197 protein-coding genes, 1 pseudogene, 2 riboswitches and 2 other annotated features (1 of these 202 running past the window's edge) are annotated in these 209,392 nt (G+C 50.3%); of the genes and pseudogenes, 162 read left to right on the plus strand and 36 right to left on the minus strand.

Features of this window, described 5'->3' with window-relative positions; translation table 11 throughout:
• Positions 1-297, plus strand: partial view of a VOC family protein gene (locus JOE45_RS22285; protein WP_210022301.1) — the 3' portion only. It extends 93 nt beyond the left edge of the window; the window shows 297 of its 390 coding nt (coding positions 94-390); its start codon lies beyond the left edge, outside the window; its stop codon occupies positions 295-297.
• A gap of 79 nt (positions 298-376) precedes the next feature.
• Positions 377-1,396, plus strand: a complete 1,020-nt coding sequence (locus JOE45_RS22290) for an NADH:flavin oxidoreductase/NADH oxidase (RefSeq protein WP_210022300.1) — start codon at positions 377-379, stop codon at positions 1,394-1,396.
• 112 nt (positions 1,397-1,508) lie between these two features.
• Here JOE45_RS22290 and JOE45_RS22295 read toward each other — a convergent pair whose 3' ends face one another.
• Positions 1,509-2,015 carry a metal-dependent hydrolase gene (locus tag JOE45_RS22295; RefSeq protein WP_210022299.1) on the minus strand — a complete coding sequence of 169 codons (507 nt, stop codon included), beginning with the start codon at positions 2,013-2,015 and terminating at the stop codon, positions 1,509-1,511.
• 235 nt (positions 2,016-2,250) lie between these two features.
• Here JOE45_RS22295 and JOE45_RS22300 point away from each other — a divergent pair, with 235 nt between their 5' ends.
• From JOE45_RS22300 to JOE45_RS22310, 3 genes are all read left to right on the plus strand, one after another.
• Positions 2,251-2,715 (plus strand): NUDIX hydrolase, encoded by a 465-nt coding sequence (locus tag JOE45_RS22300; protein ID WP_210022298.1) that lies wholly within the window; start codon positions 2,251-2,253, stop codon positions 2,713-2,715.
• A gap of 141 nt (positions 2,716-2,856) precedes the next feature.
• Positions 2,857-3,315: a chemotaxis protein CheX gene (locus JOE45_RS22305; protein WP_210022297.1), complete on the plus strand. Its 459-nt coding sequence runs from the start codon at positions 2,857-2,859 to the stop codon at positions 3,313-3,315.
• Between the two features lie 134 nt (positions 3,316-3,449).
• Positions 3,450-4,226: an SDR family NAD(P)-dependent oxidoreductase gene (locus JOE45_RS22310; protein ID WP_210022296.1), complete on the plus strand. Its 777-nt coding sequence runs from the start codon at positions 3,450-3,452 to the stop codon at positions 4,224-4,226.
• 50 nt (positions 4,227-4,276) lie between these two features.
• On the opposite strand, the gene JOE45_RS22315 is transcribed toward JOE45_RS22310, so the two are convergent.
• Complete coding sequence (locus JOE45_RS22315; protein WP_210022295.1) at positions 4,277-4,534, minus strand: YusU family protein; 258 nt, start codon at positions 4,532-4,534, stop codon at positions 4,277-4,279.
• A gap of 188 nt (positions 4,535-4,722) precedes the next feature.
• On the opposite strand from JOE45_RS22315, the gene JOE45_RS22320 reads away from it, so the two are divergent.
• Positions 4,723-5,514: an alpha/beta hydrolase family protein gene (locus tag JOE45_RS22320; protein ID WP_461479655.1), complete on the plus strand. Its 792-nt coding sequence runs from the start codon at positions 4,723-4,725 to the stop codon at positions 5,512-5,514.
• 80 nt (positions 5,515-5,594) lie between these two features.
• Here JOE45_RS22320 and JOE45_RS22325 read toward each other — a convergent pair whose 3' ends face one another.
• A complete protein-coding gene (locus tag JOE45_RS22325; protein ID WP_210022293.1) occupies positions 5,595-6,257 on the minus strand; it encodes an MOSC domain-containing protein in 663 nt (220 codons plus the stop codon).
• Between the two features lie 147 nt (positions 6,258-6,404).
• Here JOE45_RS22325 and JOE45_RS22330 point away from each other — a divergent pair, with 147 nt between their 5' ends.
• Both JOE45_RS22330 and JOE45_RS22335 read left to right on the plus strand, forming a co-directional pair.
• The gene (locus tag JOE45_RS22330) at positions 6,405-7,802 is read left to right on the plus strand and encodes a DEAD/DEAH box helicase (RefSeq protein WP_210022292.1); all 1,398 of its coding nucleotides are present in this window, start codon (positions 6,405-6,407) and stop codon (positions 7,800-7,802) included.
• Between the two features lie 27 nt (positions 7,803-7,829).
• Positions 7,830-8,369, plus strand: a complete 540-nt coding sequence (locus tag JOE45_RS22335) for a hypothetical protein (protein ID WP_210022291.1) — start codon at positions 7,830-7,832, stop codon at positions 8,367-8,369.
• A 53-nt stretch (positions 8,370-8,422) separates the two neighbouring features.
• Here JOE45_RS22335 and JOE45_RS22340 read toward each other — a convergent pair whose 3' ends face one another.
• Both JOE45_RS22340 and JOE45_RS22345 read right to left on the minus strand, forming a co-directional pair.
• Positions 8,423-9,925 (minus strand): MDR family MFS transporter, encoded by a 1,503-nt coding sequence (locus JOE45_RS22340; RefSeq protein ID WP_348632573.1) that lies wholly within the window; start codon positions 9,923-9,925, stop codon positions 8,423-8,425.
• A 195-nt stretch (positions 9,926-10,120) separates the two neighbouring features.
• Complete coding sequence (locus JOE45_RS22345; protein ID WP_245247117.1) at positions 10,121-11,734, minus strand: FAD-dependent oxidoreductase; 1,614 nt, start codon at positions 11,732-11,734, stop codon at positions 10,121-10,123.
• Positions 11,735-12,059: 325 nt separating this feature from the next.
• Between JOE45_RS22345 and JOE45_RS22350 the strand changes: the two genes are divergently transcribed.
• Positions 12,060-13,331: an S-layer homology domain-containing protein gene (locus tag JOE45_RS22350; protein ID WP_210022289.1), complete on the plus strand. Its 1,272-nt coding sequence runs from the start codon at positions 12,060-12,062 to the stop codon at positions 13,329-13,331.
• Positions 13,332-13,513: 182 nt separating this feature from the next.
• Positions 13,514-14,767, plus strand: coding sequence for a threonine ammonia-lyase IlvA (gene ilvA, locus JOE45_RS22355; RefSeq protein WP_210022288.1), 1,254 nt, complete (start codon positions 13,514-13,516; stop codon positions 14,765-14,767).
• Between the two features lie 84 nt (positions 14,768-14,851).
• Here ilvA and JOE45_RS22360 read toward each other — a convergent pair whose 3' ends face one another.
• Complete coding sequence (locus JOE45_RS22360; protein ID WP_210022287.1) at positions 14,852-16,159, minus strand: aminotransferase class I/II-fold pyridoxal phosphate-dependent enzyme; 1,308 nt, start codon at positions 16,157-16,159, stop codon at positions 14,852-14,854.
• A 207-nt stretch (positions 16,160-16,366) separates the two neighbouring features.
• Here JOE45_RS22360 and JOE45_RS22365 point away from each other — a divergent pair, with 207 nt between their 5' ends.
• Together JOE45_RS22365 and kduI are read left to right on the plus strand one after the other, a co-directional pair.
• Positions 16,367-17,143: a DeoR/GlpR family DNA-binding transcription regulator gene (locus JOE45_RS22365; protein ID WP_210022286.1), complete on the plus strand. Its 777-nt coding sequence runs from the start codon at positions 16,367-16,369 to the stop codon at positions 17,141-17,143.
• A gap of 119 nt (positions 17,144-17,262) precedes the next feature.
• On the plus strand, positions 17,263-18,096 hold the full coding sequence (gene kduI / locus JOE45_RS22370; protein ID WP_210023513.1) for a 5-dehydro-4-deoxy-D-glucuronate isomerase: 834 nt from the start codon (positions 17,263-17,265) through the stop codon (positions 18,094-18,096).
• Positions 18,097-18,179: 83 nt separating this feature from the next.
• Here kduI and glsA read toward each other — a convergent pair whose 3' ends face one another.
• Positions 18,180-19,130 (minus strand): glutaminase A, encoded by a 951-nt coding sequence (gene glsA, locus JOE45_RS22375; RefSeq protein WP_210022285.1) that lies wholly within the window; start codon positions 19,128-19,130, stop codon positions 18,180-18,182.
• Between the two features lie 244 nt (positions 19,131-19,374).
• On the opposite strand from glsA, the gene JOE45_RS22380 reads away from it, so the two are divergent.
• The 4 genes from JOE45_RS22380 to JOE45_RS22395 all read left to right on the plus strand — a co-directional run bounded on the left by JOE45_RS22380 (position 19,375) and on the right by JOE45_RS22395 (position 22,625).
• Positions 19,375-19,899 carry a cache domain-containing protein gene (locus tag JOE45_RS22380; RefSeq protein ID WP_210023512.1) on the plus strand — a complete coding sequence of 175 codons (525 nt, stop codon included), beginning with the start codon at positions 19,375-19,377 and terminating at the stop codon, positions 19,897-19,899.
• Between the two features lie 16 nt (positions 19,900-19,915).
• Complete coding sequence (locus JOE45_RS22385; RefSeq protein ID WP_210024696.1) at positions 19,916-20,140, plus strand: hypothetical protein; 225 nt, start codon at positions 19,916-19,918, stop codon at positions 20,138-20,140.
• A gap of 11 nt (positions 20,141-20,151) precedes the next feature.
• A complete protein-coding gene (locus JOE45_RS22390) occupies positions 20,152-20,715 on the plus strand; it encodes a methyl-accepting chemotaxis protein (protein WP_245247119.1) in 564 nt (187 codons plus the stop codon).
• A gap of 461 nt (positions 20,716-21,176) precedes the next feature.
• Entirely contained in the window at positions 21,177-22,625 is a 1,449-nt protein-coding gene (locus JOE45_RS22395) for a DEAD/DEAH box helicase (protein ID WP_210022283.1), read from the plus strand.
• Between the two features lie 242 nt (positions 22,626-22,867).
• On the opposite strand, the gene JOE45_RS22400 is transcribed toward JOE45_RS22395, so the two are convergent.
• Positions 22,868-23,854 carry an RCC1 domain-containing protein gene (locus tag JOE45_RS22400; RefSeq protein ID WP_210022282.1) on the minus strand — a complete coding sequence of 329 codons (987 nt, stop codon included), beginning with the start codon at positions 23,852-23,854 and terminating at the stop codon, positions 22,868-22,870.
• A gap of 350 nt (positions 23,855-24,204) precedes the next feature.
• Between JOE45_RS22400 and JOE45_RS22405 the strand changes: the two genes are divergently transcribed.
• Entirely contained in the window at positions 24,205-26,253 is a 2,049-nt protein-coding gene (locus JOE45_RS22405) for a catalase (RefSeq protein ID WP_210022281.1), read from the plus strand.
• Between the two features lie 37 nt (positions 26,254-26,290).
• Here JOE45_RS22405 and JOE45_RS22410 read toward each other — a convergent pair whose 3' ends face one another.
• Positions 26,291-26,827 carry a GNAT family N-acetyltransferase gene (locus JOE45_RS22410; RefSeq protein ID WP_210022280.1) on the minus strand — a complete coding sequence of 179 codons (537 nt, stop codon included), beginning with the start codon at positions 26,825-26,827 and terminating at the stop codon, positions 26,291-26,293.
• Between the two features lie 187 nt (positions 26,828-27,014).
• A riboswitch (purine riboswitch) is annotated at positions 27,015-27,118 on the plus strand.
• Between the two features lie 167 nt (positions 27,119-27,285).
• On the opposite strand from JOE45_RS22410, the gene JOE45_RS22415 reads away from it, so the two are divergent.
• Positions 27,286-27,894, plus strand: coding sequence for a xanthine phosphoribosyltransferase (locus tag JOE45_RS22415; RefSeq protein WP_210022279.1), 609 nt, complete (start codon positions 27,286-27,288; stop codon positions 27,892-27,894).
• A gap of 1 nt (position 27,895) precedes the next feature.
• Entirely contained in the window at positions 27,896-29,185 is a 1,290-nt protein-coding gene (locus JOE45_RS22420) for a nucleobase:cation symporter-2 family protein (RefSeq protein WP_210022278.1), read from the plus strand.
• Positions 29,186-29,345: 160 nt separating this feature from the next.
• Here the strand turns inward: JOE45_RS22420 and JOE45_RS23740 are convergent, their stop codons facing one another.
• The 3 genes from JOE45_RS23740 to JOE45_RS22435 all read right to left on the minus strand — a co-directional run bounded on the left by JOE45_RS23740 (position 29,346) and on the right by JOE45_RS22435 (position 33,315).
• A complete protein-coding gene (locus JOE45_RS23740; protein ID WP_245247120.1) occupies positions 29,346-29,684 on the minus strand; it encodes a hypothetical protein in 339 nt (112 codons plus the stop codon).
• A gap of 314 nt (positions 29,685-29,998) precedes the next feature.
• Positions 29,999-32,035, minus strand: coding sequence for a PKD domain-containing protein (locus tag JOE45_RS22430; RefSeq protein ID WP_210022276.1), 2,037 nt, complete (start codon positions 32,033-32,035; stop codon positions 29,999-30,001).
• A gap of 182 nt (positions 32,036-32,217) precedes the next feature.
• Positions 32,218-33,315 (minus strand): PRK06851 family protein, encoded by a 1,098-nt coding sequence (locus JOE45_RS22435; protein ID WP_210022275.1) that lies wholly within the window; start codon positions 33,313-33,315, stop codon positions 32,218-32,220.
• A gap of 223 nt (positions 33,316-33,538) precedes the next feature.
• Between JOE45_RS22435 and JOE45_RS22440 the strand changes: the two genes are divergently transcribed.
• From JOE45_RS22440 to JOE45_RS22455, 4 genes are all read left to right on the plus strand, one after another.
• Positions 33,539-34,114 (plus strand): uracil-DNA glycosylase, encoded by a 576-nt coding sequence (locus JOE45_RS22440; protein ID WP_210022274.1) that lies wholly within the window; start codon positions 33,539-33,541, stop codon positions 34,112-34,114.
• Between the two features lie 46 nt (positions 34,115-34,160).
• The gene (locus tag JOE45_RS22445) at positions 34,161-34,751 is read left to right on the plus strand and encodes a DNA-3-methyladenine glycosylase (RefSeq protein ID WP_210022273.1); all 591 of its coding nucleotides are present in this window, start codon (positions 34,161-34,163) and stop codon (positions 34,749-34,751) included.
• Positions 34,752-34,857: 106 nt separating this feature from the next.
• The gene (locus tag JOE45_RS22450) at positions 34,858-35,151 is read left to right on the plus strand and encodes a Dabb family protein (RefSeq protein WP_210022272.1); all 294 of its coding nucleotides are present in this window, start codon (positions 34,858-34,860) and stop codon (positions 35,149-35,151) included.
• Positions 35,152-35,371: 220 nt separating this feature from the next.
• Positions 35,372-36,181, plus strand: coding sequence for a DUF2797 domain-containing protein (locus JOE45_RS22455; RefSeq protein WP_210022271.1), 810 nt, complete (start codon positions 35,372-35,374; stop codon positions 36,179-36,181).
• Between the two features lie 175 nt (positions 36,182-36,356).
• On the opposite strand, the gene JOE45_RS22460 is transcribed toward JOE45_RS22455, so the two are convergent.
• Positions 36,357-37,613, minus strand: a complete 1,257-nt coding sequence (locus JOE45_RS22460; RefSeq protein ID WP_210022270.1) for an MFS transporter — start codon at positions 37,611-37,613, stop codon at positions 36,357-36,359.
• Between the two features lie 36 nt (positions 37,614-37,649).
• On the minus strand, positions 37,650-38,441 hold the full coding sequence (asd, locus tag JOE45_RS22465) for an archaetidylserine decarboxylase (RefSeq protein ID WP_210022269.1): 792 nt from the start codon (positions 38,439-38,441) through the stop codon (positions 37,650-37,652).
• Positions 38,442-38,736: 295 nt separating this feature from the next.
• Positions 38,737-38,842, plus strand: a riboswitch (TPP riboswitch).
• A gap of 108 nt (positions 38,843-38,950) precedes the next feature.
• On the opposite strand from asd, the gene JOE45_RS22470 reads away from it, so the two are divergent.
• From JOE45_RS22470 to tenA, 4 genes are read left to right on the plus strand one after another with little or no spacing between them, the layout of a single operon-like run.
• Positions 38,951-39,544: an ECF transporter S component gene (locus tag JOE45_RS22470; protein WP_210022268.1), complete on the plus strand. Its 594-nt coding sequence runs from the start codon at positions 38,951-38,953 to the stop codon at positions 39,542-39,544.
• Positions 39,541-41,058 (plus strand): ABC transporter ATP-binding protein, encoded by a 1,518-nt coding sequence (locus JOE45_RS22475; protein ID WP_245247121.1) that lies wholly within the window; start codon positions 39,541-39,543, stop codon positions 41,056-41,058. The genes JOE45_RS22470 and JOE45_RS22475 overlap by 4 nt, the downstream gene beginning before the upstream one ends.
• Entirely contained in the window at positions 41,058-41,864 is an 807-nt protein-coding gene (locus tag JOE45_RS22480) for an energy-coupling factor transporter transmembrane component T family protein (RefSeq protein WP_210022267.1), read from the plus strand. The genes JOE45_RS22475 and JOE45_RS22480 overlap by 1 nt, the downstream gene beginning before the upstream one ends.
• Before the next feature lie 48 nt (positions 41,865-41,912).
• On the plus strand, positions 41,913-42,575 hold the full coding sequence (gene tenA / locus JOE45_RS22485) for a thiaminase II (RefSeq protein ID WP_210022266.1): 663 nt from the start codon (positions 41,913-41,915) through the stop codon (positions 42,573-42,575).
• A gap of 90 nt (positions 42,576-42,665) precedes the next feature.
• Here the strand turns inward: tenA and JOE45_RS22490 are convergent, their stop codons facing one another.
• Together JOE45_RS22490 and JOE45_RS22495 are read right to left on the minus strand one after the other, a co-directional pair.
• Positions 42,666-43,466, minus strand: a complete 801-nt coding sequence (locus tag JOE45_RS22490; RefSeq protein WP_210022265.1) for an SDR family oxidoreductase — start codon at positions 43,464-43,466, stop codon at positions 42,666-42,668.
• Between the two features lie 259 nt (positions 43,467-43,725).
• A complete protein-coding gene (locus JOE45_RS22495) occupies positions 43,726-44,580 on the minus strand; it encodes an EcsC family protein (protein WP_245247122.1) in 855 nt (284 codons plus the stop codon).
• Positions 44,581-44,665: 85 nt separating this feature from the next.
• Between JOE45_RS22495 and JOE45_RS22500 the strand changes: the two genes are divergently transcribed.
• From JOE45_RS22500 to JOE45_RS22515, 4 genes are all read left to right on the plus strand, one after another.
• Complete coding sequence (locus tag JOE45_RS22500; protein WP_210022264.1) at positions 44,666-45,235, plus strand: DNA-3-methyladenine glycosylase I; 570 nt, start codon at positions 44,666-44,668, stop codon at positions 45,233-45,235.
• Positions 45,236-45,369: 134 nt separating this feature from the next.
• Positions 45,370-46,554, plus strand: coding sequence for a glycosyltransferase family 4 protein (locus JOE45_RS22505; RefSeq protein WP_210022263.1), 1,185 nt, complete (start codon positions 45,370-45,372; stop codon positions 46,552-46,554).
• A gap of 194 nt (positions 46,555-46,748) precedes the next feature.
• Positions 46,749-51,044, plus strand: a complete 4,296-nt coding sequence (locus JOE45_RS22510; protein ID WP_210022262.1) for a WIAG-tail domain — start codon at positions 46,749-46,751, stop codon at positions 51,042-51,044.
• A gap of 273 nt (positions 51,045-51,317) precedes the next feature.
• On the plus strand, positions 51,318-52,169 hold the full coding sequence (locus tag JOE45_RS22515; RefSeq protein ID WP_210022261.1) for a sugar nucleotide-binding protein: 852 nt from the start codon (positions 51,318-51,320) through the stop codon (positions 52,167-52,169).
• 160 nt (positions 52,170-52,329) lie between these two features.
• On the opposite strand, the gene JOE45_RS22520 is transcribed toward JOE45_RS22515, so the two are convergent.
• The gene (locus JOE45_RS22520; RefSeq protein WP_210022260.1) at positions 52,330-53,448 is read right to left on the minus strand and encodes a YheC/YheD family endospore coat-associated protein; all 1,119 of its coding nucleotides are present in this window, start codon (positions 53,446-53,448) and stop codon (positions 52,330-52,332) included.
• Positions 53,449-53,702: 254 nt separating this feature from the next.
• On the opposite strand from JOE45_RS22520, the gene galU reads away from it, so the two are divergent.
• From galU to JOE45_RS22550, 6 genes are all read left to right on the plus strand, one after another.
• Positions 53,703-54,602, plus strand: coding sequence for a UTP--glucose-1-phosphate uridylyltransferase GalU (galU, locus tag JOE45_RS22525; RefSeq protein ID WP_210022259.1), 900 nt, complete (start codon positions 53,703-53,705; stop codon positions 54,600-54,602).
• Positions 54,592-55,692: a UDP-galactopyranose mutase gene (glf, locus tag JOE45_RS22530; RefSeq protein WP_210022258.1), complete on the plus strand. Its 1,101-nt coding sequence runs from the start codon at positions 54,592-54,594 to the stop codon at positions 55,690-55,692. The genes galU and glf overlap by 11 nt, the downstream gene beginning before the upstream one ends.
• Before the next feature lie 23 nt (positions 55,693-55,715).
• Positions 55,716-56,537, plus strand: coding sequence for a hypothetical protein (locus JOE45_RS22535; protein ID WP_210022257.1), 822 nt, complete (start codon positions 55,716-55,718; stop codon positions 56,535-56,537).
• 13 nt (positions 56,538-56,550) lie between these two features.
• The gene (locus JOE45_RS23745) at positions 56,551-58,629 is read left to right on the plus strand and encodes a glycosyltransferase family 4 protein (RefSeq protein WP_245247123.1); all 2,079 of its coding nucleotides are present in this window, start codon (positions 56,551-56,553) and stop codon (positions 58,627-58,629) included.
• Between the two features lie 38 nt (positions 58,630-58,667).
• Positions 58,668-59,624 carry a DUF707 domain-containing protein gene (locus JOE45_RS22545; RefSeq protein WP_210022256.1) on the plus strand — a complete coding sequence of 319 codons (957 nt, stop codon included), beginning with the start codon at positions 58,668-58,670 and terminating at the stop codon, positions 59,622-59,624.
• 159 nt (positions 59,625-59,783) lie between these two features.
• Positions 59,784-60,884 (plus strand): hypothetical protein, encoded by a 1,101-nt coding sequence (locus tag JOE45_RS22550; protein WP_210022255.1) that lies wholly within the window; start codon positions 59,784-59,786, stop codon positions 60,882-60,884.
• A 49-nt stretch (positions 60,885-60,933) separates the two neighbouring features.
• On the opposite strand, the gene JOE45_RS22555 is transcribed toward JOE45_RS22550, so the two are convergent.
• The 4 genes from JOE45_RS22555 to JOE45_RS22570 all read right to left on the minus strand — a co-directional run bounded on the left by JOE45_RS22555 (position 60,934) and on the right by JOE45_RS22570 (position 63,016).
• Positions 60,934-61,257, minus strand: a complete 324-nt coding sequence (locus tag JOE45_RS22555; RefSeq protein ID WP_210022254.1) for a hypothetical protein — start codon at positions 61,255-61,257, stop codon at positions 60,934-60,936.
• The gene (locus JOE45_RS22560) at positions 61,254-61,604 is read right to left on the minus strand and encodes an alpha-helical endospore appendage domain-containing protein (RefSeq protein ID WP_210022253.1); all 351 of its coding nucleotides are present in this window, start codon (positions 61,602-61,604) and stop codon (positions 61,254-61,256) included. The genes JOE45_RS22555 and JOE45_RS22560 overlap by 4 nt, the downstream gene beginning before the upstream one ends.
• 31 nt (positions 61,605-61,635) lie before the next feature.
• On the minus strand, positions 61,636-61,926 hold the full coding sequence (locus JOE45_RS22565; RefSeq protein ID WP_210022252.1) for a nucleoside-diphosphate sugar epimerase: 291 nt from the start codon (positions 61,924-61,926) through the stop codon (positions 61,636-61,638).
• 85 nt (positions 61,927-62,011) lie between these two features.
• The gene (locus tag JOE45_RS22570) at positions 62,012-63,016 is read right to left on the minus strand and encodes a ketoacyl-ACP synthase III (protein ID WP_210022251.1); all 1,005 of its coding nucleotides are present in this window, start codon (positions 63,014-63,016) and stop codon (positions 62,012-62,014) included.
• A gap of 253 nt (positions 63,017-63,269) precedes the next feature.
• Between JOE45_RS22570 and JOE45_RS22575 the strand changes: the two genes are divergently transcribed.
• The 9 genes from JOE45_RS22575 (at position 63,270) to JOE45_RS22615 (ending at position 71,370) form a co-directional block, all read left to right on the plus strand.
• Positions 63,270-64,103 (plus strand): sensor histidine kinase, encoded by an 834-nt coding sequence (locus tag JOE45_RS22575; RefSeq protein ID WP_210022250.1) that lies wholly within the window; start codon positions 63,270-63,272, stop codon positions 64,101-64,103.
• Positions 64,100-64,771 (plus strand): response regulator, encoded by a 672-nt coding sequence (locus JOE45_RS22580; protein WP_210022249.1) that lies wholly within the window; start codon positions 64,100-64,102, stop codon positions 64,769-64,771. Before JOE45_RS22575 ends, JOE45_RS22580 begins: the two co-directional genes overlap by 4 nt.
• Before the next feature lie 85 nt (positions 64,772-64,856).
• Complete coding sequence (locus tag JOE45_RS22585) at positions 64,857-65,525, plus strand: YcnI family copper-binding membrane protein (RefSeq protein WP_210023507.1); 669 nt, start codon at positions 64,857-64,859, stop codon at positions 65,523-65,525.
• Between the two features lie 177 nt (positions 65,526-65,702).
• Positions 65,703-66,467, plus strand: coding sequence for a peptidoglycan-binding protein (locus JOE45_RS22590; protein WP_210022248.1), 765 nt, complete (start codon positions 65,703-65,705; stop codon positions 66,465-66,467).
• Between the two features lie 210 nt (positions 66,468-66,677).
• Entirely contained in the window at positions 66,678-67,142 is a 465-nt protein-coding gene (mscL, locus tag JOE45_RS22595; protein WP_210023506.1) for a large conductance mechanosensitive channel protein MscL, read from the plus strand.
• 144 nt (positions 67,143-67,286) lie between these two features.
• Entirely contained in the window at positions 67,287-67,871 is a 585-nt protein-coding gene (locus JOE45_RS22600) for a class I SAM-dependent methyltransferase (protein WP_210022247.1), read from the plus strand.
• Positions 67,868-68,494 (plus strand): DedA family protein, encoded by a 627-nt coding sequence (locus JOE45_RS22605; RefSeq protein ID WP_210022246.1) that lies wholly within the window; start codon positions 67,868-67,870, stop codon positions 68,492-68,494. Before JOE45_RS22600 ends, JOE45_RS22605 begins: the two co-directional genes overlap by 4 nt.
• 291 nt (positions 68,495-68,785) lie before the next feature.
• On the plus strand, positions 68,786-69,010 hold the full coding sequence (locus JOE45_RS22610; protein ID WP_010493958.1) for a helix-turn-helix domain-containing protein: 225 nt from the start codon (positions 68,786-68,788) through the stop codon (positions 69,008-69,010).
• Between the two features lie 251 nt (positions 69,011-69,261).
• Entirely contained in the window at positions 69,262-71,370 is a 2,109-nt protein-coding gene (locus JOE45_RS22615; protein ID WP_210022245.1) for a sensor domain-containing protein, read from the plus strand.
• Positions 71,371-71,537: 167 nt separating this feature from the next.
• Here JOE45_RS22615 and JOE45_RS22620 read toward each other — a convergent pair whose 3' ends face one another.
• A complete protein-coding gene (locus JOE45_RS22620; RefSeq protein ID WP_210022244.1) occupies positions 71,538-72,437 on the minus strand; it encodes a LysR family transcriptional regulator in 900 nt (299 codons plus the stop codon).
• A gap of 220 nt (positions 72,438-72,657) precedes the next feature.
• Here JOE45_RS22620 and JOE45_RS22625 point away from each other — a divergent pair, with 220 nt between their 5' ends.
• The 9 genes from JOE45_RS22625 to JOE45_RS22665 all read left to right on the plus strand — a co-directional run bounded on the left by JOE45_RS22625 (position 72,658) and on the right by JOE45_RS22665 (position 82,518).
• The gene (locus JOE45_RS22625; protein ID WP_210022243.1) at positions 72,658-73,692 is read left to right on the plus strand and encodes a YeiH family protein; all 1,035 of its coding nucleotides are present in this window, start codon (positions 72,658-72,660) and stop codon (positions 73,690-73,692) included.
• Positions 73,693-73,806: 114 nt separating this feature from the next.
• A complete protein-coding gene (locus tag JOE45_RS22630) occupies positions 73,807-74,562 on the plus strand; it encodes a divergent polysaccharide deacetylase family protein (protein WP_210022242.1) in 756 nt (251 codons plus the stop codon).
• A 137-nt stretch (positions 74,563-74,699) separates the two neighbouring features.
• The gene (locus JOE45_RS22635) at positions 74,700-76,586 is read left to right on the plus strand and encodes a PAS domain S-box protein (protein WP_210022241.1); all 1,887 of its coding nucleotides are present in this window, start codon (positions 74,700-74,702) and stop codon (positions 76,584-76,586) included.
• A 158-nt stretch (positions 76,587-76,744) separates the two neighbouring features.
• Complete coding sequence (locus JOE45_RS22640) at positions 76,745-77,086, plus strand: hypothetical protein (RefSeq protein ID WP_210022240.1); 342 nt, start codon at positions 76,745-76,747, stop codon at positions 77,084-77,086.
• Between the two features lie 64 nt (positions 77,087-77,150).
• Positions 77,151-77,648, plus strand: coding sequence for a cation:proton antiporter regulatory subunit (locus tag JOE45_RS22645; RefSeq protein ID WP_210022239.1), 498 nt, complete (start codon positions 77,151-77,153; stop codon positions 77,646-77,648).
• A 2-nt stretch (positions 77,649-77,650) separates the two neighbouring features.
• The gene (locus JOE45_RS22650) at positions 77,651-78,886 is read left to right on the plus strand and encodes a cation:proton antiporter (RefSeq protein ID WP_210022238.1); all 1,236 of its coding nucleotides are present in this window, start codon (positions 77,651-77,653) and stop codon (positions 78,884-78,886) included.
• A complete protein-coding gene (locus JOE45_RS22655) occupies positions 78,883-79,755 on the plus strand; it encodes a YitT family protein (RefSeq protein ID WP_210022237.1) in 873 nt (290 codons plus the stop codon). Before JOE45_RS22650 ends, JOE45_RS22655 begins: the two co-directional genes overlap by 4 nt.
• A 415-nt stretch (positions 79,756-80,170) precedes the next feature.
• Complete coding sequence (locus tag JOE45_RS22660; protein WP_210022236.1) at positions 80,171-81,346, plus strand: DNA sulfur modification protein DndB; 1,176 nt, start codon at positions 80,171-80,173, stop codon at positions 81,344-81,346.
• Positions 81,346-82,518, plus strand: a complete 1,173-nt coding sequence (locus JOE45_RS22665) for a DNA sulfur modification protein DndB (RefSeq protein ID WP_210022235.1) — start codon at positions 81,346-81,348, stop codon at positions 82,516-82,518. Before JOE45_RS22660 ends, JOE45_RS22665 begins: the two co-directional genes overlap by 1 nt.
• 75 nt (positions 82,519-82,593) lie before the next feature.
• On the opposite strand, the gene JOE45_RS22670 is transcribed toward JOE45_RS22665, so the two are convergent.
• Complete coding sequence (locus JOE45_RS22670) at positions 82,594-83,805, minus strand: ROK family protein (protein WP_210022234.1); 1,212 nt, start codon at positions 83,803-83,805, stop codon at positions 82,594-82,596.
• 173 nt (positions 83,806-83,978) lie between these two features.
• Here JOE45_RS22670 and JOE45_RS22675 point away from each other — a divergent pair, with 173 nt between their 5' ends.
• The 4 genes from JOE45_RS22675 to JOE45_RS22690 all read left to right on the plus strand — a co-directional run bounded on the left by JOE45_RS22675 (position 83,979) and on the right by JOE45_RS22690 (position 87,626).
• On the plus strand, positions 83,979-84,716 hold the full coding sequence (locus tag JOE45_RS22675) for a class I SAM-dependent methyltransferase (protein WP_210022233.1): 738 nt from the start codon (positions 83,979-83,981) through the stop codon (positions 84,714-84,716).
• Positions 84,717-85,724 (plus strand): MBL fold metallo-hydrolase, encoded by a 1,008-nt coding sequence (locus tag JOE45_RS22680; RefSeq protein WP_210022232.1) that lies wholly within the window; start codon positions 84,717-84,719, stop codon positions 85,722-85,724.
• Positions 85,725-85,986: 262 nt separating this feature from the next.
• The gene (locus JOE45_RS22685; RefSeq protein WP_210022231.1) at positions 85,987-87,066 is read left to right on the plus strand and encodes a Ger(x)C family spore germination C-terminal domain-containing protein; all 1,080 of its coding nucleotides are present in this window, start codon (positions 85,987-85,989) and stop codon (positions 87,064-87,066) included.
• 2 nt (positions 87,067-87,068) lie between these two features.
• Positions 87,069-87,626 carry a hypothetical protein gene (locus JOE45_RS22690; RefSeq protein WP_210022230.1) on the plus strand — a complete coding sequence of 186 codons (558 nt, stop codon included), beginning with the start codon at positions 87,069-87,071 and terminating at the stop codon, positions 87,624-87,626.
• A gap of 73 nt (positions 87,627-87,699) precedes the next feature.
• On the opposite strand, the gene JOE45_RS22695 is transcribed toward JOE45_RS22690, so the two are convergent.
• The gene (locus JOE45_RS22695; RefSeq protein ID WP_210022229.1) at positions 87,700-88,218 is read right to left on the minus strand and encodes a phosphatidylglycerophosphatase A family protein; all 519 of its coding nucleotides are present in this window, start codon (positions 88,216-88,218) and stop codon (positions 87,700-87,702) included.
• A gap of 270 nt (positions 88,219-88,488) precedes the next feature.
• Here JOE45_RS22695 and JOE45_RS22700 point away from each other — a divergent pair, with 270 nt between their 5' ends.
• The 3 genes from JOE45_RS22700 to JOE45_RS22710 all read left to right on the plus strand — a co-directional run bounded on the left by JOE45_RS22700 (position 88,489) and on the right by JOE45_RS22710 (position 91,075).
• On the plus strand, positions 88,489-89,523 hold the full coding sequence (locus JOE45_RS22700; protein ID WP_210022228.1) for a GerMN domain-containing protein: 1,035 nt from the start codon (positions 88,489-88,491) through the stop codon (positions 89,521-89,523).
• A gap of 165 nt (positions 89,524-89,688) precedes the next feature.
• Positions 89,689-90,450, plus strand: a complete 762-nt coding sequence (gene rph / locus JOE45_RS22705; protein ID WP_210023505.1) for a ribonuclease PH — start codon at positions 89,689-89,691, stop codon at positions 90,448-90,450.
• Positions 90,431-91,075, plus strand: coding sequence for an XTP/dITP diphosphatase (locus JOE45_RS22710; RefSeq protein WP_210023504.1), 645 nt, complete (start codon positions 90,431-90,433; stop codon positions 91,073-91,075). The genes rph and JOE45_RS22710 overlap by 20 nt, the downstream gene beginning before the upstream one ends.
• A 77-nt stretch (positions 91,076-91,152) precedes the next feature.
• Here the strand turns inward: JOE45_RS22710 and asnB are convergent, their stop codons facing one another.
• Complete coding sequence (gene asnB / locus JOE45_RS22715) at positions 91,153-92,997, minus strand: asparagine synthase (glutamine-hydrolyzing) (RefSeq protein ID WP_210022227.1); 1,845 nt, start codon at positions 92,995-92,997, stop codon at positions 91,153-91,155.
• Between the two features lie 310 nt (positions 92,998-93,307).
• Between asnB and JOE45_RS22720 the strand changes: the two genes are divergently transcribed.
• The 6 genes from JOE45_RS22720 to ispG all read left to right on the plus strand — a co-directional run bounded on the left by JOE45_RS22720 (position 93,308) and on the right by ispG (position 99,741).
• A complete protein-coding gene (locus JOE45_RS22720) occupies positions 93,308-93,649 on the plus strand; it encodes a hypothetical protein (protein ID WP_210022226.1) in 342 nt (113 codons plus the stop codon).
• Positions 93,650-93,829: 180 nt separating this feature from the next.
• A complete protein-coding gene (locus tag JOE45_RS22725; protein WP_210022225.1) occupies positions 93,830-94,738 on the plus strand; it encodes a hypothetical protein in 909 nt (302 codons plus the stop codon).
• Positions 94,739-94,891: 153 nt separating this feature from the next.
• Complete coding sequence (gene tig / locus JOE45_RS22730) at positions 94,892-96,181, plus strand: trigger factor (RefSeq protein ID WP_210022224.1); 1,290 nt, start codon at positions 94,892-94,894, stop codon at positions 96,179-96,181.
• 446 nt (positions 96,182-96,627) lie between these two features.
• Positions 96,628-97,218 carry an ATP-dependent Clp endopeptidase proteolytic subunit ClpP gene (gene clpP / locus JOE45_RS22735; protein WP_210022223.1) on the plus strand — a complete coding sequence of 197 codons (591 nt, stop codon included), beginning with the start codon at positions 96,628-96,630 and terminating at the stop codon, positions 97,216-97,218.
• 15 nt (positions 97,219-97,233) lie between these two features.
• Positions 97,234-98,499, plus strand: a complete 1,266-nt coding sequence (clpX, locus tag JOE45_RS22740) for an ATP-dependent protease ATP-binding subunit ClpX (RefSeq protein ID WP_210022222.1) — start codon at positions 97,234-97,236, stop codon at positions 98,497-98,499.
• 129 nt (positions 98,500-98,628) lie between these two features.
• A complete protein-coding gene (gene ispG / locus JOE45_RS22745) occupies positions 98,629-99,741 on the plus strand; it encodes a flavodoxin-dependent (E)-4-hydroxy-3-methylbut-2-enyl-diphosphate synthase (RefSeq protein WP_210022221.1) in 1,113 nt (370 codons plus the stop codon).
• Between the two features lie 162 nt (positions 99,742-99,903).
• Here the strand turns inward: ispG and JOE45_RS22750 are convergent, their stop codons facing one another.
• Complete coding sequence (locus JOE45_RS22750) at positions 99,904-100,638, minus strand: N-acetylmuramoyl-L-alanine amidase family protein (RefSeq protein WP_245247125.1); 735 nt, start codon at positions 100,636-100,638, stop codon at positions 99,904-99,906.
• Between the two features lie 193 nt (positions 100,639-100,831).
• Between JOE45_RS22750 and lonB the strand changes: the two genes are divergently transcribed.
• The 11 genes from lonB to hemB all read left to right on the plus strand — a co-directional run bounded on the left by lonB (position 100,832) and on the right by hemB (position 114,281).
• Positions 100,832-102,535 (plus strand): ATP-dependent protease LonB, encoded by a 1,704-nt coding sequence (gene lonB, locus JOE45_RS22755; protein WP_210022220.1) that lies wholly within the window; start codon positions 100,832-100,834, stop codon positions 102,533-102,535.
• A 109-nt stretch (positions 102,536-102,644) separates the two neighbouring features.
• Positions 102,645-104,975 (plus strand): endopeptidase La, encoded by a 2,331-nt coding sequence (lon, locus tag JOE45_RS22760; protein WP_210022219.1) that lies wholly within the window; start codon positions 102,645-102,647, stop codon positions 104,973-104,975.
• Positions 104,976-105,050: 75 nt separating this feature from the next.
• Entirely contained in the window at positions 105,051-105,692 is a 642-nt protein-coding gene (gene yihA, locus JOE45_RS22765) for a ribosome biogenesis GTP-binding protein YihA/YsxC (RefSeq protein WP_210022218.1), read from the plus strand.
• 264 nt (positions 105,693-105,956) lie between these two features.
• Positions 105,957-106,544, plus strand: coding sequence for a non-ribosomal peptide synthetase module (locus JOE45_RS22770; RefSeq protein WP_210022217.1), 588 nt, complete (start codon positions 105,957-105,959; stop codon positions 106,542-106,544).
• Positions 106,545-106,947: 403 nt separating this feature from the next.
• Positions 106,948-107,349: an adenosylmethionine decarboxylase gene (speD, locus tag JOE45_RS22775; RefSeq protein WP_210022216.1), complete on the plus strand. Its 402-nt coding sequence runs from the start codon at positions 106,948-106,950 to the stop codon at positions 107,347-107,349.
• Between the two features lie 320 nt (positions 107,350-107,669).
• Complete coding sequence (gene hemA / locus JOE45_RS22780; RefSeq protein WP_210023502.1) at positions 107,670-109,070, plus strand: glutamyl-tRNA reductase; 1,401 nt, start codon at positions 107,670-107,672, stop codon at positions 109,068-109,070.
• A gap of 15 nt (positions 109,071-109,085) precedes the next feature.
• On the plus strand, positions 109,086-109,910 hold the full coding sequence (gene ccsA, locus JOE45_RS22785) for a cytochrome c biogenesis protein CcsA (protein WP_210022215.1): 825 nt from the start codon (positions 109,086-109,088) through the stop codon (positions 109,908-109,910).
• Between the two features lie 14 nt (positions 109,911-109,924).
• On the plus strand, positions 109,925-110,644 hold the full coding sequence (locus JOE45_RS22790) for a precorrin-2 dehydrogenase/sirohydrochlorin ferrochelatase family protein (protein WP_210022214.1): 720 nt from the start codon (positions 109,925-109,927) through the stop codon (positions 110,642-110,644).
• Positions 110,645-110,756: 112 nt separating this feature from the next.
• On the plus strand, positions 110,757-111,701 hold the full coding sequence (gene hemC / locus JOE45_RS22795) for a hydroxymethylbilane synthase (RefSeq protein ID WP_210023501.1): 945 nt from the start codon (positions 110,757-110,759) through the stop codon (positions 111,699-111,701).
• Positions 111,702-111,714: 13 nt separating this feature from the next.
• Positions 111,715-113,256, plus strand: a complete 1,542-nt coding sequence (cobA, locus tag JOE45_RS22800) for a uroporphyrinogen-III C-methyltransferase (protein ID WP_210022213.1) — start codon at positions 111,715-111,717, stop codon at positions 113,254-113,256.
• A 29-nt stretch (positions 113,257-113,285) separates the two neighbouring features.
• Entirely contained in the window at positions 113,286-114,281 is a 996-nt protein-coding gene (gene hemB / locus JOE45_RS22805) for a porphobilinogen synthase (protein WP_210022212.1), read from the plus strand.
• Positions 114,282-114,290: 9 nt separating this feature from the next.
• Here hemB and JOE45_RS23750 read toward each other — a convergent pair whose 3' ends face one another.
• Complete coding sequence (locus tag JOE45_RS23750; RefSeq protein ID WP_348632574.1) at positions 114,291-114,587, minus strand: BCCT family transporter; 297 nt, start codon at positions 114,585-114,587, stop codon at positions 114,291-114,293.
• 222 nt (positions 114,588-114,809) lie between these two features.
• On the opposite strand from JOE45_RS23750, the gene hemE reads away from it, so the two are divergent.
• The 4 genes from hemE (at position 114,810) to hemL (ending at position 119,937) form a co-directional block, all read left to right on the plus strand.
• A complete protein-coding gene (hemE, locus tag JOE45_RS22815) occupies positions 114,810-115,883 on the plus strand; it encodes a uroporphyrinogen decarboxylase (RefSeq protein WP_210022211.1) in 1,074 nt (357 codons plus the stop codon).
• 1 nt (position 115,884) lies between these two features.
• A complete protein-coding gene (gene hemH / locus JOE45_RS22820) occupies positions 115,885-116,829 on the plus strand; it encodes a ferrochelatase (RefSeq protein WP_210022210.1) in 945 nt (314 codons plus the stop codon).
• A gap of 4 nt (positions 116,830-116,833) precedes the next feature.
• Positions 116,834-118,252: a protoporphyrinogen oxidase gene (hemG, locus tag JOE45_RS22825; RefSeq protein WP_210022209.1), complete on the plus strand. Its 1,419-nt coding sequence runs from the start codon at positions 116,834-116,836 to the stop codon at positions 118,250-118,252.
• 383 nt (positions 118,253-118,635) lie between these two features.
• The gene (gene hemL, locus JOE45_RS22830) at positions 118,636-119,937 is read left to right on the plus strand and encodes a glutamate-1-semialdehyde 2,1-aminomutase (protein ID WP_210022208.1); all 1,302 of its coding nucleotides are present in this window, start codon (positions 118,636-118,638) and stop codon (positions 119,935-119,937) included.
• A gap of 147 nt (positions 119,938-120,084) precedes the next feature.
• Here the strand turns inward: hemL and JOE45_RS22835 are convergent, their stop codons facing one another.
• Positions 120,085-121,584: a phosphodiester glycosidase family protein gene (locus tag JOE45_RS22835; protein WP_245247127.1), complete on the minus strand. Its 1,500-nt coding sequence runs from the start codon at positions 121,582-121,584 to the stop codon at positions 120,085-120,087.
• Positions 121,585-121,779: 195 nt separating this feature from the next.
• Here JOE45_RS22835 and JOE45_RS22840 point away from each other — a divergent pair, with 195 nt between their 5' ends.
• From JOE45_RS22840 to JOE45_RS22870, 7 genes are all read left to right on the plus strand, one after another.
• Positions 121,780-121,941, plus strand: coding sequence for a hypothetical protein (locus tag JOE45_RS22840; RefSeq protein ID WP_210022206.1), 162 nt, complete (start codon positions 121,780-121,782; stop codon positions 121,939-121,941).
• Position 121,942: 1 nt separating this feature from the next.
• Positions 121,943-122,821, plus strand: coding sequence for an RluA family pseudouridine synthase (locus JOE45_RS22845; RefSeq protein ID WP_210022205.1), 879 nt, complete (start codon positions 121,943-121,945; stop codon positions 122,819-122,821).
• Between the two features lie 102 nt (positions 122,822-122,923).
• Complete coding sequence (locus tag JOE45_RS22850; RefSeq protein WP_210022204.1) at positions 122,924-123,982, plus strand: LysM peptidoglycan-binding domain-containing protein; 1,059 nt, start codon at positions 122,924-122,926, stop codon at positions 123,980-123,982.
• Positions 123,983-124,145: 163 nt separating this feature from the next.
• Positions 124,146-124,401: a binding site (T-box leader), on the plus strand.
• 105 nt (positions 124,402-124,506) lie between these two features.
• Entirely contained in the window at positions 124,507-127,179 is a 2,673-nt protein-coding gene (locus JOE45_RS22855; protein ID WP_210022203.1) for a valine--tRNA ligase, read from the plus strand.
• 8 nt (positions 127,180-127,187) lie between these two features.
• On the plus strand, positions 127,188-128,567 hold the full coding sequence (locus JOE45_RS22860) for a bifunctional folylpolyglutamate synthase/dihydrofolate synthase (protein WP_210022202.1): 1,380 nt from the start codon (positions 127,188-127,190) through the stop codon (positions 128,565-128,567).
• 8 nt (positions 128,568-128,575) lie between these two features.
• Positions 128,576-129,955, plus strand: coding sequence for a UDP-N-acetylmuramate--L-alanine ligase (gene murC, locus JOE45_RS22865; RefSeq protein WP_210022201.1), 1,380 nt, complete (start codon positions 128,576-128,578; stop codon positions 129,953-129,955).
• 146 nt (positions 129,956-130,101) lie between these two features.
• Positions 130,102-131,385 (plus strand): hypothetical protein, encoded by a 1,284-nt coding sequence (locus JOE45_RS22870; protein ID WP_210022200.1) that lies wholly within the window; start codon positions 130,102-130,104, stop codon positions 131,383-131,385.
• 96 nt (positions 131,386-131,481) lie between these two features.
• Here the strand turns inward: JOE45_RS22870 and JOE45_RS22875 are convergent, their stop codons facing one another.
• Positions 131,482-132,759, minus strand: coding sequence for an N-acetylmuramoyl-L-alanine amidase (locus JOE45_RS22875; RefSeq protein WP_210022199.1), 1,278 nt, complete (start codon positions 132,757-132,759; stop codon positions 131,482-131,484).
• A 181-nt stretch (positions 132,760-132,940) separates the two neighbouring features.
• Here JOE45_RS22875 and JOE45_RS22880 point away from each other — a divergent pair, with 181 nt between their 5' ends.
• From JOE45_RS22880 to JOE45_RS22975, 20 genes are all read left to right on the plus strand, one after another.
• The gene (locus JOE45_RS22880; protein ID WP_210022198.1) at positions 132,941-133,183 is read left to right on the plus strand and encodes a DUF4321 domain-containing protein; all 243 of its coding nucleotides are present in this window, start codon (positions 132,941-132,943) and stop codon (positions 133,181-133,183) included.
• A 139-nt stretch (positions 133,184-133,322) separates the two neighbouring features.
• A complete protein-coding gene (locus tag JOE45_RS22885; RefSeq protein WP_210022197.1) occupies positions 133,323-133,934 on the plus strand; it encodes a Maf family protein in 612 nt (203 codons plus the stop codon).
• A gap of 39 nt (positions 133,935-133,973) precedes the next feature.
• On the plus strand, positions 133,974-134,681 hold the full coding sequence (gene radC, locus JOE45_RS22890; RefSeq protein WP_210023500.1) for a RadC family protein: 708 nt from the start codon (positions 133,974-133,976) through the stop codon (positions 134,679-134,681).
• A 282-nt stretch (positions 134,682-134,963) separates the two neighbouring features.
• A complete protein-coding gene (locus tag JOE45_RS22895) occupies positions 134,964-135,998 on the plus strand; it encodes a rod shape-determining protein (protein ID WP_210022196.1) in 1,035 nt (344 codons plus the stop codon).
• A gap of 42 nt (positions 135,999-136,040) precedes the next feature.
• Positions 136,041-136,898 (plus strand): rod shape-determining protein MreC, encoded by an 858-nt coding sequence (gene mreC / locus JOE45_RS22900; protein WP_348632609.1) that lies wholly within the window; start codon positions 136,041-136,043, stop codon positions 136,896-136,898.
• Positions 136,895-137,419 carry a rod shape-determining protein MreD gene (mreD, locus tag JOE45_RS22905; protein ID WP_210022194.1) on the plus strand — a complete coding sequence of 175 codons (525 nt, stop codon included), beginning with the start codon at positions 136,895-136,897 and terminating at the stop codon, positions 137,417-137,419. The genes mreC and mreD overlap by 4 nt, the downstream gene beginning before the upstream one ends.
• 70 nt (positions 137,420-137,489) lie before the next feature.
• Positions 137,490-138,155: a septum site-determining protein MinC gene (minC, locus tag JOE45_RS22910; protein ID WP_210022193.1), complete on the plus strand. Its 666-nt coding sequence runs from the start codon at positions 137,490-137,492 to the stop codon at positions 138,153-138,155.
• A gap of 19 nt (positions 138,156-138,174) precedes the next feature.
• The gene (gene minD, locus JOE45_RS22915) at positions 138,175-138,972 is read left to right on the plus strand and encodes a septum site-determining protein MinD (protein ID WP_210022192.1); all 798 of its coding nucleotides are present in this window, start codon (positions 138,175-138,177) and stop codon (positions 138,970-138,972) included.
• Between the two features lie 6 nt (positions 138,973-138,978).
• Positions 138,979-140,130, plus strand: a complete 1,152-nt coding sequence (locus JOE45_RS22920) for an FtsW/RodA/SpoVE family cell cycle protein (RefSeq protein ID WP_210022191.1) — start codon at positions 138,979-138,981, stop codon at positions 140,128-140,130.
• A 232-nt stretch (positions 140,131-140,362) separates the two neighbouring features.
• Entirely contained in the window at positions 140,363-141,256 is an 894-nt protein-coding gene (locus JOE45_RS22925) for a M23 family metallopeptidase (protein WP_210022190.1), read from the plus strand.
• Positions 141,249-142,154, plus strand: a complete 906-nt coding sequence (locus JOE45_RS22930; RefSeq protein WP_461479644.1) for a M50 family metallopeptidase — start codon at positions 141,249-141,251, stop codon at positions 142,152-142,154. Before JOE45_RS22925 ends, JOE45_RS22930 begins: the two co-directional genes overlap by 8 nt.
• Before the next feature lie 36 nt (positions 142,155-142,190).
• Complete coding sequence (locus JOE45_RS22935) at positions 142,191-143,429, plus strand: Rne/Rng family ribonuclease (RefSeq protein ID WP_210022189.1); 1,239 nt, start codon at positions 142,191-142,193, stop codon at positions 143,427-143,429.
• 51 nt (positions 143,430-143,480) lie between these two features.
• Positions 143,481-143,568 (plus strand) — a sequence feature (ribosomal protein L21 leader region).
• A gap of 11 nt (positions 143,569-143,579) precedes the next feature.
• Positions 143,580-143,891 carry a 50S ribosomal protein L21 gene (gene rplU / locus JOE45_RS22940; protein WP_210022188.1) on the plus strand — a complete coding sequence of 104 codons (312 nt, stop codon included), beginning with the start codon at positions 143,580-143,582 and terminating at the stop codon, positions 143,889-143,891.
• A 6-nt stretch (positions 143,892-143,897) separates the two neighbouring features.
• Positions 143,898-144,236 (plus strand): ribosomal-processing cysteine protease Prp, encoded by a 339-nt coding sequence (locus tag JOE45_RS22945; protein ID WP_210022187.1) that lies wholly within the window; start codon positions 143,898-143,900, stop codon positions 144,234-144,236.
• 14 nt (positions 144,237-144,250) lie between these two features.
• On the plus strand, positions 144,251-144,562 hold the full coding sequence (gene rpmA, locus JOE45_RS22950; protein WP_210022186.1) for a 50S ribosomal protein L27: 312 nt from the start codon (positions 144,251-144,253) through the stop codon (positions 144,560-144,562).
• Between the two features lie 203 nt (positions 144,563-144,765).
• Positions 144,766-145,407 (plus strand): Spo0B domain-containing protein, encoded by a 642-nt coding sequence (locus JOE45_RS22955; RefSeq protein WP_210022185.1) that lies wholly within the window; start codon positions 144,766-144,768, stop codon positions 145,405-145,407.
• The gene (gene obgE / locus JOE45_RS22960; protein WP_210022184.1) at positions 145,397-146,698 is read left to right on the plus strand and encodes a GTPase ObgE; all 1,302 of its coding nucleotides are present in this window, start codon (positions 145,397-145,399) and stop codon (positions 146,696-146,698) included. The genes JOE45_RS22955 and obgE overlap by 11 nt, the downstream gene beginning before the upstream one ends.
• 323 nt (positions 146,699-147,021) lie before the next feature.
• Positions 147,022-148,254: an MFS transporter gene (locus JOE45_RS22965; protein WP_210022183.1), complete on the plus strand. Its 1,233-nt coding sequence runs from the start codon at positions 147,022-147,024 to the stop codon at positions 148,252-148,254.
• 44 nt (positions 148,255-148,298) lie between these two features.
• The gene (nasC, locus tag JOE45_RS22970) at positions 148,299-150,428 is read left to right on the plus strand and encodes an assimilatory nitrate reductase catalytic subunit NasC (protein WP_210022182.1); all 2,130 of its coding nucleotides are present in this window, start codon (positions 148,299-148,301) and stop codon (positions 150,426-150,428) included.
• Positions 150,429-150,496: 68 nt separating this feature from the next.
• Positions 150,497-151,552 (plus strand): anthranilate phosphoribosyltransferase, encoded by a 1,056-nt coding sequence (locus tag JOE45_RS22975; RefSeq protein WP_210022181.1) that lies wholly within the window; start codon positions 150,497-150,499, stop codon positions 151,550-151,552.
• Positions 151,553-151,620: 68 nt separating this feature from the next.
• Here the strand turns inward: JOE45_RS22975 and JOE45_RS22980 are convergent, their stop codons facing one another.
• The 3 genes from JOE45_RS22980 to JOE45_RS22990 are packed head-to-tail and all read right to left on the minus strand — an operon-like array spanning position 151,621 to position 153,307.
• Positions 151,621-152,406, minus strand: a complete 786-nt coding sequence (locus tag JOE45_RS22980; protein ID WP_210022180.1) for an ABC transporter ATP-binding protein — start codon at positions 152,404-152,406, stop codon at positions 151,621-151,623.
• Between the two features lie 47 nt (positions 152,407-152,453).
• Positions 152,454-152,765, minus strand: a complete 312-nt coding sequence (locus tag JOE45_RS22985) for an MTH1187 family thiamine-binding protein (protein WP_210022179.1) — start codon at positions 152,763-152,765, stop codon at positions 152,454-152,456.
• Between the two features lie 38 nt (positions 152,766-152,803).
• Positions 152,804-153,307, minus strand: coding sequence for an NUDIX domain-containing protein (locus tag JOE45_RS22990; protein WP_210022178.1), 504 nt, complete (start codon positions 153,305-153,307; stop codon positions 152,804-152,806).
• Positions 153,308-153,451: 144 nt separating this feature from the next.
• On the opposite strand from JOE45_RS22990, the gene JOE45_RS22995 reads away from it, so the two are divergent.
• The 6 genes from JOE45_RS22995 to JOE45_RS23020 all read left to right on the plus strand — a co-directional run bounded on the left by JOE45_RS22995 (position 153,452) and on the right by JOE45_RS23020 (position 160,266).
• Positions 153,452-153,925: an ACT domain-containing protein gene (locus JOE45_RS22995; protein ID WP_210022177.1), complete on the plus strand. Its 474-nt coding sequence runs from the start codon at positions 153,452-153,454 to the stop codon at positions 153,923-153,925.
• A gap of 16 nt (positions 153,926-153,941) precedes the next feature.
• Positions 153,942-155,228, plus strand: a complete 1,287-nt coding sequence (locus JOE45_RS23000; RefSeq protein ID WP_210022176.1) for a homoserine dehydrogenase — start codon at positions 153,942-153,944, stop codon at positions 155,226-155,228.
• Positions 155,229-155,351: 123 nt separating this feature from the next.
• Positions 155,352-156,332: a homoserine kinase gene (gene thrB / locus JOE45_RS23005; protein ID WP_210022175.1), complete on the plus strand. Its 981-nt coding sequence runs from the start codon at positions 155,352-155,354 to the stop codon at positions 156,330-156,332.
• Positions 156,329-157,213: a prephenate dehydratase gene (gene pheA, locus JOE45_RS23010; RefSeq protein WP_210022174.1), complete on the plus strand. Its 885-nt coding sequence runs from the start codon at positions 156,329-156,331 to the stop codon at positions 157,211-157,213. Before thrB ends, pheA begins: the two co-directional genes overlap by 4 nt.
• Before the next feature lie 6 nt (positions 157,214-157,219).
• Complete coding sequence (gene ilvE / locus JOE45_RS23015; protein ID WP_210022173.1) at positions 157,220-158,098, plus strand: branched-chain-amino-acid transaminase; 879 nt, start codon at positions 157,220-157,222, stop codon at positions 158,096-158,098.
• A 206-nt stretch (positions 158,099-158,304) separates the two neighbouring features.
• Complete coding sequence (locus tag JOE45_RS23020) at positions 158,305-160,266, plus strand: LysM peptidoglycan-binding domain-containing protein (protein ID WP_210022172.1); 1,962 nt, start codon at positions 158,305-158,307, stop codon at positions 160,264-160,266.
• Between the two features lie 121 nt (positions 160,267-160,387).
• Here JOE45_RS23020 and lepB read toward each other — a convergent pair whose 3' ends face one another.
• Complete coding sequence (lepB, locus tag JOE45_RS23025; RefSeq protein ID WP_210022171.1) at positions 160,388-160,936, minus strand: signal peptidase I; 549 nt, start codon at positions 160,934-160,936, stop codon at positions 160,388-160,390.
• 82 nt (positions 160,937-161,018) lie between these two features.
• Between lepB and JOE45_RS23030 the strand changes: the two genes are divergently transcribed.
• The 10 genes from JOE45_RS23030 (at position 161,019) to yajC (ending at position 170,474) form a co-directional block, all read left to right on the plus strand.
• Positions 161,019-161,774 carry a BofC C-terminal domain-containing protein gene (locus tag JOE45_RS23030; RefSeq protein ID WP_245247129.1) on the plus strand — a complete coding sequence of 252 codons (756 nt, stop codon included), beginning with the start codon at positions 161,019-161,021 and terminating at the stop codon, positions 161,772-161,774.
• Between the two features lie 121 nt (positions 161,775-161,895).
• Entirely contained in the window at positions 161,896-162,567 is a 672-nt protein-coding gene (locus JOE45_RS23035) for an LptM family lipoprotein (RefSeq protein WP_210022170.1), read from the plus strand.
• 138 nt (positions 162,568-162,705) lie between these two features.
• On the plus strand, positions 162,706-163,371 hold the full coding sequence (locus JOE45_RS23040) for an HNH endonuclease (protein WP_210022169.1): 666 nt from the start codon (positions 162,706-162,708) through the stop codon (positions 163,369-163,371).
• Between the two features lie 109 nt (positions 163,372-163,480).
• A complete protein-coding gene (gene ruvC, locus JOE45_RS23045; RefSeq protein WP_210022168.1) occupies positions 163,481-163,984 on the plus strand; it encodes a crossover junction endodeoxyribonuclease RuvC in 504 nt (167 codons plus the stop codon).
• Positions 163,981-164,619: a Holliday junction branch migration protein RuvA gene (gene ruvA, locus JOE45_RS23050; RefSeq protein WP_210022167.1), complete on the plus strand. Its 639-nt coding sequence runs from the start codon at positions 163,981-163,983 to the stop codon at positions 164,617-164,619. The genes ruvC and ruvA overlap by 4 nt, the downstream gene beginning before the upstream one ends.
• Before the next feature lie 63 nt (positions 164,620-164,682).
• Positions 164,683-165,687, plus strand: coding sequence for a Holliday junction branch migration DNA helicase RuvB (ruvB, locus tag JOE45_RS23055; RefSeq protein WP_210022166.1), 1,005 nt, complete (start codon positions 164,683-164,685; stop codon positions 165,685-165,687).
• A gap of 48 nt (positions 165,688-165,735) precedes the next feature.
• Complete coding sequence (locus JOE45_RS23060) at positions 165,736-167,889, plus strand: SpoIID/LytB domain-containing protein (RefSeq protein ID WP_245247130.1); 2,154 nt, start codon at positions 165,736-165,738, stop codon at positions 167,887-167,889.
• 10 nt (positions 167,890-167,899) lie between these two features.
• Entirely contained in the window at positions 167,900-168,949 is a 1,050-nt protein-coding gene (gene queA, locus JOE45_RS23065) for a tRNA preQ1(34) S-adenosylmethionine ribosyltransferase-isomerase QueA (RefSeq protein ID WP_210022165.1), read from the plus strand.
• Positions 168,950-168,975: 26 nt separating this feature from the next.
• Positions 168,976-170,115 (plus strand): tRNA guanosine(34) transglycosylase Tgt, encoded by a 1,140-nt coding sequence (gene tgt / locus JOE45_RS23070; protein WP_210023496.1) that lies wholly within the window; start codon positions 168,976-168,978, stop codon positions 170,113-170,115.
• Between the two features lie 41 nt (positions 170,116-170,156).
• The gene (yajC, locus tag JOE45_RS23075) at positions 170,157-170,474 is read left to right on the plus strand and encodes a preprotein translocase subunit YajC (protein ID WP_210022164.1); all 318 of its coding nucleotides are present in this window, start codon (positions 170,157-170,159) and stop codon (positions 170,472-170,474) included.
• A 90-nt stretch (positions 170,475-170,564) separates the two neighbouring features.
• Here yajC and JOE45_RS23080 read toward each other — a convergent pair whose 3' ends face one another.
• On the minus strand, positions 170,565-170,924 hold the full coding sequence (locus JOE45_RS23080; RefSeq protein WP_210022163.1) for a TIGR04086 family membrane protein: 360 nt from the start codon (positions 170,922-170,924) through the stop codon (positions 170,565-170,567).
• Between the two features lie 244 nt (positions 170,925-171,168).
• On the opposite strand from JOE45_RS23080, the gene JOE45_RS23085 reads away from it, so the two are divergent.
• Positions 171,169-171,843 carry a DUF421 domain-containing protein gene (locus JOE45_RS23085; protein ID WP_210022162.1) on the plus strand — a complete coding sequence of 225 codons (675 nt, stop codon included), beginning with the start codon at positions 171,169-171,171 and terminating at the stop codon, positions 171,841-171,843.
• A 15-nt stretch (positions 171,844-171,858) separates the two neighbouring features.
• Here the strand turns inward: JOE45_RS23085 and spoVB are convergent, their stop codons facing one another.
• Positions 171,859-173,424 carry a stage V sporulation protein B gene (spoVB, locus tag JOE45_RS23090; protein ID WP_210022161.1) on the minus strand — a complete coding sequence of 522 codons (1,566 nt, stop codon included), beginning with the start codon at positions 173,422-173,424 and terminating at the stop codon, positions 171,859-171,861.
• A gap of 182 nt (positions 173,425-173,606) precedes the next feature.
• Between spoVB and JOE45_RS24050 the strand changes: the two genes are divergently transcribed.
• The 20 genes from JOE45_RS24050 to JOE45_RS23190 all read left to right on the plus strand — a co-directional run bounded on the left by JOE45_RS24050 (position 173,607) and on the right by JOE45_RS23190 (position 195,585).
• A complete protein-coding gene (locus JOE45_RS24050; RefSeq protein WP_348632575.1) occupies positions 173,607-174,125 on the plus strand; it encodes a post-transcriptional regulator in 519 nt (172 codons plus the stop codon).
• Positions 174,126-174,235: 110 nt separating this feature from the next.
• Positions 174,236-175,468 (plus strand): protein translocase subunit SecD, encoded by a 1,233-nt coding sequence (gene secD, locus JOE45_RS23100; protein ID WP_210022160.1) that lies wholly within the window; start codon positions 174,236-174,238, stop codon positions 175,466-175,468.
• On the plus strand, positions 175,458-176,369 hold the full coding sequence (gene secF / locus JOE45_RS23105) for a protein translocase subunit SecF (RefSeq protein WP_210022159.1): 912 nt from the start codon (positions 175,458-175,460) through the stop codon (positions 176,367-176,369). Before secD ends, secF begins: the two co-directional genes overlap by 11 nt.
• A 74-nt stretch (positions 176,370-176,443) precedes the next feature.
• On the plus strand, positions 176,444-177,388 hold the full coding sequence (locus JOE45_RS23110; RefSeq protein ID WP_210022158.1) for a cation diffusion facilitator family transporter: 945 nt from the start codon (positions 176,444-176,446) through the stop codon (positions 177,386-177,388).
• Positions 177,389-177,405: 17 nt separating this feature from the next.
• On the plus strand, positions 177,406-179,850 hold the full coding sequence (recJ, locus tag JOE45_RS23115; protein WP_210022157.1) for a single-stranded-DNA-specific exonuclease RecJ: 2,445 nt from the start codon (positions 177,406-177,408) through the stop codon (positions 179,848-179,850).
• Entirely contained in the window at positions 179,847-180,359 is a 513-nt protein-coding gene (locus JOE45_RS23120; RefSeq protein ID WP_210022156.1) for an adenine phosphoribosyltransferase, read from the plus strand. The genes recJ and JOE45_RS23120 overlap by 4 nt, the downstream gene beginning before the upstream one ends.
• Before the next feature lie 288 nt (positions 180,360-180,647).
• On the plus strand, positions 180,648-180,812 hold the full coding sequence (locus tag JOE45_RS23125; protein ID WP_210022155.1) for a hypothetical protein: 165 nt from the start codon (positions 180,648-180,650) through the stop codon (positions 180,810-180,812).
• 109 nt (positions 180,813-180,921) lie between these two features.
• On the plus strand, positions 180,922-183,114 hold the full coding sequence (locus JOE45_RS23130) for a RelA/SpoT family protein (protein WP_210022154.1): 2,193 nt from the start codon (positions 180,922-180,924) through the stop codon (positions 183,112-183,114).
• Between the two features lie 40 nt (positions 183,115-183,154).
• On the plus strand, positions 183,155-183,601 hold the full coding sequence (gene dtd, locus JOE45_RS23135; RefSeq protein WP_210022153.1) for a D-aminoacyl-tRNA deacylase: 447 nt from the start codon (positions 183,155-183,157) through the stop codon (positions 183,599-183,601).
• 119 nt (positions 183,602-183,720) lie between these two features.
• Positions 183,721-183,903, plus strand: a complete 183-nt coding sequence (locus JOE45_RS23140) for a hypothetical protein (protein ID WP_210022152.1) — start codon at positions 183,721-183,723, stop codon at positions 183,901-183,903.
• A 300-nt stretch (positions 183,904-184,203) separates the two neighbouring features.
• A complete protein-coding gene (locus JOE45_RS23145) occupies positions 184,204-186,162 on the plus strand; it encodes an FAD-dependent oxidoreductase (protein WP_210022151.1) in 1,959 nt (652 codons plus the stop codon).
• 148 nt (positions 186,163-186,310) lie between these two features.
• Positions 186,311-186,466, plus strand: coding sequence for a hypothetical protein (locus JOE45_RS23150; protein ID WP_210022150.1), 156 nt, complete (start codon positions 186,311-186,313; stop codon positions 186,464-186,466).
• Between the two features lie 188 nt (positions 186,467-186,654).
• Positions 186,655-187,917: a histidine--tRNA ligase gene (hisS, locus tag JOE45_RS23155; RefSeq protein WP_210022149.1), complete on the plus strand. Its 1,263-nt coding sequence runs from the start codon at positions 186,655-186,657 to the stop codon at positions 187,915-187,917.
• Between the two features lie 40 nt (positions 187,918-187,957).
• The gene (aspS, locus tag JOE45_RS23160) at positions 187,958-189,742 is read left to right on the plus strand and encodes an aspartate--tRNA ligase (RefSeq protein ID WP_210022148.1); all 1,785 of its coding nucleotides are present in this window, start codon (positions 187,958-187,960) and stop codon (positions 189,740-189,742) included.
• Positions 189,743-189,774: 32 nt separating this feature from the next.
• A complete protein-coding gene (locus JOE45_RS23165; protein ID WP_210022147.1) occupies positions 189,775-190,527 on the plus strand; it encodes a tRNA threonylcarbamoyladenosine dehydratase in 753 nt (250 codons plus the stop codon).
• 163 nt (positions 190,528-190,690) lie between these two features.
• The gene (locus tag JOE45_RS23170; protein ID WP_210022146.1) at positions 190,691-191,479 is read left to right on the plus strand and encodes a hypothetical protein; all 789 of its coding nucleotides are present in this window, start codon (positions 190,691-190,693) and stop codon (positions 191,477-191,479) included.
• A gap of 4 nt (positions 191,480-191,483) precedes the next feature.
• Positions 191,484-191,945, plus strand: a complete 462-nt coding sequence (locus JOE45_RS23175) for a hypothetical protein (RefSeq protein ID WP_210022145.1) — start codon at positions 191,484-191,486, stop codon at positions 191,943-191,945.
• Between the two features lie 145 nt (positions 191,946-192,090).
• Positions 192,091-193,416, plus strand: a complete 1,326-nt coding sequence (locus JOE45_RS23180; protein ID WP_210022144.1) for a replication-associated recombination protein A — start codon at positions 192,091-192,093, stop codon at positions 193,414-193,416.
• 77 nt (positions 193,417-193,493) lie between these two features.
• Positions 193,494-194,000, plus strand: a complete 507-nt coding sequence (locus JOE45_RS23185; protein ID WP_348632576.1) for a PCYCGC motif-containing (lipo)protein — start codon at positions 193,494-193,496, stop codon at positions 193,998-194,000.
• A 250-nt stretch (positions 194,001-194,250) separates the two neighbouring features.
• On the plus strand, positions 194,251-195,585 hold the full coding sequence (locus JOE45_RS23190) for a hemolysin family protein (RefSeq protein ID WP_245247132.1): 1,335 nt from the start codon (positions 194,251-194,253) through the stop codon (positions 195,583-195,585).
• A gap of 89 nt (positions 195,586-195,674) precedes the next feature.
• Here JOE45_RS23190 and mnmA read toward each other — a convergent pair whose 3' ends face one another.
• Complete coding sequence (gene mnmA / locus JOE45_RS23195) at positions 195,675-196,763, minus strand: tRNA 2-thiouridine(34) synthase MnmA (RefSeq protein ID WP_280874520.1); 1,089 nt, start codon at positions 196,761-196,763, stop codon at positions 195,675-195,677.
• A gap of 289 nt (positions 196,764-197,052) precedes the next feature.
• Here mnmA and cymR point away from each other — a divergent pair, with 289 nt between their 5' ends.
• The 15 genes and pseudogenes from cymR to JOE45_RS23755 form a co-directional block, all read left to right on the plus strand.
• Complete coding sequence (gene cymR, locus JOE45_RS23200; RefSeq protein ID WP_210022142.1) at positions 197,053-197,475, plus strand: cysteine metabolism transcriptional regulator CymR; 423 nt, start codon at positions 197,053-197,055, stop codon at positions 197,473-197,475.
• Positions 197,476-197,544: 69 nt separating this feature from the next.
• The gene (locus tag JOE45_RS23205) at positions 197,545-198,696 is read left to right on the plus strand and encodes a cysteine desulfurase family protein (RefSeq protein WP_210022141.1); all 1,152 of its coding nucleotides are present in this window, start codon (positions 197,545-197,547) and stop codon (positions 198,694-198,696) included.
• Between the two features lie 34 nt (positions 198,697-198,730).
• On the plus strand, positions 198,731-199,252 hold the full coding sequence (locus JOE45_RS23210; RefSeq protein WP_210022140.1) for a PRC-barrel domain-containing protein: 522 nt from the start codon (positions 198,731-198,733) through the stop codon (positions 199,250-199,252).
• A 10-nt stretch (positions 199,253-199,262) separates the two neighbouring features.
• Positions 199,263-199,460 carry a hypothetical protein gene (locus JOE45_RS23215; protein WP_133229000.1) on the plus strand — a complete coding sequence of 66 codons (198 nt, stop codon included), beginning with the start codon at positions 199,263-199,265 and terminating at the stop codon, positions 199,458-199,460.
• Positions 199,461-199,712: 252 nt separating this feature from the next.
• Positions 199,713-200,783, plus strand: a complete 1,071-nt coding sequence (locus tag JOE45_RS23220) for an AI-2E family transporter (protein ID WP_210022139.1) — start codon at positions 199,713-199,715, stop codon at positions 200,781-200,783.
• Positions 200,784-200,961: 178 nt separating this feature from the next.
• A complete protein-coding gene (locus JOE45_RS23225) occupies positions 200,962-202,242 on the plus strand; it encodes an ArsB/NhaD family transporter (protein WP_210022138.1) in 1,281 nt (426 codons plus the stop codon).
• Positions 202,243-202,270: 28 nt separating this feature from the next.
• Positions 202,271-202,555, plus strand: coding sequence for a hypothetical protein (locus JOE45_RS23230; protein WP_210022137.1), 285 nt, complete (start codon positions 202,271-202,273; stop codon positions 202,553-202,555).
• Positions 202,556-202,967: 412 nt separating this feature from the next.
• Positions 202,968-205,589 carry an alanine--tRNA ligase gene (gene alaS, locus JOE45_RS23235; RefSeq protein ID WP_210022136.1) on the plus strand — a complete coding sequence of 874 codons (2,622 nt, stop codon included), beginning with the start codon at positions 202,968-202,970 and terminating at the stop codon, positions 205,587-205,589.
• Positions 205,590-205,675: 86 nt separating this feature from the next.
• Positions 205,676-205,939: an IreB family regulatory phosphoprotein gene (locus JOE45_RS23240; protein WP_076231688.1), complete on the plus strand. Its 264-nt coding sequence runs from the start codon at positions 205,676-205,678 to the stop codon at positions 205,937-205,939.
• 27 nt (positions 205,940-205,966) lie between these two features.
• Complete coding sequence (ruvX, locus tag JOE45_RS23245) at positions 205,967-206,389, plus strand: Holliday junction resolvase RuvX (RefSeq protein WP_210022135.1); 423 nt, start codon at positions 205,967-205,969, stop codon at positions 206,387-206,389.
• A 6-nt stretch (positions 206,390-206,395) separates the two neighbouring features.
• Positions 206,396-206,719, plus strand: coding sequence for a DUF1292 domain-containing protein (locus JOE45_RS23250; protein WP_210022134.1), 324 nt, complete (start codon positions 206,396-206,398; stop codon positions 206,717-206,719).
• Positions 206,720-206,749: 30 nt separating this feature from the next.
• The gene (locus JOE45_RS23255; protein WP_245247446.1) at positions 206,750-207,049 is read left to right on the plus strand and encodes a DUF1292 domain-containing protein; all 300 of its coding nucleotides are present in this window, start codon (positions 206,750-206,752) and stop codon (positions 207,047-207,049) included.
• A 115-nt stretch (positions 207,050-207,164) separates the two neighbouring features.
• A complete protein-coding gene (gene mltG, locus JOE45_RS23260) occupies positions 207,165-208,223 on the plus strand; it encodes an endolytic transglycosylase MltG (RefSeq protein WP_210022132.1) in 1,059 nt (352 codons plus the stop codon).
• A gap of 28 nt (positions 208,224-208,251) precedes the next feature.
• Positions 208,252-209,193, plus strand: a complete 942-nt coding sequence (locus tag JOE45_RS23265) for a peptidase U32 family protein (RefSeq protein WP_210022131.1) — start codon at positions 208,252-208,254, stop codon at positions 209,191-209,193.
• Between the two features lie 33 nt (positions 209,194-209,226).
• Positions 209,227-209,392 (plus strand): annotated as a pseudogene (locus JOE45_RS23755) (collagenase-like protease); the annotation flags it as partial.

Below are 209,392 nucleotides of genomic sequence, written 5' to 3' on the forward strand. Positions count from 1 at the left end.
CGGACCTTTGCCGATTCGCCGAATGCGAGCGAGCAAATGAAGGACAAAGTGATGCATCTGGTCTTGCGAGCGGCAGACCATGTTTTCTTTATGGCCGATTCAGAACCGATTCAGCGCGGGAACGGGCTGGATTTGACTTTGGAATACCGGGCAGAGGCCGAAGCGCGGAGCGCGTTTGAAGGGCTAGCGGAAGGCGGTAATGTTATCATGCCGTTCGAGCGGATGTTCTGGGGAACCATGTTCGGTCGTGTAGAGGATCGGTTTGGCGTACGCTGGCAAATCTCGACCGAATCGTAAGCTGTCATAAAAGGGCAACATAGGATCCAAATAGGATCATATTTTCATATCATTCAAATGTGCAAAGGAGCAATGAGGTATGGCAAAGTTATTAACCCCTTTTAGCTTAAAGAGCTTGGAATTAAAAAACAGGATCGTCATGCCGCCGATGTGTCAATACTCCGTTACAGCAAAAGACGGTGAACCGAATGATTGGCACTTTGTTCATTACGTCTCCAGAGCGGTTGGAGGTGCAGGCCTCATCATTATGGAAATGACGGATGTAGAACCGGATGGCCGTATCACGGATTACGACCTCGGATTATGGTCTGACGACCACATCCCTGCTTACAGACGAATTATTACCGAGGTGCATAAATATGATGCCAAAATCGGGATTCAAATCGCTCACGCGGGCCGCAAAGCGGAGGATGCGGACGTCCCGGTCGGTCCTTCCGACATTCCGGTCAGCTCCGATTTCAAGAAGCCGAGAGCTCTCACAACGGCAGAAGTGAAGGAAATGGTCATTAAATTTCGGGAAGCCGCCAGACGGGCCGTCGAAGCGGGGGTCGATACGATCGAAATCCATGGCGCCCACGGTTATTTAATCCATCAGTTCCACTCTCCGGCTATTAACAACCGGAATGATGAATATGGCAGCGATCTGGCGAGATTTGGTGTGGAAGTGATTCAGGCCATAAAGAGCGTGGTTCCCGAGAACATGCCGCTCATCATGAGAATATCGGCGGTGGAATACATCGATGGGGGCTATGACCTGGACCACAGCATCGAAATCGGCAAAAGGTATAAAGAAGCGGGTGTGGATATTTTCCATGTCACGAGCGGCGGGGAAGGGCCAGTAGGCGAAAGAAAGCCGGGAAATTATCCGGGGTATCAAGTTCCGATGGCGCGCGCCTTCAAGCATGCGCTGGACGTTCCCGTTATTGCGGTTGGTCTTATGGATGATCCGAAGCTCGCGGAAGCGACTGTCGCTAATGACGATGCAGATTTGATTGCGGTGGCTCGCGGCATGCTGCGCGATCCATATTGGGCGATTCACGCGGCTCAAGCCGTATCCGGCCAACCCGTTCTTCCGAAGCAGTACGAAGCAGCATATTAAAGAGTCAGTGGAATAATGAAAAAGGCCGCAGCCAGTGCTGAGGCCTTTATTCGTTCAGTGGGCAGACGTTTAGGCTCCCTATCGGAGCCCATGGCATGGCGCTTGCCCGGTACTATAACATTCGGGGAATGCTGAGGGTAGAAATCGGAAGCCATAAGCTCACGCCCAGCAGCATCCAACGGATTGCCGTTTCTTTTGTCGAGCCCGTATCTACAGCCATAAATTTGGGCAGCAGACGGACCTTCGCCTTCAGCGGCCAAAATAATTGTACACCCTGCTCATTGAACAAGTCGATGAGCGGATGCGACAAATAGGCGGCGATGAATACTGCATGATATAATGGAGATAAAGGTAGGGAGAGCAGCATCAAAGCCAGAATAAAAACGATGGAATGCGTCATTGTCCGGTGACGAACGTGGAGAAGACGCAGCAGCGCAGATACAGGGAACAGCAGCTTAGCCATCGTCGATCCCTGCTTGTCCACGTCCGCCAGTGGACCGGCCATGCAGCCGATCAGCACCGCGCCGGCGGCTTCCCAAGACCAAAAAGACACACCTTGAGACACAAGCACTAGCTCAGCGGCTACAAGTCCCGCTGCGCTATGTGTTTTTTGAAGCATACAAATCCTCCCGTTCAGGTATGACATGAAGTGAATTTTGGGAACCAAATAGAGTTCGAACGAATGGGAGAAATATGGACGGTTCGGGCTGAAACGATTTTGGGCAGGCCGTTGATGCAAACTCATCATACACTGAAGGATAGGTAAAGTATCATACGGAATGCATATGAAAGTAGATGTTAGGCTGAGTTGTATCGGGTAAAAGCAACGACTATCGGTGTGGAGGCAGCAGTTTATGAACAAACGATGGTTTCAGGTGAACAGTGCGGTTTATTTGTTATTCATACGTGATGGAAACATTCTGATGCTGCGGCGGGCGAATACGGGGTATGCGGACGGAAAGTTCAGTTTGGTCGCGGGAAAGCTGGACGGGAACGAGGAGGTTAAGCACGCGGCGGTACGGGAAGCGGAGGAAGAGAGCGGTTTACAGCTCACTGCGGGGGATGTGGAGGTAGCCTCCGTTATGCACCGACTATCAGATACGGGGGAGTGGATCGACTTCTTTCTTACAGTGAATCACTGGGAAGGGGAACCTGTCAACAAGGAGCCGGATAAATGTTCCGAGATGGCCTGGTTTCCACTAGATAAACTGCCGGACGATACAATCCCTCACGTGCGTAAAGCGATTCGTAATGTGCTTGACGACATCTTTTATGACAGCTATGGATGGACGAAAGAGGGTACCGGAGACGAAACGTAAGCCTTAGGATCTACCATTTGTGAAATTTCACACAAAAATAGATATAGTCCTATACTTATAATGCAAGATTAGGTATAATGAAGTAACGAAAAAGTCCTACGTTTCAAAGGAAATTGTCGAAAAAAGGAGACCATTTATCTTATGAAGGCAGAGCTCATCAATCCGTTCTTGGAATCGGCTAGAATCGTTATTGAGCAAGTCGCCAATATCCGGCCGTCCACCGGTCAGCTCGGCATCAAAGACGTGAAATTCGTTGAGAATTATATCTGGATTCAAATTGGTATGACCGGACAAATGGAGGGAGACATCGTCTTCGGGCTTCAAGAAGATGTGGCGTTGAAAGTCGTTTCCGCGATGATGGGGGGATATCTCATTACCGAAATGGATGATATGAGCAAGAGTGCCATATCAGAGCTCGGGAACATGATCAGCGGCAATGCCAGCACGATGCTGTTCAATCAAGGGGTCCGTGTAGATATTACGCCACCAAAGCTGGTGCAATCCGCGAATGCGGCAGGCTTTGATGCGAAGAGAGCGCTCACCATTCCACTCATCATGGATGGGATCGGTGAATTGGACATCCAAGTGCTGATTGCTTAATCATTGCAGTTGAAATCATAGCTAAATTACGTGTAAGCTGATAGCGAAGGCTTGATTCCGGTCCTTAGGGCATGCGAATGGCTTTCGCTTTTTTCTTTTATTCTGAGTGAATAGCAGTAAGGGGGAAGCAGTCGATGGATTTTGAAGGTAAAATCGTGGTCATTACCGGCGCTTCCAGTGGAATCGGGGCCATGATGGCGCAGACGCTGGCCGAACGGGGAGCCGTTCCGATTCTGATGGCGCGTTCGGAGAAAAAGCTGAAGGAAGAGGCCGTTAAAGTAAAAGGTCCGTACGGTGTTTATGTGCTTGATGTGACTTCCGGGAAGCAGGTTGCCGAGACGATGGAGCGGGTACTGACTGAACACGGACGTATCGACATCCTGATCAATAATGCCGGATACGGCGTATTCGAGGCGTTCACCAATGCCGATTTGTCCGAAATCGAGAGCATGATGGACGTCAATTACATGGGTACTGTCCGCTGTACGAAGGCTGTGCTTCCGCACATGCTGAAGCAAGGCAGCGGCCATATCGTGAACATTGCCTCGATGGCGGGCAAAATCGGATCAGCCAAATCAAGCGGGTATTCCGCTTCGAAGCACGCGGTGCTGGGCTTCACGAACTGTCTGCGGCAGGAGCTTGTCGGCACTGGCGTACATTTGACCGCGATCAACCCGGGACCGATCGATACACCGTTCTTTGACCGGGCCGACCCTAGCGGACATTACGTGAATAACATCAAATGGTTCATGCTGAAGCCGGAGCAGGTGGTCATGAAAGTGCTCGCAGCGATCGAACGCCGAACGCCGGAAGTGAATATGCCGTTCATGGCTGCTTTCGGAGTGAAGCTGTACCAGCTGTTCCCGCGGTTGTTCGACCAGATCGCATTTAAGCTTTTGAATAAAAAATAAGCGGGTGCCATGCGATGCAAAGCTGCCCGCACAGGCGGATCTGATATGTATTATTCTAGTTTTTGATTCTCGGCTTTCAGCTTAAGATTGAGGTCGCGCACTTCCTCGAACAGCTTGCGGATATCGGCTTTCCCATCCGGGTGCGACTGGTTCCAATGGCTGGCCAGTGCGGGCATGGTTTTGTGAATGTGGTTGTAAATCGCCCATACTTTTATTTTTTCTATCATTTCTGGAGACGTATCGCCGGTAAGAAGCTCGGAGAACTTCTCGACGAGACCGTCGAATTCGTCTGTAAAACGGGAATTCATTGAAATTCCACCTTTCCGGTCATACTACATCATAGTTTAGCTTGAAGAAACCTTAGTGTCAAAAATGGAGTGAGAAGGGCATGCAAACGGAAACGCAGAGGAGCACCGAGAACAAAGAGGATAAGCTTGCGGCGAAGGAAACGGCAGCTCCACCGGACAGACCGCCCGTTAGCAGACCGGCGGACGGCATGCTGGTGGAGCGTGAGCCGCTGCGAAGCCAGGCCAAAGGGATCAAGCTGTATCTCTTAACCTATATGAGTCAGGGCTTGAAGGTCAAGGGCTACTTGGCCGTTCCGGAGGATGCGGTTCCGGGACCGGGATTGCTTTACTGCCGAGGGGGAATCCGGAAGGTCGGGATGGTGCGTAAACGTCGTATTTTCTCTATGGCCAGGCGAGGGTATGTGGTGTTCGCCCCCTTTTATCGCGGGAATGAAGGCGGCGAAGGCCGGGAGGACTTTGGCGGAGAGGACCGGTTCGACGTACGCCATGCCGTGAAGCTCATGCAGTCGCTTCCTGAAATGGTGCCTGGTCCTGTGCCGTTAATCGGTTTTTCCAGAGGAGCGATCATGGCGATGCAGGCGGCCAAGGAGTGTCCCGAGGTCGTCGGTCCCGTTGTCGTCTGGGGCGGCGTGAGCGACTTGTTCGATACGTACGAGGAGCGTGTGGATCTTAGGCGGATGCTGAAACGCGTGGTGGGACATCCGCGGAAGCAGGCGGATGCGTATGAGCAGCGATCCCCGGTGTATTGGGTCGAGCAGGTGAAGGTGCCTGTGATGATTGTTCACGGTATGAACGATATGCAGGTCAGTGTATCGCATGCGCGTAAACTCGCGGAGGCGTTGGAGCGGGAAGGTAAAGACTATGCAATGGAGCTGTATGAAGGCTTGGAGCATCGTTTTCCGAAGGAGGACGACGAGCGCGCGCTTGATGCCGTGTTCGCTTGGATTACACGGAAGCAGGAAGAAATGAAACATTCCTGAGCATAAGGCGTTAAGAAGACAGACACCTGCACAGGTTCGATGGTATGCGCAGGTGTTTTTTCATTAAGGTGGCTTGCGGCTTACTCCCGCGTATCGTCGTCTTTTTCATCGAGCCGTTTATGAAAAGTAGCCTTCCAGCTGGAAGACAGCTCTTCCACTTGGAGTAGCTCCTCCATAGCGGTCCGATTCGTTTTCTCCTGGTGCATGATGCGGTTGGCGTATGCTAACGTGAATAGCTTCGGAAGCCGATCGAGTGGAACAAGGCCGTCTTCTTTATTCACCAAGCCTTCCTCCAGCACCCGGAAATAATATCCGGTGTATCCGGTATTCTGAACCAGCAGAGGCAAGTCGGTCCGACCTAGTTTAACCGATAGTTTAAAGCAAGGCTGACGCGGTTGGCTGACTTGAACGACCGCCTGACCTAGCCGGAACGTATCCCCGATACAGACCTGCTCCTCGGTCAAGCCGCTTATCGTCAAATTTTCACCGAAGGCTGCCAGCGGCAGGGATGTTCCGATCACGGATTCCCAGTAAGAATAATGCTCATGCGGATACACGCAGACGGCTTTGTCTGCTCCGCCATGATGTATAAGGTCCGCTTGACCGTCTCCCTCGAAGTTCAATCGACTCAAGAAAATAGGGCTGGCGGCAGGAGATTTATAGATCCCCGTCAGGAGCTCTTTCTTTTGATAGGAAACGGTCTTCGGCTGTCCTACATTAATGGAAACGATGTCGATGCTCATCGGAGCCCACCTTCCTTATTTTAGGGTATTATATCGCGCTTGCTTTGCGTGGAGCAATTCATTTTTCGTCAGGATGGTGTAAAAGAGCAATCGGCGGTACAATTTGGTATACTAAATAAACGAAAGTCATGTGGAAGGGATGATGGAATGAATACGGGTTTTTCTTCTTTACATATAGCCCCAGCGTACGTCAAACGGCTTCAGGAGCTGGAGATTACCGAGCCTTCGCCGATTCAAGCGGAGGCGATACCGGTCGCGCTGGAAGGAAGGGATATCGTTGCCCAGTCGCAAACCGGAACAGGAAAGACGCTCGCTTATGCGCTGCCGCTGCTGCACAAGGTAGACGAAGGGCTAAGGGAGGTGCAGGCGCTTGTGCTGGTGCCAACCCGTGAGCTTGGCATGCAGATTGTCGGTACACTGGAGGAGCTGACAAAGGGCAGTGATATTCGAGTACAACAGCTGATCGGGGGAGCCTCCATCGATCGCCAAATCGACAAGCTCAAGCTGAAACCGCAGATTGTGGTCGGAACGCCTGGGCGCGTGTATGAGCTCGTCAGGCTGAGAAAATTGAAGCTTCACGGCATTCGCACGGTTGTTGTCGATGAGGTAGATCAGGTGTTTGAGCTCGGTTCGATGCAGGAAGTCGAAGCATTGTTCAAAGGCATGCTTCGCGACCGGCAGCTGCTGTTCTTCTCTGCAACGTTCCCGGCGCCGCTTCAGAATGTAATCGACCACTGGATGCGCGATCCTGCATATGTGCGCGTGAATCCTACGCAGCGTACGTCAGAAACGCTCGATCACTTGTATTTCGTCTGTGAGGAGCGGGAGAAGATTGACACGCTGCGCAGGCTTGTCCGGTTGTATAACCCCAAGGCCGCGATAGTGTTCATTAACGATACGGACAACATCGGGGAAGCGGTGGCCAAGCTGCAGTACGTCGGCTTGTCCGTGGAAGGTCTGTACGGCGAAGCCTCCAAACAGGACAGGGCTAATGTCATGCAGGCGTTTCGGGCGGGAAAATTCCAGCTGCTGCTGGCAACCGATGTAGCGGCGCGCGGACTGGATTTGCCGCAGGTGACGCATGTCATCAATCTGGACCCGCCGATCGATGCCGACCATTATGTGCATCGCGTGGGCCGCACGGGTCGTATGGGGCGGAAAGGATTGGCCTTGTCGATCATCACGCCGCGGGAGCAGTTCATCATGAACAAATTCTCCAAGACGCTCGGCATTGATATCGAGCGGAGATCGATGTTTAAGGGCAAAGTGGTCGGTCCAGACCAGGAGAGGGAGCCGCGCCGCGAGGGCAAAAAGCTCGTGGAGCGAAGAGTGCCAAGCAGGGACGCTGTGCCATCGGATCGCCAGGATTCGCAAGCTGCCGCACCGAGTCAAAGCAAGCCTGCGCGGGTCAGCAGCAGCGCCAAGGGCGTGCCGGCCCAGCAGAAGGCGCCAGATAAGCGGAAGCCGGAGAGGGAGCGCGATCGCAAGAACAAAGGTGCGCCGAAGTGGCTGAAGGAGAAGCAGCAGGGGAATCCGAAGCCATAAAAGAACGACCAGGGTGGTGATATTCGAGTGATCGTGTTCATCCAACGGTTCGTGGTTTTGGCTGCCGTTCTTACCTGTCTCGCCGCCGGTGTGTTATGGTTTGTTCGCCCGGCTGAGCCGCTTGACCTGTCTTACGGACAGCTGGACCTGCGGGGTAAGCTGACGGATATGCTGATGAGTCGAAGAATGGAGACGGTTCTGACCGAGCGAGAAGTGAACGATCTGCTGAAGCAAGCGCTCACCCACAGGCCAGAGGTACGACCTGGCGTCACGTTGACGGGTGCGGCGTTTGTGCTGCAGGGAGAGCGGTTGTCAGCCGATGTGAACCTGCTCGTGCAGCAGCGCCTTGAGGTGGGAGCTAAGCTTTGGTTTGAGCTGAGCTGGAAGGAGCCTTATTTGACGGCGCTGCATACCGGCACCGAAATTCGTGGCAGGTCCGTTCCTCTTGAATGGCTTCGATTGGAACCGCTGAGGATAGAGCTAAACGAATATTTACCGACGCGCATAAGCATCCGTGAGATGGCTTTCGAGGGTTCGACGGTTAGGCTAAGCTTGAAGATGCGATAGGATAAAGAGGAGCCCGGGTCACGTTCGTTTGTGACGCTGGGCTCCTCTTTAGGTTAAGCGTTCTGAGGCTCGTTCCCATCACGGAGCGTATCCCTCTTGCTGCGGTTGCGCAGAGGGATACAGAAGGGCAGGCCGATCAGAACGATGATCGTTGCAAGGATATATACGTCATTCACGCTAAGCGTGAATGCCTGCTGCGCCACAAACACCTTGTCGGCAGGATGGTCCGCTGCTCCGGAGCTGGTGAGCTCGTCGGTATGCACCGCGACGCGGGACGCGAGAAGCGAGGTGAACAGCCCGATGGAGAAGGAGCCAAGGCCTTGGCGGATCCAGTTGCTCGCCGAGGATGCATGACCTGACAGCTCCCGTGCAATGACCTGCATTCCCGCATTGGACGCAGGCATGGTGGACAGCGCAATCCCGATATTGCGGATGGTCATCCAAAAGATGATGTAGCCTTGTGGTATATCCAGACGCAGTTGCGCCATAGCGAATGTTCCGATGCCGATCAGCACAATGCCGCTGACGATGAGCCACATCGGGCCGATACGGGCGTAGAGCTTGCCGGTAATCGGCATGAAGATCGCCATAGCGAGCGAAGAGGGTAGCAGAATCAAGCCAGTGTCCATCGCGGAGACGTGTTGGATATTTTGCAGAAAAACGGGTGTCAAATAGGTTCCCGAATAAAGACTGATCGTAATAATGGAGCTCAGGATCAAGGTGTAGGTATAACGGCTGTTCTTGAACACACTTAGATTGAGCAGCGGTTCAGGGGTACTGAGCTCCCGCCGGATGAACAAGACGAGCGTGACTGCGCCGAAGCCAAGCAGGGATAACGTTTGCCATGAGCTCCATCCAAAGCGATGCGCTTCACTGAAAGCGATGAGAAAGGAAGAGCTGCAGAGAACCACCGTTACAAAGCCGAACAAATCGAATGATTTGGGCGTATGGAGCCGATAGTAAGGAATCATCTTCATGGCAACGAGTACTGCAAGAACTCCGAACGGGAGGTTCATGAGGAACAGCCATTCCCAACCAAAGCTTTCGATCAGCCAACCGGCAAGCGTTGGACCGATCGCCGGGGCCAGCATCGCGGACAAGCTCCACATGCTCAGGGCAAACGCTTGACGCTCCTTCGGAATGATCTGATACACGATCGTCATGGTAGCAGGCATCACCATCCCGCTGAACACGCCCTGCAGAATACGAAAGGCGATCAGCGATTCGATGTTCCAGGCTGCTGCACAAAATCCAGACATCACGGTAAAGCCGATCAAAGCGGTGACATATAAATATTTTGTGCTGAAACGGTCCCCAAGATAGCCTGTAATCGGGGCGATAATCCCGGTGGACAGCATAAAACCGGTCAGTGTCCACTGTACGGTAGATAAATCCGTTTGAAAATCCCTCATGAGGATGGGAATGGCTACATTGATCGTGCTCACCCCTAGAATGGCCAGGAACGAACCGAAAAAAATTCCGAACATGACGGGCCAGAAAGGAAAGACGTCAGCTTCCTTTGACTTATTCGCTTCGTTTATTTCAGGTATGGACACTTCAGTTTTCCCCTTCCTCAAATAACGCAGTGTGATTTGAGTATCTATATTACTTTAGTTATAAATAATTAAATTTTGAATTAAATTATTGTACCTCGTTTCACACTTCATGTCAAAATATTACAAAAGCATAGGAAACGGCATGAAACAAAAAACGGACCCCCGCAAGGTCCGTTATTTTGCGTAATCCTAATGCTATTGTCGCTTCTTCACATATTGTGCGTAGACAATCTCTCCTGTATCCAATTTGGCAATTTCCTCTGCCGTCCAACCGGCGATCTTGTTATTGCCGGTCACACCGGTCAGTTGAATCGCGTATTTGCTTGCAAGATAGTCCTGAAGCGCAGGCATGTCCGCCTCTCTCAATTCGCGCAGCTTCTTTTTGCCTTGAATTTGCCCTAAGATAACCCCGATCGATTCCGCGGCGAGGCCGGTGTTCGGCTGAATACGCGCGCTGCCGAAGGCGATGGCGGAGGCTCCGACATTCTTGCCGGCCATGATCACGTTATCGTAATTCTTGAGCAGGAAGCTGCGCAGCGGCATCCCGTATTTATCGGGACGGCCCATCTCGATGCCCCACTTGTTCGCGCTAGTGCCCTGCAGGTCAAGCGGATAGCCGCCGATGCTGACATTATCCCAGAACATTTTGGCCCCCAGCATGTCCGAAGGCTTGAGCACATAATCGGTTTCGTAATGGTTATACTCGCGTATGTACAGGTAATTCGGGAAGCCGTTCAGCTCTGCATTCTCCCAACCGACGATGCTGCTGCGGAAATGATCCAGGATCAGCGGGATTTCCTTCTTCCCAAGCTCCATCGCTTCGGCGACCGATTGATCATCGGACGGGTCGACGGTATAAATCAGGAACGCATTGATAATGACTTCGCCGTCCCTCTGATGGACAGCATTAAGGCCGCGCAGGAAGACGCGATCGTTCGTGGATTGGTATCTGTTGGTTATCCCCGTCAGTCCGATCGCATAGCTGTGATCCACTTGGCCATAACCGTACTTCTTGTTTCGTTCCTGTATAGTCAAGCTTTTAAAATGCTGCTGGAATTTCGTCCAATCGACGTTTTTAAACTTCATCATCATGCCGGAACTCATATATTCGATTTCGTTTTGTCCGTAGAATTTTTCCAGTCCAGCCAGACGGTTAACCTCAAGCTTGCTCGCCATCGCGGCGTAATCGGTATTTTCTACCCAATAAGAGGATTCGATCCGTTTCTTTTGTCCGTCCTTCGTTGTATATTGAAGCGCCCCCACGGTATGAGCCCCGAATTGCCCCGGCAGCTGCTCGACACTGTCGATGCGGATGCCCTGCTCTACAGGAATGCCTTGAATAAGCTTATCGAAATATTGCTCGAATTCACCTAGCTTGCGGATTTTGCCATTCCGAAAACCGTCGAACAGCTCCTTGGCCCGCCCCTGAACCAGCAGGCGGCGCGCGTCATCGCGGGTCTCGTCCAAAAACAGCATTTCACCCTGCAGCACCTGGCCGCCGAACGCTTCGCGAGTGTCGAGCACCTTCACCTTGAGACCCTCGTCCACTGCGGCGCGGGCCAGGTAGAGGCCCTCAAGCTCACTGCCTATGATGACAATGTCCGTCTGTTCACTTGGAATGGTCGGCTCTTTAGATTCCGGGTTAGGTTTCAGCTCGGGCGTTACAGCCCCATTAGTTGCGGCTACATTCGGTGAGCCCGTCTCTTTGCCGTTCCAGTCGACCAGAGAAGTATACACCGCAGCCATAGCGACGAGAGCCAGAACCGTCAGCAGGACGGTCAGGTTTCTTTTTTTAGGTTTCCTCCTCAAAAGCATTCTCTCCTTTGTACAGATAGAGCTTTTATATGAAAGCGCCATCGATTCTGCAGTTAAGTCTATCATTTTTGGTAAAGTTGAGCAAAAGCACCCCCACAAACATTTTGGGAACGGCGAAATGATTAGTGAAGCAAAGAACTCTTCGCGAAGGTTCTGAAATCATTCCTCATCTAGAATATAACGACTTGCGTGCACGCGCTTTACGAAGCGGCGTCCGGACAAGCGATTCTAACGTTACGGTATATCCGTCCGCCAGTCTCTTGTCCGGACGGTGTGGTTACTGCCTGTCAAAAAAATCAAATTTCAAAGGAGAATGACGATGAACACAACATTTAAAAAGACGATGATTTCCGCAGTGACTTTGGCTATGGTACTGGGCGGTTCTACTGCGGCGTTCGCCGACGGTAAAGGTAAAGGACGCGATAAGGACAAGGACGACGATCATGATTGGAAGAATCGTTTTGAGTCCCGTTTTGACTATAAGAAACATGATAACAACGATGACGATGACGACGATGACAAATACGAAGATATCAAAATTAAATTAAGCTTCGATGATTTGAGAGGACAAGATGTCGAGTGGGCGGCGCGTTATATAGCAAGCTTGGCATCAAAGCGCGTATTTGAAGGTTATGAGGACGGTACGTTCCAGCCTCGCAAAACGATTTCCCGCATCGAAGCGATTACAGCGGCCGTTCGTTTGATGGGTCTCCGGGCTGAAGCTGAATCCGATGCGGCGATGCAGGCGAACCTGAACTTTAAAGACGCTAACAAAGTTAAGGAAGACTATCCTTGGGCGACAGGCTATGTCTCCGTAGCGCTGCAAAACGATCTGTTCTTGGAAACAGACGATAAGGTGCAACCGGGGAAAGAAGCAGATCGTCTATGGGCAACAATGCTGCTTGTCAAAGCTCTGAAGCTACAAGATGAAGCCAAAGCGAAAATGAACGCACAGCTGCCTTTCAAGGATGCAAAACATATTCCTGCAGGAGCCGTGGGTTACGTAGCGGTTGCACTGGAAAGAAATCTCATTGACGGCTATGAGGATAACACATTCCGTCCGAATAAGCCGGTAACCCGCGCTGAGCTCGCAGCTTTGCTTGACCGTACCGGAACGCAATTGCCGGACCGTACTTCCGTGAAAGGGACGGTAACCGCAGAGGTTTACAACAACTTGCTTCCGATCAAGCTGGAAAACAATACGACGATGAACGTTGAACTGGACGCAAACGCCTTTATTTTCCGTAATGGCGCCAGAGTGGCAGCGACTGAAATTCGCACAGGAGATGAAGTGCTGGTCCGTACCTATAACGGCAAAGCGATTTATGTTGAGGTTCTGAATCAGACGAACAATCCTGAGCAGCGCGTGGACTTCACCGTCACTGGCACGCTGAACAGCTACACGTTTAATTCCAAAGGACAGCTCGCAAACATTTCCATCAACCAGTCGGTAAACGGCGGAGTCCAGACTGCGGTATATGGCGTATCTTCCGAGCTGTACATTTCCGGTGATCTCAGCTTGCTGACCGCAGGCCGCTCGCTTGAACTGAGAGGCAAAGACCAAATCGTACACACCATCATTATTCGATAGATAACAGACTAGATCAGAAAAAGGTTAGAGTTGCAGCGTAAGAGCAGCCCTTCATCCAGCGCCCGGCGTTAGGATGAAGGGCCCTTCTTTGTTTATCGGCATGATAACAAGGGTGGACACGATTTTCTTTCCGTGTATAATTAGTAGAAAATATGGTGAGAAACGTTGGAGGAAGCGCCAAAATGACTGCACAACGCATCAAGCTCGAGGACATTATCGTTGCCAGCCACGTGCTGAAGGATGTTGTCCATCATACCCCGTTACAAAAAAATTTCATTTTGTCCGAGAAATACGGCTGTAATGTTTACTTGAAACGGGAGGATCTTCAGGTCGTCCGTTCGTTCAAAATACGCGGTGCCTATAACCTGATCCGCAGTCTCCCCGAAGAGAAGCTGCAAAGAGGTGTGGTATGCGCCAGCGCCGGCAATCATGCTCAGGGCGTGGCGTATTCCTGCAAGGCGCTGGCAATACCGGGCAAAATTTTCATGCCGGCAACGACGCCTCGGCAAAAAATTTCGCAAGTGAAGTTGTTCGGAGGCTCGTTCGTGGAGGTGCTGTTGATTGGCGATACGTTTGACGACTCGCTTAAAGAAGCTTTAGCTTACTGTGAGCAGGAAGACATGTCGTTCATTCATCCTTTCGATAACCCTAAGGTGGTTGCGGGACAGGGCACTGTTGGCTTAGAGCTGATGAACGACATGCGGGAGCAGGCCGACTACGTCTTTGCCGGCATTGGCGGCGGCGGCCTGATTGCAGGTATAGGCACATACATCAAAAGCATCAGCTCCACGACCCGGGTCATCGGGGTTGAAGCAACCGGTGCGCCCTCCATGCGGCAGTCAATCGATGCAGGAGAGATCGTGACGCTAGGAGAGATCGACAAGTTCGTTGATGGAACGGCCGTCAAGCGGGTCGGCGAGATCAACTTCGACATCGCCCGTGAAGTCGTTGACGCTATTGTCGTGGTGCCGGAAGGCAAAGTATGCACGACGATTCTCGAGCTGTATAATGAGAATGCGATTGTTGCAGAGCCCGCAGGGGCTCTTCCGGTTGCAGCGCTGGAGTTCTACCGTGAGGAGATAGCGGGCAAGAACGTTGTGTGCGTCATCAGCGGCGGCAACAACGACATCGACCGGATGCAGGAAATTAAGGAGCGCTCGCTCATCTATGAGGGTCTGAAACATTACTTCATCGTCAACTTTCCTCAGCGGGCAGGTGCGCTGCGGGAGTTCCTCGAGCATGTGCTGGGACCGAACGACGATATTACCCGGTTCGAATACACAAAGAAAACGAGCAAGGAGAACGGGCCGGCCTTGGTCGGCATTGAGCTGAAGCATAAGGAGGATTTCGGTCCTCTGACCGACCGGATGCACCAAAGGGGCCTCCGATTCAGTGAAATCAACAAAGATCCAAATTTGTTCAATTTGCTTATTTAAATTCCAGTCGTCTCATTAAAAAAGCCAAGTCTGCAGGCTCCTTAGGGAGCCGTAGACTTGGCTTTTTCGTATATTGATGCGGATTTATTTAGCAGCGATCTTCTCGATATCCAATACGCCCTGGTAGATCGTTTCGAACAGCTCTTCGATGTTCGCTTCCTCGATGCAGGAGAACGCGACACGCAGGTCGGTTTGGCCGAGTGCAATCGTACCGATCCCGTATTGCTCCAAGAGATGAACGCGAAGCGTTTCGGCATCGACGTTCTTCAGCTTCAGGCACATGAAATAGCCGGAATTGAACGGGTAGTACTCCCAGGCGCCGTCGAACTTGCCGTTGTCGAGCAGAGCTTTGGTGCGGTTGGCACGGCCCTTCATGATCTCGAATTTCTCCTGCTTCTGCGCATGGAAATCCGGAGATTGCAGCGCGTGAAGCACGAACGTTTGGGACGGATGCGGACCACTGGAGATCGTCGCGCGGATGATACCCATGGTTTTCTGCTCAAGCGCGGCCAGCATGGCGTCACTTTGACCGGCATAGGTGATAAAGCCGACACGGAATCCCCATACGTACTCTTCCTTGGTGGCTCCGTCGATTTTGACCGACAGGACGCGCGGATGCAGATCCGCCAAGTCCCCAGCCAGTGATTCCTGCAAGGAATCCTCGAAGAATAAACCGAAGTAGGCGTCGTCCGTCACGGCAACCACGTTAATGCCGGCTTCAGCCGCATCCTTGATGGCCGATACGATCGCGCGTCCTTCTTCCAGACCCGGCGTGTAGCCTGTCGGATTGTTCGGGAAGTTGAGCAGTACAATCGCCTTGCCCTTATTCTTCTGCGCCAACAGAGCTTCGCGGAGCGCGTCCGCGTTAAATTTGCGCTCGCTGTTGTACAGCGGATAGTAGACGAGCTCGGCTCCGCGGCGAATGCCGAAGGTCAGCTCATAGTTTTCCCAGTTTTTGTCGGGAATAATTACGGCATCTCCGGGTCCGGCGAACAAGTCGGCGACAATGCTCAGCCCGTGCGTCAGCGCATTGGTTGCGATCGGATTGCCCAGACCCTTGCCTTGCAGGGACGGGTTTTCTTCCAGCATCTTGCTGCGCCAAGCGGCACGCAGCTCCGGTTTGCCGGCAGGCGGTGCATATTCGTAAATGTCCTTGGGGTTATATGCGGACAACGTGTCTTGAATGACCTTCAGATGCATCGGTTGGCCGTTCTCAAGTGCCGTACCGATGGTAGCGTTAAATTTCTTGGCTTTCGTCTTCGCTTCTGCAGATTGGCTGAGAATGCCGACTTTAGGGAAATAGATTTGCTTGCCAAGATCGGAAAGCATGTCGTATACGTGCTGGTTTTCCTTCGCGATCGTTTCATTCAATTGTTGGGCAAGTGGGTTCATTCTGATTCTTCCTTCCATGTTCTTCTGTATGCATGCATTAGCTCATATTATATCACTTTAGCGCGGGAGCGTCACGGTGCTTTTTTTACAAATTACGTGCGGCGTAGGAAACCATTCGAGCTTTTTTTCAAGTAAAGACATCTTGGTTTTGTCCGGAAGGCTGTGTTACGATGGGTTAGACTATATTTGCACGAGCGGAGGCACCTCATGTCAGCCATCAAACGATACGAAAGCATTATGGAGCTGATGATAGAAAAAGGAGAAGTAACCGTTGCTGAACTTGCCGCACGGCTTGGGGTAACGGGCAAAACGATCCGTCAGGATTTGGAGAAGCTGGAGATCAAGGGGCTGCTGCTGAGAACCCACGGCGGCGCGATCCTGGAAAACGTTGGGTATTCTGGCTTGTTCCCGGACAAGATGCCCAACGGCAAGCAAGCGAGTGAAAAACACGAGGCCGCTATGTGCGCATTGTCCTTCATCGAGCAGGATGATATTATCGCCCTGGACAGCGGCAGTACGACGCTGCAAATCGCCCGTCTGCTGGACAATGCGCCGCTGACGGTCATTACGAATGACCTTTACATTATCAGCGAGCTGATCAAGAAGGATCAGATCCGGCTCGTCGTTCCCGGCGGATTCCGCAGTCGAAACCTGCTGGTGAGCGAGGATGCGGGAGGGTTTCTGGATAAGCTGAACGTGCAGAAGGCGTTCTTGTCGACCACCGGGATTCATCCGGAGTATGGCTATACGATTTTCACGCATATGCACTTGGAGCAAAAGCAGGCGTTGATCCGCTCAGCCAAGCAGGTGTTTTGCGTTGCCGACAACAGCAAGTTCGATAAATGCGCGCTGATCACGTTCGCCAAGCTTTCGGAGATTCCGGTCATCATCACAGATACTGCTTTGCCGGAAGAGACAGTACAAAAGTATAAGTCAGCAGGCGTTCGCATTGAACGGGAGTTCTCCGTGGGTGCGGAGGGGTAATATTTTTTTATTTATTTATTTAGGTTCATTTCGGTTTATAAATAATTTAATATGTACCAAAATGAACGATCGTATTATAATAGCAAGTGAATACGTTATCGGGAGGAACTCATATCATGATGGAAAACCGCTATGCCGCCAATCCAACAGACACGAAATCATACGATACGGAACGCTTGCGCAAAGATTTTTTGATGGAGGGTTTATTTGTTCCAGAGCACCTGAACATGGTATATAGTCATGTAGATCGCTTTATTACGGGTGGCGTTATCCCGGTAAAAGAGCCGGTGAAGCTGGAAGCCGACAAGCACGATATCGGTGCGGATTATTTTCTGGAGCGCCGCGAGATCGGAATCATCAATATCGGTGCAAAGGGAAGCGTAACCGTGGATGGAACCGATTACGAGCTGGACAACAAAGATTGCTTATATGTCGGTCTCGGAAACAAGGAAGTATGGTTTAAAAGCGCGGACGCATCGAATCCGGCGCGATTTTATTTGAGCTCTACGCCTGCACACAAAAATTACCCGACCCAAAAAGCGGCGATCAGCCAGGCGGAACCGGCACAGCTGGGATCTCTCCCCAACTCCAATGAGCGCACGATCTATAAATACATTCATCTGAACGGCGTGCAAAGCTGTCAGCTCGTGATGGGCATGACGCTGCTGAAGCCGGGCAACATGTGGAATACGATGCCCAGCCATACGCATAACCGCCGTTCGGAAACGTATCTCTACTTCGACATGCCGGAGGATGGCGTTGTGTTCCATATGATGGGGGAACCAAGCGAAACCCGCCATCTTGTCGTTCGCAACGAGCAAGCGATCATCAGCCCGAGCTGGTCGATTCACAGCGGCGTTGGCACAAGCCATTATACATTCATCTGGGCGATGGCCGGAGAGAATCAAGAGTTCACGGATATGGACATGATCGAGATGCAGGACCTGAGATAAAGATAGGATGATGCAATAAAAAACACAAGCGCCAACCGTTTCTAGTGCGGATGGGGCTTGTGTTTTTTGTATTCTTACGGCGGCTAAAAAATACTCCAATCGAACTGCTCCGACAGTGTTTGCAGCAGATGAACCCCTGCAGTGCTGTTGCCTTTGTCGTTGAGCGCCGGACCAATCACGCCAATGCCATAACGGCCGGGAACCAGCGCCATAATGCCGCCGGAGACGCCGCTCTTGGCCGGAAGGCCGACACGAATAGCAAATTCCCCGGAAGCGTTGTACATGCCGCAGGAAAACATGAAAGTTTTGGCGATTTGCACGTAACGCCTAGGGATCAGTTGGCGTCCGGTCAGCGGGTCCGTGCCGTTCATCGCCAGTACTAGGCCCATTCGGGCCACGTGACGGCAGGTCAGCTCGATCGAGCAGTGCTTAAAGTACACGTCGAGGATCTCCTCCACGTCATCGGCTTCGGAAAGGACTTCATTATCCTTCAGGAAATAGGCTAGCGACCGGTTGCGGTGGGCGGTAGAAGACTCTGAACGATACACGGCTTCGTTGTAGGTGAGCGTTGCGTCACCCGCGAGCTCCCGGAAAAATGCGAGTATGCGTTCCGTTTTTTCCGCCGGTGTGGCTCCGTGGATCAAAGAGGAGATGGCAATGGCCCCAGCATTGATCAAGGGATTGAACGGTTTGCCGGGCTCTACCAGCTCCAGCTTGAGCATAGAGTTGAAGTCGTCGCCCGTCGGCTCCATCCCGACCTTGCTGAACACACCTTCCTCGCCCCGATCTATTAACGCGAGGAGCAGTGTAAATACTTTGGAAATACTCTGCATGGTGAAGCGTAAGCCGCAGTCGCCCGCGGTTACCTCCCGTCCGCCGCTATCGATTATCGTAATACCGAGTGCATCGGCAGGGGCGAGAGCCAATTCGGGAATATAGGAAGCCGGTTGGCCTTGAGACGTTTCGCTCCGGCTTGATTCTAACCATTCGGGCAGCCTGAGGGTAAGCCGGTTCAATTCGGATTCGTTGGTCAAAACAGATAACCTCCTTTCTTATTAGAATAGCTTTTTTGTTCATGAAAGAAAAGCTGCCATGGGAGAAACATCCCCAACGGGTTATGGATGATGTGTGCTGCGGTATGCGGGCAAAATGCCTTCATCATCTCCAGCGTCTGAGTATCCAGCTCCCGGTCCCGCTGTTCGAGTCCGTCCATCACTTGCCGGAGTCGAGGCTCTTTCAGATTCTGCCCAAGTTTGTACCTGCCTCTAAGCTGATAGTATTGATTCGACGACCCATTCCGTCCACAACAGTATCGATCATGTAGCCACACGGTTGGTATCCATTGCCGAAGCAAGCGCAGCAAAACCGGATTTGGTTACTGCTTTACAAAGCGAAAGCAGGGAACGAGTGGCGGAAATCGTCTTGCCGCTATATGGAGAAATCAAAGCAATGAACGCCATAAATGTCTTTGAGATTGGCGATGATCAAGGTACCGTTCTGTTTCGCGGTCATAACCCGGATAAGTTCGGAGATGATAAAAGTGGAACGAAAGCCATACAGGTGGCAAGTGAAGGACGCTCGATCGGTGGTTTGGAATTCGGATCAAGCGGTATATCGGTTCGGGCTTTTGTTCCCATCATGTCTAACGATAAAGTGATCGGCACTCTGCAAGTCGGTGCGGATGACTCGTTTCTCGATGAAATGAACCGCACTCTAGGCATCAGGGATACTGATTGTGATTACCGTGTTGGTTTCTGCGGCTGCCGCTTTGGTGCTGACCCGTTCCGTAACTCGACCAGTTGACCGCTTGGTTACGTTCATGGGACGAATATCAAATGCGGATCTAAGTGAGGAATACTACGATGGTAAAATCGGTACCGACGAAATCGGAAGACTTTTGAGCGGGGCCGTAGAAATGTCCCGGCAGCTCCGGACGTTAATCCAGCAAATTCAATTGACGGCAGAACTGGTTACTGCTTTCTCCGGTAAATTGTCCTCAATATCCAGACGGTATCCGATACCGCGAAGACCATACACGAACTGAACGAAAGGTCGATGCAAATCGATGAAATTGTTCATTTGATTACTGACATATCTGAACAGGTGAATCTGCTCTCGCTGAACGCTTCCATCGAGGCCGCGCGAGCCGGAGAATATGGAAGAGGTTTTGCCGTCGTTGCGAATGAAATAAAAAAGCTGGCTGGACAATCCAAAGCTTCCGCAACGAATATTTCTGACATGATGAAGGACATGCAGGAAGCAACCGTGCGTGCAGTATCGGAAATGGATAAGAGCGTATCAGAAGCGATTGATGGAATTGACACAATAAACAGAGCCGGAGAGGCGTTCGGGGAAATCTCTTTGGCTGTGGAACAAGTTTCTTTGCAAATTACGGAAATCTCTGCGGTTACTGAGCAGATTTCTGCTGCAACGGAGGAAGTTTCCGCATCCATGTTCGAAATGGTTCATGTGGCTAAAAGTACGGTAGAACATACCGGGAATGTGCTATCCCTTTCGCAGGAACAGTTGGCCACAGCGGAGGAAATGACGGCAACCTCAGATACGCGTAACCGGATGTCGACTGAGTTGAAAAAAATGGTTAGTCAATTCAAATTATAGGCCGGTTTGATCGTTTGCCTAATTATACACGGTTCCTTGCGAGCGTTTTGGTTAAAGTAACCATGTGTGTATTCTCTCTTAGAAAGTTTACTTATTAGGTCTACGAATAGACTGATAACCCGCATCGATTGATACGGGTTATTTTTATTGCAGAGTTAGAGGAAACTTGCCGTTAAAGATAGCGCGGAGAATCATATCACACAAGTAACGGCTAAATTTAACGCTTGCACAATTGTAGATCTTGCCACAGGCGCTTACTATTAGGGCTAATGATCGACTATCCTTGCCTCATATCGTACTGGCTAAGCGGTTCGTAATATCGTATCATGAAGAGTCGCCTTCCTGCATGGAATGGGTTGGAATGTCCATAATATAGGATACATTTATCACGCAAGGTTCAAGAGGTTCAATATTATTTTTCCTTATAATGCAAATTATTATTTAAACAAAGGAGTTTATTTATGAATGAGCAAGGCTTTAAGGACTATAAATTAAGTGAGGATATTATCCGTGCCTTAGATAGCTTGGGGTACCAAAAGCCCACGGAAGTTCAAAGCAGGGTGATCCCCTTTGCGCTTGAGAAGAAGGATATGACCGTTAAATCCCATACGGGAAGCGGTAAAACCGCGGCTTACGGCATTCCGATCTGTGAAATGGTGGAATGGGAAGAGAATCGGCCGCAGGCTTTGATTTTAACGCCAACGCGCGAGCTTGCTGATCAGGTCAAGCAGGACATCATGAATATTGGCAGATATAAACGAATCAAGGCAACTGCTATTTATGGGAAGCAGCCTTTTGCCAGGCAAAAGGTGCAGCTGACGCACAAAAATCACGTTGTCGTAGGTACGCCGGGACGGGTAATGGATCATATCGAGAAACAAACCATTGACTTGGAGCAAGTAAGGTTTCTTGTGATTGATGAAGCCGATGAGATGCTGAGCATGGGATTTATCGAGCAGGTGGAGAAGATTATCCGCGAGCTTCCCAAGGATCGAATGACCATGCTGTTCTCTGCGACGCTGCCCAAGGATGTTGAGAATTTATGCCACCGGTATATGAATCATCCATTGGATATTGAGATGAAGACAGAGGGTAAAACGACAAGCCAAATTGAACACTCGCTTTATATGGTGAAGGACGAGAACAAGCTTAATCTGCTCCGGGACGTCACCATGGTCGAGAATCCGGACAGCTGTATTATATTTTGCCGAACGCAGGTCAGGGTAGATGTTGTGTTTAAAGAATTAGACAAGCGGGGATACCCCTGTGACAGAATCCATGGGGGAATGGAGCAGGACAATCGCTTTCAGGTTATGAATGCGTTCAAACAAGGGGAATTCCGCTATCTAATTGCGACGGATGTAGCCGCGAGAGGGATTGATATAGACAGCATCAGTCATGTGATCAACTATGACCTTCCATTAGAGAATGCAAGCTATGTGCATCGGACCGGCCGAACGGGAAGGGCTGGCCATTCGGGGAAAGCGATCTCCTTCGCGACGCCAAATGAAGAGAAGTTCCTTTTCAACATTGAAAAATATATTGGGTTTGAGATCCCCAGGAAATCTAGTCCTTCAAAAGAAGCAGTGACACATGCTAAAGCTGCTTTTGAAGCGAAGATGAGGAATCAGCCAGCCGTCAAAAAGGACAGGAGCTCCCGATTGGATCAAGAAATCCTGAAACTGTATTTTAATGGTGGGAAGAAAAAGAAGATCAGAGCTGTAGACTTTGTCGGCACCATTGCCAAAATTGAAGGCGTATCGGCGGATGACATAGGGATTATCACTATAGAGGATAATGCTTCCTATGTGGATATTCTCAACGGCAAAGGCCGCCTGGTACTCCATAAGATGAAGGATACAACGATCAAAGGAAAGCTTCTGAAGGTTCAAGAGGCGAACAAGAAATAGGATGTTACAACCATAGGATGATCCTGGTCGGAGACTCACCGGGGTCTTTTTTTTGCGTAACGGGGTGGGGAAGCGCAACGGAATAAGTCATAGAAATGTATCGGCAGAACCTTACCATAAGTTAAAGGCAAATATCTAGAGCCTCCTGTTGTTTAGCGGGAGGCTCTAGATATAATTATTACATTGTGACACAAATCAACAATCTATTAGTCAACACATTTGGAGGCCTTTTTAGTCGAACCCTAGTTTTTTCCCATAGATGGTATGAAAACCATGTTCCGTATGTCGTCTTCCGTATATGTATTGCTGAAAAAGTCGAGGTATGCCTTTTCGGCGGATATCAAACGGTTGACCGTCAGCGTTGGGTCTATCTGATTTGCGCGAATATCATTAAAGAACGATTGATACACCTGCCGTCGGAGATCTACAAAGGACTCGCCTATGTGAGCCAGAGGATCATCCCAGTAACGGAACACATTCCCGGCAATTGTTCCGGCATCTTGCGGAAAGCCTTCGGATTTGGTGTACTTCGGCACGTTTCGGTTCGAATAGTCTTCTAAATTCGTCAGATCTTCTGCACCGAGGGTTCCTTGATAATAAGGCTTAAATACATGCTCCAGATCATAAAGCACTTCGTTGTTTAAATACAGAACAGCCAATTTAGCGTCATAGGGAATACTGCCGTTCGCTGTGCCCTCGAAGTCCTTTTCTGAAATGGTGAATTCCGTTGTTTGGTTGTTATTCAGCAGCTGCAAATGGTTTCGCAGTTCTTCCCTCAGATAGGGCCTTTCGTCGGAAAGGGTCTTTTTCCATGTGACTGTGTGATTGCCTACAACGATAGCTATGGATAATACGTTGTCTAATTTTTTCACTTTGACCGGGGTGGAACGGAGTTCCTGAGTCCCATCTCCTAATTGCCCCGCATGGTTGTTACCCCATGCCCATACGGTGCCGTCACTTTGTAAAGCGAGGGTATGATCAAACCCGGCAGCAACCGCAATGATGTTCGTCAAACCCTTCACCTGAACAGGAAAAAACCGATCTTCCTGCGTGCCGTCTCCCAATTGGAACCGATCGTTGTATCCCCAAGTCCATACCTGACCATCCTGAATTGCGATGGAATGCTCTAGTCCGGTCGATATGGTGTTGTCATTATGGGCATTCTGTGCTGAAACGGTAGGGCAGATTGGAGGATAATAAGCCCCAAATAATACTTGCGGCGGTAACATAAGTAAGAAAATTGAGTTTCATCTGAATCACCTCATAAGTTGATCTGGTTGTCTTCTACAGTATTTCATCGTTTGGTTACTTATTTTGTTATAGAGGGGCTCGGTGACTGCTCCTTTCGAGGTAGAGTTTCCGTTTTGAAAAACAGCAATTGCTTCAATGTTATCATTTTTTGGGGATAAAATTTTAGAATAGATTTATAAGAATGGGGATATAGGGTTGGTACACCGTTTTTTTATAACTCTGGCGTCTTGCATTATTAAGATATTGTGAATTCTGCTTAGCTCATCTCCTTTCCGGGTAACAAGATAAGGTACTGCTTGTACAATTTTCCCACGGGAGGGCTTTATTGATGAGCGAAGAACGTAAAGTGAACGAGAACAGCAAAAATGAACAACTGGAGCAGTTTCGCGTCCAGGATGAAGGACAACAATTAACAACGAATCAAGGACTGAAAATTGCCGAGGATGAGTTCTCCTTAAAAGCGGGCGAACGGGGCCCCACGTTAATGGAGGATTTTCATTTTCGGGAAAAAATGACGCATTTTGATCATGAACGTATTCCCGAACGGGCCGTACACGCGAGAGGGTTTGCTGCCCATGGGGAATTTGAAGTATATAAATCGATGAAAGAATATACAAAGGCGGGGTTCTTGCAGGATCCGTCTGTGAAAACGCCTGTTTTTGTGCGCTTTTCAACCGTAGCAGGCTCCCGCGGCTCGGCCGAGACCGTTCGGGATGCGCGCGGTTTTGCCACGAAGTTCTATACCCAGGAAGGAAACTATGATCTGGTTGGAAACAATATTCCGGTCTTTTTCATTCAAGATGCGATCAAGTTTCCGGATCTGGTGCATGCGCTGAAACCGGAGCCTCACAATGAGATGCCGCAAGCTGCAACTGCTCACGATACGTTTTGGGACTTTGTAGCCAACAACCAAGAATCGGCTCATATGGTGATGTGGGCGAAGTCCGATCGGGCGATCCCGCGCAGTTTTCGTATGATGGAAGGATTTGGAGTACACACGTTCCGTTTTGTGAATGAACAAGGGAAAGCGCATTTTGTGAAATTCCATTGGAAGCCAGTACTTGGGGTACACTCCTTGGTTTGGGATGAGGCGCAGAAGATAGCAGGAAAAGATCCGGATTTCCATCGTCGTGATTTGTGGGAATCGATTGAACAAGGGAATTATCCTGAGTTCGAATTAGGTGTCCAGCTTCTTAAGGAAGAAGATGAATTCAAATTTGACTTTGATATTCTGGACCCGACCAAGCTATGGCCGGAAGAGGATGTGCCGGTAACCATCATCGGCAAGATGACGCTGAATCGTAATGTGGATAACGTGTTTGCCGAAACGGAACAAGTTGCCTTCCACCCAGGGCATGTTGTTCCCGGTATCGACTTCTCGAATGATCCGTTGTTACAAGGCCGTCTGTTTTCTTATACCGATACACAGCTGACCCGCCTTGGCGGTCCGAACTTTCACGAGCTGCCAATCAATAGACCCGTATGTCCTTTCCACAACAATCAACGCGATGGAATTGGCCGTCAAACGATTAATCGGGGCCAAGTCAGCTATCATAAAAATTCGTTGGCAGCCAATACACCAGCCCCAACGCCTGAGGCGGAGGGAGGATATGTACATTATCAGGAGAAAGTGGAAGGCCGTAAAGTACGCAGCCGAAGCGAAAGCTTTAAAGACCATTTCTCACAAGCGACGATGTTTTGGAACAGTATGAGTGAACCTGAGAAGCAGCATATTATCTCGGCGTTCACGTTTGAGCTTGGAAAAGTGAAGAGCAAATCGATACGTCAGCAGGTGGTCGACATGTTTGCGAATGTCAATATGGAATTGGCCGCAACGGTGGCTGAAGCGATTGGAGCAGCTGCGCCACAAGGGAAAGGGTCCAAGGTGACGAAATCATCCCCGGCACTTAGCCAAGCCAATACCAAGAAAATGCCGAATACTCGTAAAGTCGGTGTGATTATTGGGCAACATGTTGACGGCACTGATGTAACGTCGATTTTAGAACAATTAGAAGCAGCGGGGATCCAGACTGAGATCATTAGCGACAAGCTGGGAATGGTAAAAGGATCGAAGGATAAGGACCTTGAAATCAAGCATACCTTTTTAACAGCCGACTCCGTCCTATTCGATGCGATTTATGCGGTTGGAGGAAGTGGTGGAAGCAAAACGTTTATCAAAAAGGCCGTTTCCTTTATTGATGAAGCGTATGCTCACTTTAAACCGATTGGAGCGACCCACGAAGGGAAGCAATGGTTGGAAGACAGTGATATGGCAAAGAGCCCTGGTGTAGTCATAGGGAATGAAACGAAAAAATTTGCGAATGAATTTGTTGATGCGATTGCAGCCCATCGACATTGGGACCGTCAATTGGTATAAGTAATTTGTCTCAAAAGAGAGGAGAAATCCTCTCTTTTTAGTGCTTCCACTCCAACGTTTCATCTGGATCTGCAAGTTTTCGTCCATAAAAACGCAGGGAATGAAAATTGTGAATTTCGCTGCATGCCTTCCTCATTTTCTCCATAATCACGGTTTGATCCTCCTCGAAAGGGGGCCAATACAAGATGTTCATTTCAAAAGATTGTCCATTCTCATCCTCGCGAGTATAGCGAATCCGATCCGCTTTTTTGAATCCGTTTCTTAAATAAAATTTCATCCTCTTTTGTGTATCTTCATCGTCGACATCTATCGGTTCTGCTTCGAGGAGGATCAGTTTTCCCTTTTGTTTAAATTGATCCAGCAACTTGGAGCCGATTCCCCTGCCTCTGTTTTTGGAATTTACGAGGAAATAATCGATAAAGATAAACGTCGGAAATTCTGCAAATAACACCAGATAATCGGCTGTTTCTTCTTTGTGATAATAGGGGGAGGTTTCTAGTAACGTTTTCAATTGCCCTGGATCTTTCATTTCATGCTCGGGAAAATAATCGTTAAGCTTCTCATACCATTGCATATCGTACACCTCCGTAGGGATTTACAAATGAATATCATGAAATGTTATCCACTATAGGATTATTATGGGATAGGGGAGCGGGGTCTATTCCTATGCTTCGTAATCGGTGAATGAAAAACGCGAATTTTGTCTAATATTGTGAAATTTTCTCTTGAAACCGTAGAAAAGAGTGTGTAGTATATACAAAGTAAAATATCATACAACAACTCGTATAATTTTGGGGATATGGCCCATAAGTTTCTACCGGACGACCACTTTAATCGACCGACTATGAGTGAAAGCGCATCTAGGGTTCCGTTTCTTTGATCTTGCAGAAAAGAAAGGCTGGTCCAAGCGATGCGGGCACTATCGTGTGTTACACCAAAAGGGATAAAAACCCAGAAGGACAGGCTTCACTTGAGAGGAACTGCTCAAGGAGCCTGTCCTTTTTCGGTTGGAAAAGGAGCGATAAACGCAGAATGGAATTATTGAAGGAACGCATCCGTCAGGAGGGATTGATTCTGTCCGATACGGTGCTAAAGGTGGATTCTTTTTTGAACCACCAGGTGGATACGCAGCTTACGCTGGAGATCGGACGGGAGTTTGCGCGGTTGTTCAGCCATGAACCCATCACCAAAGTACTCACCATTGAGGCCAGCGGCATTCAGTTTGCGATGGCGACGGGGATCGCACTGAACGTGCCTTTTATTTATGCAAAAAAGAAGAAGGCCGTCACTCTCTCCGAGAAAGTGTATTCGGCACCTGTGCATTCGTTTACCCGGCAGGAATCGTACCAGGTTAGCGTTTCGCAGAAATACTTGGGGCCCAGCGATAAAGTGCTGATCGTAGATGATTTTCTGGCTACAGGCGCGGCGCTGGTAGGGCTGGTCGATATCGTAAGAGAATCGGGAGCAGAGCTTATGGGAGTAGGCTGCGTTATCGAGAAAAGCTTTCAGGAAGGCCGCAGCCTGCTGGAAAATAAGGGAGTGTCTGTGCATTCCTTAGCCCGGATTGCTTCGATGTCGCCAGGTGAGATTCATTTTGTAGAAGACAATAGTTTATTCCATCAAGGTCAAGGGAGAATGTAAAATGTTAAGCAAACAAAAAGTGATTACCTTAGGCTTTCAGCATGTGCTGGCTATGTATGCCGGAGCTGTGATCGTGCCGCTGATTGTCGGGGGAGCGCTCAATCTGACCAGCACCCAAATCGCTTATCTGATCGCAGCTGATTTATTTACCTGCGGCATCGCCACGATCCTGCAGGTAATGGGAACGAAGTATTTCGGCAGCGGACTGCCCGTTATTTTGGGATGTACCTTTACTGCAGTTGGCCCGATCATTGCCATCGCCTCCACATCGAATTTGGCGACAGCGTACGGAGCCATTATCATATCCGGTTTGTTCGTTATTTTAGCCGCGCCGCTGTATGGAAAGATGCTTAAATTTTTCCCTACCGTTGTGACCGGGTCGGTCGTGACGATTATCGGGCTCTCCCTGATTCCAGTAGCGATGAACAACGTTGCGGGCGGTCAAGGAAGCCCCGACTTCGGCCAGCCGAGCAATCTGCTTCTTGCGTTTTTCACGCTGGTGGTTATTCTTGTAGTCAGCCGGTTGGCTACCGGATTTTTACGTGCTATTTCCGTGCTTGTCGGGTTGGTTGCCGGAACGGTCGCAGGCTATGCCATGGGCATTGTTAGCTTCTCTTCCGTTTCGTCAGCGTCATGGGTTAGTGTTGCCCAGCCATTCTACTTTGGTATTCCTGAGATCAGCATCACCGCTATTATTACTATGATTATCGTAAATATCGTCAGCATGGTAGAGTCCACAGGCGTTTATTTTGCCGTAGGCAAAGCAACCGATCAAAAAGTCGAGAAGAAGCAAATCGTCAACGGCTTGCGTTCCGAAGGTCTGGCCATTATGCTGGGCGGGATTTTCAATGCGTTTCCTTATACCGCCTTCTCTCAAAATGTCGGCTTGATCTCGCTTACTCGCGTGAAATCCCGGGACGTTATTTTTGCTGCGGGAGGCATCATGGTTATTCTGGGCTTGCTGCCTAAACTGGCGGCCTTAACGACGGTCATTCCCAATGCGGTGCTTGGGGGCGCCATGATCGTTATGTTCGGATCAGTCGCAGCCGCGGGTATATCGATTCTCTCGGGGGTTGACCTGCGCAAAGGCGACAATCTTCTGATTGCCGCTTGCAGTATCGCTGTAGGTCTGGGTTCGGCAACTCTTCCTCAAATGTTCGATCAACTGCCGGGCTTCGCCAAAATGCTGATGCAAAACGGAATCGTGTCCGGTTCCTTGACCGCTATTCTTTTGAATTTGCTCCTGTCCAAGCGAAATGCTGCCGCTTCGGAGGTTGTTCAGGAAGCTTAATAGGTCGTTTGTAAATCGTTCCCGAACTTGGTTTCGGAGGCGATTATCGGAAAGCCGGGAAAGCACAGGGAAAATTCTGCTGATTTCTTAGATAGATGGGAACGGGATATGTATGAAAATATACAAGCCAGTGCTTTCAAGGCACTGGCTTGTATATTTTTTATCCGACTTGAATTAATTGTAAAGAGGCTCCATGGCAGCTTGCGTTGGCTGGTAGGGCGGCAAAAAGTTGAACCCTGTCATCGGTTAGTAAGGAAAAAAGGATCGAGCAGCTTAACGTGTTGCTGTTTGGAGTGGGGCCGGCAGATTTGTATCCATAGGTGATGGAAGAGAGTACTTCAATTGAACCGTTGATGACGATGTTAAACTGTGCCGGACTCTCAGCTTCACTGGGAAGAGCGGCTGTTACGTTGTAGTTGATTTGAAATATTCCGTCTCTTAAAACTTTTAATCCTTCAGGAATAAGGACAACATCTTGCAGCGGACCCGCAATCCTCAAAGGAACAGGACCTGAAACCGTATGACCTGAAGGGGAGTAGGCATATCCAAAAGCGACATCTGGTAACCCTGGAAGTCCGGGAGGCCCCTGCTCACCCTGCTGTCCACGAGGTCCCGGAGGTCCCTGCTCGCCCTGTTGTCCACGAGGTCCTGGGGATCCCTGCTGACCCTGTGGTCCGCGAGGTCCTGGAGGCCCGGGAGGTCCTGGCCTATACCCGCAAGTGCATGGATTACAGCAGCACCGACAGTAATTCATTTCAGCACTCCTTTCTAAATGGATCATTCGGAGAACGGTCTGGGACGGCGGAGCTTAGGTTATCTTCGAATGGTGATGGGTACGGAAGCAAGCAATCCGCCCGAGCTGGATTGTATGGTGATCGACCTTGTTGCGTCCGGCTGCATTGTGGCCCCTTCTATTCGGTATTCCCACTGACCCAGAGCATCAACGTCCACTTGAGCAAGAACAGGTCCATTACTGTTGTTACCCAAGTGAATGGTAATCCTTACTCCTGGCCCAGAAACATTAGATGTTCCTGTTATTCGCCATTCCGCCTCACGTGTTCGGAACTCCGCACGGGTGACAGTAAGGTTATCGGGCAGGGTCATGATCTGGACGGTATCCGCCGATGCTCCCCCTGGGCCGCTAACGGTTAATTGGAAAACCAAGGGTTCCGGTTGCTTGGGAAATGCAAAGGTTGGATTTGGTGTTTGGGCACCGCTCAGCTGTACGGCAGCTCCAAAGATTTGTTCCCAGATAAAACTCACGGCGTTCACGGAACCACTGCCATCAAGGGTAACGATCGTACCTTGTTGTACCGTTTGATCCGGTCCTGCGTCCGCAATCGGTGTCGGTGCATCCTCAACAACCTGAACAGTAACGCTGCTTGTCGATGGCCCTCCCGGGCCTGTAACGGTCAATGAAAACACGAGAGTGACATTACTGTTCGGTGCCGTAAACGTAGGTGTAGCTGAATTTTCTCCAGTTAGTACAACGGGAGTTCCGGATACTTGGGTCCAATGAAAGGATGTGATGGGTCCGGTAGAGTGCGTACCATCCAGCATGACTTGAGCCCCAATGAGTACGGTTTGATCATCTCCGGCGGACGCCTGGACAGGAATCGGATTAAATGGAGGTCCTTCGACGACAACAGGAACGGTCATTTTCCCACCTGCTGCAGACCAAACCGTTACATCATCGGGAGCATAATCCAGGTTAGAGATCGTCAAGGTTCCACCTGCAGGAATGGTGCCAAAATCAGCGACGGTCAGTAACGGATCCCCGATCTCGTCGCTGGACTGAGCCGAAACGGTCAATTCTTTGGTTTCGGTGCTGTAGGTTGCTGCAGTTGTGATTAAATCTACGGGTAAAGCTACCTTTGAACTGTCCGGATGATCACTGACGTTGGTCACCGTAACCTCGCTTGGCGGATGGTTGCCCGTATAGAAAACACGTGCAAAGTAGGAGCCTTGGTTACCCAGCATTATTGTCGGCAAAAAGCCTGTGCCGGAGACTTCCATATCCTGCGGCGAATCATCTGTGAAGGCGAAGAGATCAATAAATCCGCCGTTCATCGTGGTTCTTTCATAGGTTGCACGAGTAATATCAAGGCCGGAGTTGACGGCGATTGTGCCTAATAACGCAAATTGTCTAGTCTCGATGCAATTATCCGGGTCGATACCGGGAGTAGTAGAACGATCCGGAGAGCCAATACCAATACCAGGCCCCTCAATGCGGAAATAATTTTGCGGCTGCCCCTGTTGATCTACAAATATACTTCCGATGATGGGATGCAAAACATTAGGATCACCAATGTACCCCTGTGGAACAGCAGGTATAACGTTGGGATCCCAGCGAAGAAACGGATGGACTCTGCTATTTCCCGCAAGTTGAAAGTTCCTTCCGTTTAAATCGCCTATGTCTTCAGTAAAATTGATTTCACCAATGCTTGGATCTCCCGGATCAGGTTCAGCCACAAAGGTATCTACTCCGTAGGGATGACTCACTGTATAATCGGTATTAGGGATTAATCCGGAAACGCGAATCCGAACTCTTCCAAATACAATTTGTTCATCGTCTCTTGGAACTTCGTTTACAAATGCCGCTTCAAGTGCCAATACGAGTCGAGCTCTTTCTCCAGTGCCCGTGGTCATTTCAGCTTCGGCTGCCATATAAAAAGCTTCAGATGGGAAGTTGTCAGGGAATGACACCGGACTTGAGGGATCAGGTAGCTCTGCTGGGGTTATGCCGCTGAACGGATCATTTGGATCAAGATTCAGCTGAAGGCGAAGTTGATTTTCATCCTTATACCATAAAGGGAAACCATTATGCTCACTTAAAGGACCAACTTTCATAGGGTGCCTCCTTTCATAAACGATTATTGTTTTAACATTTCTCCCTATGATTAAGATATGATTTGCACAATCAATTGACAGGTACACCGGTACAGTGAATTTCTTCCTAAATAGCTTACAGTGTAAAAAAGCATCTCCCCTCAGCTTTATGAGGAAAGATGCTTTTTGCAGTACGGAAGATCTCATTCACTAATGGCAGCCAGGCTGATGATCTCTTGTAAAACTTCCTCCTTGATCTGATCTATCCTGTGGAAATCGGTGGAATGAACATAGATTTGCTCCAGTTCATCCTGAAGGGATTTGGCTTGTGCAAGATCCTCAATGGACGCTTTCATTTGTGCGGCGTATCGCCCTTTGATGTCGCTTATAGCATCCGCATGAGCTTCATCCGTACCTGGCTTGATGCAGTGCTCATACATATCCAAGATCTCGTCAGCATCGCGGTCGGGATAATACTCATGTGGCGCCGTGCTGTCAAATATGGCGAACCCCAGCTCCCGCACAATGACCATATCCAGACTGTTCGGGTCAAAGCCGCAGTGGTAAATTTCCACATCGAAGCCGCGTTCAATTCCTGCGGCTGCCAGCTTTTTCAGCAGGGTGGATTTACCCGAACCGGCCCGGCCTTTAATGAGGTATCTTTTCAGGCCTTCAGTCAAATTCGGAACAAAATCGACCGCGCCTTTCGGGGTGGCCGCTCCCAAAAAACGGTGGTCTACGCGGCTCTGACGTTCGAGTTTCCGATTACCGTAGAGGAGCTGTATATACTCCACTGTCAGTTCATCGGCTGCCTGAAAGTTCATGTTTGCGATATAAATCGTTTCCCATTCGTCATGAATGCGAAGCGCTTCCGCGAACCCGGCATAAGCGCGTTCATGGGCTTGTTGAATGCTCTCATTCAAGTTTTCGATCTCCGGTTGTCGGGCAGCGAGCTGAGCCGTATCCCCGGTCTCGCCCAAGGTCACGTATCGCACAACCGTCCCCGGCTCCCGGGGCTCTATTACACGAGGGGCCGTCCCATCAACGATTCCCACCCTTAAAGCAGGGATGATCAATCCGTCCAGCGAGTCATTGTCCGAGGCGCAATGAATAAACCAGATGTCATAGCCGTTCTCTACCATTTGGTTTCCGATGGTCCGAATCAAACCCGACTTTGCTGTCGCCGATCCCCCTTGTAAAATAAAAAGACGCTCCAATCCTTGTAAAGACGAGTCGAACAGGTTGGCAAAGCCGCGAGCCGTATTGCCGCTCGCGTAAAAGTTTTTGACGATACCAGTCATCACCGTCACACCTTTCTAGGCTAATGTCATGGTGCATAGTTCATCGTATTACAGCCCTGTCAAAAAGGTGCAGCCGAATACAGTCGATGACGAAATGGGCTTCAGCCTTGGAAGCAACTGTAGAATAGTCGAGATCATCTAATGGGCAACATAATCGTTAGCTTCATACGGATAGGCGGTTAAGTGGTTAATTTATTCTTATAGAGGTTAAGGAGACTTCCCCATGTTAGACTTCAAACCGTTCATTCTACCGGAGGAACCAGTCCCCCCGTTCGCCATAGCCTGCCAACAATGTGAGCTTTCCAAGCAGCGGCATCGTGTGATATGGGGAGAGGGAAACCCCAATGCACCGGTTTTCATCCTATTGGACAACCCCGGTTCACGCGAAGATCGGGAGGGTCAGCCTTTTGTATGCGGAACTCGGGAAACGTTACAGTACGGGATGAGAGAGGCTGGACTAGACATCGATTCGGTTTATGTGAGCTATCTATTGAAATGTCGTCCAATACGTGCTTATAATAAGCCGCTTGCTAGAGAAGCGTGCTTTTCTCATTTGCAGCTACAATTGAAGGAGAAGAGGCCGGATGTACTGTTTGCTCTAGGCAATGTGGTGGTGCAAACCTTATTTCCAGACCAGGAAGCCGACGTGAAAAGCTATAGAGGAAAGTGGCATACGTTTCAAGAGATGCCGATAGCGGTTTCCTATCATCCTTTGGCTGTGCGCCGAAGACCTGTACTTATGAAGTATTTCGTAGAAGATATAAAGTTTGTTGCCGAAAAGATCAAAGACATGATATGAAAGGTTATAAAAGGTTTGGATTAGGGACCAAAGAGAGGTGAGTCTAGTGTCGTTTCAACCTGTAGACGCAATATTTTTCCAACAACCCACATTGGATTTGGCTCGTTCGCTGCTTGGGCTGCTGCTAGTAAAGGAAACTGAATCAGGCACGGCTTCGGGCTGGATTGTGGAAACCGAAGCTTATAGGGGGCCGGAGGATCGTGCAGCGCACAGCTTTAACCATCGAAGGACGCCAAGAACGGAGGTGATGTTTGGTCCTCCTGGTTATGCATATACCTATGTGATGCACACCCATTGTCTGGTGAATGTGGTCAGTGGGAAGGAGGGCCATCCAGAGGCCGTGTTAATTAGAGCTGTCGAGCCTTATACGGGCATAGAAATGATGTATGAGCGCCGCGGAAAAGAAAAAAAGAAAATAGAACTCACCAATGGTCCGGGCAAGCTGACGAAAGCTCTGGGAATAAACCAAGAGGATTATGGAACACCTTTATTTGAACCGCCTCTTTTTATTGCAGAGGGAAGAGGAGAAATTAAATCCATAGTGACCGGTCCTAGGATCGGCATTGAGAATAGCGGCGAGGCCAAAGACTATCCCTGGCGATTTTGGGAGAATGGAAACCCGTTTGTATCTAGGTAAGTAATAAGCGCTATTCTCTATTAACGAAGTGTCAACTCTCGCAGTGGTTTTGAACGAGCTTACATGATATAGTGGAATATATTTAAAATAGAAAAGAGGACTTAACATGATCGATCATATCGTACTAGTTAAATTTGGCGAATCGACAACGCAGGAGCAGTTGCAGGATGTAGTTGAACGATTCAAAGCTCTCAAAAATCATCTTACGGGAATCGTGGATCTTCAAGCCGGTATCAACTTTTCAGAGAAAAATCAAGGCTATCAATTGGTATTGAGCGTTCGGTTTGAAAACAAAGCGGCTCTGGAGGCTTATGGACCGAATCCTGAACATCAAGCGGTTGCGGCTTTGATCAGAGAAGTAGGACGAGTGGATAGTATTGTGGTTGATATTGAAATCTAAAGCTTGCTTCTCATAGATCGATAGTAAAATAAGCTTTGTCCTGCAGCCTTGGCTCGGACAAAGCTTATTTTTTGTCCGACATATGGGAGTGATCTGGAGGGTCTATCATTCCATCGACTCTCCAGTAGGTCCCCTGAGTATCCTTTTTCCTCTGGGGAACGTATAATTATAATAGATTGATAGATTTTCAATACTACATAATATAGGAGTGATTATACCTATGCATAGCGGTATCTTGAGAGGTTTTACTCACCGGCACGAAGCCCCGGTTCAATATATATTGCGGCTTGATGAAACTGAAGTCCCACTTAATGATTGGGTTGGAGAGCACCTTCAAATCCAGTTTTTACATGAAATTCGATGTATTCATTGCAATAGAAAAATTAAAAAAACATACAATTCCGGCTACTGTTATCCCTGTTTCGTTGCGCTTGCAGAAAATGATTTGTGTATCGTTAAACCCCATGAATGCCACTTTGATCAAGGAACGTGCCGGGATGAAGCTTTCGCTCAAACGCACTGTATGGTTCCGCATTATGTATATCTTGCGGTAAGCAGCGGCCTTAAAGTCGGTCTTACCCGCAAGGGAAACCAAATGAAGCGTTGGACAGACCAAGGGGCTATTCAGGCCATTCCCATTGCTGAGCTCCCGACAAGAAAGCTTGCAGGAGAACTGGAATTTGAACTTAGCAAACATGTGATGGACAAAACGGACTGGCGCAAAATGCTGAAGGGTGAAGTCAGCGAGATTGAATTGCTTCAAAGCAGAATTGAGATTCTTGCTCATGTTCCGGAAGCCTTTAAACCGTATCTGCTCGACGAAACGACGGTGTTCGAATTCCTTTACCCACAGATGGAGTCGCTGCAGAAAATCAAGACGTACGATCTGGAAAAGTCTCCGATGATCACGGACCGTCTGATTGGAATAAAGGGCAACTACCTGATGTTTGAGCAAGCAGTAATCAACGTAAGGAAATATAGCGGATACAAGGTATCCATTTCACTTGAAGCCTCGCAGGTGGCGCAATAACGATGTGGCTTGGGACTTCAGCGCCGCGGCTCTTCGTCCGGACGGACGCTGGCCGTGCTGGCGGTCACCGATACGGACTGACTAATCTCATGATAGAAAGAAGAAATGCACGATACACCTCAAACGGGACGTATCGTGCTTTTCATATGGATGTGATTTCAAAACCGCTTCTTACTTAAGCTTCCTGAGCCCATTCCTTTAGGGTACGGTCATGCGGAAGGAAGAAGGTCAGAAGGCCGATCAGTGGAAGGATACTCACCATCTGCATGACCACCGGGAGATGCAGCGCATCGATCAGACCGCCGAGCGCCACCGCTCCCAGCGCGCCTAGACCGAAGGCGAGACCGGTAATCAGTCCGGACACGGTTCCGATCTTGCCTGGGATCAGCTCTTGTGCGTACACTACTGAAACGGAAAAGCTGGAGAGGATGATGAAACCGTTAACAAGCAAAATGACATACGCCCAGAACGGATTGGCATAAGGCAAAAGCAAGGCCAGGGGCGCGGAGCCGACCATGGAGAAGAAGATCAGGTTGCGTCGTCCGAATTTATCGGACAGCGGACCACCCATGAAGGTGCCTAGTGCGCCCGCCGCGGCGAACAGGAAGATGTAGATTTGAGCCTTTTCCAAAGTAATTCCGAACTGTTCCATGAGATAAAACGGATAATAGATCGTCACGCCAGCATGGTACCAGGACCGGGCGAACACGAGAAAAATCAACGTTAAGATAGCGAAAGTGATTTGCTTTTTGCGCAAAGGACTCATGACCCGTACGCCGTTCTTCTTTGCCGCAGGCGGATGCACAGCTATATATCCGCTGTACCAGCGGGAGATAAAGAGCTGGACGAGAATGGCCAGCCCGGCAACTGCCGTAAACCAGATCGCCCCGAATTGACCGAGCGGGACGAAGAGGAAGGCCGTCATAAGAGGAGCCAGCGATTGCCCTGAGTTGCCGCCTACCTGAAAGATCGACTGCGCGAGTCCGCGTCTTGAGCCTCCGGCCATGTAGGCTACCCGCGAGCCTTCCGGATGGAAGACGGCGGAGCCGAGTCCGATGAATAGCACGGATAGCAGAACCAGCCAATAATTCGGCGCAAAAGCCAGCCCGAGCACACCGATAAAGGTAAGGCCCATTCCCATCGGCAGCATGTAAGGGGAGGGACGGCGGTCCGAATATAGGCCGATGACCGGCTGCATAATCGAAGCGGTCATGTTTAAAGCGAACACGATAATACCCGATTGCATATAGGTCAAATTCATGGAATCCTTCAGAATCGGCAGGATCGCAGGAATGATCGATTGAATGGAATCATTAAATAAATGCACCAAACTGATGGCAAGCAGTATGCGGAATACGGTTGGTTTCCCATTGGCCTCCGGTGACCTTTGAAAAACCGGTCCGGAGGCCGCTGCTCCGGTTTGCGCCTGCATGAAAGAACGCTCCTTTCTTGGTTAGGATCCAGCGGCCTAATCCCGATGTTTGGTTATTCCAAGCGCTTCTCCCATGGTAACTCTGCTGCCGACTTTTACATCTTCACGGGGGGCGAAGGTGCCCGATTCGGTCAGGAGCACGACGGTAGATCCGAATTCGAAGTAAGCAAGCTCGTCGCCGCGGCTTAGCTCATTCGGAAGCGGGGTAACGTATTGAATGCTGCTCACATTCAAAGCCCCGACCTTCACCACGGCGACTTCCCCGGTATCATGCTGTATATAAGTAATCAAACGCTCATTACGGCTAAGGACCCGACGCATATGCTTGAGTCCGAAGTCGTTTACCGGATACACCTTGCCTGCGACATGCTCCTTCTCCAGAATCTTACCTGTCACGGGAGAATGAATCCGGTGATAGTCGGTGGGACTCAAGTAAAGAACATAATAAAATCCATGTTTGTAATTGATCATGCGGGGACTTTGGTTCAGCAGCTCATCAATTGTGTAATCCTGTCCCTTTACATTGACAATAAGCCCCTCTTGAATGCTTCCCATCCCGGTAATCAGGGCATCGACGGGGCTGACTACCGTATCTGGCGTCTCGTCGATAGGACGCAATCCTGCTTTTAATCTGCGGGTAAAAAAATCGTTCAAAGAAGCATACTCATGTATCGCTTTCTCCGCATCTTGTACGCGAATGCCGTAAGTACGAATAAAGCGTGGAATCAGCGCTCGGCTAGCTCTGGATTTGGCAAAGGTTCCTGTCAGTCTCGACACGGTCTTGCGTGAGGAAAGCTCGGTCAGCAGCCGGAATAGCGAAATCTTCATAATGGAAAGGTTCACCTGTTTTCTCTTAATGTAAGTACGCGAATCTAACGCCTATCTTGACACAGAACGGAGCACAAAGCAATCCTAAAACGAACCTTAAAAAGCAAGAAAAGCTCCCGAAGGAGCCTTTCATTTCATATATTAGGACGGATTAAGCCTTACAGGCGTATTTTTGAATTCCCCACAGGTAAGGCAAGCGGCCAGGTTCACTAAAATCGGGCTGCAGGTCTTGGATGTAGCTATGGAATTTTTTCAAGATCCTCCATTGACAAATATTTCAATCGTGATAATATGATGATGTCACTAGGGGAGCCGCACAGGCTGAGATTGGATCAATAGATCCTAGACCCTCTGAACCTGATCTGGTTTATACCAGCGTAGGGAAGTGGAAGATCGTTGGCACATATATTTCTATGGTGCTTACAAGGCCGCTTCCTTCATCGGGAGGCGGCCTTTTTGGCGTCATTCTCCCGGGGTTCTGAAAAAGATGGAAGAGGAGAGAGGAAAAGATGTCCAAACGTTTGAAGTTGACAGATATTCTGGTCACAGTCGTTATCGCCGTTGTATTCAGTATTATTTATCGGGTGTGGACCGACGTGTACAATTTGGCAAAGCTTCCGGGAATCCAGCTGGATCAATTCATGTACGGTATGTGGTTTATGGCTGCGACCGTCGCGTTCTTGATCATCCGTAAGCCAGGGGTGGCCTTCCTGGCGGAAGTAGCCGCAGCCTCCGGCGAGCTGATCGTCGGTTCTCCGTACGGTGTAGAGGTGCTTACATACGGAGTCCTTCAGGGGATTGGCGCCGAGTTGATCTTTGCCGCATTCCTATACAAACGCTTCTCCGCTGCCGTAGCTGGTCTGGCTGGGATTGCTGCGGGTACGGGTGCGCTGGCCCTTGATTTTTTCAAAGGCTATCTTCTCGAATTGCAAACGTGGAACTTGGTGCTGTACATTGTCATGAGGTTTATTGGGAGTTTTCTCATTTGCGGTCCGCTCGCCTATCTTCTTGTGAAGGCATTGGAAAAAACCGGGGTCACACAGCTCGTGCGTCCGGCGAGCGCCGGCGATTATGAAGATCTGGACAGGAAGAGCGTGCATTGACCGGGTCGGTGCAAAACCGTGATCGCTTCATCACCTGGGTTTCGCAGCTCCGGCTGAAGTTTCCCGGCAGTTCGTCACTATTGTTCGACGGCTTAAGCGCCGGTGTGCCAGCAGGGCAAAAGGTACTTCTGCTGGGTCCCAGCGGCTGCGGCAAATCTACGCTTCTTCAGGTTTGGAGCGGGCTGATCCCGGATGCGTTGGAGGTGCCGCTTAAGTACGAAGACATCGGCATTCCTCACTCGTGGGGGTATTTGTTTCAAGATCCTGATGTCCAGTTCTGCATGCCTTATGTAGATGAAGAAATAGCGTTTGTGCTTGAGAATATCCGGGTGCCCCGTGATCGTATGCCCGAGAGGATCAGGCAGTGTTTGGAGCAGGTCGGCCTGGATTTGCACGACCCGCATGTGCCGATCGCTTCGCTTTCCGGAGGGATGAAGCAGCGGCTTGCTATCGCCTCGCTGCTTGCGCTAAGGCCGGACGTCTGGTTCCTCGACGAACCGACATCATTGCTTGACCCCGAAGGGACGACCGAGGTATGGGAAACTGTTAAACAAATCACTCATGACAAAACGGTCATTATCGTGGAGCATAAAATAGATGAAATTGTAGATTACGTGGACCGGGTGATCCTCTTTGACTCTGATGCGCGTATTGTCGCCGATGGGGAGCCGGAGCAGGTGTTCCGGAACTTTAAGCCACAGCTGATGGAATACGGGATTTGGTATCCGGGCGTGTGGGACGACTTTGCGGATAGAAGGCCCAAGCGTGATCGTTATCCAAACGAAGTTCCCGAGGAGAGGGAGCCGCTGGTCCAATTGCATGAGCTAACGGGTTATCATGGGAAGGACAAGAAAATCGATGTCGCCTCCGCGAAGCTGTATGCCGGGGACTGGGTTGCGATTGTAGGGGAGAACGGTGCGGGCAAAAGTACGCTGCTCCAATCCCTCATGCAATTAATCCCGACAAAGGGTGAGTACGTGCTGGCGGGGAAGCCCGTTCGCAGCTTCGACGATGTGGCGGACATGGCGGCTTATGTGTTTCAAAATCCGGAGATGCAGTTTGTGACGAACACGGTTTACGATGAATTGGCGTTTAATTTCAGGCGTGACGGGGATTCCGAGGACACGATTAGAATGAAAGCGGATGAACTTCTGCAGTGGTTCGGCCTCAGCAAGCACCGCGACCTGCATCCTTATCAGCTGTCGCTAGGTCAGAAACGCCGGCTCAGCGTGGCGGCGGCCACGGTCAAAGCACAGCGGCTTGTGCTGTTAGACGAGCCTACGTTCGGCCAAGACGCCGCGAATACGTTCGCGCTGCTGGAGAAGCTGGAAATGTGGCGGCAGGAAGGGGTCGCCATCGTTATGGTCACACACGATACGGAAATTGTAAGCAGGTATGCTACAAGGGTATGGGAGATACGGCAGGGGCGTCTTGCCGCAGCGCTCAGTCCAGGAGAGTATACGAGCCGATTCATGGCGGATCGACCGCTGCCTTTCGCAGAATTAAGGAGCTGATGGCTGTGCCTTTCCTTTGGTCTTATAGGGAAACGTGGCTGCACCGCGTCAACCCTACCTTTAAGCTGATCGTTTCGATAGGCATGTTTATGCTTGTGCTGCTGACACATAACTTGAATGTTCTGATGAATGTGACTTGGATGCTTATTCTGCTGTTCTTTGCCGCCACCGGCCATCCGACGCGCAGACTGCTGCTTCTGATGCTGCCCTTCGGGTTGATGTTTGTGTCGTCTGCTACGTCTATGGTGTTTTTCGGCAAAGGAGAGACGACCTGGCTGCGCTCGGGGCTCATACACGTCACGGAGGAAAGCTTCTACCGCGGCATGCACATTGGACTCAAATCGGTCAATATGGCTCTAATCGGCCTGTTGTTCGGACTAACGACTAGTCCTGTTCGGTTGTTCTATTCGCTTATGCAGCAGGTGCGGCTGCCGGCCAAGTACGCATACAGCTTTATGGCCGCTATGCGTCTTTTACCGATGGTGGCAGCTGAATACCGAACGCTGCAGATGGCGTTTAAAGTCCGCGGCGTCAAGAGAGCGAAAGGGATCCGCGGCTGGGTAGATTCGCTGAAGCGGTATGCTATCCCGCTGCTGGCCCAAAGCATCCGCCGTGCCCAGCGGATTGCGGTGGCTATGGAGGCGAAGCGGTTCTCATCGGTCAAGGAAAGAACGTATTATTACCTGATCGGTTGGTCTGTGAATGATGGGCTTCTGGTCGGGATCATGCTGCTCTTATGGATTGCCGCTGTTTGGTTGGGATGGCAGCATCCATATTTCAGCGTAGGGGATGTAAGGTCAACATAGTTAAAGGCAGTTCACTAATTTTCAATGAAGAAACGGAGAGGATTACCCATGAAATTTTCCGAACACCTTCGTCGCGCGGCGGATGCAAGCTGGAACGCCAGCTTCGAGCATCCGTTCGTTCGTGGAATCGGCAACGGCACGCTGCCGCTGGCCTGCTTTCGTCATTATGTGCTGAACGACGCCTATTATTTGTCCCAGTTCGCACGGGTACAGGCATTGGGGGCAGCCAAGGCGAACGATTTGTTCACGGTCAACCGCATGGCCGTGCATGCACAAGGCACTTATGGAGCTGAGCTCTCACTGCACGAGAAGTTTTCAAAGCTTCTGGGCATCACCGAAGAGGAACAGAAGGCATTCGAGCCGGCGCCGACAGCATACGCGTATACGTCGCATATGCTTCGGGCGGCGTACACTGGACAGATGGGCGACATTATCGCCGCCATTCTTCCGTGCTATTGGCTCTACTACGAGATCGGTGAGAGGCTTGCAGGCTGTACACCGGAGGAGCCGATTTATCAGGAGTGGATCGCCGCGTACGGCGGTGAATGGTTCCGCGAGCTGGTGGAGGAGCAGATTGTCCGGATCGACGAGATCGCGGAGCAGGTGACACCGCAGGACCGGGAGAGGATGCAGAACCATTTTGTCATCAGCAGTCGATACGAATATATGTTCTGGGATATGGCCTATCGCCAAGAAACTTGGCCGATATAGTACGTTGAAACCGTAGCGGTGCTCGCTGCGGTTTTTTACCGGTTGAAGCGCCTATCAATTTCTCCTATCAAACTCGGTAACGGCTTTAGTTTAAACACCCGGCTGCTGTCCCCCGTCGATGACGATTTCCGTGCCCGTGATTGAAGGGACGCGGTCGGAAACAAGCAGCAGCGCCATCGCCGCGATTTCTGCCGGATCTACGATATGGCCTAGCGGAATAGCGGCGTTCAGCTCTGCTTGCTGAGCCTCGACCGTAATCCCCTTAGCATTCGCATTCTGCTCCGCCAGTTTTAGTGCCCGTTCTGTAGCCGTTGTTCCGGGCGAAATGGCGTTAATTCTGACATTGGATCTGGCCAATTCCTTGGAAATCCCTCTAGTAAAGTTAAGGAGAGCCGCATTGGCGGTACTGCCGGCGAGAAACGTTGGGCCAGGTGTTCGTCCTGCACCGCCGACGATGTTGACGATGCGCCCGTCACCTTGACGGATCATGTGGGGGGCTGCTTCCTTCACCATGCGGATGTAGCCCAGCAGCTTCAGGTTCCACGCTTCCAAAAACGCCTCCTCGGGCATTTCAAAAAACGACCCGGCTCTTGCCGACCCGGCATTATTGATCAGAATATCGATACGGCCAAAGTGAGCCATCGTTGCGGAGACGGTTTGCTTCACCGTCTCCGAGTCGCGCATATCTCCGTTCACCGTGACAATGCGTGAAGCCTCCTCCTCAGGATAACCCTGGAGGATTGCGGCAGTTGCTTGCTGCATGCGCTCAGGGTTCCTCGCCACCATTACGATTGAAGCTCCTTCTTCAAACAGCGCTTTAGAACAGGCAAATCCGATCCCGGCGCTTGCTCCGGTGATAATGGCCGCTTTCCCGGAAAGTCCCAAATTCATCCCATTTCCTCCTTCATCGTTTGCGGCTTTTTGCTTCCGTTTGCAGGTAAGGTATATTATCTTTTCGGATACAGCGGATAATCGACCGATGATGGCACTTTAATCCATATCATGCGCAGCGGCTCGTCGGCTCCGGTTTTGAAGAACGACTTCGGAAGCCCTTTCCATGAATAACAGAAAAGCCTCGTGCTCAAACTGGTTGTAGGTCGGTGGTCGTCTCAGAGCCTCGCTAATATTTGGTTCAAACCAGGCTCCTTCTTCATAACTGGTTCTGTTCATCGGAGCTGCCTGTTCGAAAAGGTTTTACCCCATCGTCCCCTTCCTTACCCCAGCCTTGGTCCTGTTGATCGGGGTCATCCTCGCGCTGCTTCGCATCTTGAAGCCAGCGCAAGCGGTAACAGTTCATCCCGGCCTGTCCGAGTTCCTCAAGCAAACCGTAATTGGCCCAAGCCCCCACAACGGCGCCGATGACGGGAACAAGCTGCAGCATCTTGCGAAAGTCGATCGTATCCCGGTATTCCTGCTGCAGCTGCCGCCAATCAATATGATGGGTGTATGAGTCTGCCGGAGGCAGTGTTTTCGATGTCTCTGACCATTCAGCAATCGTGCGGTAGAGCTCCGGTTTTTTATTTTGGCTGGAGAAGGCGATCTGAAACACATGGAGGATAAACAGCCGCTCCCTATAATCCAGTGTTGAATGTCCGTAAACGTGAGCGAGTTCGAACAGAAATTTCATCTTGATGCCGATGAGGATGGGAAAGTCCGCGATGCCGAGCAGAATGCCGCCCGCACCCGCGCCGGCGCCTTCGGCTGCCGCCAGCTTTTTGTAGAAGGAGATCAGTTCTTCAGCCTTATGATCGCGCATGGCCAGACTCAAGGATGTTAAGGGTGCATTCTTCGGAATGTAATCCATACCGAAAAGGGCGGTTTGGACGATGCCCTTCACCGCGGTGGTGATTGTGGTGTGGACCTTTTCCGGTATGACCTGATTTACGCGAGTTTGCACCGCTCTGGACGTTTTTTCCATAACTCCCGGCGGCTTGATCAGCTCTTTCTCCCAACGTATCAGCTGTCTGGCCATCTGTTGTTCGTATACGGTCAACTGGTGGTCCATTGTCATCCCCCGCTCGACGATAGGAATATGTCAGTACACGTCATTATTATACGCTATACTTAGGAAAAAAAGGAGTTGGTAACCCATGGTTTGCCGCTGCGGCTGGGTGAATGAAGATCCGCTTTATATTCGTTACCATGATCAGGAATGGGGGGTGCCGGTTCATGACGATCGGATGCTGTTTGAAATGCTGATATTGGAAGGGGCGCAAGCAGGACTAAGCTGGTATACGGTGCTGAAAAAAAGAGATCGGTACCGTGAAGCGTTCGATGGTTTCGATCCCGCTATCGTGGCGGGCTACGATGAGATGAAGCTGGATGAGCTGCTTGCCGATCCCGGTTTGATTCGCAACCGGCTGAAGATGCGGGCCAGCGTCACCAATGCCAAAGCATTCCTCGAGGTGCAGGAGGAATTCGGCAGCTTTGACCGTTACATCTGGGGGGTTGTCGGAGGCAAGACCAAACGCAACGCTTGGCTCTCGCTTCGAGAGGTCCCCGCCAGCACACCGGAATCGGATGAGATGAGTAAGGCTTTGAAAAAACGGGGCTTTACTTTTGTGGGTTCCACGATTTGCTATGCATTTATGCAAGCAACAGGCATGGTGATGGATCATACGACGGACTGCTTCCGGTATGAAACGGGAGTCGACGAGTAACCTGGTTTCACACACCTCTTTTGCATCGACCAAGCTATTCATAAATGTCGCTGCTATTGGACAAGAAAGCCCTTCCGTCCTCGCTCTTCCTTGAATACATTAATAAAGACTTTATGTAAAAAGGAGGCAGCGCTATGTATCGTCCCGATGTAGCTATTGTGACGCCCGGGTCCTTCGTTATTCCTTCCGGCAAAAGCAGTTCCGTCGAGCTGGTAGTGGAGCAGGTGGCAAGCCGGATCAAGAGCCATATTCGTTTGGTTGTCTTAGGCCGGTTGGGCCGGTTGCCGGCTTCGGAGGTCCGTCAGGGAGTAAGATACATCCGGGTACCTGCGCCCTCCCCTCAGCAGTATATCCGCAGTGTCAGCCGCAAGCTGGCTTCATTACGGCCGCAGGTGATTCAGGTGGAGAACCGCCCGAGGTTTGTTCGATATTTACGTCGAAGATTTCCGCAAGCACGCATATGGCTGTCGCTGCACTCGGTAACTTTTGTTTCCATGCCGCATATCGGCCCCAAGGAGCTGCAACGATGCTTGGCCGCGGCGGACCGGATTGTGGTCAACAGCTGGTTTCTAAAGGAACAGATTGAACGAAAAGATCCGGGGTCTGTGAACAAAATTGTGGTGAATCATCTCGGTGTGGACCCGGAGCGCTTTATGACGCGATGGTCCCCCGAAGGAGCCGCCAAACGCGAGATGATGCTGCATCGTCATGGATGGCAGGACCGGAAAATCATCCTGTATGTCGGCCGATTGATCCCCATGAAGGGCGTGCATCGTCTGTTTAAAGTCATGCCGCAGATCATCCAGCAGGTGCCAAGCGCCCTATTGCTAGTAGTAGGAAGCGCCTACTACGGCTCGAGAAGAATCACGCCTTACGTCCGCAAACTCCGCAGGAACGCAGCGAAGCTGAACCCCCATGTTCACTTCATCCCGTATGTGTCTCATGGAGAAGTCGATGAGTGGTTCCGTCTTGCGGACGTGCTGGTTGTACCGTCTACGAATAAAGAAGCGTTCGGGCTTGTCAACGTGGAGGCGATGGCATCCGGCGTTCCTGTGATAGCCACGCGGGCCGGCGGGATGAAAGAGATTGTAGAGGACGGGATAACCGGCAGGACACTGCAGCTTTCATCACTGGGGACGGAGCTGGCGCCTGCCGTGACCTGGCTGCTGCAAGATGAAGAGGAAGTCCGCCGGATGGGGGAAAAGAGCGTTGATCGGGTGCTAAATCATTTTACATGGGAACAAACGGCGGCAAGATTTTTGGACTTGTATCAGATGGAGGGTATCCGTCTATCTGAAGGAGATCTTCAGCCGTTTTGATTTGTTAGCGAGTTCCTGGTTTCCAGACGGCTGTAAAAGAATTCAAAGCTATATAACGAACGGTTATTGTGCGGCTGCCTATTTTTTACAGGGTGAATGACCTCCTTTTGGGTGAATGCATATGTTAGCAATGACTACTTGCGAACTTTACCATTGCAGCATGATAAGTCATCACGGAATATAGGAGGGCACATATGAAAAAGGTGAGCCGCCGGAGTTCCGGCAAAGTCAGACCGACTCGAACGAAGCGAGTCGGTGCGTTCATTAATGAATTGAGCTGGTTGGATGAAGCGAGTACGGAGTGGACAGAAGAGGCAAGCCCTGAGGAGTCTGCCCCCGAAAGCGATCTTGAAGCGAATTCTGGTCAGGAGATCGTACCGACGGTACCATCCCCATCTCCAACTCCGTCTCCAACTCCAACTCCAACTCCAACTCCAACTTCAACTCCATCTCCATCAAAGGGAATTTCTTCGAATGCCCTGTCCGCTTCAAGCGCTATGGTCTATACAGATGATTTGGCTAACGAGTCGGTGACGTCGGAGAAGATAGCGCGTTATGCTGTCGACGGATATAAAATTAAGCGCGGCAGCATCGGAAAGGATCATATTATCGATTATGCAATTGACGGCACGAAGCTTGCTAACGGCAGCATAACTCAACAAAAGCTGTCACCTGGGGCAGTTACAGAAGAGAATCTGGCAGTAGGTTCCGTCACCACGGACAAAATTCAGGATCGGGCGATCAGCGGGTTGAAGCTGCAAAACAACAGCATCACGTCAGAGAAGCTGGCGGACAAAACGATCGATGCGATGAAAATCGCAGAGCACTCGATTCATACGAAACACTTGGCCGACGAAGCGGTTACGGCTGAGCTGATTCAGAACCAATCCGTCACGTCCGACAAAATTAAAAGCGGAGCCATCCAAACCATTCATATGGCCAACGGCTCCGTCAATACGGCGAAGCTCGCCGATGGGGCGGTTACCCCGGAGAAGCTGAAGGATTTGTCTGTAACATCCGCCAAACTGGCCGATGGGGAAATCAGTACTAGTAAATTGGCCACAGGAGCGGTGACGGAGGACAAATTGGCGCCTTGGAGCGTTGCCTCCGAGCATATCAAGCTGCATTCGATTGTTCACGGTCATTTGACAGCAGGGCTCGTTCAAAGCGAAAACATCGCTCCAAAGCAAATTGAAGCAGGACACTTGTCTGAAGGAGCTGTGCAAGCCGTTCATCTCAAGGATGGCGTGATTACTTCCCCCAAGCTTTCCAAAGGGGCGGTACAAGGTGCGCATTTGCAGGATGGAGTTATCGATGGAAAGCACGTCCAGCAGGGTGTAATTGAAAATCGTCATCTGTCGGCTCGAGCTGTTACAGGCGATAAGCTGGCGGCATCCAGCGTTGGCGTGTCCCAACTGACAGACGGGGCGGTGACGGCGGAGAAGCTGGCGGAGCATGCTGTAAACTCCAGCAAGCTGGCTAAGGGCTCGGTGAAAGCAGAGCATTTGGTCGCCGGGACGGTAGGATCGGGACATTTGGCCGAGAAAGCCGTGCTGACGGGACATTTGGCGGCAAAGGCGGTTGCTGTTGAGCATTTGCAGGACCGAGTCGTGACAACGGAAAAGCTTCAGGACCGTGCGGTTACTTCAGAGAAGCTGAGCAACGGAGCGGTCTTGCAGCAGCATCTCCATGAGGGAGCCGTGCTGACCGGACACTTGTCAAACCACAGCGTAACGACCTCGAAGATATCCAGCGAATCGGTTTCAACGGATAAACTGACCAATTTGGCTGTCACAACGGCAAAGCTGGCGCATGCCAGTGTGACTCCAGAGAAAATCGGAAAGGAAGCAATACAGGCGGAGCATCTTTCTCCCGGGGCGGTTCAGCATGTGCATCTTGGCAAATCATCCGTTAGGACACAGCAATTGGAGGATGGGGTTGTAACGACGGAGAAGCTGGCCAAAGGAGCGGTTACCGGGCTTCAGCTTGCTGAGGGTGCGGTGCGCTCCTCTAACCTGGCCGAAGGTGCAGTAGACGGCAGCCGGCTCGCTCCGGGGTCTGTATCGACCGAGCATCTGAGACAGGGGGCGGTCGGGGCATGGCAGCTCGCCACCGATGCGGTGGGTGAAGCTCAATTAAGGATTCAGGCAGTGACTACCGAGAAGCTGGCGCTCGGCGCAGTAGATGCCAGACGATTGGCCGCAGGCTCCGTTGCATCGGAGCACCTGAGCTCTGGCTGCATCGCATCGGGGCACATCGCCGCTGAAGCGATAGGCGAAGGGCACCTGGGGCCCCAAGCGGTGACAACGGAGAAGCTGGCGCCTGGTGCGGTAGATGGCAGCCGTCTGGCGGAGGGGGCCGTTGTGTCGGAGCACCTGGCCTCCGGCGCCGTCGGATCGGTACAGCTTGCTTTTGGATCGGTCAGCGAAGTGCACTTGCAGCCGCAGGCGGTGACGAAGGAGAAGCTTGCGCGCGGTGCGGTGGATGGCAGCCGGTTGGCTGCAGATTCCATAGCGGCGAAGCATCTGACCTTGGGCTCCGTTGGTTCGGAGCACCTAAGGGAAGAATCGGTAGGCGAAGCGCACCTTCATCCGGGGGCGGTGACGGCGGAGAAGCTGGCGCCCGGCGCGGTAGTCGGCAGCCGGTTGGCCGCAGCCAGCGTTGCATCGGAGCACCTGAACCCGGGCTGCGTCGAGTTCGAACACCTAAGGGAAGAATCGGTAGGTGAAGTGCAGTTGCAGCCGCAGTCGGTCACAACGGAGAAGCTGGCGTCCGGTGCCGTAGACAGCAGCCGGCTGGCTGCTGGCAGCGTCGCATCGGAGCACCTGTCCTCGTGCAGCGTTGAATATGAACACCTGGCCGAAGAATCGGTAGGTGAAGTGCACTTGCAGCCGCAGGCGGTGACGAAGGAGAAGATTGCACGCGGTGCGGTAGACGGAAGCCGGTTGGCGGCAGAATCGGTTACGGCGAAGCATCTGACCCCGGGCTCGGTTTTTTCAGAGCATCTTGCTGCAGGAACGGTAGGCGAAGATCAGCTTCAACCGGAGGCGGTAACGGCGGAAAAGCTGGCATGCGGTGCGGTGGTTGGCAGCCGGTTGGCAGCGGGCTCTATCGTATCAGAGCACCTGACTGTAGGCTCCGTTGATTCAGAGCATCTGATCCCAGGTTCCGTCGGCTCGGCTCAACTGGCGGAAGGATCGGTAGGCGAAGTGCAGCTGAGTCCGGAGGCGGTGACCACAGAGAAACTGGCCCCAAGTGCGGTAGATGGCCGTCGTCTGGCAGTCGGATCGGTCACCTCGGAGCATCTGACCCCGGGCTCGGTTGGCTCGGAGCATCTGGCCGAAGAATCGGTAGGTGAAACACAGCTCCAGCCGGGAGCAGTGACGGCGGAGAAGCTGGCGCCCGGAGCGGTGGTCGGAAGCCGGCTCGCGGCGGGCTCGATTGAAGCGGATCATCTGACTCCAGGCTCCGTAGAATCGGAGCACCTAAGGGAAGAATCGGTAGGCGAAGCACATCTGGGGTCGGGTGCAGTAACGACGGAGAAGCTGGCGCCCGGTGCAGTAGATGGCAGCCGTCTGGCGGCGGGCTCCATCGCATCAGAGCACCTGACTCCGGGGGCCGTGAGATCGAAGCACCTGGCCGTAGACGCGGTGGGTGAGGCGCAGTTGAGGCCGCACGCGGTGACGACGGAGAAGCTGGCTCCTAGTGCGGTAGACGCGAGCCGTCTGGCAGCAGGCTCCGTGTTAGCGAAGCACTTAGGCGATGGATCCATTGATGGAATGCATATTAAGCAGGAAACGATTTCCGGCTATCATCTGATCCCGGGAACCCTCTCTCTGCTGCACCTCGAACCCGAGCTTCAATCTCTGCTGAGCGGACTGTCAATCAAAAAAGCGCTTCGGGTGACGAGTGCCCCTGCTGACACGGATTTGGTCAGGGAAGCGGCTGCATATCTGGTGGGAGATGCGGATGCAGCGTCTGAGACGGAAGAAACGGCGGAACTGATGGAACCAGCCGGGGACGAGGAATCCTCAAGGGGTACCGCGGTAACAGCTCTGCTGGAACTTGCCGCAGAGCCCTACGTTGAAGCGATCACGGAGCCGGCAGAGGAACTGGATAACGATAAAATCGTCCTGCACTCGATTTCAGAGGATACTCTGACGGTCTTCGATAGTAAGGACGTCGGATTGCATCCTGAGCCTATCCTGCATGCAGAGGCCAGCTTACGGATGACCAATGCACAGCTATTTGGTCTAAGCAGCTTCTCTTTGCCCGCAGAATCGGAAAGTGTCACCGTTGAGGTAACCTTCGAAAGGGCGTATGCTGACGAAAACTATGTTCTCGTTGGTACGACGAGTCACCCGGGCTGTTATGCCGTGATCCAAAGCAAGCAAGCAGACTGTGCAGTTATTGAAGTCGTACGATGCAAATCTTCAGAAGAGCTTCAAGGGTCTGTCAACTGGATTGCCATCGGCGTCGCATATGAATAAACCGACAAAGGCTAAAGGCTTGTTCCCGGAGGGAGCAAGCCTTTAATACATATCGGCTGCATCATGGTTTGGGATCGGCCTACCTCAGCTTAATGTCGGCCCTACATGATAAACGTCCATAATGCGTACAAGGATGATGCATATCATATCAGCATAGATCGATATGCACTCCTTTCGGAAGGGCAGCCCGTGACAGGGATTGTCCTTGGGCACGGAAGTCACTTGGAACGGAATGGCGATTCCGCTTTTAGAGGAGGGTAGGGAAAATCACCGATGAGAATTCTAGTCATAGACGGTCATGCATTGGCTGGCGGAATGGTATTTCAGTACTTATCTGAACACACGCAGCATGAGCTTTTTTTCACAAGTCGGGAGAAAGAACATCGTCCGTACAGTCTTTATCTCGATGCCAAAGATCCTGTAATGGTTGAAAAATTAGTCGAAGTGATTCGTCCTCACATCATCATCAACAGTATCGGGCTCATTAACGATCTAGCCAGACAGCAAGAAATTGATGCTTATCGCATTAACGGACTGCTGCCTCAGCAATTGGCTGACTTGGCGGACCGGCAGAAATCGAGACTGATTCATCTGAGCACAGACAGTGTCTTTCTTGGTGACCGCGGCTCTTATGAAGAACGGCATGTTCCCGACGGGAACACCGTCTATGCCAAGACGAGATCGCTTGGAGAGGTAAGGCGCGCTCCCCATCTTACTATACGTACTTCTCTGCTGGGTCCGGATCTAGACAACCCTTGCTGTGGATTATTAAGCTGGTTTCTGAAACAAAGAGGAAGCGTGAGGGGATTTGTAAGTGTTCCTTGGAACGGCATTACTACACTGGAATTGGCCAAGTTTGTCCATGATATTATTGATCGGCCCAAAGCGCTGAGCGGGATCGTCCATTTAGCCTCAGAGGAGAAAATCAATAAATACGAGCTGCTGGAGCAGCTGCGAACGATTTTTCATATACAAGGCGTTGTGATTCAACCCGATGATGCTATTACACTGGATCGCACGCTAAAATGTACACGCAAGGATCTGGATTATGTCATTCCGCGCCATCATCAAATGCTGCGTGAGCTTTACCAGTGGATGGTCAGTCACGGTTTATCCGGACGCTGAGAGATCGGCGTCTTTTTGCTTTTTATGAAGAGGACAACGATGCAATGACTCTATGTAAAGGAATGGCGGAGGAGGTAGGGAGACGAGCTGCGCCGCCATTCCCATGGATGGAAGCCGCCCTGGAACAGGTACGGAAAAACCATGGTTAAAGATCGTTTCGCTACTTGTTGTGTGATTGTACTTTCCTGCATTGGGCGAGCAGATACTTTGCATAAGCCATGGGGTTCTCATAAGTGGCTTTCCATTCTTCCAGCATACCGGCTTCCCGAAAACTGTACCGCTGGTCCTTTCCATTGCATTCAATAAACAAGGGATTACCGTCCGCCGTTATGCCGATATCCAGCCCCAAGTCGGCCAAATCCGGTAGGTTGTTCCCCAGATGAGAAGCTATCCTTAGCGAAAAATCATATATATTCTTGATCACTTTTTTCTGCTTTAGACGGGGGTATTCCTCCTGTAAAATGTCCTCCAGCCGATGAACCTTGCCTCCTTGGGCTACATTGGTCAAGAAACAGCTTTTAGAAGCCACTTTGGCCACATATCCCGTGATCTGCCATTCGCCTGAAACTCCCTTTTGTACAGATACCCGTAGATCGAAGGGGCGCCCCTTGTAGGTTGCCAGGGGCAGGCACTGCTGGACGATATATTTCCCCTTTAGAAGTCTGCGCCGCAGGATCCGGGGCAGTCTGGAGCCGCTGAATTTAGCCGTACGCCAGGCTTTGTTGCGTACGCTGAGCGTGACCGGATACTCTAAGCTCCAACCGGTTGGGGTGCGGTCCAGCTTCATCACCCCTCGTCCTATGCTGCTTTTATTCGGCTTAACGATGATAGAATCGAACAATTTCATCAGGCTTCTTACATTCGCCGGGGTGGCTCGGCAAGTCCGCGGCAAATGGGGAATGAAAGCGGGGTCTGCCATGAGCAGATTGTGAATGGTTAGCTTGCCGTAGCGGTTCCAGCGATTAAACAGCTGCTTCCCTTCACCCGCCCAAGATTGGAGCTTGCGGAACTCCCGTATGCCGGGATAAATAGCGCGATTATGAATAACTTGCGGCGAAGGAATGGTCGTTAAAACAAACTTGCCGTCGGTGGATTTGACATAAGCCTTCACATGAGCCCTTCCCGCCTTAACATCGTGAATACGAAAAAAGCATGGCGTAAAGCCGAATCTCTTGCCCGCCTCTACGTAAAAATCAACCCTCTCGTGTTTTGTTTTTCCTGTAGGTATTCTACAGTGCAGCTTATCATTGACGAGGATGCCCACGTAGGGAGGTAGCATGGCACTCACTCCTTTGTCCTAAGAATCGGACTTCATTTGACCTTACAGTATATGTAACAGAAGGAAAGGGGGTTTGGACAGGTGACGTGGGCATTCAACGGGATGTCTGCCTGCACTGGTCATAAGCCAATTTTTAAAAGGAGAGGTTATTGGTCTATGTCCATAACCACCCCGGCGCATATCCTTTTAGGAGTAGTTCTTTTGTGCATAGTGAATTTGTCCATTTCAAGTTATGCTGAAGGATGGTGGCTCTAATGAAGGTCCGAAAAGCAATTATTCCGGCTGCTGGTTTGGGTACCCGCTTTCTTCCGGCTACCAAAGCCATGCCGAAAGAAATGCTTCCTATTATTGATAAGCCGACGATTCAATTCATTGTGGAGGAGGCGGTGGCTTCCGGTATTGAAGATATCATCATCGTGACCGGCAAGGGCAAGCGGTCGATTGAGGATCATTTTGATGCCGCCTTCGAGCTAGAGTATCATCTTCTCCAAAAAGGCAAGGTGGAGCTTCACCAGAAAGTGCAGGAGCCCTCTCGCATGATCGATATCCATTATATTCGCCAAAAAGAGCCGATGGGCTTGGGGCACGCGATCTGGTGCGCCAGAAAATTTATCAAGGACGAACCGTTTGCCGTGCTGCTTGGAGATACCTTTGTGCAAGGAGAGCGCCCTTGCTTAAAGCAGATGATGGATTACTACGATCGCTATAAAACGTCGATCATCGGTGTGCAGCCTGTGAAGGAAAGCAAAGTGTCCAGTTATGGCATCATCGACGGGCAGCATATGCACGACCACTTCTATGCGATTACCCGTCTTATAGAAAAGCCGAAGCCGGAGGATGCGCCTTCAAATTTGGCGATGATTGGAAGATATATTCTGACACCCACGATCTTCCCTATTCTGGAGCATCAAGAAGCGGGATTCGGACAGGAAATTCAATTGACCGATGCCATCTCTAGGCTGAACGAGCTAGAAGCCGTCTATGCCTGTGAGATTGACGGCGTATGGCATGATGTTGGCGATCAGGCCGGATATGTCCGAACGATGCTTGCCATTGCCGCACAACGGGACGATATCAAAGAGCAGCTGTTTGAGCTTCTGCCAACGCTGTTAAAGCAGCGGGAAGGAAGGAGCGGGGACTTCGATGACGATTGATTTTTTGATCGTCGGCGCCGGGTTCTCCGGCTGCGTATTGGCACGGGAGCTGGCAGAGAAGCTTGATAAACGAGTGCTGGTCGTTGATACAAGAAATCATATCGGAGGCAATGCGTATGACTGTTATGACGATGCCGGCATTCTGATCCAGCCTTACGGACCACACATCTTTCATACCAATAGTAAAATGGTGTTTGATTATTTATCCCAATATACGGAATGGATATTATATGAACACCGTGTATTGGCTCAAGTCGATGGACGCAAGGTGCCGATACCGATTAACCTGGACACCATCAATGAGCTTTACGGGCTTCGTTGTTCCGAGAAAGAACTCTCCGCATTCTATGATGCGGTCCGGCAACCTGTGGACCACATTACCAATTCAGAGGACATCATCATCAGTAAAGTGGGCGTTGAGCTGTACGACAAATTTTTTAAGCACTATACCAAAAAGCAATGGGACTTGTGGCCGTCGGAGCTGGATTCCTCGGTTTGTGCAAGAATACCGGTACGGACGAACAGGGATCCCCGCTATTTCACCGACAAATATCAGGTAATGCCCAAGCGCGGATATACCCGCATGTTCCAGAGAATCATCGATCACCCGAATATTCAGATCATGCTGCAAACGGATTATAAGCAGATTAGCAGCATCATCCCTCACCGGTATTTAATATATTCGGGTCCGATCGATACCTTCTTCGATTACAAGTTTGGCAAGCTGCCTTACCGTTCGCTGAATTTTACATTCGAAACGCTGGATCAGCCGTTATTTCAAGAAGTGGGCGTAGTGAACTATCCCATGTCCTATGATTTTACGCGAATTACCGAATTCAAGCATATCACGGGGCAGCAGCACCCAAGAACGACGATTTTGTACGAATACCCTTCGGCCGAAGGGGACCCGTATTACCCGATTCCCAGAGAAGAAAATAACCGGATCTACCAGCTGTATAAACAGGAAGCGGAGCAGCTGGAGAACGTTTGGTTTGTCGGACGCCTTGGAACTTACAAGTACTATAATATGGACCAAGTGGTGGCGCAGGCTTTGACTTTATTTGAAAGCAAATTAAGAAACCTCCTATGAGCATAGGAAGGAGTGAACTGTCCGTGATATTTTGTACGCTTGTACGGAAGGAACAGCTGGCTAACGCGATCGTACTTGCAAAATCCGTGAAATCCTTTCATCCCCATGCCCGGATCGTACTCTGTCTGGCAGAGCATCATGTGTCTGCAAATCATACTTCATTGTTCGACGAAGTTGTGATTGTGACCAATAACGGTCAGCCCTTCGATTCAGCGGAAAGCTGCTGCGCTGCCAAAGCCTATTTGTTAAGGCAGCTGCTTGCCTCACATGCAGATGAGAAGATCATCTATCTGGACCCGGAAATTAAATTATTCGAATCGTTTAAAGAGATCGAACAGCTGCTTGACCGGCACGATATTATCGCAGCTCCTTATCATTTGGAGCCCTGCGATATGGAGGAGTATGGTTGGGAGATTGAACGGCTGCAGAATGGGTTTCTGCATGCAGGATTTCTTGCCCTTCGAAGCTCGGAGACCGGGAGAAGGTTCAGCCAGTGGTGGTCCCAGCATGTCGATAATAGCTTCTATGGCCCCTCCAAAGACGGGTGGGCGGATCATAAATGGTTAAGCCTGGCCATGGTGCCTTTTCATATCTATCTACTCAAAGACCCTTCGTTTCATGTCGCCGCTTGGAACGTTCACGCAAGCGGCAGAACCATCTCTTTATCTTCGAAAGGCCATTATATGGTTAACGGCCAGCCGCTTCATTCCTTTCACTTTATGAATACAAACGGGATGCTGGACCAACGCTTGGGGTCGTTTATTCCCGATCAAAGTAAGCCGGTGCATAAACTGTTTCAATCTTATCGAGGGGAGCTAGAGCTTACCAATCAATCCTTATCGTAAGGAGGTCATGTCCATGATCATCTGCACAATGACTACAGCCAGTCATTTATTCAGGGCCAAGGTAATGGCCAATTCCGCCAAGAAGCATCACCCCGACGCCATGGTAGTCGTTTGCTTAATCGAAAAAGCACTGCATCCGTCGGCAGGGGAATTCGCTTCGTTCGATCACGTGGTGCTCGCCAAAGACCTGGGTATTCCGAACTTCGACGCCTACTTATTTAAACGAAATGTTCATGAAGCCTCCTTTGCGCTTAAAGGCCATTTTCTTAAATACTTGTTCCGAACCTACCCCGGCGAGAATGAATTCGTGTTTATTGATACCGACACACAAATCCTGAGTCCGCTGGACGAAGTCCGGGATGCCCTGCGCGATCACTCCATCGTATTGACACCGCATGAAGTTAACGACGCAAAGGAGAGCCATTATTTTCACGGCATCTTTAACATCGGTTTTATTGCCCTAAGCAGAACGGGAGATACCGGGCGCTTTCTGGATTGGTGGATCCGCCGGGTGGACCGGTATTGTTATGATCACTATCAAAACATGGGATTGTTCTATGAACAAACCTGGCTCGATTTGGTCCCCACGTTGTTCGATACGAAGATCTTGCTGCATCCCGGATATAATGTGGCGTTTTGGAATTTACGGGAGAGAGGGCAGTCCATTGCGCAGGATGCAAACGGTCAATATACGGTTAACGGCCAGCCTCTTCGATTCTTCCATTTCTCTAACATGACCGGGGCTTTGGCCGGTTCCATGAAAAGATTTATTCCGGATGAGAAGGCAGTCATGTATAAGCTGTTCCGTTCCTATCTGAGAGAGCTGAAACGAATGGGACGAAGGACAGCAGGCCGCCTTCGCTGGAGTTATGATTATTATACTAGCGGTGTGAGAGTCTCCCAGAAAGCACGCGCTCTGTTCAGGGAGGAGCCGGACCTGGAAAATAAGTATCCTAACCCCTATCAATATTCCAATCGAACCTTTAGAACCAAGTCTTCCTTACGAATTGTTCAAGTCGTCTCCAATGCCCCGGACGCGTATCCTGTACCCCCTATCGATCAAGGAGGTACGGAAAAGGTGGTCTACGAGTTGACGGAGGAGCTTGTAAAAAGGGGTCATCAGGTGTACCTGTATGCTGCCCTGGGAAGCAGAAGCAGCGCCAAATTGATCCCGTATCCTTCCCATATTCGTGCAAACCATATAGGGAAATATGTAGGCAGTACGCTGCCACCCCGTGTGGATATCATCCATGACCATACGTTCAATTCGGCCGTCAGCCGGAGCCGACGGAGAATTCCAACATTGTGCACTCAGCATATCACACGTAATTACGGGGTTCCCCATTCCGTTTATGTGAGCAAGCGTGCGCTAGAGGTGATCGGCAAAAACAAAGGCTTCCATGTATATAACGGAATCGATCCGAATCAATACGAGTTCAGTGAGGAGAAGCGGGATTATCTGCTCTTTATCGGAAGGATCATTAGAGAAAAAGGAATTATGGAAGCGATAGACGTTGCCGAGAGAACGGGGAAAAAATTGATGATTGCCGGACCCATAAAAGACAAAGAGCTGTATGAGAATGAAATTCAACCCAGGATCGAGGGCAATTCGAACATTGAATATGTAGGCACGGTAGGCGGAAAGCAGAAGCAGGAGCTCATCAAGCACGCCAGGTGCTTACTGTTCCCTATTCTGTGGGAGGAGCCCTTCGGACTTGTCATGATCGAAGCCATGGCTTGCGGTACTCCGGTGATTGCTTTTGCGAACGGCTCCGTCCCGGAAGTTATGTCGGGTTTCCCTAATCTGATCTGCACGACGGTGGATGAGATGGTTCAGAAAGTGCTGCACGAACCGCTTCCCGATCCTCATGCGCTCCGTGATTATGTAAAAAGACACTTTACGATGGAGCTGATGACGGACCGTTATTTGGAAATCTATGAGCACATAAGAAGTAAAGCCCGCAGGATCGGAGGAAAGAAAAAGGGGAGGTTGCTGGGTAAACGGGCACGAAAGCTGAGATTGGTTATGAGGAACAGACGGAGAAAAGGAACCGGCGTCAAAAGGAGAATAAGAAGAACCGTTCCCGCTTAGATGAAGCTTCAGACTAGAAACCAAGGGAGGGAGCATCCATGGGGGAAAAGCGTAACCTCATCATTGCCAGAGTCGGAGACCGTTCACTTCACCACGAATGGCTGCAGCCGGCGGAATTCAAAAATTTTGATTTATGCCTTAGTTACTACGGCAATAAGCCGGACCGATATGCCCATGATGGAGAGTATTACTTTGAAAGCAAGGGAACCAAGTGGCCGAAGCTGTACGAACTGATGGAAACCCTGGGGGACAGTATTTTGGAGTACGACGCCATATGGTTTCCGGATGATGACATCAGCACGAATGCTCAAGATATTGCGCGGATGTTTGAGCTGTTTCACGAGCAAGAGCTCATGCTGGCGCAGCCGGCGCTGAACCAGAATGCTTTCTTTCAAGTCACGGTCCGGCATATTGACTTTAAATTAAGATACACCAACTTTGTAGAGGTCATGGTTCCGATTTTTTCCAAGGAAGCCTTGCGTGTGTGTTGGCCGACTTTTCGTAATAATTTGACCGGGTGGGGATTGGAGCATGTATGGGCAAAGCTGCTGAACTATCCCCATAAGAAAATAGCCATTTTGGATGAAACGCCGGTGAAGCACACGAGGCCTCCGGGCCAGGGAGATTTGTACAGCAATATTCGATCGCAGTTTAACATCAATATTCAGGAAAACAATGAAACGAAGATGCTGGAGCAATATGGTATTGTAGCCCCCGAACCAAGTGAGATCAAGCATTATGACGGAATCAAGGTGTGGGACCCGATTGCGGAGCTGCATGAGAAATCAAAGCGTGAATCAGGGCATGGGAAACGCTTGAGAAGACGAAGAAAGACAAGATGGAACACGCGGGCTCAGCCAAGGAAAAGAGTAGGCTTAGGGAAAAACAGAAAAGGAACCATCATGAAGAAAAAAATATCCGGCATGCGCAGAACCGTCGGGGGTGCTGCAGGAAGAGGGGCCCGAAGAATGACTAAGAAATCGAAGGCGGCCTAGGGTAAGAATCGGAATGATCCTATGTACGATGACAACGGAGAGCGTCTGCACGGGGCCAAACTAGAAGAGTGGTGCCGATCGTAAGGCGTCTGTAAATTTTCTCGATGACCGGTTGGCGGGGCGTATACTCAAACCTCCTGCCAGCCGCAGGAAGAAATCTTGCAGCGGAAGTATGAGGTGGGATTGATGATATTTGCTCTGCTTGCGCATGAAGACGAGCATACTCTGGCCGCCCAGCTGGACAATATTCGTCATTTTAATCCTGGATCGCGGATTGTGCTCTACAACGGGGGAACCGACCCCGATTTTGCCAGGAGGTTTGAACTACCGATCTGTCCGTACAGCCGTCCCTTGAATCACGGTAATCTGACCTTTTATATGTGGGATGTGATGAGATGGCTTGAGGAGGAGCATGTCGATTATGAATATTTGATCAATTTAGACCATGATTTGCTGTTCGTGAAGCACGGGTTCCAAGCCTTCTTGAATGAAACGATGGGGAAGTACGACTGTATGGGCTGGGATATGGTAACGAGTCGCAGCAGCGAGGATTCGGAACTGACCTGTGTACAAACGATGTGGGACGAATGGCATCTATGGAAGCCCGTTTTCCAAACGGATCATTTTATTCGTTTTTTGAACCCTGCGCAGGTGTACCGCCATCAGCTTGTCCGGTGTATGCTGGCTTCTGTTGATCGAGTGAAGATGGAACGCATGTTTTCAGAAACCCGCGTCTTTGCTCTGGAAGAAATGTTTTTCGTTACGCTGGCGCTTAGTTGCGGGGGGAAGATCCGTGAATATCCTCGGGATGAGACATGGCACAAGGTTGCACGCTTTCAATGGCCGGGTATCAGTCATGAGGAGGCTTATCATGCCAGGGATCATCCTTATTACTTCTGGGTTCACCCGGTTAAAGGGATAGCGTTGTTCCAAATGCATCAATGGTTAATGTCCGGGGCAAGTTTTCCGCAAGAAGCCTTGTCCACTCCCGAGGAGCCTGCCGCTAAGCCCCAGGCAGCGTCGTCGGAAGTGCAGCGCTATGTCAGGAGAAGGAACCATAAAGCCAAGCGGAACACAAAGGTTAAACGGAAACCGGTTGTGAAGAAAAAGAAAATAAGCTTGAAAAGAACAGGGCTTCGCGGCAGCAGGAGGAGGAGTAAACCGCTTCTTTACGGAAAAATGAAATCGGCCAAGAGCATACGAGGAAGATTGAAGGGGGCCAAGGGAAGGGGTGCGAAAAAACACAAAACCAGTGGATGACCTGACTCGCTTATATTTTTTTAACAGCAATAAGACCGACAAGGGGGGCCTATGGCCGGTTGTCGGTCTTATTGCATTTCTCTTGCTGTGAACCCGGGCGATGACAATCATGAACCAGCGTTATGTTCACCCACGGTTTCTTCGGGGCTCCGACCCTTTTTCTCCGTATTTTGATTCCAATCATTTTGACGGCGATCTGCCGTTGATATCTGCTGATCGCTTCAATTTGTTCAACCAGTCTTTGCTCGGCTGCTCTCGTCTTAACCGTAACGTCTGCCACGCTTTCCAGGATTCTCGCCAGCGCGCGTTGACTTCGGGCAAGAGAATTCAAAATATGAAGCTTCGTTCGCGCTTCTTCCTCGTGCCAGTTCACTTTAAGCTTCCTCCGAATGACATAGGGTCAAGTCCCAGCAGGCCGCCGGCGTTGTCCGCATCATTCGCGCTGTTCTCCTTCTCCCCAATAAGCGCCTGAAGACCCTTGGCGAGCGCCTGTTCCATTTTGGTCATTCCGTCAATGACCTCGATTAATTGATCATGGATTTCCACGGTTTTGCGCAGCTGATCCCCATCTTGCTCAAACTGTGAGGAGGACATGTGATGGCAAAGCCATTGACTTGAACGTGATGCTTCAGCGGCCTTAGCCTCCAAAATTAACGATATGTTCAACTGGAATTGGGAAACGGAATTCAGTATCTTATGATAAGCTTCTTCTCTGCTCATACTTACTTCCTCTTTTCCATTATCAAATAAGTTATTCTTCTCCTTCGGGGATTTCGACTTCTTTCATAATCAGTATCAAATTATCTGCTATGGCATCGGATAGATCGGCAAGGCTGTTTAAGTAGGTTGCAATATTCTTAGTGACGCTTAGTGATTTTTCCATCAAATCCTCGATATCACGGAAGGTCGGGTTCTCATGCGGGATTTCATGAACGAGATGGGCCATACGCACGGCAACATGCCTCTTGGATTCAAGAATTTTGGTCATTTCCCAGTGCGAGGAGGCCATATATTCGATGATGTTTGTAACTTTTTGATGCATAGCATATCCTCCCTCATAAACGAAATTCTTACATAATATATGCTGCAAGGCTTGACATGAACCGTGGCATTCGCCTAATCTGAGCTTATTCTTTGCTTCCAAGTTCACTCCACTTCATCAGCAGCCCACCGTGCACGAAACCTCCGCCGAAGCCGTACATCAGCACGTTGTCGCCTTCTTTCAGCAAGCCCTGTTTGACCCCTTGGTCCAGGGCCAGTGGAATGGTCGCGGCTGATGTATTGCCGAAGCGCTCGATCGTATGCAGTGTTTTATCCATAGGAATCCCTGTCCTCTCACAAACGGACTCGATAATGCGCAGATTGGCGCTGTGGGGAACGAACCAGTCCACGTCGCTGGTAGACTTGCCGGCTTTCTTAAGCAGCTCGGACACCCCTTTGGGCACGGTCTGAACCGCAAATTTGTATACCTCGCGGCCGTTTTGCACAAGCTTTCCGTCGCCGCTTACGGGTACTCCGTTCAGAGAGGAGGCGAGGCCGCTTCGATATAGGTGCAAACCTCCATTGCCGTCGGAGCCGAAGTTGGAGGAGAGCAGAGTAACTTCCGCCCCTCTGGACTCCCGTTCCAGCAGCACGGCCCCGGCGGCGTCGCCGAACAAAATACACGTGGTGCGGTCCGTGTAATCAGTTATTTTGGATAAGGCGTCAGCGCCGATGACGAGCGCCTTACGATGAAGCCCCGATGCAAGCATGCTGCCGGCCGCATGCAGTCCGTATACGAACCCGGCGCAGGCGGCGCTCAGATCAAAGGCGAGTGTTTGCGGGATGTCAAAGTGCGCCTGGACCAAAGAAGCTGTCGAAGGGAAAGTGAAGTCCGGAGTGCTGGTGCTGACGATGAGAAGATCTACATCCTCAAGAGACACACCGTAGCGGTCTACGAGATTCTTTACCGCTTCAATGCACAGGTGGCTGGTATACTCTTCGGGAGCGCTGATCCGTCTTTCACGGATACCTGTACGCTGAACGATCCATTCGTCATCGGTCTCCACCATTCGCTCAAGGTCTGCATTGGTCAACAGCCGATCTGGTGTGTAGCTGCCGATGGCTTTTATTTTTGGAAAGAATGAATTCATGGGTAGATCACCTCTGTATATTGTATATGTTACGCTTAAAATGATTATAACCTGATATTAGTACTAGGTACTAAAAATAAGGATACATTGGGTTTCGCTATCTGTCAATGAACTTATGTACTCGAAGCTTAGCCGGATTTCGGTATATAATGAAGCCAGCACAACAGAAATCACAGGGAAGAGCAGATGACGCTGCCAAGGCATAGTCATGGAGCTTCCTTGCTTTCGGTTTATGGATAGAGAGGTGTGTACGATGAATTGGTCTTTGAGAAGCTACAAAATATTGACGATTTTGCTGCCCCCTCTTATCATTGGGGGGTTCGAGTACATCCGGCATGATTTTTTGCTAAACGTGATTTCTATGGAAGCAGGTAATTTCTATATGACCCTGCTAACCCTGCTGCTCTCTTATCTGTTCGGCACGTGGATGTTCGGGCGCATTCAGACCACTAATGAGAAGCTGGCGGAAGAGCAGGCGAAGCGAGCCGTATATGAAGAGCGGGAGCGGCTGGCGCAGGAGCTGCACGATAACATTGCGCAGATCTTATTTTTTATGAATGTGCAGCTAAAGAAAGGGCGGCTGGATGAAGCCCGATCTGCCGTGTCGGAGATTGATCATCATCTGCGGCAAGCGATCTTCAATTTAAGAACGGCCCCGGAAGAGGGGGCGAATTTCATCACCAGGCTGCGAACTTGGCTGGAAGAGTGGAGCGGGATGAGCGGTATTGCCGTCGATCAACGGATCAGCGTGCCTGAGGACAGTATTCCGCCGTCAGCTGAGGTTCCGCTGTTCTCTATCATCCGAGAAGCGTTTACCAATATCCGCAAGCATTCCCATGCCGATCATGCTTACATCGAGTTTGTACGGTGGGATGATGGATCGGGCTGGCGTTTGCGGATTTCCGATAACGGCAAAGGAACGGATCGTGAAGCGGATGAACAGCCGAACCGTTACGGGATCTCGATCATGCGCAAACAGGCCAAAGAGCTGGGGGCAAAGCTGGAGATCGATTCGGCTCCTGGAGAAGGGCTGAAGCTGCTCGTTACAGGCCCGTTAAGCGAGGAAAAGGGAGGAAGAAAGGCATGAATTACCGCGTACTGATTGCAGACGATCACCCGCTTGCCAGAAGAGCTGTCCGTACGCTGATCGAGGGAGAGGACGGCTTCGAGTGGATCGGTGAAGCTCAGAACGGCCTGGAAGCAATCGAGCTTTGCGGCAGGCTGCTGCCGGATCTCGTACTGATGGATATTCAAATGCCGAAGATGGGGGGCCTGGAAGCAACGAAGCGGATCAAGCAGCTCTATCCGCATATTCGTGTGGTCATGCTCACCGTGTCCGATGATGTGACGGATTTGTTCACTGCCATACGTTATGGCGCTCAAGGATATCTGCTGAAAAATATGGATCCCGACGATTGGATTGTGTATTTACATGGTTTGCTTGATGATGACAGTGAAATTTCGCGAGGCATGGCGGACCGGCTGTTCCACTCGTTCCGCTCGGCGGATGCTGCCCCCGTAAGCAATATACAGCCAAGCGCGCTGTCTCAGCGGGAGTGTGAAATATTGAGCTGTGTGGCCAGCGGCCAAAGCAACCGGCAAATCGCAGAGACGCTTATTATCACAGAGAATACGGTGAAGAATCATATTAAAAACATTTTGGCTAAGCTGTCTCTCGATAATCGGGTACAGTTGACAGCGTATGCCGTCCGTCATGGACTGACACAGATCGGACAAAAAAACGGGCGAAAATAGCCCGGTTGAGTCATTCTTTCGAGCAGCGGTTTGTTATACATTACAGATGGATATAATGATCGCTAAGAAGGAAGGGAATTATATGATGAAAAAATGGCATATTATGCTGGTGCTGAGCCTATTTTTATCGCTCATGCTCGGAGGCCTGGCTAGTGCACATGTAACCGTCTTGCCCAAAGAAACGACACAGGGGTCTTACGAAAAGTTTGCCGTCCGGGTCCCGGTTGAGAAGGATGTGGCCACAGTGAAGGTGGAAGTGAAATTTCCTCTGGAACAGGTTACGATTTCCCGTTTTGAGCCGAAGCCGGGCTGGACATATGAGATTACTAAAAACAATGACGATAAAATTACCGGGGTCATTTGGACGGCATCGGGTGAAGGCCTGGGACCTGCCGAGTTCGGCGAATTTTACATGCAGGGCAAAGTCGCGGATAACGCTACTGCCATCCAGTGGAAGGCGTATCAAACGTATAAGGACGGGAGCGTTGTTGAGTGGGTAGGTGCGGAAGGCGCGGATAAGCCGGCCTCTGTTACGAAGGTGAATGCCAAGCCGGCAGGAGCAGCTACAGACAGTCACGGTCATGCCTCGGCCCCGGCAGCCGATGCAGCCGCAGCCCATGGCAGCGATGCCGCGGCGTCGGCAGCAACCGAGACACCGGCAGCAGCATCTGGGGCACCACTATACTTGTCCATTGCTGCCGTTATTCTGGGAGCGGCATCCCTCATCGTCTCTCTGTCACGTAAAAAAGGTTGATCTGCTGCGAGTGAATTTAACCCGTCTCCATCTCTGGAGGCGGGTTTTTGTGCATCATAACGTTATGGGATATGGAAGAAGAAGTATTCTAGGCAAAAATAATCATAAAAATGCAGTATATGGGGGATGCTGGTTTTAGATTCGATCATTAATTAGTTCAGGGAGGACACCACGGAGATGCTGCAACGTATTCGCAACAAGAAAAAAACCTTGTTATTGCTCATATGCCTGATGATGAGCTTGACTGCTGCCGGGACGGCCTTTGCTTTCGGTGAAGGAGCGCAGGGTCCGGATGTTTATGCCGTTCAAGGTATGTTAAAATCGCTGGGCTATTACGCGGGCAATATTACAGGTTATTACGGACCCGATACAGCTAGCGGCGTAAGGATGTTCCAGAAGGCTCATGGACTTCGGGTCACAGGGGCGGTTGATGACCAAACCTTACAATCCATACTATGGGCATACGCGAATCTGAAAATTCCGAAGAAGCCCACGCCCGCTCCGACGCCACCCCCGGCTCCGCAGCCTAATCCCGTGCCTCAGGAGAAACCGACGGAGCTCACGGCCGAGGAGCAGCAGATGCTCGACTTGGTCAACCAAGCTCGTACCGAAGCAGGGTTGTCCCCGTTTGCAGTCGATTTGGAGCTGTCGAAAGTGGCCCGGCTGAAAAGCCAAGACATGGTAGATAAAAACTATTTCTCCCATGACTCTCCAACCTATGGCTCGCCTTTCGACATGATGAAGAAATTCGGAATTGAGTATCGCACCGCGGGAGAGAACATCGCCTGCAATCAGAACGTGACTGCAGCCCATCAAGCTCTGATGAATTCGGAGGGACACCGAGCCAATATTTTAAGCAAAGACTTCACTCATATCGGCATCGGTATAGTTGATGGAGGTCCCTGCGGTAAAATGTTCACACAGCAGTTTATTGCCAAATAACACGGGTCATCCCGTACAAAAAACTGAGGCATGATGATGCTTCAGTTTTTTGTACTCAAGACGGTCATTGCCAACAGACGGGAGCCGAAAGCTCTAATATTACGAGGAGGTTAAATTCGGTTGGAAACATTTCCTTAAAGAGGCCGATAGTGTAAAATAGGAGAACACAAACAAAATTGGTGGAAGCGGGTCGGAACCATGGCTTCGAAAGTGCTGAAGGAATTTAAAGAATTTGCGATAAAAGGAAATATGATCGAGCTTGCCATCGGTGTCATTATCGGTGCTGCTTTCAGTAAGGTAGTGACGTCGATCGTCAATGATGTGGTCATGCCTCCGATCGGACTATTGCTTGGGAGGGTCAATTTTTCAGATTTGTTCATCAGCTTGGACGGGATGTCGTATGCATCACTCAAGCAAGCGCAAGATGCAGGAGCGCCAACATTGAATTACGGACTGTTTATCAACACGCTGCTTGATTTTCTAATCGTGGCTTTCGTCATTTTTATTGCCGTAAAGCAGCTTAATCGCCTGCGCAAAAAGGAAGAAGCCAAGCCGGAACCGAAAGCGGACACCAAGGAATGTCCGGAATGCTTATCTGATATACCGTTCAAAGCGGTCCGCTGTAAATATTGTACTGCAATACTTGAAGGGACAGAGGAACCTAAAGGCGTCTAATTAAGAAATGACAATCATCGTTCTCCGAAATGGTGGGGGCAGGAGATTTTTGCATCTTAAGAAATTATTCAGAAAATCCTTCACTTGTTCTAAAGGTATTATGGTTAACCTAGGGTTGATATGAGCAGGGAGGGTTCGGTGCACATGAATCTCAGTTCCATCGTTCAAGAAAAGTTTTTATTTCTTAATAAATTCATCCAATCTCCTAAAGAGGTTGGGAGCGTGACGCCCAGCTCCCGTTTTCTGGCACATGCCATGACCAAGCCGGTTGCTTGGGACAAGATTGAGAGTGTGGCGGAGCTTGGAGCCGGGACGGGCGCGCTGACCAAATACATTGAGCAGGCCGCCTCAGGTCGAGTTAAAGTGCTTCTGTTTGAGAAAGAACCGGCGCTTCGATTTCAGTTGGCTCAAAAGTATCCCGCGTTCTCTTGTTATGCAGATGCCTGCCACATTCAAAAAGCGGTTCGCCGCGAAAAATTGGACGGTCTGGATATCGTGATCAGCGGTCTTCCGTTCTTTAACTTCCCGCAGGAAATTCGTGACCGGTTGATCAAACAAATTATTTCGTCCTTGAAGCCGGACGGAAGTTTCATAGCTTTTCAATATTCTCTGCAGATGAAGCCGCAATTAAGCCGTTATTTTGACATTGAAACCATCCGCTTTGTGCCATTCAATGTTCCGCCGGCTTTCGTATATGTGTGCCGAAAGAAAGTGAATCAGACAACATGACTTATGAGACTTTGATCGATTTGATCGGTCAGTACGGGTACGCGGCCTTGTTCTTTGCATTATGGCTTGGTATTGTGGGAATGCCTATTCCTGATGAGGTGATTGTGATGACCGGAGGTGCGGTAACGGCGGGAGGGCTGCTGCTCACCGTTCCGGCATTTATTCTGACTTATCTGGGAGTTGTATCTGGTCTTTCCTTGGGTTATGTTCTGGGTCGTTATATCGGGACACCCGTATTGGATAGACTAAAACGAAAGAAAAATATGAACAAATATATCGAATTGTCTGAACAGTGGAGCAATAAATACGGAAGTTTGGCGCTGGTCATCAGCTATTTTTTTCCTGTCATCCGGCATGTGATGCCTTACGTTGTGGGGCTGAATAAAATGTCATTCCGTAGGTATGCCCTTTTTTCTTATACTACCGGTTTGCTATGGACTCTGATTTTTTTCACGGCGGGACGTTTAACAGTGGATCACGCGGCGGAAGTCGGGACAAAAATATATACGTACGGCTTGAATATGCTTTGGGTGCCTGTTATAGCGGGCCTGTTATATTGGGTTGTCCGGTTTATCGTTCGAAAAAAGCGGGGAAGGGTCAAGCAAATGATCGATAAGCAATAACTTGTTTTCATTGATTAAATCTCTTTTTATGGACAGACTATTCAAGAGATGAAACGTATTGTCAACAAAATTTACAGAGTCGCCGCATGCATAATCGGCGGCAACAGATGATGAACCCCTTAAAAATCCATGGACAATCATGGATATTTTTTTAGTTTATATTCGAAAAAGTGCGTTAGAAGCCCATTTTTCCCATACTAACGCACCACAATATGCTATCCTTCATAAACTAAATTTGACTGTATCCCTAGACCTTGTAATGATACCAAAACCCGGGCAAGGAGGGGTGACATGAAGGGCAGCGACCATAAAAGTAAATTTTTGCTAACCAATCGTGAACGTGAAGTATTTGAACTGCTTGTACAAGATAAAACGACCAAAGATATCGCGCAGCAATTGTTTATCAGTGAAAAAACTGTGCGAAACCATATCTCGAACGTTATGCAAAAACTTAATGTGAAAGGGCGTTCGCAAGCGGTTGTCGAGCTGATCAAGCTTGGGGAGTTGCAGATCTGAGGAAATCCAATGGACCTAACAAAGCCTTCTTACTTACGTTTCCTCGATGTAGAGGGATCGTTAGAGAAGGCTTTTTGGTTTGAGAAGAGGAAGGAGGGAAGGGAAGAAATTGGACAACCCTGTCATTGTAAATTAATGTGGCTCCATATTGGGTGATACTACTATTGTCGGATGTGTTGAAATGGATACTTAGTATCACTTTATGAGCAACGCACGGTTGTTATGAAATGTGGTAATATTGGATAGAATTAATGATTAAGCTTGTGAATATCGAGGTGAGAGAAATGGGCAAAAATGGTTTGGCCAATGAACTATTATCATTGTACGAGATGTATAGATCAATTTTCGAAAATCACCCAGATGCATGTTATGCATTTGATTTACAAGGTAATTTTATGATGGCTAATCAATCATGTGAGAGGATTTTTGGTTATTCCAGAGAAGAATTGCTCACCATGACATTTGTTCCTTTCTTTAAAGAAGAAGATGTAAATACGGCTTTTCGATATTTCACATCTGCTGCCAATGGGAATCAAGAGGTTGTAGAAATGAAGGTCCGACATAAAAATGGACACTTTATGGATTTAAATATAACGCTTGTACCTATATTTATAGATCATAAGATACAAGGGGTCATAGGAATTGGAAGAGATGTGAGTGAGCAAAACCTCACTCAGAAGGAATTGATATCTTCAAAGAATCAATTGCAAAACATTTTTAACAGCTTAGATGCTTGTTTCTGGTCGCATGACGTAGTAACGAACACCAAAGCTATTATTTCACCTGCATGTGAAAAAATTTATGGCTATTCTCAACACTTTTTTATTTCCGACCCCTTATTTTGGATCAAGGTCATACATCCAGACGATAAAGATAAAGTCCAGAAGTACCGGCAACGGATATATACTGGTGAGTCGGTCAAGCAAGAATACCGAATTATACATGCCACTGGCCAAATCAAGTGGGTCTCGGATCATACGATACCGGTATTTAACGAGAGGGCGGAATTGATACGTCTGGACGGGCTGGTTTCCGACATCACTCAACGAAAAGTAGCCGAAGAACAGCTGTACTTCATGGCTTTTCACGATGTACTAACGGGATTGCCCAATCGGCGCATGTATAGAAACAAACTCGATAAAGCATTAGCGAATGCTCAAGACAAATATAAAGTCGTTGTTATGTACCTTGATCTTGATCGCTTTAAATATGTTAATGATTCCCTTGGACATATGATGGGTGATCGACTGTTACAAATTGTGGCTGATCGATTAAAAGCTTGTTTGGACGAAGAAGATACTATTTCTCGTCAAGGCGGTGATGAGTTTACCATTTTACTAAATAAAGTAGCCAGCCTTGAACACATTTATCCTATTGCAAATAAAATCCTAGATACTATAGTTCAACCCATTAGGCTTGATCATCATGAATTTATCTTAACTACAAGTGTTGGTGTCAGTGTATATCCAGATCATGGACAAGATTCTCACACCTTAATCAAGCAAGCCGATCAAGCCATGTACCTTGCAAAGGAACATGGAAAAAATAATTTTAAGCTTTATGAGCCTGATATCACAACGATTTCATCTAGAAAATGGATATTAGAGCAGAGTCTCCGTAAGGCAATGAAGAATGATGAATTATCTCTTCATTATCAACCCATCGTTGATCTCAGGAGAGGAAGCATGATTGGTCTGGAAGCGTTAGTACGCTGGCATCAATCTGAATTGGGTTATATTCCACCTACTGAGTTTATACCTATTGCAGAGGAATGCGGGTTAATCATACCTATAGGTGAATGGATTCTTAGAAGTGCGTGTATGCAAAATAAATTATGGCAGAAAAAGGGATACCACCCCATATTTGTGTCCGTAAATATATCCGCGAGACAATTTGAAAATGCGAATTTTGTTCCAATGGTGGAAAGTATATTAAGCGAAACCAGGTTGGAACCACAGTATTTAAAGCTTGAAATAACGGAAAGTACAGCGATGTCTAGTGCTGAGGATATGATTAAGAGACTCGAAAAGCTTCAAGCATTAGGAGTTCATCTATCCATTGATGATTTTGGGACAGGATATTCCTCGTTGAGTTACTTGAAGAAATTCCAGATTGGAACGTTAAAAATAGATCAGTCATTTATTAAGGATATCAATATAGATCCTAACCAGGAAGCCATCATTAATGCTATTGTGGCTATGGCTAAAAATTTACGTATCCATGTCATAGCGGAAGGCGTTGAGCTGTTGCAACAGGTTGAGTTTTTAAAAAATATTGGCTGCTATGATATGCAAGGATATTTTTTCAGTAAGCCTTTGGCGACTGAACATGTCGAAAGATTATTCGGTAAAAAGTTGTAGATCTGAGAATGACACGGACCGAACAAAGCCTCTTTTTACGCCCCCGCAAGAAAGGAAGCAGGGATTCATGGGATTATTAATGACTCTTTAGGACATCACCGTGGCGATGAATTTCTAAGGAGGGTCAGGTTTGCTGTAATTGAATGGCACCGCTGTCGTCATTCTAGTTAGCTTAAAGTGGATTCGGGGGAAGCAAGTAATTTTTGTGTAAACATGTTTAACGCCATGCTTGCTGATTCACCTTTTTCTTGGATCATGAACAAATTTCGTATGAATCGATATCCTTTAATCGGGAATTCGCAAAGCTCACCTGATCTTAATTCTTTCCTTACAACCAATCGGGATAGAATAGCAATGCCAAGGCCGGAAGCTACAGCCTCTTTAACCCCTTGGGTGCTGCTAAAAACAAAGGAACGTTTAACCTCAAGACCGGCATCACGAATAAACCGATCGCTGAATGCCCGAGTTCCTGAACCGCCTTCTCGAAAGATCCATATTTGTCCTTGCAGTGCTGATTCCAATTTAGCTGCCCTTGGATTACATAAAGGGTGGCTGGGTGAGGCAATCAGTATCATTTCGTCCTTCATGAATGATTTTATATGTAAACCAGGCTGAGTAACCTCTCCCTCGACTAACCCAAGATCCAACTCATTTGTGCGGACCGCTTGAACAATTTCTTCCGTATTTCCAATATTCACTTGAATTTCAACCTGAGGATACTGCTCTACATATTGGGCGAGTACCCGCGGCAGGATATACTCACCGATGGTGAAGCTGGCGCCTATTTTTAGTAAACCGGTCACTTCGTCACGAAGCGATTGGATTTCTTGTTTCGCTTCATGGTAGAGCGTGAGGATTTGCTTTGCCTGCCTATATAAAATCTCTCCTGCCTCCGTTAGTTTGACATGTTTAGGTGAGCGATGCAAAAGCTTGGCTCCAAATTCATTTTCCAAATTTCGAATATGTAAGCTTACACCAGGCTGTGAAAGGTTGAGAATTTCCGCAGCTCGGGAGAAATTGCTCTGCTCCGCTACGGTTACAAAGACCCGAAGTGTTTCTACGATCATTGAGATCCTCCTGTTTGACTCCATGTGTGTAGTACTTCTGCCACTAGATGGATGTTGTTATATGTTCATTGTATTTGTATTTCTTATCGTAAACAATCCCAATCATTAGTTTTACTCATGATCAAGATAGTAAATCGGTATTTCACTTCCGGATGCATCGGTAATATAGTTGAATCATAAGCACATTCAGGGTTCTAGGGAGTAGTTGGGAGTGAGTACGATGGCACAGGCATATGCCCTTCCATTAAAGAGGGGTTTTGATTTTATTCAAGGCATGGGATTAACACTGCTGTTGGCTCTGTCGGCTAAATATGTATCGGGAATTCCTTTCCTGAGCATTCTGGGGCAGCTTGTTATCGCCATTCTGCTTGGGATGATTTGGAGAGCTGTCATCGGCATTCGGGATGAGAACCTTGCAGGTATTTCATTTTCGAGTAAAACACTGCTGCGCTGCGGCATTGTTCTGCTTGGGCTGCGGTTGAATCTGTTGGATATCCTACATGCGGGACCTAAGGTGATGGTTATTGTCTTCACGGTTGTCATTTTTACACTATTTGTTGTCTATGGCATTACCAAATGCTTTAAGATACAAACGAGGCTAGGCATGCTTACTGCATGCGGGACGGCAATATGTGGTGCTGCAGCCGTTGTGGCCATTTCACCTCAAATGAAGGCTCGCAATGACGAAACAGCGATTAGCGCCGCGACCGTAGCCATTTTGGGAACGATTTTTACGTTGATGTACACGTTATTATATCCAGTGCTTGGACTTACGCCAGTTGGATATGGTGTGTTTGCGGGTGCTACGCTTCACGAAGTAGCTCACGTTATTGCGGCAGCAGCTCCAGGTGGTAAAGAAGCTGAGGATATGGCGGTTATCGTCAAGCTGTCTCGGGTTGCTATGTTGGTTCCCGTAGCTATGATCATCGGGTTTTGGGCAAACAGGTTGGAGAATACAGGACAAGACAAGTCGCAAAAGATGAATTGGAAATCGATCCCCATTCCTTGGTTTATTTTTGGCTTCATAATAATGAGCGGTGTAAATACGTTGAACTGGATTCCCTTAGCGATAACTAACCAACTGATCACCATCGCGTATTTGTTAATTGCGATGGCGATGGCGGGACTTGGACTGAACGTTGATCTGGTTACTTTCCGGCGTTTAGGAATGAAGCCTCTGGCTGCAGGATTCATCGGGTCTGTTTTGTTAGCTGGTTTAGGCTGGGTACTGGTTCATTATTTCGGGCTGGCATAACATGCAGTATGGGTGGATATCACTTTTTGGGTTGAGGTCATTCCTTATGCATATTATGGACGGAATTCCGACATATTAGTTGGTAACCAATGGTTAGGGGAAAGGAAGTTGGAGATGAAATTGTGGACGGGATGTTTTGCGGTTGTTCTGATGTTATGTTCAACTCTGCTTGCGGAGGCCCAGGAAATGGCCATTCCAACGAAAAGGGCTGCTATTGTCATTGACGACTTTGGTAGCAACATGCCCGGAACCAAGGAGATGATGAACCTGCCGTTTCCTATCACTGCTGCGGTGATGCCCTTTTTGCCAACGACAAAAAGGGATGCGGAATGGGCGCATCAGAACGGGCACGAAGTGATCGTTCATCTGCCAATGGAGCCCAAGTCAGGCAGCAAAGACAAATGGCTTGGACCGGGAGCGATAACGACCGATCTCACGGAGGATGAAATCAGGCGGCGTGTTAATGCTGCGATTGATGATGTACCCTACGCTGTAGGCATCAATAATCATATGGGCTCCAAAGTAACCGCAGATCCTCGTGTGATCTATATCATTTTGGAAGAATGCCAAAAAAGAGGAGTGTTTTTTCTCGATAGCCATACGAATTACCGGAGCATTGTGTCCAAAACAGCATCAAAGGTCGGAGTTCCTTGTATTGAAAATCATATTTTTCTTGATGATGTCAACACGAAGAACCATATTGCCAAACAAATTAAACTGCTTCAAGAGCACCTGCTGGATCATGACCAATGTGTAGTCATTGGTCATGTAGGAGCCCGCAAGAAAACGGCTGAAGTTCTGGAAGAGGTCATCCCTCACTTAACGGATGACATTGAGTTTGTGCCGGTTTCCCAGCTGATGAATAAATAATCAGCGTTTGTTATAAAACACGATAAAAAGCCGAGGCTGTTTCGGCTTTTTGTTATGTTATCGATCATTGTAATCATATTCATTTAATAATATATTCATAGCATAGTGATTTAATGGGTACGAGAAGAGGGGAAGAAATGAGCAAACGACATGTTGATTTTTTGGGTGATATAACGATCTTTGTTTCTTCCGCTTTAATCATCAAAAACGTAAATAAATCGATCTTTAACCTTCTTCGTTATACTGAAGAGGATCTAATCGGCAAACACTTGAATTTGATTCTTCCTGAATATCAGCTGACGATGATTACGTCAAGGGCGTCAGACTATATTCCTTATGTTGATACGATTCTTGTATCTCAGAATGAAAATCGTATTCCCATCTCGGTTTCCGCATCGGCAGCCCATGACGATCATGGGAACATACTCGGCATTATTTTGCTGCTGCATGATATCTTGGGTAGAAATCAAGAAAAGGTAACTCTTGTCGACATGAATAATCGCTACCGTTCGATGGCGGATAATGCGCTGGATGCTGTCATTGTGATGAATTCTGAAGGCATGATCATCGAATGGAATCCTCAAGCAGAGGTTCAATTCGGTTGGACGGAGGAGGAAGTCATCGGGCACAGCCTGGCCGAGCTTATTATCCCGCATGCCTTTCGGGAAAAGCATCAGCGGGGACTTCAGCGGTTTATAGAATCAGGGGTGCATCACATACTGAATAAAAGAATTGAGTTAACAGCACTACATCGTAACGGTCATCTATTTCCGGTGGAGTTAACCGTAACCCCCATTCGTTGGGGGGATACATATCTTTTCAGTGCATTTGTCAGGGACATTACTTCGAGAAAGCAAGCGGAGAGAGAGCTTGTGGGTGCCAAAGAGGCCGCCGAAGCAGCAGCTCGGGCGAAAAGCAAATTTCTTGCAACTATGAGTCATGAAATCAGGACGCCTCTGAATGGAATTGTCGGAATGACACAATTATTAAAAGAAACGATACTAACTGAGGAGCAGCAGGAGTATCTGGAATATATTCTTAAGAGCGAACATGCCTTGCTGGCAATCATTAATGACATTCTGGATTTTTCGAAAATCGATTCAGGGAATGTGGAGCTGGAAGAAGGGCCGTTTGATTTAATAATCTGTATTGAGGAAACGTTCGATATCTTATCCGGGATCGCAAGAGATAAACAGTTAGCTATGAGTTATACAATCGATCCTGACTTACCGAAAACGATGGTAGGAGACATTACTCGAATAAGGCAAATCCTCATCAATCTGATCGGAAATTCAATTAAATTCACACCGTCGTCAGGCAGTATTTGTTTAACAGTTGAGAGCATGAATTCGCCAAGCAGCAGCCAGTTCAAACTTCGGTTCACCGTCAAAGATTCCGGAATTGGAATCCCAAAGGAGAAGATGGAGCACTTGTTTATCCCGTTCTCACAACTTGACTCCTCCACCACTCGGAAGTATGGAGGAACCGGTTTGGGACTAGCCATTAGCAAGAGCCTGGTTGAACTCATGGGTGGGAAGATCTGGGCCGAACCCAATAACGAAGGAGCGACTATGATATTTACCATTATGCTTAAACCGGCAGCTTTGTCGATCAACGATCAGGCGGACGCGGATCCTGACTTGTCGATTGTGGCTGGCACAGTCCATATTCTGATCGCTGAAGACAACGCAGTCAACCAAAAAGTGCTTCGTTATTTATTAGCCAAAGAAGGGTTTCAATCGGATGTGGTAAATAACGGTTTCGAGGTCATGGATGCCATCAAATATAAAGCATATGATCTCATTTTTATGGACGTGCAGATGCCTGGGATGGATGGGATTGAAGCCACCAGGCAAATAAGAAAGGTATTGCCTCCTGAGGCTCAGCCTAGAATCATTGCGGTAACGGCCAATGCTTTCACAGAAGATAAAGAGAAATGCCTGGAAGCAGGGATGGATGATTATATCAGTAAACCGATCAATCGGTCGAAGCTGGTCAAAACGCTGAAAATAGCATATACATGATGCAATATTGGAGCAGCCGCTGACTGTTCCAACGGATGTAACGGTTTCTTCTCAATAACAATCATAGTGGTTGGTTTTTCTTGCTGTTCGGGGGAATAATGGATTTTACAAAGTGAATTCTATATAATAAGAGGATACGGGGTAAGGAGGGACGTCCAATGCAGATGAAGAATAAAAGAATAAGGCTGGTGTTTTTGCTGCTGATTCTGCTTGCGCTTGCGTTGGCCTCCGTCAGTCCTTTTATTAATGTTGAACCCGTATCCAGAGGTTCGTCTGCTTCCACAGGTTATTCCACGTTTTCCTTAGGAGCGATGGTTTATCAGCAGATAGCAACGACATATCTGACCGCTGCTTTTTCTTTTGCAAGCTATTGGGATCTGCTGCTAATTGTTTTGCTTTTACGAATACTGGTCCATCGGTTTGATTGCGCAGTTCCCAAGCAAATGAAAAAGGTTCGGCTGCGGCCAATTAAATTTACTTCGCATTTCGTGGCGGTATGAGCTTTGTTGGTGTGTATAAGCTATGACTACAAATAAGATTTAATTTCAGGAGGTAACTTTCATTATGCCAAATATTAGAGAAATCGATTTGCCCGGTATCGGTCGCAAATTTCAACTTATTACCCGTGGTGGCGACAAGCTTGTCATCATTATACACGATGATGGAAGAAGAGAGCTTTATCATTTTGAACATGAGGATCCGGACGATAGCATCTCCATGGTGACTCTTGACGACGATGAAGCACGTATTATTGGAAGCATCATAGGCGGGATGAATTATAAGCCCAAAGCACTTGAAACGATTGAAGTGGAACTGGACGATTTGACCATTGAATGGTACAAGGTCGAGCAGGGTTATAAATGTATCGGCTTATCCATCGGGCAGTTGGAAATTAGAAGGAAAACAGGCACCAGCATTATCGCTGTCGTTGAGAAGGATCATAGTAAGAACATTACTCCCGGTCCGGAATATGTGTTTAAAGCCGATTCAACGCTTATTATTGCCGGAGAACGAAAACATCTAAAGCTCCTTAAACAGATTCTAGTTAACGGGAGTGAGTAAGTATGGATCATATCGTTCTTGAAGTAGGTCTTGCTATCGCGCTTATCGCCGCCGCGGGCTTGTTGTCTGCTAAATTGCGATTTTCCGTTATTCCGTTTTATATCTTGGTTGGTATGGCGGTAGGTCCTCATGCTCCCCAACTCGGATTTTTCGATTTCCGTTTCATTGAGAGTGCGCCGCTGATCGAATTCATGGGCCGTCTCGGAATTCTCTTCCTCCTTTTTTATCTGGGACTTGAATTCTCGGTGGGGCGTTTGATCAAATCGGGCAAATCCATCGCAGTTGGCGGAACGATATATATCGCAATTAACTTTACATTGGGCCTTCTACTTGGCTGGATGCTGGACTTTCCTTTTAAGGAGATATTGGTCATTGCAGGGATAACTACGATTTCTTCGAGTGCCATCGTCGCGAAGGTGCTGGTAGATTTAAAAAGAACTGCAAACCCCGAAACGGAGATGATCCTTGGCATTATCATGTTCGAGGATGTCTTTTTAGCCGTTTACATTTCTATCCTCTCCGGACTTGTCTTAAGCGGCGCTGCCTCGCTTGGCGGTGTTTTGCTTTCCGCTTTAATGGCGTTGGGATTCATGCTCATTTTTATTATCCTGGGCCGAAAGGCTGTACCATTCTTAAATCGTGCATTAAACATCCGATCTAATGAAACCTTTGCGCTGGTGGTCTTTGGTGCTTTGTTCTTAATTGCGGGCATCGGTGAAACTATTCACGTTGCTGAGGCGATCGGTGCGCTGCTCACCGGGCTCGTACTGGCAGAGACAGAGCATATGAAGCGGATCGAGCATCTCATCCTTCCATTCCGGGATTTCTTCGGAGCCGTGTTTTTCTTCAGTTTCGGATTGTCGATTGATCCATTTACTTTAGGCGGAGCCGTGTGGTACTCTTTGGCCGCAGTCGTCATTACACTGATCGGGAATTTCGCATCAGGCATGCTCGCTGGGAAATACGCCGGCTTGTCGCCCAAGGCGTCGGCGAACATCGGACTTACGATTGTTTCACGAGGTGAGTTTTCTATTATTATGGCGAACATCGGCAAAGCCGGCGGATTGCTGGCGATCCTGCAGCCGTTTGCTGCGCTTTATGTGTTGATTCTAGCGATCCTAGGACCGCTGCTGACTAAAGAATCTACGTGGGTCTACAATACGTTGAATCGCGTCATTCCTCTAGGAAAAACAAAGAAAGAGCAAAAGGTCCCCGTTCGGCAGACCGATGAATCGTGAATGGACTAAAAATTCAGTCTAAGCAAGATAGGGGCAAGCCGCTTCGGTCGGTGCTGCTCCGATATAGCTCATTCGGAGCGGGCATCGGCCTCGTATCCGTCGGGTTAGAGTTGTTTCTGAGACCTAACTGGATCGTGCCCGGAGGGGTGCAGGGGATCTCGATCATGCTGGCGTATATTACAGAGATGCAGATGGGTTTGTTTCTGTTCCTGCTTCACCTTCCATTTGTGCTTCTCACGGGGGTAAGGCGAAAGGGCTTCTCAGCATGGATGGCTTGGATAGGTCTGCTGCTGCTCGCTGCCGTTACGATGATATTACATCCCGTAAAGCCGCTTACCGAGCATCCGCTTGCCGCATCGATTTTCGGAGGACTGCTGCTTGGTATCGGGACTGGTCTCATGATCAGAAACGGCGAACATGCGGACGGGGTAAGGGAAACAGCTTTTCTGTTAAGGAAAAAAACGAGCCTTTCTATGTCAGAACTGGTTATGCTGATACATATTGGTATACTGGCTCTGGCGGGCCTTCTCTTCGGTTGGGAGCAGGCTTTGTATTCCATTATCGCATATTTCCTAGCTTGCCGGTCGCTGCAGTTTATGCTGCAGAACCGCTTTGAATTGGTCATGGTTTGGATTAAGACCCGTCAAGCTCCCACTGTGAAAGAGAAGGTTACCGAAGCTTATGGTGCGCAAGCGGTATGGGTTTCGTCACTGACTCATTCTATAGGAACCCCTAATGAACTGTTTCTCATCATACCGCGCGAGCTAATGAAACAGGTACATCGGTTTCTGATCAGTGTCGACCCGATAGCATCGGTTGTATGCACTCCGATTCATCCGTCGGAGGCAGCCGAATATACTGTGACGTAAACCATGTTTTAAGGCTGTCCAATAAGTCATCTTGGATGACTTATTGGACAGCCCTTTTTTGTTTTGTTCATGAGAATAAAAAAGAAGAGAAATTGTGACTGAATCCGCCCCTTCAATCGCTTTAAAATGCTTCATCATGCATTAATTGACAAGGATTCAAAAAGAATATACGATTAAATTTATATGCCTAATCTTTATCTTCATAGCTCTTGACTACGTCCGATAAAAAGCCACCGACGAGGGTTTTAGCTGGATTCCGCACTTTGTCAAATCGGATTTTCCTGAAAAATCTGCGTAATCTGCCGTAAACCTGAATGTTTTGGGTGTTTTCGGTGTATAATGGAATTATATCAACCTATTATAGTAAAATATACTCATATGCCTAACTGCAAGGTATCCAAGGAGGAATATGGATATGGATAACATTACATCTCTGTCGGAGCTGCTGGCAGAGCAGAAGGCGTCGTCTTATATAGAAATTCCAGGGGTAGCTTCTAGAACCTTCGGACAAACGACGCTCACAACAACATTGCCAATGAGCAAACTGTTTGCCATCTATGAAGTGGATTTGGAGGTTCAGCGCTCCATTGTACCGCAAAACCTGTCCAAAATGATGGACTATATCATGCTGTATCTTGATCACGGACAAGGGATTTATTTTCCGGGCATTATCTTGTCGGCCCGCGGAACCGGAGAATACGATACGGATTCCCGTGTGTATAGACTGCAGGCCATTGAGAAGCTGTATGTGGTGGACGGACAACATCGTTTGGCGGCATTCCGCCGTTTAATGGAAACGCTGCAAAGCGCTATGGCAAGAGCCAAAGACCGCAGAGAATACGATCGTATGGAGGAAATTTCAGCGAAGCTGAGCAAGCTTTACACGTTCCCGATGTCTACGATGATTTATCTCGATATCAATGCGCGCCAAGAGAGACAGCTTTTTTCAGACATTAACAAGCTTCCGCGCAAGATCGGCGGTAATTTAGCGGTTCTGAGAGAACAGCGCAGATACTATCATGTGCTAGCTTCGCGCTTGGCGCTTGAGACGCCGGTCATGAAACAAATTCCGGTCGACATGTTTACCGAGCGGGGCAAAGGGCCGGAATATATATTCTCTTACCACTTGCTCATTGAGATTATGATCGGTCTGTTTGAAGGTCGTTTGAAATCGGCTGCCCGGAACAACGGGTATTATTTCGACGACGATGAAGTGGAACAGCATATGAAGCTGGCCGTCAATTATTTTGAAAGCTTGCTTAAATATTTGCCGGCGCCGGAAAAAGGCGAATTGTGCTGGTCGGAAAACCTGCAAATCGCGATGTCTATGTTCTTCCATGACGAAGTGACCAAAACCGGAACATTTAACAAATATGCCCTTGACTATGCGGTTAAAATTTTGCCGCACATCGATTGGGATGCTATTTACAGCGGAGATGAGAAAGACCGGCTGCCAAGACGCTCCCGGATTATGAAGGCTTATCAGTTTATCAAAGATTTTTATCAGGAGCATCATATGTTCCTGATTCGTGAAGACTCGCTTTCGGAGCAAGTTTTCCAAACGGAAAACACTAAGGAGGACGTTGGCTAATGGATGGCTTAAACCTACAAATGACGATCCATCCGTTTTGCGATCGTTTCGGACTTGCGACGGTAGCTATACAAGTGCAGGATCTGTTAAACTATACGACCATTGATCCGATGGTCCAGCGGAAGCTGAGTGCCGGTCAGCGCCGTAAAATCGCAAACTATTTGCAAGAACGCGACCTGGATCGGGTGTTTTTTGGGCCGGTTACACTTAGTCTGCGGGATGTCAGCAGCTTAGCGAAGGCAGAGACCGGTCTGTTTCTTCGCCCGGGTTCAAAGCTTAGCATTCTTGACGGTCAGCACCGTATTCTTGCACTGGGTTATGTAGGCGAGCAAATGCTGAAAGAAGCCCGCAGATTGGATAAGAAGGTCGCTGCTATGAAAATCAAGCACCGCAAATCGCCGGACAATGCGGAGATTGCCTCTGAGTTGGAACAGCTCGAAGGGCAAGTAGAGCAGTTGGAGCGCCGTCGTTTGGAGCTCATGGAGAGCGAGCTGGCGGTTCAAATCTACATCGGCCTGAGCGAAGAGGAAGAGAAGCAACTGTTCGGAGACATTAACTCTAAGGTACAGCTGGTGAGCAAGGAGCTCGGTCATTCGTTCGACTCCATCGATCCACTCAACGTCGTTATTCAGCAGGTGGTAGATCACAATGTGTTCTTGAAAGGCGCAGGTGTAGAGCGCAGGGCTAACCTGACCGCATACAACAAAAACTTCACATCGTTCAGCTGGTTGTACTCTACGGCTACGATGCTGTTTACGGGGAAGATGCAGCCGTCCTATGAGCTGGCTCGCAAAATCAAACAGGATCCTTCCACGTACATCGAGATTTTGCATCAGTTTTACACGACGCTCATTCCGTTGATGCCGGAGCAACCGGGGCTTCCGCAGTATAACTCGTCGTCCCGTGCGATGCAGGAGAGCATTGCACTTTATGCGAACCGTCATTTATTTGCCGACGGCAAATATGTGAAGAACTGGACCTCGTGTTTGAGCATCTTTGAAGGCTTCGATTGGACGCAAGAGAATGAGCAGCTGATCGAACGTTTTGGTCAGCTTGATAACGGCAAGTTGAACCTCATTCATGAGAAATCGCTTCGCAAGCATGGCAAGCTCGTTGAATTGTTTCAAGAGCTGCATGGTGGTCCGATCAATGAGGATGAAGCATCGGCATGATGCTATATGCAAAAAGCTCCACAGAGACCGTAAGGTTTCTGTGGAGCTTTTTTATGAGATGAAGGCTGTACTTTTCTACACTGCTGTCAGCTTATTGATGACCATGATGGCCGCTCCGGTAACGAGCGCATCTTCCCCCAAGGAGCCCAGGCTGAACACGACCTGATACTTGGGGTAATAATAGGTTCTTTGAATGGCCACACGGGTTGCGATATGGAAAAAACCCGGATGGCTGCTGATGAGCGCGCCGCCGAGAATCACTTTCTCGGGATGCAGGATGTTAAGCAGATTGGATAGGCCGATGCCAAAATAGGTGGCGGCTTGGGTGAACAATTCGACGGTAAGGGGGTCATTGTCCCGCAGTGCCTGTCCCAGATGGGCGAACGTGATTTTCTCCGGATCAGGTTCCATTCGCAGCAGCATGCTGTCCCGCCCTTGCTTAAGCCGGGTTTGAGCCTGCTGCTCAAGCGCATGAATGGAAGCGTAGGATTCCCAGGATCCGAAATTTCCCTGCCCCCAAAGCCTAGGCCCGTCGGTCTGTATAATCATTTGCCCGATGGCTCCCTCCATGTCCACCGCCCCATAAACGACTTGCCCGTTTGTCATCATAGCAGAGCGCAGTCCGACAGCGACATGAATATAAAGGAGATGCTGATAATCCCGCTCCCGATCAGACCAAGACTCGCCGATCAGGGCGGTATTCGCGCCGTTATCAAGTAGCACCGGGAATCCGAGCCTTTGCTCCAAAATACCGGTGATATGGACTTGATTCCAGCCCTCGGAAGGGAAATACAAAGGCTCTAGAATCGTCCCTGTTACCCGATCGAGCGGTCCTACTGCCCCGACACCCATGCCGAGCACTTTATTTAAGGGGATCCCGTGAGCGGTCAGCATCTCTTGGGCCGATACGACAATATTATCAAGCAGCGCATCAGGAGTAAGGCTTTCCGTCATGATCCAACGTTTGGTTTCCAGCTTGTTCATTTGCAGGTCGAAGAGCACCAATTTGGAGTACATTCTGGAAATATCCAGACCGAACACATAGGCATAGTGGGGATTAACTGTATATAAAATGGGTCTTCTGCCGCCTGTGGAATCTCCGAAGCCCGCTTCCAAAATGAGCTCTTGGGCTGTGAGTTCTTCAAGAGTTCGGGTTAAGGTGCTTCCGGTCAACCCGCTTTTCTCGAGGAGGTCGATTTTGGATACGGTTCCTACTTTACGGATCTGTTCAAAAATATCTTTCGCTTTCCGGCCGGAAATTCTTTGTCCCAGGCTTTCGCGTTCCATGATCTTCCCCCGATACCAAATTCGTTGCCAATTAAAGTATAATTATACTATATTCGAGCTGGGCCGGAAACAGAAACGTGTTTTTTGCATCTCTCTTCTGGTAAAATAGGGATTAGTTTGTCGAATGGTTCAAGCGGATGAAGAGAGAATGCGGGAAAGGAAGATGGAGAGGAATGACGGAGTGGTACGAAAAAAGCTTTGGACAAGATTATTTGTTGGTATATAAGCATCGTGATTTGCAGGGCGCCTACGAGGAGGTGCGCCGGATGATGGAGTGGCTGGAGCTGCCGGAAGGGGCGGCGGTGCTTGATTTGTGCTGTGGGATGGGGCGCCATTCCATGGCTCTTCATCGCTTCGGCTTTCAGGTGACGGGGGTCGATCTGTCCGAGGTGCTTCTGGCGGAGGCCAAGAAGCTGGATCAGGAGGGAGAGGTGCGATGGATTCGGGGAGATATGCGCAGTGTGCCCTTGACGGACTCCTTTGACGCGGTGGTCAATTTGTTTACATCCTTCGGTTATTTTGCCGAAAGTGCGGACAATGAACAAGTATTGAAGGAAATGCGAAGACTGCTTAAACCCGGAGGGCGGTTTATTATCGATTATTTGAATCCTTCTTATGTGGCCGCCCACCTCGTACCGCATTCGGTGCGCACAGAGGATGAGATAACGATCGAGGAACGGCGCAGGATCGAGGACGGATTCGTCCGCAAAACGATTGTGCTGCAGGATGAAAGGACCAGAGGGGAACGGGTGTATGAGGAGCAGGTGAAGCTGATTGATCATGAATCCTTTTTGAATATGCTAAACCGGGCGGGATTGATTGTGGATGCCGTTTATGGCGGCTACGACGCCTCCCCTTATGAACCTGCCAATTCAAAGCGGATGATTTTCGTAGGCAGGAGGGACATGTAGATGCCAAGTCGAACGTCACTATCCTCCGCGGTTACGGAGCACGGCGACGTCCTGCAGGTCAAAGTTCCGCTGCCGTTTCCCCTGCGTTTTGTCAACAGCTATTTGCTGCCGGGGCCGGACGGCTGGACTTTAATCGATCCGGGCCTCCGGACAGAAGCGGCGGAGCTGCTTTGGGAGTCGGTACTTGTCGAACGGGAGATTGGCTTTGACCAAATCGAGCGGATCGTGCTTACCCATCATCATCCTGACCATTATGGTTTAGCGGGTTGGTTTCAAGAGCGCGCCGGGGGTGTTCCGGTTATGATGTCACGTACCGCTTGGGAGCATACACGTCTCCTGTGGGGGGAAGGGCAGTCGATGGCGGAAACACTAATGGCACTGTTTCGAACGAATGGGCTGCCTGCTGAGCATGAGGAGGCGATGCGGGAGAACATGGACAGTTTCGTGCAGTCCGTATCTCCGCAGCCGGAAGTTACCTTTATCGACGAAACCGCGAAAGTACGGCTTGGCATGGACGACTATGAGCCGATTCACACACCTGGACATGCATCCGGGCATTTGTGCTTCTATCGTGCCGAAACGGCAACGATGTTTTGCGGTGACCATGTGCTGCCGCAAATTTCACCCAATGTGAGCTACTTGCCGCTGGGTATCGACGAGAATCCGCTCGCAAGCTATATGGCGAGCTTGGAGCAAATCAGCCGCTACGAAGTACGCCTGGCGTTTCCCGGCCACCGCGAGCCGTTCACTCATTTACAGCAGCGGGCTAAGGAATTGATTGTTCACCATCGTGAAAGACTCGAATCGATGCGTGCTCACCTGACGGAGCCGCGTACGGCATATGACGTATGCCGCGCTGCCTTCGGCGATAAACTGAGCGTGCATCAGCTTAGGTTCGCTCTTTCGGAGACGATGGCGCACCTGATCTGGCTGCGTGAAGTTGGAACAGTGATGGCTGTAGAGCAGCACGGAATCATCAGATATGAGCAGAAAAAAGGATCATCATAGCAAGCTTCGATAAGGTGAAAAGAGACAAGTGTAATGTCGGGTAGGTAAAGTACTGAGCTAGCCTTCGTTCGGAAGAACGAGGGCTTTTTGCTTTTCGGTTTCACTGCTCAATGGGATGGCTGATAGTAATTTAATACCGGAAGTCCGAATGCGATTCGATGAATTCTGCATATTTTACGATGAAATGGGAAATATTAGATCAGCGAGAAATGCATAACTTCTGTGATCTGGATATATAGCCCATATGAAAGGGGACGGCTGAATGACAAATGACGGTTTACAATCTGGCGGTTTACGGCTTTGGCTGCTTCCGCTTATCGCATGCCTAGTCACGGGGACCGGCTGCTCGGCATCACCTGATAAAGGGATGAGGCCCCTTGAGTACGAGGGGGTGCAGCTTACGGTATCCGGAGTTGACGAAGGTCCCGGCGGGCTCCGCGTAACGACTTCGGAGCATTTCACCCGTTCTGCGGAAGGGAAGCTCCAGGCCTATGCGGTGGCCGAGCCGCGCGTTCAGTCGTTTGTCTCCTTCGCGGACGCAGCTTGGCAGTGGCATCAGAAAGCGCCGCCACAGCTGGTAGCCATCGGCGAAGTTTGGGCGCGTGCACACGGCTTCCCGGTGTCTTGGGCGAAGCAGCTGCAGAAGCTTGGTGTGAAGCAAGGCCGCAAGCCTCTGGTAGCCGTTGTTGAAGGCTCGGCCGAGCAGTGGGTGCGCCGCCCGGGAGCACCCGAAGGAGGCATTACGTTGCTTAGCCAAGCAGGCTGGACGGGTGACCCGCTTCGTTCCTTTAACTACGGCTATGGCGATGATGTCGTCCTGCCTTACCTGTCCGCGGCTGCCGTCTTGCAACGGAACGAGGGAGGGATAAGTAATGCACCTCAGGCCGTTGTGTTTAGAAATCAAGAGCTGGTCGCAACGCTTTCTTCCGATCAAAGTGAATGGCTTTCCTGCTTACGGGGCGGCGATTTGCCTCGGCTCGCTTGGCCAGCTAAGGTTTCTGCCGATTTCGCCTCCGGAAGGAGTCCGGAGCTTCATCAGGTCTCGTGCAGCACGGACATTGCGTCCAACGGTGATCTGAAGCATCCGAGGCTGAGGATTTCTTTGGCGATAGAGGGACGTTCGAGCGGACAAGCATCAGCCGATCAGTGGGAAGAAGAGATGAGCCTGCAGGGCACGGAGCTCATCCATTCCCTGCAGGAGCTCCGAACCGACCCGCTGCGCTTAGGAGAAATCGTTCGGCAGCAATACAGCGGTATTTGGACGCAGGAGCGTTGGCGGGAAGCTTTAGTCCGGGCGGATGTCACATTGGACGTGGATGTCACGTTACGTGGAGGTCCATAACAATGAATACACGATATACGTGGAAACGGGGGGCGGCTTGGGTTGTAGCGCTGTTTCTAGCGGCGTCTCTGTTGACTCTAATGGCCTGTCAGAAAGGACAGACGATGTCTCCAGGGGAAGGTCAAAATGAAAATCAAGGAGAACAACCCGCCAACCCGCCGACAGCTAAAGTAGAGCTTGTACCGATCAGTTACTCGGACGCGGATAAGCAAATGATTCGCAATACAGCCAAGATCGCTGGCGTTAATCCCGTTTATGTACCGTTTAAAGCAGCTCCTGACGACAAGCTTGACCAAGTGCAAAGTGCGGGGAAGATCATGACGGTGAAATACAATCATATGGCCGTTATGCAATCGGTTGAGGAGATCAGGCCGCTGGCCAGCACAGAGTCAGAGAAAGAAGTGAGACTGAGTACCGGTACGGCCAAGTGGGTGAAGGCGGGTGGTCAGACACTGCTCTATTTGAAACAGGGCAAAACGTTCATTGCCATCCAGTCCGCGGAGTCTGTTTCCCCAGAAACAATAGAGGCCATTGCCGAATCGCTGGCGCCGCTTGAATAAATAAGAGCTGTTAATAACAAGGAGGGCGATGCTTCCCGTAATCGAGAGGCATCGCCCTTTCTCTAAGGGAGCGTTACTGCTTCGCTCGTTTCTCCTTCTCTTCCTGTTTGCGATGTGCGATCCGGCTGCTGGCCGAAGCGGCGACGGCGCCAACAATGTCGTCCAGAAAGGTATGTTTGTGTTCGCCGTTTTTATCGTTCAGCCGCTTTACAATGCCCGGTTTGAGCTTGTCGATATACCCAAAATTCGTAAGACCAATGCTGCCGTATACGTTAACGATGGATAACGCCAGGATTTCATCGCACCCATACAGTCCCTCATCGTTCTCGATCATTTCCTGAAGAGGGGACATTAGTTTGCCTTGTTCTGCCAAGATATCGAGCTGAATGCCTGTCAGGATGGCGTTCTGGACTTCCCGTTTGGATAATACCATCTCCACACTCACCAAGCATTCTTCCAATGTCAGGCTCTCGTAATAGTCCTTTTGCAGAAAATAGGTTAATTCCGCAATATCCTCCGCCCGGACCCCGCGCTCCAATAGCCATTCACGGGATGCTTCTGCCACTTTTTGACTGTTCAAACTGTATTTCATGAGGATGCCTCCTTCGAATTCCGAAACAAACAAGTGATTACTCTTACCCTGCTGCTTTGAGGTATACATGGCTTGGGTGACTCACCTCTTTTTGGAAAAACACATCTTTAATTATAGGCTTCAAGAACTGGTGAAATCAAGGATTCTTCCGTCTACAGAATCATGAAAACAAGTCCGAATACGCGGACAAATTATTGTCATAAACTTGTCTCCGTTTCGTATACATAGAGTAAAAAAGGACAACACCCCGACATTGAAGGAGGAAAAGCAATGAAACAGTACAATTGGACACGGTGGGCCGCCGTTACAGGCATTGCGGTGCTGCTGACTTCCGGCTGCTCGGAAGTGACGAAGGAACAATCCCAGCCGATCGATCCTCCACAGACCGGAACGAATGCTGCGGAAACCGGGGCGATAGCCGTCTCGGCTGCGATTGTAAATCCGATGCAGGTTACGGTATATGCAAAGGATGAGAAAGGGTTCGTCGCTCCCATTGCCATACAGGTTGAGAAAACAGAAGGCACGGCCAAGAGAGCTCTGGAATACATGGTGGAAGGCGGGCCTTCCCAAGGCCGGCTTCCCGCGGGATTCACCAGCCTGCTTCCCAAAGGAACGGAAATCAAAGGCATCAGCATCAAAGATAAGCTCGCTATCGTAGATTTCTCCAATTCTTTCACAGATTATAACCTGCAGGATGAAAGGAAAATACTGGAGGCTGTTACATGGACGCTTACGAGCTTTCCGACAGTGGACAATGTGCAAATTCGCGTAGAGGGTAAAGCTCTGAAGGAAATGCCCGTCGGTGGAACGCCGATGGATGAGTCGCTGACTCGAGCGATGGGCATTAATTTGGAAAAGCCAGAGCATGTACAGTATGGTCAGACGACCCCTGTGACGCTTTATTTTTTAAGTCAGAACCAGGAAGAATACACTTATTACGTGCCTGTGACCCGGTTAATTAATCGGACGGATGAGGTAGCTGAAGCGATCGTACAGCAGCTTATAGCCGGCCCGGATGAGAAGAAAGGCTTGGCTTCTGTTATGGCGCCGGGAGCGGAGCTATTGGAGGTAAGCAAAGCGGAGGATGTCATAACGGTTAATTTCTCAGACACGATGCTCGGATCGGACAAAAAAGCCCCGGCTGAAGCGCTGAAGGCGGTTGTGCTTTCCTTGACGGAGAATGCGAGTGCGGCCACCAAGGTGCAAATTTTGGTTAACGGTGAAGCTAAGGTGAGTGCTACAGATAATCAAAGCTATGCCAAACCGGTGGCCAGACCTCAGGCAGTCAATCAGATCAAATTGTAATCCTTATTAGCAGTTGTATCCCCCTTTATGCGGCTGTAACGGATAAGGGGGGATTTTTATCGATTCAGACGGAGCGCGTCTTAACGGAAGGCGTTGCCGGTTGGTTTTCCATATTTGCTCTGGTACAATAAGGAGCGTCAGAGCAAAAGGAGGAAGAAGCACTTGATGAGAAACGATGGGCGAAAAGCCGATGAAACAAGGCCAATAAAAATTACGGCAAACTATAATAAACATGCGGAAGGTTCCGTGCTCATTGAGGTGGGCGATACGAAGGTGATCTGTACCGCGACGATAGAAGAGCGGGTCCCTCCCTTCATGAAAGGGCAGGGGAAGGGCTGGGTCACAGCGGAATATTCGATGCTGCCCCGCGCGACTTCGGTCCGCAACCAAAGGGAATCCGCAAGAGGCAAGCTGGGCGGACGTACTATGGAAATTCAGCGTTTGATCGGACGCGCACTGCGTTCCGTGGTCAATCTCGAAGCGCTGGGCGAAAGGTCCGTCACGCTCGATTGCGATGTGATTCAAGCGGACGGAGGTACTAGAACGACTTCTATTACGGGGGCGTTCGTGGCGATGGCCATCGCCATCGACAAGGTGGCAAACGATAAAAAATTAAGCCGTTTTCCGATCATTGATTTTCTCGGTTCGGTCAGCGTAGGCATAATCCAAGAACAAGCTCTCCTCGATCTGAATTACGAAGAAGATTCCAAAGCCAAGGTAGATATGAATGTCGTCATGACCGGTAACGGGAAATTCGTGGAGGTTCAAGGGACAGGGGAAGAAGCGGCGTTCTCCCGCGAAGAGCTGGATGAGCTGCTCATGTTAGCGGAGCTTGGTATTCAATCGATGATCAGTGAGCAGGAGAAGGTACTTGGAACCATCTCGGACCGGATCAGGGGGGCTGCCCATGCCGCCGCTCGGTCCTGAAATCTTAATCGCAACCAAAAACGCAGGTAAAGTAAAAGAGTTCGAATCCCTCTTTCGGGACAAAGGCTTACAGGTTCGCAGCCTGCTTGATTACCCGGAAATCCCGGACATTCCTGAGGATGGGGAGACATTTGCCGCTAATGCTTTGATCAAGGCAAAAGCGATCGCTTTGAGGTTCGGTGTTGCCGTCGCCGCTGACGATTCAGGCTTATGTGTTGATCGTCTGAACGGAGCTCCGGGAGTCTATTCTGCGCGTTACGCGGGAGAACCGTCGGACGATGCGGCGAACAACCGCAAACTGCTTGAGGAACTGGGCAAGCTCGATGCGGTTGCGCAAGCTCCTGGGCGAGAGGGAGATCCCGTTCAGCTAAGTCCGGCACGATTCGTCTGCGCCATAGCGCTGGTGGATAAGAACGGAGAGCCGATGGCTGAGGTTGAAGGCGAATGCGAAGGTGTCATCATTAGCTCTCCGAGAGGAGAGCGTGGCTTCGGTTATGACCCGCTCTTTTATGTGCCTGAGCTTGGACGTACGCTCGCCGAGCTTACGCTGGAGGAGAAGAACGCCTTGAGCCACCGGGGACGGGCGCTGCGCATGCTTTGGGACAGACTTGCAGAACGTGAATAAACGAAAGACGGGACTGACCTGCACGGTGAAACATACCGGCAGTCAGTCCCGTCTTTCATTTAGTGGCCTTCACGCCCTCAGCGAATTCCGACTTTATAGCTGCGAAGCCACGTATCCACTTGAGCGAGGTAGGCAAAGAGCTGGGGCCCCGTCATCAGCTGTCCGAACCAAGGGAGGTCGAACCGGCCGTCCTCATTCTCAGCTAACGCGCGAATTTTGGCGACATCGATGAATTGCAGCAGCGGCGAGGATGAATCGTTCAAAATATCCAGCACCCAGGAGCGGACGGCAGACAAGTAGTTTGGATTATGCGTTTTTGGATACGGGCTCTTTTTGCGAGTAAGCACATCTTCCGGCATGGTGCCTTTCAGCGCTTTGCGCAGGATACCCTTCTCACGGTCGCCAGCCGTCTTGACTTCCCACGGAATATTCCAGACATATTCAACGAGCCGATGATCGCAGAATGGAACGCGAACCTCAAGTCCGACTGCCATGCTCATCCTGTCCTTCCTGTCGAGGAGGGTTGGCATAAAGCGGGTGATATTGAGATACGACATCTCACGCATCCGGTTCTGCTGCCGGTCCTCGCCTACGAGCCGCGGCACCTCGGATAACGCCTGACGATACCGTTCCTGGACATATTGCTCCGGCTTTACCCACTCAACAAAATCAGGCGAAAGCAGAGCGATCCGTTCTGGAGTTGCCAGCGACCAAGGGAAGGTTTGAGCGTTTAAGGCATCCTCCCGGTGAAACCAAGGATAACCGCCGAATATTTCATCCGCGGCCTCGCCGGAAATCGCCACTGTGGCATCCTTTTTGATTTCTTGGCAGAACAAGTACAGGGAGCCGTCAACATCGGCCATACCAGGTGAATCCCGGGCGTATACAACGGCTTTCAAGGATTCGACAAGCTCTGGCGTATCAAATTCCAGCGCGTGATGAACGGTGCCTAAATATTCCGTCATCCGCTGGATCCAATGTGCATCGGCGTTCGGCTGGAAGGCGCTCGCTTTAAAATGCTTGCTGTTGTCTACATAATCGATCGAGTACGTATGCAGTTTGCCGAGCCCTTGCTCCCGATAATAACGGGAAGCGAAAGAGGTAAGCGCGCTGGAATCAAGCCCTCCTGAGAGCAGCGTGCAGATCGGCACATCGGAAGCGAGCTGCCGCTGGACCGTATCCTCCAGAAGCTCGCGCACTTTATCTGCGGTCGCTTCGACGGTATCTTCGTGAGGCTTGCTTTCAAGCTTCCAATAAGCGCGGATTCGAATGCCGTTTGCATCCATGACCATGCAATGCCCGGGCTTAAGCTCATGCATATTTTTGTACACGCCGTGTCCTGGGGTACGAGCAGGTCCTACGGCAAAAATTTCGGCCAGGCCTTCACCGCTGATTTGGGCGGGGAAATCGGGATGCGCCAGAATGGCTTTGGGCTCTGAACCGAAGAGCAGTCTGCCTTCCGTGTACGAATAAAAAAACGGCTTGACGCCAAGCCGGTCACGGGCCGCAAACAGCGATTGCTCCTCATTGTCCCAAACGGCGAACGCGAAAATACCGTTAAACCGATCGACGCAGGCTCGGCCCCATTCGATAAAGGCTACGAGGAGAACCTCAGTGTCGCACGTTGTTTGAAAACGATGACCGCGCAGCTCTAACTCTTTTTTTAGCTCGGGGGCATTATACAGCTCTCCGTTGTATACGATGCTAAAGGTGTTATCGCCTGCTCTTCGCGTCATCGGCTGTGCACCATTCTCCGGGTCCATAACACTGAGCCGCCGATGGCCAAGCGCGCATCGGTGCGTGATCCAGGTACCGGAAGCGTCGGGACCGCGCGGAGCAAGTGTATCCGTCATATTTTCAAGAATGGACGGATACTGTGTTAAGTCTTTGTGCCAATCAATCCATCCCGTGATTCCACACATAACCTTCATCCTCTCTGATCTCTGGACTGTCAATGCCAAACAAGCCTACCTACAAAAGCGACAGCAAGATGTTAAAGGTTATGCTGTAAAAACGCGCTTGATGTCTGTCCGACGCGGACAGACGACCTAAAACTTGACGAACAATTGGACAAACGATCGAATAAAAGTTACACTGGTTCATATAAATCTCTTGGGGAAGTTCTGCCTTGCGCGGCTCATGAATAGAAATCGGAGCTTTTGTCCCATTCTATGTTCATAGGAACGCAGGACAGGAAGGCAGACGATCAACATGTAAAGGTGGTCATAAGGTATGAAGAAGACATTATCTGAGCAGCAAAAGGAATATAAAGAAGCCAAGGAGCAGTTTGAGAAGGCCAACAAAGAATTTGAGAAAAAGCTGGCTGCCACGAAGAAGCTGGGAACTGTAAACCAGGAAACGATGGAGCAGCTTATTGAAGATACCGGATTGCACACGGCTTTAAATCGTCTTGGAGCAGCGGAAGCTGCGCTTTTGAATTGGTCTCACCAGATGATCCAAAGTGAACGCGACTATTTGAAGAACAAAGATGCCGTAGATCGTATGTACACATTCATCGACAAGAATCCGCATATTAAAGCACAGTTGATCCAAGCCGCCATGAAAATGGAATAATTCAGCGGACGGGTTCAAAGTGCCTTATCTATGATCCTGTGTAAGTACAAGCAGCCCGGATGCACGCCATCAGGGGCTTTTTTTATGCATTGCAACCGAAGCGGGCAGATTTTGCTTTCGTCTCTTTTTTGGGTTACACTGGCATTCATAAGAAAGTTGCTTAAGGAAAGGCGGTGTGACATGAACGAACGATTGAAAGATAACGTAATTTTATTCCCAAAAACCGTCGAGTACTATCAATTTGAACTAACCCGACTCCTGGAGGCGGAACAATACGGCGATGCAATCAAGCTGCTGCGTTTTTTACTAACTTGCCAGTCTGACGATGGAAGGGCAAGGGAAGAATGGCAGTCGCTTCTGGATTGGCTACATATGATGTTTCCCGATCTTGCTATCGGGTCTGAAAGCGACTTGGATCAGGACCTTAGCGAGTCGGATTTACTGCGTGAGCATTTAAGCGCCAAAGGCGAACATAGCGCGGAATACGCCCATAAGCTTCTGGAAAGCTTGAGGGAGCACAAGGACGTGGACAAGCTGATGCTGGCACTGGATCAGCTGGCTTTTCTGGACCACCCTGAGATTGATCAAGCCTTGCTCGACTGGTTCACCGAGATCCCGTTGCATCCCATCATTCAATTTAAAACACTGCAAACATTAAAAAAGCGTGGAGTCACCGGAACCCTACCGTTGAATAAGAACGGAGAGACGGCCGAGGTTCATATTGAAGACACGCCGGCCGGCTTCGATCAGTTTCCTTCCCAAATTCAAGACATTATTCACCGGGTGCAGGAAATCAGCGAAACAAAGCATCCGGCATTATCCTATTTTGCAGGTGAGACCTGGCATGAATTTCTCGCCTTTATTTATGGCACCTCGTTTTATTACCAAATGTTGAAGCAGGAAGCCGCATGCGTGGACGTATGGGCTGCAGCGCTGCACTTGACGCTATTGGAGCATCTGTTTGAAGGCGGTGACAAAACGGAGATTTTGGACCTGTACGGCATAACTTCCGATTTAACGTTTCAATGGGAGCAAGCCTACCGGTTAATGCAGCAATTTGCCGCGAATGTGTTTACCCGCAGGCTTTAGTCAGTGGCGGTATGGTTCCTATAAACTTTATGCCTTGAAAACGTCATTCATTATGGTTATAATATAGTGGTTATAACGAGGGGCTCGTCCTTAGTTCGTTTGGATGTGTACAAAAATATGGAACGGAACATTTTTGGAAGGGGAAAGCATAAAATGAAAGCAAGCTGGGAAAAAATAGAGAAGAACGTTGCTGTTCTTGATATTGAAGTGGAAGCGGAGCAGGTGGCCGCCGCTCTGGACAAGGCATTTAAGAAAGTCGTACAAAAGGTGAACGTCCCTGGTTTCCGTAAGGGCAAAGTTCCACGCGCCATTTTTGAATCTAAATTCGGTGTGGAGAGCTTGTATCAAGACGCGCTTGATTTTATCGTTCCTGAGGCTTATGTTGCAGCCGTGCAAGAAACCGGCATTGAGCCTGTAGATCGTCCTGAGGTAGATGTGGAGCAATTCGGCAAAGGACAAACTTTGAAGTTTAAAGCGAAGGTTGTCGTAAAGCCTGAAGTGGAGCTTGGTGAGTACAAGGGCATTGAGCTCGAAGCTGAGGAAGCTGTTGTAACGGCAGAAGAAGTGAACGAAGAGCTCGAAAAATTGCAAAAGCGCCATGCGGAGCTGGTTCCGGTGGAAGAAGGCTCAGCACAGAACGGCGACGTTGTTGTGATTGATTTCGAAGGCTTTGTTGACGAAGTTGCATTCGAAGGCGGCAAAGCGGAAAGATATTCCTTGGAGCTCGGTTCGAACAGCTTTATCCCTGGCTTTGAAGAGCAAGTGATTGGTTTGGAGAAAGACGGAGAAAAGGACATCACGGTGACCTTCCCGGATAACTACCAAGCGGAAGAGCTGCAAGGCAAAGAAGCCATCTTCAAAATTAAGCTTCACGACATTAAACGTAAAAACTTGCCTGAGTTGGACGACGAGTTCGCCAAAGACGTGAGTGAGTTCGAAACGCTTGACGAGTATAAGGCTGATCTTGAGAGCAAGCTGAAAGAACGCAAGCAAAACGAGATCAACGCAAAGAAAGAAACCCAAGTGGTGGAAAAAGCAGCAGCATCCGCGAAAGTCGAAATTCCAGAAGTCATGATCAATGAAGAAGCGGAGCAAATGGTCAAGGAATTTGAAGGCCGTCTGCGCACGCAAGGTATGAACATTGAGATGTACTACCAGTTTACTGGACAAAGCGCAGAGGACCTGAAAGGTCAAATGCACAACGACGCTGAGAAGCGCGTACTGAATAATCTGGTGCTTGAAGCCATTGCCAAGGCTGAGAACTTGGAAGCAACAGAAGAAGAAATCAATGCTGAGCTGGACAACTTGTCCCAAATGTATGGCCGTTCCGCAGATGAGATCCGCAGTATCTTCACATCCAACGGAAACATGCCTTCCTTGGTTCAAGACATTGTGAACCGCAAAACGGTTCAGTTCCTGCTCGAAAACAGCAAAACGGCGTAACCAGTAACGCTCATACAAGCGTCACAACCATTCAAAGGCACGTGTACTTCCATGCGTGCCTTTGTTATACCCAAATTGCGTTTCTGCCGGCTAACGCATCCGCATATAACATAAGAAGTGCCTTGCCCGAAGTACATAGCTCTACATATTTGGCTGCACATTACATTGCAGCACATAACGGTATTTAGCCGAAAGCCGTACATAACGAAGCAGCAGCAGATCGATTTGACTATAATGTACATAAGAAAACCGTCGGAAGCTCATAATTAGCAGTAAGCGGTAACCGTTGTCCAGCAATTGGGCAATGGAGTTTGAGCATGATGTTTGGACTCTCAAAGAAGATGTCTGATCCGTATTTAGCACGGGAATGACTTTGAACTTTAAACGTGCTACAATGATTTTGTAAGGCTCTTGTATTGCATTAACGAAGTAAAGGGGTTGGGACGATGACTCTGGTACCTATGGTTGTAGAACAGGAAGGCCGCGGCGAACGCTCTTACGATATCTACTCACGTTTGCTGAAGGATCGCATCATTTTTTTGGGCAGTGCGATCGATGACGATGTCGCCAACCTGGTTATAGCCCAATTATTGTTTTTGGCTGCCACGGATTCCGAGAAGGATATCCATTTGTACATTAACTCCCCCGGTGGTTCGGTAACCGCAGGAATGGGTATATATGATACAATGCAATTCATCAAGCCGGACGTTTCGACGATCTGCGTCGGAATGGCTGCAAGCATGGGCTCGTTACTGTTAACCGCTGGGGCTCCAGGCAAGCGCTTTGCTTTGCCGAACAGCGAGGTTATGATTCACCAGCCGCTTGGAGGCGTACGAGGTCAGGCATCGGACATCAAAATTCATGCCGATTGGATTATTAAGACCAAGCAGAAGTTGAATCAAATCTATGTGGATCGTACAGGACAGCCCTACGAAAAAATCGAACGCGACACGGACCGTGACAATTTCATGAGTGCGGAGGAAGCTAAGGCATACGGGCTCATTGATGCGGTTATCACTCGCAGTGACTTGACTTAGAGAAGGAGTGATCCCATGTTTAAATTTAACGACGAAAAAGGTCAGCTGAAATGCTCTTTCTGCGGCAAATCGCAAGAGCAGGTACGCAAGCTGGTCGCCGGACCGGGCGTTTATATATGCGATGAATGCATCGAGCTTTGCACGGAAATCGTTGAGGAAGAATTGGGGCACGAGGAAGAGCTCGATCTGAAGGACGTACCCAAGCCAATGGAAATCCGGGCTATCTTGGACTCCTACGTCATCGGTCAAGAGCAAGCCAAAAAGTCGCTTTCCGTAGCGGTATATAACCACTACAAGCGAATCAACACTCAGCAAAGCAAGCTGGAGGATGTGGAACTCCAAAAATCCAATATTGCTCTGGTCGGTCCGACAGGTAGCGGTAAAACGCTGTTGGCGCAAACATTGGCCAAAATATTGAATGTGCCGTTTGCCATTGCAGATGCGACCTCTCTTACCGAAGCGGGCTATGTAGGCGAAGACGTAGAAAACATTCTTCTGAAGCTGATCCAGGCAGCCGACTATGACGTCGAAAAAGCGGAACGCGGCATCATCTATATCGATGAGATCGATAAAGTGGCGCGTAAATCCGAAAACCCGTCTATCACACGCGATGTATCGGGCGAAGGCGTACAGCAGGCGCTTCTCAAAATTCTGGAGGGAACGGTCGCTTCCGTGCCACCGCAAGGCGGGCGTAAGCATCCGCATCAAGAATTCATCCAAATCGACACAACGAACATTCTGTTTATTTGCGGTGGAGCGTTTGATGGTCTGGAACAAATTATTAAACGCCGGATCGGTAAGAAAGTGATTGGCTTTGGTACGGATGGACACAAAGTAGATCTGAAGCCAGGCGAATATTTATCACTTGTGCTTCCTGAAGATTTGCTAAAATTCGGGTTGATTCCTGAGTTCGTCGGACGTATTCCAGTCATTTCTACATTGGAGCCGCTGGATGAAGCTGCGTTGATGCGGATTCTGACTGAGCCGAAGAACGCGCTCGTCAAGCAGTACCAAAAGCTGCTTGAGATGGACAATGTTACGCTTGAGTTCGAACCCGAAGCGCTGGAAGAGATCGCTAAAGAAGCGATCAAGCGCAACACCGGTGCTCGGGGCTTGAGAGCCATCATTGAAGGTATTATGCTTGAAGTGATGTATGAAGCGCCTTCTCGTACCGAATCATCCAAGTGCATTGTAACGAAGGAAGCAGTCCAAGCCAAGATTGCTCCTCAGATTACCGCCGTTGATGCACAATCGGTGAAGAAAAAAGAAGAAAGCGCGTAAGCGCAGGATATATTATCAAATCAAACACCTCCAATCCGCTGCCGAAATTCCTTATACACCCAACCAGGGGCCAAGGAACACCTGCTTCGGAGCGGAGGATGTTTGGTATCATGGGAGAGAAGAAAACAGATGTTTCATAGAACGGAAACGATTCCGGTCAAAGTTGGAAATCTGACCATTGGCGGCGGCAATGACGTAATTATCCAAAGCATGTGTACGACCAAGACGGCGGATGTGAAGGCAACGGTAGCGGAGATTCATCGGCTCGAAGAAGCCGGCTGCCAAATCGTGCGTGTGACGGTAAACAATAAAGAAGCCGCAGAGGCCATTAAAGAGATCAAGAAGCAAATCTCCATTCCGTTAGTTGCCGATATTCATTTCGATCACCGCCTGGCACTGATGGCGATTGAGAACGGTATCGATAAGGTAAGGATCAATCCGGGGAACATTGGCCGCCGCGACAAAGTGGAAGCGGTAGTGAAGGCTTGTAAAGAGCGAGGGATTCCGATTCGCATAGGTGTGAATGCCGGTTCGCTGGAGAATCATCTTTTAGAAAAATATGGGTACCCTACTCCTGAGGCCATGGTTGAGAGTGCTTTATACCATATTCAAGTTCTGGAAGAACTCGATTTCCATGATATTATTGTCTCCCTTAAAGCATCGGACGTCCCAATGGCCATTGCCGCTTACACAAAAGCGGCAGCTGCATTTCGTTATCCGCTTCATCTGGGGATTACAGAAGCGGGAACGTTGTTCTCCGGGACAGTGAAGAGTGCTGCAGGTTTAGGTGCGCTGCTTAGCATGGGAATTGGATCCACTATCCGTATTTCCCTTAGCGCCGATCCGGTGGAAGAAGTTAAAGTATGCCGTGAGCTCTTGAAATCGTTTGGTTTGATCACGAATGCGGCTACGCTTGTCTCCTGCCCGACCTGCGGTCGGCTTGACATTGATCTCTTCTCTATCGCCAATGAAGTAGAAGAGTATATTTCCAAGCTAAAGGTACCGATTAAAGTTTCCGTACTTGGATGTGCGGTGAACGGTCCAGGTGAAGCTCGTGAAGCTGATATTGGGATTGCTGGAGCGCGCGGGGAAGGAATGCTTTTCCGTTACGGCGAGATGATCCGTAAAGTACCTGAAACCGAACTCCTTTCCGAACTGAAGAAGGAAATTGATATCATTGTCGATCATTATGATAAAACCGGCGAAATTCCGGGTAGAAAGCATCACGCAAATGCAAACTAATATGTACTTTATTAAGCCCTGTATCTGTCTCGTCACATGAGACGGATGCAGGGCTTTTTTTGATGCCGTCATCGAAAATGTATAAATAAGCGCACCGTAACAAATAACAAGTTACACACTGTTTAGAGACCGAGCAGTCATGCGCTGGCTTTGGTCTTTTCTTTACGGCATTAAATACTGCTGCAGTCCTTTAGCTATGCTTTCTGCTATGGCTTGCTGTGAACCCGCGTGGACCAACATTTCACGATCTTGAAGATTCGTTATGAAGCCCATCTCAACGATAACTGTGGGGACACGAGTATGTTTCAGCAGATAGTAGGTTTTCCCGTAAACGGGGTTTTCGTGGAGACCGTACAAAGCATTCAGTGATTGCTGAAGCTGTTTGGCCAGCTGCTTACTTTGATCATTTTTTTGATGAAGAAGGATGGCTCCCCTTGTGGACGAACGTCTGGCCGAATTGACATGCAGACTGATCATTGCTTTGGGCTTGATTTCATTGGCTAAATGACTGCGCTGCGCCAAATCCTTCAAATGTCTTGATCTGGTTTTCAACCACAAATTCTCATTGCTGAGCGCATAGTCCCCCGATCTGTTGATCAGAACAATATAGCCTTTTTTTCGTAAAGCTTCATAGGTTTTCTCGGCTATGGCCAAATTAATATTTTTTTCCAAAATATGTCCGTAGGAGGTGCCCCCGTCGATTCCGCCATGGCCTACATCGATGATGATGTCCACATTGGATATAGCCGGATGATCGCTTATGGCATCGGGCAGAAGGATAGCGTCGGGCGCAAAAGCTTTAGCGCGCTCCGTGAGCCAAGACGACTGCGGTAAGAGCAAAATCAATAGCGCCAATACGAGCGAAGTCGCCCGTAATATCATCATTCGCTTGGCCATTAGGCTTGTGCCTCCTGTCATGGATCTGTGTGTCGTAGTCTTAGCATCCCCAAAAAGTTTCTCGAGTTTTAGCGATTAATGCTACCATGACTGGGCAATAATACCATATATATTTCGAATCAAGTTGCAGCTGTGCTCCGAAATATCTGTGTTAAGGACGGTCAGCTGAAAGCATATGGAGGTTAACGAGCTAATGAATATCAGTGTAGCTTTGATGGTTATTCAACTGTTCTTTGCCATAGTCATTGGGATGTACTTTTGGAATTTGCTGCGTAATCAGCAAACTAATCGAACCGCAGTCGATAAGGAATCCAAGAAGGAGCTGGAGAAGCTTCGTAAGCTGCGTTCTATTTCGCTTAACAAACCCCTTGCCGAGAAAACAAGACCGTCAACGATGGAAGATATCGTAGGGCAAAAAGAAGGTCTGCGTGCTCTCAAGGCTGCCTTATGCGGAGCCAATCCGCAGCATGTAATCATCTACGGCCCCCCGGGGGTAGGGAAGACGGCCGCCGCGCGCGTGGTGCTGGAAGAGGCGAAGAAGAATCCGGAGTCTCCGTTTCGGCCTGACGCCAAATTTACGGAGATTGATGCGACTACGGCCAGGTTTGATGAGCGCGGCATTGCCGATCCGCTGATCGGATCCGTTCATGATCCGATTTATCAGGGGGCCGGGGCGATGGGAGTAGCCGGCATTCCTCAGCCAAAACCCGGAGCAGTCACCAAGGCGCACGGAGGAATATTATTCATTGACGAAATTGGTGAATTACATCCTCATCAGATGAATAAATTATTAAAGGTATTGGAAGATCGCAAGGTATTTCTCGAGAGCGCATATTATAATTCCGAAGACACGAACGTACCGAGTTACATTCACGATGTGTTTCAGAACGGACTGCCGGCGGATTTTCGTCTCGTAGGTGCAACGACACGCAATCCGCAGGAGCTGCCTCCCGCTATCCGGTCACGCTGTATGGAAATTTATTTCCGCCCGCTGCTGCCCGATGAGATTGGCGCGATTGCCGCCAAAGCGCTCACAAAAATCGGTTTCCCCGATAATCCGGCTGCGATAGATGTTGTGAAAAAATATGCGACCAACGGACGGGAGGCGGTCAATGTGATTCAGCTGGCTGCGGGCATGGCGCTGACGGATCAGCGAAGGGAAGTATCGGCGTCCGATATCGAATGGGTGGTAAACAGCTCTCAAATTCCCCCGCGTCCAGAGAAAAAAATTCATCATCAGCCTGAGATCGGTTTGGTGAACGGATTGGCCGTTTATGGACCAAACTTGGGAATGCTGCTGGACATCGAAGTGACGGCGATTCCTGCAGTCCATCCGGGCGGAGGGAATTTTACGATCACAGGGGTTGTGGACGAAGAGGAGATGGGAGGGGGATCGCGGACACTGCGGCGCAAGAGTATGGCTCGCGGCTCAGTTGAGAATGTGTTAACTGTACTTAGAAGACTAGACATTAGGCCCTGCGACTTCGATTTGCACATCAATTTTCCGGGTGGCATTCCGATTGACGGACCTTCCGCAGGAATTTCGATGGCTGTGGCTATCACGTCGGCGATCAAACAAATTCCGGTGGACAACCATATCGCCATGACCGGAGAAATCAGCATTCACGGAAAAATAAAGCCAGTGGGAGGCGTTATAGCCAAGGTGGAAGCCGCTTTCCAAGCCGGAGCGAACAGGGTCATCATTCCCAAGGAAAACTGGCAAGAAATTTTTGCCGGGTTAAACGGTCTGCAGGTCATTCCTGTTGATTCCGTGGAGGAGGCGCTGCATCATGCATTGGGCTTGGAGCTGCCGGTTTTATCCGAAGCTTTGGATTTGCTGCAGGAGCCTGCTTCTCCAGCCTCTGTTACGATATTGCACGCCGATGCGCTCGAATAGGGTGATTGGCGTCTCTTTTTTGGGGCAAAGGGGCTAATTGGTGTTTTGAAATCAATTTTGATAAAATGTAAATCACAGCAATGTATGTTAAGTTTGGAGGTGCTCGCCAATGGGACTGAGCAAACAGAAGGTGCGTCGTATGCCGCTTCTTCCACTGCGGGGATTGCTTGTGTATCCGAGCATGGTCCTGCATTTGGACGTAGGCAGAGAGAAATCGGTGCGTGCGCTCGAGAAAGCGATGGTCGAGGACAGCATGATCCTGCTGTGTTCGCAGTCCGAAGTAAATATTGAGGAACCAAAGAACGAAGACATTTATCGGATCGGGACCATTGCGAAAGTACGTCAAATGCTCAAGCTGCCCAATGGTACGATCAGGGTTCTTGTGGAAGGCGTCCTACGAGCGGAAATTACCGAGTTTTTGGCTAATGAGGAATATTATGAGGTTCATATCAAAGAATTGCCTGAGCAGGAAACGTCCGATCCGGAAATCGACGCGTTAATGCGGACGGTATTAAATCAATTCGAACACTATATTAATCTATCCAAGAAAGTGACGCCGGAGACGCTGGCCGCTGTGTCAGATATCGATGAGGCGGGAAGACTGGCAGACGTTATATGCAGTCATCTATCGTTAAAAATTAAAGATAAACAAGAAATTTTGGAAACCGTGGATGTACGCTTGCGGCTGGAGAAGCTTCTGGGCATTCTGAACAACGAACGGGAAGTACTGGAGCTTGAGCGCAAAATAAGCCAACGCGTCAAGAAACAAATGGAGAAGACGCAAAAGGAATATTATTTGCGCGAACAGATGAAAGCCATCCAGAAAGAGCTGGGGGATAAGGAAGGCCGTGCAGGCGAAGCTGAGGAGCTGCGAAATCAGCTGGCGGAAAGCGAAGTGCCGGAGAAGGTGAAAGAGAAGATCGAGAAAGAAATCGATCGGCTTGAGAAAATGCCTGCTACCTCGGCGGAGGGCTCGGTCATCCGTAATTACATTGATTGGCTTCTGGGGCTTCCATGGTCACATTCCACCGAGGATGATTTGGATATCCTGAAAGCGGAGGAAATTCTTAATCAAGACCATTACGGCTTGGAGAAGCCAAAGGAACGTGTGCTTGAATATTTGGCAGTACAGAAGCTTGTCAAAAAAATGAAAGGCCCCATTCTGTGTCTCGTCGGGCCCCCGGGAGTCGGGAAAACGTCGATCGCTCGCTCTATCGCCCGCTCATTGGAGCGGGAGTTCGTCCGCATTTCTTTGGGCGGCGTTCGTGATGAGGCGGAGATCCGGGGGCACCGGCGCACGTATGTCGGCGCTATGCCCGGTCGTATCATCCAGGGGATGAAGACGGCAGGGTCCAACAACCCTGTATTTCTATTGGATGAAATCGATAAGATGGCGATGGATTTTCGCGGCGACCCGGCATCGGCGCTGCTTGAGGTACTCGATCCGGAACAAAACAGCACATTCAGCGATCACTATGTGGAAGTGCCATTTGACTTATCGAACGTCATGTTCATTACAACGGCAAACGGAGTGCACAACATACCAAGGCCACTGCTTGACCGGATGGAAGTGCTGTATATTCCAGGGTATACTGAGATCGAAAAGCTGCACATTGCGCAAAACTATTTACTTCCAAAGCAGAGGCAGGATCACGGCCTAACAGATGCTCAGCTGGTCGTGGATGAAGCGGCGGTTATGAAAACGGTACGCGAGTACACTAGAGAGGCTGGCGTCCGTAATCTGGAGCAGCAAATCTCATCCATTTGCCGGAAGGCTGCAAAGAAGGTAGTAGCCGGAGCTGAAAGCGTGCACGTGCAGGAGGACAATCTTAAGGATTTCCTTGGTCAGACCAAATACCGCTTCGGTTTGGCGGAAGAGCGGGATCAAGTCGGAGCCGTTACGGGACTCGCTTGGACAGAGGTCGGCGGAGATACGCTTGTCATCGAAGTTACTGTTATGCCGGGGAACGGTAAGCTGACCTTGACCGGTAAGCTTGGCGATGTGATGAAGGAATCCGCGCAGGCGGCCTTTAGCTATACACGTTCTCGTGTCGAGCAGTTCCGTATTCAACCGGATTTTCATGAAAAGTTTGACATTCACATTCACATACCGGAAGGGGCTATTCCGAAGGATGGGCCGTCTGCCGGAATTACAATGGGGACGGCGCTCATCTCGGCGCTTACCAGTATACCCGTCTCCCGCCATGTGGCGATGACGGGGGAAATTACGCTCCGCGGCCGGGTTCTGCCGATAGGCGGATTGAAGGAAAAATGCATGGCCGCTCATCGTGCCGGCATCCGGACGGTCATCCTGCCTAAGGATAACGCAAAGGATATTGAAGAAATACCCGAAAGCGTCCGCAGTGAGTTGAACTTTATCCCTGTTTCTCACATGGACCAAGTCCTTGAACATGCTCTCGTTAAACCAGTAGGAGTATAATACACATGCGTTGATTGGCCTATTGCCTGAGTGAGGTCGGGCCAATCAACGTCCGTTAGAAATGAGTGAAATGCCATGAAAGTGAATCAAGCCGAATTTGTTATAAGCGCGGTCGGTCCTAACCAATATCCTTCCGATGCCTTGCCGGAAATTGCTCTGGCAGGGCGTTCTAATGTTGGAAAATCTTCCTTAATCAACCGGATGATCAACCGCAAAAATTTGGCCCGAACCAGTTCGAAGCCCGGGAAAACACAGCAGCTTAACTATTACCGAATTAATACGGATTTATTTTTCGTTGATTTGCCGGGCTACGGATATGCGCAGGTGTCCAAGACCGAACGGGCAAAGTGGGGAAAATTCATTGAGGAGTACCTCCTAAAGCGAGAGTATTTGCAGCTGGTGCTTCAGATCATCGACCTGCGTCACCCGCCATCGAAGGATGACCAGGCTATGTTTGCCTGGCTTAAGCATAACGGGGTTCCGACGTGTATCGTTTCCACGAAGGCGGATAAAATTCCGAAGGGGAAATGGCAGAAGCATATCAAAATCGTGAGGGAGACGCTGGGTGCAGACAAGTCTGACCCGCTCGTGCTGTTCTCTTCCGAGACCGGTCTAGGTAAAGAGGAATTATGGTCCCTTATCGAACAACAAATCGGATACGGTGCAATCCCGGAGCAAGAAGATGATGTGAATACACCGAGTGAAAGCCGCAGCTAATAAAAGAAGAACTCCGTAGTGGAGTTCTTCTTTTTGTTTTTTTGCGATAGTGGTACAGGGAACTGCGAAACAAAGTGAGGGAAACCGAGTTTTTTATAACTTACCCCGTCCTTCTGAGGGGAAAACGCGAAATTTTCTGATTTCCGGCGAAAAACAAAGCCTTATCAGCAGGAATATTAAATAATTATGTAGTATAATGTATAGAGAACAACTGAAAAATAGGCTCAAGCTTAAGGTTCGAAAAAAATGAATCGAGGGATTTTTATGGCAAATAGGTTAGCGACCGAATACGTCAAAACCTGCCTACAGTTAACGGAAGCCGAGATGACCAAATTCATTCAGATGTTTGTAGAGCAAGGGGCTTCTTTGCAAGTCAAAGTGCTTGAAAACGGAAATCAAGAGGTTGTACTGCCGGACGACGCCGGTGAAGAAATTGTCCTGTCGTTTGAGCGGCAGATGAATTTGTATGTATGCCAAGGAACTTGCCGGATCAGAAATAAAAATCTGGTTAATTTAATGCGGAAGGCGGTCTCTGTCTTTAAAGGAGATGCCATTGTTCACCGGATTTATACTGCTTACACGATGATATACACTTATAAGCAAGGCGCAGTCGTTAAGATTGTAGAGAAAACGGAGAATGACGAGAAAGTCATTTTTGAATTTAAGGATACCATTGGCCAACTCGAGCAGCTGTTCCATAAGAATGAGGTGGAACAAGAGATCAAGCAGCTAAAAGCGCAAGTGAACCATCTGCTTGACCTTCGTAATGAAATGGCGGAGGCTTCCGTTCGTGAGCAAATTGACGCTCGACTCCGTAGGCTGACTCATCGTTTATTTGTACTTGAGGCATAATAATATAGATATGATAAAAGAGAGGAACTCTTCCAGGCCAGCGTGTGCTGTCCCGGGAAGGGTTCTATTTGTATTTTTATACATAGGCTTACATACACGGATGATCGAGCCATAGCGAAATGGGCATGAGATGAGGCAGCGTCCGTTCACTTCGGACAAGTTTTGTACATAATTTGTTCTTATGCGTTCAAGGGTTGAAGGGAAATAGTGAAATTCCAAAAAAAAGTATTGCATTTCTGTTCAATAGATGTTATTTTTATTTTCGTTGAAAAAATAATAGGAACCAGGATTCACTCAGGACATGTAATGTTGCGAGAGATTATTCCCTCGGGAAGTGAATGACGTAGGTCCTAGCGGATGAAATTTTCAAAACATTTTATTCCTAGGAAGGGGGAACCGAAAGATGGAATACTCAACTTTCGGAAGACACGTAGCTGTAGACACTTGGGGAGTTAACTTTGATCTTCTCAACAATGCTGAATGGTTACAAGTACAAATGGTAGAAGCTGCTGAGGTTTGTGGGGCAACCGTATTGTCGGTCCAGTCCAAACAATTTGAACCACAAGGCGCAACGGTTCTTGTATTGCTGTCAGAAAGTCATCTCTCCATTCATACGTATCCTGAGAAAGGGTTCGCGGCGCTCGATTGCTATACCTGTGGTGAAACAGTCGATCCTCAGTTGGCGATTGAACATATGCTTTCCGTTCTGAAGCCAGAGGTTACACACGCTAAGAAACTGGTTCGTGGTATGGGTGAATTGCAAGTCGAAACACCGGTATTGAAGCAAGCTCATTTAGTAAAATAATGATTAAAGTTGAACATAAGATAACCACGGTATTTATCCGTGGTTATTTCTTTTGATACCCCCCCATACATATCAAGTAAGGCTTGGATCGGGAAGGGAAATTGGCCCGTACACAATGAATTTAGGACGGCTAAGAAATAATACTGAAGTAAAGTATACGTCCTGTCATTCCGGAGGAAAATAGAAATGGCAGTCCTAGGTAATCTATTGGCTCAAATGAAAGCTGTGAATGTGAAAAAAAGTTCATAAATTATGTCGAAGAAGCTCGGACATCTATGTTATAATGATTACAATTTAAGAGGAGGAGGCAGGTGAACCAGATGCATATCGTCGTAGCGGGTTTAAATTATCGTACGGCACCGGTATCGATCAGAGAAAAGTTTGCATTCGCCGAAAGGGATTTGCCGCTGGCGCTAAAAGAGCTCAAGAACATCAAGAGCGTGATGGAATGCGTCATCGTGGCCACCTGCAACCGGACGGAACTATACGTTGTGGTTGATAGCCAGAACTTATGCGGACATCTTTTGCGAGGATTTATTGAGAAGTGGTTCGATGTGCCAAAGGAGCAGTTCAATAAGCATCTTTACGTTCTTGAGAATGAGGAAGCCATTGAGCATTTATTCCGCGTGACTAGCGGACTGGATTCGATGGTGATCGGCGAGACGCAAATTTTGGGTCAAGTCAAGGATGCTTTTCTGCTTTCACAGCAAGAGAAGTCGACAGGGGTAATGTTTAACACGCTGTTCAAGCAGGCGATTACGATGGCCAAGCGCGCTCACTCCGAGACGGGGATTGGAGACAATCCGGTATCCGTCAGCTACGCGGCTGTGGAGCTCGGCAAGCGTATCTTCGGGAGCTATGAGCGCAAGAAGGTACTTATTATTGGCGCCGGCAAGATGAGCGAGCTTACGGTAAAGCACCTGTACGCAAACGGAGCGGACAAAGTCACTGTCGTGAACCGTACGCTGAGCCGTGCAAGGGAGCTTGCAGATAAGTTTAGCGGTATCGCGAGTACCATGGACAATCTTATGAGTCATCTCGAAGAAGCTGACATCGTCATTAGCTCTACAGGGGCTTCCGGTTATGTATTAACGGCAGAGCAGGTATCTTCTATTTTGCAGCGTCGCCGTTCAAGACCTCTGTTCATGATTGATATTGCTGTGCCTCGCGATCTTGATCCGCGTTTGGGTGAGATGCCGAATGTCTTCTTATATGACATTGACAATCTTCAATCCATAGTCAATTCGCATTTGGAAGAACGCCGGAAAGCCGCGGTACAGATCGAAGAGATGATAGGCACAGAAATGGCTGATTTCGAGCAGTGGACGAAGACTTTGGGCGTTAGCCCGGTTATTCAGGCGCTGCAAACGAAAGCGGCATCCATTCATGAGGAAACGATGGACAGCTTAATGAAGAAGCTGCCCGAACTGGACGAACATGAGTTGAAAGTGATTCGCAAACTAACTAAAAGCATTGTCAATCAAATGCTGCGAGATCCCATTGTCCGCATCAAAGAAATGGCAGCCGAGCGTCACGGGGATGATGCGCTCGAAATGTTCACGAAAATTTTTGCTTTGGAAGAGCAATTGGCCGAGCGAAATCGGGTGGAGCAAGCGGCGCTGCAGCAGGGAGCGGAAGCTGCGCAGGAGCGGATGAAGGAAGAACTTCTTTCTAAAGTGAGGGCAGCCGCCTCGTCTACTGATGTTCTGGCCAAAGCCTGACCGGAAAGGGAGACCATGCTCAAGCAAACCTGGTTTTATGATGCCATTATTTATATTTATGCCCTGAGCCTCCTGTTTTACTTCTCGGACTTTGTTGGTTCGAACCGAAGTGCGAAACGGATGGGAACAGGGTTGCTTTCTTTTGTATGGGTATTGCAAACCGCATATTTGGTTTATAGTTTGCTGAAGCACAGCAATCTATCGACCTTTTCGATGTTCGAAACGCTTTTTATATTTTCCTGGCTGCTTGTTACTGTATCTATCATCATCAATCGTTTTTTTCGGATTGAGCTGTTTGTCTTCTTGGTTAATGTGTTTGGCTTTGCCGTGCTGGCGGCCAATTTTTTCAGTAGGCCAGGGATATCTCCTACATTGTCGCATTGGAATATTACTGATGAACTTTTATTCATTCATATTACGCTGGCAGTGGGAGGTTATGCCGCCTTCGTCATCTCGGCCGTGTTCTCCGGCATGTATTTGTTTTTGCACCGCAAGCTGAAGGAAAAGCAGTGGTCCCAACAAATGCAGCGCCTGCCGAGCTTGGAGAAAACGGATCACTATGCGCTCGTTGCCGCAGTAATTGGCGCACCGCTGCTTCTGCTGAGTATATCACTTGGGATCGTGTGGATTGCGCTGGAAGGTGACTTCATGCTTTTCTTCGATTCCAAGGTAGTGAATTCATGGTTTGTTCTTTTGGCTTATATTTTTTATTTAATTCAACGGCTGCTGTTGAAAGCACCGGGCAACCGGCTGGCGCTTTGGAATTTGGCGGCATTCGGGATTACCTTGCTCAATTTCTTGCTGGCTAACTACTACTCCGGCTTTCACCAGTGGTCATAAGGGAGTATGGGTAAATGTCCAAAACATGGTACCCGATCATGCTTGATCTTGAAGGTAAGCCGTGTCTCATTGTCGGGGGCGGCAGGGTAGCAGAGCGCAAAGCGCGCACGCTTATGAAGGCGGGGGCGAGCGTGACCGTGGTTAGCCCGCAGGTAACACCGCAGCTGGAAGCTTGGAAGGCGGAGGGGCTTATACAGACGCAGCATGAGGTATATACCATCGGGCTTGCAGTGTTGGCGGAAGCGTGGCTCGTGTTTGCCGCCACCGGTGATGCGATGGTGAATGCCCAGGTATGTGCAGAGGCGGAAGCACTCGGTAAGCTCGTGAATTCAGCCGACGATGCGGAGACCGGAGGGTTTATCGTTCCGGCGACCCTGCGGCGCGGCCGGTTGACGCTGGCCATTTCGACCGCAGGGGCAAGTCCTGCGCTGGCCGCCAAGGTGCGTCGGCAGCTTGAAGATGTGTTTGGCGAGGAATACGAGCATTATTTGGAACTGCTGCACGAGCTTCGATTGACAGTTCAAGCCATCGTACCCGATACGTCAGAACGGCAAGAGCTGTTTCGGGCCATGCTGGGATGGGAGCTGCTACCCCTGCTTAAGTCAAACAGCGTATCAACCGTTCAATTGCGGTCAGAGCTGCTGAAACGCGTGGAAGCAGATCCGACAACCGAAGGCATACACCTGATCGGATCATGGCTGCGGCATCTGCAAGATTCTTTGAATGGGAATTAATGGAATCGAGAAATGAAGGGTATGCTTGATGATATTACGATAGAAGCTTTCTAATATAGACTAGGTCATTAGCAATGAGGCTAACTGAGTGGACAAGGGGTTGACCGAACGCATGCGTAAAATCGTTGTAGGGACAAGACAAAGCGCGCTCGCTTTAACGCAAACCGGACAGGTGATCGATCATCTTCGGGAGCTGTGTGAACAGGCCGGTATTAAAGCGGACTTCGAACTGAAAAAAATAGTTACGAAAGGAGATCGGATTCTCGATGTAACGCTTTCCAAGGTTGGCGGTAAAGGTTTGTTCGTCAAGGAAATCGAACAAGCTCTCCTTGATGGTGAAATCGATCTGGCCGTACATAGTATGAAAGATATGCCCTTTGAGCTTCCGGAAGGATTAGTGATTGGCGCCATACCGGAACGAGAAGATCCACGCGACGCATTGATTACACTTGGGGGTCGAGGAATAGACGAGCTTCCCATGGGCGCTAAGGTCGGTACAAGCAGCCTGCGCCGCTCAAGCCAATTGCAGCACCATCGGCCGGACCTGCAGATTGAGCCGGTACGCGGCAACATTGATTCACGGCTGCGCAAGCTGGAGACGGAAGGCTTCGATGCCATCGTTTTGGCCGCGGCGGGTTTACGTCGGGTTGGCTGGGAGGATCGCATCAGCGCTTACTTGCCTCCTGAGTTGTGTCTGCCTGCCGTCGGACAGGGTGCGTTGTGTCTCGAGTGCCGCAGCGATGACAAGTTTGTGGTTGACCTGCTTTCCGAGTACCGTCATGAGCCTACAGCCATTGCAGTACGGGCAGAACGAAGCTTCCTGGGCCGCTTGAACGGGGGCTGCCAGGTTCCGATTGGTGCTTATGCACAGCTGGGCAGCGTCAACAACGAGGGCAAACCGGAAATCGCGCTGACCGGCATGGTTGGATCGCCTGACGGTAAACAGATGCTTAAGGAAACCATGACCGGGACTGATCCGGAAGAGCTGGGATTAGCTTTAGCCGAGGCGTTAATCGCCAAAGGTGCCGCAGAGTTGCTATTAATCGCTGGGGAATAGGGGAGAAACGGTTGTGAAAAAGGGTGTCGTTTATCTTGTCGGTGCCGGACCTGGCGATCCGAAGCTGATTACGTTAAGAGGTCTGGAGGCGATACAGCGGGCCGATGTGGTTGTTTACGACAGACTCGCCAGCCCGCGTCTCCTGAAGCATATGAAGGCCGGTGCGGAGAAAATTTTTGTGGGCAAGCTGCCTGATAAGCATATGTTGAAGCAGGAAGAAATAAACCAACTGCTGGTGGATCTTGCTCTTCAAGGGAAAACCGTGACTCGGCTCAAGGGCGGGGATCCGAGTGTGTTCGGACGCGTGGGAGAGGAAGCGGAGCTGCTGGCGGAGAACGGGATCAAGTTTGAGATCGTTCCCGGCATTACATCGGCCATTGCCGTACCCGCTTATGCAGGTATCCCGGTGACGCATCGGGATTTTACCTCCTCATTTTCCATCGTCACAGGTCATGAGTATAAGAATAAAACCTACTCCAGCGTCAATTGGGAGAACCTGGCTCAAGCATCGGGCACGCTTATTTTTTTAATGGGCGTGGCTAATCTGGAGCATATATGCACGCAGCTTATCCAAGGCGGTAAATCTCCGAAAACGCCTGTTGCAATCATCCGGTGGGGAACATGGATGGAGCAGGAGACGTTGACGGGCACGTTGATCGACATTGTGGAAAAGGTGAGAGCGGCCAATTTCCAATCGCCTGCGGTTACGATCGTTGGGGAGGTCGTCAAGTTGCGTGACAAGCTCGCTTGGTTCGAGCATAAGCCGCTCTTCGGGCGGCGCATCCTGGTGACCCGTGCGCGCAGTCAAGCCAGCGACTTGGTCAGCCAAATTGATGAGCTGGGCGGCGAAGCCGTGGAGTTTCCGGTGATTCGTACGCAGCAAACAAGCGATCCCGGCGCTCAAGTACTACGAGATGAGGCTATAGGCTCCCTCGAGCAATTCGACTGGGTCATATTTACGAGCGTAAACGGTGTGGAGTCCTTCTTCCAAAGAATGCGTGAGCTGCATAAGGATATACGCTCGCTTGCGAAAGCGCGTATTGCCGCCGTTGGTCCGAAAACGGCGGAAGCATTGGAAGAGCGAGGTTTGATGGTCGAAACGACCCCCTCCCGGTATCAAGGGGATGCGCTTCCTGACGCACTGGCAGGCAAACTGCAGCCGGGTCAGCGGGTACTTCTAGCGACAGCCAATATCGCTCGGGATGTTCTGCCGAGCAAGCTAAAGGAGCTCGGCTTACACGTAACCAAAATCGATGTTTACGAGACGGTGCTGGAAACCGATGGCGGAGAAGACATCATCGAACTGCTAAAGCAAAACAAAATTCATACCGCTACTTTTACAAGCTCATCTACGGTAACGAATCTGCTTTATGCATTAAAGGAGCTTGGTGAACAAGAGCCGGTTGAACTGCTGCGTGGCTGCAGCATTGCTTGTATCGGTCCGCTTACAGCTCAAACCGCCTCAGAGACGGGACTGCATGTGGACTATATAGCCGAAGAAGCAACGGTCTCGTCACTCGTAGCCAGCTTATATCAACAGGATGGCGGCGAATAAGCCGACAAATGGTGCAAGGAGGAGAATCTATGAGTTTCCCGCTCGTTCGAAATCGGAGACTGCGTACGTCTCATGCGCTACGTCATTTGGTGAGAGAACACGCTGTTTCCGTTCATGATCTGATTTACCCCATATTTGTGACACACGGTTCCGGGATCAAGGAAGAAATCAGCTCGATGCCAGGAGTATATCATTTATCGATGGACCGGTTGGAGGAAGAGATTCGTGAAGTGACTGCTCTTGGTATTCAAGCGATTCTCTTGTTCGGCGTACCGGAACATAAGGATGCTCACGGTAGCTCGGCTTATGACGTGAACGGTATTGTACAACAGGCAACCCGCAAAATCAAAGAGTGGAATCCTCAGCTGCTGGTTATTGCTGACACCTGCCTGTGTCAATTCACAGACCACGGCCACTGCGGTATCGTTCATTATGATGAGGCTAAAGGGCGCGCTGAGGTGTTGAACGATCCGTCATTGGAGCTGCTCGTCAAAACAGCAGTATCCCAGGCCGAAGCCGGTGCGGATATCATTGCGCCATCGAACATGATGGACGGGTTCGTGTATGCGATCCGACAAGGCTTGGACGAAGCCGGTTATGAGCATGTGCCGATCATGTCTTATTCGGTCAAATATTCTTCTTCATTCTACGGACCGTTCCGCGATGCTGCTCATTCGGCTCCGCAGTTCGGTGACCGGAAGACATACCAGATGGATCCTGCAAACTCCCGCGAGGCTCTGCGAGAAGCGGAAGCCGATATCGCGGAAGGGGCAGACTTTCTCATGGTGAAGCCGGCGCTGGCATACATGGATATGATCCGGATGCTGCGCGACCGCTACGATCTGCCGATTGTCGCTTACAACGTCAGTGCCGAATATTCCATGGTGAAAGCCGCGTCGGCACAGGGCTGGATCGATGAGAAAGCTATCGTTATGGAAACGATGGTTGGCTTTAAGAGAGCTGGTGCGGATGTGATCATCACTTATTTTGCCAAGGACATCGCCCGTTGGCTCAGAGAAGAGTAAGCTCATCACTCATAATACGACCAAACGTTTGTCTTCCAAGCTGCGCTGCGGGGGACAAACGTTTTTTCGTCTTAGCCCGAACCTAACGTTTTTGATGTTTAATGAGGTCTTCGAGTGCTTTGCGCATTTCCTTTTCTTTTTTTCGCCCAAGCGGATTTTTCCGTATTTACTGAAACCAAGATAAAGGATGAAGATTAAGAATCCGAAGGTAACCAGCAAATAAAACCATCCGAATGTTTCATGTAGTGAATTGAAGCAGGTTGTTCGCTGAGGCAGCAAGCCCTTCCGGGGGAAAGGATGCCCCAAATCACAAACGCAAAAATAATGATGCAGGACATGCCAAAAACCATCATTGTCCCTTCGTTCCTAGGATATGAAGGCTATATTTCCCATGAAACGGGTCAAGCATGCATTACGCTCTGTCATATATTTGTCGGAAAAGGGCGGCTGACACACGTTGTTACATGCTTCCAAATAGGGCATAATGGTAAGTATATAATGGGAGTACACGGAAAAGAGGAATACTAGATGAGCTACAATGATTTGTTTATTCGAGCATGCAGAAAACAGCCTGTCGACACGCTGCCCGTGTGGTATATGCGTCAAGCGGGACGGTACGATCCGGATTATCGGAAAATCAAAGAAAAATACAGTCTTCTTGAAATTTGTGAGCAGCCGGAGTTAGCAGCGGAAGTGACAATGATGCCGGTCAAAAAGCTTGGTGTGGATGCGGCGATTCTGTATTCGGATATCATGAATCCAGTGGCTTCGATTGGGATCGATTTTGATATTGTGAAAAATATAGGTCCGGTTATCCATAACCCGATTCGTACGGCTGCGGACGTGCAACGGCTGAAACCGATTCAAGTGGAGCAGGATTTATCTCACGTACTGAAGACGATTGAAATTTTGGCTGGAGAGCTTCAGGTACCGCTCATCACGTTTGCGGGCGCACCGTTTACCATTGCCAGCTATTTGATTGAAGGCAAGCCATCCAAAAGCTATATTCGCACCAAAGGCTTAATGTATGGGGAACCTAAGGTTTGGTTCGAGCTGATGGACAAATTAGGAGATATGGTGATAGCCTATCTGAAAGCCCATATCGCATCCGGCGCCAAAGCGGTCCAATTGTTCGACAGCTGGGTAGGGGCGTTATCCCCAGCCGATTTTCAGACGTATGTTCTCCCGACGATCCGGCGTATTTTTGCCGAGCTGGAGTCATATGACCAGCCGAAAATCTATTTTCCAGGCGTAAGCTCTGGAGAGCTGCTGCCTTATTTGAGCGATATCGAGGCCGATGTGATCGGACTGGATTGGCGTGTTCCCATTACGGAAGGTCGCCGGCGGGTAGGCAGCCGGTTTGCCGTGCAAGGCAACCTGGACCCTTACGTCCTGACGGCTCCTATGTCGGTCATTGAAGCGCAAGCGAAGGCGATCATTGACGAAGGTATTCAAGAGCCGGGGTATGTGTTCAACCTCGGACACGGCTTGTTCCCTGAGGCGTCCTTAGATAAGCTGAAGGAGCTTACGGACTTTATTCATACGTATTCTCGACAGGCGTTGAAAGCGCAGGGAACTTCTATACAAGAAAGCGGTGTATAACATGAGTTCAACAGAGATCAAGCGCATTGGTGTTCTCGTCATGTCTTACGGAACGCCTGAAAGTATCGATGATATTGAAGCCTATTATACGCATATCCGGAGAGGGCATCCTCCGACACCGGAGCAGCTGCAGGATTTGAAGAGCCGCTACGAAGCTATTGTTGGAGGCGTATTTCCGCTTCGAGAGAACACAGATAAACAAGTGAAGGCGCTGGAGGATCGGCTGAACGAGAAATATCCGGGCACGACGTTTATTTGTTATCAGGGATTAAAGCATGCCGCTCCTTTTATTGAAGACGGAGTGGAGCAAATCGTGCAAGACGGTCTTACGGAAGCGGTCGGGGTCGTGCTGGCTCCGCATTATTCCTCGATGAGCGTCGGCGGCTATATTAAACGGGCGCAAGCAAAGGCGGATGAGCTTGGATTAAGCATTCGCTTCGTACACAGCTATCATCTGCATCCCAAGCTGATCGAGGCCTTAGCGGTGCGTGTGGAAGAAAGCTTAGAGCGATTCGAAGGTGTGGAGAAGGACCGGGTCAAGGTCATTTTTACCGCACACAGCCTGCCGGAAAAAATACTCGAGATGAAAGACCCGTACCCGGAACAGCTGCTGGATACCTCCAAGGAGATCGCGGCCCGAGTCGGCCTGAAGAATTGGCAATTCGGCTGGCAAAGCGCAGGACAAACCGGTGTTCCATGGCTTGGCCCCGATGTTCTGGACGTGCTTCGTACCATTAAGGAAGAGAAGCAGGCGGAGCATGTGTTAGTCTGCCCGATCGGGTTTGTATCCGATCATCTTGAAATATTGTACGACCTCGATATTGAGGCGCAAAAAACGGCTCGCGAGCTCGGACTGCAGCTGGAACGCACCCGTTCCTTGAATACCGACCCGCTGTACATGGAAACGTTAAGCGAAGTCGTCTATGCACAGTTGGAGAGGAATTGATTGAATGGACGGCAGCGCCAAACACGTCGTTATTATCGGCGGAGGCATTACAGGCCTTAGCGCCGCTTATGATTTGAAGAAAAGCTCGAACACACCTTTGCGGATTACCTTGATGGAAAAAGGGGAAACGTTCGGGGGGAAAATCCACACATTAAAGCGGGACGGCTTCATCATTGAGAAGGGACCGGATTCGTTCTTGGCCCGGAAGCAGCCTATCATTGATTTAACCCGGGAGCTTGGGCTGGAGGATCAACTGACAGGCACGAATCCTAACGCGAAGAAAACCTACATTTTATCGGGGGGCAAGCTGCATCGAATGCCTCCCGGCCTGATGCTGGGGATTCCTACCCAGATGGTTCCGTTTATGCGAACGGGACTTTTATCGATGTCCGGCAAGGCTCGTGCAGCTTTGGATTTGGTACTGCCCAAACGGACGTCGCCGGAGGACGAGTCCCTCGGGCATTTTTTGGAGCGGCGTCTGGGGACTGAGGTGCTTGCGCAAATCGCAGAGCCTTTGCTGGCAGGCATTTATGCAGGCGATACGTATAACTTGAGCTTGAGAGCGACCTTTCCGCAATTTCACGCTATTGAGCAGAAGCACCGCAGTCTGATCCTGGGCATGATGCAAAACCGGAAGGCGGGCGGCGAGGAAAGCCGGACACTGCCGGAAGCTGCGCGCAATACGACGTTCCTGACTTACAAGGAAGGACTGGAAACGTTGGTTCACGGACTGCTGGATGCATTAGACGATGTACGTTTTCTTAAACAATGCGGCGTATCACGGGTGGAGAAGACGGAGCAGGGGTACAGGGTTATACGGGAAGACGGAGCGGCGGAGGAAGCCGACGGGGTCATTGTGGCGCTCCCCGCTTACGGGATTTCTGAAGTGCTTGGTACCGAGGTTCCCGAAGTACGAGAGCTGGACCGGATTGATTACGTATCCGTGGCGAACGTCATTCTGGCGTTTGATTCCAAAGACATGGTTCGTGAGCTTGACGGCTCGGGGTTTGTGGTACCTAGACGTGAAGGGCGGTTTATAACGGCTTGTACCTGGACATCGGTCAAGTGGCTCCATGCAGCTCCAACCGGTAAGGTGCTGCTTCGCTGCTATGTTGGGCGTTCGGGAGATGACCGTTGGCTGCATATGACGGAGGACGGGGTTCTCCGCGCGGTGCGGAAAGATTTGAAGGATACGATGGGGATCACAGCCGAACCGATATTTACGGAGATGACGAAGCTGATGCGCTCCATGCCCCAATATCCTGTTGGACATCTTGAACTCATCCGTCGTGTCCGCGAAGCATTGTCCGAACGCATGCCCGGAGTGCTGGTGACGGGAGGAGCATTCCAAGGGGTAGGCCTGCCGGACTGTATCCGGCAGGGGAGGGAAGCCGCACAGCAAATGGCGGCCCATCTGAAGTAGAACGAGAGAAAGCCCGATGTGATCGGGCCTTCTTTTGTCCTCTAAGCTTGGCCAGATCGAGAGTCATGTCCGAACCGGTGAAGGTAAGAATCTGTCTTTCCTGAAGGTCGCGGATGACCTGCAGCAGCACGGGCGTGTAAAGTGTAATGAGAACGCTCTCCTCCAGAGTCTGATCCGAAGCGGTGCGCGGCTTGCCGTCAATGAGCGAAAGCTTGCCGATTTTGAACATGGACAAATACTTTTTCATCGCCCGTATGGCTGTATTGGAAGACAGGGGTGTCGGTCTGCTTTGTAAGTGATATAATGACAGTGAGATTATCCGGTTAATTATATATCGGCTGAGGGATGGTTTCAAGTATAACTATAGCAAAGGTGGGACCCAAATGAACGATCAGCGCAAACGTTCCGACGCGCGTTCCGCACAAGCTTTTGCGGAAGCGAAGCAATACATACCTGGAGGTGTGAACAGTCCTGTCCGCGCCTTCAAATCGGTCGGATTGACACCGCTGTTTATGGTCAAAGGAGCCGGTTCCCGCGTCTGTGATGTGGACGGTAATGAGTTCATTGATTACATCGGATCGTGGGGGCCGCTTATTGTTGGACACGCCCATCCGGAAGTCATAGAGGCCGTGAAACGAACCGCAGAGCTCGGTACAAGCTTCGGAGCGCCGACAGAGCTGGAGACGGACATGGCCAAATTGGTTATCGAACGTATCCCTTCGATCGAGATGGTCCGAATGGTCAACTCCGGTACGGAGGCAACAATGAGCGCGCTTCGGCTCGCCAGGGGCTACACAGGCCGCAGTAAAATTCTGAAATTCGAAGGCTGTTACCACGGCCATGCGGATTCGCTGCTGATTAAGGCGGGTTCAGGAGTTGCCACGCTTGGCCTTCCGGATAGTCCGGGCGTACCGGAATCCGTAGCGGCCAATACGATTACAGTTCCTTATAATGATCTGGAGTCGGTACGGCTTGCATTCGAAAAGTTCGGTGAAGAAATCGCCGCGGTTATCGTTGAGCCGATAGCCGGAAATATGGGCGTCGTACCGCCGCAGCCTGGCTTCCTTGAAGGCTTGCGGCAAACGACCGCTTCTTACGGCAGCCTGCTGATCTTTGATGAGGTCATGACCGGCTTTCGCGTAGGTCTACACAGCGCACAAGGGCTCTACGGTATCACTCCGGACCTCACCTGTCTCGGTAAGGTGATCGGTGGAGGTCTTCCTGTAGGCGCCTACGGCGGTAAAAAGGAGATTATGGAGCATATCGCTCCAGCTGGACCGATTTATCAGGCGGGAACACTGTCGGGGAACCCGCTTGCCATGGCGGCCGGTTACACGACGCTGAAACTGCTAGGAGCGCCGGGCGTTTATGAGGAGTTGGAGCGGAAGTCCGCTAGACTGGAGCATGGCTTCCTGAAAAATGCCAGTGAGCTGGGGATTGCGTCTACCATTAATCGCGTGGGCTCGATGGTATGTCCGTTTTTCACGGACGCGAAGGTAGTTAATTATGAGACGGCGAAGCTGTCCGATCTAGACCGGTTTAACCGTTATTTCGCAGCGCTGCTTGATGATGGGGTTAGTATTGCCCCTTCGCAGTTCGAGGGGATGTTCGTTTCGGCAGCCCATACGGACGCGGATATTGACGCGACGATTGAGGCGCATTATCAGGCGCTGAAGCGTCTGTGACATAAAGCCAAATCCGCTGCTGGCCGCTTTGATACAAAAGATCGAAGCTGCAAACAAAAGGCTCCCTGTATTCCTCAATTTGAAGAATACAGGGAGCCTTTTGTTTTGTTGGGTGGCTGGAGTATATAGGAAGTTCTTTGTTCCCTCCTAATTGGATGCCGGAATCGGTCCCTGCAAAGCCCCAGCGGTATCTATCTTTGTTTGTGCCTCCACGGCACCACCGGAATGTTCCATGGGGGGGATTCCCGAATCCTTGTCGTCAACTGGCGCCAGCGACGGTGCGGAAACCGGTGGAGGCGCGGTTATTTCCGAAGGGATTTCGCTGCCGACCGAACTTCCGTTTTCTTTCTGAACCGTTGGGGCGTGGGAGTTCCCCGTCTCTGTCGCGCTGGGCTTCGTCGGAGTCGCTCCGGCGGAGGTGTCGGCTTTGTCGCTGTGACTATTTTCCTCGCCGCCTGCTGAAGGCTTCGTTTCAGTGGAAGCAGGCACGCTCTTCGGTTTCTCGACGCTTGCAGGTTTGGCCGGCACGGGTGCCGGGTTTTGCTGCTGGCGCGCTTTCTTCTCCGCTTGCTCCCGCAAAAATTCCGGGTGGTCATAGGAGCCTCCGGGATCGATTTTATCTACGCCGTCCCAGACACGGTTCGCAACCACGGCTGATGGATTGTCGTAAACGAGAAAGGCGGAAGGCAGCCTGCGCTCACCGTAACGGCTGGACGGATGGGTTACCAGCTGGTCTCCGACCACGAGCTCGGAAGAAGCCCCGCCGTCCAAATTTCCTGCATTGACGGCGCCTTCTTTCAGCAGTATATCTTGAACCTCCTTCAAGGTGGCTCCTACGCTGTTCGATTGGCGGCCGTCGATGACGATAAAAATGACGGTACCGTCGGGCTTTTGCCCAACGGCGGTTCGCGGCGCACGGCCCCAGCCGCCGTCACCGCTTGTAATAAGCGGCTTGCCGTTCGCAATCAGCCTTGGGTAGAACGATACGGCTTCGGAAATCCCCATATCCCTCAGCTCGAAAATATTATATTTACCGATCACGAGTTTACCTTCCTTGGTAAAGCCGATAATATGCTGCGGAATACTCCCATCTTGATCCGTGAAGATAATATCGCCGCCCGAGATAACGACGCCGATGGCGGCAAAGCCGTTGCCCAGACCCTCCGGATCGTCAAAGCTTCCTCCGTTGACTCCGGCCACAGCGCCGGTACGGCTAACCATGGAAGTGATTCGTTCCCCTTCACCCGACTGGAACGGTGTCATGACGCGAATCGATTTCGGATCGAACACGTACATCTTTTTACCTTTCCATAACGGGCCTGATATGTCCTCCACTTGAACCCATTCGTCTGCGGAGCGATGTTGGCTGATGCTTACCATTCCTAGATCTTGCTTTTCGCGGGCGGCGTCTTCAATAGCGTTTTGCATCTTTTGAACCAGCAAATCTCGCTGTTCCGCACCCACAAAGATCCAGGCCCAGCTCCGATGCTGAGTGGTAATGACCGTTTCTGCAAGCCACACTCTAATTTGATTTCCCGGTCCGGTCAAAAATAAAAAACTAGAGGTCAAAAAAGTGAAAAGAGCGATCCCAAAGAGTGTTCTCTTCAGCCTGCCCCAGCTTCGGATCCTTTGCAAGACAGTAACCAATCGTAGTCTCTCCCATATGAAATAATCGAAATGAACAATGGTCAAATTAAATTTGCTTTCACATTCTATCATATTGAAGTACCTATTAACAGAGTTTGCTAGAGTCAGATAGACGCTCCTCTGGCAATGTAACCGCTTTGAGAAAATACCGCGTTTTGGTAGAATGTTGTTAAGTCTATGGATGGAGGAAGTTACGTGATCTTGAAAAAATACAGTTTTTTTGGCATCACGCTGGAAATGATACTTGTAATGGGGCTGTTCTTTGTCCTGCTTTTAGTCATTTTGGCGGCGGCTAGGATCGAGTGGATGCACTATCGTAAGAAACTCACTGCCAATGGTGTCGAGGAGGATTCCTAAGATGAGCGTATGGCGCCGTAAGGGTGAATGGCTTGAATGGACGGCCGAGCAAGACGTTCATTCAATAGAAGATATCCGTCATGCATTGGCCGTAACGGTGGGAGATCGATTTCTTCAAAAGCTGTTCCGATCGAGCAATATTCAGTGGAAAGGCCGCAGGGTGATGCTTCGCTTGTTTCCTGAGGAAACCCTCCAGTATGTACCTGAATGGACAGAAGTCGAAGTGCTCTATGAGGATGATTTCAGCCTAGTGGCGAACAAGCCTGCAGGTATGAAGGTGCATCCAACACGTGATGGGGAAACGGGTACGCTGCTGCATGCGCTGGGCTCGTATCTGGAATCGACCGGACAACGCTGTCGCCCGCGTCACATTCACCGGTTGGACGAGGACACGACTGGGCCGGTGCTGCTGGCTAAGAATGAGTGGGCGCAATCTCGTTTGGATGAAGCGATGCGGGACAAGCGAGTAGAGCGGATTTATGTTGCTTTGGTACAAGGACATCCGCCTGAAAGCAGGGGGCGCATCGATGCGCCGATCGGCAGGGACCGACATCACGCGACGCGCAGGCGCGTATCCCGCACGGGGGATCCCGCTGTAACCCATTACGAGGTTCTGGAAAGGCTCGATTCGGCATCACTTGTAAGGTTAAGACTGGAGACGGGGAGAACACACCAAATCCGCGTTCACATGAGCCATCTGGGGCATCCTCTGCTAGGTGACTCGCTCTACGGTGGCCGCACGGCGGGCATGGGTATGGCTAGGCAAGCGCTCCACGGGGAGCAGTTGGTGTTCTCTGAACCATTCACGGGAGAACGAATGGAAGTGCGAGCCACTTGGCCTGATGACTTTGCGGTTCTTTACGAGCAATTGAAAAAATAGTAGTCATGCTCCTCCATCAGCAGCCATATAAATTGTAAAGACCAATGCGCTGACGATCTTTCTTTTTCTGGAAAGGTGAAATGTGGAAGGGAGGATGTTACATTGACGAAGCAGCATAACGGGCTTAGGTTTGATATTTACGAACGTGTGCATTTATCCGAAGGTGTGCTTGGCATTAAGGAGCTGGAAGGGGTGGAACTGATTCCCCACATTCAGGTGCTTCCGCAAGGAGAACAAGCCGTGCTTCGCGGCAATCTGCTATTGACGGGGACTTATGTCGATGAACTGGAGCGTACGGATCAGACATTGCAGCATTTGATTCCGGTAGAAATCACGCTGCCGATGAATCGCGTGCAGCGTGTGGAAGATATCGCCGTTGAGATCGAAAATTTCGACGTGGATCTGCTGTCTGCTCGAAGCTTGAATGTGACGGGAGTGCTGTCGCTCGGAGGCGTCGAGAATGTTTCAAGCTCGGAGTCCGATCAATGGAGGGAAACCGAGGAAGAGGTCGTGTTTGTCCATGAGGTGCCGGAGCGGCGTTCCGAGATACAGGAGGAATCGTCGTCGTTAAGTGAGTCCGCTGGGGAGGAAATCCCTCGTTCGGAACAAGCTCCCGCAGAGGTCTTGCCGCAGGAGAAGGCTGAGCCAAGCAGTCAGCAAGAACCTACTGCTCCGCCAAGCGAGCCGGCAAAGAAAGAGGAGAAGGAGTCGGAGCCCGAAGCTTCGGGGGCCGTGAAGGAAGAAGAACCAGCCGCGGAAGCCGCGGCGAATACGACGGAGAAGAAGGAAATGAAAGTCGGCCTGGGCTCTAAAAAAACGACTGACGCAGCCGAATCCGCTGCGGAGCCGATATACAAGTCGTTCGGTCTGGCTTCGCTGCTGAAGCATGGTTCCTCCAAATCGGACACACGGCCTCCGGAAGATGGACAGTCTACGGCACAAAAGCTGCCTTCGGAGAAGGTGGAATGGAAAAACCTGCTCCTGAGTGCCAATAGAGAACAGCAGGAGTTTAAGAAGCTCCGGATGTGCATTGTGCAAAAGGAAGAAACCCTTGAAACGATTGCCAAACGCTATGATTTAAATCCAAGAGAAATCGCGCTTTACAACCGGCTTGGAGAGGGCGAATTAATGGAAGGACAAATTGTCTACATACCGAAATAAGCTGCAGAGCTAATAAAAAATGCCCGATCAGCCTTCATACAGGCTTGTTCGGGGATTTTTTTGTCTATACTTGTCGTAAAGGAAGTCTTAAAATAGACGGGTGAAAATGGTTCTTGTATTGACTCTCACCTTATGATTGTTTATCATAATACGCATAGATGCAGTAAAAACATTGAAAGGGAATAGTAGACAGCGAACCCTTCAGAGAGTGGAGCCAGCAAGAGGCTGGAAGGTTCCGCAGGAATGTACCTGTCGAAGTCGCCCCGGAGTTGCCGAATTGAAAGTGAAGCTTAGATTCGGCCGGTTGCAGCCGTTACCTGTTTGAGCGCCGTATTTTGACCGGAGGAGACTCCGCTTAATTCATGCAAAAGTACGGAATAAAGGTGGTACCACGGAAGCGAGAGCCTTTCGTCCTTTGCGGCGAAAGGCTTTTTTGGTATTATGCAGCGATGCGGATCTTGGAGGCTGCGCCCCTGCGACATATATCCCTACTGAATTAGAATGCAGATGGAGGTTTGCCAGTTATGGAAGAAACAAAACAAGCGGCCACGCCGGATACGTCGATGCCGACGACTTATGACCCGAAGGAAGCCGAGAAGAAATGGTATGAATACTGGCTGAAGGGCCAATATTTTCAAGCGGGTCAGCGTCAAGACGCGAAACCCTACACGATTGTCATTCCGCCGCCGAACGTGACTGGTATGCTGCACATCGGCCATGCGCTCGATTTTACGCTGCAGGATATCATGGTCCGCACGAAGCGGATGCAGGGTTATGATGCACTGTGGCTGCCGGGTTCCGACCATGCGGGTATCGCTACCCAAACGAAGGTAGAGCAGAAGCTACGTGAGGAAGGCGTGACCCGTTATGACCTGGGTCGGGAGAAATTCCTTGAGAAAGTATGGGAGTGGAAGGAACATTATGCGGGTACAATCCACGAACAGTGGGCCAAAATGGGCTTCTCTCTCGATTATTCCCGTGAACGCTTCACACTGGATGCAGGACTATCGAAGGCGGTGCGCGAGGTATTCGTCCGTCTCTATGAAAAGGGTTTGATCTATCGCGGTAAATATATCATCAACTGGGATCCGGCTGCCCGTACGGCGCTTTCCGACATTGAGGTAGAGTACAAAGAAGTGCAAGGTGCTCTCTACCATTTGAAATATCCCGTCAAAGACAGTGAGGAGTTTATCATTGTTGCGACGACCCGTCCGGAGACGATGCTCGGGGATACAGCGGTGGCTGTACATCCGAAAGACGAGCGATACAAGCATCTGATTGGAAAGACGCTTATCCTGCCGATCATCGGAAGAGAAATTCCGATTATTGCCGATGAGTATGTTGAGAAAGAGTTCGGAAGCGGCGCGGTTAAGATTACGCCGGCGCATGATCCGAACGATTTTGAGGTAGGCAAGCGCCATGATCTGCCTCAGGTGCTCGTGATGGACGAGTCCGGTACCATGAACGGGAATGCGGGTAAATACCAAGGGCTCGACCGCTTCGATTGCCGTAAGCAAATCGTTGCAGACATGAAAGAGCTGGGCGTGCTGATCAAAATCGAAGAGCATGTGCATCAGGTCGGACACAGCGAACGCAGCGGTGCCGTCGTAGAGCCGTATTTGTCGACTCAGTGGTTTGTGAAGATGAAGCCGCTGGCAGACCGCGCGATAGAAGCGCAGAAATCCGCTCAAGGCGTTAACTTTGTGCCAGACCGGTTTGAAAAAATATATTTGCATTGGATCGAGAATGTGCGCGATTGGTGCATTTCGCGTCAGCTTTGGTGGGGCCACCGAATTCCTGCATGGTACTGTGGCGACTGCAGCGAAGTCATCGTAACCCGCGAAGATGCGACGGTATGTCCGCACTGCAGCGGTACACACTTGAAGCAGGATGAGGATGTGCTGGATACTTGGTTCAGCTCTGCGCTGTGGCCGTTCTCCACGCTCGGCTGGCCCGAGCAAACGGAAGATATGAAGCGCTACTACCCGACCGACCTGCTGGTTACGGGATACGATATTATTTATTTCTGGGTCGCTCGAATGATTTTCAGCGGGCTTGAGTTTACGGATAGCATCCCGTTCAAGGATGTTCTCATTCACGGCCTGGTGCGCGATTCGGAAGGACGGAAAATGTCCAAGTCGCTTGGTAACGGTGTCGACCCTCTCGAGGTGATCGAGAAATACGGCGCCGATGCGATGCGCTTTATGATTTCAACGAGCTCCACACCTGGGCAGGATCTTCGTTTCCGTTGGGAAAAGGTAGAGCAGGTCCGCAACTTTGCGAACAAAATATGGAATGCGTCGCGTTTTGCGCTCATGAATCTCGGTGACTTCAAGGCCTCCGATATCGATCTGAATGGAGAGCTGGGAACGGCCGACCGGTGGATATTGCACAGGTTGAATGAAACCGTACGCGATGTTACCAGACTGATCGATTCGTACGAGTTCGGCGAAACGGGACGACTGCTCTACAACTTCATTTGGGACGATCTGTGCGACTGGTATATCGAATTCAGTAAGCTGTCCTTGTACGGAAATGATGAGGCCGCCAAGAAGACGACAAAATCCGTGCTCGCGTATGTGCTGGATCGGACACAGCGGTTGATTCATCCGTTCATGCCATTCATCAGCGAAGAAATATGGCAGCATTTGCCGCATGAAGGAGAAACGATCACGCTTGCCGCTTGGCCGACATTCGAAGCGCGTTTTGAGGCCCCGGAGGCCGTACGCGAAATGGAGCTGTTGATGGACATCATCCGTTCCGTCCGCAACATTCGCGCGGAAGTGAACGTTCCGATGAGCAAGAAAGTCGACCTGCTTGTGAAGCCGGCCGGCAGCGAAACGTTTGCCATCCTGCAGCGCAACGAAGAATACGTACGCCGTTTCTGCAATACATCTTCTCTGGAAATCAATTCGGAGTTAGCGTCGCCTGACAAAGCGATGACAGGGATCGTAACCGGGGCGGAGCTGTATTTGCCGCTGGCTGGATTGATCGACATCGCTCAGGAAATTGCCCGGATGGAAAAAGAGCTGGCTACACTCCAGGGCGAGGTCGACCGTATTGAGAAAAAGTTGTCGAATCAAGGCTTTATTGCGAAGGCACCGGCTAAGGTCATTGACGAAGAAAAGGCGAAGCTCGCCGATTATGCCGACAAGCGGGATAAAGTGATTGCCCGTCTGACGGAGTTGAAAGGGTGATACTTGCGATGAGCGAAGCTAAACAATCTGCTCAGGCAGGAGCGTTCCAGACGGTTAGAGAAGCGGTGGATTGGCTTGTAAGATACATTCCCCTGGCAGGCATCAAGCCAGGACTGGAACGGATGGAGCAGCTCATGGAGCTGCTCGACAACCCGCACCGCCGGTTAAAATTCATCCATGTGGCCGGAACGAACGGCAAAGGCTCGGTATGCGCCTATTTGTCGGAAGTCATTCGAGAAGGCGGATACCATGTAGGGACGTTTACGTCCCCTTACATCGAGAGCTATAACGAGCGGATCCAGCTTAATGGGCAGAACATTTCCGATGAAGACCTGCTTCAGGTCATTAATAAAATAAAGCCCGTCGTGGATCAAGTGGCGGATAAGTATGGGCAGCCCTCCATGTTCGAAATATCGACCGTGGTGGCTATCGAATATTTTGCGCGTGTGGCTTTTCCCGATTTTGTCGTCTGGGAAACGGGTTTAGGCGGGCGCCTCGATTCGACCAATATCGTCACGCCGCTCGTTTCGGTGATCACGAACATCGGTCATGATCATATGGACTTTTTGGGTGATACCCTGGAGCAAATCGCAGCGGAGAAAGCGGGCATCATCAAGTCCGGTGTTCCGGTAGTAAGCGCCGTGAAGCAACCGGAGGTTGTGGAAGTCATTGAGCGAAAGGCCAAAGAAAAGCAAAGCAAGCTTTATTTGCTGGGTCGTGAATTTCGTTATGATTCGGTCTCAACCAAAGAAGACGAGCAGACGTTTGACTTCAAAGGCTTGTTTCGCGCCATGCCGGACGTGACGATTTCTCTGAACGGGGCGCATCAAATCGAGAATGCTTCCGTCGCTCTGATGACGTTGGAAGTGCTGCGCCAATATTATGCTTTAATTGTAGATGACGAGGTTCTGCTTGCTGCTCTGAAACGGACGCAGTGGGCTGGGCGTCTCGAAATGGTATCGACAGCACCGAGGATTTTGATCGACGGAGCGCATAATCCGGAAGGGGCCGAATCGCTGGCGAAGGCGCTGAAAGAGACATATTCGTATAAAAACCTTCATTTTGTCATGGGAATGCTCGATAACAAGAATCATTCTGGCTATTTCAGGCATATACTACCAATAGTGAATACTCTCATCCTTACCGAGCCGAATTGGCACAAGAAAGCCTCGGCAGATACTCTCGCCGGACTGGCTAGGTCGTTACTGCATGAGTACGGCCGCAGTGATGTGGAAGTGATCGTAGAGCCGGAATGGAAGGCGGCGCTCGAGCGAGTCAAGGGCTTGACGGCAGAGGACGACCTTACCGTCGTCTCGGGCACGTTATATTTGATAGGGGATGTTCGTTCCTGGATCAAGCATCAATCCGATTCTGAAAAAGGCTGGTGAGAACGCGAGTGAATACATCGGAGCATATCCATTTTATCGGTATCGGCGGGTATGGTATGAGTGCCATTGCCAAAGTGATGCTGGAAATGGGCTACCAAGTATCGGGATCCGATTTGGCGCAGCAGGAGCTGACGGAGAAGCTGGCAGCCAAGGGAGCGCAGGTGTTTATCGGACACGAAGCGCAGAATGTGAAGGGAGCGGACGTCGTCGTATACTCCACGGCGCTGTCTAAAGATAATGTAGAGATGGTCGCGGCTGAAGAGCTGAAGATCCCGATTTTGCACCGGGCACAAATGCTGGCGAGACTAATGAATGCGAAAAAAGGCATTGCGGTGGCGGGAGCGCACGGAAAAACGACAACGTCATCCATGATTGCCTTGGTGCTGGAGCATTGCGGACAGGACCCGACCTTTATCATTGGCGGGGAAATCATGAACGTTGGCAGTAATGCCAAAGCCGGCAAGGGCGAGTGGGTCGTGGCGGAGGCGGATGAGAGCGACGGTTCGTTCCTGCAGTACCAACCTAGTATCGCACTGGTAAACAATATTGAAGCGGATCATCTTGAAAACTATGACGGCAACTTTGAAAATTTGAAAAACGCCTATGCCCGGTTTTTAAGCCAGGTGCAGAGTGACGGTAAAGCGGTCGTTTGCAAGGATGACGTCTATTTGCAGGAAATGATTCCGCAAATCAAGAGCGAGGTCATCACGTATGCGATCGATACGGAAGCGGATGTGATGGCTCGAAACATATGCCTCGGCGACCGAAAGGTCACGTTTGAAGTAGTGGGAGGCGGAGTTCTTCTCGGAACGGTTCGTTTATCCGTGCCCGGCAAGCATAATGTCTACAATGCGATGGCTACGATCATTACCTGCATGGAAGCGGGCCTAACATTCGAGCAGGTAGCGGAAGCGATTACGGAATTCCGCGGAGCCAAGCGCCGATTTCAGGTGCTGGGTGAAGTGAATAACATCTTGGTCATCGATGATTATGCACACCACCCTACTGAAATCGAAGCGACAATCCAAGCAGCCAAAGCGACGGGCAAGCGCATTATCGCCGTGTTTCAACCGCAGCGGTATACGCGGACCTATTTTCTGTTTGAGCAGTTCAGCCGTGCCTTCCCGGATGCGGATGAGGTGATCATTACGGACATCTATTCCCCGGCAGGGGAGAAGCAAATCGAAGGGATCAGCTCGGCCAATTTGGTGGAACTGATCCGCAAGAACAGCAACCCGAATGTTCGTTATGTCCCAACAAAGGAGCAGGTACAGGCCTATTTGTACGATTCTGTGCGTCCGGGCGACCTGGTTCTGACGATGGGCGCAGGGGATATTTGGAAAGCGGCTGATGGACTGGCCAAAGCCCTTGCTGAAAGTCCGAAATAAGATTGAATCTGCACAATAAAGCCTCCGAAGAATTCCGTTGTGTGCTAGACGGAATTGTGTCGGAGGCTTGTTTATGTACAGTTCTATTTTCTCTTCAACTCTCATAGTCTAGTAATAAGATAATGGACAAGGGAGAGTTGACGCCAGTGAACAAGGCTAGGATGACGTTTCGTTTCAATGACCGGGAACAACAAGAGCAGCGGGAGAAGCGTGAACCCCAGCAGGAGAAGAAGGAACAATCTAAGGTCATTCCGCTGCATGTAGAGGAACGCCGTGTGATGGAAGAGCCGCTAGAGCAAGCAGCAGGGATTGAGAAAGAGAAGAAGAAGCGTATTGAGGTAAAGCCTCTGAACGACTACACCACGGACTTTGGAGGCTGGCAAAGCTCATTCGATACAGAGACGTATCGCATGGAAGAGACGATACCGGCATCAGACCGTACAAACAGCATGAAAGTCGATCCGGAAACCGGATATCTGGAGCTAGATCGTAAGCGCGGACGCAAGACTAACCGGGAGTATAGTGCCTATAAGACCAAAGAGTCCGTCTATTATCCCAATTCATCCGGGGGAGGCTCGTGGATGAAAATCACCGCCTCGGTAGCCGGAGCTGTCGTGACGGGCGTTGCCTTTGGTTTTTTGGTGCTGTCCATGTTCTCTGGCGAAGTCACGGATGGCGGGAAAGTCCAACCGGTGGTTGGCATTACAGCCCAGGTGCAAGAAGAGGCTAGTGTACAGGCAGGCAATAGCGGTGAAGCGAAAGCATCGGGGGGATCGACGAATGCAGGCGTGACCTCACTGGCTGTCAACCTGCCTGCAAGAACGTACACCTTCCTCCAGGGAGGCGTCTTCAGTAGTTCACAAAGCGCGGCGACGGCCGTGGCGGATTTCCGCAAGAAAGGACTGGCTGCGGCTAGCGAAGCAGGGGAGAAGTACCCCGTATTTGTAGGCATGGCTTCGAGCCGTGATGAAGCGCTTGGGCTTACACGGGAGTTTCAGCAGAGGCAGATGGAGGTCATGATCAAGTCATACGACATTCCGGCTGTATCTCAAATCAAGTGGAACGGTAACCAAAGCGATTTATTCCAAAGCTACATGAGCCAAGGAGAAAAGCTGGTACAGCAGATTAGCGCACAAACGCTCCTCCACTTAGGCGAGGAAAATCCGACTGCGCTTGATGAGAAGTCGCTGCAGGCGATCAAGTCGACGCATCAGACCTGGTCCGGAACGGCTTCGGCCGTTAGTGATGGCTTAGAGGAAGCCGGACGTACAACACTGCCAAGAATGAACAGTGCACTCAACACCGCGGTTGTATCGCTCGATGAGTATAAGAAAAACCCGTCCCATGCACTCCTCTGGGAAGCTCAGACGGCTTTGATGCAGTATCTCGTAGCTGAGAAGGAGCTTCTGAAGAGCGCTTCGGTGCAATAATAAAATAAGCTCACCTCTGATTCGCTTTGACGAATGAAAGGTGAGCTTATTTGCTTTGCTGCCAATGCACGTTTTTAAGAACCATCCGTACTTGAACTACTTGGGGCGGCTAGCCATGTATCGGTCAATCAGCGCGGCGGATTCAGCCCGCGTCATGAAACGTTCGGGTTCGAATTCTTCTGCCGTTACGCCATTAATCCAGCCAGATTGCTTCAGTGAAGCCACTGCTCCTGCCGCCCAATAATCTGCCGGCACGTCTTTGAATGGCTGCCGCGAGCCTTTCGGCAGCTGTTCCAGCGGCGCATTCGCCAGCCGCTGGAACAGCGCGGCCACCTCGGCCCTGGTCACGGGCCGGTCGGGCCGCAGCGTGCCGTCGGGGTATCCCTCCAGCACGCCAGCCTTCACCGCCCGGTTCAGGGCGGCGAAGGCCCAATGCCCCGCGTTCACGTCGCGGAACGCGGCAGCCCCTTGCGAGGTGCCGCACCCGTCCTTGCGATAGACCGCCCCGGCGACCGTGTCTTTGCCGCCGGGGCCGCAAGCGCTCCCCGCCGTCCCGGACGCCGGCAGGTCGAAGACCCGCCCGAGCATCGCCATCCATTCCGCTCTCGTCAGCAGCCGGTTCGGTTCGAATCGGTCGCCGATCCCTTCTACAACGCCCTGAGCATTCAGCCGCAAGACGGCTTCGCGGGCCCAGTGTCCCCGGGTGTCCGGGAACACCATGTTCGGCGGCATGAAAGCTTCAATGCCGCTGGCAATTCCCTGCGCCATGCTCTGGCGTACCGGATCCGACGCCAGAAGCGCCGCATCCGCTGCATTCGACAAGAACGCCGTCTCAAAAAGGATGCTCGGGATGCCGCCCATCCGAACGACATAGACCGCACTCGGTACAAGACCCCGGTTCTCCACGCCAACCGTTTTGACGAAGGAGTCCAGTACCTTCGTCGCCAGCTCCCGGCTTTGGGGAGTGAGTGCCCTCATTTCGGGACTTGCGGGATAGCTCGATTGCGGATATGCATCATCATAGTACAGCACCAACGCACCGCGTGTTCCCGGGTTCGGGAAAGAGTTCGCGTGAATCGAGACGAACAAATCCGCATGCTGCGCATTTGTAAATTCGACCCGCTCCTTCAAGGAGAGATACACATCGGAATCCCTCGACATGACCACCTCGTACCCACGCCGCACCAAGATGTCTCTGAGCTTGCGGGATATATCCAAATTGACCGTTTTCTCCTGCAACCCGTTGACGCCGATGGCGCCGGGATCATAACCTCCGTGACCGGCATCGACGACAATTTTCGCGGCAGACGCCTGTCCAGGCAGCACAAGAAGAGCAAGGGTCAAAAGCGCGGCACGCATCCAAGGCTTATGCATCCGGTTCACTCCTTTCCTTACCATTGTACAAGCTCACCTTTTCTTCTGTAATTAGGTAACATTCACCACAATTCCTTTCTAGACAAAAATCGGCGTAGCTGCTGGCAGGTATGCTATAATAGCCAGTGGCATACATAGAAAATTCGTTTCGTAATTTTTCCCGAAAGAGGTATCCTACATCTTGAAAAAGAATATGCTTACACTCATTCTCTTCCTGATTGTCGGATTGGTTGCCGGAACGCTGGTTGGCCAGCTTCTTGCTCCATATCCGGGATTGTCGTTCCTGACCAAGTCGGTGGAATTAACCTGGCAGCCTAAAGCTGATCTGCTAGTGATCCGATACGATTTGAACCTGTATATCCGTCTGAATTTGATCAGTATCGCGGGCTTGGCTCTCGGATTCTGGCTGCACCGCCGACTGTAGGCCGGCAGCTTGTCCGCTTCCCGGGAAGGAAGCGGACATCCGGGTGCGAATAAGCGAGATGATAGATGTGGCTCTGACTTACAGTCGGTGATCCTAGGATCGGGACATGATATAAAAATTCGAAATGAGGGAACGTTTTATGACGTTAACTACTACCAAACCATTGATTTTGGCCTCTTCTTCGCCACGGCGGCAGGAGTTAATCCGTTCCTTGCAGCTTCCCTACCAAATTATCGTCAGTGATGTGGATGAAACGACGGAGCCAGGACTTACCCCAGAACAAATTGTGGAGCAGCTATCCGGTCGCAAAGCGTCGGCAGTATACGAACGTTGTAAAGCGGATTTGCAGGAGCTCCCGGAGGGTATTATCATCGGTTCGGATACGATCGTCGTATTGAACGAAGAGATTCTCGGCAAGCCCAAGGACGAAGCGGACGCTTTTCGTATGTTGAAGTCCTTGCAGGGAAGAGAGCATCACGTATACAGCGGCGTCGCCTGTATCGATTTGCAGACCGGGGTGCAGCATGTGGCCCATCAAAGAACGGCCGTATGGATGAAGGAACTCACGGATGAACGCATTCGTCGTTATATGGCAACGGGCGAGCCGATGGACAAGGCCGGATCGTATGCGATTCAAGGACTCGGCGCCACGATTGTGGAGAGAATCGAGGGCGATTATTTTAACGTCGTGGGGCTCCCGATGTCGCTTCTTTCAGACATGCTTGAGCGTTTCTCGGTTGCTGTCTTTTGAGAGGGTGTCGTGTTATAATGAATGCTCGTACAAGACCACATGAAAGAGGGGAATGCATTGGAATCGCTCAATTATACATTGCGCGATGTCCCTAACGAAGAACGACCTAGAGAGCGCATGATACAGTATGGGGCTCAAGCATTAAGCAATGCGGAGCTGCTTGCGATATTGCTCAGAACGGGTACGTTTCAGGAATCGGCTGTCCATGTCGCTCAGCGATTATTGAGGGAAAGCGGCGGACTCCGGAAACTATCAGATATGAGCATGGAGCAGTTCACCGAAATCAAGGGCATCGGCGCAGCCAAAGCACTGCAGATTCAAGCCGGTATCGAGCTGGGACGCAGGATGGCCAGAAGCGCTATGAACGAAACGGTGATCATTCGATCTCCGCAGGATGTGGCGTCGCTTTTGATGGAGGATTTGCGCTATTTGCAAAAAGAGCATTTTGTTTGTCTGTTTCTGAACACCAAAAATCATGTGATCGGGCAGGAGACATTGTCGATGGGCAGTCTGAATGCGTCTATCGTGCATCCTCGCGAGGTGTTTCGCGCGGCCATTAAGCGCAGCAGCGCTTCGATCGTATGTGCACACAATCACCCCAGCGGCGATCCCACACCGAGTCCTGAGGATGTCCAGATAACCAAACGTCTTGTACAGGCGGGAGATATCGTTGGTATCGACGTGTTGGATCACATCGTGATCGGCGATCAGCGCTTCGTCAGTTTGAAGGAGCTTGGAATGATGTAATATAATAAGAAAAGCTTCTGATCGAAGTCTAATTGTTGAAGATTTGTTTGTGCTGCAGCCGGAGCTTTTCTGAAAGCATCAGAAAGCGGGTCTTCCGGTTTAAACTCAGGTGTTCTGATGGTTTGTAACCGCCAAATTACGGACTTAGATGGGCTTATATAAGGAGTTACGCTTCGTTGCAAGGCGGTACGTCCGAGTAAGCAGCTAAAATCCGTTATTTAATCAAAATGAAAACTAATTCCGCGGAATGCGCGTCTTTAAATAGAGAAGGGAGCACCAACCATGTTCGGAGGATTCACTAAAGATCTGGGGATTGACCTGGGGACTGCAAATACATTGGTTTATGTCAAAGGAAAAGGTATTGTTGTTCGCGAGCCTTCCGTCGTGGCAATTCGAACCGATACGAAAACCATTGAAGCGGTAGGAAACGATGCGAAGAAGATGATCGGTCGTACGCCGGGAAACATTCGTGCCATCCGTCCGATGAAGGATGGGGTTATTGCCGATTTTGATACTACTTCTACGATGATCAAATACTTCATTCGTCAAGCGCAAAAGCAGCGCTTTCTGTTTCAGCGCCATCCCAGTGTGATGGTGTGCGTTCCGTCCGGGATTACCGCGGTCGAGAAACGTGCGGTGGAGGATGCGACGCGGCAGGCGGGAGCTCGTGACGCCTACACGATCGAGGAGCCGTTCGCCGCTGCGATCGGCGCCGATTTGCCGGTGTGGGAGCCAACCGGCAGTATGGTGGTCGATATTGGCGGAGGGACGACGGAAGTGGCCGTCATTTCCCTTGGAGGTATTGTAACTAGCCGCTCCATTCGGGTGGCGGGGGATGAAATGGACGATGCGATCATACATTACATCAAACGCACGTACAATCTGATGATTGGGGAGCGGACGGCGGAGCAAATCAAGATGGAGATCGGCTCTGCATTGCCGATGGATCCGCCAGCAAGATTTGAGATCCGCGGCCGCGATTTGGTGAGTGGTCTTCCCAAAACGATGTCTGTCACCTCGGATGAAATTTCCGAAGCGCTTGCCGATACGGTGTATAGTATCTTGGATGCCGTAAAGGTAACGCTTGAGAAATGTCCACCGGAGCTTGCGGCCGATATTATGGACCGGGGGATTGTGCTTACGGGTGGCGGCGGCATGCTTCGCAATCTGGACAAGCTGCTTGCCAACGAGACTGGCATGCCAGTGATTGTGGCCGATAACGCGCTCGATTGCGTAGCGATCGGCACAGGGCGGGCGCTTGATAACATTCACTTGTTTAAGACGAGATCTGGTCTCGCCGTCAAAGCTCGGCGCTAAAATTACAGCCTCTCATGTTGGAAGGTGTAAGCATTGAGATTATTGGGAAATAAGAGGTTGCTCTTGCTGATGCTTGGCCTTATCTGCTTTATTGCACTGATGGGTCTTACGTTCGGGCAGCGAAATTATAATACATGGCCTGAGAGATTTTTGAAGGATACGATTTCTTGGACCCAGGGACTGATCTACAAGCCCGTCGGAGCCATTGTTGGTTTATTTCAAGATGTCGGGCAGCTTAGCACCATTTATGAGGAAAATCAGGTGCTGCGGCAGACATTGACCAAGTACGCCCGTGACACGACTCGATTGAACGACCTCGAGCTGCAGAACAAACGGCTGCAGGATGCACTCGGCTTTACCGAGCGGCAAAAGCAAATGAACGATTATAAATTCCGCATGGCCGAGGTCGTTTATTTTAATCAGGGCAACAAGATGATGACCGTCAATCTTGGGGAAAAGGACGGAATCAGGCCAAATATGGCTGTCATGTCGGTGGAAGGCCTGATCGGCAGGGTGGTCAGCGTATCTTCTTTTTATTCTGACGTACAGCTGCTTACCGGGATTGACGATAAAGCGTCACTGGAGTCCAAAGCCATCTCTGTCACGGTGAAGGGTAAGGAGAACGAATCGTTCGGCTTTATCGAGACTTTCGACTCCGATTCGCAGACGCTGCTAATGACCAAAATCGATCCTAAGGATCCGCTTCAGCCTGGTGATACGATCATTACTTCCGGTAGAGGTCTCGTATTCCCTCGGGGCATCGAAGTGGGGCAGGTCGTCGAGAAAAAGCAGGGTGAGTTTGGCATCACCTACGTGGCCAGCATACAGCCATTCGCATCGTTCAATCATCTTCGCGAAGTATTCGTCGTTGAAGTGCCGGAGCTGGGTGAGTCGTCATGAATCATACAAAGCTTTGGTTGATTTTGGGTGTTCTGTTTTTGCTTGAAAGCACCTTGATGCCTTGGTTGATACCACCTGCATGGCAAACGAAGGTTTATGTCGTTCCGCACTTTATGCTGGTTATTGTTCTTTATATCGGTCTGTATATTCATCGCCACACGGCGCTTACGTTCGGACTTATTTTCGGCATACTGCAGGATTTCATTCATCATTCGCCTATGCTTGGCCCGGTTTCGTTCGGACTTGGTTTAGCCGGTTATTTTGCTGGTCTTATGCAGGGGCGGGTCTATTCCAGCATCGTGATCAGTATGCTTGTGATCGGTTTGGGAAATTTGTTTTACGATTCGGTCATTTTTGGCTTGTATCGTTTGTTCCGCGTTATTCATACGGATTTCCAATGGGTATTCTTTTATCAAATGCTGCCCAGCATGCTGATTAACCTGCTGTTTGCGCTGGCTGTTTATGTTCCGGTACGGAAGCTGTTTGAGGGACTTCCGCAGAAACAGGCGGAGGAAGAATAATTTTCTGTGCCGGAGCAGGAGAACGCCTGTGCCTAGCCGAATTGTATAGGCTTAGGGGGTAAGAGCGGTTATGGCTGCAAAGAAACATCATGTAACGATAAAAGGAGTAAAAGACGGGCTCGTATTTTTGCTCGACGATACCTGCGAGTTCTCAGATGTAATAGCGGAACTAAAGCATAAGCTTGAAAAAACGCATCAACAAATTTTGACCGGACCGATCATTCATGTGCATGTGAAGCTGGGAAGCCGTGTGGTAACGGAAGAGCAGAAAGATGAAGTGCGCAGTATCATCAGCTGTAGAGGCAACCTGCTAGTTCAATCCGTAGAAACGAAGGATTCTTCGAATGAACGGGCTGAACCTGAATCTGGTGATGTCAAAATGGTAAAAGGAATGGTTCGATCGGGACAGACGCTGTCGCATGAAGGAAATATCTTGTTCTTAGGGGACGTAAACCCGGGCGGAAGCATCTCAAGCTCGGGAAGCATATACATTATGGGCTCTTTACGCGGTATGGCACATGCGGGGATGGACGGGAATGAGCAGGCTGTTATTGCAGCCTCTCATATGCGGCCTACACAGCTCAGAATCGCCGGGATCATCAGCCGTCCTCCGGACGAGTGGAACCTTAGCGATAGTTTTGACGCTTATATGGAATTCGCTTATGTGAAAGACGGTAAAATGGAAATTGACAAAATCCATCACTTGTACAAGTTCGGGTTATTTGGGCGCATTTGAAGGATAAGGAGTGGAACCAATGGGAGACGCAATCGTTATTACTTCAGGCAAGGGGGGCGTCGGGAAAACGACGACATCCGCCAATATCGGGACGGCTTTGGCGCTGCATGGGAAGAAGGTCGTGATGGTGGATACGGACATCGGTCTCCGTAACCTGGACGTAGTCATGGGGCTTGAAAACCGGATTATTTACGATTTGATCGATGTGGCTGAAGGCCGCTGTCGTTTGCCGCAAGCCTTGGTGAAGGACAAGCGGTTTGACGAACTGTATATGCTGCCTGCTGCGCAAACGAAGGATAAGCATGCGATATCGCCAGACGCGGTACGACAGATCGTGCTTGATCTGAAGCGGGATTTTGATTATGTGATTATCGATTGTCCTGCAGGCATTGAGCAAGGCTTCAAGAACGCAGTGGCGGGTGCCGACAAAGCGATCGTTGTGACTACGCCGGAGAACGCCGCCGTTCGGGACGCCGACCGAATCATCGGGCTTCTTGAGAGAGAGCCCAATGTCGAGTCGCCGAAGCTTGTCATTAATCGGATTCGCCCGAATATGGTCAAAAAAGGTGAGATGCTTGATGTCGATGAAATTTGCTCCGTGCTGGCCATCGACCTCTTGGGCATCGTGCCTGACGACGAATATGTCATTAAGGCGGCCAATATCGGGGAGCCTACAGTCATGAATCCGAATTCTCGCGCCGCTATTGCCTACAGGAACATTGCGCGCCGCATTCTCGGAGATTCCGTGCCGCTGATGCTTATGGAAGAGAAGACGGGCGTCTTCACCAAAATGAAAAAGTTTCTTGGAATAGGATGACGCAAGGTGCTGCACAAACTCAAAAAAATAGATTTCTCCATCGTGCTTATCCTTTTTTCATTCATGGTCATCAGTACGCTCCTGCTTTACAGCGCGACGAGATATAACCACACTGACGTATTTGACCCTACAAAACTGACGGTAATCTATGTCATTTCGCTCATTGCCTTTTTCTTTATGACCGTTCTGGATTATCGCTTGTTAACGAAAATCTGGTATTATTTATATGGCGTCGGAGTGCTCCTTCTGATTGCCGTTTATTTCTTTGGTGCGAGAATTAACGGAGCAAGAGGTTGGTTCAAGCTTCCGTTTGGGCTTGATTTTCAGCCGGTCGAGCTTGTGAAGATCATTCTGATCATCAGTTTGGCGGCGTTTATGGCTCGTAACAGAGGCGAGACGCTGGGACTGGTGCGGGATCTCATCCCGATCTTCCTTCTTGGCATTCTGCCCATCGGCTTGGTCGTCATGCAACCAGACATAGGTAATGCTATTATTTTGGGTGTTATTCTGATCGGCATGATTTGGATCGGCAACATCCGCTGGACTCATGGCATTATTGGCGCTGTCTCGATCGTTGGGTTTGCCTATTTGTTTTTGTTTTTATTTAAAATATATCATGATCCTTTGAAGGCATTTCTTGTGGCTAGAGAGATACCGACGCACTGGATGCCAAGGATTCTTACCTTAATTGACCCGTCCTCAGCTACTAGTGACGCTAAGTATCACGTGGACAATGCGATTCGAGCCATCGGCTCCGGAGCTTTGGTTGGAGAAAGCTATTTACAGGGCACATCGATACATAGCGGATTTATTCCCGTTGCCTATACGGATTCTATCTTTGTAGTCGTCGGGGAAGAGTTTGGTTTTGTCGGATCATCGATTTTGCTGCTGATGTACTTTGTCCTGATTTATCGCATGATTTTGATTTCCATTTATTGCAACAATTATGCAGGTTCCTATATGATTATAGGGATTGTCTCGATGCTGGTTTATCAAGTGTTCCAGAACATTGGTATGATGATCGGCATTATGCCCCTTACGGGGATTACGCTACCCTTCATCAGCTACGGAGGCACTTCGCTGCTGATTAATATGGTGGCGATGGGTCTGGTCATGAGCATACGGCTGCATGACGATAAGCTGTTGGATGAGGAGTAGCGCGGCTTCTTTTGGAGCCGGTTCGAGCATAAGCATAAAAATAAGTGAAGAGGACCTAACGGTATGTATTTCCGTCGGGTCCTTTTTTTATTCGTTTGCCTGGGAGCCTGGCCAAACGTTTTACGCACATACCTGAAAAGTTTAAGTGACGGAGGATTTGCACTCGTATATTTGCAGGTACAAGCTCATAGGATGGAATAGGCAAGCTCTAGCGGCAAGGAGGAGATTGGGAATGGAAACGAGGAAAAACGTTCGCGAGCGGCGAATGGAAAAAATCCGAAAGCTTCAGGAAGGCGTGCCGCGCCGTAAGCATTGGGAGCCGGACGTTTCTCATATGGAATTTCCGGCCGGCCGGGGCTATTATGAGACGGAATGGGATAGAGGCCGGGCAGAGCGATTAGAACCTGATCTACGGCAGGATCCCGAGGTGGAATGGAACCGCAAGCTGCAGCGGGATTGGTCTCGACATGAACGTTCCGACTACAATGACAACGGAGGCTTTTCGTCGGATCCCCGGACAAGCCGTTTGGCGGCAAAAATCATGATCAGTGGTGTTTTGTTTGCTTTGGTATGGGGTATGTTTCAAATGGAGCATCCGTTGGCTAATAAAGGGAAGCAAGTGGTATCAGGCGTACTGACGGAATCATTCGACATCGCCTTGCTCTCTGCTTGGTATGAGAATACGTTCGAAGGGGTCCCGTCATTCCTTCCTGCGTTAGGTTCTTCAAAACATCAGGATGCGGAAAAGGTAGCCGCCGTTTCTAAGCATTACTTCCCGCCTGTTCAAGGGAAAATGATCGCCGCTTTTACTCCCATTCAAGGAGGTGTACTCGTAGAGGTGCCGCCGGGCGCTCCGGTATCTGCTTTAGACACAGGCTTGGTAGCTTTTGCGGGCACAAAGGAGGATACGGGGTTTACGGTCGTTATTCGGCATTCGGCAGGCCTGGAATCGATTTACGGGCAGCTGGAGCAGGGAAGTGTAAGGGTCGGCGATTGGATCAAAGGAGGAGAAACGCTAGGGACGGTAGCTCAGCCGCCGCAGGGACATGTAACAGGTACGTTTTATTTTGCCGTTTCAAAGAACGGCAAGCCTGTCGATCCGACGGACGTGGTACCTTTTGACTAAACCGAAGTTATCGTCATGGAATGTCTGGTATGGGGTCAAATACCGCTTTCATCCGCTGTTTTCCATTATGCTGCTATTCTCCGTGCTGACGGGCTATTTTATTGAAACGGCCACCCTGTTCGGTATCGTGTTTATTCATGAAATGGGCCACGTCGTTGCCGCCAAAAGCTTCGGTTGGCGTGTGAAGGAGGTACAGCTTCTTCCCTTCGGCGGTGTGGCGGTAGTGGAGGAGCCAGGTGGTGTCCCCGTGGTCCAAGAGCTGGTCGTCGCCTTGGCCGGACCGCTGCAAAACCTCTGGATGATGCTGGTCGCTTGTGGGCTTATCGCCCTTGGCTTGCTTCCTCCGGAGTGGGGAGCGTATTTTGTACAAGCGAATCTGCTTATTGCCCTCTTTAATCTCCTGCCAGTGATGCCGCTGGACGGGGGCAAGGTCATGCAGACGGCGATCGGTTTATGGCTGCCTTACCAGAAAACGCTGCAGGTCGCGGCCATCGTGAGCTTTCTACTCAGCGTGATGTTGATCGGCGCCGCTACCGTTCATTTGTTCTCGGAGCAAGGCGGCATTCAGCTCAATTGGCTGATGATCGGGTTGTTCTTATGCTTCTCAAATTGGTATGATTTACGGGGACTCCCTTACCGATTTATGAGGTTTTTGGTTTACAGGGAAGCCCGGTTTAAAAAGGCATGGTCCGACGGGGCGCTCGCCGGCCCGATTGTGGTCCACGGACAGCGCAAAGTGGGGGACGTGGTGCGTCTGTTTATGCGCGACCGATATCATTTGATTTATGTGCTTGACGATCAAGGGTACATCAGCCATGTGCTACCCGAACGTATGCTGCTCGATTCTTATTTTGATGAGGCAAAAAGAGGATGGTCGGTTTCTGAGCTTTTCGTCTAAGTAATATGGTACAATAAGGCCGAGGTGTTGCTGGACATGAAACGGATATGGGTAAATTGCGATGACGTGCATACCGAGGTCGCCGTTCAGGAGAGCGGCAAGCTCATGGAATATTATAAAGGGAAACGGAATCAAGGGCAGCTTGCCGGCAACATTTATATCGGACGGGTTGTTCGGGTGCTGCAGGGCATGCAGTCGGCCTTTGTGGATGTAGGGCTTGAGAGGAACGGTTTTTTATATATTGACGATTTGCTGCCGGCTCATCTGGAAAAACAGCCGAAAGAAAAACCGTCCATTCATGATTTGGTCAAGGAAGGACAGCAAATTATGGTACAAGTCGTCAAGGAGCCTGTCGGGAACAAAGGCGCCCGGTTGACGACGCACTACTCCATTCCGGGACGCTATGGGGTATATATGCCTCATGCTGATTATATCGGTGTCTCACGCAAGATTGAAAGCGTTACGGACAGGGAACGGCTGAAACGGATGGCAGAGCGCTACTTGCAGCCCGGCGAAGGTTTTATCGTCCGGACGGCAGCCCTCAGTGAAACGGAGGAAGCGCTTGCGGCTGATCTGGTCGAGCTGCGCGGACACTATCGGCAGCTAGAGGAAGCTGCCAAGCTGAACGTACCGGCACCGCGTTTACTCTACAGTGATTTGGAGATGCTACCCAGACTCATTCGCGATTTGTTCCGAGGTGATGTTCAAGAGCTCATTGTCGACTCGGAGCAGACGCTACTGGAAATTCGTGGATTGATTCCCGCTGGTTCTTCAGGGCTTGCGGACAGAGTGAAGCTGCAGACAGTAACGGATTCGTCAATCGCAAACGCTATCGCCAAGCAGCTGGAGAACGGGTTGAGACGGAAGGTATGGCTTGATAATGGCGGGTATTTGATTATAGACCAGACAGAGGCGTTAACGGTATTTGATGTAAACACAGGGAAGTACACCGGAACCATCGATTTGGAGCGCACCGTGTTCGACACCAACATGGAGGCGGCAAGGGAAATCGCCCGGCTTCTGCGTCTTAGAGATATCGGCGGACTTATCGTCATTGATTTTATAGATATGGAAACGGAAAATTTCCGACAGGCCGTGCTGGAAGAGCTCAATAGGGAAACGAGAAAGGACCGCACCAAAACCGTTGTTGTCGGTTGGACCAAGCTTGGGCTTGTGGAGCTGACTCGGAAAAAGGTTCGAAACAGTAAGGAAACGACAGCGCCGGAGCCATGTTCGGCTTGTGGCGGCAGTGGGTTTGCCGATCTCGGAAAATAGGCATTGCATTGAGACATCATTATGTGATAAGATGTTTCAGTATGTTGCTATAACATGCTGTAACCGCGCGAAGCGGGTTTTTAAGCGTAGGACCTGTAGAGGTCTTAACACCTGGCTTTAGGCGAGTCTGAGACATGAGGAGGTGCAACAATGTTCGCAATTATTGAAACAGGTGGGAAGCAGTACAAAGTTCAGGAAGGCGATGTCGTATACATCGAGAAACTGAATGCAGGTGAAGGCGAAGCGGTTAAATTTGACCGCGTGCTGGCTGTATCCAAAGAAAGCGGTTTGGTGGTTGGTGTTCCGGTAGTTTCCGGCGCTTCCGTTTCCGGTAAAGTGGAGAAGCACGGCAAAGGCGAGAAAGTCATCGTTTATAAATACAAAGCGAAGAAAAACTATCGCCGTAAGCAAGGCCATCGTCAGCCTTACACGAAAGTTGTAATCGAGAAGATCGAGGCGTAAGAAACCATGATTCGGATCGAGATTTATCGGGGACAGGACAGACGGATTGAACGATTCAGCGTGGAAGGTCATGCAGAGTACGACGAGCCGGGCAAAGATATTGTCTGTGCCGGTGTATCTGCCGTTACCGTTGGCGCAGTGAATGCCGTTGAAACTTTAACGGGACAAGTACTGGGTGCCGACATGGAGCATGGATTGCTTCTGGTAACCATTCCGAAAAAGCTGGAAACGGAAAGTGACGCAAAGGTGCAGCTGCTGTTGGAAGGTATGGTAGTCATGCTGCAAACCATAGAACAATCGTATGGCGCATATATAGCAATGCAAGATAACATATCATTGAAGTAAGGAGGTAGACAGACATGTTGCAATTAAATCTTCAGTTGTTTGCATCCAAAAAGGGTGTAGGTTCCACGAAGAACGGCCGTGACAGTATCGCGAAGCGTCTTGGCGTGAAGCGTGCCGACGGGCAGAAGGTAACGGCGGGTAGCATCTTGGTGCGTCAACGCGGAACGAAAATTCACCCGGGCAACAATGTGGGTATCGGTTCTGACGATACGCTTTTTGCAAAGGTTGAAGGCGTTGTGAAATTCGAACGTCTTGGCCGTGACCGCAAGAAAGTGAGCGTCTACCCTGTAACGGTTGCTCCGGTAGCCGCTGCGGTAGAAGTGTAATTTACCCATCAACGACCAACCCTGGCGATCGATGTTCGCCGGGGTTTTTCTGCTTATGAATCGGATTGGCTGCGAGAAGGACTTGTGCCCTATGGCTGTTTATGTTGGTTAAACGGGTGTAAATAGGGGAATGATATAAGTCTGATATTCAGCATGATATACTGTATGGATGAAGGACGAACCGGAAACGGAGAGATAAAGGAATGACATTGAAAGGACAAGGCCGTACCTCTAAACCCGATCCCTTGAATGACAATCCGGACCTGCGTATACTTCGATTGTTTAACCACTACCGTCACGATTGGATGAACGATATTCAAATTCTAATGGGGTACGTGCAGTTAAAAAAGTATGATAAATTATCGTCGTTAATGGAGAAAATAAAAGATAAAGTGCAGCAGGAAAGTTATGTATCCAAGCTGGGGATTCCTCATCTGATCATACATTTGCTGACTTTTCAGGCCGAGGTGAAGGAGCTTACGCTTGACATTCGGCTGCGCGAAGAGGTTCACCTGTACGAGTTGGAGCATCCGGAGGCGTCTGCAGAGGATGTTATTGCAGTTCTTGATGCTTTCAAGGAAGAGGCGGGGGAATCGACGGAAGATCAAAACTTGCTTGAGCTTCACCTTAACCGTGAAGAAGATCGACTGCTGCTAATAGCAGTGTACGAAGGTGCCTATGTCAACGAACGCATGGTGCGCAAGGAAGCGGAGCTGAACGCCACGCGACTGGCCGGAGGCGATTCGAAGCTTGAGACGAAGTATGAAGAACGTAAGGTTATTTGGAGACTTCAATGGTCCTACGCGGATGTGATACATAAAGAGGGTGACTGTGATGTTTGTTGATAAAGCCAAGATTTATGTGAAGGGCGGCGACGGAGGCGACGGTTTGGTCGCGTTCCGAAGGGAGAAGTATGTTCCGGAAGGCGGGCCTGCAGGCGGCGACGGAGGCGATGGCGGGGACGTCATTTTTCGGGTCGATGAGGGACTGCGTACCCTGGTTGATTTCCGCTACCAAAAGCACTTTAAAGCACAACGTGGCGAAAAGGGTCGTAATAAAAGCCAACACGGAGCTAATGCGGACGATATGATCGTACGTGTGCCGCCGGGCACGGTCGTTGTTGATGATGATACGCAGGAAATCATTGCTGATTTGACGCGGCATGGTCAAGAGGTTGTCATTGCCAAGGGCGGTCGCGGAGGCCGTGGGAATACCCGCTTTGCAACGGCGAATAACACAGCTCCTGGGATTGCTGAGAACGGCGAAGAAGGCGTAGAGCGTTGGGTTGTGCTTGAGCTTAAGGTGATGGCGGATGTAGGCTTGGTAGGCTTCCCGAGTGTCGGTAAGTCAACGCTGCTGTCTGTTGTATCGGGGGCGAGGCCGAAGATCGGAGCGTACCATTTTACGACACTTACGCCAAACCTGGGAGTTGTGGAGGTTGGTGACGGGCGGAGTTTCGTCATGGCGGACTTGCCTGGCTTAATCGAAGGGGCACACGAAGGTGTCGGTCTGGGTCACGAATTTTTGCGACATGTCGAAAGAACACGGATCATCGTACATGTAGTGGATATGGCTGGTATAGAAGGTCGCGATCCATTCGAGGATTGGGAGAAAATCAACGACGAGCTTAAATTGTATAACGCCAAGATGGAGGAACGGCCACAGATCGTGGCGGCCAACAAAATGGACATGCCTGGTGCGGAGGAGTATCTGGCTGAGTTTAAGCAGCGGCTTGCGGAAACAGGTCGTGACATTGCGATTTATCCGATCTCTGCCATAGCTAAGAGCGGTGTGCAGGAACTGTTATACAAGGTAGCTGACCTGTTAGAGACGATTCCTGAAATGCCGTTAGTGGAAGAATTGACTGACTTATCGGAGCGTAAGGTGTATCGTTTGGAGACGGAAGAAGGGGAAGACTTTACCATTCGCCGGGACAATGAAGCCTTCGTTATTGAAAGTCCGAGCATAGAAAAGCTGATTAAGCGGACCAACTTTAGCACTCATGAAGCCGTCATGCGTTTTGCACGGATTCTGAGGAAGAAAGGGATCGACGCAGCACTTCGCAAACGCGGTGCCAAAGATGGTCAAATAATCCGAATTGGTGATTTTGAATTTGAATTCGTGGAGCATGAATAGAAATGATCGATAATAAAGAGGTTTCCTTGAATACCCATCTTACATGTTAAATACATGTTAGGTGGGTGCTTTTTTGTCTATGTATTTGTTATCTTAAATACGAACAATACAATAAAATGTTATATTAAATATTCGTAAATAATTATAAATATGTGATAAAATAAGAATTATTGAAATACTTGTAAAGAAAAACATGAACTTTTTTTCAATAAACCTATTGAACTTTATGTTTTTGGATTGTATATTATAAACATGTGATTATTCCTAACATAAACTGGACAAAAAGAGAACGAACAAGTTAAAATTATGGGAGGTAGAGTGGAGTGGATGTAAAAAACTTTCGTAAGGCAGGTCATTTCCCTAGTTTATTGTCATCTTTTCTCTATTTTGATGTTAGTTTTATGATTTGGGTTCTTTGCGGCGCGCTTTCGCTGTACATTACTAAGGATTTTAATCTGACGGATGCCCAGAAAGCGACGATGGTAGCCATTCCGACGCTTGGAGGATCGTTGTTCCGGATTCCAATGGGTATTCTAGCTGACCGGATCGGTTCCCGTAAAGCAGGAATGATCGGAATGGTGCTGACGATCATTCCGCTTCTGTGGGGATGGCTTGGCGGCACGAGCCTGAGCCAATTGCAGGCTCTAGGCTTTCTGTTGGGTATTGCCGGGGCCAGCTTTGCCGTATCGCTCTCTCTGGCCAGCCGCTGGTATCCGCCTCAATATCAAGGGCTTGCGATGGGAATCGCAGGAGCAGGCAACAGCGGTACAGCATTGGCAACCTTTTTCGGACCGCAGCTGGCGGCGGCGTACGGTTGGCACAACGTATTCGGTTTAGCCATTATTCCGCTCATTCTCGTACTGATCGCCTTCGCGTTGATGGCAAAGGACAGCCCGAATCAGCCGGCACCTAAGAAGCTTACTGACTATTTTGCAACCTTCAAATATGTGGATACTTGGTGGTTTTGTATCTTCTATGCAGTCACATTCGGCGGTTTCGTCGGATTCGCCAGCTATTTCAGTATTTTCTTCTACGATGTCTACGGCGATCAAACGGTACAGGGCGGAATTACGAGAGTGGAAGTCGGATATCTTGTTACAATAACCGTCATCGCCGGCAGTTTCTTCCGGCCGATCGGAGGCTATATTGCGGATCGCATTGGCGGCATGCGTTTCATGATGGTGTTATACTCCGGAGTGGTTCTATGTGCTTTTGCTATCTCGATGATGCCGAGCTCTTTTATGGTCATGCTGATATTAACCAGTGTTATGATGGCATGTCTGGGTATGGGAAATGGTTCATTATTTCAGATCGTACCTCAGCGCTTCCCTAAAGAAATCGGAGTGGTGACAGGCATTATTGGTGCAGCGGGCGGTTTCGGCGGGTTTTTGCTGCCCAATAACATATTGGGGCCGTTAAAGCAGGCGACAGGTACACACGTGACAGGCTTTATCGTAGTAGCTTCCATCGTACTGGTAGTTACGCTTGTGTTTTACGCAGTGACGCGCAGCTGGCGGAAGTCTTGGGCTAGGGCAGATTCCGGAGTGAATTTCTAATCAGACCATAATTTAGGTACACGATAAGGGTGTGTGAATATACGATGAGCGAATTTCTGAAGCATTTTCAAAAGCAGCAGGCTGCTTTGGCATCCAGAGAAAAAACGATCAAAACCGAGTGCCCTTACTGCAGCGTGCAGTGCACGATGAATCTGCATGAGGAAAAGTCGATCATGGTAAGCCGCTATTCCGTTACTCCTAACAAAGAAGATCCGGTAACGGACGGAAGGCTTTGCGTCAAAGGGTTGAACGCACACGTTCATGCGACTCACGACCGGAGGCTTCGATACCCGATGATCCGGATCGGAGGAACGCTCAGTCCGGTATCCTGGGATCAAGCGCTTGAGAGGATTAAAGCGGAAATTGAAGGCGTAAGGCAGCAGTACGGTAATGATGCGATTGGCGTCTATGGCGGCGGCTCTTTATCCAATGAAGAAGGTTATTTGCTGGGGAAATTCGCGCGAATCGCACTCAAGACCAAATATATCGATTACAATGGCCGCTTCTGCATGTCGGCGGCTGCTGGAGCGGCGAACCTTACCTTCGGCGTCGACCGTGGGCTGACAAATCCGCTGTCGGAGGTGCCGCTGGCCAAATGCATTATTCTGGCAGGCACCAATATTGCCGAATGCCAGCCGACGATCATGCAGCACTTTCGCAAGGCAAGGCAGGAAGGCTGTAAAATTATCGTGATCGATCCGCGGGAAACGGCAACCTGCTCCATTGCGGATCTTCATCTCAAGGTCAAGCCCGGCTACGATGCAACCCTTGTGAGCGGTATGCTCAAGGTAATTGTGGAGGAGGGCTATGTCGATCAATCTTTCGTCGAGCAGCGGACAAACGGGTTTGCAGAGCTTGTTGATCATGTGAAGCAAGTATCCTTGGCCGAGGTTGCCGCGCTTACAGGGGTTCATCCTCAGCTGATTGTCGATGCGGCCCGAATGTATGGGCAGGCGGAGACGGGGATGGTGTTCACGGCGCGGGGCGTCGAGCAGCATGCCAGTGGAGTCGCTAACGTAAGGAATTTCCTCAATCTGGTGCTTTTGACCGGGAAAATCGGAAAGCCAGGCTGCGGGTATGGAGCGATTACCGGACAGGCAAACGGTCAAGGCGGACGCGAGCACGGTCAGAAGGCCGATCAGCTTCCTGGGTATCGGTTGATCGAAAATCCCGAACACCGGACATACATCGCTAAGGTGTGGGGAATTCCCGAAGAAGAGCTGCCCCGCCAAGGGGTATCTGCCTATGAGATGATGGAGGCAATTGACAGGGGAGAGATCAAAGGCTTGATTGTTCTTGCTTCCAATCCGATCGTATCGAATCCGAACAGTCATCTGGTGGAACGGGCGCTGAAAAAGCTTAAATTTCTACTCGTCATCGATCTGTTCGAGTCGGAAACGGCGCGTCTTGCGCATATGCTGCTGCCGGGCTCCTCTTATCTGGAGGATGAAGGCACGATTACGCAGCTGGAAGGCCGTGTGATGGTACGGCGGGCAATCAAGCCGCTGCCCGGTAAAGCTCGATTAGATTGGAGAATCCTCTGTGATATTGCAGAGGTTCTCGGTAAAGGACATTATTTCCGTTATGATAGCGCCGAGGATATTTTTAACGAGCTGAGATTGGCCTCCAAAGGGGGCAAAGCGGATTATTACGGGATGACCTATGATCGTATCGAGAAGGAGCTCGGGATGTTCTGGCCTTGTCCGGAGGAGACACATCTAGGAACGCCGAGGATGTTCGAGCAGCGATTCGGCCACGAAGACGGCCGAGCCCGGCTCGAACCCATCGAGCATCAGAATCCAAAGGAAGTGTCCAGCAAGAAATATCCTTTCCTGCTGACGACCGGCCGCGTGCTGCAGCACTACTTATCCGGTGTGCAAACCCGAAATACGTCAGAGCTGAACTCTAAGTATCCCGAGCCGCTCTTGGAGATTCATCCGCAAGCGGCGGGGGAGATCGGTCTTATCCATGGGGGTCACGCTAAGGTGACCTCGAAGAGGGGGGTGATCCGGCTCAAAGTGAAATACTCAGCCAAAATCCGTCAGGACACGGTGTTCGTCGCCTTTCATTGGGGTGATGATCTGAGCATCAACCGGCTCACCAATCCGGCACTTGATCCGACCTGCCGCATGCCGGAGTTCAAAGTATGTGCGGTGAACATTATGCCGGGCTAATTTTTAAGAGCGTCTTTACGCGCTCTTTTTCCGTTTTCTTTAGATTTGCTTGGGGAGGAGAGATCATCATGAAGCAATGGATTAAAACGGTAGGCACCGGAAAAATGGGCTCACGGCATTTATCCTACGATGAGGCGGTGGCTGCGGCTCATGCCATTGCCCGCGGCGAGTCTACGGATGCGCAAACGGCGGCTTTCCTAATGGCCATGCGGATGAAGGGTGAAGCGGATGAGGAAATGATGGGCTTCATCGACGTGTTTCGCAAATATTCGCTGCCTTACCGTTCTTTCTCACATTCGCTGAACTGCGCAGGACCCTACGACGGCCGGCTGTACTTTCCCGTGACGATTCCCGTCAGTCTGCTGCTGGCCTCCGTCGGTTTCCCGCAAGTGCTGCACGGAAGCGAGTCGCTACCTCCAAAGCTTGGACAATCGCTGAAAGAGCTGCTCGAAGGTTTGGGAATTCAAGTCGTGCTGGAAGCGAAGGAGTGGGAAAACATATTTCTCAGCCTAAATATTGGATTTATATGGACTGATTTGATCTGTCCTCCATTTGGCCGTGTGAGGTATGTAAGGGAGCAGATGGGTCTAAGAACATTTTTTAATACAGTGGAGAAGGTCATTAATCCGGTGCATTCGCTCAATATCATTATTGGAGTCAACCATAAGTCGGCTTTGGATCATTTGATCCATTTGCTGCCAAAGTCAGGCTTTGAGACAGCCTACATCGTTCAAGGAATGGAGGGCTCAGAAGATTTGCCCACCTACAAGAACAGCTCCATCCGTAAAGTGACGCTTTGGGGGGATGAATCGAGCACCATTGATCCGGCTACCTTCGGTTTTCATGGGATGCCGCTGGAAAAATGCAGTAAGGAACAGCAGTTGCAGCTATTAAATCGGATTATTCAAGGGGATGATTCCCCGGAGATTGCCAACGAGCGGGATCATGTCATTTTTAATGCTGGGCTTCGATTGTATTGGTTTGATAAGGTAAGTTCGTACGAGGAAGGTTTCCAGCTCGCCCGGTCTTTGCTGCAGCGCAAGGAAGCGCAAAAGCTGTTGGACAAATGGGGAGAGTTGAGCAATCAGGGCGACTTGGGGGGGCGGCTGCAGGCGAATGGGTAATGGGTCGTTCCCAATGCCCCAAGAAAAGCCGGGCTTAAGCCCGGCTTTTCTTGGGGCAAACGGAAGGATTATACTATGGAAAGCCAAGCCCGGCCGTTTCGAGAGCGCACCTCCACAGGCAGCTCGTAGAAGGCGGATAACGTATCATCAGTAAGCAGCTTACCGGTTTCGCCGGATGCGAACATCGATCCACGACGCAGCAGCAGGGCATGAGTGAAAACGGGCAGGATTTCCTCCGTATGATGCGTGACATAGAGCATGGTAGGGGCATCAGGCTGACCCGCGAGTCCTGCAATGCCCGACAGCAGCTGCTCCCGTGCAAATAGATCAAGCCCGTTGCAAGGCTCATCGAGGATCAGCAGCCGGGGATTGGCCATCAGAGCGCGTGCGATCAACAGCTTCTGCTTCTCCCCCTGGGAGCATGTTTGATAGGCTCGGTCCCACAGATGGGAGCAGCCAAGACGATGCATCAGCTCCGAAGCTTGATCAAAGTCCTTCGCTTCAGGCTTGTCGTATAAACCGATGGTGGCATACTTCCCGCTTAGGACGACAACCTGGGCTTTATCGCTGGCGTACAATTTTTCCTGAAGCGAGGAGCTGACCCAGCCGATCAATTTGCGCATTTCCCGCAGATCGACGGAACCGTATGTTTCCCCTAGAACGTTGATCTCGCCTTTGGTTGGCCACAAATAGCCCGTAATCATATTCAGCAGTGTGGTTTTGCCGGAACCGTTAAGTCCAAGCAGGGCCCAGTGCTCTCCCTTGCGTACCCGCCAATGGATACCGCTTAGCAGAACCTTATCATCCCTCAGATAGCTGAGATCCTTGACTTCAATAGCAAAATCCTGACTCAACCCTCTCTACTCCTCTCTTTTTGTCAATGTATTTCTGGCAAGTTCCCTTACTTCATTCGATCGGCGACCGAGTTCATTTTTTGTTTGATAGTCCCCTTAAGGTCCCTTCGGTCGTCAAACTTTACATTCGTGCACACCCGCTGTGCGCCGGTCTGGAACGGCAGTTCATGAATGAGCCGGATAACCCGGAGCAGCTCGTCCATTTCCCCTTCGATGATGGTGCTCATCGCCGTGAGCTGAAAGGAAATACTGCCGCTTGATTGTTCCTCAAGCAGGACTCTTTGAATTTCTGCAACATACCCGCTCAGGCTTGTTGACGCGGTTCCGACGGGAATAACCGTTACTTCTGCGATAGCCATGTGTTCCTAACCCCCTTTCTATTCAAGACACCCCATGATTACACCTGCTGCGGGTCCGCTAGCTCCGTCCAATGAACCGTCGGAATACCCTCACTGTCATAGCCCGCTGTTCCTACCCAAACGTGGCGGCTTGGACCGTGAGCGAAATAATGCTCCAATAATCGATGAAAAATAAAAGGGATCTCTCGGTCCAGCACCTTCTCGCGCGGAATCCAGTGCAGTTCGCCCTCTTCGGTCAGGCTGACGTCGCGCCGTGCGGACCTTGCTGTATAGATGAACTGCTGTCTTACTTCCTTCTGGTTCAGCCGAATCAGAATGTACTGCAGCCGCAGACCGGTAATCTCTTCGGGCAGCAATCCCGTCTCCTCGTGAATTTCTCTGAGTACGGCGGTTTCCGGATCATTGATTTCCTCCGCCTCCAAATGCCCCCCGACGGCGGCCCACAAACCTGGGGAAAGCGTGCGTGTCAAGGATCTTTTCATCATCAGTAAATCGTTATCGTGAAAAAGAAGCGCAGTGGCGATCATGCGGGCTCGAATCAATCCGTTTCTCTCCTTTGAATGTATAAATAACTCTTTACTAATTTATCATATTTTACGTGAGAAAGCCTATTGCTCGAATGCTCCTTTTTGCGTTATAATGTCCACTAGGTGAAAACAATCGTCTTTATAGAGAGGACTGTAACAGTGCCGGACAAACATGCCGCAGAGGAAAAGCCGGAAGGCGTCGAGCGTTATTTCTTGGTGCGCAAGGATATTTTGCCGGAGGCGCTGATCAAGACGGTGCAAGCCAAGGAGCTGCTGGCCCGCGGAGAAGTGAAGACGATTCACGAAGCGGTGGAGCAGGTCGAGCTGAGCCGAAGCGCATTCTATAAATACAAGGACGGCATTTACCCGTTAAGCAAACTCGACCGTGAAAGGATCGTTACGATCTCCATGGATTTGGAGCACCGTTCGGGCATTTTGTCCCGGGTCCTCGCCATGATTGCAGGACTTGAAGGCAATGTGCTGACGATTCACCAGACAATTCCGCTTCAAGGGGTGGCCAATGTGGTCATTTCCGTGGAAACGTCCAAGATGGGCGAGAATGTCGCTTTTCTGCTTGACAAGCTGCGGGGACAGGATGGCGTCGGCCGCGCCGCAGTTGTCGGACAGGGCTAATATAAGGAGGAACCGTATGAAACCGATCAAAGTAGGCTTACTTGGTCTCGGTACTGTAGGTACCGGGGTTGTCCGCATCGTAGAAAATCACCAGCACGATCTGCTTAGCCAATCAGGCTCGCCGATTGAAATTTCCAAAATTTTGGTACAGGATAAAAGCAAGGCTCGTAATATTAGCGTGTCTCCGGATGCACTGACGGAAAATCCGTGGGATGTCATCGAGAACCCCGAGATCGATGTCGTCGTTGAAGTGATGGGCGGCATTGAGCTGTCGAAGCAGCTGATTCTAAGCGCACTGGATCACGGTAAACATATCGTTACGGCCAATAAGGATCTGATGGCTCTGTACGGGCCGGAAATCTTGGCGAAAGCAGCTGAGAAAGGCTGCGACGTGTTCTACGAAGCAAGCGTGGCCGGAGGCATTCCGATCATCCGGACGCTGGTTGAGGGCTTCACCTCCGATCGGATTACGAAGATTATGGGCATAGTCAACGGCACGACCAACTATATTTTGACGAAAATGAGCCAGGAAGGCGCAGCCTATGAGGATGTGCTTAAGGAAGCGCAGCAGCTCGGGTACGCCGAGGCTGATCCTACCTCTGACGTGGAAGGCTTCGATGCCGCGAGGAAAATGACGATTCTCAGCACGCTCGGCTTCCGGGCGAACGTGGCGCTCGCCGATGTCGCAGTGAACGGCATCTCGAAGGTAAGTAAAGAGGATATCGCCTACGGTAAGCGTCTCGGCTACGAAGTGAAGCTGCTCGGCATTGCGGAGCGCCAAGACGAGCTCCTCAGCATTAGCGTCCAGCCGACGATGGTCAAGCATTCGCATCCGCTCGCATCCGTTAACGGCGTGTTTAACGCCGTATACGTGTACGGCGAAGCAGTGGGCGAAACGATGTTTTACGGTCCGGGCGCAGGCGAGATGCCGACGGCGACCTCGGTAGTGGCTGATCTTGTGGCTGTAGTTCGCAACCTGAACCTTGGGATTAACGGCCGCAGAGGATTCGTTCCGTACAAGGAAAAGAAGCTCAAAACCGATGAACAGATCGTCTCGAAAAACTTTATCCGGCTTCATGTACAGGATAAGGCGGGGGTACTTGCGCAAATTACGCAGGTGTTTGCTGAACACGAAGTTAGCCTGGAGTCGGTGCTGCAGCAGCCGGATCGCACGAATCCGCTGGCCGAAATTATTATCATCACCCATGATGCGAACAAAGCATCCATGAACAAAGTGCTGAAGCAGTTCGAGTCGATGGATGTCGTTCAAGCGATCAAGAGCGTTTACCGTGTGGAAGGCTAAAGACCTTTGAGATTCTCGGGACATGCGGCTTAAGCATGATCGCAGTCTTGGGATCGGGGGAGGATTCCGAAGAAGCGCTGACGGAAGCGATTCGGAAGTTGAAAGGGTAGGGGCGATAAAGCAATGGAGAACAGCAGCAGGAAAGTACGCGTTAAGGTGCCGGCGAGCACGGCGAACCTGGGCCCTGGTTTTGATACGCTGGGCATGGCGCTGGATTTGTATGCATGGATCGAGATGGGCTTTGCGGAGCATACCCGCATTGAGCTGTTCGGCGATCAAGTCAAGGGCGTGCCGACGGACAAAAGCAACCTGATCTATGAGGTGGCCCAGATGGTGTTTAAGCGGGCTGGCGTAAGCCACCCGGAACTGTACATCGGCATGTACAGCGAAATTCCGCTGACGCGAGGCCTTGGCAGCAGCGCGTCAGCGATCGTGGGCGCGCTCGCCGCGGCCAACGCGCTTATCGGCAGTCCGCTGTCCGATGACGAGCTGTTCCAGATGGCGACGGAACTGGAGCAGCACCCCGATAATGTCGGGGCCTCTCTGTTCGGCGGACTGGTCGTCGCCTTCTGGGATGGCACGCGGGCGGAGTATATCCGCGTGGAGCCGCAAGAACAGCTGGAAGTGCTGGTAGCCATCCCGCAATTCCAGCTGTCGACGGAGAAGGCGCGGGGCGTTCTGCCGCGTGAACAAAGCCTCGAGAATGCCGTCTTCAACGTCGGCCACTCCTCAGTGCTAGTCGCTGCCTTGTGCACTGGCCGGTTGGATATGATCGCACGCGCAATGAAGGACGCGCTGCATCAGCCTTACCGCGCCGGGCTCGTGCCGGGCCTGGGTGATATTCTCGCCGAGGCGACGAATCGCGGTGCCTTGGGCGTGGCTCTTAGCGGAGCGGGTCCGACGATCCTTGCGCTCGTAGACCGCAGAAGTTCCCGGAAGGCGGAGCTGGAGCAGTTCATGGTGGATACGCTGAAGCGGGAGGGTATCGAAGCGACGACCATGTGGCTGAATCCGGACAAGCATGGGGTGCAGGTTCAACCGTTGACACCTGATGACGAAAGGTGTACATTACTGGAAAAGATAAAAGGAGAGGTTCGCGCATGAAGCGAGTATCGCTCCTGGGTCCAGGCACCTTTACCGAGGAATCCGCTTACTATTTTCTAGGTAAGGACAATTTTGAATATGTAAACTGCAAGCTGATCGCCGATGTGTTCCGTGCGACGTTGGACGGGACGACCGATTTCAGTGTCATTCCGATCGAGAACACCTTCGAAGGCTCGGTCAGCCTGCACGTGGACTGGCTGGTCCATGACGTTGACCTGCCGATTCAAGCGGAATGGGTATACCCGATCTCGATCAACCTGCTGCGTCTTCCTGCTCAGGAGAACGGGGCTATGGCATTGGAAAAAGGCTGCGGCCGGATCCGCAAAATTTATTCGCACGGCGTGACGTTGGCCCAGTGTCAAAAATTTCTGCGCGAGCATCTGCCGCACGTGGAGCTGGAGCAGGTCGGCAGCAACGGCGAAGCCGCCAGGCTTGTGAGAGAGCTGGGCGATCCGGAGGTAGCGGCGCTTGCTCCCCAAGGAGCGGGCGAGCTGTACCGTTTGCAAACGCTCGCCGCAGGCGTGCAGGATCATCAGAACAACTATACCCGGTTCGTGCTGATCGGACGCGAGAAGCCGATGATGAAAGAAGCGTCAGGCTGCAAAACAACGATTCTCGTTACGCTTCCTGAGGATTACCCGGGCGCATTGCATCAAGTGCTGTCAGCTTTTGCCTGGAGAAGGATCAACTTGTCCAAAATCGAGTCGCGTCCGACCAAGAAAAAGCTGGGTAATTATTTTTTTTATATCGATATTGAGGCTTCCATGGATTCCGTCTTGCTCCCGGCAGCGCTTCAAGAAATTGAAGCAATTGGCTGTCAGGTCCGCATCTTGGGTTGTTACCCGACCTACTCCTATGAGCCAGAAACTTCGGAGGTGTAATCAGGCGTGGCACAAGTCATCTACTTAAACGGGGAATACGTCAGCAAGGAAAACGCGAAAGTATCGGTTTACGATCATGGTTTTTTGTATGGCGACGGCATTTTTGAAGGGATTCGGATTTACAACGGAAACATTTTTAAATGCAAGGAGCACATGGACCGACTGTATGACTCAGCCAAATCCATCATGCTGGACATTCCTTTGAAACAGGATGAGATGCAGGCCGTGTTGGCCGAAACGATTCGCCGCAACGAGCTGCGTGACGGCTATATTCGTTTGATTGTTTCCAGGGGGCCAGGGGATCTGGGTCTTGATCCGAGACGCTCGCCCAAAGCGAATGTAATCATTATCGTGGAGCAGCTGTCGATTTATCCGGAAGAGGCTTATGTGAACGGTCTGAAGACGGTATCCGTCTCCACGAGACGCAATGTGCCTGACGCGCTCAATCCGAAGATCAAATCGTTAAACTATTTGAATAACATTTTGGTCAAAATTCAGGCAAACCTGGCAGGTGTTGGCGAAGCAATAATGCTGAATTCACAGGGATATGTTGCCGAAGGCTCTTCGGACAACATTTTCATCGTGAAACGCGGCATCGTGTATACTCCTCCATGCTACTGCGGTGCTCTTGAAGGCATTACGCGCGCAGCGATTATCGAGATTTGCGGTAAGCTGGGATATGCAGTCAAGGAAGAGCCGTTCACGCTGCATGACGTTTATGTGGCGGACGAGGTGTTCTTCACCGGCACGGCCGCGGAGGTCATCGCTGTACGCGAAGTCGATGCACGTATTATAGGCGAAGGCAAAGCCGGCCCGATTACCACGCACCTGCTGAAGGAATTCCGCACGTTGGTTGAGATCGATGGCTTGAAGGTTTATCAATAACATAAAGGTACAATGAGGACCCGTAGTACGGGTTCTTTTTTTATTAATAGAAAAAGCCGTGATTTTTTCGCTATTTGATGGTCAAATGCCCACTTTGCTGCATAAACTGTAATGTCATTTTGTTCCGCATCGTTTGCTTGCGGCGGGACACAGCGGACGTTACATGAACCATAATACTTCCGCAAAATTTGAAGGAGGTTTATGCAGTGAAGATTCATATCGTGAAAAAAGGGGACTCCCTTTACGAGCTCTCCCAAAAGTACAATGTCGAGCTCGACAAGCTGATTGCGGCCAACCCGCAAATCCAAGACCCGAACGTTCTTGACATCGGCATGAAGGTGAAAATTCCTAATACGCCGAAGCCGATCGCACCGCCCACAGATTATTTGTATAAGCACGTTGTCGTACAGGGAGATTCGATTTGGAAGCTGGGTAAAGCGTGGGGCATCCCGCTGACAGACATGATCTCCGCCAACCCGCAGCTTAAAAATCCCAATGTTTTGATGACCGGGGATGTCGTTTATATTCCTAAGCTGAACCCGGAGCCTTCCCAGAACCCCATTCCGGGTGTGAATCCAAAAGCGGACACGTCACAGATCGTTCCTGAAGCTCCGCTGCCGGTAGAAGCGCCGTTGGTCTCTGAGCAGGCTGTAGAACAGCCGAATGTGGCGCAAGCTCAAGCGGTTCCTGAGCAGCCGAACATAGGGATGCAGCAGGTCCCAATCATGGAGCAGCCGAATGTGGCGCAAGCTCAAGCGGTTCCTGAGCAGCCGAACATAGGGATGCAGCAGGTCCCAATCATGGAGCAGCCGAATGTGGCGCAAGCTCAAGCGGTTCCTGAGCAGCCGAACATAGGGATGCAGCAGGTCCCAATCATGGAGCAGCCGAATGTGGCGCAAACCCAAGCGTTTCCGCAAATACCTAACGTAGGGATGCAGCAGGCCCCGGCCATGGAGCTTTCTCATGTTCCGCAGATGCCGAACGTGATGCCTACACTGCCGTCAGTGGGGAGCAATGAGCATTTTGGGATGCATGAATCGTTCATGCCTTTTCACATGGCCTCACAGCCAGATTGGCATACGGAGGGTCAGGCGATGGGAACAGGGAACCTGCCGCCTTCAATGGATTTGTTCCAGCAGTATAACGTACCGGCTGCCGAAGTCATGGCATACGATACGCCATCCAAAGGCAAAGGAAAAGAAAATGTGTGGCAGCAGCCGGAGCTCCCGTCCATGCCAATGATGCAATCGATGCAGATGCCAGTGATGCCGAATATGCCTTCTGTTGCCGAAATGCCCTATTTCACCCCTCATGCGGCATACCCCGCATATCCGTCGATGGAAGGGCCGCTTAAGGGAGGAGATTGCGGATGCGGTCAGCCGCAGCTACCTTACTCGATGCAAATGCCAACAGCAGAATCACTTCCAATGATGCCGAATATGCCTCCGAGCGCCGAGATGCCTTATTTCGCCCCCCATGCCGCTTACCCCGCATACCCGATGATGGAAGGGCCGCTTAAGGGAGGAGATTGCGGATGCGGTCAGCCGCAGCTACCTTACTCGATGCAAATGCCAACAGCAGAATCACTTCCAATGATGCCGAATATGCCTCCGAGCGCCGAGATGCCTTATTTCGCCCCCCATGCCGCTTACCCCGCATACCCGATGATGGAAGGGCCGTTTATGGGAGGAGATTGGGGATGCGGTCAGCCACAGCTTCCTTACACGATGCCGATGGCGGCAGGTTATCCGGTGACAGAGCCGTTCATGCCGTATCCTTTGGTTCAGCACAGCATGCCTATGATGCCTTACGGAGCAGATGGCTACCCGTCATACGAGCAGATGGCTGCAGTCAATTCCTATCCGGGGATTTCTCCGTTCACGAGTATGGCCGGTCCGGGCTCTCCTTTTGCCATGCCATATCCTTGGGGAGCGCAAGAAGATTGCGGTTATAAAGACAAACATAAATCCAAAGGTGACAAAGGTAAAAACAGGGAGGAAGAAGTGGTTTTTTCGCAAACTGATGCTAAGACGGAAACCAAGGTGTCTGCATTAGCGCCGAAACGGAAATCGGCGCGTGCCACGATCAGCAGACTGATCGAGCGTCACGTACGTAAAGCTCGCAAAACGGAAAAGGTGAGAAAAGCGTCGCCTTGGATGAATCATTGATTTAAATAAACAGCCGGAAGCAGAGTATCGCTTCCGGCTGTTTTATATTGAATACATCGTCACTATAGAAATTCCATTCAATGGATTTGCTTGAAAAGCAGTCATAGAACCGAAGGCTGCGTCAGATTTTAATACCCAGGATATGACTGTCCGGGATGAAGCCGATATCCCGGCTGTCTTTACTATGATTGCGGTTGTCTCCCATTACGAAAACATGCCCTTCCGGCACGGTCCACTTTTGGTCTGCGGTAAGCTCCATCGTTTCGTTCAAATAGGGCTCATCCAACTGCTCACCATTCCGGTACAGCTTGCTGTTTTTAAGCTCCAGCACGTCTCCAGATTTACCGATAACCCGTTTCACGTACATGCTCGGATCGTTATCCCCGCGAAGCAAACGCAGCAGAGGATGCTCCAGTACGTCGTCCTTGAAGGAACGCAGACGGTCTACCCGGCTGTCTATGATGACAATGTCGCTGTAATCAGGTTCGTAGCCGAACGTATGGGACAGCTTGGATACATAAATGCGCTGCTCATTATGCAGTGTCGGATCCATCGAGTGACCTAGTACCTTGGTCGGTTGGAAAACAAACAAACCGATCAAAATCGTCAATACGAATGCGGCGGCAAGTGAGCGAACCCAAGCCCAAATTTCTTTTATGATCGGATGCATCGGGAGTGGATCCTTCCTTTCGGTTAGGTAATGGCTTGTTCCGACCTTAGTATACATCCAAATCGTATAAGAGTCGAACACTATGGGAAAAATAGTAAAAACAAATCAGCATTTATATGACAGAGGGGATCGAATGAATCTGCTCAGCTTCTGGAATCAGTTAAAAAAAAAGTTGAAAAAAAAGCTTCGCGTCAAACGCCGTTGGTTGAATTTGGCCGGGATTTTGCTCGTGGCTGGTGCTTTTGTTGCTGGAATATGGCTCTATAGCGAGCGGTGGGCGGGACCTTCGGCTAGGGATGCGCGGGAACAAGCGGTATTCAGCCGGAATATGAAGGAATTCTCACAGCCGGAGGATGAAGTGCGTATGTTGGTGGCGGGCATGGATGGTCCAAGGGAAGCTTATGTGAAAAAAGCCTATGTGTGCGGTGAGGAGTTTCAACGGCTCGGTATGATGAGTTCAAGCGACATTTTGAACTATTACCGCGACCATCCGTCCCTGACGGTCAGTTTGGATGAAGGAAGCAAGGTGTATTTTACGGAACTGGTGGACGACCTGTCCCCACAGTGCAAAAACAACGCCTACTTCGGACTGGATATAAAGGGGAACCTATCGCTGTTCGAGGGTGTGCCCGGATCTGGGGGCGAAAGCGTGATCCGTACGTTTTTCCAGCTGAACATTGAGCATTTGGAAAGCAGTCTCCCTCGTGAGACGGTAAAGCAGCTGTACCAAGGGATCCGGGTAAGGGATTTGGATGACTATAACAGCGTGCTGTCGACCTTGAGCGATTATGCGGTGGAAGAGACGGAGAAAGTGATGCAAAATGAACCAAACTACTAGCAGGACAAGGATGCCTGCAGGAAGCCGGGCTCGTACTGCAACCTTTTCACGAGGAATCGCGTTTATTTAGAAAGGGATGAGAAGGCTTCATCCGAACGATGGCGTGAAAGGATATAGGATAATGAAACGAATGCTGCTGATCGGTGTGATTTCTGCAGCTGTGTTTATGATGTCGTCCTGCTTCTCGAAAGCGCCTTACAATCCCCCGCCTTCCGTGGAACCCCCTGCAGCGCAGCCGGATTCGAACTTGGGCAATGACCAAGATTCTCCAGACAAAGCGGAGGAAACGGCAGTTGTGGAGGAACAGGCTCGCAAGTCCGTTCAAGCACTGAAGGAAAAGGATATGGAGCAGCTGTCCGACATGGCTCATCCGGTAAAGGGGATCCGATTTTCTCCTTACGGGTATGTGGAATCCCAAAGCAAACTTGTGTTCCGAGCGGAGCGGCTCAAGGAGCTTATGACCGACAAAGCCGTCTATGAATGGGGCGTTTATGACGGTTCAGGTGAACCGATCCAGCTGACGTTCGCAGAGTATTTCGACCAATTTATATACGATGCTGATTTTGCCCAATCGCACAAAACGTCGGTCAATCGGGAAATCGGTCAAGGGACGACACGCTCCAATCTGACGGAAGTGTATCCTTCGGACCGGTATTCTTTTGCTGAGTTCCATTTTCAGGGTTTTGATATGCAATTTGAGGGTCTCGCCTGGAAGAGTTTGAGACTCGTGTTTGAAAAAAGCAATAACGGTTGGTACTTGGTCGGGATTGTGCACGACCAGTGGACCGTATAATTGGGGTGGCCGCCGGCCGACCTCTTTTTTGCTGTGCAGAGATCTGTCGAATGCTATAGTTGCCCGGGAACCAAATCTGATATAATTGAGAAACGACAGTTTCGAAAAAGATGGCGATCAAGGGGGGGGAGGGGGTCTATGAACACGGGCGCGCATTGCCTGCTGCACAAAACATGCAGCCGATGCGGACAAACCAAGTATTATCTTCAGTTTCCCACCAAGGGCTCCAAACGTTCACGGAACGGGGCGCGCAAAAACATTTGCCGCAAGTGTGCGAGAAAGAAGGCGAAGCTGAAGCTACCGGAAACGGAGGCGCTTCATGTGAAGGAGCTGCTGCCTGCAGGAATACCGGGAATCTCCGAGCCGCTGAGACCGCTCACCTTCCCAGCGCCGCCCCCGTCCAGCAAGAAAGGCGCGGCCAGCCTTCTCCGGCAGGATCGGCAGGGAATCATCCGTATGAAAGGAAAAAGCAATAACGGCAGGCGATGGATTCAAGACATCGATTGGAGCCTGGCGGTGCTGCTTGTTGAGGAACGTGCGGCGATTGTCTTAAATCCCTACATGATCCGGAGGCTGTACAGCAATGATGATTTCCGCAGGATGATCATGCAGCGGGACGGGTACAGCTGTTATTACTGCGGGGGGTACGGCGACACGATCGATCATATCGTGCCGAAATCCAAAGGTGGTCATACCACGCCCGTTAACTGCGTTTGTTCCTGCTACTTCTGCAATCAAAACAAAGCGGACCAGGATGCGGAACGCTTTATCGGCGCTCGTACCATGGACGGCAGAGAAATATAGTCTTTACTGCGCGGCATATTCATCGCTCTTATAATCTGCTATAATGGCATGTGAATACATATGTTCGCCTTTTGAAGCGAATAGAGCAGAATGAGGGAGTTGCGCGAGTGTGCGGATTTTAGGCATTGATCCCGGGATCGCCATTGTCGGTTTCGGTTTTATCGATAAACAAGGGCACAAGCTAGTGCCAGTTCAATACGGTTCCATCCAGACGGAAGCCCATACGGCTGATGCGCTGCGCCTAAAGCAGATTTACGAGGCGACGATAGAATTGATAGAGAAGTACAAGCCCGATACCGTGGGCATTGAGAAGTTGTTCTTTAACCGTAATGTAACAACGGCTTTAACCGTAGGTCAGGCGCGCGGCGTGCTAATGCTGGCGGCGGAGCAGAAGGGGCTTCCGATTGGGGAATACACGCCGCTTCAGGTGAAACAGGCGATTGTCGGTTACGGAAAGGCAGAGAAGAAGCAGGTGCAGGAGATGGTGCGGATGTTCCTGCATCTGTCCGCGGTACCCAAGCCCGACGACGTGGCCGATGCTCTGGCGGTAGCGATCTGCCACGCACATTCCTCGGCCTTACAACAAAAATTGAACGGAGCATATAAACGATGATTGACTTTTTGAGAGGAACGGTGGCCCACCGGGAAACGGACTATGTGGTGCTGGATGTGCACGGCGTGGGGTACCGCGTTTTCTGCGCGAATCCGTTTGCCGTAGCGCCGGGTAAAGACGGTGGGGAAGTCATGATGTATATACATTATCAGGTAAGAGAGGACGCGCATCTGCTTTTTGGGTTTACGTCCCGGGAGGAACAGTCGCTTTTTCGGCTTCTGCTGGAGGTAAATGGTATCGGGCCAAAAGTGGCCATTGGTGTGCTCGCCGGCGGGCGTCCGGAGGTGATTGCATCGGCAATCCGGCAGGAAAATCTTACGTTCCTTACGAAGCTTCCCGGGATTGGGAAGAAAACGGCACAGCGTATGGTCCTCGATCTCAAGGATAAGCTGGGCGTTTTATCCTCGGACGACGAGAGCTTTACCGTTCACGGCATAGAGGTTGCGGCAGCGGCTATGGCTGGCGGCGGAGCTTGGGCGGAAGCTAAAGCGGCACTGCTTGTGCTTGGTTATACGGAAGCGGAAGCAGACCGGGCTGGACAAACCGTCAAGCCGAATCTGAAAGGTGACGAGACGACGGATGCCGTAACGAAGCTGGCCCTGCAGGCGTTATTTCAGCAATCCCTGATGAAATGAGGAAGCCCGGAGGACGGCTTGCCCTTCCGGCAAACCTGAGTCCGGAGGAGAGGAGCTGCAAGGATGGAAGACCGCATCATTTCGGCAAACCTGATGATGGAGGACCAAGGTATGGAGTTCAGTCTCCGTCCGCGGTACTTGGCGGAATATATCGGCCAATCGCATGCAAAGGGAAATTTAAAGGTGTATATAGAGGCAGCCAAAATGCGCAAAGAAGCGCTGGACCATGTGCTGCTGTACGGCCCGCCGGGGCTTGGCAAGACGACGCTGTCCAACATCATCGCGAATGAACTCGGTGTCAATCTGCGTACGACTTCTGGACCTGCGATCGAGCGTCCCGGCGATTTGGCCGCTATTTTGACGAATTTACAGGAAGGCGACGTGCTGTTCATTGATGAGATTCACCGGCTGCACCGGACGGTGGAAGAGGTGCTGTATCCCGCGATGGAGGATTATGCTCTCGACATTATCATCGGCAAGGGTCCCAGCGCCCGTTCGGTTCGGCTCGATTTGCCTCCATTCACCTTAGTGGGTGCCACGACCCGGGTCGGGCTGTTGTCCGCCCCTTTGAGGGACCGCTTCGGCGTCGTTAGCCGTTTGGAGTACTATACGGTGGATGAACTGTCATACATCGTAAGCAGGACCGCGGACATTTTACAGGTGGAGATCATCGGTGAAGCGTCGCATGAGATTGGTATGCGTTCCCGTGGAACGCCTCGGATTGCCAATCGGCTGCTGAAGCGTGTTCGCGATTTCGCACAAGTGAAAGGTGACGGCATTATCACGCTTGAGATCACGCAGGCGGCGCTTGCGAGCATTCAGGTGGATGCGCTCGGATTGGACGAAATTGACCATAAAATGCTGCGCGCCATCATTCTCAGCTTTCAGGGCGGACCGGTTGGATTGGATACGATCGCCGCTTCTATCGGAGAAGAGAGTCAAACGATCGAGGATGTGTACGAGCCGTATTTGCTGCAAATCGGCTTTCTTCAGCGCACGCCGCGCGGCCGTATGGTGACGGCGAGCGCATGCAAACATCTGGGGCTGCCCATGCCAAGCCGTTCCTGAGCCATTGGCAGGGGAGCGAGTAACCGTACGCTTTGAAAGGGGAACGTTATGATGAAAGGGTTGAAACGGTCGATCATGTCGACTGGAGTTTCATCTGAGGCGATCAAGCAGACTGCACGACCGGTTTACGGTATCTTGTTGAAAATGACGACAGCGGCGGCGCTGCTGTTGTCCGGAACCATAGGGGCGACTGGATCGGCTTTAGCTTCGGAAGCTGCCATGCAGGCAGCGCAAACGACAGTGCCTAAGCTGGATGCAATCCGTGTCGCGCTGTTCATCGATACGGGCAAATATGCTAGCCCGGCGTCCGCGGTGACGCTGTCCGCGGATGCCGGGCTGACGCTCAGCCTACGGGGAGCCGCGGGCGGCGTGCCCGTCCACCAGGCTGTGGCGAAGGAGCCGGTCCGCGTGTACGCGGACGGCTACTACGCGCAGCTGCCTGAGACGGCCAACGCCGCTGAGGCCCGAACGCAGGCGCGGCAGTTAGCGGCCGGCGGCTCGTCCGCGGGTGTTGTACAGCGCGCGGCGCAGGGCGCGCCGGCTTATCGGGTTTACCTTGGTCCGTACGCGACCAAGGATGAGGCTTCTGCTGCGGCGGCGGCCCGGCCGGGGGCGGCGGTTTCCGGGCCGCTGCGTTGGAACGCGGGCACTTATGCCGCAGCCGCACAGGCTCAGGAGCAGGTCGCGGCGATCGCGCAGGCCGGTTTCGACGCAAGCGTGGCGCAGCTGAGCGGAGGCGGCTTCGCCGCGCTCGTCGGCGGTGCCGCCGACAGCGCAGGGCTAGAAGCGCTGAAGGCACAGATTGCAGCGGCTCTGCCCTCGGTGGCACTGACGCCAATGGATGTCACGCAGAGTTACGTGCTTCTGCGTACCGAACTGTCCGTTGACGCCGACAGCGCAGCGGTGCCGCTGACCGCGCTGGTCTTTAGCGCAAGCTCTAAGCTGTGGGCGGCGGCGAACGATCAGGGCGCAGTTACCGTCAATGAGCGCTTTGGGCGCATGTACCGCGGTGGCATTGAACTATCTCTCCATAACAACAAGCTTGCCGTTATCAATGAGCTGCCCTTTCAGCATTATTTGTACGCGGTTCTCGGCTCCGAGCTTAGCTCGGCTTGGCCTATGGAAGCATTGAAGGCGCAGGCGGTCGCCGCCCGCACCTATGCGCTCAAGCAGGGCGTCAAATATCAGATTGCCCATATTTCGGATACAACATTCGATCAATCCTACAAAGGCAGGACCGCAGAATTTCCGGCCGCGATCCAAGCGGTCGATGCAACAGCCGGAGAGGTGCTTACCTTCAATAAAGCTTTGATCGATCCGCTTTATTACTCCAATGCGGGTGGGCAAACGGCGGACTCGACTGAGGTGTGGGGCAACGAGGTCGCTTATTTGAAGAGCGTTTCTTCTCAGGATAAAGGAGCGGAAGCGGGCAAAAAGAAATGGTACCGCATCGTGCTTCCGGACGGCAGCATGGGCTATATCCATTCCGATTATGCGCGAGATACGGGACTCAAAAATCCGGCAGGCCTGTCCTACTACGAATCCGTGCAGGACGGAGTGAATGTTCGTCCTGCTCCTTACGTGGATAATACAGGAAATGCGGCGGTGTTTAAGGTCGATATCCGCGATCGTTTTGTTGTGATCGGAGAGGAAGTGGAATCGAACGCCTACGCTTGGATTCGTGGACCTTTCAACGCATCGGAGCTAAGTAAGAGGCTAGGCTCCGCCAGGGCGGCAGGCGGGGAGCTTCAGCATTTGGAAGTGACGAAGCGCGGCATTTCGGGACGGGTTCTCGAGGTTGCGGCGAACGGTCAGACGATTAAAGCCACTTATCCCGATGCGCTCCGAACGCTTCTGGGAGGTTTGCCCAGCACGAAGTTTGAAATTGAAGAAACAGGACGGTATACTATATTGGGAGCGGGGGGGACGGTTCGAAGCCAAACCTCCGCCGCACAGCCGATTTTTACTGCAGGCGGCAGCCAAACGGTGCTTGAGCACCGGGATCAGGAACTCTTCGTGTTGAACGCGGACGGGAAGGTTCGGGTCGCCACACGGAGCCCGCAGTTCGTATTTAAAGGTAGCGGCTTCGGCCATGGCCTGGGCATGTCCCAGTGGGGCGCCAAAGGGTTTGCCGAGCTTGGCTACGATTATCACAAAATATTGCAGACTTACTATATAGGGGTCTCAATTTCTAAGGGATGAAGAGATAACAATGCAGGTAGAATTGTTCGATTACAATCTTCCAGAGTCGCTTATTGCGCAGACGCCGCTTGCCGATCGAACGGCATCGCGGCTTCTGACGCTCGATAAGCGCACAGGACAGACCGGTCACCATGGGTTTGCACAACTGGAGCAATATCTTCAAGCCGGGGATGTGCTTGTGCTCAACGACACAAGAGTCATTCCAGCCCGGCTTTTTGGCGTGAAGGCGGATACGGGTGCCAAAGCGGAGGTGCTGCTGCTGAAGCCGTTGGAAGGGGATCGCTGGGAAGCGCTTGTCCGTCCTGCCAAACGACTAAAAGCCGGAGCGCGTCTTCACTTCGGCAGCGAATCCGGAGAGATGGGCGATGCACCGCTGCTGACGGCCACAGTGGAATCCGAAGGCGATATGGGCAGCCGAGTGCTTCATTTTAGTTACAGCGGTATCTTTCATGAGATATTGGAGCGGCTCGGCCAAATGCCCCTGCCTCCATACATTAAAGAGCAGCTTCCCGAGAAGGAGCGGTATCAGACGGTATACGCCAAGCACAGGGGATCTGCAGCAGCACCGACGGCGGGGCTTCATTTTACGGAGGACTATTTGCATAGGCTGGAACAAAAAGGTATACAATTAGCCTATGTCACGCTGCATGTCGGGCTTGGGACATTTCGCCCAGTTTCAGCGGAAACCGTAGAAGAACATGAAATGCACGAGGAGTATTACGAGGTTTCCGAGCGGACGGCTGAAATTGTGAATGCAGCGAAACGGCAGGGTGGACGAATCGTCGCGGTAGGTACGACTTCAGCCAGAACTCTGGAGTCAGCCGCGCGAGAAGACGGTACGTTAGTGCAGGGAAGCGGATGGACGGGTATTTTTATATACCCAGGGTACTCGTATCGTCTCGTTGATGCACTGCTTACCAATTTTCATTTGCCCAAGTCCACTTTGATGATGCTGATCAGTGCACTTGCAGGAAGAGAGCATGTTCTGGCCGCTTATAAAGAAGCCGTGGAGCGGGAATACCGCTTTTTCAGCTTCGGCGACGCCATGTTTATATACTAGATCACGGCAATGCCCGGAAAGAAGTGATATTAATGGCCATCACCTATGAACACATCAAAACGTGCAAGCAATCGGGGGCTAGACTCGGCCGGGTTCATACTCCGCATGGTATCGTGGAGACACCCGCGTTCATGCCGGTAGGCACCCAGGCTACTGTCAAAACGATGAGCCCGGAAGAGCTGAAGCAGATGGACGCACATATTGTTCTCAGCAATACGTACCACTTGTTCCTACGTCCAGGACACGAGATCGTCAAAGCGGCGGGAGGGCTTCACCGGTTCATGAACTGGGACAGACCAATCCTCACGGACAGCGGCGGATTTCAAGTATTCAGCCTCAGTGAAATGCGTAAAATCAGTGAAGAAGGCGTACAGTTCCGCTCACATCTGAACGGGGACAAGCTATTTATTTCTCCTGAAAAATCGATTGAAATCCAGAATGCGCTTGGCGCCGACATCATTATGGCTTTCGATGAATGCCCGCCGTATCCGGCAGAGCACAGCTATGCCAAAAATTCTCTGGAACGGACGACAAGGTGGGCGGAACGATGTCTGAAGGCACACAGCCGGCCCGGGGAGCAAGGACTATTCGCTATCGTTCAGGGCGGCATGTACGAAGATTTGCGCAAACAAAGCGCTATTGAGTTGACTTCCATGGATTTCCCGGGGTATGCTATTGGGGGGCTTAGTGTCGGTGAACCTAAGCATCTTATGTTTGAGGTGCTTGATTATACCGTTCCGTTACTGCCAGCTAACAAACCTCGTTATTTGATGGGGGTCGGTTCCCCGGATGCGCTGGTAGAAGGTTCCATTCGCGGCATCGATATGTTCGACTGTGTCCTGCCGACGCGTATTGCCCGCAACGGCACAGTTATGACCAGCTCAGGAAGACTTGTCATCCGTAATGCAAAATTCACGGAGGATTTCGGCCCGCTTGATCCAGAATGCTCCTGCTACACCTGTCGTAACTATTCGCGCGCCTATATTCGTCACTTGATAAAGGCCGATGAAACGTTCGGTATCCGGCTTACCACGTATCACAACCTGCACTTCTTGCTGGAGCTGATGCGCGGAGTACGTCAGGCGATTCGCGAGGACCGGCTGCTCGATTTTCGCAACGAGTTTTTTGCCCAATACGGTATCGACGAGAACAGCAAAGGGTTTTAACCAATATTACATAGATGTATTTCAAGAAAGGGGGAAAGCAAATGTGGTTAGCGGCAAGTGATGCAGCGGCCCCAGGTATCGAAGGGTACTTGGTTACTTATGGTCCGCTTGTTTTGATGTTTGTCGTCCTGTACTTTTTACTTATCCGTCCTCAGCAAAAACGTCAGAAGACTCGCAACATGATGCTGGGCAATTTGAAAAAAGGGGACAAGGTGTTAACCATCGGCGGTTTGCACGGTACGATCCTCGAGCTGACCGACGAAACGGTCATCCTGCGCGTCAATGACGTGACCAAGCTGACGTTCGAACGTTCTGCGGTAAACACCGTACAAAGCTCGTCGTCAACGGATGAAAAGTAGTATCATAGCGGCCGCATGTGCGGCCGTAAATAAAAGCCCGTTCTATCGCATTCATGCGACAGACGGGCTTTTATTTGTTTTACCCCATGACTATTTCTTCAAATTAACCCCGATGATGCCGCCTATGGCGCCTGCCGTTAAAGCCAAACCTGCCAATATCAACATGTCTTTCGTAAGCCCTGAGTCATAAGCCAAAAAACCGATGATCCAAACGACAGCGGTATAGATGGAGCCGAGCAGTATCCCTTGATACCAACCCTTGCTGCCGCTTCGTTTGCCGGATACAATACCGCCGACAAGCATAGCTAATCCGTGAATGAACAGTGTGGTTCCCGCCCAAGAGTCTTCCGGAATGTCGGTTGCGAGCAAGATGAGCGAGGCGATCAGCGTGCCGATAAGCATAAATCCGCCAGCGTACGTTAAACCGGAAAACAAGGGTGAATTTTTCATGAATACCTCATTCCTCCTAATCCGATCCATGATCCCCTGAGGAAATTGATCAGGGCTGCAAGGGCTCGCTCATTACCCCTAAACTCTGGCGTCTCCGGAGCGAGCTTGCTCCTTATTTTTCATTGTATGGGCATGTACCAAGAAATAGTACAGGTTCCTGAGACGTTTACCAACAATTCACCCGCATGACAAGAGACGCCCAAGGTCAAAATATTCCTTGAAGAGTTCCCGGGAGGAAAAGCCAATGGAAATATGGACCCTTTTATTTCGAACCGTTATGGTCTATCTGATCGTGTTCTTGACGCTGCGCATTATGGGGAAAAGGGAAATCGGCAAGCTGTCTGTTTTCGACCTCGTCATATCCATTATGATCGCGGAGATTGCCGTGTTCGTACTCGAGGATTTGAACAAGCCGATGGTGGAAGGCATTCTGCCCATGGTGACGCTCGTAGCGGTCCAATTGCTCATTGCGTACATTTCGCTGAAAAATGAGAGGCTGCGGCGGTTGTTTGAAGGCAAACCGTCAGCGATTATAGACGGAGGCAAGCTGAATCGGGAAGAGATGCGCAAGCAGCGCTACAATCTCGACGATCTCCTCCTGCAGCTTCGAGAAAATAAGGTTTTGAATGTGGCCGACGTAGAATTTGCTGTTTTGGAGCCTTCGGGCAAGCTGACGATTTTGGAGAAGAAGCATAAAACAGAACGTCATTTAGAAGGACAGGCGTCGTTTCGTTATGAAGGCCTGCCGCTGCCGCTGATCATGGACGGGAAAGTGCAGGACGAAAGTTTGGAGAAGTTGGGAAAAACAAGGTTTTGGCTAAAAAACGAACTGCAGTCTCAAGGAGTTAAAGATTTTAAGGAAGTGTTTTTTTGCTCCATTGATCATCGCGGTAAATGGTTTATCGATAAAAAAAGATAAGCGGCAGCCAGAAACTCATTTAACGATCCTTTTGCCGAGCCAGATCACTCGGAACAAGTCGTTACGATCGATCAGCTTCAACAGGATGGCCAAAATCAAGTATAATACCATTCCGACCACGCATGCGGCGGCAAAGCGGGCAAAGCCGCCTGCGATCCAATCGGCACGCATGACAGCATGGCTCGCGAAGCCTGTGCCTGTCATACAAAGGCCTACCTTTATGAAATCGGAGAGCTCCATCCGGAAGTTCAGCAGACGGACGATACTGTGCCAATGCAGAATGGTGACCAGCATAATATTGACCGTGATGGCGATGACAGCGCCCAAGATGCCGTATTCCGGTCGGCTTGCCAGCAAGTAGATCAGCGACAGCTTGACCGTGGACCCGATGAGCGTATTTATCAGTGCGCTGCCGGGTCTTTCGAGCGCCTGCAGGGCGGCCTGGAGAGGCGCTTGGAAGTAAATAAACAGAGCAGCCGGAGCCATCATCCGAAGCATAGACCCGACTCCCGGCTGACCGTACATATATAAACATATCGGTTCGGCAAGAACATACATCAGCACCGCAAAAGGGGCACCGGTAACCATAGCGAGCTTCAGCGATTGGTGAAGCCGCATGTGGATGGTCAGCATATCATTCCTAGCGGCGGCTTCAGATAACGACGGTACTAACGATACGGCTAGAGAGAAAGTAAGAGCGCTTGGCAGCATGAGCACGGGAATAACCATTCCTTGCAGTGCTCCGTATTGAGCAGTAGCAAGCCCAGTGGCGATACCAGCGACGGCAAGGCTTTGGACAATTAGAACGGATTCGAGAAAATACGATCCCGAGCCTGCCAGCTTGCTTCCGGTCACGGGGACTGCCAGCTTTAATATCTGCTTTAAATTACCAATTCGGGAAAGTCTACGGTTGGAGCCGATGTTCACACGGGGGGTACGCTGATGCCGTTTGCGGTTCTGACGGTAATAGTACATCAGTACAAGCAGAGCACAGACTTCTCCTGCCACAACTCCCACCATGGCACCGGCAGCGGCATATTCGATACCGTGTGGGAGCATCCAATAAGCGAAGGCCAGTACGGTGATGATCCGAACAACGGTTTCCATGACTTGGGAGAGAGCCGTCGGAATCATATTTTGGCGACCTTGGAAATAACCGCGAAAGACAGATGACACCGCAACAAGGAGAATGATCGGCGTCATGCACAGGAACGTGTAGTATACTCGTGGGTCAGTAAAAAGGTGATCAGTAATCCAGCGCGCGCCATAGAATGTGCCGGCCGTGAGCAGGATGCCAAGCAGCAGAGCCACGGCAAGGGCTAGTCGAAATATGCTTTTGGCGCGCGCTTCATTACCTTCGGCTTCAGCGGCCGCGACCAGCTTGGCCACCGCAATCGGGATCCCCCCTGTAACGATGGTGAGAATGACCACGAGAAACGGCCAGCCCATTTGGTAGAGACCGATGCCTTCGGGACCGATAACCCTCGGGAGCGTAATCCGCGGAATAAATCCTAGGATGCGGTTGACGATTCCCGCGGCAAGAAGTATAAGTGTACCTTTGATAAACGATTGTTTTGTCAAGGGAATGACCTTCTTTCTTTCCCATGGGCTTGGACCCTGGCGTTATTAAATGGATATGCATAACCTGTCCTCAAGCATGCAATAATTTTTGTATGAACGTTCAAAACGGACGGCAGCAGGAAAACGAACGAAGGCAGCGAATAGGTAATAAGACGAGGCTTCGTTTTCGGGAGGGATGCTGGATGGAGAAGGACGAATGGAAGCCGGGTCTAAGCGGCATGGATACGGGGCAGGAAGAACGGGAGTCGGAGGGAACCGCGAATACGGACTCTGAAGGGAAGGCTGAGAGCACATTGCCTTATATGGAGCTGTATTATTTGGATGAGGCGGCCGTGACGGCTGACGGCGAGCAAGAAATATTGGAGCACGAAGCAGAGGAGCCGTCCGCCCAACCAGCGGAAGAAGAATCGGCGGTGCCGTCAGCGGATAACTTCGATGCCGAAGAAGAAGGAACCATGGATGAAGAGGAATTGAACGGAATCATTGAGAATCTATGCCACAGTAAAGCAGAGGAATTCCGCATGATTGGTTATGAGCATGTGACAGGCCAGGAAATCTGGGAATGTGTAAGCGATAAATACAAAAAGATCGGTATCCCCCCGCTGCACCGGATCGTAAACGACATACTGTCACTCAAAGTGACGCAATTTATGAATTGGATGACGATGAGCATTTATAAGGACAACGCCCATTTCCGATGAATGGGCTTATTTTTTTTGGCTGTCCTGCCACGCAATCCCAACAGCTATCAAATTGACTCGATTTTGGCAGGTAGGTATAATAGGAATATTGAGTTTGGAAGGAGATAGTTATGGACATCAAAAGAATCGTGGCATTTTTCGCGAGCATAGCGATCGTTTTCGCAGTCGTCCTCTGGACGAGTCCTCACCTTGTAAGCAATATAAAGCTGGGTCTTGACTTAAAAGGCGGATTTGAAATTCTGTATATTGCAGAACCAATTGAACCGGGACAGCAGGTGACCAAGGAGTCGCTGCTGGAAACTGCCCGGAGCATCGAAGATCGGGCTAACGCTCAGAAAGTAAGCGAGCCTGAAGTAACGACAGAAGGCAGAGACCGGATCCGGGTTCGATTGGCCGGTATCGAGAATGAAACAGAGGTTCGGGAAATATTAAAGAAACCTGCCGAGCTGTCGTTCCGTGGTCCGGACGGTACCAAGGAAATGGTCGGAAGCGACTTTGAGGTGGGTGCTGCCCAACTCGGCTTCGACGAAACGAACAGACCACTCGTTAATATTAAAGTGAAGGATCCCGAAAAGTTTCGCCAGGTAACGCAGAAGCTGGTCGGGCAGCCGCTTGCGATTTATTTGGACGAGGTAGAACTGTCCGCTCCGATCGTACAACAGGTATTGACGGGCGGTACGGCTACAATCAGTGGAAACTATACGTATGACGAAGCGAAGAAAATTGCCGATACGATCAATCTTGGTGCGCTTCCTTTGAAGCTAACAGAGAAGTATACGCAATCTGTAGGCGCATCGCTTGGCCAGCTTTCGCTGGAGCAAACCGTTAAGGCGAGTATCATCGCGTCCATACTGATTGTCTTATTCATGATAGTGTATTACCGTGTGCCAGGGATTGTTGCATCAATCACGATTGTGACTTTCATATGGTTAATGCTGGTTGTAACTTACTTGATGAATGCTACGCTGACGCTGCCGGGGATCGCGGCCTTTGTTCTGGGGGTAGGGATGGCGGTGGACGCTAACATCATTACTTATGAGCGGATTAGAGAAGAATTGCGCAGCGGCAAGAGCGTCTTGTCTTCGCTGAAATCGGGCTCCCGTCACTCGTTCCGTACGATTCTTGATGCAAATGTCACGACGATCCTAGCCGGAGCCGTGCTTTATTTCCTCGGGACGGGTGCTATCCAAGGTTTTGCTTTGACGCTGATTTTTACGATTCTGGTAAGCATATTGACGAACGTCTTCTTCTCCAGATGGCTGCTTACGCTGCTTGTTCGCAGCAACATTGTAAAAAAACCGGCTTATTTTGGGGTAAAGGAGTCCGAAATCAATGCTCTATAACGCCAATTATGATTTAATGAAGCACCGTAGGAAATTTTTTGGATTTTCCATAGCTATCACGGTCATCGGCATTATTACCATGCTGATATTCGGCTTGAACCTCGGGGTCGATTTCAAAGCAGGCACAACGCTTGATATTTCAACGGGAGGCAAAGCCATTCAGCAATCACAAGCTGCCGAACTTGTCAAAAGCGCCGGTTTGGATACCGCAACGCCTCCGATTATCGGGGGGGCAGCAGAGGATCGGGTTACACTTCGCTTCGACAAGGTGCTCACTTCCCAGGAAGTCGGGCAGATCGAAGCTAGCTTCAAAACGGCGTTCGGAGACAATATTTCCAAAGAAGAAAACACGGTAGATACGGATTTGGCCAAAGAACTGGCCATGAAAGCCGTCTTAGCGGTATTGCTTGCAAGCCTTGGTATTGTCATATACGTAAGTATTCGTTTTGAATGGCGTTTTGCTATTGGAGCGATCGCCGCTCTGCTTCATGATGCTTTTATGGTCATAGCTATATTCTCTATCTTCCGGCTGGAGGTCAATTTACCGTTTGTTGCGGCGGTACTGACCATCATCGGTTACTCGATCAACGATACCATCGTTATTTTTGATAGAATTCGTGAAAACATGCGTTTTGCCAAGGTGAAGACATTTGAGGATTTGTCTCAGATTGTTAACCGTAGTATCTGGCAAACGATGACTCGCTCCATCAACACGGTACTGACCGTATTGATTGCAGCGGTGCTGCTCTTTGTTATGGGAAGTGAAGCGATTAAACTCTTTTCACTTGCTATGATTATCGGGTTGGTTAGCGGCATGTATTCATCCGTTATTATTGCAAGCCCGATCTGGCTCGTACTGAAACACAAGTCATTGAATTCTAAAAAGAAAGCCGCAGCTTAAGCGGCTTGGCAAGCGCGGCCGCGCGAAACGGCATGTTTCGGCGGCCTTTCTATCAATTCATGGAGGAGTGGCCCATGACGGAGGAACGAATCAAGCAAGCGGCCGCCCACGTGTGGATCGGAATAGCAGGCAACCTCGCTTTGGCGGTTTTGAAAGGCGTAGCCGGGTATTTGTCACAAAGTAAAGCGTTGATTGCGGACGCGATTCATTCCGCATCGGAAGTGATCAGTTCCATCGCGGGCTTACGATCAGCCGCCAAACGGCCTCCGGGTGAAGAGCATTCTTATGAGCAGGGTAAAGCGCATTCTCTAGCATCCATCATTGCTTTCGTGCTGCTGCTCTTTGTGGGTGTGGAGGTAGGTATTTCATCTGTAAAATCGATATACAACGGTGTCGATAAGGCGCCGGAGACGTATGCACTCATCGTTATCGTTCTTTCTATCGCGGTTAAGGAAGCGCTGTTTCAGTATAAGCACAGGGCGGACAATAAGCTTTCCGACCCATCCCCAAACTCCGGCGCAAGGAAGCACCGAACTGACCTGTATTCCTCGATTGCAGCGTTTGTCGGTGTTGGAGGTGCGCTGCTTGGCTATTACCTGGGAAATACTACCCTGTATTATCTTGATCCGATCGCCGGGTTGGTAATTGTGGGGTTTGTGCTTCGAGCGGGATATGAAGTGCTGCTGGCATCGCTTCATGGCTCACCGAATCACGTTCTTCATCAAGAGGATGCTGCCGAGCTGCTCGATACGGTACAGCGCGTTAAGGGCGTCATCTCCGTGGATGACTTAAAGGCAAGGGAGCACGGACATTACGTCATCGTAGACATCAAAATCAGCGTGAATCCCCGAATCACCATTCAAGAGGGACATGATATCGCTAAAATCGTCAAGTTTACGTTGATGAAGCGGTTTATTCACATATCTGACGTCACCGTTCACGTGAGCCCATACGATCCAGGGTACCCATACAAAAACCATGATTTGCAGGCCGACGATTTGCCTACATTGCTTCACTAATTGACAGGAGGGAAGGCATGCTACAGACAAAAGCCAGATGGAGTATCGGCAGCGCAGATCTTGAGGCTGCAGATGCGCTCTCAGAAGCGTTGAACGTTTCGCCGCTGTTAGCCCGCCTGTTGGCGGTCCGCGGACTGACAGACATCGGGCATGCCAACCAATTTTTACACGGAGGAACGGATCAGACGCATGATCCGTTCCTTTTAAATGGTATGGCTAAAGCCGTGGAACGTATTCGCCAGGCAATCGATTCAGGCGAGAAGATCCGTGTGTACGGTGATTACGATGCAGACGGCGTAAGCAGTACGACACTAATGGTTCACTTGCTGCGTCAATTGGACTGCAGCTTTGACTATTACATACCCCATCGAGTCCATGAAGGGTATGGTTTGAACTGTGCTGCATTGGACGCGGCCAAGGAGCAGGGAGTACGGTTGATTGTGACTGTGGATACCGGGATTAGCGCTGTGGAGCAAATCGCATATGCCAGTTCAATTGGAATTGATGTAGTTGTGACCGACCATCATGAACCGCCCGAGGTGCTTCCGCAGGCGTATGCATTAATTAATCCCAAGAAGCCTGGATGTCATTATCCATATAAGCATCTTGCCGGGGTAGGAGTGGCTCTGAAACTGGCTCAAGCGCTCCTGGGGCGATGGCCGGAAGAACTGCTGGAGTTTGCGGCCATCGGTACGGTGGCCGATTTGATGCCGCTGACAGACGAGAACCGCATCATCGTCAAGCAGGGACTGGAGCGAATGCGGCAGACGTCGAATTACGGTATTAAAGCGCTTCTCGACGTGGCTGGAACGTCACTGAAGGACGTGAATTCCACGCATATCGGATTTGTCCTTGCGCCGCGAATCAATGCAAGCGGCCGTCTGCTTAGCGCAGATACGTCCGTAAAGCTCCTCACGACGACAAGTGAGCAGGAAGCAGAAGCACTAGCGTATGAGTTGGACCAGTTAAACAAAGAACGTCAGCGCATTGTGGATGAGATAGCAAAACAGGCTATTGCCATGGTGGAGGAGCAGCGGGATGAGGACGGGGAGCTGCCCAAGGCCATTGTACTGGCTTATGAAGATTGGAATGTGGGCGTGATTGGAATCGTCGCTTCAAAAATCGTAGACCGATTTTATCTTCCGACGATTATTCTTGGGATTGACAAAGAGACCGGTATGGCCAAAGGCTCGGCTCGTTCCATCGCCGGGTTCGATATGTACCGGGCGCTTACCCATTGCCAAGATCTGATGGATCATTACGGAGGTCATCAGATGGCTGCAGGGATGACGCTGTCGCGTGAGAACTTGCCTGAGCTTGCGCGGCGAATGTCAACTTTGGCGGCAGAGTGGCTCACGCCAGATGATTTTATTCCCGTACTGCAAGCGGACATGATGTGTGATTTTAGCGAAGTGAATCTTGATAGCATCCGCCAGTTGGAACTGCTTGGTCCTTTCGGTATGGGTAATCCGTCGCCCCGGTTCGTATTCAAGGAACTTGCGCTCAAAGACATGCGCATGATCGGGAAGGAACAACAGCATTTGAAGCTGTCGCTGCAATGCGCAAGGAGCGAGACGGCGGCTGCTTTGGATGCTGTCGGTTTCGGCAAAGGGCTGCTGGCGGAATGGATTTCGCCTTCCGCATCAATCGACGTCCTTGGCGAGCTTTCTGTCAACGAATGGAACGGGGTACGCCGCCCCCAGATTATGATTCAAGATTTAGGCGTCCCTCGCGTCCAACTGTTCGATTGGCGGGGTACGCCGAAGCCGGCTCAAAAGGTGATGGAGTTATGTGGGCGGCTTGAACGTCACCCTCTAGGACAAGGCTGTCTGCCGCCGGCGGTGGTGGTGTTCGGGACTGAGCCTCCCCCCGGGTTGAAGCAATCCGGTGCCGGCTTTGCCCTCTGGTGCGCAGATATACACGGCCAGTTCCATCCCGGCAACGAAATGGCCCGTAAGCACGCATTATCCGAAGCTTCTGATGTGCTGCTCTATTCGCTGCCGGAACGAATGGAGCAGCTTGATGCGCTTACTGCGGAGGCCATCTCGGTACAAAGATATTACGCCGCTTTTGGGGGGACGGAAGAGGATAAGCAATCCGGCGTCCTTCCCACCCGAGACATGTTCAAATCGGTATACGGCGCCGTCATGGCCGTGCAGCAAAATCCCGGCAACACGGGCTCAGTCCAATGGATTGCGAAGCGTACGGGTGTGCCTCTGCCACTGACCCGGTTTATATTAGATGTATTTACAGAGCTCGATTTGATGGAGCCTCGAGGTGACGGCTATGGGCTTATCTCATCATCACAGAAGAAGGATTTGACCGTCTCTTTGCTTTACCAAAGCCGCATGAAGCGGCCGGATGTGGAGCAAGAGCTGCTATATTCGTCGGCGAAGGAAATGCTGTCAATGCTCTTTGCCCGGCACAAGCAAACCCAAACCATGTTGGAGGGAATCGTATGAATTTCAAAGAACATATTCGAGTAATTGAGAATTTTCCCCAGCCGGGAATCAGCTTTAAAGATATTACGACTTTGCTGAAGGACGGAAAAGTATATAGAGAAGTGATTGCCGAAATGGCCAGACGCCTGGAAGGCACGCAGATCGATTGTATTGCCGGTCCGGAAGCACGGGGGTTTGTGATCGGAGCTCCACTGGCAGTGGCACTCGGCGTTGGCTTTATCCCGATTCGCAAAAGCGGAAAACTGCCGGGTGAAACGATCGAAGCGGATTATGCTCTCGAATACGGCAAAGACAAATTGGCCATGCATAATGATGCCATTGCGCCAGGACAAAGAGTGCTGATCGCAGACGATCTTCTGGCTACCGGCGGCACGATTGCCACTTCCATTAACCTGGTGAAGCAGCTTGGCGGCGAAGTCATTGGCGCAGCCTTCCTGATTGAACTGCTGGAGTTGAACGGAAGAGAGAAGCTGGAAGGCCTTGAAGTATTTTCACTGGTCCAATACTAGGCTAAAATGGAGAGGCTGCGGAGCTCCTTTAAACGTAAGCAGCCGATTCCACGGTCTTAGACATATAGCAAAGGGCTCTCTCTTAAGTCTCTATGACTTAAGGAGAGCCCTTTGCTTATGTGGTTTATGAGCGACGCACATTATTTTTTCTTTCGGTCCGTAACGTATCCAACGGGCTGAGCTTAGGGTGTTCTCGGGATATCAGCACATCATAGGCACTCTGTCAGAGAGGACGCGGTTGACGTCATTTATCAAACGGTGAGAAGTTATATAAAAGATATAACTAGAATGGCCGACAGTGAACCGTGTGATGACTGTGAGCTAATGGCCGACAGTGAACCGTGTGATGACTGTGAGCTGCTTTTTTGCGTTCTTAAAGCGAAGAAATCCGGTTATGAACTGGTGGATGGTCCGCTTCTTGAAACGGCTTACAATCCGTCTCCGGACACCTAGCCGCCTTCTCCTGTTGCGTAAAATGTCGGTTTATCCCGCATTTTCTTGACGGAGAGCCTATTCCAAGGGCATAATGGATTAAAATCAATTTAAGGGAATGGATGGACGGATGGGGATCGAGCAGCTTCTTGAGAAGGCATCCACATATTTAAAAGAGAATGATTTGAACCGAATTCAGGAAGCCTATGAATTTGCCGACCAAGCCCACATTGGGCAGATGCGCAAGTCCGGGGAACCCTATATTTTGCATCCGCTCGCAGTGGCTGACATTTTGGTCAATATGCAGATGGATACGACTTCGGTGATTGCCGCGCTGCTTCATGACGTGGTAGAGGATACGACTGTCTCCTTGGAGGTTGTGCACGAAAAGTTCGGTGCGACCTGTGCAATGATTGTTGACGGTCTGACCAAGCTGGAGAAAATCAAGTTTAAGAGCAAAGAAGAGCATCAGAATGAAAACTACCGCAAAATGTTCGTGGCCATGGCTCAGGATATTCGCGTGATCTTGATCAAGCTGGCGGACAGGCTTCACAACATGCGTACGCTGAAGCACCAGTCGGAGGAAGCCCAGCGGCGTATCGCCGACGAAACGCTGGAAATTTTTTGCCCGATCGCGCACCGGCTCGGAATTTCGGCGATCAAATGGGAGATGGAGGACATCGCCCTGCGCTACTTGAATCCGCAGCAGTACTATCGGATTGTCAATCTGATGCAGAAGAAAAGAGCCGAACGGGAGCAATACATTAACGACGTCATTTTTTCGGTAAAAGATAAGCTGCATGAGATGGGCATTGAGGGCGATATTTCCGGCAGGCCGAAGCACATATACAGCATTTACAAAAAAATGACCGTGAGAAGCAAGCAGTTCAGCGAGATCTACGATCTGCTTGCGCTGCGTATTATCGTGGATAACATCAAGGACTGCTATGCGACGCTAGGTATCATTCACACGCTTTGGAAGCCAATGCCGGGCCGGTTTAAGGACTACATCGCGATGCCGAAGCCGAACATGTACCAATCGCTTCATACCACGGTCATCGGTCCCAAGGGCGAGCCGCTTGAGGTGCAGATCCGTACGTTCGAAATGCATCGTACCTCCGAGTACGGGGTTGCGGCCCACTGGGCTTATAAGGATGGTATGACGTTACCGTCCGGCAGTTACGAGGATAAAATGCATTTTATCCGCGAGATTATTGAGTTGCAGAATGAAGCGCAGGATGCTCAGGAGTTCGTGGAATCACTCAAAATGGACTTTTTCGCCGACCTGGTGTTCGTCTTTACGCCGAAGGGTGAAGTCATTGAACTGCCGGCAGGTTCCGTACCGCTGGACTTCGCATACCGCATCCATACGGAGGTTGGCAACCGGACGATCGGGGCGAAGGTGAACGGCCGGATCGTGCCGCTGGATCATAGGTTGAAGACAGGCGATATCGTGGAAATTCTCACATCCAAGCATTCGTACGGTCCGAGTCAGGATTGGGTGAAGCTGGCCAAATCGTCACATGCGCGTACAAAAATCCGCCAATGGTTTAAGAAGGAACGGCGGGAGGAAAACGTCTTGAAGGGCCGGGAGCTGATAGAACGCGAGCTGAAGCGGCTCGGTTTGGAGCCTCCTTCGTTTATGAAGGAAGACGAGATGATGGAGGTCGCCCGTAAATTCAATTTCCATGAAGTGGAGGACATGCTGTCGGCCGTAGGCTTCGGAGGGATCACTGCCGCGCAAATCGTGACCCGTTTAACGGAGAAGATTCGTAAAGAGGCACAGGAAGCACAGCAGCAAGCGCTGCTCACTTCCGAAGTCAAGGAGATGAAAGTTCCAACGGAGAAGGAGCGCAGAGGACGTCCGACGAACGGAGTTCGGGTTAAGGGCGTAGATAACCTGCTAGTCCGTTTTGCCCGGTGCTGTAATCCGGTTCCCGGCGATCACATTATCGGTTATATTACACGCGGTCGGGGCGTATCCGTTCATAGAGATGACTGTACGAATATTCCTTCGGCTGAGCTCAGCGATGAAGGAAATCGCGTGATTGAGGTCGAGTGGGTAGATGATATCGAAGCCAACTACAATGTGGAAATTGAAATCACCGGTCATGACCGACGCGGTTTGTTAAACGAGGTGCTGCAGGTAGTGTCTGAGAGCAAAACGACTATATCCGCCGTATCCGGTCGCTCGGATAAGAACAAGATGGTGATGATTCACATGACGATCCTGATCAAGAACATTGATCACCTTCATTCGGTTGTTGAGAAAATTAAGCGAATCAAGGATGTGTATTCGGTACAGCGCATCATGCAGGTTTGACCAAAGCGTTATAATGATATGAAACGGGGATTACTAATAGATGAGAGTAGTATTGCAGCGCAGCAAGAATGCTGCGGTGACAGTGAATGGCGAAACGGTAGGCGCCATTTCCCGCGGGTTGGTGCTGCTTGTCGGCATCGCTGACGGAGATACCGAGCAGGATGCCGCTTATGTGGCTGAGAAAGTAGCGGGACTGCGGATTTTTGAGGATGAAGGCGGGAAGATGAATCTGTCCGTGCTGGAAACGGGCGGGCAGGTGCTTTCGATTTCGCAATTCACGCTTTACGGGGACTGCCGCAAAGGGCGTCGTCCGAATTTTATGGGAGCAGCACGCCCGGAGCATGCCGAGCCGCTATACGACCGGTTTAACGCCATGCTTCGTGAGCAAGGGCTTCATGTAGAGACGGGACGATTCGGAGCGATGATGGATGTGTCGCTCGTGAATGACGGACCGGTAACCCTGATTGTGGAAAGTAAGCAGGCTTAACCTTTTGTTATGGAGCATGATACTTGGCTAGGGAAAGGGATAAGGGCAAGTGGTTTTGGGGAAAATAGGAACTAGCGTATGTTTATGCACTATGACCTGTGAGGAGCCGATCCCATACCATGTACCGATCACCCAAAGAACAACTGATGCTATTACCGGAGCTCCAACTGGGTTCCGGCTCCGGACGTGCAGAAGAAGGGGCGGCTCTGCTGCCTTCCGGGCTCGATGATTGTGAGATGAGCGCAGCCTTTTCCTCTGCAAGCGAGCAGCTTAAGCGGACGCCCCGCAAACCTACCCGCTGATCTGCAAGAACAGGAGAGGCGAGTTTTACAAGTACCAAAGTAAGCTTAAACGGGCTCCGGAAGGAGCTTTTGTTTTGTAGTTATATCCACTGACACAGAAATGATCCAGCCTGCTTCGGAGTGGATGGAAAGCAACAAGTATAAGCCTTATTACATGTACCGGTAAAGTTTTTCTGAAACCTATTGCCAACATATTACGTATAAACGCTTGTCTACCCCCTATTATTGCCTTCTGAGGCAATAGGTGCTTGGCTTGGCTTGTACTTATATTTCTTTTATCACATGAATCAGAGGTGTTGTATGGCAGCAAAAGCAAGGAGTTCCTATGGCGGGAGTGCCAAGGGATATGTTCTGTTAATCGCGTTGTTGGTGTTGATTGCGGCGGGAGCCAGCGCTTTGTACTGGTGGAAATCGGGAAGCACGCAGGCCCATGGAGGCCAAGCAGGCGCAACTCAGAAGCTTGCCGAAGTAAAAACAGTAGAGACCCCTAAAGACAGTTATGACCTAATTGTGGCTGGCACCGATCCGGAGGGTGTTGCAGCAGCCGTTTCTGCGGCTCGCAACGGACTAAAGACGCTGCTTGTTGATGAGCACAACCGTGAAATTCTCGGCGGTTTGATGTCGCTTGGTTGGCTGAATAGTCTAGATATGAACTACGAGCCCGATAAAGGGGTGCTTCATAAGCGTGAGATTTTAAATAAAGGCATTTTCACGGAATGGTATGCCAAAACCGAAGGCGATTCCTTCGATGTGATTACGGCAGCCAACGCTTTTAACGAGCTCGTGGCCGCTGAGAAGAACGTGGATGTACTGCTCAAAGTGAAATCGATGGAACCGGTGCTTAGCGAGTCGGGATCCGCTTCTGTAATCACAGGAATGAAGCTTACTTTGGCTGACGGAACGGTCAAAACGGTTCAAAGCAAAGCGGTAATCGATGCAACCCAAGATGCGGATATTGCCGCTGCAGCGGGAGTTCCTTATACAACAGGCCGCGAGGATTTGGGCGACAAAAAGTCACGCATGGCCGTTACGCTGGTGTTCCGTTTGAAGAACATCACGCCAGACGTTTGGCAGAAGATGAAAGAGCGGCTGGAGAACGACAATGATGCAGGTACGGGCATCAATGAGATGAGTGCTTGGGGTTACAAGGATATGAAAGATTACCCGCCGATGAACAAGGAGCGGGTAGCGATGCGCGGCCTGAATATCGGAAGGCAAAATAACGATACGATGCTGATCAATGCGCTGCAAATTTTTGGTATTGACGGAACGGATCCGAAATCGAAGGAAGAGGCGTTTCATCTCGGTAAGGAAGAGCTCCCCCATATCGTTGAATATATGAAAAAGCAATATCCCGAGTTTGCCGGCATAGAGCTGGATGCAACAGCGCCGGAGCTGTATGTTCGTGAATCAAGGCATATTCAAGGGGAATACAGGTTGAGTATCATCGATGTTCTGGAAAACCGTGACCAATGGGACCGGATTGGCTTCGGCTCCTATCCAGTTGATATCCAACGTATGTCTCCTGCGGATACAGGAGCTGTAGTAAGCGTTCCTCAGCAGTATGCCGTTCCGTTCCGCAGCATCGTTCCGCTGAAAGTGGACGGTCTGCTGGTGGTCGGACGCGCGGCAAGCTTTGATACGCTTCCGCACGGTACGGCTCGTGTCATACCCGTGGGAATGGCTACTGCTGAAGCTGCAGGTGCTGCTGTGAAGATTGCCGAAGAAGCGGGGCTCACGTTCCGGCAAATGTCCGCGAATAAAGAAGTGATCGCGCTGCTTCAGGATACGTTGAATAAGCAGGGCTTGGTGCTTCAGCCATACAGCATCCAGCCGCAGCCGTTCATGGAGCATAAGCAGTACGAGGGACTAAAGGTTGCGGTTACCCTCGGCCTTGCTACAGGAGGATACGATAACAATTTTGCTCTTGACGCTAAAAGCAATCAGCAGCGGGTAGCCAACATGCTGGAGGGGATGCGCAAATTTAAGCCGGAAACGATGTCCGGCAGCCCGTCGGCTGGCCTCGTGAAAGGCTCTGCTCCAAGGAACCTGCCAGTTTCCATGGAGCAGGCGGCTTACATGATCGCTCTTATGCTCAAGGTCGAGGCTGCACGAGAGAATGCTGTTGAAGCTCTACAAAGCAGAGGCTTTTTGAAGCAGGAGACGGTAGATGGGATTGCGAATAAGCAGGAGCTCACGAACGGGGACACGTACTTAATGATCAAGGATGTGTACAATGTTGTGAGGGATATGAAATAACTTGTCGAAATCCTTCGATCCAAGGTTTGTTTTTGCTTGACTTTGGAAATATTCAAGATTAGAATATAGGATAGTTAATTGAGTCAAATTCAATGATCCAGTGATGGGACAAAGTACTTCGAACTTGCATAACTTAGAGAGGGAAGCCATGGCTGCAAGTTTCCTTATGCGAATCGGACGAACAGACTTCCCGGAGGACAGGCGGGGAACCCCGGATAAAGAGCAGCAGATGAATGTACATTCACTGAAGGAATCTTATTCGGTCAGTAGTCGTTCTGCGCAGGCGGGCGTTATCCGCATCTGAAGTGTGAATGATCTTGTAGTCGGTATGCCATTAGGTAATACGCTGCAAGAATTGTTCAAATCGTGGGTGGTACCGCGGGAGACAAAGCCGTTAGCGAATCTCTCGTCCCTGAATTGGATTCAGGGGCGGGAGTTTTTTAATTTTCATCGATGTGTCTCGTTGTCAAAGAAGAAAGGAGCGACCAATAGATGAGTATTCAAAAACCGAAAGGTACGCAAGATTTGCTTCCTGGCGAGATTGAAAAATGGCAGTATATCGAGTCCAAGGCCAGGGATCTGTGCCTGCGCTTCAATTACCGTGAAATCCGTACGCCGATATTTGAGCACACGGAGCTGTTTAAGCGCGGGGTCGGAGAAACTACGGATATCGTCGAAAAAGAGATGTATACGTTCCTGGATAAGGGCGAACGGAGCATCTCACTCCGTCCCGAAGGCACGGCGGGCGTCGTACGCTCTTATGTCGAGAATAAGCTTTACGGCGAACCGGATGTCAGCAAGCTGTATTATATCGGACCAATGTTCCGCTATGAACAGCCGCAGGCCGGACGTTACCGCCAGTTCCACCAATTTGGTATCGAGGCGTTCGGTTCCGTTGATCCCGGATTGGACGCGGAGGTTATTGCGCTCGGCTATACGTTCTATAAAGAACTGGGGCTCAAAGAGGTAACGGTGGAGGTCAATTCTGTCGGAAATCCGGCGGTACGGGAAGCATATCGAGAGCATGTGCAGCGTTTCTTCGCGCCGGTGAAGGATCAACTGTGTAAAGACTGCCAGTCTCGTTACGACCGCAACCCAATGAGGATTCTGGATTGCAAGATCGATCAGAAGTACTGTGAAGGCGCGCCAACGATTCTCGAGCATCTGGATGAGGAGTGCTCCGTGCATTTTCAGGCGGTGCAGGATCATCTTCAGGCGATGGACATTCCATTCCGCATTAATCCACGCCTGGTCAGAGGCCTGGACTACTACACGCATACCGCGTTTGAGTACAAAGCTGCGGGTATCGGCTCTATCGACACGATCGGTGGAGGCGGCCGTTACAACGGCCTCGTAGGCCAGATCGGCGGAACCGATCAGCCCGGCGTAGGTCTCGGTCTCGGGATGGAGCGCATCCTGCTCGTGCTGCAGGCGCAAGGAGTCGATATCCCGTCGGCAAAACCGCTTGACGTGTATGTAGTTGGCCTCGGCGAGGCGGCGGAGAAGGAATGCGTCAAGCTGCTGCAAAGCCTGCGCCTCGCAGGGCTGACGGCAGAGAAGGATTACCTTGGTCGAAAGATCAAGGCAAAAATGAAATCGGCCGATCGGTATAACGCGGTCTATGTAGCTATTCTGGGAGACGATGAGCTTGCCCGCGGTGAAATCACCGTGAAGGCAATGGCTACCGGAGAACAAGAAACACTGCCGCTTTCCGGCCTTGTGCAAACGATGCAGAGCCGGATCCGGAATGTATAAATAAGTCTATTCTTTATCACACTTGGAGGTAGGAATTAACATGACTATGATGTTAAAAACCCATCAATGCGGAGCCTTAAGTAAGGCGAACGTAGGAGAAACGGTAACTTTGAACGGTTGGGTGCAGCGCCGTCGCGATTTAGGCGGCGTGCTCTTCATTGATCTGCGTGACCGCAGCGGTATCGTGCAAACCGTCTTCAATCCGGATTTTTCCGGGGAAGCTCTTGCCGTAGCCGATCGCGCACGTAACGAGTATGTATTGGCCGTTCGCGGGAAAGTTGTTGAACGGGATGCGGAGACGATCAATCCGAACATTCCGACCGGTGAGATCGAAGTTCAAATCACTGAAATCGAGATCATGAATGCAGCCAAAAACCCACCGTTCTTCATCGAAGACGGCATCGAAATCGATGAATCGCTGCGCCTCAAATACCGTTATCTCGATCTTCGCCGTCCGGAAATGCAGCGTACCTTGATGCTTCGCTCTAAAGCCGCAAAGGTATTCCGCGATTTCCTCGACGAGAACGGCTTTATAGACGTGGAAACGCCTATTTTAACGAAGAGCACGCCAGAAGGCGCACGTGACTATCTCGTGCCGAGCCGGGTTCATCCGGGCGAGTTTTTCGCACTTCCGCAGTCGCCTCAAATCTTTAAGCAGCTGCTGATGGTCGGGGGATTGGAGCGTTATTATCAGATCGCCCGCTGCTTCCGCGACGAAGATCTGCGTGCCGACCGCCAGCCGGAATTCACTCAGGTGGACATTGAGACATCATTCTTGTCGCAGGATCAGCTGCTGGAACTGATGGAACAGCTGGTTGTGAAATTGTTCCAAGTAACAGCCGGTGTGGAGATTCCTACTCCGTTCCAGCGTATCAGCTACGCGGACGCGATGGGGAAATACGGCTCGGATAAGCCTGACCTCCGTTTCGGTCTCGAACTGAAGGATGTGTCGGACGTTGTTGCCGAATCGGGCGTGCAGGTATTTGCCAACGTCATCAAGAAGGGCGGCCAAGTGAAGGCGCTGAACGCTAAGGGATGCGCAGCATGGAGCCGTAAGGAAATCGACGATCTGGGCGTATTCGCATCGCGTTACGGCGCCAAGGGCCTTGCTTGGATGACTTACAAGGAAGGCGAACTGAAAGGACCGATCGTGAAGTTCTTCAGTGAGCAGGAGCTTGAAGCCTTGAAGGAACGCTTAGAGGCTGAAGAAGGAGACCTGCTGCTGTTCTCCGCCGACACGAAGAAGGTCGTTGCGGATGTACTGGGCAACCTTCGCCTCAAAATCGGCCGCCAGCTTGGCCTGATTGACGAAAGCAAGTTCAAATTCGCTTGGGTGGTTGATTTCCCGCTGCTTGGCTATGACGAGGAAGAGAAGCGTTATGTGGCGGAGCACCATCCGTTCACGCGTCCGAAGGAAGAGGACCTGCATTACTTCGATACAGACCCGGGCCAAATTCGCGCTCAAGCTTACGACCTCGTGCTGAACGGCTACGAAGTGGGCGGAGGCTCCATGCGGATCTATCAAAGAGATGTGCAGGAGAAAATGTTCGGGGCTCTTGGCTTCTCCAAAGAAGAAGCACAAGAGAAATTCGGCTTCCTGCTGGAAGCTTTCGAGTACGGTACGCCTCCACACGGGGGGATTGCCTTCGGTTTCGACCGCCTGGTCATGCTGATTACCGGACGCAGCAACCTGCGTGAGACGATCGCATTCCCGAAAACCGCAAGTGCCACGGATCTCTTGACCGATGCACCGGGAACGGTAGATGATAAGCAGTTGGAACAGTTGTCGATCCGGCTGGCATTGAAGCAGCCGTCGTCTAAATAAACGATTAGGAAAAGGAGTGTGAGCTTGCCCATATGCTGCACCAATTTTCCCGAACAGAGCTTGCCATTGGCCCAGAAGGGCTCGAGGTGATGAAGAATAGCACGGTAGCGGTGCTTGGCATCGGCGGCGTCGGTTCAATTGCCGCCGAGGCGCTGGCCCGTACCGGCATTGGCCGGATCGTGATGATCGACAAGGATGTCGTCGATATTACGAACATTAATCGTCAAGTGCATGCGTTGATGTCGACCGTTGGTCAGCCGAAAGCGGATTTGATGAGAGATCGCGTTCTGCAGATTAATCCGGAATGCGACGCCATAGCGCTGCGCATGTTTTATACGGAAGAAACGTATGAGAAGCTGTTTGAGTATCCGCTGGATTATGTCATTGACGCTTCGGATACGATCAGCTATAAAATTCATTTGATCAAGCAATGTCTTCAGCGCAAGATTCCGCTCATCTCCAGTATGGGCGCTGCCAACAAGATGGACCCTACCCGCTTTCAGGTAGCTGACATCTCGAAGACAACCGTCGATCCGCTGGCCCGTGTCATCCGGCACAAGCTGCGTAAGGAAGGCATCAAGAAAGGCGTGAAGGTGGTCTTCTCTACGGAGGAGCCAATGAAGCCGCGTGTGGACGTTACTCAAAAAATCGTGCCGGAGAACGCTCCGGAAATTCGCAAAGCACAGCAGCCTCCTGCCAGTAATGCTTTTGTACCGCCTGTGGTCGGACTGATCTCGGTGAGCGTCGCGGTGAAGGAATTGCTGGCGAAAGCTGGCATCAAGTGAGTTGAACCCTTATAAAACATGTAAAAAAGCATCCATCCGAGCAAACAAGCTCATGGATGCTTTTTTGCATGTTTACAATAAAATACAAAAAAAAGTTAAAAGCAGGGCATACTGTTATCGTTTGTGTTGCATTTCACTATATGGTCATATGGGGTGTCCTGGGATGGAAAAACATCGGAAAGCTTCTCAATACAGGCGATATTTAGCTGTGGTAGGTACGTTAAACGTTAATTTTCTTCATCTGCGCAAGCCATGGGTCGTCGCTTGGTGGTCTGCGGCATTCCCCGGTTTCGGACATTTGCAGCTGGGTATAAACATCAAAGGCTTCATTCTTATCTTGTGGGAACTATTGGTTAATATGCTGTCAAGAATCAATGAATCCATGGTGTATGCATTCAATGGACAATTCGAATTGTCCAAAGCAGTTCTCAATAAACGCTGGCTTCTCATGTACATTGCCGTTTACGTATATGCGATTTGGGACAGCTATCGGACTACGGTAGAGCTTAACAAGGAGTATGTGCTTGCAGCAAGGGAGGGGGCGCCGATCAATCCTTTCCAAATGAACACCATTGCACTGAACCACTTGGACAAGCGTTCTCCATGGCTAAGTGCAGTATGGTCATTGTTAATGCCTGGATTAGGACAGCTGCATATTCACCGAATTCCCATCGGCTTTTTCGTGTTAGGCGCTTGGATGATCATCGCGTATTATTCGCACTTTATGGAGGTATTGCTGTTGACAATTAATGGAGGCTTAGGGAATACCGTCGGGATGCTTGATCCGCAATGGTTATTATTTCTGCCATCGATGTACTGCTTCTCCGCTTATGATGCATACACGCATGCCGTTGAAAGCAATCAAATATACAACCGCTGCCAACAACAATGGCTTGAGAAGAATTATGACGGGTTACAGCTAGATCTTAGCATAAATAGGGGGCGTCTATAAAAGGATGTATGTCTTTGGGACATTTCATTATTCTGCGGAGCTGGAGCTCGCGTTAAGCGATTTGGAAGCCCAAGGAATTTCAAACGAACGCATCGCGGCAGTACATCTGGCTAACAGTCAGGTGCTCGCTCCACATATCATGGATACCATTCATCGGTCAGACGGTGTAAGCTTGCTCGATGGCGCCGCTGTCGTTGGGACTGTTTTTTCCGTCATTGGTGCTTCGATCGGTTATAGTCTGGTATGGGGACCCATTATCTGGGGCTTGCTTGGTCTACTTGCCGGAGGGATTGTCGGATATGCGATAGATGCTTGGATCAACCGGGAATCTCGACGACGGCGGCATCGCAGCAGAGACAGCAGTGATGTAATCGTCATTGTGGAATGCGCTCCTAACCAAGTGCCACAGGTACGACAGACGATGCAGCATCGGTTGGCGCTTCGCATCGGAGAAATGGGCGAGTGAACGGAGAAAGCTGATACATGGCCATATTGGATCTGTTTAGGGTGTACTCATCGAAGGTGAATTTTGTTATAATAAACAGCAATCGGCAGACGATATGAAACTATCGATGATACATGGTAAAAGAAGCTAAGAGGTTGTGATCAGCATGGATTTATTTACGATGGCGGCCGAGCAAAGTCCGTCAGGAAAGCTGCTTGCTGACCGAATGCGTCCGATAACCCTGGAGGAATATATCGGACAGGAGCATATCGTAGGACAGGGTAAGCTGCTACGCCGGGCGATTGAGGCAGATCAAGTTACTTCGATCCTGCTCTATGGGCCCCCCGGCACGGGCAAAACGACGCTCGCTAATATTATTTCCCACCGCACCTCAGGTATTTTCATAAAGCTCAATGCTGTGGACGCCAGCGTCAAGGATGTCCGCGAAGTGATAGATCAGGCAAAACATAATCGGTCGTTATACGGAAAAAAAACGATTTTGTTTTTGGACGAGGTGCACCGCTTCAATACCTCCCGGCAGGATGCTCTACTGCCTGCAGTGGAACAAGGAATTATTATTTTTATTGGGGCGACGACGGAGAATCCTTTCCATCATGTCAACGGCGCGCTGTTGTCTCGATCTACGTTGTTTCAACTGGAGTCCCTTACGCACGAGCATTCCCTCATTGCCATGAGAAGGGCGCTGGCCGACCGTGAGCGCGGCCTAGGCTTCATGCCTATCGAAGCAGAGGAGGGGGCTTTGGAGCACCTGTCTCGAATGGCAGGAGGAGATATTCGGCGGGCTCTCAATGCTCTGGAGCTGGCTGCGCTGACGACGCCGCCTGAGAGAGACGGTACCATACGCATTACGCTCGCGGTGGCAGAGGAATCGATTCGCCGTCCTACGATTAAAGCGGACGAGTCCACACAGTATGACGTCCTGTCGGCGTTTCATAAAAGCTTACGCGGCTCAAGTGATGCGGCCCTGTTCTGGTTTATGTACGCGGTAGAAAAGTTGGGGATGGATCCAATGACATTCCTGCGGAGACTCATCGTCATGTGCAGCGAGGATATCGGCCTTGCGAACCCGCAGGCCATGGTGCAGGCGGTGACGGCTATGGACGCCTATCATAAGATCGGCTGGCCGGAATCGAAATATGGGATTGCTCAAGCAATCCTGTTTGCAGTAGAGAGCCCCAAATCGAACGCTATTCCCGGCGCGCTTGCCAAGGTGTCGCAGGCAATGGAGAGGCTGAGGTCTGCAGAAGTGCCACTGCATTTGCGCGACGCGCATTATCAAGGAGCTGAGAAGCTCGGGCACAAAGGATACTTGTATCCGCACGATTATCCGGGGCATTACGTGGAGCAGCAGTATTTGCCGGGCCCGATAAAGCATGAACGTTTTTATGAAGCCTCCAGCCAGGGTACGGAAGATAAAATACGGCAAAATCAAGAAAAGCGGCGGTCCTCCCATCCCAAACCGAGAGGATAAATTTGAGGGGCATGAAGTGAGTATAGTATGATAAGAGCAATGATCTTTAACTCTTAACTTAGAAACGAGTGAATACCGTGAAGCGCAAAAGGCTTATCGCAATGATGTTGATTTTCACCTCTCTTACCTCCGTTGTTTCGGCATGCGGCAGCAAGCCGGAGCAAGCCCAAACGCAAACCGATCACCAAGGGCATGAGCATACGGCGGTCACCGACATTCAAGAGAAAACCGCTTCGGCCGATATTTTGCCTTCTTTTTTGAAGAACCAGCCGGAAGAGATTCGTCTCGTGTACCAGGCGGCAGGCAAAGGGAGGGAGATTCTGCAATGGATGCCCTGCTATTGCGGCTGCGGAGAAAGTGCGGGACACATCAGCAACATGAATTGTTTCATTCAAAAAGTAAACGAGGATGGTTCTGTCGTATGGGATGATCACGGAACGAGATGCGGTGTCTGCCTGCAGATCGCCGTCCAGTCCATCAAAATGACACAGGAAGGTAAGTCGCTGCCGGAAATTCGCAAAGCTATTGATCAAGCTTATATGAAAGGCTTTGCTAAGCCAACTCCGACACCGATGCCAGTATAACAGCATAGGGTAGGCAAAGAACGTCCGGCTCCATGTGACCCGGACGTTTTTTTTTGTGCGCCAAAACCAAAGCCTGTCTCATGGAATAAGCTGTGACGATTTTTCGTTCTATAGTCTGACGGAGGATTGTATAGTGTATTAATGTATCCGTGAAATAGGTTTCTGGCGAAAGTCGTCGAGCGGTTTGGTGAAACTGTAAATCTAAGGGAGGTGTGCCTGTTCACCTAAACGGGTGGGTAGGTGAATACCATTGAGTAGCGATCCGTTGACGCTGATCTTGTACGTTAGTTTTGTTCTGCTGCTGGTGTGTCTGAACGGTTTCTTCGTTGCAGCTGAATTTGCGATGGTGAGGGCGTCCCGAAGCCGGATCGAAAAGCTGGCGGAGGAGGGCTCGAGGAGAGCAAGGTTCTCGAAATCCATCATAGGGAACCTGGATGCCTATTTGTCTGCTTGTCAGCTAGGCGTTACGATGACCTCGCTCGGGCTCGGATGGGTGGGTGGGCTTTTCGTAGCACGATTGCTGGAGCCGGCCCTGCAACCGCTGCTGCCGGATTCCGTTATTCAGATGACGGCCCTCGTTGCTGCGTTCTCGCTCATCACTGTGCTGCACATTATCCTTGGAGAACAGTTTCCCAAAAGGTTTGCTCTTCGTAAGTCCGATCAGGTTACACTCCATGCCTCTGTTCTCATGGTGGGCTTTTATAAGCTGATGTACCCGTTCATTTGGTTCGTGGATGGGGTTTCCAATATGCTTCTTCGTCTGACCGGAATGGAGCCTTATGCGGAGCATCGTTCTGCTCATTCAGAAGAGGAGATTCGCGTCATGATGAAGGAAAGCAACCGAAGCGGGTTCATTGACAATACGGAATTGACGCTTGTGGATAATATTTTTGATTTTGCTGAAACAAATGCGAGAGAAATCATGATCCCCCGAACAGAAATGATATGTCTATATGCGAACAGATCATACGAGGAGAACAAAATGATGGCCATCAGTGAAATGCATACGCGCTATCCGGTATGTGACCCGGACAAAGACAATATTATCGGTTTCGTACATATTAAAGATTTATTGAAAATACCGGAGGCTGCAGAGAATATACAAACGATGGTAAGGCCGATTACGAAGGTGCCTGAATCGATGCAAATTAGCGTGCTGCTCAAATTAATGCAGAAGAAAAAGACGCAAATGGCCCTATTGATTGATGAGTATGGTGGAACATCAGGTATAGTTACATTTGAAGATATTATTGAAGAAATCGTGGGCGAGATTCAGGATGAATTTGACGAAGAACGGCCGAAGATTGAGAGGAGGGACGCTGCGGCGTATTCCATCGACGGGCGTATGCTGATTGAGGAGGTAAACAGCTACTTTGGAATCCGTATCGAAACGGACGACTATGATACGATTGGCGGATGGATTTATTCGCGAGTGGAGATGCCCCCACAGAAGCATCAGCATTTGATTTGGAATGATGAATATGATTTCATGATCGAGGAAATCGATCACTTGCGGATTTCGAGAATCTTGATCATACGAAAGGGTTCAGGTGTTGGACCGGATCCGGTTATTCATGAGGGGTGATGGAAGCAGATCAGCGGTTCCGAAATAAGGTAAAAAAAGAAGTTATGTTCCGTGCGAACATAACTTCTTTGCTTTGTAGATGGGGTTGTTCATGAATTCATGATTATATCAATTGTCGCTCCGCCCAGGCATTCTTCTCCGTTATAGAAAACGACGGATTGGCCTGGGGTGATCGCCTTCTGTGGCTGATCGAACATAACCTCGCAAGTGCCGCCCGCGCCGAAATGAACGGTAACGCCTTGATCCGGCTGGCGGTAACGGAATTTTGCCGTGCAGCGAAGCGGCTCCCGGGGTGCGTCTCCCTGAATCCAATTCAGATCGGTGGCTTTAAGACCCGTTGAGTAGAGTGCAGGGTGCTTTTCCCCTTGAACGACATGCAGGATATTGTTCTCAAGGTCTTTGCCTGCGACAAACCATGGTTCTCCGCTGCCTGAGCCCCCGATGCCAAGACCTTGACGCTGGCCGAGCGTATAGTACATGAGTCCGTCATGCCGGCCTTTAACCTCTCCTTCGAGGGTTCTCATCTCTCCGGGTTTAGCGGGCAGATAGCCGCTGAGAAACTCTTTGAAGTTGCGTTCGCCGATAAAGCAAACGCCGGTGCTGTCTTTCTTCTTGGCCGTAGCCAGTCCCGCCTTCTCCGCAATCGCGCGAACCTCCGGCTTCGGCAGGTGGCCGATGGGGAACATCGCCTTCGAAAGCTGGTATTGATCCAATGCATGGAGAAAATACGTTTGATCTTTATTCGAATCCACTCCGCGAAGCAGTCGGTGTGCTCCGTCCTGGTGCTCCACCCTTGCATAATGGCCGGTCGCGATATAGTCTGCTCCAAGCTCAAGCGCTTTGTTCAGAAATTCACCGAACTTGATTTCCCGGTTGCACATGACATCCGGATTCGGAGTACGGCCTTTGCGATATTCGTCCAAAAAGTAGGCGAATACCTTATCCATGTATTGTTTTTCGAAATTTACCGTATAATAGGGGATGCCGATTTGGTCGCAAACCCGCCTTACATCCTCCGCATCATCCTCCGCGGTGCAGTGGCCGAATTCGTCCGTATCGTCCCAATTTTTCATGAAAACGCCGATGACCTCGTAGCCTTGCTCCTTAAGAACGAGCGCCGAAACCGAGGAATCGACACCGCCGGACATGCCGAGGACGACGCGTGCTTTTTTTGTCATTTGTCCCAAACCTCACTTTGCTTAAATCACATTCTTGTATTATACATGCATTTGTGAAAAGAATAAAATTTTTCATTAATATGTCACTGTTTTTTTCCCACATTACAAGGTTTTATGTTACGATTAAATTGATACAAAAATGTATGATATGTAATAAAAGCTTCTTATCGAAGCCTTTCGAAGAATGAAGGCATATTCGTGTTTAACCAGAAGCTTATCTTGAAGCAACAGAAAGCTGATCCTCTAGGTCAAATACATACTTTCTGATGTAATAAACGAGGTGCTCGACTTGAAGATATCAACTAAAGGTCGCTACGGACTCACCATTATGATGGAGCTGGCGACGAAGTTCGGAGAAGGCCCCACCTCATTGAAAAGCATCGCGGAGAAGCACCAGCTTTCCGAACATTATTTGGAGCAATTGGTCGCACCGCTTAGGAATGCGGGGCTTGTCAAGAGCATTCGCGGAGCGTACGGTGGATATATATTATCTAAATCACCAGAGGAAATCACCTCGGGAGATATCATCCGAGTGCTGGAAGGGCCGATCAGTCCCGTTGATTTTACGGAAGAGGACGACCCTGCGAAGCGGAACTTATGGATTCGTATCCGCGATGGTATTGCACAGGTGCTTGATTCTACCACGCTCGCTGATCTCATCTCCTTTAAAGAAGAAGGCAGTCAGAACGACAGCTACATGTTTTATATTTAGCCTCTGTAGATGCTTGTCCTCGGATTCCAATTCTTTTCTTAATCCTACTATGCAGATGTGGTGAACACTTTGAAGCTTATTTATTTGGATCATGCCGCTACGACGCCTGTGCATCCTGAGGTAGTGGAAGCGATGTTGCCCTATTTTTCCGAAATATACGGCAACGCCTCCAGTACGCACTCGGCTGGACGGGAGGCACGTACGGCGCTGAATGCGGCAAGGGACCGGATCGCGTCCTTTATTGGCTGCTCTCCTTCCGAAATCGTGTTCGCAGGAAGCGGGACGGAGAGCGACAATATGGCTTTGCTCGGCGCGGCGGAAGCGTACCGGTCACGGGGAAGGCATATTATAACGACCAGCATAGAGCACCATGCGGTGCTTCACGCTTGTGAGCGGCTGGAAGCTCTTGGTTATGAGGTCACATACCTCCCCGTTGATTGCTTTGGACAGGTTTCTTTATCCGATGTGGAAAAAGCCGTTCGTCCGGATACGACCCTGATCAGCGTCATGTACGGCAACAATGAGACAGGCACTCTGCAGCCCATTGAAGCCATCGGACGCTTTGCAAGAGAGCGAGGGATATGCTTTCATGTCGATGCCGTTCAAGCGTTGGCACATATTCCGATCGATCTTGGTCAACTGCCGGTCGATCTTATGAGTTTTTCCGCGCATAAACTGAACGGTCCCAAAGGGATCGGCGCTTTATATATATCCAGAACGACTCGGATAGCGCCGCTGCTGTTTGGCGGCTCGCAGGAACGCAAACGTCGGCCGGGAACAGAGAATACGGCAGGAATCGCCGGCTTTGCGAAAGCTATAGAAATTTTGCAGTTGAACAGGTATGAATTGAAACAAAAGATGGAAAAACTACGTCAAGGAATGGTAAATGAATTAACAGAGCGCTTAGACGCTGATGCTTTTGTCATCAATGGCCATCCAACAGAGCAGCTTCCGCATATTTTAAACGTCAGCTTTTCCGGTATTTCGACAGAAACGATGCTGATGAATCTGGATTTGGCTGGAGTGGCTGCGGCAAGCGGTTCGGCCTGTACTTCGGGCTCTCTTGAGGTTTCTCACGTCCTTAAAGCGATGAAGCTGCCTGAGGATGTAACAGGGTCGGCCATCCGCTTTAGCTTTGGGGCTAACAACGATGAACAGCAGATTTCAGAGGCAGTAAGCATCATTGAAACCATCGTTAGACGTTTGCGTACTAATCGTTAAGCAAATGTTTAATAATCTCAAGGAGGCAAACCTTGTGAAGAGAGCGCGGGATGTCATCGGTTTGCCGATCATTTGCGTAGAAACAGGGAAGCAGGTAGGCCATACCAAGGATCTTCTGATGGATGAGGATTGGCAGGTAGAGGCGCTTCTTCTGGAAGATAAACACTGGTTTTCCGAGATGACCTGCGTTGCTTCGACGGATGTCCTTGCACTCGGTGAGGATGCCGTCACAATTAAGAAGGAAGAAGCTGTACGTTCGATGGAAGCAGACAAGTGCTTTCGAACCTTGCTTTGCGGTAATTCCAAACTTAAGGGTCTTCCAGTGATTACCATAAACGGGCAGCAGCTTGGAATGGTTGAGGATGTTTATCTGGATGCGGATAAGGGTATAAAGGTAATAGGGTATGAATTGACCGAGGGTTTCATTTCTGATCTAAAGGAAGGGCGCAAATGGTTGCCGATGCCGGATACGGTAAAGCTCGGTGAGGACGCCTTGATTGTTCCCGTACATGCAAGCGATACGTTGGAGGAAATCTTCGTACCAAAAGAAGAATAGGGTGATTGTGATGCTGCGTTGTCCAAACTGCAATTCCAAAGATATTGGCAAGATTGGTTCGCACCAGTTTTACTGCTGGGGCTGTTTTATTGAATTAACCGTGAACGGGGAAAAAATGTCTGTCTTTCAAGTTGAAGAAGATGGAACCTTGAGCTCCTTGGACGATTTGTTCTTTGAAGAAGAAATACCGCAAGTACATGCGAACTAACACAGTATGGTTGTGGTCGACAGACCTAGCCGCCAAACACCGTTGATCCGGCAGGCCGTAAGGCTCATGCGGAAAACGGTGTTTTTGTCTTGTCCATAAGACTATTCTCTATCATTGTATTCAGGAAAATCGGCAGCTATGATATTTGTGTTGAGAATGAAAGAACAGGGTTAAGACCGTCAGCTTGTACATATACTGTAGAGGGCGAATTTGCCCTTCATGCATATTGGTGTCAAGGTAGGTGAGGAATCTATGGAACAGTTTCCGAAGCATCGGCTGTTTATCGGGATGATCTATACGCTGCTCGGGCTTGGCATCCTATTCATGCTGCTGCAGCTTCGTCCAATCATCGTGGGTACGTATCAATTTATGCGAGAAATCTTGACGCCGTTTATTATTGCATTGATTATTTCCTATGTGCTAAATCCGGTCGTCTCACTGCTTGGAGCCCGCAAAGTGCCGCGTACGGTTGCTGTGCTTACAATCTATGCGGTGTTTATTACCTCCACTACGGTAGTGCTGATGAATGTGATTCCGATGCTGATTAAACAGCTTGCCGAACTGAACCAGCATATGCCGGAGGTGGCGTTTAAAGCGCAAAGTGTTGTGGACAATTTCAACGGGTTGAAGTTTTTGCCGGACAGCGTGCGGGAGGGTATCAATCAGTCGCTGGCAAAGCTGGAGAACGGAATTTCGCTGGCAATCGCTGGTTACTTGGGCGGAATCGGGAGTACGATCAATACTATGTTTCTTGTTTTCATCATTCCGTTCGTGGCCTTCTACATTTTAAAAGATTTCCAGCTCATTGAAAAAACGGCCTTGGCGATCGTTCCCAAAGCTCATCGCAAAGAAATCGTCTCGATGCTGGTGGACATTGACACAGCTCTTGGAAATTACATACGCGGACAGTTTACCGTATGCATGATCGTCGGGCTTCTGGCGTATATCGGCTATTGGCTGATCGGAATCCCTTATGCGCTGCTGCTGGCCTGTGTGGTTGCCGTGTTTAATATTATCCCCTATCTGGGACCTTTCCTAGGTGCAGCTCCGGCATTGATCGTTGCCTCAACCATATCATGGAAAATGATGCTTTTGGTCATACTGGTGAATACGATCTGCCAGATCCTTGAGGGGAATGTCATTTCGCCGCAAGTGGTGGGCCGGTCTCTCAAAATGCATCCGTTGGTCATCATTTTTGCGCTGCTAGTAGGTGGGGAAATTGCAGGGATTGCCGGGCTGATATTGGCCGTTCCTTTTTTCGCGGTCATGAAGGTGATTCTTCAGCACGTATTTCTGTACTTTATTCATCGGAGAACCGTCTGAAAGATACTTTTCGGCGGTTTTATCGCTTGTCAGTTAGTGAGGGCAGGCGTATAATGTTCCATGATTAGGGCTTGATAACGAAACATAGCTCGGCTTGTATTGAAAAGACCACTGTAAGCTTCTTTTTCTTTAATTATGTAAGGTAAATCATACATCGTTCTGAAAGGGGTTACACTTTGTGAGTCAGCAAGCGATCGCAGCACTCGGGTTATTTCTAATCTCTTACGCTTTCATTATTTCCGAGAAAATTCACCGTACCATCGTCGCTATGATCGGTGCTATTTTCGTAGTGGGACTTGGTATTCTAGATCAGGAAACGGCATTTCATCATATCGATTTGAATACACTCGGCCTCTTGATTGGAATGATGATTATTGTAGGAATTACGGCGAAGACTGGGGCATTCAAATACGTGGCGGTATGGGCGGCCAAAAAAGCAGGCGGCTATCCAATCCGTATTCTGGTCGTTCTTGGCGTTGTTACGGCGGTATGCTCGGCCTTTCTGGATAATGTCACCACGGTGCTCTTGATTGTTCCCGTTACACTTAGCATCACACGGCGGCTGCAGGTGGATCCGATACCTTTCTTCATCTCGCAAATTATGGCCAGCAACATAGGCGGTACGGCAACGTTGATCGGAGATCCCCCTAACATTATGATTGGCAGCGCTGTGAAGGAGTTGACCTTTAACGCCTTTATTACAAATTTGACGCCAGTCGTGATCATCATCATGGCGGTCATCTTGCCTATATTCGTACTCCTGTACCGAAAAAAAATACAAACAACCGATGAGCTTCGTCTAAGCATCATGGAGCTTGATGAGAAAGCGGAGATTCAGGATCCTGCACTGTTAAAAAAATGCTTGGGCGTTCTGGGACTAACGATTCTCGGTTTTTTCCTTCATCAGATCGTACATATCGAATCCGCTACCGTTGCACTGGCTGGAGCCTTTCTGCTGCTCCTGCTGACAGGTGAAAAATACATGGAGGATGCTTTCCACAATGTGGAATGGACAACCATCTTTTTCTTCATCGGTCTCTTCGTGCTCGTGGGGGGATTGGTCGAAACGCAAATTATTTCTTCACTGGCTGAATATGCTGTCGGGATTACAGGTGGAGATACGGCACGCTCGGCTATTCTGATCCTGTGGCTGAGTGCATTTGCTTCGGCTTTTATGGATAACATTCCTTTTGTGGCCACGATGATTCCAATGATACAAGAGATGGGTGTAATGGGAGTAAGCAATGTTGAGCCTTTATGGTGGAGTCTTGCGCTTGGCGCCTGTCTCGGGGGTAACGGTACAATAATCGGGGCCAGTGCGAACCTGATTGTGGCCGGTATTTCAGCGAGGGAAGGACATCCGATTACGTTCTTTGGCTACCTGAAAGTAGCTTTCCCGATCATGCTGGTGACCATCGTGATTGCCAATGTATATATTTATGTGAGATATTTAATGTAAAGAGTTTCCTGGGAAGGCTGGATGAGGTATGCTGAAATATGAATATGACAATGAGCTGCTTACAATAGAAGAGCACATCAACGGGTCGGATGTGGAATTCCGGATGAAGCTGCACCGGCCGGACGTCGGGGTGGAAATGGCCGTTAAACAAATACGGGGCTATTTTGATGATAATGATACTTACAGCGACGTATTGTTTTATGCGCATCATAATGAAGAGTACCAGTGGATTGTCAGGAAGGATTATTATGTGGATTTTGTTATCCATATGTTTAAGCATCGGCTGGTAACCTGGGTCGCCTGGGCCGAGTGAAGCCCACATTTCGGGTTTGCATAACCAGTTGACAGTGCTGCTTGCGATCGGTATAATTTTGGTTTGAATAGGTCTATTTGTTTATATTTGCGAAAGCGTCGAAGAAATTCAGTAGGTCATAGGCCCATTAGCCAGAGAGAAGGCTTTGGAGCATCCCGTTTGCATAAGGCATTGCCCTGAGCAGCGGTCGTTCCAGCTGTGAAAGCCTTTCTGATGAAGGATGACCGAACGCTCATTTCAGAGCGCGGATGAACTCCGCCGGCTGGACCCGTTAGCGTCCGAACAGAGGAGATTGTGCAGATGCGTGAAAGTGCAGCAGCACAATAACCAGGGTGGTACCGCGAGCAAATCGTCCCTGTTTCAGGGGCGTTTTTTTGTTATAAAAATGAGGTGGCAGGAGGAACGAAATCTAATGAAAGCAAGTGAAATTCGCTCCAAGTGGTTGGAGTTTTTTGAAAGCAAAGGACATAAAATCGAGCCCAGTGCGCCGCTTGTACCGCATAATGACCCGTCGCTGCTGTGGATTAACGCTGGAATGGCGCCTTTGAAGCCATACTTTGACGGGCGTATTGTGCCCGATAACCCGCGGATTGCGAACTCACAAAAATGTATCCGCACCAACGATATTGAGAATGTCGGCAAAACACGCCGCCATCACACGTTCTTCGAGATGCTTGGAAATTTCTCGATCGGAGACTATTTCAAAGAGGAAGTCATCACTTGGGCATGGGAGTTTCTTACGAGTCCCGAGTGGATCGGCTTCGACCCGAACCGTCTCTCCGTTACCGTTTACCCCGAGGATACGGAAGCGTTTGAGTTCTGGAATAAAAAAATCGGTCTCCCGGAAGAGCGAATCTACAAGCTGGAAGAGAACTTCTGGGATATCGGTGAAGGTCCTTGCGGCCCTTGTACGGAGATCTTCTATGACCGCGGCGATGCGTACGGCGATTTGAACGATCCGGAATGCTGGCCAGGAGGAGAGAACGAACGCTTTCTTGAAGTGTGGAACCTCGTCTTCTCGCAGTTCAACCACAATAAAGACGGCAGCTACACGCCGCTACCGAACAAAAACATCGATACAGGTGCAGGTTTGGAGCGCTTTGCTTCGATTTTGCAGGATGTTGATTCCAACTTTGATACCGACTTGTTCCAGCCGATCATTCAACAAACATGTAAGCTGGCAGGCGTTACCTACAAGCAGAATGAGGAATTTGATGTGGCGTTGAAGGTCATCGCCGATCATATCCGAACCGTAGCGTTCTCTGTTGGTGATGGCGTTCTTCCATCAAACGAAGGCCGCGGTTATGTTATCCGCCGTTTGCTTCGCCGTGCGGTTCGTTACGGCAAGGTGCTTGGGCTGGATAAGCCGTTCCTGTACACGCTCACACCAATCGTCGGAGAGATTATGGGCGTGTATTACCCGGAAGTTGTGGAAAAGCGCGAGTTTATTGAAAAAGTAATCCGAACAGAAGAGGAACGCTTCCACGAGACACTGTCGGACGGGCTTGCCATCCTTGCTGAAATGGTGGACAAAGCGCATAAAGAAGGCAGGTCTGAAATCAGCGGACCCGATGCGTTCAAGCTGTACGACACTTACGGATTCCCGTTTGACCTGACGGAGGATTTCGCTGCGGAGAAGGCAATGACGGTCGACCGCGCAGGCTTTGATCAAGCGATGCAGGAGCAGCGTGACCGTGCTCGTGCAGCCCGTCAAGACTCTGACAGCATGAAGGTACAGGGAGGCCCTCTGGCCGACTACACGGTTAAAAGCGAGTTTGTTGGTTATACTGATTTGGTAACAACTGCTAAAGTACTGGAGATCGTGCACGAAAATCGATTTGTCGATCTGGTAGGAACGGGAGAAACGTGTCAGGTTATCCTGGATGTGACGCCGTTCTACGCCGAAAGCGGCGGGCAGGTCAGCGACCACGGCTTTATGACCGCCGGAGATACGGTGATCAAAGTGGAGGATGTCGGCAAGGCTCCGCATGGACAGCACGTGCATACGGTCGTTGTGGAAGCGGGGGTACTACGCAAGGGAGATCAGGTTCAGGCAACCGTAACTCAAGAAGTTCGTGAAGATATTATCAAAAACCATACGGCGACGCATCTGCTGCATAAAGCGCTGAAGGAAGTGCTCGGCGATCACGTCAATCAAGCGGGATCACTCGTTGCGCCAGAGCGGCTGCGCTTTGACTTCTCTCATTTTGGCAGCATCTCTGCGGAGGAGCTCCAGGAGATCGAGCAGCGCGTCAATGCGCAAATCTGGAGAAGCATTGACGTCGACATTGCCTTGAAGCCAATTGCGGAAGCCAAAGCGATGGGAGCCATGGCCTTGTTTGGCGAAAAATATGGCGACATCGTCCGTGTTGTTCGCGTAGGAGGATACAGCCTGGAGCTGTGCGGCGGCTGCCATGTTCGAAATACAAGCCAAATCGGTTTGCTTAAGATTGTCAGCGAATCCGGCATCGGATCGGGCGTGCGCCGGATCGAAGCGATGACGGGCCGCGCAGCTTATCAATATTTGGACGGCCAGCTGCAGTTGCTCAGAGACGCTGCAGGGCTGCTTAAGTCTAACATTGCGGACGTACCGAAACGTATCGACGGATTGTTTGCTCAATTAAAAGAGGTCTCTCGTGAGAATGAGTCGCTCAAAGCGAAATTGAGCGGCATTGAAGCGGGTTCTTTGACGGACCAGGTGAAGCAAGTGAACGGTGTGACTGTCCTCGCGGCGGAAGTATCGGCTGGCGATATGGAGACGCTCCGGAACATTGTAGACCAAATGAAAAGCAAACTGGGCTCGGCCGTCATTGTGCTTGGCTCTTCGGCTGAAGACAAGGTCAATCTCGTAGCCGCGGTTACACCTGATTTGGTGTCCAAAGGGTATCATGCCGGAAAGCTGATTAAAGAAGTAGCAGCACTCTGCGGTGGCAGCGGGGGCGGAAGACCGGATATGGCTCAGGCCGGAGGCAAAGATCCGTCGAAGCTGAAGGAAGCGATCCAAAGCGTTGAGAAGCTCGTCGGATTAAAATAAATTTGCTTGTCAAGAGGAATTATTAGGCAAATGGCGAATATGTGGAATATGCGGGTTATCATGAGTGCAGGGGGGTGCTTCTCCAGATGAGTTCAATGGATAAAACGATGAAATTTAACGTCAAAGCGGAAGAGATCGAGACATCGCCCAAAGAAGTCATTTTAGCGGTGTATGACGCGCTTCAGGAAAAAGGCTACAACCCGATCAACCAAATCGTCGGTTATTTGCTTTCAGGCGATCCGGCCTATATCCCACGACACAACAATGCAAGGAGCATCATCCGCAAGCGGGAGAGAGATGAACTGATCGAGGAACTCGTTCGTTCCTACCTCCAACAGCATAAATCTTAAGGTGCAGACAGGCCGATTGGAGCAGCTATGCGTTACATGGGATTGGATTACGGCGACAAGAGGATCGGAGTCGCTGTCAGTGATGAGCTTGGCTGGACGGCTCAAGGGCTCGAAGTGATTCACCGCTCAACGGTACAGCGCGATATGGGTCGTATCGAAGAGTTGGTTCGGCAGTATGGAATAACGGAAATTGTGGTTGGGCTGCCGAAAAATATGAACAATACGATCGGTCCCCGTGGAGAAATTTGCATTGCATTTTCTAAAGAACTGCATGAAACCCTACAAATGCCGGTGCATTTGTGGGACGAACGGCTGACGACGGTTGCTGCTCAGCGAACGCTGCTGGAGGCGGACGTCAGCCGCAAGAAAAGAAAGCAAGTCATTGACAAGATGGCGGCTGCGCTCATTTTGCAAGGATTTATGGATTCCCAATCTCATTCGAAGAGGTGATGGACTGTGTCCCAGAAGGATCAAAGTTCCAATCAGGAGCAACTGCTTGAAGAGCCGGAAATTATTTATATTCCCGATGAAGAAGGCAACGAAGAAGAATTTGAAGTGATCATGAAATTCGAAGTGGACGGCTCGGACAAAAAGTACATGATGGTTGTTCCAGTCGATGCCGATGAGGAATCCGACGAAGTGTATGCGTTCCGCTATGAAGAAGACGGTGACGACCTGCAGCTGTATACCATTGATGATGAAGAAGAATGGAACATTGTGGAGGAAACTTTCAATACGCTGATGGACGAATTCGATGAAGATGAGGAAGAGTCCAAGTAATTTGCGAAAGGAGGCCTTCATTTGAACAGAATGACGGAAGCTGAACCTACACGTCAGTTGCGAGAAGCCTACGGAAATGATATTATTTTGTATGACGAGCATCAGGAATCCGTAGTTTACCGCATCGTCTCCGAGCTGATCTTGAACGGCCAGGGCTATGCTATGCTGGAAAAGGCGAAGTCCGGCAAGGAGGATGAGCCTGAGGTTTATCGCGTATCGCGCAAGGATGATGGAGAAATGGAGCTTGAAACGATCGAAGACGACGATGAATGGGAGAATGTCTCCGAGCTTTTCGACGAATGGACTTTTCCAGCTGACGAACAGTTGTAGCTTACAACTTTTTACTTTAAGCGTTGCCTGGAGCGGAGATAATCCGCTCCTTTTCGTTTGTTTTACCTGGTTAAGGAAGGAGTGGGACAGAGTCGTTGTGGAGAGACGAAGATCGATGAAACGTGTTTTCGTATGGGGACTAGTCATCATTATATTTTTGATGGTTGGGGCGGGAGCCGGACTTGCCTTATACGTCGGTAAAGCATTGGAGCCCATGCCGCCGTCAGTGGAGGCACAGCGGATCTCATTCCCTCCCGGGACGGGAGTGTCTCAGCTTGCCGCGGAACTTGAGCAACTAGGCATCATACGCAATGCAGTTATTTTTACATGGTATTTAAAATATAAGCAAGAGGGCGGACGCTTTCAGGCGGGAGAATACGACATGATGCCGGGTCTCTCGCCGGACGAGATTATCTCACAGCTGAACCGGGGAGAGACAGCCAAGGATACGGGACTTAGGCTCACGGTGCCCGAGGGCTATACGGTACGGCAGATTTCTGGGAAGCTTCAGGAGGATCACGGAATCGACAGCTCTGTATTTCTCCAGGCTGCTGAACGCTACAAAGCTGCAGAAGGTACGGTAGCGGCTGCTATTCCGGACGACCCTTCCATTCGTTTCCGGCTTGAGGGATATTTATTTCCTGAAACGTATGAATGGAAGAAGGATGCGGGTGCGGATGAGATGATTGGCTCCATGATGCAGGAGCTCGATAAGCGGCTCGTACAGCTGCCGCAGGACTGGGAAGAAGCCATGGCGCAGCGGGGGCTGACATTCCACCAGATGCTGACGCTCGCGTCACTGATTGAAAGGGAAGTAGTGGTGGAGGAGGAGCGGACGATTGTCAGCGGAGTCATTCATAACCGTTTGAAGATAAATATGCCGCTGCAAATCGACGCTACGGTGCAATATTTATTCGATAAGCAAAAGGAACGATTATTGTTCCAGGATTTGCGTATCGAGAGCCCTTATAACACGTATTTGAATAAAGGGCTTCCGCCTGGGCCAATCGCAAGCCCGAGCCTAGCCTCGATACAGGCGGCCATTTACCCGGCGGAGACGAAGTATTTGTTTTATGTTACGAAGAAGGACGGGACAAGAGGACATTTATTCGCCGAAACCTTCGAGCAACATAATAAAAACATCGCGGAAAGCAACAAGATGGGCAATCAGTAATTATAGATAAAGCAGGTGAGGATTGAAGATGAAGAAACCCGAGCTTTTGATCTCAGCGGGGTCTGCCGAGGAGGCTCAGAGATACATCGAGGCCGGAGCGGACGCCGTTGTTGTAGGCGAGCACAAATTCGGCATGCGGCTCCCGGGAGAAGTGACGACGGAGGAGCTGAGCAAGCTTGTTCCTTGGGCTCATGAACATGGGGCTAAAGTATACATTGCGGTAAATAATATTATGGATAATGGTATACTCGGTGATCTGGAAACTTATCTGGGCAAGCTGCATGAGCTGCAGCCTGATGCAGTCGTCTTCGGCGACCCGGCTGTGCTGATGGCCGTTCGCAGTGCTGCACCCGGCATGCCGCTGCATTGGAACGCAGAAATGACGTCCACCAACTATGAGACTGCACGGTATTGGGGAAGAAAAGGCGCTGTAAGGATGGTGCTGGCACGCGAGCTGAATCTGGAAGAAACGCTGGATATGAAGAAGCAGCTGGCCGATGAGATGGAAGTACAGGTGCAGGTGCACGGCATTACGAATATTTATCATTCCAAGCGCAGCCTGCTTACCAATTATAAAGAGCATCAGGGAAGGCCCGAGGAGCTGGAGCGTCTCTCGCTTGGGAAGGAAGAAGGGCTGTTCCTCATCGAGCAGGAACGCCAGGATGAGCGTTACCCGGTCTATGAGGATGCGAACGGCACGCATATCATGAGCTCGGACGATATATGCATGCTGGACAGCCTGCATGAGCTGATGGAAGGCGGGATCGACAGCTTCAAGCTGGACGGGCTGCTGAAATCAGCCGAATACAATGAAACGGTTATCCGAAGCTATCGTCAGGCCATCGACGCGTATGTCTCGGATCCGGAAGGCTACGTGTTCCAAGAGGAGTGGCTGGAGGAGATTCGCGCATTGCAAGATCCCCGTCGTGAGTTATCTTACGGGTTTTTCTATAAAGAGCAGGTCTATTAATTTGGGAAGAAGAAAAAAAGCGAGGTGGAAATGATGACTTTAATGAAGCAGGGGCTTCTTGGCAAGCGTGTGCGGCTTGAGAAGCCGGAGCTGTTGGCACCGGCGGGCAGCTTGGAGAAGCTGAAGTTTGCTGTGCATTACGGCGCGGATGCGGTATATATCGGCGGGCAGCAGTACGGACTTCGTTCCAATGCGGACA

Source organism: Paenibacillus sp. PvR098, assembly GCF_017833255.1.
In the GTDB taxonomy this organism is placed as follows: domain Bacteria; phylum Bacillota; class Bacilli; order Paenibacillales; family NBRC-103111; genus Paenibacillus_G.

Excerpts from the sequence above, each read along its gene's own strand:
- JOE45_RS22290 (WP_210022300.1), top strand. The coding sequence starts at position 377 with ATGGCAAAGTTATTAACCCCTTTTAGCTTAAAGAGCTTGGAATTAAAA.
- JOE45_RS22295 (WP_210022299.1), bottom strand. The coding sequence starts at position 2,015 with ATGCTTCAAAAAACACATAGCGCAGCGGGACTTGTAGCCGCTGAGCTA.
- JOE45_RS22300 (WP_210022298.1), top strand. The coding sequence starts at position 2,251 with ATGAACAAACGATGGTTTCAGGTGAACAGTGCGGTTTATTTGTTATTC.
- JOE45_RS22305 (WP_210022297.1), top strand. The coding sequence starts at position 2,857 with ATGAAGGCAGAGCTCATCAATCCGTTCTTGGAATCGGCTAGAATCGTT.
- JOE45_RS22310 (WP_210022296.1), top strand. The coding sequence starts at position 3,450 with ATGGATTTTGAAGGTAAAATCGTGGTCATTACCGGCGCTTCCAGTGGA.
- JOE45_RS22315 (WP_210022295.1), bottom strand. The coding sequence starts at position 4,534 with ATGAATTCCCGTTTTACAGACGAATTCGACGGTCTCGTCGAGAAGTTC.
- JOE45_RS22320 (WP_461479655.1), top strand. The coding sequence starts at position 4,723 with ATGCTGGTGGAGCGTGAGCCGCTGCGAAGCCAGGCCAAAGGGATCAAG.
- JOE45_RS22325 (WP_210022293.1), bottom strand. The coding sequence starts at position 6,257 with ATGAGCATCGACATCGTTTCCATTAATGTAGGACAGCCGAAGACCGTT.
- JOE45_RS22330 (WP_210022292.1), top strand. The coding sequence starts at position 6,405 with ATGAATACGGGTTTTTCTTCTTTACATATAGCCCCAGCGTACGTCAAA.
- JOE45_RS22350 (WP_210022289.1), top strand. The coding sequence starts at position 12,060 with ATGAACACAACATTTAAAAAGACGATGATTTCCGCAGTGACTTTGGCT.
- ilvA (WP_210022288.1), top strand. The coding sequence starts at position 13,514 with ATGACTGCACAACGCATCAAGCTCGAGGACATTATCGTTGCCAGCCAC.
- JOE45_RS22360 (WP_210022287.1), bottom strand. The coding sequence starts at position 16,159 with ATGAACCCACTTGCCCAACAATTGAATGAAACGATCGCGAAGGAAAAC.
- JOE45_RS22365 (WP_210022286.1), top strand. The coding sequence starts at position 16,367 with ATGTCAGCCATCAAACGATACGAAAGCATTATGGAGCTGATGATAGAA.
- kduI (WP_210023513.1), top strand. The coding sequence starts at position 17,263 with ATGGAAAACCGCTATGCCGCCAATCCAACAGACACGAAATCATACGAT.
- JOE45_RS22385 (WP_210024696.1), top strand. The coding sequence starts at position 19,916 with ATGGGACGAATATCAAATGCGGATCTAAGTGAGGAATACTACGATGGT.
- JOE45_RS22390 (WP_245247119.1), top strand. The coding sequence starts at position 20,152 with ATGCAAATCGATGAAATTGTTCATTTGATTACTGACATATCTGAACAG.
- JOE45_RS22395 (WP_210022283.1), top strand. The coding sequence starts at position 21,177 with ATGAATGAGCAAGGCTTTAAGGACTATAAATTAAGTGAGGATATTATC.
- JOE45_RS22400 (WP_210022282.1), bottom strand. The coding sequence starts at position 23,854 with ATGTTACCGCCGCAAGTATTATTTGGGGCTTATTATCCTCCAATCTGC.
- JOE45_RS22405 (WP_210022281.1), top strand. The coding sequence starts at position 24,205 with ATGAGCGAAGAACGTAAAGTGAACGAGAACAGCAAAAATGAACAACTG.
- JOE45_RS22410 (WP_210022280.1), bottom strand. The coding sequence starts at position 26,827 with ATGCAATGGTATGAGAAGCTTAACGATTATTTTCCCGAGCATGAAATG.
- JOE45_RS22415 (WP_210022279.1), top strand. The coding sequence starts at position 27,286 with ATGGAATTATTGAAGGAACGCATCCGTCAGGAGGGATTGATTCTGTCC.
- JOE45_RS22420 (WP_210022278.1), top strand. The coding sequence starts at position 27,896 with ATGTTAAGCAAACAAAAAGTGATTACCTTAGGCTTTCAGCATGTGCTG.
- JOE45_RS22430 (WP_210022276.1), bottom strand. The coding sequence starts at position 32,035 with ATGAAAGTTGGTCCTTTAAGTGAGCATAATGGTTTCCCTTTATGGTAT.
- JOE45_RS22435 (WP_210022275.1), bottom strand. The coding sequence starts at position 33,315 with ATGACTGGTATCGTCAAAAACTTTTACGCGAGCGGCAATACGGCTCGC.
- JOE45_RS22440 (WP_210022274.1), top strand. The coding sequence starts at position 33,539 with ATGTTAGACTTCAAACCGTTCATTCTACCGGAGGAACCAGTCCCCCCG.
- JOE45_RS22450 (WP_210022272.1), top strand. The coding sequence starts at position 34,858 with ATGATCGATCATATCGTACTAGTTAAATTTGGCGAATCGACAACGCAG.
- JOE45_RS22455 (WP_210022271.1), top strand. The coding sequence starts at position 35,372 with ATGCATAGCGGTATCTTGAGAGGTTTTACTCACCGGCACGAAGCCCCG.
- JOE45_RS22460 (WP_210022270.1), bottom strand. The coding sequence starts at position 37,613 with ATGCAGGCGCAAACCGGAGCAGCGGCCTCCGGACCGGTTTTTCAAAGG.
- asd (WP_210022269.1), bottom strand. The coding sequence starts at position 38,441 with ATGAAGATTTCGCTATTCCGGCTGCTGACCGAGCTTTCCTCACGCAAG.
- JOE45_RS22470 (WP_210022268.1), top strand. The coding sequence starts at position 38,951 with ATGTCCAAACGTTTGAAGTTGACAGATATTCTGGTCACAGTCGTTATC.
- JOE45_RS22480 (WP_210022267.1), top strand. The coding sequence starts at position 41,058 with ATGGCTGTGCCTTTCCTTTGGTCTTATAGGGAAACGTGGCTGCACCGC.
- tenA (WP_210022266.1), top strand. The coding sequence starts at position 41,913 with ATGAAATTTTCCGAACACCTTCGTCGCGCGGCGGATGCAAGCTGGAAC.
- JOE45_RS22490 (WP_210022265.1), bottom strand. The coding sequence starts at position 43,466 with ATGAATTTGGGACTTTCCGGGAAAGCGGCCATTATCACCGGAGCAAGC.
- JOE45_RS22495 (WP_245247122.1), bottom strand. The coding sequence starts at position 44,580 with ATGGACCACCAGTTGACCGTATACGAACAACAGATGGCCAGACAGCTG.
- JOE45_RS22500 (WP_210022264.1), top strand. The coding sequence starts at position 44,666 with ATGGTTTGCCGCTGCGGCTGGGTGAATGAAGATCCGCTTTATATTCGT.
- JOE45_RS22505 (WP_210022263.1), top strand. The coding sequence starts at position 45,370 with ATGTATCGTCCCGATGTAGCTATTGTGACGCCCGGGTCCTTCGTTATT.
- JOE45_RS22510 (WP_210022262.1), top strand. The coding sequence starts at position 46,749 with ATGAAAAAGGTGAGCCGCCGGAGTTCCGGCAAAGTCAGACCGACTCGA.
- JOE45_RS22515 (WP_210022261.1), top strand. The coding sequence starts at position 51,318 with ATGAGAATTCTAGTCATAGACGGTCATGCATTGGCTGGCGGAATGGTA.
- JOE45_RS22520 (WP_210022260.1), bottom strand. The coding sequence starts at position 53,448 with ATGCTACCTCCCTACGTGGGCATCCTCGTCAATGATAAGCTGCACTGT.
- galU (WP_210022259.1), top strand. The coding sequence starts at position 53,703 with ATGAAGGTCCGAAAAGCAATTATTCCGGCTGCTGGTTTGGGTACCCGC.
- glf (WP_210022258.1), top strand. The coding sequence starts at position 54,592 with ATGACGATTGATTTTTTGATCGTCGGCGCCGGGTTCTCCGGCTGCGTA.
- JOE45_RS23745 (WP_245247123.1), top strand. The coding sequence starts at position 56,551 with ATGATCATCTGCACAATGACTACAGCCAGTCATTTATTCAGGGCCAAG.
- JOE45_RS22545 (WP_210022256.1), top strand. The coding sequence starts at position 58,668 with ATGGGGGAAAAGCGTAACCTCATCATTGCCAGAGTCGGAGACCGTTCA.
- JOE45_RS22560 (WP_210022253.1), bottom strand. The coding sequence starts at position 61,604 with ATGAGCAGAGAAGAAGCTTATCATAAGATACTGAATTCCGTTTCCCAA.
- JOE45_RS22565 (WP_210022252.1), bottom strand. The coding sequence starts at position 61,926 with ATGCATCAAAAAGTTACAAACATCATCGAATATATGGCCTCCTCGCAC.
- JOE45_RS22570 (WP_210022251.1), bottom strand. The coding sequence starts at position 63,016 with ATGAATTCATTCTTTCCAAAAATAAAAGCCATCGGCAGCTACACACCA.
- JOE45_RS22575 (WP_210022250.1), top strand. The coding sequence starts at position 63,270 with ATGAATTGGTCTTTGAGAAGCTACAAAATATTGACGATTTTGCTGCCC.
- JOE45_RS22580 (WP_210022249.1), top strand. The coding sequence starts at position 64,100 with ATGAATTACCGCGTACTGATTGCAGACGATCACCCGCTTGCCAGAAGA.
- JOE45_RS22585 (WP_210023507.1), top strand. The coding sequence starts at position 64,857 with ATGAAAAAATGGCATATTATGCTGGTGCTGAGCCTATTTTTATCGCTC.
- JOE45_RS22590 (WP_210022248.1), top strand. The coding sequence starts at position 65,703 with ATGCTGCAACGTATTCGCAACAAGAAAAAAACCTTGTTATTGCTCATA.
- JOE45_RS22600 (WP_210022247.1), top strand. The coding sequence starts at position 67,287 with ATGAATCTCAGTTCCATCGTTCAAGAAAAGTTTTTATTTCTTAATAAA.
- JOE45_RS22605 (WP_210022246.1), top strand. The coding sequence starts at position 67,868 with ATGACTTATGAGACTTTGATCGATTTGATCGGTCAGTACGGGTACGCG.
- JOE45_RS22610 (WP_010493958.1), top strand. The coding sequence starts at position 68,786 with ATGAAGGGCAGCGACCATAAAAGTAAATTTTTGCTAACCAATCGTGAA.
- JOE45_RS22615 (WP_210022245.1), top strand. The coding sequence starts at position 69,262 with ATGATTAAGCTTGTGAATATCGAGGTGAGAGAAATGGGCAAAAATGGT.
- JOE45_RS22620 (WP_210022244.1), bottom strand. The coding sequence starts at position 72,437 with ATGATCGTAGAAACACTTCGGGTCTTTGTAACCGTAGCGGAGCAGAGC.
- JOE45_RS22625 (WP_210022243.1), top strand. The coding sequence starts at position 72,658 with ATGGCACAGGCATATGCCCTTCCATTAAAGAGGGGTTTTGATTTTATT.
- JOE45_RS22630 (WP_210022242.1), top strand. The coding sequence starts at position 73,807 with ATGAAATTGTGGACGGGATGTTTTGCGGTTGTTCTGATGTTATGTTCA.
- JOE45_RS22635 (WP_210022241.1), top strand. The coding sequence starts at position 74,700 with ATGAGCAAACGACATGTTGATTTTTTGGGTGATATAACGATCTTTGTT.
- JOE45_RS22640 (WP_210022240.1), top strand. The coding sequence starts at position 76,745 with ATGCAGATGAAGAATAAAAGAATAAGGCTGGTGTTTTTGCTGCTGATT.
- JOE45_RS22645 (WP_210022239.1), top strand. The coding sequence starts at position 77,151 with ATGCCAAATATTAGAGAAATCGATTTGCCCGGTATCGGTCGCAAATTT.
- JOE45_RS22650 (WP_210022238.1), top strand. The coding sequence starts at position 77,651 with ATGGATCATATCGTTCTTGAAGTAGGTCTTGCTATCGCGCTTATCGCC.
- JOE45_RS22660 (WP_210022236.1), top strand. The coding sequence starts at position 80,171 with ATGGATAACATTACATCTCTGTCGGAGCTGCTGGCAGAGCAGAAGGCG.
- JOE45_RS22665 (WP_210022235.1), top strand. The coding sequence starts at position 81,346 with ATGGATGGCTTAAACCTACAAATGACGATCCATCCGTTTTGCGATCGT.
- JOE45_RS22670 (WP_210022234.1), bottom strand. The coding sequence starts at position 83,805 with ATGGAACGCGAAAGCCTGGGACAAAGAATTTCCGGCCGGAAAGCGAAA.
- JOE45_RS22675 (WP_210022233.1), top strand. The coding sequence starts at position 83,979 with ATGACGGAGTGGTACGAAAAAAGCTTTGGACAAGATTATTTGTTGGTA.
- JOE45_RS22680 (WP_210022232.1), top strand. The coding sequence starts at position 84,717 with ATGCCAAGTCGAACGTCACTATCCTCCGCGGTTACGGAGCACGGCGAC.
- JOE45_RS22685 (WP_210022231.1), top strand. The coding sequence starts at position 85,987 with ATGACAAATGACGGTTTACAATCTGGCGGTTTACGGCTTTGGCTGCTT.
- JOE45_RS22690 (WP_210022230.1), top strand. The coding sequence starts at position 87,069 with ATGAATACACGATATACGTGGAAACGGGGGGCGGCTTGGGTTGTAGCG.
- JOE45_RS22695 (WP_210022229.1), bottom strand. The coding sequence starts at position 88,218 with ATGAAATACAGTTTGAACAGTCAAAAAGTGGCAGAAGCATCCCGTGAA.
- JOE45_RS22700 (WP_210022228.1), top strand. The coding sequence starts at position 88,489 with ATGAAACAGTACAATTGGACACGGTGGGCCGCCGTTACAGGCATTGCG.
- rph (WP_210023505.1), top strand. The coding sequence starts at position 89,689 with ATGAGAAACGATGGGCGAAAAGCCGATGAAACAAGGCCAATAAAAATT.
- JOE45_RS22710 (WP_210023504.1), top strand. The coding sequence starts at position 90,431 with ATGCCGCCGCTCGGTCCTGAAATCTTAATCGCAACCAAAAACGCAGGT.
- asnB (WP_210022227.1), bottom strand. The coding sequence starts at position 92,997 with ATGTGTGGAATCACGGGATGGATTGATTGGCACAAAGACTTAACACAG.
- JOE45_RS22720 (WP_210022226.1), top strand. The coding sequence starts at position 93,308 with ATGAAGAAGACATTATCTGAGCAGCAAAAGGAATATAAAGAAGCCAAG.
- JOE45_RS22725 (WP_210022225.1), top strand. The coding sequence starts at position 93,830 with ATGAACGAACGATTGAAAGATAACGTAATTTTATTCCCAAAAACCGTC.
- tig (WP_210022224.1), top strand. The coding sequence starts at position 94,892 with ATGAAAGCAAGCTGGGAAAAAATAGAGAAGAACGTTGCTGTTCTTGAT.
- clpP (WP_210022223.1), top strand. The coding sequence starts at position 96,628 with ATGACTCTGGTACCTATGGTTGTAGAACAGGAAGGCCGCGGCGAACGC.
- clpX (WP_210022222.1), top strand. The coding sequence starts at position 97,234 with ATGTTTAAATTTAACGACGAAAAAGGTCAGCTGAAATGCTCTTTCTGC.
- ispG (WP_210022221.1), top strand. The coding sequence starts at position 98,629 with ATGTTTCATAGAACGGAAACGATTCCGGTCAAAGTTGGAAATCTGACC.
- JOE45_RS22750 (WP_245247125.1), bottom strand. The coding sequence starts at position 100,638 with ATGGCCAAGCGAATGATGATATTACGGGCGACTTCGCTCGTATTGGCG.
- lonB (WP_210022220.1), top strand. The coding sequence starts at position 100,832 with ATGAATATCAGTGTAGCTTTGATGGTTATTCAACTGTTCTTTGCCATA.
- lon (WP_210022219.1), top strand. The coding sequence starts at position 102,645 with ATGGGACTGAGCAAACAGAAGGTGCGTCGTATGCCGCTTCTTCCACTG.
- yihA (WP_210022218.1), top strand. The coding sequence starts at position 105,051 with ATGAAAGTGAATCAAGCCGAATTTGTTATAAGCGCGGTCGGTCCTAAC.
- JOE45_RS22770 (WP_210022217.1), top strand. The coding sequence starts at position 105,957 with ATGGCAAATAGGTTAGCGACCGAATACGTCAAAACCTGCCTACAGTTA.
- speD (WP_210022216.1), top strand. The coding sequence starts at position 106,948 with ATGGAATACTCAACTTTCGGAAGACACGTAGCTGTAGACACTTGGGGA.
- hemA (WP_210023502.1), top strand. The coding sequence starts at position 107,670 with ATGCATATCGTCGTAGCGGGTTTAAATTATCGTACGGCACCGGTATCG.
- ccsA (WP_210022215.1), top strand. The coding sequence starts at position 109,086 with ATGCTCAAGCAAACCTGGTTTTATGATGCCATTATTTATATTTATGCC.
- JOE45_RS22790 (WP_210022214.1), top strand. The coding sequence starts at position 109,925 with ATGTCCAAAACATGGTACCCGATCATGCTTGATCTTGAAGGTAAGCCG.
- hemC (WP_210023501.1), top strand. The coding sequence starts at position 110,757 with ATGCGTAAAATCGTTGTAGGGACAAGACAAAGCGCGCTCGCTTTAACG.
- hemB (WP_210022212.1), top strand. The coding sequence starts at position 113,286 with ATGAGTTTCCCGCTCGTTCGAAATCGGAGACTGCGTACGTCTCATGCG.
- hemE (WP_210022211.1), top strand. The coding sequence starts at position 114,810 with ATGAGCTACAATGATTTGTTTATTCGAGCATGCAGAAAACAGCCTGTC.
- hemH (WP_210022210.1), top strand. The coding sequence starts at position 115,885 with ATGAGTTCAACAGAGATCAAGCGCATTGGTGTTCTCGTCATGTCTTAC.
- hemG (WP_210022209.1), top strand. The coding sequence starts at position 116,834 with ATGGACGGCAGCGCCAAACACGTCGTTATTATCGGCGGAGGCATTACA.
- hemL (WP_210022208.1), top strand. The coding sequence starts at position 118,636 with ATGAACGATCAGCGCAAACGTTCCGACGCGCGTTCCGCACAAGCTTTT.
- JOE45_RS22845 (WP_210022205.1), top strand. The coding sequence starts at position 121,943 with ATGAGCGTATGGCGCCGTAAGGGTGAATGGCTTGAATGGACGGCCGAG.
- JOE45_RS22855 (WP_210022203.1), top strand. The coding sequence starts at position 124,507 with ATGGAAGAAACAAAACAAGCGGCCACGCCGGATACGTCGATGCCGACG.
- JOE45_RS22860 (WP_210022202.1), top strand. The coding sequence starts at position 127,188 with ATGAGCGAAGCTAAACAATCTGCTCAGGCAGGAGCGTTCCAGACGGTT.
- JOE45_RS22875 (WP_210022199.1), bottom strand. The coding sequence starts at position 132,759 with ATGCATAAGCCTTGGATGCGTGCCGCGCTTTTGACCCTTGCTCTTCTT.
- JOE45_RS22885 (WP_210022197.1), top strand. The coding sequence starts at position 133,323 with ATGACGTTAACTACTACCAAACCATTGATTTTGGCCTCTTCTTCGCCA.
- radC (WP_210023500.1), top strand. The coding sequence starts at position 133,974 with ATGAAAGAGGGGAATGCATTGGAATCGCTCAATTATACATTGCGCGAT.
- JOE45_RS22895 (WP_210022196.1), top strand. The coding sequence starts at position 134,964 with ATGTTCGGAGGATTCACTAAAGATCTGGGGATTGACCTGGGGACTGCA.
- mreD (WP_210022194.1), top strand. The coding sequence starts at position 136,895 with ATGAATCATACAAAGCTTTGGTTGATTTTGGGTGTTCTGTTTTTGCTT.
- minC (WP_210022193.1), top strand. The coding sequence starts at position 137,490 with ATGGCTGCAAAGAAACATCATGTAACGATAAAAGGAGTAAAAGACGGG.
- minD (WP_210022192.1), top strand. The coding sequence starts at position 138,175 with ATGGGAGACGCAATCGTTATTACTTCAGGCAAGGGGGGCGTCGGGAAA.
- JOE45_RS22925 (WP_210022190.1), top strand. The coding sequence starts at position 140,363 with ATGGAAACGAGGAAAAACGTTCGCGAGCGGCGAATGGAAAAAATCCGA.
- JOE45_RS22935 (WP_210022189.1), top strand. The coding sequence starts at position 142,191 with ATGAAACGGATATGGGTAAATTGCGATGACGTGCATACCGAGGTCGCC.
- rplU (WP_210022188.1), top strand. The coding sequence starts at position 143,580 with ATGTTCGCAATTATTGAAACAGGTGGGAAGCAGTACAAAGTTCAGGAA.
- JOE45_RS22945 (WP_210022187.1), top strand. The coding sequence starts at position 143,898 with ATGATTCGGATCGAGATTTATCGGGGACAGGACAGACGGATTGAACGA.
- rpmA (WP_210022186.1), top strand. The coding sequence starts at position 144,251 with ATGTTGCAATTAAATCTTCAGTTGTTTGCATCCAAAAAGGGTGTAGGT.
- JOE45_RS22955 (WP_210022185.1), top strand. The coding sequence starts at position 144,766 with ATGACATTGAAAGGACAAGGCCGTACCTCTAAACCCGATCCCTTGAAT.
- obgE (WP_210022184.1), top strand. The coding sequence starts at position 145,397 with ATGTTTGTTGATAAAGCCAAGATTTATGTGAAGGGCGGCGACGGAGGC.
- nasC (WP_210022182.1), top strand. The coding sequence starts at position 148,299 with ATGAGCGAATTTCTGAAGCATTTTCAAAAGCAGCAGGCTGCTTTGGCA.
- JOE45_RS22975 (WP_210022181.1), top strand. The coding sequence starts at position 150,497 with ATGAAGCAATGGATTAAAACGGTAGGCACCGGAAAAATGGGCTCACGG.
- JOE45_RS22985 (WP_210022179.1), bottom strand. The coding sequence starts at position 152,765 with ATGGCTATCGCAGAAGTAACGGTTATTCCCGTCGGAACCGCGTCAACA.
- JOE45_RS23000 (WP_210022176.1), top strand. The coding sequence starts at position 153,942 with ATGAAACCGATCAAAGTAGGCTTACTTGGTCTCGGTACTGTAGGTACC.
- thrB (WP_210022175.1), top strand. The coding sequence starts at position 155,352 with ATGGAGAACAGCAGCAGGAAAGTACGCGTTAAGGTGCCGGCGAGCACG.
- pheA (WP_210022174.1), top strand. The coding sequence starts at position 156,329 with ATGAAGCGAGTATCGCTCCTGGGTCCAGGCACCTTTACCGAGGAATCC.
- lepB (WP_210022171.1), bottom strand. The coding sequence starts at position 160,936 with ATGCATCCGATCATAAAAGAAATTTGGGCTTGGGTTCGCTCACTTGCC.
- JOE45_RS23030 (WP_245247129.1), top strand. The coding sequence starts at position 161,019 with ATGGGAAAAATAGTAAAAACAAATCAGCATTTATATGACAGAGGGGAT.
- JOE45_RS23035 (WP_210022170.1), top strand. The coding sequence starts at position 161,896 with ATGAAACGAATGCTGCTGATCGGTGTGATTTCTGCAGCTGTGTTTATG.
- JOE45_RS23040 (WP_210022169.1), top strand. The coding sequence starts at position 162,706 with ATGAACACGGGCGCGCATTGCCTGCTGCACAAAACATGCAGCCGATGC.
- ruvA (WP_210022167.1), top strand. The coding sequence starts at position 163,981 with ATGATTGACTTTTTGAGAGGAACGGTGGCCCACCGGGAAACGGACTAT.
- ruvB (WP_210022166.1), top strand. The coding sequence starts at position 164,683 with ATGGAAGACCGCATCATTTCGGCAAACCTGATGATGGAGGACCAAGGT.
- JOE45_RS23060 (WP_245247130.1), top strand. The coding sequence starts at position 165,736 with ATGATGAAAGGGTTGAAACGGTCGATCATGTCGACTGGAGTTTCATCT.
- queA (WP_210022165.1), top strand. The coding sequence starts at position 167,900 with ATGCAGGTAGAATTGTTCGATTACAATCTTCCAGAGTCGCTTATTGCG.
- yajC (WP_210022164.1), top strand. The coding sequence starts at position 170,157 with ATGTGGTTAGCGGCAAGTGATGCAGCGGCCCCAGGTATCGAAGGGTAC.
- JOE45_RS23080 (WP_210022163.1), bottom strand. The coding sequence starts at position 170,924 with ATGAAAAATTCACCCTTGTTTTCCGGTTTAACGTACGCTGGCGGATTT.
- JOE45_RS23085 (WP_210022162.1), top strand. The coding sequence starts at position 171,169 with ATGGAAATATGGACCCTTTTATTTCGAACCGTTATGGTCTATCTGATC.
- JOE45_RS24050 (WP_348632575.1), top strand. The coding sequence starts at position 173,607 with ATGGAGAAGGACGAATGGAAGCCGGGTCTAAGCGGCATGGATACGGGG.
- secD (WP_210022160.1), top strand. The coding sequence starts at position 174,236 with ATGGACATCAAAAGAATCGTGGCATTTTTCGCGAGCATAGCGATCGTT.
- secF (WP_210022159.1), top strand. The coding sequence starts at position 175,458 with ATGCTCTATAACGCCAATTATGATTTAATGAAGCACCGTAGGAAATTT.
- JOE45_RS23110 (WP_210022158.1), top strand. The coding sequence starts at position 176,444 with ATGACGGAGGAACGAATCAAGCAAGCGGCCGCCCACGTGTGGATCGGA.
- recJ (WP_210022157.1), top strand. The coding sequence starts at position 177,406 with ATGCTACAGACAAAAGCCAGATGGAGTATCGGCAGCGCAGATCTTGAG.
- JOE45_RS23120 (WP_210022156.1), top strand. The coding sequence starts at position 179,847 with ATGAATTTCAAAGAACATATTCGAGTAATTGAGAATTTTCCCCAGCCG.
- JOE45_RS23125 (WP_210022155.1), top strand. The coding sequence starts at position 180,648 with ATGGCCGACAGTGAACCGTGTGATGACTGTGAGCTAATGGCCGACAGT.
- JOE45_RS23130 (WP_210022154.1), top strand. The coding sequence starts at position 180,922 with ATGGGGATCGAGCAGCTTCTTGAGAAGGCATCCACATATTTAAAAGAG.
- dtd (WP_210022153.1), top strand. The coding sequence starts at position 183,155 with ATGAGAGTAGTATTGCAGCGCAGCAAGAATGCTGCGGTGACAGTGAAT.
- JOE45_RS23140 (WP_210022152.1), top strand. The coding sequence starts at position 183,721 with ATGTACCGATCACCCAAAGAACAACTGATGCTATTACCGGAGCTCCAA.
- JOE45_RS23145 (WP_210022151.1), top strand. The coding sequence starts at position 184,204 with ATGGCAGCAAAAGCAAGGAGTTCCTATGGCGGGAGTGCCAAGGGATAT.
- JOE45_RS23150 (WP_210022150.1), top strand. The coding sequence starts at position 186,311 with ATGGCTGCAAGTTTCCTTATGCGAATCGGACGAACAGACTTCCCGGAG.
- hisS (WP_210022149.1), top strand. The coding sequence starts at position 186,655 with ATGAGTATTCAAAAACCGAAAGGTACGCAAGATTTGCTTCCTGGCGAG.
- aspS (WP_210022148.1), top strand. The coding sequence starts at position 187,958 with ATGACTATGATGTTAAAAACCCATCAATGCGGAGCCTTAAGTAAGGCG.
- JOE45_RS23165 (WP_210022147.1), top strand. The coding sequence starts at position 189,775 with ATGCTGCACCAATTTTCCCGAACAGAGCTTGCCATTGGCCCAGAAGGG.
- JOE45_RS23170 (WP_210022146.1), top strand. The coding sequence starts at position 190,691 with ATGGAAAAACATCGGAAAGCTTCTCAATACAGGCGATATTTAGCTGTG.
- JOE45_RS23175 (WP_210022145.1), top strand. The coding sequence starts at position 191,484 with ATGTATGTCTTTGGGACATTTCATTATTCTGCGGAGCTGGAGCTCGCG.
- JOE45_RS23180 (WP_210022144.1), top strand. The coding sequence starts at position 192,091 with ATGGATTTATTTACGATGGCGGCCGAGCAAAGTCCGTCAGGAAAGCTG.
- mnmA (WP_280874520.1), bottom strand. The coding sequence starts at position 196,763 with ATGACAAAAAAAGCACGCGTCGTCCTCGGCATGTCCGGCGGTGTCGAT.
- JOE45_RS23215 (WP_133229000.1), top strand. The coding sequence starts at position 199,263 with ATGCTGCGTTGTCCAAACTGCAATTCCAAAGATATTGGCAAGATTGGT.
- JOE45_RS23220 (WP_210022139.1), top strand. The coding sequence starts at position 199,713 with ATGGAACAGTTTCCGAAGCATCGGCTGTTTATCGGGATGATCTATACG.
- JOE45_RS23230 (WP_210022137.1), top strand. The coding sequence starts at position 202,271 with ATGCTGAAATATGAATATGACAATGAGCTGCTTACAATAGAAGAGCAC.
- alaS (WP_210022136.1), top strand. The coding sequence starts at position 202,968 with ATGAAAGCAAGTGAAATTCGCTCCAAGTGGTTGGAGTTTTTTGAAAGC.
- JOE45_RS23240 (WP_076231688.1), top strand. The coding sequence starts at position 205,676 with ATGAGTTCAATGGATAAAACGATGAAATTTAACGTCAAAGCGGAAGAG.
- ruvX (WP_210022135.1), top strand. The coding sequence starts at position 205,967 with ATGCGTTACATGGGATTGGATTACGGCGACAAGAGGATCGGAGTCGCT.
- JOE45_RS23255 (WP_245247446.1), top strand. The coding sequence starts at position 206,750 with ATGACGGAAGCTGAACCTACACGTCAGTTGCGAGAAGCCTACGGAAAT.
- mltG (WP_210022132.1), top strand. The coding sequence starts at position 207,165 with ATGAAACGTGTTTTCGTATGGGGACTAGTCATCATTATATTTTTGATG.
- JOE45_RS23265 (WP_210022131.1), top strand. The coding sequence starts at position 208,252 with ATGAAGAAACCCGAGCTTTTGATCTCAGCGGGGTCTGCCGAGGAGGCT.